Annotated in this window: 209 protein-coding genes, 3 rRNA genes, 1 pseudogene and 1 other annotated feature (1 of these 214 cut by a window edge); of the genes and pseudogenes, 134 read left to right on the forward strand and 79 right to left on the reverse strand. The window is 67.2% G+C overall.

The genetic code is table 11. The annotated features are described in order from the left end of the window. The first annotated feature begins 439 nt into the window (after window positions 1-439). From OG394_RS00005 to rrf, 3 genes are all read left to right on the forward strand, one after another. Window positions 440-1954 (forward strand): 16S ribosomal RNA (locus OG394_RS00005). Between the two features lie 496 nt (window positions 1955-2450). Beyond that, window positions 2451-5580: ribosomal RNA gene (locus tag OG394_RS00010) — 23S ribosomal RNA — on the forward strand. Between the two features lie 148 nt (window positions 5581-5728). After that, a 5S ribosomal RNA gene (gene rrf, locus OG394_RS00015) occupies window positions 5729-5846 on the forward strand. The 16S, 23S and 5S rRNA genes sit together here, the layout of an rRNA operon. Before the next feature lie 155 nt (window positions 5847-6001). Here the strand turns inward: rrf and OG394_RS00020 are convergent. The 7 genes from OG394_RS00020 to OG394_RS00050 all read right to left on the reverse strand — a co-directional run bounded on the left by OG394_RS00020 (window position 6002) and on the right by OG394_RS00050 (window position 16722). Further along, the gene (locus OG394_RS00020) at window positions 6002-6643 is read right to left on the reverse strand and encodes a hypothetical protein (RefSeq protein ID WP_328992597.1); all 642 of its coding nucleotides are present in this window, start codon (window positions 6641-6643) and stop codon (window positions 6002-6004) included. 284 nt (window positions 6644-6927) lie between these two features. Then, complete coding sequence (locus OG394_RS00025; RefSeq protein ID WP_328992598.1) at window positions 6928-10056, reverse strand: chromosome segregation ATPase; 3129 nt, start codon at window positions 10054-10056, stop codon at window positions 6928-6930. Continuing rightward, window positions 10053-10718, reverse strand: a complete 666-nt coding sequence (locus OG394_RS00030; RefSeq protein ID WP_328992599.1) for a hypothetical protein — start codon at window positions 10716-10718, stop codon at window positions 10053-10055. Before OG394_RS00030 ends, OG394_RS00025 begins: the two co-directional genes overlap by 4 nt. Next, window positions 10711-11301 carry a hypothetical protein gene (locus tag OG394_RS00035; protein ID WP_328992601.1) on the reverse strand — a complete coding sequence of 197 codons (591 nt, stop codon included), beginning with the start codon at window positions 11299-11301 and terminating at the stop codon, window positions 10711-10713. Before OG394_RS00035 ends, OG394_RS00030 begins: the two co-directional genes overlap by 8 nt. After that, window positions 11298-12491 carry a hypothetical protein gene (locus OG394_RS00040; protein ID WP_328992602.1) on the reverse strand — a complete coding sequence of 398 codons (1194 nt, stop codon included), beginning with the start codon at window positions 12489-12491 and terminating at the stop codon, window positions 11298-11300. Before OG394_RS00040 ends, OG394_RS00035 begins: the two co-directional genes overlap by 4 nt. A 131-nt stretch (window positions 12492-12622) precedes the next feature. After that, window positions 12623-13915 carry an SWIM zinc finger family protein gene (locus tag OG394_RS00045; protein ID WP_328992603.1) on the reverse strand — a complete coding sequence of 431 codons (1293 nt, stop codon included), beginning with the start codon at window positions 13913-13915 and terminating at the stop codon, window positions 12623-12625. Further along, a complete protein-coding gene (locus tag OG394_RS00050; RefSeq protein ID WP_328992604.1) occupies window positions 13912-16722 on the reverse strand; it encodes a DEAD/DEAH box helicase in 2811 nt (936 codons plus the stop codon). Before OG394_RS00050 ends, OG394_RS00045 begins: the two co-directional genes overlap by 4 nt. 124 nt (window positions 16723-16846) lie before the next feature. On the opposite strand from OG394_RS00050, the gene OG394_RS00055 reads away from it, so the two are divergent. From OG394_RS00055 to OG394_RS00075, 5 genes are read left to right on the forward strand one after another with little or no spacing between them, the layout of a single operon-like run. After that, window positions 16847-18307 carry an ABC transporter substrate-binding protein gene (locus OG394_RS00055; RefSeq protein WP_328992605.1) on the forward strand — a complete coding sequence of 487 codons (1461 nt, stop codon included), beginning with the start codon at window positions 16847-16849 and terminating at the stop codon, window positions 18305-18307. Beyond that, window positions 18304-20049 (forward strand): ABC transporter permease subunit, encoded by a 1746-nt coding sequence (locus OG394_RS00060; RefSeq protein WP_328992606.1) that lies wholly within the window; start codon window positions 18304-18306, stop codon window positions 20047-20049. The genes OG394_RS00055 and OG394_RS00060 overlap by 4 nt, the downstream gene beginning before the upstream one ends. After that, window positions 20042-21037 carry an ABC transporter ATP-binding protein gene (locus OG394_RS00065; protein WP_328992607.1) on the forward strand — a complete coding sequence of 332 codons (996 nt, stop codon included), beginning with the start codon at window positions 20042-20044 and terminating at the stop codon, window positions 21035-21037. Before OG394_RS00060 ends, OG394_RS00065 begins: the two co-directional genes overlap by 8 nt. Continuing rightward, entirely contained in the window at window positions 21034-21819 is a 786-nt protein-coding gene (locus OG394_RS00070) for an ATP-binding cassette domain-containing protein (protein WP_328992609.1), read from the forward strand. Before OG394_RS00065 ends, OG394_RS00070 begins: the two co-directional genes overlap by 4 nt. Window positions 21820-21867: 48 nt before the next feature. Further along, on the forward strand, window positions 21868-22839 hold the full coding sequence (locus OG394_RS00075; protein ID WP_328992610.1) for a zinc-binding dehydrogenase: 972 nt from the start codon (window positions 21868-21870) through the stop codon (window positions 22837-22839). On the opposite strand, the gene OG394_RS00080 is transcribed toward OG394_RS00075, so the two are convergent. Beyond that, window positions 22840-24090 carry a GGDEF domain-containing protein gene (locus tag OG394_RS00080; RefSeq protein WP_328992611.1) on the reverse strand — a complete coding sequence of 417 codons (1251 nt, stop codon included), beginning with the start codon at window positions 24088-24090 and terminating at the stop codon, window positions 22840-22842. 206 nt (window positions 24091-24296) lie between these two features. Here OG394_RS00080 and OG394_RS00085 point away from each other — a divergent pair, with 206 nt between their 5' ends. Then, entirely contained in the window at window positions 24297-26870 is a 2574-nt protein-coding gene (locus OG394_RS00085; protein ID WP_328992612.1) for an MXAN_6230/SCO0854 family RING domain-containing protein, read from the forward strand. A 1525-nt stretch (window positions 26871-28395) separates the two neighbouring features. Here the strand turns inward: OG394_RS00085 and OG394_RS00090 are convergent. Further along, window positions 28396-28776, reverse strand: coding sequence for a nitroreductase family deazaflavin-dependent oxidoreductase (locus OG394_RS00090; protein ID WP_328992613.1), 381 nt, complete (start codon window positions 28774-28776; stop codon window positions 28396-28398). 104 nt (window positions 28777-28880) lie between these two features. Next, on the reverse strand, window positions 28881-29282 hold the full coding sequence (locus OG394_RS00095; protein ID WP_328992614.1) for a VOC family protein: 402 nt from the start codon (window positions 29280-29282) through the stop codon (window positions 28881-28883). A gap of 140 nt (window positions 29283-29422) precedes the next feature. Between OG394_RS00095 and OG394_RS00100 the strand changes: the two genes are divergently transcribed. From OG394_RS00100 to OG394_RS00135, 8 genes are all read left to right on the forward strand, one after another. Then, window positions 29423-30943 carry an ABC transporter substrate-binding protein gene (locus tag OG394_RS00100; protein WP_328992615.1) on the forward strand — a complete coding sequence of 507 codons (1521 nt, stop codon included), beginning with the start codon at window positions 29423-29425 and terminating at the stop codon, window positions 30941-30943. Between the two features lie 73 nt (window positions 30944-31016). Beyond that, window positions 31017-31967: an ABC transporter permease gene (locus OG394_RS00105; protein WP_328992616.1), complete on the forward strand. Its 951-nt coding sequence runs from the start codon at window positions 31017-31019 to the stop codon at window positions 31965-31967. Further along, window positions 31964-32821 carry an ABC transporter permease gene (locus tag OG394_RS00110; protein ID WP_328992617.1) on the forward strand — a complete coding sequence of 286 codons (858 nt, stop codon included), beginning with the start codon at window positions 31964-31966 and terminating at the stop codon, window positions 32819-32821. Before OG394_RS00105 ends, OG394_RS00110 begins: the two co-directional genes overlap by 4 nt. Then, on the forward strand, window positions 32818-33813 hold the full coding sequence (locus tag OG394_RS00115; protein WP_328992618.1) for an ABC transporter ATP-binding protein: 996 nt from the start codon (window positions 32818-32820) through the stop codon (window positions 33811-33813). The genes OG394_RS00110 and OG394_RS00115 overlap by 4 nt, the downstream gene beginning before the upstream one ends. Then, a complete protein-coding gene (locus OG394_RS00120) occupies window positions 33806-34639 on the forward strand; it encodes an ATP-binding cassette domain-containing protein (RefSeq protein WP_328992619.1) in 834 nt (277 codons plus the stop codon). Before OG394_RS00115 ends, OG394_RS00120 begins: the two co-directional genes overlap by 8 nt. Continuing rightward, window positions 34636-36111, forward strand: coding sequence for an aldehyde dehydrogenase family protein (locus OG394_RS00125; protein WP_328992620.1), 1476 nt, complete (start codon window positions 34636-34638; stop codon window positions 36109-36111). Before OG394_RS00120 ends, OG394_RS00125 begins: the two co-directional genes overlap by 4 nt. Then, window positions 36108-36881: an SDR family NAD(P)-dependent oxidoreductase gene (locus OG394_RS00130; RefSeq protein WP_328992621.1), complete on the forward strand. Its 774-nt coding sequence runs from the start codon at window positions 36108-36110 to the stop codon at window positions 36879-36881. The genes OG394_RS00125 and OG394_RS00130 overlap by 4 nt, the downstream gene beginning before the upstream one ends. Window positions 36882-36902: 21 nt before the next feature. Beyond that, window positions 36903-38288, forward strand: coding sequence for an amidase (locus OG394_RS00135; RefSeq protein ID WP_328992622.1), 1386 nt, complete (start codon window positions 36903-36905; stop codon window positions 38286-38288). On the opposite strand, the gene OG394_RS00140 is transcribed toward OG394_RS00135, so the two are convergent. Further along, complete coding sequence (locus tag OG394_RS00140) at window positions 38273-38824, reverse strand: L,D-transpeptidase (protein ID WP_328992624.1); 552 nt, start codon at window positions 38822-38824, stop codon at window positions 38273-38275. The genes OG394_RS00135 and OG394_RS00140 overlap by 16 nt on opposite strands. 52 nt (window positions 38825-38876) lie before the next feature. Here OG394_RS00140 and OG394_RS00145 point away from each other — a divergent pair, with 52 nt between their 5' ends. Together OG394_RS00145 and OG394_RS00150 are read left to right on the forward strand one after the other, a co-directional pair. After that, window positions 38877-39137: a hypothetical protein gene (locus tag OG394_RS00145; RefSeq protein WP_328992625.1), complete on the forward strand. Its 261-nt coding sequence runs from the start codon at window positions 38877-38879 to the stop codon at window positions 39135-39137. Between the two features lie 183 nt (window positions 39138-39320). Then, the gene (locus OG394_RS00150) at window positions 39321-40514 is read left to right on the forward strand and encodes a hypothetical protein (protein WP_328992626.1); all 1194 of its coding nucleotides are present in this window, start codon (window positions 39321-39323) and stop codon (window positions 40512-40514) included. Between the two features lie 51 nt (window positions 40515-40565). Here OG394_RS00150 and OG394_RS00155 read toward each other — a convergent pair whose 3' ends face one another. Then, window positions 40566-41537: an aldo/keto reductase gene (locus OG394_RS00155; RefSeq protein ID WP_328992627.1), complete on the reverse strand. Its 972-nt coding sequence runs from the start codon at window positions 41535-41537 to the stop codon at window positions 40566-40568. A 107-nt stretch (window positions 41538-41644) separates the two neighbouring features. Here OG394_RS00155 and OG394_RS00160 point away from each other — a divergent pair. The 5 genes from OG394_RS00160 to OG394_RS00180 all read left to right on the forward strand — a co-directional run bounded on the left by OG394_RS00160 (window position 41645) and on the right by OG394_RS00180 (window position 46404). Then, window positions 41645-42885 (forward strand): IS3 family transposase gene (locus OG394_RS00160; protein WP_328989085.1). Its coding sequence is split into 2 segments (ribosomal slippage): window positions 41645-41927 and window positions 41927-42885, totalling 1242 coding nucleotides; the frame shifts between segments, so codons are not numbered across the junction. Then, window positions 41923-42054 (forward strand) — a sequence feature (AL1L pseudoknot). (Overlaps the previous gene by 132 nt.) A gap of 79 nt (window positions 42886-42964) precedes the next feature. Then, a complete protein-coding gene (locus OG394_RS00165; RefSeq protein WP_328992628.1) occupies window positions 42965-43864 on the forward strand; it encodes a LysR family transcriptional regulator in 900 nt (299 codons plus the stop codon). Window positions 43865-43960: 96 nt separating this feature from the next. Continuing rightward, a complete protein-coding gene (locus OG394_RS00170; protein WP_328992629.1) occupies window positions 43961-45223 on the forward strand; it encodes a hypothetical protein in 1263 nt (420 codons plus the stop codon). A 39-nt stretch (window positions 45224-45262) separates the two neighbouring features. Next, complete coding sequence (locus OG394_RS00175) at window positions 45263-45793, forward strand: class IV adenylate cyclase (protein WP_328992630.1); 531 nt, start codon at window positions 45263-45265, stop codon at window positions 45791-45793. 236 nt (window positions 45794-46029) lie between these two features. After that, a complete protein-coding gene (locus tag OG394_RS00180) occupies window positions 46030-46404 on the forward strand; it encodes a hypothetical protein (protein WP_328992631.1) in 375 nt (124 codons plus the stop codon). A gap of 19 nt (window positions 46405-46423) precedes the next feature. Here OG394_RS00180 and OG394_RS00185 read toward each other — a convergent pair whose 3' ends face one another. Together OG394_RS00185 and OG394_RS00190 are read right to left on the reverse strand one after the other, a co-directional pair. Beyond that, window positions 46424-46780, reverse strand: a complete 357-nt coding sequence (locus OG394_RS00185) for a DUF429 domain-containing protein (protein ID WP_328992632.1) — start codon at window positions 46778-46780, stop codon at window positions 46424-46426. Further along, window positions 46780-47175, reverse strand: coding sequence for a DUF429 domain-containing protein (locus tag OG394_RS00190; RefSeq protein WP_328992633.1), 396 nt, complete (start codon window positions 47173-47175; stop codon window positions 46780-46782). The genes OG394_RS00185 and OG394_RS00190 overlap by 1 nt, the downstream gene beginning before the upstream one ends. A gap of 122 nt (window positions 47176-47297) precedes the next feature. Between OG394_RS00190 and OG394_RS00195 the strand changes: the two genes are divergently transcribed. The 3 genes and pseudogenes from OG394_RS00195 to OG394_RS00205 all read left to right on the forward strand — a co-directional run bounded on the left by OG394_RS00195 (window position 47298) and on the right by OG394_RS00205 (window position 48776). Next, window positions 47298-48206, forward strand: coding sequence for an RNA polymerase sigma-70 factor (locus tag OG394_RS00195; RefSeq protein ID WP_328992634.1), 909 nt, complete (start codon window positions 47298-47300; stop codon window positions 48204-48206). A 38-nt stretch (window positions 48207-48244) separates the two neighbouring features. Further along, window positions 48245-48526 (forward strand): annotated as a pseudogene (locus OG394_RS00200) (DUF3626 domain-containing protein); the annotation flags it as partial. A 73-nt stretch (window positions 48527-48599) separates the two neighbouring features. Continuing rightward, window positions 48600-48776, forward strand: a complete 177-nt coding sequence (locus tag OG394_RS00205; protein WP_328996930.1) for a hypothetical protein — start codon at window positions 48600-48602, stop codon at window positions 48774-48776. On the opposite strand, the gene OG394_RS00210 is transcribed toward OG394_RS00205, so the two are convergent. Further along, window positions 48769-49131: a PH domain-containing protein gene (locus OG394_RS00210; protein ID WP_328992635.1), complete on the reverse strand. Its 363-nt coding sequence runs from the start codon at window positions 49129-49131 to the stop codon at window positions 48769-48771. The two genes, OG394_RS00205 and OG394_RS00210, sit on opposite strands and share 8 nt — an antisense overlap. A 51-nt stretch (window positions 49132-49182) precedes the next feature. Between OG394_RS00210 and OG394_RS00215 the strand changes: the two genes are divergently transcribed. From OG394_RS00215 to OG394_RS00225, 3 genes are read left to right on the forward strand one after another with little or no spacing between them, the layout of a single operon-like run. Continuing rightward, complete coding sequence (locus OG394_RS00215) at window positions 49183-49827, forward strand: class I SAM-dependent methyltransferase (protein ID WP_328992636.1); 645 nt, start codon at window positions 49183-49185, stop codon at window positions 49825-49827. 4 nt (window positions 49828-49831) lie between these two features. Further along, window positions 49832-50644 (forward strand): methyltransferase domain-containing protein, encoded by an 813-nt coding sequence (locus OG394_RS00220; protein WP_328992637.1) that lies wholly within the window; start codon window positions 49832-49834, stop codon window positions 50642-50644. Further along, on the forward strand, window positions 50641-51033 hold the full coding sequence (locus OG394_RS00225) for a VOC family protein (protein ID WP_328992638.1): 393 nt from the start codon (window positions 50641-50643) through the stop codon (window positions 51031-51033). Before OG394_RS00220 ends, OG394_RS00225 begins: the two co-directional genes overlap by 4 nt. On the opposite strand, the gene OG394_RS00230 is transcribed toward OG394_RS00225, so the two are convergent. From OG394_RS00230 to OG394_RS00240, 3 genes are all read right to left on the reverse strand, one after another. Beyond that, window positions 51023-51559 carry a dihydrofolate reductase family protein gene (locus OG394_RS00230; RefSeq protein ID WP_328992639.1) on the reverse strand — a complete coding sequence of 179 codons (537 nt, stop codon included), beginning with the start codon at window positions 51557-51559 and terminating at the stop codon, window positions 51023-51025. The two genes, OG394_RS00225 and OG394_RS00230, sit on opposite strands and share 11 nt — an antisense overlap. A 27-nt stretch (window positions 51560-51586) precedes the next feature. Continuing rightward, a complete protein-coding gene (locus OG394_RS00235; RefSeq protein ID WP_328992640.1) occupies window positions 51587-52174 on the reverse strand; it encodes an NADPH-dependent FMN reductase in 588 nt (195 codons plus the stop codon). Between the two features lie 488 nt (window positions 52175-52662). After that, window positions 52663-53817 (reverse strand): IS30 family transposase, encoded by a 1155-nt coding sequence (locus OG394_RS00240; RefSeq protein ID WP_442914290.1) that lies wholly within the window; start codon window positions 53815-53817, stop codon window positions 52663-52665. A gap of 1001 nt (window positions 53818-54818) precedes the next feature. Between OG394_RS00240 and OG394_RS00245 the strand changes: the two genes are divergently transcribed. From OG394_RS00245 to OG394_RS00290, 10 genes are all read left to right on the forward strand, one after another. Then, entirely contained in the window at window positions 54819-55436 is a 618-nt protein-coding gene (locus OG394_RS00245) for a dihydrofolate reductase family protein (protein WP_328992641.1), read from the forward strand. Between the two features lie 54 nt (window positions 55437-55490). Next, the gene (locus OG394_RS00250; RefSeq protein ID WP_328992642.1) at window positions 55491-58604 is read left to right on the forward strand and encodes a BTAD domain-containing putative transcriptional regulator; all 3114 of its coding nucleotides are present in this window, start codon (window positions 55491-55493) and stop codon (window positions 58602-58604) included. Next, window positions 58601-59392, forward strand: a complete 792-nt coding sequence (gene surE / locus OG394_RS00255) for a 5'/3'-nucleotidase SurE (protein WP_328992643.1) — start codon at window positions 58601-58603, stop codon at window positions 59390-59392. Before OG394_RS00250 ends, surE begins: the two co-directional genes overlap by 4 nt. A gap of 134 nt (window positions 59393-59526) precedes the next feature. Continuing rightward, window positions 59527-62277 carry an FtsK/SpoIIIE domain-containing protein gene (locus OG394_RS00260; RefSeq protein WP_328992644.1) on the forward strand — a complete coding sequence of 917 codons (2751 nt, stop codon included), beginning with the start codon at window positions 59527-59529 and terminating at the stop codon, window positions 62275-62277. Then, window positions 62274-62951, forward strand: coding sequence for a hypothetical protein (locus OG394_RS00265; protein ID WP_328992645.1), 678 nt, complete (start codon window positions 62274-62276; stop codon window positions 62949-62951). Before OG394_RS00260 ends, OG394_RS00265 begins: the two co-directional genes overlap by 4 nt. Window positions 62952-62953: 2 nt before the next feature. Next, on the forward strand, window positions 62954-63217 hold the full coding sequence (locus OG394_RS00270; protein WP_328992646.1) for a hypothetical protein: 264 nt from the start codon (window positions 62954-62956) through the stop codon (window positions 63215-63217). A 77-nt stretch (window positions 63218-63294) separates the two neighbouring features. Further along, window positions 63295-63600, forward strand: a complete 306-nt coding sequence (locus OG394_RS00275; RefSeq protein ID WP_328992647.1) for a hypothetical protein — start codon at window positions 63295-63297, stop codon at window positions 63598-63600. A gap of 520 nt (window positions 63601-64120) precedes the next feature. Continuing rightward, on the forward strand, window positions 64121-64852 hold the full coding sequence (locus OG394_RS00280; protein WP_328992648.1) for a pentapeptide repeat-containing protein: 732 nt from the start codon (window positions 64121-64123) through the stop codon (window positions 64850-64852). A gap of 391 nt (window positions 64853-65243) precedes the next feature. Beyond that, entirely contained in the window at window positions 65244-65852 is a 609-nt protein-coding gene (locus OG394_RS00285; protein WP_328992649.1) for a ClpP family protease, read from the forward strand. Continuing rightward, a complete protein-coding gene (locus OG394_RS00290; RefSeq protein WP_328992650.1) occupies window positions 65849-66478 on the forward strand; it encodes a ClpP family protease in 630 nt (209 codons plus the stop codon). The genes OG394_RS00285 and OG394_RS00290 overlap by 4 nt, the downstream gene beginning before the upstream one ends. A gap of 145 nt (window positions 66479-66623) precedes the next feature. Here the strand turns inward: OG394_RS00290 and OG394_RS00295 are convergent, their stop codons facing one another. Continuing rightward, on the reverse strand, window positions 66624-67061 hold the full coding sequence (locus tag OG394_RS00295; protein WP_328992652.1) for a MarR family winged helix-turn-helix transcriptional regulator: 438 nt from the start codon (window positions 67059-67061) through the stop codon (window positions 66624-66626). Between the two features lie 84 nt (window positions 67062-67145). Between OG394_RS00295 and OG394_RS00300 the strand changes: the two genes are divergently transcribed. From OG394_RS00300 to OG394_RS00340, 9 genes are all read left to right on the forward strand, one after another. Continuing rightward, window positions 67146-68651: an LLM class flavin-dependent oxidoreductase gene (locus OG394_RS00300; protein ID WP_328992654.1), complete on the forward strand. Its 1506-nt coding sequence runs from the start codon at window positions 67146-67148 to the stop codon at window positions 68649-68651. Window positions 68652-68763: 112 nt separating this feature from the next. Continuing rightward, a complete protein-coding gene (locus OG394_RS00305) occupies window positions 68764-69927 on the forward strand; it encodes a GntR family transcriptional regulator (protein ID WP_328992655.1) in 1164 nt (387 codons plus the stop codon). Between the two features lie 13 nt (window positions 69928-69940). Next, window positions 69941-71239 carry an ABC transporter substrate-binding protein gene (locus OG394_RS00310; protein WP_328992657.1) on the forward strand — a complete coding sequence of 433 codons (1299 nt, stop codon included), beginning with the start codon at window positions 69941-69943 and terminating at the stop codon, window positions 71237-71239. Beyond that, a complete protein-coding gene (locus OG394_RS00315; protein WP_328992659.1) occupies window positions 71236-72150 on the forward strand; it encodes a carbohydrate ABC transporter permease in 915 nt (304 codons plus the stop codon). Before OG394_RS00310 ends, OG394_RS00315 begins: the two co-directional genes overlap by 4 nt. Next, entirely contained in the window at window positions 72143-72958 is an 816-nt protein-coding gene (locus OG394_RS00320; protein ID WP_328992660.1) for a carbohydrate ABC transporter permease, read from the forward strand. Before OG394_RS00315 ends, OG394_RS00320 begins: the two co-directional genes overlap by 8 nt. Window positions 72959-72975: 17 nt before the next feature. Continuing rightward, window positions 72976-73992, forward strand: a complete 1017-nt coding sequence (locus tag OG394_RS00325) for a Gfo/Idh/MocA family protein (RefSeq protein ID WP_328992661.1) — start codon at window positions 72976-72978, stop codon at window positions 73990-73992. A 3-nt stretch (window positions 73993-73995) separates the two neighbouring features. After that, window positions 73996-75012, forward strand: a complete 1017-nt coding sequence (locus OG394_RS00330) for an NAD-dependent epimerase/dehydratase family protein (protein WP_328992662.1) — start codon at window positions 73996-73998, stop codon at window positions 75010-75012. A 1-nt stretch (window position 75013) separates the two neighbouring features. Further along, on the forward strand, window positions 75014-76063 hold the full coding sequence (locus tag OG394_RS00335) for a dihydrodipicolinate synthase family protein (protein WP_328992663.1): 1050 nt from the start codon (window positions 75014-75016) through the stop codon (window positions 76061-76063). Then, window positions 76051-80577 (forward strand): heparinase II/III domain-containing protein, encoded by a 4527-nt coding sequence (locus OG394_RS00340; RefSeq protein WP_328992664.1) that lies wholly within the window; start codon window positions 76051-76053, stop codon window positions 80575-80577. Before OG394_RS00335 ends, OG394_RS00340 begins: the two co-directional genes overlap by 13 nt. Before the next feature lie 29 nt (window positions 80578-80606). On the opposite strand, the gene OG394_RS00345 is transcribed toward OG394_RS00340, so the two are convergent. Together OG394_RS00345 and OG394_RS00350 are read right to left on the reverse strand one after the other, a co-directional pair. Then, window positions 80607-81197: a T6SS immunity protein Tdi1 domain-containing protein gene (locus OG394_RS00345; RefSeq protein WP_328992665.1), complete on the reverse strand. Its 591-nt coding sequence runs from the start codon at window positions 81195-81197 to the stop codon at window positions 80607-80609. Between the two features lie 194 nt (window positions 81198-81391). Next, a complete protein-coding gene (locus OG394_RS00350) occupies window positions 81392-83527 on the reverse strand; it encodes a hypothetical protein (RefSeq protein WP_328992666.1) in 2136 nt (711 codons plus the stop codon). A 265-nt stretch (window positions 83528-83792) separates the two neighbouring features. On the opposite strand from OG394_RS00350, the gene OG394_RS00355 reads away from it, so the two are divergent. The 4 genes from OG394_RS00355 (at window position 83793) to OG394_RS00370 (ending at window position 88831) form a co-directional block, all read left to right on the forward strand. Next, window positions 83793-84722: an ABC transporter ATP-binding protein gene (locus OG394_RS00355; protein WP_328992668.1), complete on the forward strand. Its 930-nt coding sequence runs from the start codon at window positions 83793-83795 to the stop codon at window positions 84720-84722. Beyond that, window positions 84719-85477 carry a hypothetical protein gene (locus tag OG394_RS00360; RefSeq protein WP_328992669.1) on the forward strand — a complete coding sequence of 253 codons (759 nt, stop codon included), beginning with the start codon at window positions 84719-84721 and terminating at the stop codon, window positions 85475-85477. Before OG394_RS00355 ends, OG394_RS00360 begins: the two co-directional genes overlap by 4 nt. Before the next feature lie 97 nt (window positions 85478-85574). After that, complete coding sequence (locus tag OG394_RS00365; protein WP_328992670.1) at window positions 85575-86273, forward strand: response regulator transcription factor; 699 nt, start codon at window positions 85575-85577, stop codon at window positions 86271-86273. Further along, window positions 86270-88831 (forward strand): DUF4153 domain-containing protein, encoded by a 2562-nt coding sequence (locus OG394_RS00370; protein WP_328992671.1) that lies wholly within the window; start codon window positions 86270-86272, stop codon window positions 88829-88831. The genes OG394_RS00365 and OG394_RS00370 overlap by 4 nt, the downstream gene beginning before the upstream one ends. Here OG394_RS00370 and OG394_RS00375 read toward each other — a convergent pair. Further along, on the reverse strand, window positions 88828-89823 hold the full coding sequence (locus OG394_RS00375; RefSeq protein WP_328992672.1) for a threonine ammonia-lyase: 996 nt from the start codon (window positions 89821-89823) through the stop codon (window positions 88828-88830). The genes OG394_RS00370 and OG394_RS00375 overlap by 4 nt on opposite strands. Window positions 89824-90388: 565 nt before the next feature. Here OG394_RS00375 and OG394_RS00380 point away from each other — a divergent pair. Then, complete coding sequence (locus OG394_RS00380) at window positions 90389-90850, forward strand: hypothetical protein (RefSeq protein ID WP_328992673.1); 462 nt, start codon at window positions 90389-90391, stop codon at window positions 90848-90850. A gap of 139 nt (window positions 90851-90989) precedes the next feature. On the opposite strand, the gene OG394_RS00385 is transcribed toward OG394_RS00380, so the two are convergent. Together OG394_RS00385 and OG394_RS00390 are read right to left on the reverse strand one after the other, a co-directional pair. Next, complete coding sequence (locus OG394_RS00385) at window positions 90990-94430, reverse strand: UvrD-helicase domain-containing protein (RefSeq protein WP_328992674.1); 3441 nt, start codon at window positions 94428-94430, stop codon at window positions 90990-90992. Further along, a complete protein-coding gene (locus tag OG394_RS00390; protein WP_328992675.1) occupies window positions 94423-97491 on the reverse strand; it encodes a PD-(D/E)XK nuclease family protein in 3069 nt (1022 codons plus the stop codon). The genes OG394_RS00385 and OG394_RS00390 overlap by 8 nt, the downstream gene beginning before the upstream one ends. 245 nt (window positions 97492-97736) lie before the next feature. Here OG394_RS00390 and OG394_RS00395 point away from each other — a divergent pair, with 245 nt between their 5' ends. Together OG394_RS00395 and OG394_RS00400 are read left to right on the forward strand one after the other, a co-directional pair. Continuing rightward, window positions 97737-97958 carry a hypothetical protein gene (locus tag OG394_RS00395; protein WP_328996788.1) on the forward strand — a complete coding sequence of 74 codons (222 nt, stop codon included), beginning with the start codon at window positions 97737-97739 and terminating at the stop codon, window positions 97956-97958. Continuing rightward, a complete protein-coding gene (locus OG394_RS00400) occupies window positions 97958-98284 on the forward strand; it encodes a hypothetical protein (RefSeq protein WP_328992676.1) in 327 nt (108 codons plus the stop codon). Before OG394_RS00395 ends, OG394_RS00400 begins: the two co-directional genes overlap by 1 nt. A 46-nt stretch (window positions 98285-98330) precedes the next feature. On the opposite strand, the gene OG394_RS00405 is transcribed toward OG394_RS00400, so the two are convergent. Next, window positions 98331-98642 (reverse strand): hypothetical protein, encoded by a 312-nt coding sequence (locus tag OG394_RS00405; protein WP_328992677.1) that lies wholly within the window; start codon window positions 98640-98642, stop codon window positions 98331-98333. A gap of 165 nt (window positions 98643-98807) precedes the next feature. Between OG394_RS00405 and OG394_RS00410 the strand changes: the two genes are divergently transcribed. Beyond that, window positions 98808-99794: an NAD-dependent epimerase/dehydratase family protein gene (locus OG394_RS00410; protein WP_328992678.1), complete on the forward strand. Its 987-nt coding sequence runs from the start codon at window positions 98808-98810 to the stop codon at window positions 99792-99794. A gap of 3 nt (window positions 99795-99797) precedes the next feature. On the opposite strand, the gene OG394_RS00415 is transcribed toward OG394_RS00410, so the two are convergent. Next, window positions 99798-100463, reverse strand: a complete 666-nt coding sequence (locus tag OG394_RS00415) for a DUF6308 family protein (RefSeq protein ID WP_328992679.1) — start codon at window positions 100461-100463, stop codon at window positions 99798-99800. Between the two features lie 103 nt (window positions 100464-100566). On the opposite strand from OG394_RS00415, the gene OG394_RS00420 reads away from it, so the two are divergent. Then, a complete protein-coding gene (locus tag OG394_RS00420; RefSeq protein ID WP_328992680.1) occupies window positions 100567-101058 on the forward strand; it encodes a metallophosphoesterase family protein in 492 nt (163 codons plus the stop codon). Window positions 101059-101061: 3 nt separating this feature from the next. Here the strand turns inward: OG394_RS00420 and OG394_RS00425 are convergent, their stop codons facing one another. Then, window positions 101062-101697 (reverse strand): hypothetical protein, encoded by a 636-nt coding sequence (locus OG394_RS00425; RefSeq protein WP_328992681.1) that lies wholly within the window; start codon window positions 101695-101697, stop codon window positions 101062-101064. Between the two features lie 17 nt (window positions 101698-101714). On the opposite strand from OG394_RS00425, the gene OG394_RS00430 reads away from it, so the two are divergent. Further along, window positions 101715-101864, forward strand: a complete 150-nt coding sequence (locus tag OG394_RS00430) for a hypothetical protein (protein WP_328992682.1) — start codon at window positions 101715-101717, stop codon at window positions 101862-101864. 1433 nt (window positions 101865-103297) lie between these two features. On the opposite strand, the gene OG394_RS00435 is transcribed toward OG394_RS00430, so the two are convergent. Beyond that, a complete protein-coding gene (locus tag OG394_RS00435) occupies window positions 103298-105760 on the reverse strand; it encodes a hypothetical protein (RefSeq protein WP_328992683.1) in 2463 nt (820 codons plus the stop codon). Window positions 105761-105844: 84 nt separating this feature from the next. Further along, window positions 105845-106408, reverse strand: a complete 564-nt coding sequence (locus OG394_RS00440) for a GNAT family N-acetyltransferase (protein WP_328992684.1) — start codon at window positions 106406-106408, stop codon at window positions 105845-105847. A 70-nt stretch (window positions 106409-106478) separates the two neighbouring features. Between OG394_RS00440 and OG394_RS00445 the strand changes: the two genes are divergently transcribed. Together OG394_RS00445 and OG394_RS00450 are read left to right on the forward strand one after the other, a co-directional pair. Then, window positions 106479-107702 carry an exonuclease domain-containing protein gene (locus tag OG394_RS00445; RefSeq protein ID WP_328992685.1) on the forward strand — a complete coding sequence of 408 codons (1224 nt, stop codon included), beginning with the start codon at window positions 106479-106481 and terminating at the stop codon, window positions 107700-107702. A 44-nt stretch (window positions 107703-107746) separates the two neighbouring features. Next, entirely contained in the window at window positions 107747-108268 is a 522-nt protein-coding gene (locus tag OG394_RS00450; protein ID WP_328992686.1) for an orotate phosphoribosyltransferase, read from the forward strand. Between the two features lie 9 nt (window positions 108269-108277). On the opposite strand, the gene OG394_RS00455 is transcribed toward OG394_RS00450, so the two are convergent. The 5 genes from OG394_RS00455 to OG394_RS00475 form a co-directional block, all read right to left on the reverse strand. Further along, the gene (locus OG394_RS00455) at window positions 108278-108580 is read right to left on the reverse strand and encodes a hypothetical protein (protein WP_328992688.1); all 303 of its coding nucleotides are present in this window, start codon (window positions 108578-108580) and stop codon (window positions 108278-108280) included. 41 nt (window positions 108581-108621) lie between these two features. Further along, window positions 108622-109113 (reverse strand): FBP domain-containing protein, encoded by a 492-nt coding sequence (locus tag OG394_RS00460; protein WP_328992689.1) that lies wholly within the window; start codon window positions 109111-109113, stop codon window positions 108622-108624. Window positions 109114-109181: 68 nt separating this feature from the next. Next, window positions 109182-109646, reverse strand: a complete 465-nt coding sequence (locus OG394_RS00465) for a hypothetical protein (protein WP_328992690.1) — start codon at window positions 109644-109646, stop codon at window positions 109182-109184. Between the two features lie 223 nt (window positions 109647-109869). Further along, a complete protein-coding gene (locus OG394_RS00470; protein WP_328992691.1) occupies window positions 109870-110505 on the reverse strand; it encodes a hypothetical protein in 636 nt (211 codons plus the stop codon). A 116-nt stretch (window positions 110506-110621) separates the two neighbouring features. Next, the gene (locus tag OG394_RS00475) at window positions 110622-111689 is read right to left on the reverse strand and encodes an alpha/beta hydrolase family protein (RefSeq protein ID WP_328992692.1); all 1068 of its coding nucleotides are present in this window, start codon (window positions 111687-111689) and stop codon (window positions 110622-110624) included. Window positions 111690-111853: 164 nt separating this feature from the next. Between OG394_RS00475 and OG394_RS00480 the strand changes: the two genes are divergently transcribed. The 7 genes from OG394_RS00480 to OG394_RS00510 all read left to right on the forward strand — a co-directional run bounded on the left by OG394_RS00480 (window position 111854) and on the right by OG394_RS00510 (window position 121393). Continuing rightward, window positions 111854-115393: a hypothetical protein gene (locus OG394_RS00480; protein WP_328992693.1), complete on the forward strand. Its 3540-nt coding sequence runs from the start codon at window positions 111854-111856 to the stop codon at window positions 115391-115393. Window positions 115394-115428: 35 nt separating this feature from the next. Beyond that, a complete protein-coding gene (locus OG394_RS00485) occupies window positions 115429-115812 on the forward strand; it encodes an MmcQ/YjbR family DNA-binding protein (protein ID WP_328992695.1) in 384 nt (127 codons plus the stop codon). Between the two features lie 69 nt (window positions 115813-115881). Beyond that, a complete protein-coding gene (locus OG394_RS00490; protein WP_328992696.1) occupies window positions 115882-117435 on the forward strand; it encodes a fused MFS/spermidine synthase in 1554 nt (517 codons plus the stop codon). Between the two features lie 10 nt (window positions 117436-117445). Then, the gene (gene pgm, locus OG394_RS00495) at window positions 117446-119071 is read left to right on the forward strand and encodes a phosphoglucomutase (alpha-D-glucose-1,6-bisphosphate-dependent) (protein WP_328992697.1); all 1626 of its coding nucleotides are present in this window, start codon (window positions 117446-117448) and stop codon (window positions 119069-119071) included. 74 nt (window positions 119072-119145) lie between these two features. Then, window positions 119146-119370 carry a hypothetical protein gene (locus OG394_RS00500; RefSeq protein WP_328992698.1) on the forward strand — a complete coding sequence of 75 codons (225 nt, stop codon included), beginning with the start codon at window positions 119146-119148 and terminating at the stop codon, window positions 119368-119370. Window positions 119371-119388: 18 nt separating this feature from the next. Continuing rightward, the gene (locus OG394_RS00505) at window positions 119389-121191 is read left to right on the forward strand and encodes a S8 family serine peptidase (protein ID WP_328992699.1); all 1803 of its coding nucleotides are present in this window, start codon (window positions 119389-119391) and stop codon (window positions 121189-121191) included. A gap of 10 nt (window positions 121192-121201) precedes the next feature. Then, the gene (locus OG394_RS00510; RefSeq protein ID WP_328992700.1) at window positions 121202-121393 is read left to right on the forward strand and encodes a hypothetical protein; all 192 of its coding nucleotides are present in this window, start codon (window positions 121202-121204) and stop codon (window positions 121391-121393) included. Here OG394_RS00510 and OG394_RS00515 read toward each other — a convergent pair whose 3' ends face one another. Continuing rightward, window positions 121394-121774 (reverse strand): DUF3037 domain-containing protein, encoded by a 381-nt coding sequence (locus OG394_RS00515; RefSeq protein WP_328992701.1) that lies wholly within the window; start codon window positions 121772-121774, stop codon window positions 121394-121396. Continuing rightward, window positions 121771-122508 (reverse strand): HipA family kinase, encoded by a 738-nt coding sequence (locus OG394_RS00520; protein ID WP_328992704.1) that lies wholly within the window; start codon window positions 122506-122508, stop codon window positions 121771-121773. Before OG394_RS00520 ends, OG394_RS00515 begins: the two co-directional genes overlap by 4 nt. Before the next feature lie 62 nt (window positions 122509-122570). Between OG394_RS00520 and OG394_RS00525 the strand changes: the two genes are divergently transcribed. Continuing rightward, complete coding sequence (locus tag OG394_RS00525; protein WP_328992705.1) at window positions 122571-123656, forward strand: carboxylate-amine ligase; 1086 nt, start codon at window positions 122571-122573, stop codon at window positions 123654-123656. Between the two features lie 167 nt (window positions 123657-123823). On the opposite strand, the gene OG394_RS00530 is transcribed toward OG394_RS00525, so the two are convergent. From OG394_RS00530 to OG394_RS00540, 3 genes are all read right to left on the reverse strand, one after another. Continuing rightward, the gene (locus tag OG394_RS00530; protein ID WP_328992706.1) at window positions 123824-125602 is read right to left on the reverse strand and encodes a glycerophosphodiester phosphodiesterase family protein; all 1779 of its coding nucleotides are present in this window, start codon (window positions 125600-125602) and stop codon (window positions 123824-123826) included. A gap of 69 nt (window positions 125603-125671) precedes the next feature. Continuing rightward, entirely contained in the window at window positions 125672-126397 is a 726-nt protein-coding gene (locus tag OG394_RS00535) for a hypothetical protein (protein ID WP_328992707.1), read from the reverse strand. Window positions 126398-126588: 191 nt separating this feature from the next. Further along, window positions 126589-127194: a hypothetical protein gene (locus OG394_RS00540; RefSeq protein ID WP_328992709.1), complete on the reverse strand. Its 606-nt coding sequence runs from the start codon at window positions 127192-127194 to the stop codon at window positions 126589-126591. 110 nt (window positions 127195-127304) lie between these two features. Between OG394_RS00540 and OG394_RS00545 the strand changes: the two genes are divergently transcribed. From OG394_RS00545 to OG394_RS00580, 8 genes are all read left to right on the forward strand, one after another. Next, a complete protein-coding gene (locus tag OG394_RS00545) occupies window positions 127305-127724 on the forward strand; it encodes a hypothetical protein (protein WP_328992710.1) in 420 nt (139 codons plus the stop codon). 81 nt (window positions 127725-127805) lie between these two features. Further along, the gene (locus OG394_RS00550) at window positions 127806-128945 is read left to right on the forward strand and encodes a GNAT family N-acetyltransferase (RefSeq protein ID WP_328992711.1); all 1140 of its coding nucleotides are present in this window, start codon (window positions 127806-127808) and stop codon (window positions 128943-128945) included. Beyond that, window positions 128830-129867 (forward strand): potassium channel family protein, encoded by a 1038-nt coding sequence (locus OG394_RS00555; RefSeq protein ID WP_442914264.1) that lies wholly within the window; start codon window positions 128830-128832, stop codon window positions 129865-129867. Before OG394_RS00550 ends, OG394_RS00555 begins: the two co-directional genes overlap by 116 nt. A gap of 34 nt (window positions 129868-129901) precedes the next feature. Then, the gene (locus OG394_RS00560) at window positions 129902-130378 is read left to right on the forward strand and encodes a DUF6153 family protein (RefSeq protein WP_328992713.1); all 477 of its coding nucleotides are present in this window, start codon (window positions 129902-129904) and stop codon (window positions 130376-130378) included. Window positions 130379-130464: 86 nt separating this feature from the next. Continuing rightward, window positions 130465-131064 carry a DUF305 domain-containing protein gene (locus OG394_RS00565; RefSeq protein WP_328992714.1) on the forward strand — a complete coding sequence of 200 codons (600 nt, stop codon included), beginning with the start codon at window positions 130465-130467 and terminating at the stop codon, window positions 131062-131064. A 96-nt stretch (window positions 131065-131160) separates the two neighbouring features. Beyond that, the gene (locus tag OG394_RS00570; protein ID WP_442914291.1) at window positions 131161-133224 is read left to right on the forward strand and encodes a heavy metal translocating P-type ATPase; all 2064 of its coding nucleotides are present in this window, start codon (window positions 131161-131163) and stop codon (window positions 133222-133224) included. A gap of 31 nt (window positions 133225-133255) precedes the next feature. Then, window positions 133256-133648: an ArsR/SmtB family transcription factor gene (locus tag OG394_RS00575; RefSeq protein ID WP_328992715.1), complete on the forward strand. Its 393-nt coding sequence runs from the start codon at window positions 133256-133258 to the stop codon at window positions 133646-133648. After that, a complete protein-coding gene (locus tag OG394_RS00580; protein ID WP_328992716.1) occupies window positions 133648-134673 on the forward strand; it encodes a cation diffusion facilitator family transporter in 1026 nt (341 codons plus the stop codon). The genes OG394_RS00575 and OG394_RS00580 overlap by 1 nt, the downstream gene beginning before the upstream one ends. Window positions 134674-135050: 377 nt before the next feature. Here OG394_RS00580 and OG394_RS00585 read toward each other — a convergent pair whose 3' ends face one another. Next, a complete protein-coding gene (locus OG394_RS00585; protein WP_328992717.1) occupies window positions 135051-135437 on the reverse strand; it encodes a YchJ family protein in 387 nt (128 codons plus the stop codon). Between the two features lie 121 nt (window positions 135438-135558). Here OG394_RS00585 and OG394_RS00590 point away from each other — a divergent pair, with 121 nt between their 5' ends. The 10 genes from OG394_RS00590 to OG394_RS00635 are packed head-to-tail and all read left to right on the forward strand — an operon-like array spanning window position 135559 to window position 146902. Next, a complete protein-coding gene (locus tag OG394_RS00590) occupies window positions 135559-136560 on the forward strand; it encodes a LacI family DNA-binding transcriptional regulator (RefSeq protein ID WP_328992718.1) in 1002 nt (333 codons plus the stop codon). After that, a complete protein-coding gene (locus OG394_RS00595) occupies window positions 136557-137474 on the forward strand; it encodes a carbohydrate ABC transporter permease (protein ID WP_328992719.1) in 918 nt (305 codons plus the stop codon). The genes OG394_RS00590 and OG394_RS00595 overlap by 4 nt, the downstream gene beginning before the upstream one ends. Then, window positions 137471-138304 carry a carbohydrate ABC transporter permease gene (locus tag OG394_RS00600; protein ID WP_328992720.1) on the forward strand — a complete coding sequence of 278 codons (834 nt, stop codon included), beginning with the start codon at window positions 137471-137473 and terminating at the stop codon, window positions 138302-138304. The genes OG394_RS00595 and OG394_RS00600 overlap by 4 nt, the downstream gene beginning before the upstream one ends. A 21-nt stretch (window positions 138305-138325) precedes the next feature. Next, window positions 138326-139600, forward strand: a complete 1275-nt coding sequence (locus tag OG394_RS00605; protein WP_328992721.1) for an ABC transporter substrate-binding protein — start codon at window positions 138326-138328, stop codon at window positions 139598-139600. After that, window positions 139600-140733, forward strand: a complete 1134-nt coding sequence (locus OG394_RS00610) for an ADP-ribosylglycohydrolase family protein (RefSeq protein WP_328992722.1) — start codon at window positions 139600-139602, stop codon at window positions 140731-140733. Before OG394_RS00605 ends, OG394_RS00610 begins: the two co-directional genes overlap by 1 nt. Next, window positions 140730-142025 (forward strand): ADP-ribosylglycohydrolase family protein, encoded by a 1296-nt coding sequence (locus OG394_RS00615; RefSeq protein ID WP_328992723.1) that lies wholly within the window; start codon window positions 140730-140732, stop codon window positions 142023-142025. Before OG394_RS00610 ends, OG394_RS00615 begins: the two co-directional genes overlap by 4 nt. Beyond that, window positions 142022-142930 carry a ribokinase gene (locus OG394_RS00620; protein WP_328992724.1) on the forward strand — a complete coding sequence of 303 codons (909 nt, stop codon included), beginning with the start codon at window positions 142022-142024 and terminating at the stop codon, window positions 142928-142930. The genes OG394_RS00615 and OG394_RS00620 overlap by 4 nt, the downstream gene beginning before the upstream one ends. Continuing rightward, entirely contained in the window at window positions 142927-144933 is a 2007-nt protein-coding gene (locus tag OG394_RS00625; protein ID WP_328992725.1) for an SUMF1/EgtB/PvdO family nonheme iron enzyme, read from the forward strand. The genes OG394_RS00620 and OG394_RS00625 overlap by 4 nt, the downstream gene beginning before the upstream one ends. Beyond that, window positions 144930-146117: a CaiB/BaiF CoA transferase family protein gene (locus tag OG394_RS00630; RefSeq protein ID WP_328992726.1), complete on the forward strand. Its 1188-nt coding sequence runs from the start codon at window positions 144930-144932 to the stop codon at window positions 146115-146117. Before OG394_RS00625 ends, OG394_RS00630 begins: the two co-directional genes overlap by 4 nt. Further along, on the forward strand, window positions 146111-146902 hold the full coding sequence (locus OG394_RS00635) for an HpcH/HpaI aldolase/citrate lyase family protein (RefSeq protein WP_328992727.1): 792 nt from the start codon (window positions 146111-146113) through the stop codon (window positions 146900-146902). Before OG394_RS00630 ends, OG394_RS00635 begins: the two co-directional genes overlap by 7 nt. On the opposite strand, the gene OG394_RS00640 is transcribed toward OG394_RS00635, so the two are convergent. Continuing rightward, window positions 146891-147805, reverse strand: coding sequence for a LysR family transcriptional regulator (locus OG394_RS00640; RefSeq protein ID WP_328992728.1), 915 nt, complete (start codon window positions 147803-147805; stop codon window positions 146891-146893). The two genes, OG394_RS00635 and OG394_RS00640, sit on opposite strands and share 12 nt — an antisense overlap. A gap of 100 nt (window positions 147806-147905) precedes the next feature. Between OG394_RS00640 and OG394_RS00645 the strand changes: the two genes are divergently transcribed. From OG394_RS00645 to OG394_RS00670, 6 genes are all read left to right on the forward strand, one after another. Continuing rightward, window positions 147906-148823 (forward strand): DMT family transporter, encoded by a 918-nt coding sequence (locus OG394_RS00645; protein WP_328992729.1) that lies wholly within the window; start codon window positions 147906-147908, stop codon window positions 148821-148823. Further along, window positions 148820-149719, forward strand: coding sequence for a PhzF family phenazine biosynthesis isomerase (locus OG394_RS00650; protein ID WP_328992730.1), 900 nt, complete (start codon window positions 148820-148822; stop codon window positions 149717-149719). The genes OG394_RS00645 and OG394_RS00650 overlap by 4 nt, the downstream gene beginning before the upstream one ends. Before the next feature lie 153 nt (window positions 149720-149872). After that, a complete protein-coding gene (locus tag OG394_RS00655; protein WP_328992731.1) occupies window positions 149873-151459 on the forward strand; it encodes a phytoene desaturase family protein in 1587 nt (528 codons plus the stop codon). A 47-nt stretch (window positions 151460-151506) separates the two neighbouring features. After that, on the forward strand, window positions 151507-151869 hold the full coding sequence (locus OG394_RS00660; protein WP_328992732.1) for a YciI family protein: 363 nt from the start codon (window positions 151507-151509) through the stop codon (window positions 151867-151869). Next, window positions 151866-153071 carry an RNA polymerase sigma factor gene (locus OG394_RS00665; RefSeq protein WP_328992733.1) on the forward strand — a complete coding sequence of 402 codons (1206 nt, stop codon included), beginning with the start codon at window positions 151866-151868 and terminating at the stop codon, window positions 153069-153071. Before OG394_RS00660 ends, OG394_RS00665 begins: the two co-directional genes overlap by 4 nt. A 58-nt stretch (window positions 153072-153129) precedes the next feature. Continuing rightward, on the forward strand, window positions 153130-153984 hold the full coding sequence (locus OG394_RS00670; protein WP_328992734.1) for an NmrA/HSCARG family protein: 855 nt from the start codon (window positions 153130-153132) through the stop codon (window positions 153982-153984). Here OG394_RS00670 and OG394_RS00675 read toward each other — a convergent pair. Together OG394_RS00675 and OG394_RS00680 are read right to left on the reverse strand one after the other, a co-directional pair. Next, on the reverse strand, window positions 153947-155173 hold the full coding sequence (locus tag OG394_RS00675; RefSeq protein ID WP_328992735.1) for an MFS transporter: 1227 nt from the start codon (window positions 155171-155173) through the stop codon (window positions 153947-153949). The genes OG394_RS00670 and OG394_RS00675 overlap by 38 nt on opposite strands. After that, on the reverse strand, window positions 155173-156537 hold the full coding sequence (locus OG394_RS00680; RefSeq protein ID WP_328992736.1) for an FAD-dependent oxidoreductase: 1365 nt from the start codon (window positions 156535-156537) through the stop codon (window positions 155173-155175). Before OG394_RS00680 ends, OG394_RS00675 begins: the two co-directional genes overlap by 1 nt. 158 nt (window positions 156538-156695) lie before the next feature. Between OG394_RS00680 and OG394_RS00685 the strand changes: the two genes are divergently transcribed. Both OG394_RS00685 and OG394_RS00690 read left to right on the forward strand, forming a co-directional pair. Continuing rightward, the gene (locus OG394_RS00685) at window positions 156696-158024 is read left to right on the forward strand and encodes an acyl-CoA dehydrogenase family protein (protein ID WP_328992738.1); all 1329 of its coding nucleotides are present in this window, start codon (window positions 156696-156698) and stop codon (window positions 158022-158024) included. Beyond that, a complete protein-coding gene (locus tag OG394_RS00690) occupies window positions 158024-159235 on the forward strand; it encodes an acyl-CoA dehydrogenase family protein (protein WP_328992739.1) in 1212 nt (403 codons plus the stop codon). Before OG394_RS00685 ends, OG394_RS00690 begins: the two co-directional genes overlap by 1 nt. Before the next feature lie 110 nt (window positions 159236-159345). Here the strand turns inward: OG394_RS00690 and OG394_RS00695 are convergent, their stop codons facing one another. Next, the gene (locus OG394_RS00695) at window positions 159346-160122 is read right to left on the reverse strand and encodes a winged helix-turn-helix domain-containing protein (RefSeq protein ID WP_328992740.1); all 777 of its coding nucleotides are present in this window, start codon (window positions 160120-160122) and stop codon (window positions 159346-159348) included. Here OG394_RS00695 and OG394_RS00700 point away from each other — a divergent pair. Beyond that, window positions 160039-160263, forward strand: coding sequence for an ArsR/SmtB family transcription factor (locus tag OG394_RS00700; protein ID WP_328992741.1), 225 nt, complete (start codon window positions 160039-160041; stop codon window positions 160261-160263). The genes OG394_RS00695 and OG394_RS00700 overlap by 84 nt on opposite strands. Before the next feature lie 146 nt (window positions 160264-160409). Here the strand turns inward: OG394_RS00700 and OG394_RS39980 are convergent, their stop codons facing one another. The 9 genes from OG394_RS39980 to OG394_RS00740 form a co-directional block, all read right to left on the reverse strand. After that, the gene (locus OG394_RS39980) at window positions 160410-160622 is read right to left on the reverse strand and encodes a DUF4411 family protein (protein WP_442914292.1); all 213 of its coding nucleotides are present in this window, start codon (window positions 160620-160622) and stop codon (window positions 160410-160412) included. A gap of 215 nt (window positions 160623-160837) precedes the next feature. Further along, window positions 160838-161386: a GNAT family N-acetyltransferase gene (locus OG394_RS00705; RefSeq protein WP_328992742.1), complete on the reverse strand. Its 549-nt coding sequence runs from the start codon at window positions 161384-161386 to the stop codon at window positions 160838-160840. 12 nt (window positions 161387-161398) lie between these two features. Continuing rightward, complete coding sequence (locus OG394_RS00710; protein WP_328992743.1) at window positions 161399-162427, reverse strand: tyrosine-type recombinase/integrase; 1029 nt, start codon at window positions 162425-162427, stop codon at window positions 161399-161401. Between the two features lie 230 nt (window positions 162428-162657). After that, the gene (locus tag OG394_RS00715) at window positions 162658-162906 is read right to left on the reverse strand and encodes a hypothetical protein (RefSeq protein WP_328992745.1); all 249 of its coding nucleotides are present in this window, start codon (window positions 162904-162906) and stop codon (window positions 162658-162660) included. 120 nt (window positions 162907-163026) lie between these two features. Beyond that, complete coding sequence (locus tag OG394_RS00720; RefSeq protein ID WP_328992746.1) at window positions 163027-163413, reverse strand: YybH family protein; 387 nt, start codon at window positions 163411-163413, stop codon at window positions 163027-163029. A gap of 12 nt (window positions 163414-163425) precedes the next feature. Then, window positions 163426-164139 (reverse strand): tyrosine-type recombinase/integrase, encoded by a 714-nt coding sequence (locus OG394_RS00725; protein WP_328992747.1) that lies wholly within the window; start codon window positions 164137-164139, stop codon window positions 163426-163428. 380 nt (window positions 164140-164519) lie between these two features. Continuing rightward, on the reverse strand, window positions 164520-165407 hold the full coding sequence (locus OG394_RS00730) for an aminoglycoside phosphotransferase family protein (RefSeq protein WP_328992748.1): 888 nt from the start codon (window positions 165405-165407) through the stop codon (window positions 164520-164522). 26 nt (window positions 165408-165433) lie between these two features. Continuing rightward, the gene (locus OG394_RS00735) at window positions 165434-165625 is read right to left on the reverse strand and encodes a hypothetical protein (RefSeq protein WP_328992749.1); all 192 of its coding nucleotides are present in this window, start codon (window positions 165623-165625) and stop codon (window positions 165434-165436) included. A gap of 487 nt (window positions 165626-166112) precedes the next feature. Continuing rightward, entirely contained in the window at window positions 166113-166514 is a 402-nt protein-coding gene (locus OG394_RS00740; RefSeq protein ID WP_328992750.1) for a hypothetical protein, read from the reverse strand. 377 nt (window positions 166515-166891) lie between these two features. Here OG394_RS00740 and OG394_RS39985 point away from each other — a divergent pair, with 377 nt between their 5' ends. The 5 genes from OG394_RS39985 (at window position 166892) to OG394_RS00760 (ending at window position 168939) form a co-directional block, all read left to right on the forward strand. Next, window positions 166892-167506, forward strand: coding sequence for an ArdC family protein (locus tag OG394_RS39985; protein ID WP_442914265.1), 615 nt, complete (start codon window positions 166892-166894; stop codon window positions 167504-167506). After that, complete coding sequence (locus tag OG394_RS00745) at window positions 167425-167862, forward strand: hypothetical protein (protein WP_328992751.1); 438 nt, start codon at window positions 167425-167427, stop codon at window positions 167860-167862. Before OG394_RS39985 ends, OG394_RS00745 begins: the two co-directional genes overlap by 82 nt. Before the next feature lie 21 nt (window positions 167863-167883). Continuing rightward, window positions 167884-168222, forward strand: coding sequence for a hypothetical protein (locus OG394_RS00750; protein ID WP_328992752.1), 339 nt, complete (start codon window positions 167884-167886; stop codon window positions 168220-168222). Next, window positions 168219-168425, forward strand: a complete 207-nt coding sequence (locus OG394_RS00755; RefSeq protein ID WP_328992754.1) for a helix-turn-helix transcriptional regulator — start codon at window positions 168219-168221, stop codon at window positions 168423-168425. The genes OG394_RS00750 and OG394_RS00755 overlap by 4 nt, the downstream gene beginning before the upstream one ends. A gap of 184 nt (window positions 168426-168609) precedes the next feature. After that, window positions 168610-168939, forward strand: a complete 330-nt coding sequence (locus tag OG394_RS00760) for a hypothetical protein (protein WP_328992755.1) — start codon at window positions 168610-168612, stop codon at window positions 168937-168939. Between the two features lie 36 nt (window positions 168940-168975). Here OG394_RS00760 and OG394_RS00765 read toward each other — a convergent pair whose 3' ends face one another. Continuing rightward, window positions 168976-169752, reverse strand: a complete 777-nt coding sequence (locus tag OG394_RS00765; protein ID WP_328992757.1) for a hypothetical protein — start codon at window positions 169750-169752, stop codon at window positions 168976-168978. Window positions 169753-170722: 970 nt separating this feature from the next. On the opposite strand from OG394_RS00765, the gene ftsH reads away from it, so the two are divergent. The 5 genes from ftsH to OG394_RS00790 are packed head-to-tail and all read left to right on the forward strand — an operon-like array spanning window position 170723 to window position 175703. Further along, window positions 170723-172495 (forward strand): ATP-dependent zinc metalloprotease FtsH, encoded by a 1773-nt coding sequence (gene ftsH / locus OG394_RS00770; protein ID WP_328992759.1) that lies wholly within the window; start codon window positions 170723-170725, stop codon window positions 172493-172495. Between the two features lie 28 nt (window positions 172496-172523). Beyond that, entirely contained in the window at window positions 172524-173036 is a 513-nt protein-coding gene (locus tag OG394_RS00775; RefSeq protein WP_328992760.1) for a copper chaperone PCu(A)C, read from the forward strand. Further along, a complete protein-coding gene (locus tag OG394_RS00780; protein ID WP_328992761.1) occupies window positions 173033-174514 on the forward strand; it encodes an MFS transporter in 1482 nt (493 codons plus the stop codon). The genes OG394_RS00775 and OG394_RS00780 overlap by 4 nt, the downstream gene beginning before the upstream one ends. After that, window positions 174511-174936 carry a universal stress protein gene (locus OG394_RS00785; RefSeq protein ID WP_328992762.1) on the forward strand — a complete coding sequence of 142 codons (426 nt, stop codon included), beginning with the start codon at window positions 174511-174513 and terminating at the stop codon, window positions 174934-174936. The genes OG394_RS00780 and OG394_RS00785 overlap by 4 nt, the downstream gene beginning before the upstream one ends. 8 nt (window positions 174937-174944) lie before the next feature. Then, entirely contained in the window at window positions 174945-175703 is a 759-nt protein-coding gene (locus OG394_RS00790) for a CPBP family intramembrane glutamic endopeptidase (protein WP_328992763.1), read from the forward strand. On the opposite strand, the gene OG394_RS00795 is transcribed toward OG394_RS00790, so the two are convergent. The 5 genes from OG394_RS00795 to OG394_RS00815 form a co-directional block, all read right to left on the reverse strand. Then, window positions 175672-177483, reverse strand: coding sequence for a glycoside hydrolase family 15 protein (locus tag OG394_RS00795; RefSeq protein ID WP_328992764.1), 1812 nt, complete (start codon window positions 177481-177483; stop codon window positions 175672-175674). The two genes, OG394_RS00790 and OG394_RS00795, sit on opposite strands and share 32 nt — an antisense overlap. Then, window positions 177480-178535, reverse strand: a complete 1056-nt coding sequence (locus OG394_RS00800) for a glucose 1-dehydrogenase (RefSeq protein WP_328992765.1) — start codon at window positions 178533-178535, stop codon at window positions 177480-177482. Before OG394_RS00800 ends, OG394_RS00795 begins: the two co-directional genes overlap by 4 nt. Window positions 178536-178688: 153 nt before the next feature. Next, window positions 178689-179288, reverse strand: a complete 600-nt coding sequence (locus OG394_RS00805) for a DedA family protein (protein WP_328992766.1) — start codon at window positions 179286-179288, stop codon at window positions 178689-178691. A 22-nt stretch (window positions 179289-179310) separates the two neighbouring features. Further along, window positions 179311-179985: a response regulator transcription factor gene (locus OG394_RS00810; protein ID WP_328992767.1), complete on the reverse strand. Its 675-nt coding sequence runs from the start codon at window positions 179983-179985 to the stop codon at window positions 179311-179313. 78 nt (window positions 179986-180063) lie between these two features. Further along, window positions 180064-180432, reverse strand: a complete 369-nt coding sequence (locus tag OG394_RS00815) for a hypothetical protein (RefSeq protein WP_328992768.1) — start codon at window positions 180430-180432, stop codon at window positions 180064-180066. Window positions 180433-180673: 241 nt separating this feature from the next. Here OG394_RS00815 and OG394_RS00820 point away from each other — a divergent pair, with 241 nt between their 5' ends. Next, window positions 180674-182017 carry a sensor histidine kinase gene (locus OG394_RS00820; RefSeq protein ID WP_328992769.1) on the forward strand — a complete coding sequence of 448 codons (1344 nt, stop codon included), beginning with the start codon at window positions 180674-180676 and terminating at the stop codon, window positions 182015-182017. A 30-nt stretch (window positions 182018-182047) separates the two neighbouring features. On the opposite strand, the gene OG394_RS00825 is transcribed toward OG394_RS00820, so the two are convergent. Beyond that, window positions 182048-183244 (reverse strand): hypothetical protein, encoded by a 1197-nt coding sequence (locus tag OG394_RS00825; RefSeq protein ID WP_328992771.1) that lies wholly within the window; start codon window positions 183242-183244, stop codon window positions 182048-182050. Between the two features lie 209 nt (window positions 183245-183453). Between OG394_RS00825 and OG394_RS00830 the strand changes: the two genes are divergently transcribed. After that, complete coding sequence (locus OG394_RS00830; RefSeq protein ID WP_328992772.1) at window positions 183454-183708, forward strand: hypothetical protein; 255 nt, start codon at window positions 183454-183456, stop codon at window positions 183706-183708. Window positions 183709-183761: 53 nt separating this feature from the next. On the opposite strand, the gene OG394_RS00835 is transcribed toward OG394_RS00830, so the two are convergent. From OG394_RS00835 to OG394_RS00850, 4 genes are all read right to left on the reverse strand, one after another. After that, on the reverse strand, window positions 183762-184166 hold the full coding sequence (locus OG394_RS00835; protein ID WP_328992773.1) for a hypothetical protein: 405 nt from the start codon (window positions 184164-184166) through the stop codon (window positions 183762-183764). Between the two features lie 134 nt (window positions 184167-184300). Next, window positions 184301-184522, reverse strand: a complete 222-nt coding sequence (locus OG394_RS00840; RefSeq protein WP_328992774.1) for a hypothetical protein — start codon at window positions 184520-184522, stop codon at window positions 184301-184303. 170 nt (window positions 184523-184692) lie between these two features. Beyond that, a complete protein-coding gene (locus OG394_RS00845) occupies window positions 184693-185034 on the reverse strand; it encodes a hypothetical protein (protein WP_328992775.1) in 342 nt (113 codons plus the stop codon). A gap of 165 nt (window positions 185035-185199) precedes the next feature. Beyond that, entirely contained in the window at window positions 185200-185451 is a 252-nt protein-coding gene (locus tag OG394_RS00850) for a hypothetical protein (protein WP_328992776.1), read from the reverse strand. A 252-nt stretch (window positions 185452-185703) separates the two neighbouring features. Here OG394_RS00850 and OG394_RS00855 point away from each other — a divergent pair, with 252 nt between their 5' ends. The 3 genes from OG394_RS00855 to OG394_RS00865 all read left to right on the forward strand — a co-directional run bounded on the left by OG394_RS00855 (window position 185704) and on the right by OG394_RS00865 (window position 187633). Further along, window positions 185704-186120 (forward strand): CBS domain-containing protein, encoded by a 417-nt coding sequence (locus OG394_RS00855; protein WP_328992777.1) that lies wholly within the window; start codon window positions 185704-185706, stop codon window positions 186118-186120. 438 nt (window positions 186121-186558) lie between these two features. Further along, the gene (locus OG394_RS00860) at window positions 186559-187032 is read left to right on the forward strand and encodes an Imm26 family immunity protein (protein ID WP_328992780.1); all 474 of its coding nucleotides are present in this window, start codon (window positions 186559-186561) and stop codon (window positions 187030-187032) included. 439 nt (window positions 187033-187471) lie between these two features. Further along, entirely contained in the window at window positions 187472-187633 is a 162-nt protein-coding gene (locus OG394_RS00865) for an acyl-CoA dehydrogenase family protein (RefSeq protein WP_328992781.1), read from the forward strand. A gap of 11 nt (window positions 187634-187644) precedes the next feature. On the opposite strand, the gene OG394_RS00870 is transcribed toward OG394_RS00865, so the two are convergent. Beyond that, window positions 187645-189237 (reverse strand): hypothetical protein, encoded by a 1593-nt coding sequence (locus tag OG394_RS00870; RefSeq protein WP_328992782.1) that lies wholly within the window; start codon window positions 189235-189237, stop codon window positions 187645-187647. A 201-nt stretch (window positions 189238-189438) separates the two neighbouring features. Here OG394_RS00870 and OG394_RS00875 point away from each other — a divergent pair, with 201 nt between their 5' ends. Then, a complete protein-coding gene (locus OG394_RS00875) occupies window positions 189439-190890 on the forward strand; it encodes a hypothetical protein (protein WP_328992783.1) in 1452 nt (483 codons plus the stop codon). A gap of 6 nt (window positions 190891-190896) precedes the next feature. On the opposite strand, the gene OG394_RS00880 is transcribed toward OG394_RS00875, so the two are convergent. The 3 genes from OG394_RS00880 to OG394_RS00890 all read right to left on the reverse strand — a co-directional run bounded on the left by OG394_RS00880 (window position 190897) and on the right by OG394_RS00890 (window position 193297). Further along, window positions 190897-191481, reverse strand: a complete 585-nt coding sequence (locus OG394_RS00880; protein WP_328992784.1) for a hypothetical protein — start codon at window positions 191479-191481, stop codon at window positions 190897-190899. A 65-nt stretch (window positions 191482-191546) separates the two neighbouring features. Then, window positions 191547-192053, reverse strand: coding sequence for a universal stress protein (locus tag OG394_RS00885; protein WP_328992786.1), 507 nt, complete (start codon window positions 192051-192053; stop codon window positions 191547-191549). Between the two features lie 44 nt (window positions 192054-192097). After that, window positions 192098-193297 (reverse strand): low temperature requirement protein A, encoded by a 1200-nt coding sequence (locus OG394_RS00890; protein ID WP_328992787.1) that lies wholly within the window; start codon window positions 193295-193297, stop codon window positions 192098-192100. Window positions 193298-193438: 141 nt separating this feature from the next. Here OG394_RS00890 and OG394_RS00895 point away from each other — a divergent pair, with 141 nt between their 5' ends. From OG394_RS00895 to OG394_RS00910, 4 genes are all read left to right on the forward strand, one after another. Then, window positions 193439-194179 carry an SDR family oxidoreductase gene (locus tag OG394_RS00895; protein ID WP_328992788.1) on the forward strand — a complete coding sequence of 247 codons (741 nt, stop codon included), beginning with the start codon at window positions 193439-193441 and terminating at the stop codon, window positions 194177-194179. Then, entirely contained in the window at window positions 194176-194394 is a 219-nt protein-coding gene (locus OG394_RS00900) for a hypothetical protein (protein ID WP_328992789.1), read from the forward strand. Before OG394_RS00895 ends, OG394_RS00900 begins: the two co-directional genes overlap by 4 nt. 105 nt (window positions 194395-194499) lie before the next feature. After that, on the forward strand, window positions 194500-195018 hold the full coding sequence (locus OG394_RS00905) for an EamA family transporter (RefSeq protein ID WP_328992790.1): 519 nt from the start codon (window positions 194500-194502) through the stop codon (window positions 195016-195018). Beyond that, a complete protein-coding gene (locus tag OG394_RS00910) occupies window positions 195012-195227 on the forward strand; it encodes an EamA family transporter (protein ID WP_328992791.1) in 216 nt (71 codons plus the stop codon). Before OG394_RS00905 ends, OG394_RS00910 begins: the two co-directional genes overlap by 7 nt. On the opposite strand, the gene OG394_RS00915 is transcribed toward OG394_RS00910, so the two are convergent. Further along, window positions 195224-195808: a dihydrofolate reductase family protein gene (locus OG394_RS00915; protein ID WP_328992792.1), complete on the reverse strand. Its 585-nt coding sequence runs from the start codon at window positions 195806-195808 to the stop codon at window positions 195224-195226. The two genes, OG394_RS00910 and OG394_RS00915, sit on opposite strands and share 4 nt — an antisense overlap. Before the next feature lie 296 nt (window positions 195809-196104). On the opposite strand from OG394_RS00915, the gene OG394_RS00920 reads away from it, so the two are divergent. The 3 genes from OG394_RS00920 to OG394_RS00930 all read left to right on the forward strand — a co-directional run bounded on the left by OG394_RS00920 (window position 196105) and on the right by OG394_RS00930 (window position 199057). After that, window positions 196105-196458: a cupin domain-containing protein gene (locus OG394_RS00920; protein ID WP_328992793.1), complete on the forward strand. Its 354-nt coding sequence runs from the start codon at window positions 196105-196107 to the stop codon at window positions 196456-196458. Window positions 196459-196512: 54 nt separating this feature from the next. Next, window positions 196513-198048 (forward strand): amidohydrolase family protein, encoded by a 1536-nt coding sequence (locus tag OG394_RS00925; RefSeq protein WP_328992794.1) that lies wholly within the window; start codon window positions 196513-196515, stop codon window positions 198046-198048. 73 nt (window positions 198049-198121) lie between these two features. After that, on the forward strand, window positions 198122-199057 hold the full coding sequence (locus tag OG394_RS00930; protein ID WP_328992795.1) for a phosphotransferase: 936 nt from the start codon (window positions 198122-198124) through the stop codon (window positions 199055-199057). Here OG394_RS00930 and OG394_RS00935 read toward each other — a convergent pair. Then, entirely contained in the window at window positions 199054-201516 is a 2463-nt protein-coding gene (locus OG394_RS00935; protein WP_328992796.1) for an HNH endonuclease, read from the reverse strand. The two genes, OG394_RS00930 and OG394_RS00935, sit on opposite strands and share 4 nt — an antisense overlap. 304 nt (window positions 201517-201820) lie before the next feature. Here OG394_RS00935 and OG394_RS00940 point away from each other — a divergent pair, with 304 nt between their 5' ends. From OG394_RS00940 to OG394_RS00990, 11 genes are all read left to right on the forward strand, one after another. Next, a complete protein-coding gene (locus tag OG394_RS00940; RefSeq protein ID WP_328992797.1) occupies window positions 201821-203206 on the forward strand; it encodes a serine hydrolase domain-containing protein in 1386 nt (461 codons plus the stop codon). After that, window positions 203203-204075: a serine hydrolase gene (locus tag OG394_RS00945; protein ID WP_328992798.1), complete on the forward strand. Its 873-nt coding sequence runs from the start codon at window positions 203203-203205 to the stop codon at window positions 204073-204075. Before OG394_RS00940 ends, OG394_RS00945 begins: the two co-directional genes overlap by 4 nt. A 45-nt stretch (window positions 204076-204120) precedes the next feature. After that, window positions 204121-205710 carry an ABC transporter substrate-binding protein gene (locus OG394_RS00950; RefSeq protein ID WP_328992799.1) on the forward strand — a complete coding sequence of 530 codons (1590 nt, stop codon included), beginning with the start codon at window positions 204121-204123 and terminating at the stop codon, window positions 205708-205710. After that, window positions 205707-206693: an ABC transporter permease gene (locus OG394_RS00955; RefSeq protein WP_328992800.1), complete on the forward strand. Its 987-nt coding sequence runs from the start codon at window positions 205707-205709 to the stop codon at window positions 206691-206693. Before OG394_RS00950 ends, OG394_RS00955 begins: the two co-directional genes overlap by 4 nt. Next, entirely contained in the window at window positions 206693-208603 is a 1911-nt protein-coding gene (locus OG394_RS00960; RefSeq protein WP_328992802.1) for a dipeptide/oligopeptide/nickel ABC transporter permease/ATP-binding protein, read from the forward strand. The genes OG394_RS00955 and OG394_RS00960 overlap by 1 nt, the downstream gene beginning before the upstream one ends. Continuing rightward, the gene (locus OG394_RS00965; RefSeq protein WP_328992803.1) at window positions 208600-209574 is read left to right on the forward strand and encodes an ABC transporter ATP-binding protein; all 975 of its coding nucleotides are present in this window, start codon (window positions 208600-208602) and stop codon (window positions 209572-209574) included. Before OG394_RS00960 ends, OG394_RS00965 begins: the two co-directional genes overlap by 4 nt. A 1-nt stretch (window position 209575) precedes the next feature. Beyond that, the gene (locus tag OG394_RS00970; RefSeq protein ID WP_328992804.1) at window positions 209576-212857 is read left to right on the forward strand and encodes a serine hydrolase; all 3282 of its coding nucleotides are present in this window, start codon (window positions 209576-209578) and stop codon (window positions 212855-212857) included. Further along, window positions 212857-213969: a M20 family metallopeptidase gene (locus OG394_RS00975; protein WP_328992806.1), complete on the forward strand. Its 1113-nt coding sequence runs from the start codon at window positions 212857-212859 to the stop codon at window positions 213967-213969. The genes OG394_RS00970 and OG394_RS00975 overlap by 1 nt, the downstream gene beginning before the upstream one ends. Next, window positions 213966-214868: a GNAT family N-acetyltransferase gene (locus OG394_RS00980; RefSeq protein WP_328992807.1), complete on the forward strand. Its 903-nt coding sequence runs from the start codon at window positions 213966-213968 to the stop codon at window positions 214866-214868. Before OG394_RS00975 ends, OG394_RS00980 begins: the two co-directional genes overlap by 4 nt. Next, on the forward strand, window positions 214865-215971 hold the full coding sequence (gene menC, locus OG394_RS00985) for an o-succinylbenzoate synthase (RefSeq protein ID WP_328992808.1): 1107 nt from the start codon (window positions 214865-214867) through the stop codon (window positions 215969-215971). Before OG394_RS00980 ends, menC begins: the two co-directional genes overlap by 4 nt. Window positions 215972-216109: 138 nt before the next feature. After that, window positions 216110-217762: a PucR family transcriptional regulator gene (locus tag OG394_RS00990; protein ID WP_328992809.1), complete on the forward strand. Its 1653-nt coding sequence runs from the start codon at window positions 216110-216112 to the stop codon at window positions 217760-217762. On the opposite strand, the gene OG394_RS00995 is transcribed toward OG394_RS00990, so the two are convergent. Both OG394_RS00995 and OG394_RS01000 read right to left on the reverse strand, forming a co-directional pair. Beyond that, window positions 217742-218923, reverse strand: a complete 1182-nt coding sequence (locus OG394_RS00995) for an ATP-binding cassette domain-containing protein (protein ID WP_328992810.1) — start codon at window positions 218921-218923, stop codon at window positions 217742-217744. The two genes, OG394_RS00990 and OG394_RS00995, sit on opposite strands and share 21 nt — an antisense overlap. 42 nt (window positions 218924-218965) lie before the next feature. Beyond that, a complete protein-coding gene (locus OG394_RS01000) occupies window positions 218966-219925 on the reverse strand; it encodes a hypothetical protein (RefSeq protein WP_328992811.1) in 960 nt (319 codons plus the stop codon). 104 nt (window positions 219926-220029) lie between these two features. Between OG394_RS01000 and OG394_RS01005 the strand changes: the two genes are divergently transcribed. Then, window positions 220030-220992 carry a helix-turn-helix transcriptional regulator gene (locus tag OG394_RS01005; protein ID WP_328992812.1) on the forward strand — a complete coding sequence of 321 codons (963 nt, stop codon included), beginning with the start codon at window positions 220030-220032 and terminating at the stop codon, window positions 220990-220992. On the opposite strand, the gene OG394_RS01010 is transcribed toward OG394_RS01005, so the two are convergent. Continuing rightward, window positions 220989-221720: an HNH endonuclease family protein gene (locus OG394_RS01010; protein WP_328992813.1), complete on the reverse strand. Its 732-nt coding sequence runs from the start codon at window positions 221718-221720 to the stop codon at window positions 220989-220991. The genes OG394_RS01005 and OG394_RS01010 overlap by 4 nt on opposite strands. 244 nt (window positions 221721-221964) lie before the next feature. Here OG394_RS01010 and OG394_RS01015 point away from each other — a divergent pair, with 244 nt between their 5' ends. After that, window positions 221965-222177 (forward strand): hypothetical protein, encoded by a 213-nt coding sequence (locus OG394_RS01015; RefSeq protein ID WP_328992814.1) that lies wholly within the window; start codon window positions 221965-221967, stop codon window positions 222175-222177. A 47-nt stretch (window positions 222178-222224) separates the two neighbouring features. Here OG394_RS01015 and OG394_RS01020 read toward each other — a convergent pair whose 3' ends face one another. Both OG394_RS01020 and OG394_RS01025 read right to left on the reverse strand, forming a co-directional pair. Next, window positions 222225-223403 carry an alpha/beta hydrolase family protein gene (locus OG394_RS01020; RefSeq protein WP_328992815.1) on the reverse strand — a complete coding sequence of 393 codons (1179 nt, stop codon included), beginning with the start codon at window positions 223401-223403 and terminating at the stop codon, window positions 222225-222227. A 91-nt stretch (window positions 223404-223494) separates the two neighbouring features. Then, a complete protein-coding gene (locus OG394_RS01025; RefSeq protein ID WP_328992816.1) occupies window positions 223495-224139 on the reverse strand; it encodes a PadR family transcriptional regulator in 645 nt (214 codons plus the stop codon). A 71-nt stretch (window positions 224140-224210) separates the two neighbouring features. On the opposite strand from OG394_RS01025, the gene OG394_RS01030 reads away from it, so the two are divergent. After that, window positions 224211-225062, forward strand: coding sequence for a class I SAM-dependent methyltransferase (locus OG394_RS01030; protein WP_328992817.1), 852 nt, complete (start codon window positions 224211-224213; stop codon window positions 225060-225062). 4 nt (window positions 225063-225066) lie between these two features. On the opposite strand, the gene OG394_RS01035 is transcribed toward OG394_RS01030, so the two are convergent. Together OG394_RS01035 and OG394_RS01040 are read right to left on the reverse strand one after the other, a co-directional pair. Further along, window positions 225067-226209 carry a fatty acid desaturase family protein gene (locus tag OG394_RS01035; RefSeq protein WP_328992818.1) on the reverse strand — a complete coding sequence of 381 codons (1143 nt, stop codon included), beginning with the start codon at window positions 226207-226209 and terminating at the stop codon, window positions 225067-225069. Between the two features lie 13 nt (window positions 226210-226222). Beyond that, complete coding sequence (locus OG394_RS01040; protein WP_328992819.1) at window positions 226223-227362, reverse strand: ferredoxin reductase; 1140 nt, start codon at window positions 227360-227362, stop codon at window positions 226223-226225. 51 nt (window positions 227363-227413) lie between these two features. On the opposite strand from OG394_RS01040, the gene OG394_RS01045 reads away from it, so the two are divergent. Beyond that, entirely contained in the window at window positions 227414-228643 is a 1230-nt protein-coding gene (locus OG394_RS01045; RefSeq protein WP_328992821.1) for a PucR family transcriptional regulator, read from the forward strand. Here the strand turns inward: OG394_RS01045 and OG394_RS01050 are convergent. After that, window positions 228626-230113, reverse strand: coding sequence for a flavin-containing monooxygenase (locus OG394_RS01050; RefSeq protein ID WP_328992822.1), 1488 nt, complete (start codon window positions 230111-230113; stop codon window positions 228626-228628). The genes OG394_RS01045 and OG394_RS01050 overlap by 18 nt on opposite strands. An 18-nt stretch (window positions 230114-230131) precedes the next feature. Then, window positions 230132-230686, reverse strand: the 3' portion of a protein-coding gene (locus OG394_RS01055) for a LysR family substrate-binding domain-containing protein (RefSeq protein WP_328992823.1). It continues 192 nt past the right edge of the window; only the last 555 of its 747 coding nucleotides appear in the window; its start codon lies beyond the right edge, outside the window; the stop codon is at window positions 230132-230134.

Here is a 230686-nt window from a genome sequence, read left to right on the forward strand (position 1 = left end):
TTCTTGTTGGAGCGAGTGCGGGACGCGAAAGCGGCCGGACGTTCCAAACTCCCTGAAGGTCTTAGAGCCGAATCACACGCTCTGTGTGAGGTTCGGTCGCTGAGTCACGCAAGGGGTGCTGGATCGGAAAGCCCGATTTGACCGGGTCTGGATGAAACAGTAATGTTCTGCGGGTTGCCCCGGAGCTGAACACGAGAGTGTTGGGCGCGGTGTGCGTCTGATTTTTGAGAACTCAACAGCGTGCCGAAAGTCAATGCCGAATTATCCCGTCCATGGGATTCGGTTGGACGACTTCGTCGTTTGATCGTTTCTTGTGAATGGAAATTCCTTTGTAATTATTGAAATAAGTCAGTTTGATTGTTTCTGATTCATCGGATCGCTTTAAGTTAGATTGTTTGCTCACTGGGGCTCTTTGGGGTTCTGGTTTTGCATATTGATTTCAACGGAGAGTTTGATCCTGGCTCAGGACGAACGCTGGCGGCGTGCTTAACACATGCAAGTCGAGCGGTAAGGCCCTTCGGGGTACACGAGCGGCGAACGGGTGAGTAACACGTGAGCAACCTACCCTCAACTTTGGGATAAGCCTCGGAAACGGGGTCTAATACCGAATAATAGCCCTGCTCTCATGTGTGGGGTTTGAAAGTTCTGGCGGTTGGGGATGGGCTCGCGGACTATCAGCTTGTTGGTGGGGTAATGGCCTACCAAGGCGTCGACGGTTAGCCGGCCTGAGAGGGCGACCGGCCACACTGGGACTGAGACACGGCCCAGACTCCTACGGGAGGCAGCAGTGGGGAATATTGCGCAATGGGCGAAAGCCTGACGCAGCAACGCCGCGTGAGGGATGACGGCCTTCGGGTTGTAAACCTCTTTCAGCAGGGACGAAGCGAGAGTGACGGTACCTGCAGAAGAAGGACCGGCCAACTACGTGCCAGCAGCCGCGGTAATACGTAGGGTCCGAGCGTTGTCCGGAATTATTGGGCGTAAAGGGCTCGTAGGCGGTATGTCGCGTCGGGAGTGAAAACTCGGAGCTTAACTCCGAGCCTGCTTCCGATACGGGCAGACTAGAGGTAGGCAGGGGAGAGCGGAACTCCTGGTGTAGCGGTGGAATGCGCAGATATCAGGAAGAACACCGGTGGCGAAGGCGGCTCTCTGGGCCTTACCTGACGCTGAGGAGCGAAAGCGTGGGTAGCGAACAGGATTAGATACCCTGGTAGTCCACGCCGTAAACGTTGGGCGCTAGGTGTGGGGGACATTCCACGTCCTCCGTGCCGCAGCTAACGCATTAAGCGCCCCGCCTGGGGAGTACGGCCGCAAGGCTAAAACTCAAAGGAATTGACGGGGGCCCGCACAAGCGGCGGAGCATGCGGATTAATTCGATGCAACGCGAAGAACCTTACCTGGGTTTGACATATGCCGGAAAGCCATGGAGACATGGCCCCTTTTAGTCGGTTTACAGGTGGTGCATGGCTGTCGTCAGCTCGTGTCGTGAGATGTTGGGTTAAGTCCCGCAACGAGCGCAACCCTCGTCCTATGTTGCCAGCACGTTATGGTGGGGACTCATAGGAGACTGCCGGGGTCAACTCGGAGGAAGGTGGGGATGACGTCAAGTCATCATGCCCCTTATGTCCAGGGCTTCACGCATGCTACAATGGCCGGTACAAAGGGCTGCGAAACCGCAAGGTGGAGCGAATCCCAAAAAGCCGGTCTCAGTTCGGATTGGGGTCTGCAACTCGACCCCATGAAGTCGGAGTCGCTAGTAATCGCAGATCAGCAACGCTGCGGTGAATACGTTCCCGGGCCTTGTACACACCGCCCGTCACGTCATGAAAGTCGGCAACACCCGAAGCCGGTGGCCTAACCCTTGTGGAGGGAGCCGTCGAAGGTGGGGCTGGCGATTAGGACGAAGTCGTAACAAGGTAGCCGTACCGGAAGGTGCGGCTGGATCACCTCCTTTCTAAGGAGCAAGAGACAGTGTCCACGGAAGTGGCGCTGTCCATTCGATGTTTCCTGGACGAACGTTCCAGGGCGTCGATGCTTCGGAATGTGGAACATTGACCATTAGGCACCGAGCGATACCGAGAACGCTAGTACTGCGATCATCCACTTGTGGGTGGGAGCGTGGAACGTGGACGAGGTGGAGTGAGGTGCCGAGGCGCGCTGTTGGGTCCTGAAAAATCAGGCCGGCTAGACCCGTGAGGGTCGAGGCCGAACCGGTTTTTCTGGGTCACTGAACTACACCTGGCCGTTGGGTTGGGTGTGGTGGTGTGGCTGGGGCCAGTCGTCACCAGACTGCCGAGACTAGGGTTGTCTGTCGGGTGTTTTTCCTCGACGGGATCTGTGTTCTCTGCAAGTGGTGGTAGCAACTGGTTTTCCTGTCTGTTTTTTGAGAACTGCATAGTGGACGCGAGCATCTTTGTTTTTGTTGTCTTTAGTTTTTTGTTGTGTGTTGATGACAAGCTACTAAGGGCAATCGGTGGATGTCTTGGCACCAAGAGCCGATGAAGGACGTTGGAGCCTGCGATAAGCCCCGGGGAGTTGGCAACCAAGCTGTGATCCGGGGGTGTCCGAATGGGGAAACCCAGCTGGCATTCTAAAGCCAGTTACCAGTGCCTGAACACATAGGGTGTCTGGAGGGAACGCGGGGAAGTGAAACATCTCAGTACCCGCAGGAAGAGAAAACAATAGTGATTCCGTGAGTAGTGGCGAGCGAAAGCGGAAGAGGCTAAACCATGTGCGTGTGATAGCCGGCGAGCGTTGCGTATGTGGGGTTGTGGGAGCATTCAGGATTCTATTGCCGTAGGTCCGGAGAGTCAGAAATTGTTGTTGAAGTCGAAGTTTTCTGGAAAGTCGTGCCGTAGAGGGTAATAGCCCCGTAGACGTAAGACGACAACTCTCGAGTGTTTTCCCGAGTAGCACGGGACCCCTGAAATCTTGTGTGAATCTGGCGGGACCACCCGCTAAGCCTAAATACTTCTTGGTGACCGATAGCGGAATAGTACCGTGAGGGAAAGATGAAAAGTACCCCAGGCGGGGAGTGAAATAGTACCTGAAACCGATTGCCTACAATCCGTCGGAGCGATCCTTTTGGGGGTTGTGACGGCGTGCCTTTTGAAGAATGAGCCTGCGAGTTAGTGGTATGTGGCGAGGTTAACCCGTGTGGGGTAGCCGTAGCGAAAGCGAGTCTGAATAGGGCGCTGTAGTCGCATGCTCTAGACCCGAAGCGGAGTGATCTATCCATGGGCAGGTTGAAGCGCGGGTAAGACCGCGTGGAGGACCGAACCCACCAGGGTTGAAAACCTGGGGGATGACCTGTGGATAGGGGTGAAAGGCCAATCAAACTCCGTGATAGCTGGTTCTCCCCGAAATGCATATAGGTGCAGCGTCGCGTGTTTCTTACCGGAGGTAGAGCACTGGATGGTCTAGGGGGCTTACCGGCTTACCGAAATCAGCCAAACTCCGAATGCCGGTAAGTGAGAGCGCGGCAGTGAGACTGCGGGGGATAAGCTCCGTAGTCGAGAGGGAAACAGCCCAGATCACCAGCTAAGGCCCCTAAGCGCTTGCTAAGTGGAAAAGGATGTGGAGTTGCCCAGACAACCAGGAGGTTGGCTTAGAAGCAGCCACCCTTGAAAGAGTGCGTAATAGCTCACTGGTCAAGTGATTCCGCGCCGACAATGTAGCGGGGCTCAAGCAAGCCGCCGAAGCTGTGGCATTCATGCAAGTACCCGGCTCAACCTTCGGGTTGGGTCCAGGTGTGTGGATGGGTAGGGGAGCGTCGTGTAGCGAGTGAAGCAGCAGAGTGATCTAGTTGTGGACGCTACACGAGTGAGAATGCAGGCATGAGTAGCGAATGACGGGTGAGAAACCCGTCCGCCGAATGATCAAGGGTTCCAGGGTCAAGCTAATCTGCCCTGGGTAAGTCGGGACCTAAGGCGAGGCCGACAGGCGTAGTCGATGGACAACGGGTTGATATTCCCGTACCGGCATTAACACGACCCGACCGAACCCGGTGATGCTAAGGATGTGAAGCCACAAGACCTTCGGGTTGAGTGGGGGATCTTCTGACCCGAGCTGGTATTAGGTGCACTAAGGAGTGACGCAGGAGGGTAGTCCAACCGCGGCGATGGTAGGCGCAAGCTGATCCGCGGGCAAGGTGGTAGGGCGAGACATAGGCAAATCCGTGTCTCATTGAGCCTGAGAGCCGAGGCGGACCCGTTTAGGGGAAGTGGATGATCCCATGCTGCCGAGAAAAACTTCGTAGTGAGTGTTAGAGCCGCCCGTACCCCAAACCGACACAGGTGATCAGGTAGAGAATACCAAGGCGATCGAGTGAACCATGGTTAAGGAACTCGGCAAAATGCCCCCGTAACTTCGGGAGAAGGGGGGCCTGATGCGTGACACCACTTGCTGGTGGAAGCGTTGATGGCCGCAGAGACCAGGCCCAAGCGACTGTTTACTAAAAACACAGGTCCGTGCGAAGAAGTAATTCGATGTATACGGACTGACGCCTGCCCGGTGCTGGAACGTTAAGGGGACGAGTTAGCTGGTTTCGGCCGGCGAAGCTTTGAACTTAAGCGCCAGTAAACGGCGGTGGTAACTATAACCATCCTAAGGTAGCGAAATTCCTTGTCGGGTAAGTTCCGACCTGCACGAATGGCGTAACGACTTGGGCGCTGTCTCAACCGTGGACTCGGCGAAATTGCATTACGAGTAAAGATGCTCGTTACGCGCAGCAGGACGGAAAGACCCCGGGACCTTTACTACAACTTGGTATTGGTGGTCGGTACAACTTGTGTAGGATAGGTGGGAGACTGTGAAGCATTCACGCCAGTGAGTGTGGAGTCATCGTTGAAATACCACTCTGGTTGTTCTGGCTGTCTAACCTCGGTCCGTTATCCGGATCAGGGACAGTGCCTGGTGGGTAGTTTGACTGGGGCGGTCGCCTCCTAAAAGGTAACGGAGGCGCTCAAAGGTTCCCTCAGCCTGGTTGGCAATCAGGTGTCGAGTGCAAGTGCACAAGGGAGCTTGACTGTGAGACAGACATGTCGAGCAGGGACGAAAGTCGGAACTAGTGATCCGGCGGTGGCAAGTGGAAGCGCCGTCGCTCAACGGATAAAAGGTACCCCGGGGATAACAGGCTGATCTTCCCCAAGAGTCCATATCGACGGGATGGTTTGGCACCTCGATGTCGGCTCGTCGCATCCTGGGGCTGGAGTAGGTCCCAAGGGTTGGGCTGTTCGCCCATTAAAGCGGCACGCGAGCTGGGTTTAGAACGTCGTGAGACAGTTCGGTCCCTATCCGCTGCGCGCGCAGGAGACTTGAGAAGGGCTGCCCCTAGTACGAGAGGACCGGGGTGGACGAACCTCTGGTGTGCCAGTTGTTCCGCCAGGAGCACGGCTGGTTGGCTACGTTCGGAAGTGATAACCGCTGAAAGCATCTAAGCGGGAAGCACGCTTCAAGATGAGGTCTCCCACCGGGTTAACCGGGTAAGGCCCCCAGCAGACCACTGGGTTGATAGGCCAGAAGTGGAAGCACGGCAACGTGTGCAGCTGACTGGTACTAATAGGCCGAGGGCTTGTCTCAACACGCAACAAAGAACTCGAGACAAGCACAACAAACACAAAGACCCGACACACAGTGTGTGTGTCTGCGTAACAATGCGTCCACTATGCAGCTTTCAGAACACAGCCAGACCCAGCAACACGTGGGTGGCTTGTAGTTCTACAAGAGTTACGGTGACCATAGCGTCGGGGAAACACCCAGTCTCCATTCCGAACCTGGAAGTTAAGCCCGCCAGCGCCGATGGTACTGCGACCGGGAGGTCGTGGGAGAGTAGGACGTCGCCGGACATTCACACTGTTAAGGGCCACCCGGCAACGGGTGGCCCTTAACATTTCCCCCACCAAACACCTCCGCCCGCGACCGCCGATGCGGCGTCGATCTTGCGGCCGAGGGCGTGGCGCCATAGGCCGAAGGGCAGCACCTGAGGCGGTACTGCTAAGGGCTAGGAGATCTCCGGCATGATGCCGACTAGGGCGGCCGCGGCGCAGATGTGGACCGGGGAGAGCTCGGCTGGGCTTACCGGCGCCTGGAGCAACGTCCCGCGCTCGAACGGGACCAGGTCGATGTCGACGCCGTCCGCGCCGGTGACCATGCCGCGCACATACGTGAGCCACCCGATCATCGGGATACCCCGACGGAAGATCCCAGCCTCGGCAGCCAGGTCCGTGTCGGCGATACTCGCCCACTCGGGCTCCCAGATGCTAACCACCGCGCGCAACACCTGAGCAAACCGCTCGGAGTCGGCCAGCGCGCTCTCGTCACTCCAGTGCAGGGTCAGCTGATCAGTCGCCGGCCCCTCGGCTCCAGCGGCCAGGTCGAACAGCCACGGCAGCTCGCCGCCACTCTGCAGATGCAGCCGCGTCACCCCGGTAGCGCTGGTGACACCCGCAACGAGCTCCTCGATCGGCCCGCTCGTTTCTACCGTCAGGGCGTCGACGCCGAAGCGGTCGTCCTGAGTCCACGACGAAGCCTCCGGGAAGGCGACGGCGACCGCGGTGAGGGTCGCGGCGACACGGCCCGCGACATCCGGAACGGGGGAGTCCTCGCGGCCGGTCCATTGGGCCCGTAGTAGCCAAGAAGCCATTTCACGCCCTCCGTTCCGGCTGGAGCCTGGTCGGCGACGGCCGGTCGCCACACCTTCGCCGAACCGCGTCCCGTCGTAATGACGACTGTCGCGGAGCACTAATGGTGGGCCTCACCGACACAGTGTGAACGCATCACGGGTCAAACGCCCAATTGGTCAACTGTCAACATTCTGTTAGCCAAGTGGTGAGATTATCGTCCAGCGTTCCACCGCACGACTGGACCACATCATGGGCCGGGCAGCAAGACCCAGAGCTGACGGCGGGGGAAACGAGAGGATAACGCTCAGGTGAGCACCGGCTCCTCGATCTCCAGCACGGGCGTCGGCCCGCGGTAGGACTCGAGCCATTCGCGCAGCAACTCGACGCGGTCGCGATTGTCGTCGTTGCCCTTCACGATCGGCGCCTGGTTGTACGCCATCGTGTCGGAACTCCGCCGCAGCTTGACGTACAGGCGGGACGAGGACAGCGCGTAGCGTTCCATGTCGTCCTGGAGTGCGCCGATGACGGTGATGTTCCGGTCCCGGCCGATTTGCTCGAACAGGGCGACGGCCTCGCGGCGGTGCTGGCTGCCGAGGTTGCGCCCGAGTTCGTCGAGGATGAGCAGCAACGGCCGGTCGCTACCACCCGCGAGCGCGGCGGCGCACACCAGCTTCACGGCCTTCTCGTCCATCTGCGCGGTGTTGCCCTTGACGTTGAACGCGGAGAACGGGCCGCCCTCGGAACGCCGCCACTTCGGCGTGACGGTCCATCGCCACGGCTTGTCCGGTTCGGCGGGCGGATCCGGCTCCGGGAATTCCAGCTTCGCGCCGTAGCCGCCGTACGCCTGGTCGAGCCGGTCGAACTCCGCTGAGACCAGCCGGAGCCGGGCCTTGATGCCGTCGGCCAGTGAGGCCCGGTGTGCCCGCGCGGTGTTCTCGGCCTCGTCCAGACCCTCGCGAGCCCGGGCAAGCGCGGCATGGCGTTCCGCCCGCTGACTGCTGATCTGGCCCTGCTGAATGCTGTCGAACGTCTCGTGCTGCGCGAGATGGCTGTTGAGCGCCCGCAATAGCGCCGGCACCAGACCGACTCGCACGCTCAGCGTCCCGCTAGTCCAGCCTTCGGCGCCGTTGAGGATCTCCGCCAGCTCCGACGGGATCTCCCCAGACTGCGAGCGCGAATTCGGGAAGCAGCGTCGTACGACGTCGTCTAGCTGCGCACTGGTGTAGTGGTTCCAGTCAGCAGTCGTACGCCGCTGTGCGTCGTCAGCCAGTTCCAGCAGGAACACGTGCGCAGCCTCGGCAGAGTCGCCCCAAACACCAGAACGGCCCTCGAGATCCAGGTCAGTCTGCTCCGACAACAAGTCGAGACGGCGCCTACGAAGGTCGTCGAGGATGCGTTCGTGGTCCTTGCGCGTGGCCTCGAGGTTCTTCAGCCGTTCGTCGCGTACTAGCTGTTGGCCGGCAGCGGCCTCTGCGGATTCCTTGGCGGCCTGGAGCTTCGGTGCCAGGTCTGCCCGGTCCTGCTCGTAGCGGTCGTTCGACTCGCGCAGCGCCAGGATCTGCTCCTGTACGTCGGCCGCGGACGCCAACGCTTGTGCAGCCGCCGTACGACGTGAGGCCTGCTCCACACGGGCGCGTGCCTTCTCAAGCGCGTCATACGCGGCAGCGCGGGCCTCGTCGGCCAAAGCCAGTCGACGTCGCGCGGCCTCGATCCGGGCCGTACGACCGGTAAACGGCTCCTCGAACTGCCCGACGGCTACAACGCCAGCCGGTTCGTCGATGAGGTCCTTGGCCGCACGAGACTCCAGAGCCGCGAAGAAGGCGTCGAGCTTGAACCGCTTGTCAGCACTCGCAGGCCCGCCCTTGCCGAACTTGCCCGGCCGATTCGCCAGTACGAGCAACCACCCGGCATACCCGGCATCCGCGAGAGCCTCGGCCGCAAGGGCGCTGTCCTCAAAACCAACCACCAGAGCTTCGCGATAAGGCGCGAGCCGCGGCTCCCACTCAGCGCGGTCGGAGGACTTCAGCTCCGTGATGTCGGTCAGACCGGCGCACTCAATACCTGCGGCCTGAAGGATCTGCTGTTGCGGGGCCGCGACGGTTTGACCGCTCTCGGCCTCCTTGAGCTCAGCCGTCGCCGCATCAACCGCCGCCCGGGCAGCGTGCTCCCGGCCGATCTGCTCCTCCAGTGCGGCCCGGGCCTCTTCCTGTTCGGCGGCAGCCACGGCGAGGTCGCGACCGTCGGCAGCGCGGCCGGTGTCGTTGAGCTTGCGTTGTTCCTGGCCGAGCCGCTCGAGGGATTCACGGACGGAACGCTGAGCCAGGTCCAGTTCACGGTCTCGCGCGTCGAGCTGGTCGCGCTCCTGCCGGGTGAGCTGGACGTCGCGCAGCAGGTTCTCCTCGCTGCCGAAGGCCTCCAGCTCCTGGTCGACGGCCTCGCGCTTCGCCTCCTGCTCGGCCACCCGCAGGTCGAGGTCGCCGAGTTCGTGGATGATCTCGGCATTGCGCGCGTCACCGTCGACGAGGTGCCGCGCACATCGGGCCGACCAGGCATCCCGCGCGTCGGCGAGCGCCGTACGGGCGGTGACTCGCTGCTGGATGCCGGCCTCGACGGCGGCCATCTCCTGCTCCCACCGCTGCAGATCCGCGGCGGCCTGTTTGGTGGCTTCGCGCTGGGTGTGCTCGGCGGAGCGATGGGTCTGCTCCTGCTCCAGCTCGTGGTCGAGGCCGGTCAGGGTGGCGATCGCGTTGAAGATACGGGCCGGGCCGAGTTCGTTGAGCGGCTCGGCCAGCAGGTTTGCCGTCGGGCTGGACCGGACTGACGTCGACAGGAACGACACACAACGGACTTGGCCGCCATAGAGAACAGTGGACAGCTTGTTCGCGTGGAAGTCGGTGCGGCCGTTGGAGTGCGGCAAGGCGGCCCAGAGGGCGTCAGCGCCTGCAGCCCGCTCAGCCTCGGTGGCGCCGTACGGAACGTGTAGGCCGTTCTTCCAGCGCAGGTCGATGTATGAGGCCTTGCGGTTGATACGGATCCATACGGTGATCGCTGCGGCCTCTATCTCCTCCAGGACGGTCAGGTCCGGGTCGGAGAACACACCGACGATGTAGCCGCGGTCGACGTTGGACCAGCTTCCCTCCTGGCCGGCGGCTTCTGCCGTGAACAAGAGTTCGGCAGCGCCCGGAGCGCCACTGGTCAGCCGCCACTGGTCGTCGGCGTGCAGCAGGCTCAGTGCGGCGATCCAGGAGGATTTGCCGGCACCGTTCGAGTCGACAGGCCCTTGCCCGGCAACGGTGACCAGACCCTGGCCGACCATCGGGATCGGGTGCGTGGACAGCCGGGACAGGTCGACGACCTGCACACCGAGCAGCACCTTCGAACCCAGGATGTCGAACGGGCCGTCCTCACCTGGGCTGCTGGTGGTCGAACTCATGAAACCCCCGTGAGGTCTTGTTCAGTATCAGTAGCAGACCCAGTGCGGGCCCGAATAGCAGCGGCGATCGGACTGGCCGGAGCCGCTGCAAGGATCAGCTGATCTTGCAGACGCCTACGCGCCGCAGGAGTAAGTCGTTGAAGCTGTGGCCCTGGCACGTAGCTCGGACCGCCTGAGCGATCGCCAGCGAGTTGAACCAGTCCAGCCGCTCGGAGCCGCTGCAAGGCTAGACGGCGGTCCTCGCTGCTGATCTTGGCTGTACGCAGCTCATCCACCGTTGTTGGGCGGGCCGACTTCCAGCTGTCCCCGGTGAGTATGCCTTCACTACGCGGGATTGCCACCGAGTGGACCAGCACTAGCACCAGTACGGCACGGTCCACGGCAGACAATGGCTGCCAGCCCTGAGCGGTCAGAGTCTCCGCTACATCGTCCAAGTAGCCGGAGGTCCAGTGCGTGCCGGCGACGTTCACGAGCGTTCGGCCGATCAGCTTCAGCATCTTCTGGACCTGCCGGCGCAGGGTGACGTCACGCAATCCGGCGAGTTGAACCTCAGCAACCGGCTGGGCCGCGTACTGGACGGCACTGAAGGCTGCAAGCACCTCATCCCGACTACGGTCACTCAAGTCCGTCAGTAGTGGATCGAACAATCCGTGCTCACTCATCAGCCGCCCCCAAAAGCGGATCCTCAGGCGCAGGCTCAGGTGCCTGTGGAACCAGTACGGCCGCAGGAGGCTCCGGTAGAACCCGGCAAACCTCACGCAGCCCGACGAGCTGGGCAGGCCCCCACCCGATCACCCGCGGCCCGAGTCGCACCTCGCCGGCCTTCTCGTTCCACAGCAGCCAGCCGGTTCCGTTCAGCCTCCGCAGACTTCCCACGATCAGCGTGAGGTCACTCGACTGTTCCGCCCGCCCGCGCAGTCCGGCGTACACCGCCTTGATCTGCGTCAACGTGGCCGTAGTACCCGGCCATGCCGGCTCACTGCGCTCCCGCCAACAACAAGTCACACAGATCGCCAGAACGCGCGCTGTCTCGTTCGGCTGCTCTACGGCAACCGGGGGAGTCCCCAGCTCCTCAAGTACGGCATGACCGGCACCACTGGGCATGGCCGGCACTAGCCAGACACTCGACGCATCCGGCTCGGCGGCCCGCAGCATCCCCGCGACCGGTGGCGTCGCGGGGTCGACCTGAAGTACGCCGGCCGATTGCGCCTTCGCCCACCACAGGGCGTCGTACGACGGACTCACGACGCCCTCCGCCGGAACGAGCCTTCGGTGACCCAAGGTGTGCCCGCGGCCGGGTCGATCCGCATCCCGTCGGACCAGACCAACTCGTACTCGAGTTCATCGTGCAGATGGGCGGCCGTCAGTTCGGCCAGCACCCGGCGAGCGGTGATCCAGTCGCCCGCGGCGTCGACCACCTCGGTCACGCTGACCTCGTCCCGCCCGGCCAGCACCCGCTCGGCCTCGGCACGCAAGCCCTCCCGGTCGACCGCGGCCGACGACTCCGGCGCCTCGGTGTCATCACCCGAGGAACGCGGTGGCGCCAGTCGTGCGGTACCGGTCCGACGACCCGATTCGACCGCCTCCAGCAGGGTCTCGGGCGCGAAATCGGGCGCGGCCGCGTCGAAGAGCAGCCCGTCGAGCACACTCGCGAGCACGTCGGTATCACTGCCACGGGTGAACGTCAGCCAGGTCTCGATCGGCAACAACCCGAGCGCGCGCGTCGTACCGGCTCGCTCGACCAACCGGCCGGCCGCGGTCTGGACGGCATCGGCGTACGCCGCGAGCGACATCCGCAGCGCGGTGCACACCCGGTGCAACTCCGGCCAGCGCTCGAGCACGATGCGGTGCACCTTCTCGGCCTGTTCGATCAGGGTCTCGTTACCCCAGGCGAGCTGCGCGTTCTCCCGCAACTGCGCGGCAGTGCTGGTCGCGACCAGGATGGCGAGCTCGTTGCCGAGCAGGCGGAAGACCTTGGTCAGCCGCTGGATCGAGGCCTGCCCCTGGTCGGCGGTGGCCTTCGGGTCGCTGACGCTGTGGTGCTCGAGCGTGAGCAGCTGGTGCAACTCGGCCTGGCCGCCCTGGACCGACATCCGGCGCAGGAACATCAGCATCACGTACGGCGCGAAGGCGGCCCGGTGGCGCAGCTCGTTCGGACGGTCGACCAATTTGGTGATCGCGCCGTACTGCCGCAGCACGTCGAACCGCCGGACGACCACGTCATGCTCGTACGACCGGCAGGCCGCGGTCGCCTGCTCCACGGTCAGACCGTCGCTGCCGGCCTCGGCGAACGCGTCCAGGATCGCCTGGTCGACGTCCAGCAGGTCCGGGTCGATGATCATCGCGCCGGCCTCGCGGGCGAGCACGGCGAATACCTGGCGATAGACGCGCAGGACGGCGGCTTCGGCCTCGGCGTCGAGCAGCGTCTGTTCCATGGTCTCCCTCGTTGACAGGGGAACGACTTTATCCACCCCAGTACCGACCAGGCCGCCCGCCCCGCCCCAGTTGGCGGCCCGTGGGATCTGCCTCGCCGTCGGCGACCTCTGGCGCACGCACGGCTGAGGTGTTAGCGGGGTAGGAGGGTGGTGGGGTCGTCGGAGGGTGGGGCGGTGAGGGTCCAGTCGTTGAACTCTTCGGTGAAGTGGTACCAGAGGGCGTCGGGGCCGAGGCGTAGTTGGTGGCGGCCGGAGGTTAGGCGGTTGGCTTCGACGTCGACCGGCTCCGGCAACAACGTGCGCGCCTCGGCGAGGAGCTCGGGCGGGGCGTCGTACGACGTGGTGGTGGCGGTTAGGCCGGGGGCGCCTGCGTGTTGCCAGGCGATGGCCCAGGTGGTGAGGGTGCGGGCGCTGATGCCGGCGCGGTGTGCGAGGTCGGCCAGTTCGGGTGTGCCGAGGAGGGCCGCGGCTCGGCGGGCGAGGTCTTCGTCGCGGGTGAGCGCTATGCCGCCGTCGCCGTCGCCCGAGGCCAGCTCCCAGGCGCGTCGTACGGCGTCGGTGGCGAGGGCGGTCAGCTCGGCGGTGGTGATGCCGGAAGGTGGTTCGAGGATTTGCAGGGCCGACGGGATGCCCGGGTGGGACGGAGGTCGCGGTGGTGCCGGGATCTCCGAGGAAGCGAGACGCGCGTAGGCCTGTTTCGCGATGACCCCGCGCGGCTTTTGGATGATCGCTCGAGCCGCAGGGCGCCGGCGGCGGGAACGCAGGGCGGCGAGGAATTCGGATCGCTCGCGCCCTCGTAAGAGCAGCAGGGCGAACGGGTCCTCGTCGAGGGCGTCCGCGATGAGGTAGCAGACGGCTGCCGAGTGCTTGCACGGTACGGCGAAGTCCGGGCAGTTGCACGACGTCCGCACCTCGCCCGACTCCGGCAACAGGTCGAGCCCTGCGGCCTGGACGTCGTCGACGAGATCCGGCGGTAGTTCGCCATCGAGCAACGCGGCGACCCTGCCGACCTGTGCGGCGACGACGTCGAGCACGGCAGACCACTCGGCATCGGTGAAGACCGGGATCTTCACCGACACGTCGTACGGCGTTGGGCGGCTGCCCTGAACGCGGGCGGTCACCGCGCCGGGCTGGACTTGGTGTTCGAGGACGCTGCCGCGACGAGCATACGAACGGCCGCGGCCGAGGCGGTTCGGATCGAGCTGCGCCTGGTGCTGCAGCGCCTCCACCCACGCCTTACCCCACCAGGTCAGACCGAACGGCCGCCTGGCGCCCGCCCCTTTGGCCGCTGGCAAGCCCGCACCGCCATCACCCGACTTAGCCCACTGCTGCCAAGGCGGCCGCGACTCCCGTTTCGGCGTCTCATCCGGAGACGACCGGCGGAACCCAAGGGAGCCCGAGTCATCAGGCGGCGTGGTGGTCATGTCTTGCCCACCTTGGATGGGTTGTGCACGCTCTGCGCCCCGAGCTTCACCGGTTCGTTGCTCAAGGCAACCAAGTCGGCGAGATCGGAGTCGGAGAGCTCGCTCAACCAGCCTTCGCCCGACCCGACCACCGCGTCGGCCAGCTCGCGTTTGGCCGCGATGACGGCCGAGATCCGATCCTCGAGCGTGTCCTCAGTGACGAGGCGATGCACCTGGACCGGTTTGTCCTGGCCGATCCGATAGGCCCGATCGGTAGCCTGGTCCTCGACGGCCGGATTCCACCAGCGGTCGTAATGCACCACATGTGTCGCCTTGGTCAGCGTCAGCCCGACACCGCCCGCCTTCAACGACAACAGGAAAACCGGCGCCGCGCCCGCCTGGAACTCCTCGACCATCTGCTCCCGCCGCCGCACCCCGACCCCGCCATGCAGGAACAGAGTCGGCACACCCCGCGAGGCCAGATGCTGCTCGATCAGCCGGCACATTTCGACGTACTGGCTGAAGATCAGCACCGACTCGCCCTCGGACAGGATCACGTCGAGCAGCTCGTCCAACGCGGCGAGTTTGCCCGAACGACGTGGCAGCGGCCCGGGCTCGTGCAGGAATTGCGCCGGGTGGTTGCACACCTGTTTGAGCTGGGTCAGCAGGCTCAGCACCAGACCACGCCGTTCGATGCCTTCGCTCTGTTCGATCTTGGCGAGCGTCTCGGCCGCGACGGCCTGGTAAAGCGTGGCCTGTTCGGCGGTGAGCGGCACGATCACGTCGCGCTCGGTCTTCCGCGGCAGCTCCGGCGCGATACCCGGGTCCGACTTCTTGCGGCGGAGCAGGAACGGCCGGGTGACGCGGCCGAGCCAGGCGGTCGCGTCCTCGTCGCGATAGCGCTCGACCGGTACGGCGACGTCGTGGCGGAAGCGATCCAGCGTGCCGAGCAGACCGGGCGCGGTCCAGTCGAGGATGGACCAGAGCTCGGACAGCCGGTTCTCCACCGGCGTCCCGGTCAGGGCGAGCCGGGTGCGCGCGGGCAGCGTGCGCAACGTTCGCGCCGTACGGGAGAGCGGGTTCTTCGCGTGCTGGGCCTCGTCGGCTACGGCCAGGTTCCACTCGATGGTGCCGAGGGCCGCGTGATCCTGACGCACCACGCCGTACGTCGTGAGGACCACCTCGTCCGGAGCGAGATCCTCGAGCGTCCGCGCGGTGCCGTGGTATCGCCGGGTGGGCGTGTCCGGCGCGAACCGGGCGAACTCGCGCTCCCAGTTGCCCAGCAGCGTCGACGGGCACACCACCAGCGTCGGGCCGTTGCCGAGGTGCAGGTGCAACGCGATCACCTGGATCGTCTTGCCGAGACCCATATCGTCCGCGAGGCAACCGCCGAACCCGAGATCCGCCAGCTGCGCCATCCACTCGACACCACGACGTTGGTAATCGCGCAACGTCGCCTGCAGCGCGGGCGGCTGGACAAAGGTCGGCCGTTCGCTTGAAAGCCGGTCGGCCAGTGTGGCCAAGGCGCCGTCGACCTCGAACGGCACACGCTCGCCGTCGACCTCGAGCTCACCCGTCAACGCCGCGCCGAGCGCCTCGGCCCCGGTGAGCCGGCGGGTCGGTCCGCGGCGCAGCTTCGCCACCAGCTCCGGGTCGATCCGCACCCAGCGCCCGCGCATCCGGACCATCGGCCGCTTCGCCTCGGCCAGCGCGCTGACCTCGTCCTCGGTCAACTCCTCGCCGTCCAGCGTCGGCCGCCACTTGAAGCTGAGCAACTCGGTCATGCTGAAGTCCGGCCCGGTCACCGCGCCCGGTGTCGGGGTGGCGCCGGCCTTGACCGCGAGCTTGCCGCTGAACAACTCGGCCGGCCAGCGCACCTCTATACCAACGCCATCCAGCGCGGCCGTGTCCTCGAACAGCCCGTCCAGCGCGTCATCGTGGATCGGCACAGCAACAGGCGCCGCATCGCGCAGGGCGTGGTCCAACGGCGGCCAAACCCGGGCGCCGCGTCGCAACGCCAGCAGCAGATCGGTCTCGGCCTGCTGGCCAAGTGCGGAGAGAACAGCCGCCGGAGCCGACCAGACGTCCGCGACATCCACTAGCAGGCTGGGATCGACCCCACTCCGCAGCTGCAGTACGGCCTTGAATTCCTCAGCCTCAGCAGGAGGTGGCTCGATGCGGAGGACGAGACGGGCGCCGGCTTGTTCCGAGCGGGCGCTATCGGCGAGCCAGTCAGCCGGGCCTGACAAGGCGGTCGGCGTGGTGCTGGCGAAGGCGGTCGTCCCGCCCGTGACGGTCTCGGCGGCCGCGGGCGTGCGCACCAACGTGTCGGCGATCGCGTCCCAGAAGGCGCGCACGAGGATCTCCGGATCGTGCAGCCGCAACGGCCGGCTGTCCGGGATCGGCAAGGCATACGCAGTCGCCGGCATGCCGTCAACCAAGCCCTTTAGCCAGCCCTGGTCGGCCGGATCGAGCGGCGCCACCCGCCAAGTCGCGAACCCCTCGGCGCTTTGATCCGGTACGACGCGGCCGCGGGCGATGAGCCCGAGCCCGGCGAGCGCCGCCGCGGACCAGGCGCGCACGCTGGCGGAGGCGTCCGCGGCGGGCGAACCCGTGAGCAACGCGAGCGCCTCGCTCATCGGCAGCAGTCGCGCCGGGACCGTCGTACGCCTGATCTGTGCTCCTCGTGGCAGCACCAATTCCACCGCGCTCTCGGCACTCCGGCTCGCGGGAGTGGCGTCGTACAAGGCCAACTGGCCCTGGTGCGGTGGATCGGCTGGGAGGAAGACGGCTTCGGACATCGTGTGGCAGACCTTACGGCGCCGCACCGACAATACGGTGGTCGACTCAGCTAGTTGAAAATGACAATCATCTGCTAATGTCAGGATGAACCCTTCCCCTGAACCCCCTGGATGATCCGTGCGCCGCCGCCTGCCCTTTGCCATTGCCTCTGTGTTAGCGCTATCCCTCTCCCTGACCGGCTGTTTTTCCGGTGAAGGAACGACGACCGGTGCGGCTGGTGAGGGCCGGATCAAGCTCGCGATGCTGCAGCCGCCGCGGTCCGGTCTCTCGCCTTTCAGCGATGACGCGTTCAAGCTCTCGCGCTGGTCCACCGCCGAGACCCTGGTCAATCTCGACGCGAACGGCGACGCCCAGCCCGGGCTCGCGACCGCGTGGAAGCGCACTTCGGGCCAGAGCTGGGAGTTCGCCATCCGCGGGGGAGTGACGTTCCACGACGGCACCGAACTCACTGCGAAGGCGGTCGTCAACACCCTCACGCGCGCCACTAAGGCCTCGCCCAAACCACGCATCCTGGACGGCGTCGAACTGACCGTGAAGGCCCAGGGCGACAAGGTGCTCGTCACTACTGCTGACCCGGATCCGCTGGTTCCGCAGCGCTTGTCGTCGCCGCAGCTGGCCATACTCGCCGAGAGCGCGTACGGCGCTAACGCCAAGGTCAATCCCGTCGGCACCGGCAGTGGGCCCTACAAGCTCGTGAAGGTGAACGGGACGACTACGGCCGCCCTCGACCGCTACGACGGCTACTGGGGGAAGAAGGCGGCAGCGGCCGGTATCGACGTCTCCTTCGTCCCGGACGGCACAGCGCGCGCCGCAGCCATCCGTAGCGGCAGTGCCCACATCGCCGAGGCAGTACCGGTCTCGCAGGCAGCTCTGCTCGACGCGAATACGATCACCGAAGTCCCGATGCCGCGCACCAACACCCTTTACCTGAACGCGAAATCCGGTCCGTTCAAGAACGCCGGTCTGCGGGCGGCGGCCCGCACTGCGATCAACGCCGAGGAGATCGTCAAGGGCGTGTACGAGGGCCGGGCCGACGTCGCCAAGGGACTCCTCGGACCCGCGCTGCCCTGGGCCGCCGAGAACCGCAAGGAGCTGACAGGTCGTACGCCGGCCGCGAATCCGGCGGGCACGACGATCACCCTCGCCACCTTCTCCGACCGGGCCGAACTGCCCGAGGTCGCGTCGGTCTTGCAGCAGCAGCTCCAGAAGGCCGGGTTCAAGGTGAACCAGGTCGTCCGGGAGTACGCGCATATCGAGGAGGACGCGCTCGCCGGCAAGTTCGACGCGTTCATCCTGTCCCGGGCGACCGTGCTCGACTCGGGCGACCCGGTGGCGTACCTGCAGTCTGACTTCAGCTGTGCGGGCACTTTCAACATCGCCCAGCTCTGCGACCCGAACGTCGACCGAGCCATCCGTACGGCGAGTGCCACCGAGCCGGGCGATCCGCGCCGCGCCGCGATCATGGCCGCCGAGGCCGCCGTACTGCGGACCGACGCTGCGATCCCGATGCTGCACGAGCGGGTCATCCAGTGTGACGCGACCTCCGTGATCGACTCGGCCAAGGACCCGCGCGAGCGGATCCTGATCACGGCCGACACCAAGCTCAAGTGAGGGCCGGCGCGCTGCTGTCCCGCGTCGGCGCGCTGGTGGTGGTCCTCGGCGTGATCGGCTTGCTGCCCTGGTTGTCGGGGCGTGATCCGGCGCTGTCGATCCTGCGCGCCCGCTCGGCCGAGCAGGAACCGACCGCGGAAGCGCTGGACGCCATCCGCCGGGAGCTCGGCCTGGGCGCGGGCCCGGTGTCGGCGCTCGGCGACTGGCTCGGCGGGGTGGTTCGGGGCGACTTGGGCCGTTCGTGGGTCAACGGCTCCGAGGTGTTGCCGTCTGTGCTCTCGGGTCTCAGCGTTTCGCTGACTTTGATGGGTGCGGCGCTGGTGGTCGCGCTCCTGCTCACGGTCGCACTCTGTACGCCGACGCTTGTGCGGGGTGCGAGGGGCACGCTGCGCGGCAACGCGAGCACGGGCGGCCCGGCGGCGGCGCTCGCGGCATTGCCGGAATTTCTCCTGGCGACGTTGTTTTTACTGGCGCTATCCGTGTGGCTCGGCTGGTTCCCGCCGTACGGCTGGCAGGGTCCGCAACACCTGGTCCTTCCTGCGCTGGCGTTGGGGATTCCGGCAGGCGGCATCCTTGGGCGGCTAGTGGATGACGCGTTGCCGGCCGTCTTCGAGGAGCGCTGGGTCGGCCTATGGCGATCCTCAGGCTGTACGCCGGGCGTGATCGCGCGAGCCGCGTTGCGCCGGGCAATGCCGCCAGTGCTGCCGCAGTTCGGCATGGTCGCGGTTGGCCTCACTGGCGGCGCTGTCGCGGTGGAGACGGTGTTCGCAGTTCCCGGCATCGGCCGTACGGCGTTGGGCTCTGCCGAGTCGCAGGACTTGCCGCTACTCCAGGGATCAGTGCTCGTTCTGGTACTTCTCGGCCTCACGGCAGGCGTACTCGTCGGCGGCGCGCGTCGTCGCATGCTCGGGCCCGGCCTCCGTGACGCCGCACTGTCGCTACCAGCGCGCACAACCGGCACAGTCGGAATAGCGAATCGCGTAGTGCCAGTGGTCAGCGCTGTCGTCCTTGCCGTCGTAATCGGTTGGGGCCTGCTACTCGAACCACTGCAGCTCGACACCGTCGCCCGCCTCGCGTCGCCGAGCTGGGGCCATCCGCTCGGCACCGACTCGCTCGGCCGCGACGTACTCGCGCGTGTGGGGCATGGCGCTGTGCCGACGTTGGGAGCGGCCGTGCTGGTTTGCGTTTGCTCGTACGTCGTTGCGATGGTCATCGGTTTCGCGCCGAGCCTTGCTGCCGGAGTCGCCGAGACCGCGAACGCCGTACCGCCAGTGATCGCGGGCATTCTCGTCGCGGCGGCGATCGGGCCCGGGACCGTGGGCGCGTCAATCGCGGTCGCCGCCGTCTCCTGGCCGCCGCTTGCCTCGCATGCTGCCGCCTTGGTTCAAGAGGCTCGCGCCGCGATGCACCTCAGCGCCCAGCGGGCCATTGGTTCGTCGCCGTTCTGGATCCTGACTCGGCACGTGCTCCCGGCGATCGCGGGCCCGGTCGCGCGGCATGCGGTGTTGCGGCTGCCCGGTATTGCTCTGGCGCTCGCGGCCTTGGGGTTCCTCGGGCTTGGCGCCCAACCGCCTGCTCCGGAGTGGGGGTTGATGCTGGCCGAGTCGCTTCCGTACGTCGAGCGCGCGCCATGGGCCGCGTTGGCGCCGGCGGCGCTGCTGCTACTCCTTGCGGCACTCGCTGTCTCTCTATCCACTCTGCCCGTCCGGCGCGTCTCGATTGGGGTGTCACGCGATGTCTGAGGTTTTGCTTCAGGTGCGCGATCTCCGCATCAGCGTGTCCGGCCTTGACGTCGTACGCGGGCTGTCGCTGGAGGTGGCTGCGGGGGAGATGCTTGCGGTCGTAGGCGAATCGGGCGCTGGGAAGTCGGTGACCGCGCGGGCCGTGCTCGGGCTGTTGCCCGCCGGGATGCGCGTCACCGGCAGCGTGCGCCTCGACGGTACGGAACTGGTTGGTGCTCCGCAGAGCGCTTATCGGGGGTTGCGTGGTCGCCGGATGGCGTTCATCCCGCAGGACGCGTTGTCCGTATTGAGTCCGGTCCACACCATCGGTGATCAACTCGCGCTCGCCATTCGCTCGGTCCAAAGTTTGAGCCGCAAGACTGCTCGGGAGGTCGCGGTGGCGGCGCTCGACCGCGTCGGCATCCCGGACGCTGCTCGGCGTGCCCGGGCGTACCCGCACGAGTTTTCTGGCGGAATGCGTCAGCGCGCGGTCATCGCGATGGCGACCGTCAACGACCCGGCGCTGGTCATCGCGGACGAGCCGACCACCGCGCTCGACCCGACGGTCCAGGCCCGGATCCTTGGCCTGCTGGACGAATTGCGCGCGCAATCCGGTACGGCGGTCATGCTCGTAACGCACGACCTCGCCGTTGCGGCCGCGCACGCCGATCGGATCCTGGTGATGTACGCCGGACGACATGTCCAGTCCGGACCGGTCGGCCAGGTGCTGGCAGACCCGCGTGCGCCGTACACCGCGGGCCTCATCGCCTCCCTGCCACCCTCTCGCTCGACCGATAGGCGGCTGCCGGCGATCGGGGGCACGCCCGCGACTCCCGGTTCGTTGCCGCCAGGATGTGCCTTCGCGCCGCGCTGCCCGGCCGCGACCGACGACTGCGTGGTCGAAACCCCCGCACCTCGTGAGATCGCGCCGGGCCATCTCGTCTCGTGCCATCGGATCGACGAGCTGCCACGACGTACGACGGACTTGTTCGAGGGGATCGCCGGATGATCGCGCCACTGCTCGACGTACGGGACCTCACTGTCAGGTATCCGTCACGCGGCCGACGGACATCATCCGTCCTCGCGGTGGACGGAGTTTCGTTCAGCGTACAGGCGGGCGAAACCCTTGCGCTGGTTGGCGAATCGGGCTCGGGCAAATCCAGCACCGCCGCGGCCATCCTGATGTTGCGCCGGCCCGAAGGCGGGTCGGTTCGGTTCGAGGGCCGCGAACTCACCGACCTCGACGAGCGGGACCTGCGCGCCGTACGGCCAGGGCTGCAACCCGTCTTCCAGGATCCGTACGGTTCGCTCAGCCCACGGCGGACGGCGTACGACTCGGTGGCGGAACCGCTTCGCGTGCAAGGCCGGTGGGATCCGGTGACCGGGCCGGCCCGAGTGACCGAACTCCTCGATCTCGTCCAGCTCGATCGTGGCGTTGCCGAGCGGATGCCGCACGAGTTGTCCGGTGGGCAGTGCCAACGGGTCGGCATCGCGCGCGCCCTCGCCAGTGAGCCGCGGCTGCTGGTGCTCGACGAACCGGTGTCCGCGCTCGACCCGTCCGTGCGGGCAGGCGTGATCAACCTGCTGACCGACTTGCAGGACGAGCTCGGGCTGGCGCAGTTGCTGATTTGCCACGATCTGGCGTTGGTACGGCACGTCGCGCACCGGGTCGCCGTACTGCAGCACGGCCGGATCGTCGAGCAGGGATCGGCTCGCCAGGTGTGCGATGAGCCGAGTCATTCGCATACGCGCGAGCTGCTCGCATCCGTGGTTGACATCAACCTTTGTTGAGGTTGTTGGCTTGGCGCATCAACTCACGATCAGAGGGATGTGAACGATATGCGCGCGGCTGTGGTGACGAAGTTCGGTGGACCCGAGGTGATCGAGACCCAGGATCGGCCCGAGCCGGTGGCGGGACCGGGTGAGCTGGTCATCGAGGTGGTGGCGGCGGACGTGATCTTCGTGGAGACGCAGATCCGGGCTGGTCTGCATGGCGAATTCTTCAACGTCGAGCCGCCGTACGTGCCGGGTAGTTCGGTCGGCGGCACTGTGCTCTCGGTCGGCGAGGGCGTCGACGAAGGGTGGATCGGTAAGCCGGTGATCGGGCGGCACGAAGGGTTCGGGGCGCACGCCGAGCGCGCCGTGCTGCCGGCGGCGGGTGTGACCGAGGTGCCGGAAGGGCTTTGGATGACCGAGGCGGTGGCGGGGTTCGGGGACGGGTGGACGGCGATGGTCGCGTTCGGCAATTCGGGTATCAAGCCCAGCGACTCGGTGTTGATCACGGCCGCGGCGGGCGGCATGGGCGTACTGCTGATTCAGCTGGCCAAGGCGGCCGGTGCGACCGTGATCGCGGCCGCTCGTGGTCGGACCAAGCTCGACCTGGTCAAGGAGCAGGGTGCGGATTTCGCGATCGACTACTCCGAGCCGGGCTGGCAGAAGAAGGTGCTGGACGCCACTGGCGGCAAGGGCGTCGAGGTCGCGTTCGAGGGCGCCGGTGGGGAGATCGGCGCGCAGGCGTTCGAGGCGGTCGCGACCGGCGGCTGGATCTCGGCGCATGGCGCACCGAGTGGTGGTTTCGCCGAGATCGACCCGGCCGAGGCGGCGCGCCGGGGGATCACGGTGAACGGTATCGCCGAGCTGCACGCCACGATCGGTAAGACCGACGAACTGGCAGCGCATGTTCTGAACGCCATCGCGGCCGGCCGGTTGAAGCCGGTGATCGATCGGACCTTCGGGCTGGACGAGGTACGTGCGGCGCATGAGGCGATCGAGGCGCGTTCCTTGCTGGGCAAGGCTTTGATCGTGCCTTGATCAGCTCGCCGGCGCCGCGGTGATGATCATGTTGCGGCCGGAGCGTTTGGCGGTCAGCAACGCGTTGTCGGCGGCGACGATCAGTTGATCGGTCGTCGTCGCCACCTCGGGATACACCGCGATCCCGATCGACGCGGGCACGCCGTTGATCACCTCACCGCCGTCGGCGACCGGCACCACCAGCGCGGCGAGCGCCAGCCGGACGCGCTCGGCGATCTCCATCAGCTCGACGCCATCCGTATTCGGCAGCAGCACGGCCAGCTCGTCACCACCGATCCGGGCCACCAGATCGCCCTCGCGAACCTCCGAGCGCAGGCAGTCCGCGACGGCTCGCAACGTCCGGTCGCCGACGGGATGCCCGAACTCGTCGTTGATCCGTTTGAAGTGATCCAGGTCGAGCAGCAACAGCCCGACGGTATTGCGCAGCAGATCGGCCCGGGCCAACTCGGCCGGTAACGCCACGGCCCAATGCGCCGGGGTGGCGAGGCCCGTCTTCACGTCGACCCCGGCCGCCTGTCTGAACTGTGGCAGCAGCAGATCCCGATGCAGCGCGAGCACCGTGACCATCACCACCGGCACGACCCACGGGTACGACGATTGGACCGCCGCGACCGCCACCCCGAGGCCGAGCCCGGCCAGTACGACGACTTGGTTCGACATGTCGCCCGCGGCGGCCCGGTACGTCGTACCGCTGGAGAGCACGATCGCGTGCACGATCAGGGCGAAGTTGACCGCCCACCACAACGCGACGGCGCCGAGCACGACGAGCAGCGAGCTCCACCCGGTCGGCAGGCGTGGCACCTCGGTCAGTCCGCCCAGGCGCAGCACCGCGAACGCGGCGGCACTCGCGAGCACGAACGTCGCGGCGGAGAAGACCTTGCGGAAGATGACCCCATGGCTGAAGCCGCGGATCGACACATAGGTATAAGCCAGGACCGCGAGCGCGATGGCCAGGGACAGCGGTAGGAGTAGTAGGCCGGCGAAGACCCAGAGACTCTTCAGATCGGTATAAGCCGTGCTCTCTTTGCGATGCCGGACGCGCTCGATTCCGCTGGCGAACTCCAGGTGCAGCACACTCGCGATCGCGAGCATCGCGAACGCCGGCCAGTCGATCTGCCAGTGCGGATGCGGGCGCAACCAGGTGACGTACGTCGTCAGGGCCGCGACGCCGAGCGCGAGCAGGTCCACGGCGAGCACGTAGAACAGCGCGCGCCGCGGCAATGACCAGATCGCCCAGTCGCCGATCGCCATCCGCCCGCCCCTCACTTGAACAAGTGACTGCATGCTAACGGGCAGTGGGGACACAATTCGGAAACTGTCGGTGGGGCCGGATAGCGTTCGTAGTGCCAGGGGCGGCTCTTGGGTGCGCTTCCTTCTCCTTCCAAGGCAAGTAGCGTGCCCGCTCTCCGCCCCTGGCACTCGTTTTCCGTTCGTGGTGCGTCCGTGAGGAGGTGGGGATGCAGGTCGACTTGGCGGTGCTGTTGTTGCGCCGGAACTGGGTGGTCGCGGTGGATTTGCTCACGCCCTCGGTCCGACGCCCACGGATTTCCTGGCGCCGTCGACGGTTCCGGGACGCGCAGGACGGGATGCTCGCGCTGGAGGCCGAGTTGATCCAGCGCGGCCTGCTGCCGTCGGCGCGATTCCATCAGTACGGCGCGGGTCTGCCGCCGGAAACCCTTGCCCAGTTGGGGAAACAGCTGCTCGCGATGATCGACGCCGAGCTCGGAGGGGCGGCGGATCATGTGCCGTTGTTCCGTGGTTTCCCCGACACGATTCCGGACGACACCGAGCAGCTGTACGTCGATCGCGTGTTCGCCCGGCTGATGCAAGAGCCCGAGCAGCCATGCGTGCTGTGCGGCGAGGAGCGCACGGTCTTCCCGGTGTCGCCGTGCGCCCATCTCGTCTGTGCGAACTGCTGGGATGGTGCCGACTACAGCGCCTGCCCGCTCTGCCATCGCCGGATCGATCCCGACGATCCGTTTTTGCAGCTTCCTGCAACCGAACCGACGCGCCCGAGCCGTACGGCGAAACCGGTCGAGCGGTTGCGTCTGCTCACGCTCAGCACCTCGTCACACGAGCTCGCGGCGTCGTCGGCGACGGCGCTGGCCCAGCGGCAGACCCCGTTGTCCGCGCGCGATCGTGCGGACCTCGTGGTGCTGATCGATGCGCTGCCTGACGCGGATTGGGTGCCGGCCTCGATCCCGGTGCGGGAGACGCGCGCGATCGTGCTCGCCCGGCTCATGTCCGAGCAGTTGCTGGACGATCATCTCGAGACCGCGACCGATGTCCTTCGATTGTTGTACGTGTTGATGGGCGCGGATCCGGGTCTGCAGGTCCCGCCCGCGCGACGCCGTTCGCTTCCACGCGCCACTCGCCGGATGCTGTTGGCCGCGCTGGACCGGATGCCGCCGCTGCTCGTCACCGAGGACGTGCTGCGTCATCGCGAGGCGTGGAAACGGATGGCCGAAGCGCTGCACCCGTTCGAGTTCGGCGGCCGGTATCCGGTGGCCGCGCTGGCGTTCGCGGTGTTGCGGCAGACTCGGCTCGATGCTGGTACGGCGTTGGGGCGTGCCGTGCTGAGCGAGGCCGTGCGGTTCGGGGAGTTCCGGGTGGAGGGCGGGCGGGTCCGGCTCAGCACCTTCGCGACCCGGGTCGAGGCCGCCTTCGCCGCGAGCCGTCCGGTCCAGGCGCTCGCCGTGCTGCGCGAGCGTCCGGGGGAGTTGGCCCGCCGGGTCGTTCACCTGGCGCGCACGCTGCCGCCGGATAGTCGTGGCGCCTTGGTCGAGGCGTTGACGGTCGCCGTCTCGGACGCGTCACCCGCGGTCCTCCTCGCCGTACTCGGCCAGCTTCGTACTGCGCCGGAGGGCATCCGCCTGTTCTTCCCGCGCGGTGGTTCGGCCCGGGCCTGGGCCGAGCCGGATTACCGCGAGCCGCTGCCGGGGGAGTTGGCTCTTGCGCTCGCCGACGTACTGACCACCGAGTTGCTCCGCCGCGCCTCGGCTCTACCGCGGCTGGACCGGGTGTTCCTCGACGAGGCCCTGGCGGATTTGGCCGCGCCCGGGTCGGAGCGCGGCGCCTCTTCGAGCCTGGTGCGGATGACGCGTGGCAGTGCGCAAACCGTGCCGAAGGATGACCTGCTGCGGTTGTTCCTGCACTGGGTCGAGCCCGGGGGGACGCGCGTCGATCTCGATCTGTCGGTCGCGGTGTTCGACGAGCAGTGGGACTTCCTCGGTCTTTGCGATTACACGAATCTCCGGTTCGAGGACGAGGCCGCCGTGCATTCGGGCGATCTGACCTCGGCGCCGGTGCCGCTCGGTGCGTCGGAGTTCGTCGATTTGGATCTCGAGCTGCTTCGTTCGATCGGCGCGCGGCATGTGATGCCCGTTGTCTTCAGCTACAACAGCGTTCCGTTCGACAAGCTGGTGACGGGATTCGCCGGCGTGATGCGACGGCCGAACGGGCTGTTCGACCCGGGCGCCGTCGAGCAGCGGTTCGAGCTGAGCGGGCCGGCGAAGATCCTGCTGCCGTTCGCCGTCGACCTCTGGTCCCGCCGCCTCAGGTGGTACGACCTGAACCTCAGCGCCGCCGGCTTCACCCACCAGATCGCGGGCTACGCCGGCCAACTCGCCCGCCTCGGCGACGCAATGGAAGAGGTCTACGCAAGTGGTCACCGCGTCAGCTTGTGGGAGCTCTGCTGCTGGCACGCTGCTGCGCGGACGAATGACGTCGTCGTGCGGTGTACCGACGAGTCCGTCGTTCGCTACACCCGCGCTGTTGGTGAGGACCTGGCCGCTTTCGCGCAACGCATCATCACGCGCCGCGAACCCGACCGCCACCTAACTCCCGGCACCGACGCCGCCAAAACCGCAGGTTTGGTGGCGGTAGTAGTCGGCGACGTCGAACCCCCTCCATCCGCCAGCGTCTACGCCCTCTACCCCCGCTCCCTAGACGCCAACCACGTCACCCTCATCGACCCCGCCCACCTACTAGCGCAGCTCACCCCAGACGCCCGCGCCCGCGTAACCAGCTAGCCGCCCCCTAGGCGACATCGGCCACCTGCGACCGTCCGCCCGCATCCCATCTCTTGCGTTGATTCGTCTGCATCCGCTCGCCCCTCCCCGCGGCGGATCAGACGTACGGCAACGTAGGCGGGCGGATTCGGACGAATCAACGCTAATCGCCTGCCAGGTATGGAGTTCGGGCCGGGTCTTTTGGTGGGCACCCGTCCCCATGAAGTCTTGCGAATTGTCAGGTGGACCCGGCCCGCGTCAAGGGCTCCATCGGCTACCGCCGACGCTAACGCGCCCTTGACGCGGCCCGGGTCCAACCAAAGGCAGCGGGCTATCAGGGGGACGGGTGAGGTCTGCCCGTTTGCTCCGCGCCTTCCCATTCACAGATGGCGAGTGGTGCCATTCCCGATACCCGGGTGGTGCCGTTCCCGGCTGGCGTGTGCAGTCCGCGGATGGCGGGGTGGTGCCGTTCCCGGCTGGTGGACGTGCAGTCCTCGGATGGCCGGGTACTGCCGCTCTCGACTGGCGAGTTGTCGCGGAATGCTCTCGCCTGGCCAGGCGCTAGCTTGCCACCGTCCGGTCGGGTTACCACCTCGGATTCCGGGGTGGTAACCCACCTCGCGGATGGCCGGCCACTCCCAGCACCCAACACTCCCGCGCCGACGCGACCGGTTATCGCCCCATTCCGAGGGTCGACCTGCGGAACGGGGGGTGGACTCGCCAAATTTGCCAGGTCGACTCCCCATTCCGCAGGTCGACCCTCGGAATTGGAGGCGCACATCCGCACTTGGACGGGCGCTTCTCCCAACTCGGAGCAGCGCCTCCCGATTCGGCGCCGCGTCGCCCGTTGTCGCGGAGCGCGTACCGATTTGGGCGTGGCGTCGCGCGTTGTCGCGGAGCGCGTACCGATTTGGGCGTGGCGTCGCGCGTTGTCGCGGAGCGCGTACCGATTTGGGCGTGGCGTCGCGCGTTGTCGCGGAGCGCGTCCCGATTTGGGCGTGGCGTCGCGCGTTGTCGCGGAGCGCGTCCCGATTTGGGCGTGGCGTCGCGCGTTGTCGCGGAGCACCTACCGATTTGGGCGTGGCGTCGCGCGTTGTCGCGGAGCACCTACCGATTTGGGCGCGGCGTCGCCCGTTGTCGCGGAGCGTCTCCCGATTTGAAGGGTTAACCGCCGGGGTGATGGGTTCACCCCCGCGATCGGAGGGGTTAACCCGGGATCTTGGGGTTAACGTCGGAGATTCTGGGTTCCGGGCCGGTTATGTGGCACCGGAACCCAGGAGATCAGGGGATAACGCACGATTTGCGACGCCAAACCTCCCGCGAAGGCTGGCGCGGTCATCTTCCTGAGCGGACTGGACGTTTCTCGGCCGAAAACGTCCAGTCCGCTCGGGAAGAAGCGCCTGCGGCATTCGAGGCGGGTCGAGTTGTCAGAATGCGGCCGGGCGTCGTCTTTGTGAGTCGGTTGGACGGTTCCGTGGCCGAAAAACGTCAGGTCCGCTCGCAAAGATGGCTCGCTACAGGGCCGGTTAGCGGGTGGTGAGGCGGATTACGGGGTATTGGCGGGCGGACTTGCTTTGGTACTTCGCGATGCGGGGTTGCGCGCGGCGATGCGTGCCCAAGCCTGCTCGCGGTCGGGGCCGTGAAGGCGGTGTGGTGTGACGGGCACGACGGCGCGGCCGGGGAGCTCGATCGACACCCGCTCCGGGTGTGCCAGCAGGTTGGCGTGCCAGTCCGGGTGTTGGCTGCTGCCGCCTGATGCGACGAGTAGCCAGGAGTTCTCGCCGTCGGGGAGCCACGCGACCGGCGTCTCCCGTGGCTGCGCGCTTTGGCGGCCCACCGTGTGCAGGACCAGGACGTCCATGCCCATGAACTCGCCGCGGCCGGCTCGGACTTTGCGGTTCATCCGGGCGTTCATCTTCTGCTGCATCCACCGTGAGAACGCCCCGGGTGTACCGGGTTTGCATGCCTGCTTGTTCTGCGTCACACCTCTCCTCCAGCCAATCGAATGCCAGTCGAATGCCGTCGAATGCCCTAGGCCCCCTGCTGGATCCGCACCATGTTTCCCGAGGGGTCGCGGAAGGCGGAGTCGATCGGTCCCCATGGCCGTTTGATGGGCTCCTGCAGTACCTCGGCGCCGGATGCCGCCACCCGCTCGAAGGTCGTGTCGAGATCGTCGGTGCTGAAGACGATCATCGGCAGGGCGCCCTTGCTGAGCAGCTCTTGCAAGGCGTCGCCGTCCTCCTGGGAACGTCCGGTGTGCGGTTGCGAGAGCACGTATTCGAGGCCGGGCTGAGTCGGTCCGCCGAGGGTGATCCAGCGGTTCACGCCGGACCCGACGTCCTTGAGTACTTTCAGACCGAGCGCGTCGCGGTAGAAGCCGAGCGACTCGTCCAGATCGTTGACGGTGATGCAGCACTGCAGCGCGATGGTCATGGCGGTAACGCTATGGAGCGGCGGCTCGGCTCGCTTCTCGATTCCTGATCAGTCTGGTGAGCTGTGTGAGGTCGGGCGAAAACTGTCCGTGGGGGGCCGTAGAGTCTGACGAGCGACGGCACACCAGCTTGGAGGATCAAGTGAGCAGGTTTTTCACCAAGGCGGCTGCGGCCGCCATCGTGATGGCGAGCGCGCTGGTGGCCGCCGCCTGTTCGGCGGGTTCAGGTACGTCGCCGAGCGCGTCGCCTGGGGCCGGCGGCCGAGCGCTGGCCGTTGGTCTGGTCGCGGAGCCCGCGAGTCTGGACTTCACCACCACGGATGGCGCGGCCATACCGCAGGCGCTGCTCGGCAACGTCTACAACGGCCTGGTCAAACAGGACGACAGCGGCAAGATCGTGCCGGACCTGGCCAAGTCGTGGACCGTCTCGCCCGATCGTAAGACGTACACGTTCACCCTGGTGGACAACGCGAAGTTCACGAACGGCGCGCCCTTCACCGCGGCCGACGCCGTCTTCAGCATCAACCGGGTCAAGTCGTCGTGGACCACCTCGCTGAAGGCCGCGATGGACGTCGTGCAGGAGGCGACCGAGGTCTCGCCGACCCAGCTCAAGGTGGTGCTCGGTGCCCCGAGCAACGACTGGCTGTTCCGGATGACGACCCGGATCGGCGCGATGTTCAGCCAGACCGGCGTGGACAAACTCGCGACGGACCCGGTCGGCACCGGGCCGTACCGGTTGGGCACGTGGCAGCGCGGTGACTCGATCACCCTGCGCCGCAACGACGACTACTGGGGCACCAAGCCGTTCTTCGACCAGGTCACCCTGAAGTATTTCAAGGATCCGACCGCGCTGAACAACGCGCTCCTGACCGGCACGATCAACATCATCAGTACGGTCCAGGCGCCGGAGTCGCTCGGCCAGTTCACCAGCAACGCGAAATTCCAGGTGATCGAGGGTACGACGAACGGCGAGGTGGTGTTGTCGTTCAACAACTCCAAACCCGCCTTCAAGGACAAACGGTTCCGCCAGGCCATTCGGCACGCGATCGACCACAAAGCCCTGCTGGAGACCTGTTTCGCCGGCCGCGGCAAGCTCATCGGCAGTATGGTGCCGCCGACCGATCCCTGGTTCGAGGATCTCAGCGCCGCGACCCCGTTCGACCGCGCCAAGGCGAAGTCGTTGCTGCAGGCAAGTGGTTCGGCCGGTGCCTCGCTGCGATTGCGGCTGCCGACCCTGCCGTATGCGACGTCCTGCGGCCAGGTGGTGAAGAGCCAGCTCGAGCAGATCGGCCTGAAGGTCAAGATCGACCAGTTGGAGTTCCCGGCGGCCTGGCTGACGACCGTCTTCAAGAACGCCGACTACGACCTGTCGATTATCTCGCACGTGGAGCCGCGTGACCTCGGAGCCGTCTTCGGCAACCCGGCCTACTACACCCGTTATGGCACGCCGCAGTTGAAGGCGTTGCTCGCGGAGGCCGATGCAGGTGACGAGCAGACGCAGCTGGCAAAGATGAAGGAGGCCGCGCGTCTGCTGTCCGACGAGGCCGCCGCGGACTGGCTGTTCCTGCTGCCGAGCCTGATCGTGGCCGACAAGAACATCACCGGCATCCCGGCGAACGCGATCACCGAGCAGTTCGACCTGTCCCGCCTGGCGCGCTCATGACCAAGGCCCCCGCCCGGGCGCTGCGGTCGGCCAAGAAGGACAAGAAGGACAAGAAGGACAAGAAGGACCAGTCATGCTGCTGAGGTTGATCGGCCGTTTCGCGGTGCTGGCCGCGAGTCTGGTCGTCAGTTCGGTGCTGGTGTTCGCGTTCATGGCGGTGCTGCCCGGCGACCCCGCCCGGGTGGCACTCGGCGTGAACGCGTCACCCGAGGCGATCGCACAACTCAGGCAGCAGTTCGGGCTCGACCGGCCGCTCACCACGCAGTACGTCGACTGGGCGAGCGGGCTGGTGCGCGGCGACTTCGGTACGTCGTACGTGAGTAAGGTGGCGATCGGCCCGCAGGTGGCAGACCGCCTGCAAGTGACGGCGTGGCTGGTGGTCACGGCGATGGTGATCGCGCTCGTGCTCGCGGTCCCGGCCGGCACGGTGATGGCTGCCCGGCATCGCAAGTTGTCCGGGTTGTTCCTCTCGGCGCTTTCGCAGGTCGGTGTCGCGGTGCCGGCGTTCCTCGCGGGCATTCTGCTGATCGTCGTGTTCGCGGTTCGGCTCGGCTGGTTGCCCGCCAACGGGTGGACGCCGCCCGTCGTCGACCCGGTGATGTTCGCCAAACAGTTGGCCTTGCCGGCGTTGTCCCTTGGCCTCGTGCAAGGCGCGGTCCTGACGAGGTATGTGCGTAGTGCCGTGCTCGACGTACTGCGCGAGGACTATCTACGGACGGCGCGGGCCAAGGGGTTGAGGCCGTTCAAGGCGCTCTGGCGGCATGGGCTGCGTAATGCGGCCGTGCCCGTTGTGACCGTGTTGGGTCTGCAACTCACGACTCTGCTGATCGGGGCCGTCGTGGTTGAGCGGGTCTTCGTCATCCCGGGCCTTGGTTCGTTGTTGCTCGACGGGGTGTCCAATCGGGATCTGCTGCTGGTGCAAGGCGTGGTGATGTTGCTCGTGATGGCGGTCCTCGTTGTGAACTTCCTGGTCGACCTGCTCTACCTGGCGATCGACCCGCGCCTTCGCGGAGGCGCGCGATGACGGAGTGGCTTGGGCTGAGGGGAAGCGCGACGACTCGCCGCCGGCTGAACCCAGGACTGGTTGTCGGAGCCGTGGTGGTCGGCCTCATCGTCGTACTGGCCGTGTTGTCGTTCGCCTGGACGCCGTACGACCCGACCCTAGTGGATCCGGCCGTGCGTTTGGCGAAACCGTCGGCCGCGCACTGGTTCGGCACGGACAAGTTCGGCCGGGATGTGCTCAGTCAGATCATGGTCGGCGCCCGCACCACCTTGTACGTCGGGATCGTGTCCGTCGGAGTCGCCGCGTTCATCGGCGTACCACTCGGCATCCTCGCCGCGATGAGCCGGCCGTGGCGCAGCGAGTTGATCATGCGTTCCAACGACCTCTTGCTGGCCTTTCCGGCACTGCTGCTGGCCATCATGTTCGGCGCGGTCTTCGGCGCGAGTACGTGGACGGCGATGGTCGCGATCGGCATCGCCACCGTGCCCAGTTTCGCCCGCGTGATCCGCAGCGGCGCCCTGCAAGTGATGCGCACGGAGTACGTACTCGCGGCAAGGGCCGCCGGCCGCAAACCGTTCGCCATCGCAATCCGGCACGTCCTGCCGAACGTGACCAGCCTGATCACCGTGCAGGCCTCGGTCGCGTTCGCCATTGCCGTACTGGCCGAGGCCGCGCTGTCCTTCCTCGGTTATGGCACGCCGCCGCCGACACCTTCATGGGGCCGCATGCTGCAGGAGAGCCAGGAGCTGCTGTTCGGCGCACCAAGGCTCGCGGTCTTCCCAGGAGTCGCGATCGCCTTGGCCGTGCTCGGGTTCAACCTGCTCGGCGACGGGTTGCGTGACCGGTTCGACCCGAAGCTGGAGGACCGCCGATGACCGACGTACCGACGATGACCGACGTACCGACGGTGAGTGACGTGCTGACGGTGAGCGGGTTGACGGTCTCGGTGCGGGACAAGGCGCTCGTGCAGGACGTCGCGCTGACGGTCGGCCGTGGCGAGCGCGTCGGCCTGATCGGCGAGTCCGGCTCGGGTAAATCCCTCACCGCGTTGAGCATGCTCGGTCTGCTGCCCGAGGACGTCGTCGCGACCGGATCCGTCCGCCTCGACGGCATCGGGCATGACCTGATCGCCGCGGGGGAGCGCCGCCTGTCGAAGGTGCGCGGACGGCAGATCGCGATGGTCTTCCAGGAGCCGATGACCGCGCTCAACCCCACGATGCGGGTCGGCGATCAGGTGGCCGAGGCGATGCTGATCCACCGGACCAAACGGGGTCGCCGTGCCGCCCGGGCCGCCGCCAAAGCGCTGCTCGAGCGGGTGCAACTGGGCGGGACGATGAAGACGTACCCGCATCAGCTTTCCGGGGGCCAACGGCAACGGGTCGTGCTAGCCATCGCCCTGGCGAACGACCCGGCCCTGCTGGTCTGCGACGAACCGACCACCGCCCTCGACGTGACCGTGCAAGCGATGGTGCTCGACCTGATCGTGCAAGGCGTGACCGCTCGGGAGTCCGCCCTGCTCTTCATCACGCACGACCTGGCGGTGGTCGCGACCGTCTGCCAGCGAGTCCTCGTGATGTACGGCGGCCGCGTGGTCGAGTCGGGCCCGGTCGACGAGGTGTTCACCAAGCCACGCCATCGGTACACCCAAGGCTTGCTGGCGGCGTCCGACCTCGACTCGGCGGACCACCTGCTGACGACGATCCCGGGCAATGTCCCCGCGGCCGGGACGCTCCCGAGCGGCTGCGTCTTCCGGAACCGCTGCGCCTTCGCAACCTCTCAGTGTGAGGAGCTGCCCGAGTGGACCGGGTCGCAGGAGCGTGGGTTCGCCTGCTTCCACCCGGCCGGGAGTGAGGTTGCCGATGTCTGAGCCGTTGATCAAGCTGTCGAACGTCGTCCGCTCCTACAAGCGCCCACGGACGTCACTCTTCAAGCCGGCCCCAGTGGTGAAAGCGGTGCGCGGCGTCAGCCTGGAGATCAAGGCAGGCGAGCGGTTCGGCATCGTCGGCGAATCCGGCTGCGGCAAATCCACCCTGCTACGCCTGCTCGCCGGGCTCGACCGGCCGGACTCGGGCCAGATCGTTGTCGACGGCACCGAGATTTCCCGCCTGCCTGAGCGACGCCTCGGCTTCCTCCGCGAAGACCTGCAGATGGTCTTCCAGGATCCGATGAGCTCGCTCGATCCACGCATGCGCGTCCGCGACATCATCGCCGAACCACTCGTCGTCCAAGGCCACAAAGCCTCCGGCGAACGCGTCCGCGAGCTACTCGAAGCCGTCGGCCTGTCGCCCGATGCCGGTGGTCGTTATCCCCACCAGTTCTCTGGCGGCCAGCGGCAGCGCATCTCGATCGCCCGCGCCCTCGCGCCGCGCCCGCGCATCCTCGTCGCGGACGAGCCGGTCAGCGCGCTCGACGTTTCGGTCCGGGCCCAAGTGCTGAACCTCATCACCGAACTGGTCGATTCCCTCGACCTCACCCTGATCTTCGTCTCGCACGACCTGTCCGTCGTCCGCCACGTGTGCGACCGGGTGGCGGTGATGCACGCGGGCGAGGTGGTCGAGACCGGCACCACCGGCGAGGTCTACACCGCCCCACGCCATCAGTACACGCGACGCCTGGTCTCGGCCATCCCAACCCTGCAACGCGCCCTCGCCGGAGCAACCACAGCCGACCTGATCCAGCGGGAGAAACGATGATCTCCTTCGAGCCTCCGTATCCACCCGGCCTGCCGATCGGCGACTCCTGGGTCCACCTACCAACGACTGCGCCCGTGGTCTTCCCGTACGACGGCCAGGTGGTCGCCGCGGTGCCGCTCGCCGACGCGCCGTTGGCCGAGCGGGCGATCGACGAGGCCGTTGCCGTGCGCAACGAAGTGGCGGGACTGCCGTCCCACGTCCGCCGGGCCGCGCTGCAATCCGTCTACGAGTCGGTGCGGTCGGAGCGGGCTGCGTTCGAGGAGCTGCTGGTCCTGGAGACCGGCAAGCCTCTGATCGACTGCCGGGTGGAGGTCGATCGGACCCTGCTGACGCTGCAGACCTCGGCGGAGGAGGTGGCGCGCCTCCACGGTGAGACCGTGCCGCTGGATCTGCTGCCGAGTGGTGACGGGCTGATCGGGTTCTGGGTGCGGAAGCCGATCGGCGTGGTGGTCGGGATCGCCGGGTTCAACTACCCGCTGCTGCTCGCCACGCACAAGGTCGCGCCGGCTCTGGCCGCGGGCTGTCCGGTGATCGTGAAACCCGCTCCGCAAACGCCGCTCGCAACGTTGTGGCTGGTCCATCTTTTCCGCGAGGCGCTGGCTGATGCGGGCGGGCCGCGGGCGGCGGTTCAACTCGTCACGGGTGGGGTGGATGTCGGCTCGACGTTGACCAAGAGCCGTCGCATTGGTGCGGTCTCGTTCACGGGATCGGCCGCGGTCGGTCACCAGATCGCTCGTGATGCGGCGCCGACGAAGGTGTTGTTGGAGCTCGGGTCCAACTCGGCCCTGGTCGTCGCGGCCGACGCCGATCTCGACGCGGCGGCTTCCGCGGTGATCCGCGGCGGGTACTACGCATCAGGTCAGGCCTGCATCAGCGTCCAACGGCTGATCGTGGTGGAGGAGGTTCGTGAGGCCTTCCTGGCAAAGCTTTTGCCGCTGCTCGAGCAGGTGGCGGTGGGCGATCCGAGGGACGAGCGCACGCGTGTCTCCGCATTGATCGACGCCCGCGCGACCGAACGAGTCCGCGAGGTGGTCGCCCGCGCGGTGGCCGCTGGCGCGACCGTCGCGGATGACCCGGCCGCCGAGCTTGTTGCTGACGGCATCGTGCGGCCGACGGTGTTGCTCGATACCCCGGCGGACCAGCCCGCCTGGGACGAGGAGATCTTCGCGCCGATCGTCCAGCTCCGCTCGGCTCCCGATATCACCAAAGCCTTCGAGATGGTGAACGACTCGCGCTACGGCCTGCAGGCGAGCGTCTTCACGTCCTCCCTCGAGACGGCCTTCGCCGCGATCGACCAACTCGAGGTCGGGGGAGTGGTCGTGAACGAAGTGCCCGGATTCCGCTCCGACGTGATGCCCTACGGCGGCGTGAAGGACTCGGGCGCCGGCCGGGAAGGCCCGCGCTTCGCGATCGAGGAGCTCACCGTCACCCGCATGGCCGTCATTCGCCCAAACCCCGGGAGGTCCCGATGAGTCTGGACTATGGCCGGTTGTTCCGCCTCGACGGCAAGACCGCGCTGGTGGTCGGGGCCGGCAGCGGAATCGGCCGCGAAGCCGCGTTGGCGCTCGCAGCCCACGGCGCCACGGTCATCTGTGCCGACCGCGACCTCCCCGCTGCTGCCGACACCGCGTCGGCTGCGGATGGCCTCACGTCGTACGGGCTGGATGTGTTGGACACCGAGGCGGTCGAGCGCGCCGTACGGGACCTCCCCGACGTCGACGTGCTCGTCTTCACCGCGGCGACAAACGTGCGCAAACGGATGGTCGACTACACCGCCGGCGAGTTCGACCGGGTCGTCGCGCTGAACCTGCGCGCCTCGTTCGAGCTGATCCGGCTCTTCGGCGCCTCGATGGCCGAGCGCGGTGGCGGCAGCATCATCGGTTTCAGCTCCATCCGCGGTACGACGGTCGAGGCCGGGCAGTCGGTGTACGCCGCGACCAAGGCCGGCTTGGTCCAGCTGTTGCGTACGGCGGCCGCCGAGTTCGGCCCCAACGGCGTACGCGCAAACGCCATCGCACCAGGCGTCGTCGAAACCCCGCTCACCGCCCAGATCAAAGCCGACCCCGCCTGGTACGACGCCTACGCGCGCAAAGGCGCCCTCGGCAGATGGGCCACACCCGATGAACTCGCGGGCGCCGTCGTCTACCTCGCCTCGGACGCCTCCACCTTCGTCACGGGCAGTGTCCTAGCGGTCGACGGAGGGTGGACAGCCGTCGATGGACGGTTCGACCCACCTAATTAGAGCCTCGGTTAATGTCGAGACATGACTGAGCTCGCCGATCTGACTGCCGTCGACCTGGTGGCCGGCTACCGCGACAAGTCGATCTCACCGATCGAGGTGCTCGACTCGGTGCTCAAACGGGTCGACGCCCTGGAGCCCGCGTTGTGCGCGACGTACGCGCTCGATCCCGAAGGCGCACGTGCCGCGGCCACGCTCTCGCAACAGCGCTGGCAGGACGGCAAACCGGCCGGACCGCTCGACGGCGTACCCGTGACGGTCAAGGAGAACATCGCCACCACCGGCACGCCCGTCCCGCAGGGCACCGCGGCCACTCCGTTGCTCCCGGCAACCACTGATGCGCCCGCCGCCGCCCTCCTGCGGGCGAGTGGTGCGGTCATCTTCAGCAAGACGACCATGCCGGAGTACGGGATGCTCTCGTCCGGCGTCTCGACCTTCCACGAGCTCACGCGCAACCCGTGGGACCTCAGCCGTACGCCGGGTGGCTCGAGCGCGGGTGCCGGTGCTGCCGCCGCGGCGGGATACGGGCCGCTGCACCTCGGCACGGATATCGGCGGCTCGATCCGCCTACCGGCCGGGTGGTGTGGCGTGATCGGCCTCAAACCGACACACGGCCGCGTCCCGGTCGGCGTGCCGTACCCGGGTCGCGCGATCGGCCCGATCACCCGTACGGCGGCCGACGCCGGGTTGCTGCTCTCGGTCATTTCCGGGTACGACCGCCGCGACCACACGTCGTACCCCTCATCAGGCGAGACCTTCCCCGGCCCACTCGACCTGGCAGGCCTGCGGATCGGGCTACTACTCGATGCCGGTCTGGGCCTACCCGTCGAACCAGAGGTCGCCACGGCCGTCCGTACGGCGGCTTCGCTCCTGGAGAAGGCCGGCGCCATCGTCACCGAGATCGCGCCGATCATCGGCCGCGAGATGCTCGACGGGCTCGACCGGTTCTGGCGCATCCGCAGCGCGTCCGACCTCCAGGCCCTACCACCCGAACGCCGCGCCTTGGTCCTGCCCGAGATCCGCGCCTGGGCCGACTCGGCCGCGGGCCTGACCGGGCAGGACGTGTTCCACGGGTTCAGCCAGATGGGGGAGATGGCGCTCGCGGTCGACCGGGCCTTCGCGTCGTACGACTTCCTGGTCTCGCCGGTCGCCCCGATCACGGCCTTCCCGGCAGAACTGGCCTATCCAACCGACGACCCGCTCAAGCCGTTCGAGCACATCGCCTTCACCGTGCCGTACAACATGTCGGGCCACCCGGCCGTATCGGTCAACTGCGGCTACTCCGGCGAGGGCCTGCCTATCGGCCTACAGATCGCCGGGCCGCGTTTTGCCGACATGCGCGTCCTGGGGCTAGCTGCAGCCCTTGAGCGGCTAGTGGTTCGCCGCCCGTGGCCTCAGTACTTGCCGTAGACAGAGACGAGTGTGCCGATAGGGGTCTCGTCGAAGATCTCATGGATGTCTGGACGCCAGACGCGGACACAGCTGTGACTGGCCGGGTACGTGTGGACTAGGTAGTTGTTGCGCGAGCCGTGCAGAGCGATGCCCGGACGGTGCTTGAGGAAGTAGATCGAGTCGTACATGTACGCGTCGGGGTAGAGGCTGCTCTCGTGCTTGCCGGCCCACTTGCGCCAGACCTTGCCGGTGCCGTTGGGGGTGTCGTAGCCGGGTGCACCGGACGAAACCCACACGATCCGCTTGTAGGTCTTACCGGTGATCTGGAACAGCACCTGGCACGTCTTGTTGACGTAGATGCCGGGGGCGCGCGTAGGGATCGGGCGGGCGCTGGTGCCGAGAATCGAGTCGATGTCGTCCTGGGTGAGCGGGCCGCGGGTGATCGGCAGACCGACCGTCTCGCGCCACGCGCACAGGGCCTGGCGGGCGCGCTTGGTGATCTTGCCGTCGACGGTGCCGACGGGGTAGCCGAAGGACTCCAGCTTTCGCTCCACCTGCAACGCCTTCGACGCCGGCTTCGGCTTGTCGCCGGGACCGGGTTTATTCGTGGGCTTGCTCGTGGGCTTGGTCGTCGGGGTCGTGCTTGGCGTCGGAGTCGCGCTGGGCGTTGGGGTGACCGGTGTGGCCGTGGCCGTCGTGCTCAGGTCGCCGCTGCGGGTTGGCTCAGGGGTTGGCGTGGCGCTGGGCGTCGTACTGGTTGTCCTGCTAGGTGACGTCGGCGTGGAGCCGGCGGGCGGGGAGGCCTCGACATCGGAACATCCGGTCAGCACCAGGACCGTGGCGAACAAGAGCACAACCCCCGCGTGACCGCGTCGTCTCGACACCGATACCCCTCTCCGTAGGCGTACAGCCTCCCAGAGTCACGGTCCACAGACGCGCAACGCCGCAGCGTTTTCTTGCACTTGCTTCTCAATCGCCGAACCCTGCTCGTGACGCGATCTGGCTATGCTCGCGAGGTAAGGCTATTCGCGACCGATCGAGGCGACTCTGATGACCGAGCCCGAAGTTCTCCGGCTCCCCGCTGTCCGGCTACCCGCCGAATCCGACCTGGCACCGCTGGCGCTGGCCAGCCTCCGCATCACCGAGCTCAAACGGCTCGCGGAATGGGGCCAGGGCCGTGCTGTTATTGCCCAAGGCGAGCTCAATCCCGCCGACGTGGAGATCGGAGCCAAGGAGCTCGAGGTCAGCCAGGCCGAGCTCCTGGTCGGCTGGGCCGTGGCCCTCGATACCGAACTCCTCACCCTGCAAGGCGATAAGGCCGTCGCCGGACCGGCGCTGGCCGCGCTCGACCAGGGCTCCGACCAGGACAAGCTCGACGTCTGGGCCGATCTGGTCGACTGGGACATCGAGACGGCGTTCCCGGCGGACGAGCCGTCCGAGGCGCTGCCGCTACTGCTGATGATGCTGCACCTCGAGCCGGTCGTCTCGTTCGACGACCTCGTCGGTACGGCGATGGAGCTCGACGAATCGGGCGGCGAGGACGCCGCCGAAAGCGTTTCGTACCTGATCAGCCGTCTCCTCGACCTCGGCGCCATCGTGACCGACGGCGAGCTGTTCCAGTCGACGCCGCTCGGGCAGTTCGGCCTGAGCTGCTGGTTCGGCAGTGTCGGTATCGACGCGCCCGTCATCACCGATCTCGCGGACGCGGGCCCGGTCCAGGTGATGGAAATGGCTCAGGTCATCGAGGACGACGCCGAGCGTGAGGAGTTCGTCCACGAGTGGATCGCGGCCGTCGGCCCGGCGACCGCCGCCGACGAACTCGTCACCCTCGCCGCCACCGGGACGCCGGACGACCGTTCGAGCGCTTTCGCGATGCTGCAACGCGTAGGCGCGCCCGCCGAGGACGCCGTACGCGCCAAACTCGACGACCCGTCCGTCCGCCCGCACGCCATCAACTGGCTCGTCGAGGCAGGTCTGTCCGCTCCCGAGCTGACGCCCGCCGAATCCAGCTGGCTCTTCGCCGACATGCTCGTCGCCGTACTCGGCCCCGACGACGAATCCCAACGCGAAGCCGCCGCCGAACTCGGTTTCGAAGACCCACGCAGCCTCGACCACATCGCCGGCCTAGCCGACACCACCCACCCCGCGGCCGCCGACGTCCTCCAAGCCCTGGCCACCCACCACCCCGACCCCGCCGTCGTCAAAGCCGCCCGCAAAGCCACTATGCAATCCCGCTCGCTCTAAACGCCAACGCCCGTACGACGCGGAGTCTTGCGTCGTACGGGCGGTCGGGTATTACCAGGCGTAGTCCTCGGGGGCCGGCTTGTGGCCCGGGAAGATCTCGTCGAGGCGGGCGAGTGCCTTGTCGTCGAGGTGGAGGTCCAGGGCGCGGATGCCGGCTTCGAGCTGCTCCAGCGTGCGCGGGCCGACGATCGGGGCCGTGACGGCCGGCTGGGCCAGCAACCAGGCGAGGGCGACGTCGCCGGGCTCGTGCCCGAGCTCCGCCGCGAAGTCCTCGTAGGCCTCGATCTGCGGACGGAGGGCGTCGACCGCTTCCTTGGAACGACCCTCAAGACGCCGTACGCCCTCGTAGTCCTTGCGGATGATGCCGCCGAGCAGACCACCGTTGAGCGGGGACCACGGGATGATGCCGAGGCCGTACGACTGGGCTGCGGGAATCACCTCTAGCTCGATCTCGCGCTTGAGCAGGTTGTAGATCGACTGCTCGCTCACGAGGCCGGTGTAGTTGCGCCGGGCTGCGACTTCCTGAGCCTGGGCGATGTGCCAGCCGGCGAAGTTGCTGCTACCGGCGTACAGGATCTTGCCCTGCTGTACGGCGACCTCCATCGCCTGCCAGATCTCGTCCCAGGGAGTAGCCCGGTCGACGTGGTGGAACTGGTAGAGGTCGATGTAGTCCGTCTGAAGTCGTTTGAGGCTCGCGTCCAACGCACGGCGGATGTTGAGCGCGGAGAGCTTGGCGTCGTTCGGACGGTCCGTCATGTCGCCGTAGACCTTGGTGGCGAGCACTGTCTTCTCACGCCGCTCGCCGCCCTGCGCGAACCACCGGCCGATGATCTCCTCAGTAGCGCCCTTGCCCTTGTCACGGCCGTACACGTTCGCAGTGTCGAAGAAGTTGATGCCGTTGTCGTGCGCGGCGTCCATGATCGTGAACGAGTCCTGCTCAGGCGTGACAGGCCCGAAGTTCATGGTGCCGAGGCACAAGCGGCTTACGGTGAGGCCGGTCCGGCCGAGATGCGTGTAATCCATACAGTCCAACCTCCGTCACAGCGGCTGAGATGTCCAACAGGAGAATCATCTAGGTTTGAGCCGCCCCGGCGTGTCTGGAGACTTCATTTGTTGGAAGGATGAAGTCCATGTCACGTCCGTCGTCGTATTCGCCCGAGATCCGTGAGCGCGCTGTTCGGATGGTTGTTGAGTCCAAGGCCGACTATGGCTCGGAGTTCGAGGCGATCAAGTCGGTCGCGTTGAAGCTGGGGATCGGGGCGCCGGAGACGCTGCGCAAGTGGGTCCGTCGTGCCGAGATCGATGCTGGGCAGCGTCCTGGTGTCACCACCTCGGAGTCGGACCAGCTGAAGGCACTGAAGCGGGAGAACGCCGAGCTGCGGCGGGCGAACGAGATCCTGAAATCTGCAGCGACTTTCTTCGCGGCGGAGCTCGACCGCCCACAGAAGTGATCGTGGCGTTCATCAACGATCACAAAGACCGGTTCGGGGTCGAGCCGATCTGCCGCGTGCTCACCGAGCATGGCTGCAAGATCGCCCCATCCACCTACTACGACAACCGGAATCGTCAACCCAGTAAGAAGAAACTCCGCGATGCCGAGTTGATCGCGGTGATCGAGAAGGTCCGCGCCGAGGTCCGGTTCGTGCGGTTGTTCGGAGCCGACAAACTCTGGCTGCATCTGCGTGGCCTGGGCCACGACGTGGCTCGCTGCACGGTGGAACGATTGATGACCCAGATGGGCATCAGTGGCGTGATCCGCGGCAAGAAGCCACGGACCACCATCGCTGACGAGTCCGCTCACCGGCCGCCCGATCTGGTCGATCGCCGGTTCGTCGCCTCAGCCCCGAACCGGTTGTGGGTCGCCGACTTCACCTACGTCGCGACCAGGACCGGCACGGTCTACGTCGCGCACATCGTGGACGTATTCTCCCGCCGGATCATCGGCTGGAAAGCAGCCACCACGATGACCACACCGCTGGTCCTGGACGCCCTCGAGATGGCGATGTGGACCCGCCGAACCGAAGGCACCACCGACCTGACCGGACTGGTCCACCACAACGACGCCGGCACCCAATACACCTCGATCACCTTCACCAAAGCCCTGCTCAACGCCGGAATCGACGCCTCGGTCGGATCGGTCGGCGACGCCTACGACAACGCCCTGGCCGAGACCCACATGGGCCTCTACAAGTCCGAACTGATCCACTCCTACGGCCCCTGGCAAGGCCTCCACGACGTCGAAGCAGCCACCTTGAACTGGGTCCACTGGTTCAACACCGCCCGCCCTCACGGATCGATCCAAGACCTCACACCGACCCAAGCCGAGCACACTCACTACACTCACCGAACCCGTCTCGCCGAGGCCGGTTAACACCTAACGAAGCCTCCGGACACGCTGGGGCGGCTCAGTTCGATCACACCAGGTTCTGAATGCTGGGTATTGTGCGCCCATGGAGCTGAGGCATCTCGAACACTTCGTCGCCGTTGCCGAGCAACGGCACTTCACGCGTGCCGCGGAGGTCATGTCGATCTCCCAATCCGGCCTGTCCGCCTCGATCCGCGCCCTCGAACGCGAGCTCCACGCATCACTCTTCGTCCGCAACACCCGCAGCGTCGAACTAACCGAAGCCGGCCGGGCGCTGTTGGTTGAAGGCCGCCGTACGCTCGCCAGCGCCGCCGCCGCCCGCGAGGCGGTTGCCGCCGTCCAAGGCCTCCTCCGCGGCTCGCTCTCGGTAGGCCTCGAGCAATGCCTCGGCGTGGTGAACGTCCCCGCCATCCTCGCCCAGTTCCGCGCGGCTCACCCCGGCGTCGAGATCTCCGTACGCCAAGGCGGCTCCACGCCCATGCTCGAAGAACTAGCCTCCGGCCGCCTAGACGTCGCCTTCGTCGCAACCGGCGGCGAACCCGTCCCCGACGTAACCCTCCGCCCCCTAACCTCTGAATCCATGGTCCTCGTCTGCCCACCCGACCACCGCCTAGCCGGCACCGGCCCCATCGCCCTCGAGAAACTGGCAGGCGAATCCTTCATCGGTTTCGACCCGAGCTGGGGTGCGCGAACGATCACCGATAGGGCATTCCACGCCGCCGGAATCGAATACCCCGTATCGCTTGAAGTCAACGACGTCCACACCCTGCTGGCCCTGGTAAGCCACGGCCTAGGCGTCGCCCTGGTCCCCGAACGCATAGCCGCCAAAAAAGGCTTCACCCACACCACAGTCCCCTTAGAACCGAACCAAGCCTCAGAGTGGCAAGTCTCCGTCGCCACCTCCCGCGAACCCACCATGAGCCTCGCCGCCACCACCCTCGTAGCCATGCTCAACCCCCAACTCCCCACCACCCTCACCTGCTAATCGCGCGGCTCAGAGGGGCGTGCAGTTCAGGGACCGCGCAGGCACCTCATTCCTGTAAGGATGTAGTGGCAGACAAGCCGAGGTGCTAGGGGGACTATGCGGTACTGGTGGGTTAACCAGGGTGACAGCTATAAGGAAGAAGCGGTGGCGCAAATCCTTTGGGCCCCTATTCTCAACAAGCGGGGCGGGCGGCAGTCTCACTGGGAGACGATGCTCGAGGTTCGACCCGAAGATGTGATCTTCCACTTCGCGGACAACCACATGCGAGCGGTCAGTCTTGTAGACACCCGGGCGGTTCCAAGCGGCAGGCCGCCAGACCTATCGGCACGCTGGACCAATGACGGCCGTCTTATTCGATCGGCGTATCGCATGCTGGAGACTCCGATCCCGCTTTCCGATTTTGCCGAGGACGATCGTAAGGCCAGGCCCGGCGGGCCATTCGATAAGAATGGGAACGTGAAGCAAGGCTATCTATATTATGTCGAGCCGGATCTCGGTGGCCGATTTGAATCGATGCTGGTTGGCCGCCAATTCCGTGACTCGGCGGATGCCTCGCCGGTACGTCTGACTCGAGCGGTGAAGCTACCGGCCGAACACTCGGCGCGTCATCTATTGCGCAAGTATTTAGGCGTAAGCCTTAAGGCGCCGGGCGGAATTTCGTGCGTCATTCGCTCAGTCGGAGAGTCGGCGGTGATGGCAACGATTAGTGGCTTAGCTCTTGATGTTGATGTCGAGATTGCGGTTGTTCAGGGTGCCCTCGACCAACTGGCTCAATCTGGGCAGGTGTCAATTGGTGGACAGGCGTTTGGCGACGGTTCGCCGCTCGTCGCAGCAGTCCTGCTGACGCTGCCGGGAGCTTTGGTTGAGGGCGTGCCGCCGGCTATTAGGATCTCGGCCGTCGCTCCGAGCGGCCGTAGCGCCGGGGATTCATCCTTTGATGGTGACCTTTCTCGTATTCGTTCTGTGTACACCCGTGGTGAGCAGCGGTCGCTCCGGCGCCGAATGTTCGGCGCGCCGTCATCCGCTCGTTGTGCGATCTGCGGCGAGAAATTCCCGGTTGGGCTACTTGTCGCGGCCCATATCAAGCGCCGCGCCGCATGTACGGACCTGGAGCGTCGAGCTCTTGACCGGATCGCGATGCCAGCCTGTGTTTTCGGCTGCGATGCATTATTTGAACTAGGATACCTGGCCGTCGCAGACGACGGAATTATCGTTCGTACTCAGGCAAGCTTCGTAACCGGAATTCTCTCGGATCGATTGAATGATCTTAGCGGCAAAGTCTGCATCGCATATTCGACGGCATCGGCGCCGTTCTTTGAATGGCATCTGGAGAACGTCCTAATTCCGGCAGTTGATTGAACCCCTTGGCAGGAAGACGATCGAGAGGATCTACGGCTGATGCCGACGGAGTTTGAGGCGAAGGTATTGGACGTTGATGTCGATGCTGTCGGCAAGGCGATCTCGGGGGCCGGCGGAGAACTGGTGGGGGAGGTGGGGATGCGGCGGTATGTGTATGACGTGGTGGTGGGGGATTTGTCGCGGTGGATTCGGCTTCGGGATAGCGGTCGCGAGGTGACGTTGGCGGTCAAGGAGATCGCGCATGACGGGATCGACGGGACTACGGAGACCGAGGTTGTGGTGGGGGACTTCGAGACGACGCATGCGTTGTTGGGGCGGATGGGGTTCGAGGCGAAGTCGTACCAGGAGACGCGGCGGACGAGTTATGCGTTGGCGGGGGCCAGGCTGGAGGTTGATCGGTGGCCGCGTATTCCGGCGTACCTCGAGATTGAGGGGGACTCGCGGGAACACGTGGTTCAGGTGGCCGGGTTGCTCGGGATCGACGAGTCGCGGTTGACCGGGGAGAACACGATCAAGGTGTACGCGCGGTATGGCATCGACCTGGAGGCGATCGCTGACCTTCGCTTCTGACGCCTGGCCGCCGAAAAGCGCGTAGGCGTCCACACGCCGGGAGGCGGGGTTGCAGGAAGCTGCAACCTTGAGGGGCGGGGTCGTGCGTATGGTTAGACGTTGGTGTTGGTGATGGTCTGGGTTGGGAGTTGGGTTTGAGCGGGCAGCAGCCTTATAACGCTTATCGGCCGCCGGCGGCTGGGACTGGGCGGAAGGGCGGTAGTGGGCGGAAGATCGGGCTCATCATCATCAGCCTAGTGTTGTTGACGTTTGGTGGGTGTACGGCTGGGTTGGTGTACCTGGGGAACAAGGTCGGCAACGATGCGTATGAGCCGTCGAAGCCGTCGGTGGTGGCGACGTTGAAGATCTCCGGGACTAGTAAGAAGGTCACGTTGAAGATCAATGGTGGGCCGCCTGGGTTCTCTAGTGGCGTGTCGGTTGTGCCGCCGTACCAGACCACGACTTCGGTTGCGCCGAATGCCAATGTGAATATGAGTGCGTTGAACGGTGGCAGTGAGAAGGGCACCATTACGTGCTCGATCATCGTCAACAAGAAGGTTGTGGCCACCAAGACCGCCAAGGGGCCGGCTGAGATGGCGAGCTGCAGTTACACCTACACGCCTGCTAAGTGACGCAAAGAGTCCACGCCTGCTAAGTGACGTAGGAGTCGAAGCGGGTGGCGATGTCTGGGGTTACTGGGGTGAGGATGTAGCCGGTTTCCGCGTCGCCCATTGCGCGTACGGCGGTGGGTTGGGCGGAGGCGTAGTGGGCGATGTAGGCGCAGACGATCGCGTCGATGGAGTCCTCGATCCGGGCGAGCTCGACCTTGCGCGTGGCGGACGAGGCTGCCGTACGGATGCGGTCCCAGTCCGCGCAGCCTGAGACGTCCAATGAAGGGAGACCCTCTAGGAGGTCGAGCAGGCGGAGGAGCTCGCTACGGCAGTACGACGCGTCACGCCCGGGTTTGTCCTTGTATTGCAGGATTTTCGGCAAACCGAAGAGCGCCACTATCGCCGGATGCGGATAGACCTCGACGGCCTGGCGCTCGACCCGCGTTCGATCGAGTCCACGCGAAGCCCGAGCTCAAGCGCGAGCCGGTAGGCCCGACCCCCACCGGCGAAATGCGGCAGGGCGAGGCTGGACGAGTGGCAGCCGGCGTTGTACTTGCCGAAGTACTTCGTCACCAGGCTTTCGCACGGCCGATTGCCCGACGCGTTCCGTACGACCAGAGGCGCGTCCATCGCGACGAGGCAAGGCCCGACCGTCCACGGGCGCAACCAGTCGAGGATCTCCTCGTCGGTACGCCGTTCCGTCGCCGCCAGCAGCCGGCCCGCCGAGTCGACGACGGCCAGCCCGGTGATCCCCTTCAGCCCCCAGGCGAGGTCAACTCCGACGAAGTGCACCGGCCAATGCTATGACTCAGCTTGCGTGATGCACGTCACGAGCGGTAATTCGGTCGACGGGTGTCACAAAATGGTGGGGTCCGGCGTCTTGTGGGCGACAGGGAAGAGACAGGAGCCGAGAAATGGGAAGTACGTTGAGCGGGGACGGGCGCCCGGTCCCGGCTACCGAGGCGTTTGTTGCTCATCGCAACCTTCTGTTCACGGTCGCGTACGAGATGCTCGGTTCGGCCGCCGACGCGGAGGACGTTCTGCAGGAGACCTGGCTGAAGTGGGCGGGGGTCGATCTCGACACGGTGAGGGATCAGCGGGCGTACCTCGTCCGGATCACCACTCGCCAGGCGCTCAATCGGCTGCGTACGCTCGGACGGCGCAAGGAGTCGTACGTCGGAACGTGGCTGCCCGAGCCGCTGTTGACCTCGCCCGACGTGGCGGACGATGTCGAGTTGGCAGACAGTATTTCGATGGCGATGCTGCTGGTGTTGGAGACGCTCGCGCCGACGGAGCGGGCGGTGTTCGTGCTGCGCGAGGTGTTCGATCTTGGGTACGACGAGATCGCGGAAGCCGTCGAGAAGACCCCGGCCGCCGTACGTCAGATCGCGCACCGAGCGCGGGCGCATGTCGCCGATCGCCGGCCGCGCGGAGTCGTTTCGCCGGCCGAGACCCGGGGTGCGCTTGAGGCGTTCCAACGGGCGGTCGATACGGGTGATCTGCAGAGTCTGCTCGACATCCTCGCGCCGGACGTCGTCTCCCTGAGCGACGGCGGCGGAGTCAAGCAGGCCGTGCTGCGGCCGATCGTTGGGGCCGACAAGGTGGCTCGCCTGCTGATCGCCGGCCTGGGCAAGGTCGGTGCCAGGGCGTCGCTCGAACCGGTACAGATCAACGGCTGCCCGGCCATGATCATGCGGCTCGACGGGGAGCTGGACGGCATCCTGGCGGTGCGAGTCGCGGGCGGCTTGATCACCGGCCTCTACTACGTCCGCAACCCCGAAAAGCTCTCACATGTGGAGCGCGAGACTGCCGTGAGCCGCTAAGGGTGGCGAGCGAACGGGCTATCGAACACGTGGCGTCCATGGTGCAAAGCGGCCGGGCGGTCGACGGGGACGTCCGGGTGACGCTCAACTTTCATCCCGATCGGCACAACGCCAACGGCCGGCTGATCCTGGATGCGCTCGCGGTTGAAGGCGTCTACGTGTCGCAGTTCGTGACGGGGACGAGTAACGGCGGGCTGACGGCGTACAGAGGTGGAGATCGCTGGCGTTGGGAGAGCCGGATCTTTGGTGGGGCCTACGACAACGCAAAGCCGGAGGACCGTCCGGTCTACGGCGCGTTGAACTTCCGTCGCAAGGTAGTCGGGGCGGCCCCACGGTTCGGCTCGGCACACCTCCGGCTCACGGCCGAGGTGGCACCACGGCTTCCGGTTGAGCGTGGAGAAGCTAAAGCGCCACCCGGACTATCGCGGCCAGGAGTACGTCGACCTGGGCGTCGCGATCGCGGTCGTCGGCTGGCTGGATCCGCTCGTCATCGGCACCGCCGTACGGTCCGGCAAGTATGAAGCGCAAGACCTGAAGAAGGTCTGGCACTACCTCGCGCGGTTCAGCTGATTTTCCAGAGGATTACGTCGTGGCAGTGTTTGGCTTTGTCGTTGCCGCGGAACGCGACCTCGTACGAACGGCCGCCGGCCTGTACGGCGATTTCCGAGGTGGACGCCCATTTGCCGAACACCGACTTGTCCGAGATGAACGAGACGCTCTGCACCTTCGAATACGGGATCGACGTCAACGCCATCCGCTTCCCGGCGAACGAGTTGTCCTGGATGATCACGCGCCGGTCGGTCAGGCCGATGAACCCGGTGCCGGTGCCGATCGCGTCGTACACCGCGATCACGGTCTCACCCTGCAGCAGGCCGGAGACGACCTTGTCGAACTGGTCCTTCTTGTCATAAACGGGCTGATTCACAGAGTTCCTCTCGGGAATGGGTGAAACGCTCGCGGGCTACGATCGGTTCACATGTGGATACCACCGTTGCCGCGCGCACTTCAGTGGGATCACAACGCCTACTACCACCGATGGTTGCTCGACCAGATTCCGCGCCACGGCGGCCGGATGCTCGACGTCGGCTGCGGCCACGGCGTCCTGGCGCGCCACCTTAGCGAGCGCGCGGACCACGTCGACGCCATCGACGCATCGCCCGACATGATCGACCAGGCGAAGAACCTCAGCCCGTCCCAGGCCAACATCCGCTGGATCCTCGGCGACGTACTGCAAGCCGATCTTCACCCCGACGGGTACGACGTCGTCACGGCCGTTTCGAGCCTGCACCACCTCCCGTTGCGAGAGGGGTTGCAGCGCCTCGCTGGGCTGGTCCGGCCGAACGGCGTACTCGTGGTGATCGGTCATTCCCAGGGCGCGACGCCTGCCGACCGGGCGCTCGAGGTGGTGAACCTGGCCGGGAATGCGGCCATGGGGGCATACCTGGCGGTGCGCGGAAGGGCCGGGAAGCCGCACGACGACGGCATGCCGATCAAGGAACCGTCCGACACCCTCGCGGAGATCCAGCAGGAGGCGGCCGCCCAGATGCCCGGCGTGCGGATTCGGCGTCGGTTGTACTGGCGATATTCGTTGCTCTGGCGGCGTCCCGGCGGGACATACTGACGAGATGACCAGCACCGACGGGGAGCACTTCGGCTCGTTCAAGACCGCGGATATCGACCGGCAGGACGCGGCCCGGCTCGCGTTCGTACTCGACGCCATCGCGGCCAAACCGGCCGTCCAGACCCTCAAGGCGTGGGCCCTCGCGGCGCTGGCGCCGAAGCCCGGCGAGTTCGCGCTCGACGTCGGATCCGGTACGGGCGAGGACACCGTCGCCTTGTACGCAATCACCGGTCGCGCGGTCGGCGTCGAGCCGAGCCCGGGCCTACGCGCCGAGGCCGCTCAACGCGCTGGTCAAGGCGAGGTCGAGTACGTCGAGGGCGACGCGACGGACTTGCCGTACGACGACGCGACGTTCGACGTGATCCGGTGCGAACGCGTCTTGCAGCATGTCGGCGAGCCGGCCCGCGCCGTCGCGGAGATGGCCCGCGTACTCAAACCCGGCGGCCGGATCGCGTTGATCGACACCGACTGGCAGACGGCGATCATGCACCCGGCCGATCCCGACGTGATCGGCCGGATCAGCGCCCACCTCATGAGCCAATCTGCGAATCCGTTCGCCGGCCGCCAACTGCGCGGGCTGCTCGTCGACGCCGGTCTGACGATCGAGGGCGAGACGGCTGCCACCTGGATCGAGCCACAGGAAGGCGCGAACGAGGGGTTTCTCCAGGCGATGATCCCGACGTCGGTCGCGGCCGGAGCGATCACCGCCGAGGAGGCCGAGGCGTTCCAGACCGCGATGACCGAGGCGGCCGCGCGCGGGGCGTTCCACTTCTCACTCACCATGTACGGCGTGACCGGGACCAAGCCGTCCAGATGACCGCGGCCGTCCACCACATCGAGCTCTGGGTCCCGGATTTGGCCGAGGCCGTCGCGTCCTGGGGCTGGCTCCTCGGCGAACTCGGCTGGACCGACTTCCAGGATTGGCCAGCCGGTCATTCGTGGCGAGCCTCCGACGGCACCTACCTGGTGGTCGAGCAGAGTCCCGCGATGACCGGCGCCAACCACGACCGGACCAGGCCCGGCCTCAACCACCTCGCCTTGAATGCGGCGTCTCGCGCTCAGGTCGACGCGATCGTGGAGAAGGCCGGGGCCAACGGCTGGACCTTGATGTTCGCCGACAAGCATCCGCATGCGGGCGGTCCCGATCACTACGCGGCCTTCCTGCACAACCACGCGGGTTACGAGGCGGAGATCGTCAGTCCTTAGGTGCCAGCTTGTGGACCACGACGCCGGACTTGAACGTCGTACTGCCGAGGTGCTTGAAGTGCGTGATGTCGAGCCCGTCGAGCAGACGGCTGCCGCTGCCGGCGATGACCGGGAAGAACCAGAAATGGAACTCGTCCACCAGCTTCGCGTCCAGGAGCGCCTTCGAGAACGAGCCGGTGCCGTACTTCAGCAGGTTCAGCCCGTCCTGCGCCTTCAGCTCACGGACGGCCTCGACGGCGTCGCCGGGAAGGACGGTCGAGTTCCACTCGAGGTCTTTCAGCGTGGTCGTGGCGACGTGCTTGGGCATCGCGTTGATGCGATCGGTGAAGGGGTCGCCACTGCGGGACATCCAGGCCGGGGCAAAGCCCTCGTAGGTCTCGCGGCCGAGGACCAGGGCGTCAGCGCCGAAGAGCAGCTCGCCGGCGTAGTTGGCGTACTCGTCGTCGAAGTAATCCAGACTCCAGTTCTGCGGGTCGTCGATGGTGCCGTCGAGGGTGACGTACGTGGACTCGATGAGCTTCCTCATGATGATCTCCAGATCTCGGTTTGAACTTCAGGGTGTGTACGGATTGTTGTTGCGTGCTGCTCGTAGTGCGTAAGCCCACCAGGAGAGTTGGTCCAGGGTGGTCTTGACCGCGGCCTCGTAGTCCGCGGAGGGGCGGGGCCAGCTGCCATCGGCGGCGAACCGGTCCCAGTAGCTCGGCAAACCGACGTGGCTGCCGATTGTTACGGCGTGCAGTTCGGTGAAGACGAGCCGCAGCTGGGCGACGGCTTGCTGCCCGCCGGACTCTCTGCCGTACGACACGAACGTGACGGGTTTTGCGTGCCACTCCTGGTAGTACCAGTCGATGGCGGTCTTGAGTGGTGCCGGGAAACTCCCGTTGTACTCGGGGGTGACCACGACGAAGGCATCTGCCGCGGCGAGTCGTGGGGCTAGAGCCGCGACTGGTTTTGGCAGTGGGTCGCCGAGGTCGGTGAGTTCGGCCGGGAGGCGGGTATCGGCGAGGTCGATCAGGTCGATCTCGAGATCACGCCGGCGCTTCGCCCGATCGGTGAACCAGTCGGCCACGGTCGGTCCGAACCGCCCGGTGCGGGTGCTGCCGACGATGATCGCCAACCGCAGTTTGTCTGTCTCGGTCATCTCGGTGCCTCCTTCCCGGTTCGTTGGGACAACCATGCCGCCCCCGACTGACGGTTTCCTTACAACCCACCTACGGCCGTTCACTCAGACCCGAAAGCCCACCGATGGCGACGGCGGGTGGTCGCCATATGGGCCTGCGGTCGGGCCCGGACGCGGACGCGGCCATAACTCCGGTTTTCGCCGGGTTGAAGCGCTTCACCCGCGAGTTGCGGCTGCGTGGCGGCCCATTAACCCATCGAGTCGTGGCCTTTTGCGGTTGGCAAGGCCTTTCCCGCACCACAATCCACGCCTCGACGCCCGCCGACGGCTGCGCACGCATCTTCCCGAGCGGACTGGACGTTTTCCGGGCCGGAAAACGTCCAGTCCGCTCGGGAGGCGGCCGAATTCGGGGTCAAGCAGGCCGCCCGGGCAGTGGCTGGCCACGCCGACGGTGGGTTACCACCCCGGAATGGCGGTTTCGAGGGGTCGTTGCAACACCGGGTTGGTTTCTAGGTGGTGAGTAGATCACGTAGGCGTTCGGCTGGGGTGTCCCAGTCGAGCGTTTTGCGTGGTCGCCCGTTGAGTTCTTGGGCGACGTGTTCGAGGTCTTCGGGTCCGTGGATGCTCAGGTCGGTGCCCTTGGGGAAGTACTGGCGCAGTAGTCCGTTGGTGTTTTCGTTGGTGCCGCGCTGCCAGGGGGAGTGCGGGTCGCAGAAGTAGACGGCCATGTCGGTGGCGATGGAGAACTGTTTGTGTTTGGCCATTTCGCAGCCCTGGTCCCAGGTCAGCGAGCCGCGCAGATGGCCGGGCAGGGTTTTCATCGTCGCGATGAGACCGTCGCGGACCTGTTCGGCGTCGTGGCCGCCGGGCAGGTGGACCAGCATCGTGTAGCGGGTGGTGCGTTCGACCAGGGTGGCGATCGCGGACCGGTTGTTCTCGCCCATGATCAGGTCGCCTTCCCAGTGGCCGGGAACCGCGCGATCGTCGGCCTCGGCGGGCCGCTCGGAGATCATGATCATCTCCTCGACGAACCGGTGCTGGCGCTGGCCGGGCTGGCGTTGTGGTTTGCGGCGGGTCCGTCCGGTGCGCAGCGCGGTCTGGACTTCGCGTTTGAGGCCGCCGCGGGCCTGGAAGTAGAGCGCCTTGTAGATCGTCTCGTGGCTCACGCGCATGCTCTCGTCGTCGGGGAAGTCCTTGACGAGCCTGTTCGAAATCTGCTCCGGCGACAACTTCCGCTCCAGACCCAGCTCGACCTGCTCACGCAACGCGGGATCGGTGACCAGCTTTGAGGTCTTGGGCCGGGCCCTGGCGGCCGCAGCGTCGCGGTGGGCCTGGTGGGGCAGGTAGGTTCCTTCAACACTGTGGGCGCGGATCTCACGAGAGACTGTGGACTTGTCCTTGCCGATGCCGGCCGCGATCGCGGTCAAGGTGAGTTTGTTGACCCGCCCATCGGCGATCGCCAGCCGCTGGTCCAGGCACAGGTAACGGTCGCTGATCACCGCGTCAGCTGATGGGGTCATGGAAGTGGAGTATCGGGTTGTGGTGCCGTAGTCCACGACCCGCCCATCGGGATAGACCCGCGTGTTGCCCACCCTGCGGACCCCGTGATGCCAGTCCCGCGCAGTACCCGGATGCACGCCCACCTCCTTGGCTGCGCGCGTGATGGACCAGCCCGCCTCCAGCAACTCCTCGAGGCGGACCCTGGCCTGGGTCTTGCGTTTCACGGCCCGCACCGCGGGAACCAGCCCGGCCACGACAAGGATCCGCCGGGCAGTGTCATGCCTCAACCCGCAGGCCGAACCCGCGCCAGTGATGTTCCCCGATTCCTTGAACACCGCGATGACCTGCTCCCGCAACGCATCAGTGATCACCGTGCGCGGACGCGAACCACGGCCACGAGCCCGCAAGATCTCATAGCCACGACCACGCCCGATCCCCAACGACTCACACGCAGCCGCTACCCCGACCCCCGAATCCACCAGCCGCAACAAGGCAGCACCGTGACGCTCGTTGTCCTCCACAAACGACATAACCATCACAACTCCTCAAATCGAGGTGTTGCAACAACCACGTGAACCCGCCAATCCGAGGTGGGAACCCACGCCCGCAATGGCTAGCCCCTCGCAAGCCCAGACCCATGCGGCACGCGAAGACCTATGCGCAATCGCAGACGTCGGCGAAACGGGATGGCCTGGAACCCGGTCAGACCTCACTCGTCCCCCTGAATAGCCCGCTGTCCTTGGTCGGTTCGGGTCGGGTCAAGGGCGCGTCAGCGTCGGCGCTAGCCGATGAAGCCCTTGACGCGGCCCGGACCGGCCTGACAATTCGGAAGAACTCAGGGGGACGGGTGTAACCGAAAACCCGGCCAAAAGTCATACCTGGCAGGCGTTTAGCGTTGATTCGTCCGAATCCGCCCGCCCACGCCAGCGACCAATCGACCCGCCGTACGAAGGGGCGAGCGGATGCAGACGAATCAACGCAGGGGGCGGGCCGCTCAACGCGGGTGTGGGCCGGCCCGCGCGATCTGGGGACGCCCGACGGAACCTGGGACGCTCGACGGAACCCGGGCGCGCTGGCGGGACGGGTTTCGGCGAATGCAGGCGGGAGTTGTCGATCTGGGGAGGGGCGTTCGTGTAGTGGGTAACCGGACGAGATGGAGGCGGAGATGGCGCGGGTTTGTGTGGTTGAGAGTGTGTCGTTGGATGGTGTGATGCAGGGGCTGGGTGGGCCGGATGAGGACACTCGGGGCGGGTTCACGCGGGGTGGGTGGGGGCAGGCCTATTCGGATGACGTCGCGCTGGAAGAGGCCGGTAAGGGGATGGGGGATACGACCGCGATGCTGTTCGGGCGGTTGACGTATCTGAAGATGGCCGCGTTCTGGCCGCATCAGACTGACGGGAACCCGTTTACCGCGCTGCTCGACAAGACGCCGAAGTACGTCGTCTCGAAGACCCTGGCCGAGCCATTGGAGTGGCAGAACACATTCCGTCTCGACGGCCTCACCGAGGTGGCTCGGCTGAGGGCGGAACTGGAGGGCAATATCGTCGTGCTCGGCAGTGGTGAGCTGGTGCGCGCCCTCGCCGCGGAACGACTGGTCGACCAGTACTCGCTTTCCATCCATCCAATCGTGCTCGGCGGCGGTACCCGGCTGTTCCCGGACCAGGGTGTGTTCGACGAGTTCCGCCTGGTCAGGTCGGTGCCTACGTCAACGGGCGTCATCATCGCCACCTACGAACGCCGGTCCGAGACAGAACGTCGGTCCGAGACAGACAGTTCCGAGTAGCGAATCGGCCGCGAGACAGGAGCTGGGTGGACCTTGCGGGGTTAGGGTGCGGGCATGCGGTTTGGCGTGCTCGGGCCGGTGGCCGTGTGGACCGATGACGGTCGCCCGGTCGCTATTCCCGGGGTGAAGGTCCGGGCGTTGCTGGCCGATCTCCTCGTCCACGAAGGCAAGCCGGTCTCGGCTGACCGATTGGTCGAGGACATCTGGGGTGACGACCAGCCGGCCAATCCCATCGGGACTCTGCAGGTCAAGGCTTCCCAACTCCGCCGGGCGCTCGAAGACGCGGAGCCAGGCGGCCGCGAGTTGATCGTCTCCGGTCCCGCGGGCTACTCGATCAGGGCGGAGACCGACGCCGGCCAATTCCAGACGCTCCTGGATCAGGGTCGCCCGGCCGAGGCTGAGGCTCTTTGGCGCGGTCCGGCGTACGCCGATTTCGCCGACGAGGAGTTCGCCCGGGCCGCGATCACCCGGCTGACCGAGCAACGGCTCACCGCGCACGAGGAGCAAGCCGAAACAAGGCTCAACCAAGGCGACCATCACCGCCTCGCGGACGAATTAGCGAGCCTCGTCGCGGCCAATCCGCTGCGCGAGCGCTTGCGGGCGATTCACCTCAAGGCGTTGTACCGCGCGGGCCGCCAAGCCGAGGCGCTCGCCGGGTACGACCAGTTGCGCGAGCTCCTCGCCGACGAACTCGGGCTGGACCCGAGCCCCGCCCTGGCCGAACTCCACCAGGCCCTACTCACCCAAGACCCGGTCCTGGTTCAAGACAGGGGGCAAGACGCCCCAACCAGGCGGCGTACGAGCAATTTGCCGGCGCAGCGGTCCGAGTTGATCGGGCGGGATGACGCCGTCGCCGACATCCGGGCCCAACTCGCAAAGCACCGCCTGGTTACGTTGACCGGACCCGGGGGAGTCGGCAAGACCCGATTGGCATTAGCGATCGCGACAGCCGACGAGCAGACCTTCCCGGACGGCGTACGTTGGATCGAGCTCGCCGCCGTCGAAGCCCCCGACGCCCTAGACGCCACGGCCTCGCTGATCGAGGTGATCCTGACCGCACTCGGCGTCCGCGAGACAGCTGGTACGGCGAACGAGCGTCTCGCCGCCGCGGTCCAGTCGCGCGAACTCCTACTGGTCCTGGACAACTGCGAGCACCTCATCGACCAAGTCGCCGAGATCGCCGACTCGTTGCTCCAGGCAACATCCACGATCAAGCTACTGGCGACCAGCCGGGAACCCCTCGCCTTGCCCGACGAAGTCGTCTGGAACGTCCCACCCCTCGACCTCCCCACCGCCGACGACCTCGCCAGCCTGAACGAATCCGGCGCAGTCCAACTATTCACCGCCCGAGCAAAAGCCGCAGACCGCTCCTTCGCCCTCAACGACACCTCAGCCGCAGCCGTGTCGACAGTCTGCCGCCGCCTAGACGGCATCCCCTTCGCACTCGAACTAGCCGCTAACCGAGTACGCGCCCTCGGCGTGCAGGGCCTAGTCGACCGCCTCGACGACCGCTTCCGCCTACTAGCCACCGGCCATCGCGGCGCAGCTCCCCGCCAGCAAACCCTGCTCGCGATGATCGACTGGAGCTGGGAGTTACTCACCGACGTCGAACGCGCCACCCTCCGCCGCCTCGCACTACACGTCGACGGCTGTACGACGCACGCGGCCGAGGCCATCGGCGGCGACGCGGACGTACTCGGCCGGCTCGTGGACAGGTCGTTGGTAGTCCCAGTCCACCAGCCGAACGGCCCGCGCTTCCACCTGCTCGAGTCGATCGCGGCGTACGGCGTCGAGCGTTTGCATGAAGCAGGCGAGTACGACGAAATCCGCGCGGCCCACCATCGGTATTACCTCGAGCAGGCCGAACGCAACGCCGAAGAGCTGTACGGCGCCGGCCAGCATCGCGCGCTGACGTGGTTCGACGCCGAGGCGGGCAATCTCCGTAGCGCGCTCGACGGCGCCGTGGCCGACGGCGATGCCGACCAGGCGCTACGACTGGTCGACGCCCTCGCCTGGTACTGGTTCCTCCGCGGCCGCATAACCACCGCGCGACAGTCCATCGCGGCGGCCCTCGCAACCAACGGCGCATCCATAAAGGCGAGAGCGCGAGCCTGGGAAGCCGGATTCGCTGTAATACAAGGCGAAGACGCCACGGCCGACCTGTCCGACCTCACTGGCAAGGAGCGAGCCCGCGCCGAGTGGTTCCTGGCCTACACAAGGACGGACCTGGGCGACGTGGACGGCGCCGACGAGCTGCTCGCCAGCGCACTACGCACCTTCCAGGACACCGGCGACCGCTGGGGCGAAGCCGCCGTACTCGCATCCCGCGCCAAACTCGCGCACGTCCGCGGCGACCTGGCCGCCATCGAACGCGACGGCCAACGCAGCCTCGACCTCTTCACCGAGGTGGGCGACCTCTGGGGCCGGCTCCAAGCCACCGAATGGCTGGGCGCCCGCGCCGAACTCGTCGGTGAACACGACGCCGCGGCCAAGCTCTACACCGAGGGCCTGCAAATGGCCGAGGAGCTGGGCCTCTGGCCGGAGGTGGCCGGCCGGCTCGGATTCCTCGGCTGGAACGACCTACAGCGAGGTGACTACGAGAAGGCTGAGCAGTACGGCGAACAGGCCTTGCGCCTCGCGGCCGAACACGGTCAGCTGGCCGACCAGGTACTCGCCCGGATCGTGCTGGCCTTCGCAGCCCGCCGGCTCGGCGACCTGCCAACGGCCGCGACCCGTTTGCGCAATCTGATCGAAGGCGCGCCGGACAACGCGCTCTACCTGGGCATCGTCCAGATCGAACTCGGCTATGTCCTTGACCTGCAAGGCGATCTGGCCCAGGCGGCGGCCTGTCGCGAGATCGCCTACCAGCACGCCGTGGACGCCGAATCCCCACGCGGCCAGGCTTTTGTGCTCGAGGGCCTGGCCAATACGGCATCCCTTGCCGGACACAACGAAGTCGCCGCCGAGTTGCTCGGGGCAACCAACGTCGCGCGCCAGGACCTGGAAATCCCACGCTCGTTGCCGGAACAGGCGGATTTCGACCAGACGACCGAACGGGTGCGAGCGGCTCTTGGTGACAGCGAATTCGAAGCGCGATTTGTTGCCGGAAGCAAGCACAAACTGGTGGATGCTTGGCAGCTGACTCGAGGCATAGGGTGGAACGCATGAGCAGAGTGCTGATCACCAACGACGACGGAATCGCCGCGCCCGGGCTGCGGCATCTCGCGCTCGCGGCGGTCGAGGCCGGCCATGAGGTGGTCGTTGCCGCACCCGCCACGGAGGCCAGCGGTATGGGCACGGCCCTGACCGCGTATACCGACAGCGACCGGGTGGTGGTCGAACGGCAGCAGCTCGACGGCCTGGCCGACCTCCCGTCGTACGGCGTGGCGGCCTCACCGAGCTACATCGTGATCATGGCGATGGCCGGCGCTTTCGGGGAGGTGCCGGACGTCGTGTTCTCCGGGATCAACCGAGGCGCGAATGCCGGTCGCGCCGTGCTGCACTCGGGCACGGTCGGAGCGGCCTTCGCGGCGGCGACGTACCGGGTGCCCGCGCTGGCGGTCTCGCTCGACGTGCTTTCGCCACTCGATCCGGCCAGTGGTGGCAATCGGCTGACGGTGCTGGATAGCATGGCCGACGCATCGCACAACTGGGCCTCCGCCGCGGCGTACATCCGCGACGTACTGCCCGGTCTGCGCGACGGTTGGGTGCTCAACCTGAACGTGCCCGATCTGCCGGCGGACAAGATCCTCGGCCTGAAGAAGGCGACGCTGGCCGAATTCGGTCAGGTGCAGATGGCGATCGCCGAGACCGGGAGCGACTTCGTCCGGGTGGCGCTCGAGGAGCATGGCGGTCAGCATGCGAGCGGCAGCGATCTGGCGTGGCTGCGCGACGGCTACGCCACCTACACCGCCGTCCGTGCCGTCGGCGTCGACGAGGGATTCAACCTGCCCTGAGGACACGTCGGTCGCGCTGCCGTACCACTTGCTGGACGGTAGCCTCGAAAGGCCTCCCATCTGTGTCCGGTCTCCGACTGGGTGTGACATATTTCAGGCAAGCAGGTGTGACGCACGTGAGTGAGGGGTAAGTAGTGACGGATGAGGCAGGTGGGAAGCATGGCCCACCGCCACCGGAAGCCCTCGAGGCACGTCTTCGCGGACTTGCCGACGCTGTCGAAGAGCTGGCGGTGCACGCCCGGCGAGTCGGCCAAGTCGAGCATCAACGGGCACTGATCGCGCTGCAATCGGTGCCGGGCGCAGCCCCGGACGCACGCTCTGTCGTAGAGAACGCTGTCCGGGAAGCGATCGACAACCACGCACCCGCGGCCATGAGCCGGGCCGGGCAACTCGCGCCGGGATTGGCCTCACTCAGTACGGCGAGCGAGGCCTGGCTGTCCAGGGAGTACGTCGGCCAAGGTGTCGCCGCGCATGCGCGAGTCGGTGAGCTGTCAGTCGATTCCGTCGACGTGCCGGTCATCGCGCCCTTGCTCGGCACGACGGGTTGGCAGGTCCGTTCGGATCGGGGTCAGACCGCGCACCGGCTATTGCAGAGCACAGCCTTGCGCCTGGTCGCGAGCGCCGAGCCGTTCCGCCTGCGCATCGACGCGTTCGATCCGCGATTGACCGGTGCGATGGGTCTGCTCGGGCACCTCACCACGAAGTACCCGCAGTTGGTGCCACGTGCCGGTCATACCGAGGAGCAGCTGCAGACCACGCTGTCGGGACTCGTCGACGTGTCGTCGATGCGGGCCAGCCGGATGGCGCAGCTCGGTCATCGCAGTTTCGAGGAGCTCTTGCGCGACACGGGCCGCGTGACCGATCCGTACCGGCTGCTGGTGCTTTTCGACTACCCGGCCGGCGTCGATTCGCGAGCCCAGCGGGACTTGATCCGGTTGGCCGAGACCGCGGCCGATCGCGGTATCTGCTTCCTGGTCCATCACGACCCGGCGGCGAAGATCGAGCACGACGTCGAACCCGCCGCCTTCCTGAAGATGCTCGCGCCGGTCACGATCTCGGGGGAGCGCGTCGAGCTGTCGCATCTGCCCGGTATCGGCGCCCGCCTGGACAAGCCGTTCGAGGCGCACGTCGCGGCGGGCCTCTGCGATGTCGTCGCCGAACTCGCCGATCGCGCGGTGCTGCCGACGATCGAGTTCGCCGGCACCTTGCCCGATCGGGCCGACTGGTGGCAGCCGGTCCGCGACGAGCTGAGCTCCGTCATCGGGTACGACGACCGCACGCCGGCCGAGGTCCGCCTGCGCAGCGGCAACCCGGCCTTGCCGCATGTACTCGTCGGTGGTGCCGTCGGCCAGGGCAAGTCGAACCTGCTGCTCGTCCTGATCCACGGCCTGGCCGCGCGCTATGCGCCGGGTGATCTCGAGATGTACCTGCTCGACTTCAAGCACGGTGTCGAGTTCTCCGCGTTGGGCCCGGCCCTGGGGCGTCCGCATTGGCTTCCGCATGTCCGGGTTCTCGGTGTGCACAGCGACCGGCCGTTCGGTCTGGCCGTGCTGCGTCACCTCTCGGATGAGCTCGCGCGGCGAAGCGAGGTCTTCAAGGCGCAGGGGCTGGCCGATATCTCCGAGCTGCCGGCCGGGCCGGATCGTCCGCCGCGCATCCTCGTCGTACTGGACGAGTTCCAGGTGCTGCTCGAGGATGACGACGAGTTGGCCGACGAGGCCGCGAAACTGCTCGAGCGTCTGGTCCGATTGGGTCGCGCGTACGGCGTACACGTGGTGCTGGCGACGCAGACGATCGAAGGCGTCAAGCGGCTCGCGACCCGGCGGGACTCGATCTTCGGGCAGGTGCCGTACCGAATCGCCTTGAAAACAACGCCTACCGACTCTCAGGCGATCCTGCGCACGGGTAATACCGCTGCCGCCGAGCTGCAGTTCCGCGGTGAGGCCGTGCTCAACGCGAACTTCGGCTCACCCGACGACAACCAGCACATTCTGGTGAGCTTCGCCGACCGGGATCTGCTCGACAAACTGCGGCACGAGCTCTGGAGCAAGGCCGAGGGCGGACGGCCGCCGCGGGTGTTCAACCTGGCCGAGGCGGCGCGTCTGGCCGAGACCGTGCTGGCCACTCGTCCGCGCGGTTCGGGTGCCACCGTGCATGCGTGGGCCGGTTTGCCGATCGCGGTCACGGAAGAGCCTGTCACGGTCGAGGTTCGGCCGGAGCCGGGTGCGGGTGTGCTCGTGTTGGGCGATGGTGCGACTGACGCGCTCGGAGCATTGACCGGGTTGGCGATCTCGACGGCCGTGGCGTCGCCGGCGCCGCCCCGGTTCATCGTGATCGATGGGACCGGCGGTGACGAGTCGACCAATGAGGGCAAGGCCGCGTTGGCCCAGACGTTGCAGCGTCTTGGTTGTGCCGTTGAGGTGGTCGATCATCCCGACGCGATTGGCGAGCGCTTGTTCGCGTTGCGCGATGCGATCAAGGACGGCCAGGTTGCTGGTCCGACGTACCTGATCGGGATCGGAATGCACAGCGTGCCGCGGATGACGTTGCATGTGGAAGGCCGTTTTGAGAGTCCGGCTGACGCGTTGCAGCAGATCGTCAAGGACGGGCCGTCGCGCGAGGTCATTACGTTCGCCTGGTGGAACCGCCTGCACGTCTGCACCGAACACCTCGGCTTCAAACGGGCGAACGTGGCGGTCCACCTGTTCCTGCGGCATCCCCAGGACGGCGTGAAGTCGGTGGCCGGGCCGCTCGTGCGCTGGCCGTCGGAACCGCATCGCGCGTTGTTGTGGGACGGGCTGCATCCGGAACCGCCGGTCGTCGTACCGTTCGTGCAGTTGCGGCTGGACGAGGTCGACCGGTTCATCGAGCAGGTGGTGGGATGACCGAGACCTGGGATTCGTACGTCGCGTCCTTGCGGCAGTTGGCCACGGCGCGCGAGGCGGAGCAGCAACGGCAGGCGCGCATCGCGACCAACCGGGCCAACGCGACGTCGTCGGCGAACGCCAACGTCAAGGCGGCCGCCGACAAACGCCAGCAGCTGGAACGGCAAGTGCGCGAGCTGGAGAAGTACGCCGTACAGACGCTGGCCGAAGCGCAGGTGCCGAAAAGCGGGCCTAAGGCAACGATCAAGATGGCGCCGATCGACACCATCGAGACGGCCCGGCGCGCGATCACGTCGTTGACCCAGCAGCTCGGGCAAACGGCGGAGCAGTTGCTCAAGGCCCGTAACCGTCGTCGGGAGGCTCGTGATCTGCGGCGCAACCAGCTCCTGACCGGGGTGTTGCTGCTGGCGGGGTTGATCTTGCTGAAGGTGGTCGGTGGGTCATGGGTGGACGCGCTGGTTGGTGTGGTCGTCGCGTTGATGGCCCTGCTGGTCGTTCGCGGTCTGACCATGTCGTACTTGCGAGGGCTGGTCGTCGCGGCCGGGCTGCTCGTCGTACTGGTGGTGTTGACCGCGATCGGTGGTGGCTGGTGGCTGTCGTTGATCGTGGCGGTCGTTGTGATCGGAGCAGCCGCGCTCTGGTCGGCCAAGGTTGGAACGAGGAAGGGTAACTAGGGGTGTCGTCGGACGTCGAGCAGTTGAAGGAGCACCTCTACCAGGTGTCGTTCGAGGCGAAGCAGGCCGCGGCCGGGATGGGCGGTTTCAAGACCAAATTCGCCCAGCACAGCGCTCAGGTCCAATCGCTCATCCAAGGTACGGCGACCGGCGCCGACCAGGACATCACCCAGATCCTGGAAGCCGCCGGTAAGGCCGTCGAGTACGCCGCCGAGGCCCTTGAGGTCGCCGCCGCGGGCGCGAAGAACTACGCGGACCAGATCTAGTTAGTTCTTTTGTGGCGCAAAGCGGGTATGACGTCGAGGTCGAGTGGTTGAGGAGTAGGCATATCAAGGAGTTGCAAGTGGGGGACCAATGGCCGCAGGCGCGGGTCGACCTCAGGTTGGCGACCGGCGCAAGCGTGACGGTCGAGGCGCTGGCCTCGTTCGACGCGCCGAACGGCCAGGTCGGGGTGGCGCTCGCGGGTGAGGGCGCCTTCTCGTTCGATCCGAATGACCCGGTGTCGGTGGGCGAGTTCGCGCTGTGGCTGGTGCGGCAGATTCCCGAGGCGATCGAGCCGCTGGACCTGGTCATCAGCTCCGCGACCGGTTCCGTCGAGCTGACCATCGAGCTGACCGCCGAGGAAGTCGCCCTGACCCCCGAAGGCTAGCCCTCCGCCAGCCGACTCCGCGCGGCCCAACCGGCCGGCCGAGGTAGCTTTGCCGCGAGTGGTCACCTCTGAACCTTGCGGCGATCGACGCAGCGGTCGACCAAGCCCCGCAACCGTACGGCGCGGCGGTCGACCAAAGTCCCGCAAGGCGTTCGGCGGCAGCCGTGGCGTTGGTTGGCGGTTCGGGTCTGGGTTCGTCCGGACCGCCACGTCCACGCGGCGACTCCGAACAGGCTCAGCCGAGGCGAGAATCAGCCGCCGTGTGGACCTGGACGTCCGCCCTCGGCCACAGGTCGCTGAACCGCCGAGCCCCGCCGGCCGACCCTGCCAAACCTCATCCGACCGTCGCCGGGAGTTGGCACTCGCGGCCCACCACGGAATCACAGCGAGGCCAGAGAAGTCGGTCCTCGGCGGATCGCGGGCGGGTTAGGCTGCTTGGGTGTCGTCGTTGTCGCGGGAAGAGTTACGGGCTGATTGTGGCCAGTGCTTCGGGTTGTGTTGTGTCGCACTGACGTTTTCGGTGTCGGCCGATTTCGCGATCGACAAAGACGCCGGCGAACCGTGCCGCAACCTGACCGACGACTACCGCTGCGGCATCCACACGAAGCTCCGGCCGTCGGGATTCCAGGGCTGCACGGTTTACGACTGCTTCGGCGCCGGGCAGAAGATCTCGCAGCAGACGTACGGCGGTCGCAGCTGGCGGGATGAGCCGGGTACCGCGAAGCAGATGTTCGACCTGCTGCCAGTGATGCGCCAACTGCACGAGCTTCTCTGGTATTTGGCCGAAGCCTTAACCCTGCCTCCAGCCAAGCCCCTCCAGCAGGACCTCGCCGCCGCGCAATCCTCCATCGAAGCGCTCACCCGGTTGAAGCCGGACGAGGTACTCGATCTGGACGTGGCCGCCCATCGCCAGCGGGTGAACGAGCTGCTGCTCAAGACGAGCGAGCTGATGCGCGCGGGCGCTCGCGGGAAGAAGAAGGATCGCCGCGGCGCGGACCTCTTCGGCGCAAAGCTCAAAGGCGCCGACCTCAACAAGGCGAACCTGCGCGGCGCCTACCTCATCGCGGCCGACCTCCGCGACGCCGACCTACGCGGCGCGGACCTCATCGGCGCCGACCTCCGCGACGCGGACCTAGGCGGCGCCGACCTCACCGACGCCTTCTTCCTCACCCAATCCCAGCTAAACGCCGCCAAAGGCAACCCCACCACCAAAATCCCCGCCCCCCTCACCCGCCCCTCCCACTGGCTCTAGCCTCTCCCCGTTCATCGGGCCCTTGTGACCCGGCGTGTCGCCGTTCATCGGTCCCTTCTGACCAATGGCCCGGGCCCTCCGTTCTTTGCATTCATTCGTCGGAATCCGCCCTCTCAGCCACCGCGTTCCGGTACAGGCCGGCGGACGGGCGAGGGCGGATTCCGACGAATGAATGCAAAGGGTCTGGCCGGCGGCCTTGCCAACGCTTCCGTTCGTGGTCAGAAGCGCCCGATGAACGCCGACACGCCGCGTCAGAAGGGACCGATGAACGCCAACACGCCGGGGCGGGAGGGGGCGATGGACGGGAGGGGACTGGGTGTTGGCTTAGAGCAGAGTTGCTGGGAGCAGAAAGGGTGGGGTGGTGGGGGAGGGGGCGGGCAGGGTGGAGGGCATGAGTGATGAGAGCAAGGTGCCGGCGTTTGGTGAGCAGGCGCGGCTGCAGTTGTTGCGGCGGCGGGTTGTGGTGCTGGACGGGCAGTTGACTGATGACAATGGGACGTTGATCGCGACGCAACTACTGACGTTGGCGGCGGAGGATCCGGATACCGATGTGGCGTTGTGGATCCACTCGCTGGGTGGGTCGGTGCCGTCGATGTTGGCGATCCGGGACGTGATGCGGCTGCTGCCGTGCGACGTGGCGACGGTGGCGCTTGGAGTGGCGTGTAGTGCGGGGCAGTTCCTGCTGTCGGCGGGTACAAAGGGCAAGCGGTATGCGCTGCCGCATGCGCGCGTGCTGATGCACCAGGGCTCGTCGGGGATCGGCGGGTCGGCGGTCGAGATCGAGATCCAGGCCAACGACCTTCGGCACATCCGGGACACCGTGCTCCGGTTGATCTCGGATGACACCGGGCAGCCGTTGGAGACCGTGTACGAGGACTCGCTGCACGACCACTGGTACACGGCCGAGGAGGCCCGGGAGTTCGGGTTCGTCGACCACATCGTCACGTCGTTCGACCAGGTCATGCCAACGCACGCGGTAGAAGGAGAGGCAACCCGATGAGCAGCTACACGATCCCGAACGTGATCACCCAGAGCTCGCGCGGTGAGCGGATCATGGACGTCTACTCCCATCTCCTCTCCGAGCGGATCATCTACCTCGGCACCGGCATCGACGCCGGGGTGGCGAACGCGATGATCGCCCAGTTGCTGCACCTGGAGGCGGACAAACCGGAGCAGGACATCAACCTGTACATCAACTGCGAGGGTGGTGACATGACCGCGATGCTGGCGATCTACGACACCATGCGGTTCATCCGGTCCCCGGTGGCGACGGTCTGCGTCGGGCAGGCGATCGCCGCGGGCGCCGTGCTGCTAGCGGGTGGCGCGCCCGGGCGGCGCGCGGTGCTGCCGCATGCGCGGGTCGTGCTCCACCAGCCGGCCGGTCGCGGGCAGGGCACCATCCCGGACCTGATCCTCCAGGCCGACGAGGTGGTTCGGGTCCGCAGCCAGGTCGAGTCGATCCTGGCGGAACACACCGGCCAGACGGTCGAACGCCTTCGCCACGACACCGACCGGGACCACGTCCTCACGCCCGACGCGGCACGCGAGTACGGCATCGTCGACGAGGTCCTCCGGCACCGCGACTTGCACCCCGCCGCCCAATCGTCATACGCCGCCTCCGCCTAACCCACTACCTTCGCCCAACCCGGCGCCTCGCCCAACCCGGCGCCTCGCCCAACCCGGCGCCTCGCCCAACCCGGCGCCTCGCCCAACCCGGCCGCCTCGGCCTGGCGGGCCGGCTTGGCGCGAGCTGTCGGCTGGTCGGGTGGGGTTAGGCGGGGGTGGTGAAGGTGTTTGGGGTGGTGGCGGTGAGTTTGGTGAGGGTGCGCGTGAAGGCTTTGCGTTCCGATGCCGGCAGGTCGGCCAGGACGGACTGCAGCTGAACCGTCAGCTCGTCGTGGAAGCGGGCGACGGCTTTCACGCCCTCCGGGGTCAACGCGACGCGGACGGCACGGCGGTCGGACGGGTCGGAGCGTCGTACGACGTAGGTCCGTTGCTCGGCGCGGTCGACCAGTCCGGTGAGGCTCGAGCGCTCGAGGCCGAGTAGGCGGGAGAGGTCGGCCATGCCCTTCGGCTCGTCGGCCAGCGTGCAGAGGAGTTGCGCCTGCGCGGCAGTGAGGTCGCACGCGCGCCCGACATCGGCGTACACGGTTTGGATCAGGAAGGTCAGCCGCACCAGACCAGCGACCGGACCAAGGTCGTGCGGCATTGGGAACCTCCGGCTTGTGATTGTTCGTGCCACGAAGTACTTTGTTCGTCATACGAATATTACGTGATGCGAACGAGGTGGGCAATGAGCGCGGGCACTGGATACGGACATGACCTGGTCTTCGGCACGTTCCTGACGCCGACGGCGGCGCAACCCGATCGCGTGGTCGGGCTGGCGCAGCTGACCGAACAGGTCGGTCTGGACCTCGTCACAGTGCAGGACCACCCGTACCAGTCGGCGTTTCTCGACACCTGGACGTTGCTGTCGGTCATCGCGGCCAAGACCGAGCACGTGCGCGTCTCGCCCAACGTCGCCAACCTGCCGTTGCGCCCACCCGTCGTACTCGCCAGGAGCGTGGCAAGTCTGGACCTCCTGACCGGTGGACGGGTTGACCTCGGCCTAGGCGCGGGCGGATTCCGGGATGCGATCGCCGCCGTCGGTGGGCCGAGGCTGACGCCGGGCGAGAGTATCGAAGCGCTCGAGGAGGCCATCACCCTGATGCGCGCGGTCTGGTCGAACGAGCGTGGCGGCATCAAGCTGGACGGCAAGCACTACCAGGTCGCGGGCGCGAAGCGTGGGCCCGTGCCGGCGCACAACGTCGAGATCTGGCTTGGTGCGGCCAAGCCCCGGATGCTCCGGTTGACCGGCCGCCTCGCCGACGGGTGGTTGCCGTCGAGCGGCTGGGCCGGGCCGGACGAGTTGACCGCGATGAACGCGATCATCGACGACGCCGCGCTCAAGGCCGGGCGCAAGCCGTCGGATATTCGCCGGCTCTACAACCTGATGGGCCAGTTCGATGCCATGGGCAACGGGTTCCTGCAGGGGCCGGAGGAGTTGTGGATCGAGCAGCTGACCGACCTGAATCGCCATCAGGGCATCAGCACGTTCATCCTGGCCACGGACTCGCCCGAAGACATCCGCCGCTTCGCCGAGGTCGCGGCCGCGGTCAGGGAAGGCCGCCCGCAAAGCCCGCCAGCACAGCCAACCCCCGACGCGCTGGGAGTCATCCCGACCCCCGACGACGGCGTACGGCGGAGCTCGGTCGCGCCTTGGGATGAAAGCGAGCGCCCGACCGGCCCAGCGCCCGATCCCCAGCGGACCTACACCCCGCGCGAGCGCGCGAACGGCCAGCACCTCATCGACGTACACGATCATCTGCGCGCCGAGCTCGACCAGGTTCGCGATCTCGTCGAGCAGGTCGCCGCCGGCACGATCGATATCGGCCGGGCCCGTTCCGAGATCAACACGATGACCATGCGGCAGAACAACTGGACGCTGGGCGTCTATTGCGAGTCATACTGCCGCCTGGTCACGACGCATCACTCGCTCGAGGACGCGGCGATGTTCCCGCGCCTAAAGCAAGCGGATCCACGCCTCGCTCCCGTGGTCGATCGGCTCGAGCTGGAGCACCGCACGATCCACGACGTACTGGAAGGGGTCGACCAGGCCCTGGTGGCGCTCGTCGACGGCTCGGGCGATCTGGACGGTCTGCGCGCGGCGGTCGATCTGCTGTCCGACACGCTGCTCTCGCACCTGTCCTACGAGGAACGCGAGCTGGTCGAACCACTGGCACGCCTTAACGTCATGTGAGCGTAAACCAAATGAATTCATTCCCTAAGTGCGAGAAAAATGGACGGATTTAGCCCGGTCATTCCTAATACATGCCTTGACGGGCCTATGAATGGGCCGCAGGATCCCTTTCATGACGGCCACGAATCCGATGGAATCGGTCCCGCGGGGAATGAAGTTCCGCGTCCTGGCGGCAGACCTGCGCGGGCAGATCATCGAGGGCACCCTCCCGATCGGCGGGCGCCTGCCCACCGAGCAGGAGCTGGCCCAGTTCCACGGCGTGGGCATCAATACCGTTCGCCGGGCCATCGACCTGCTGGTCGAGGAAGGCCTGGTACGGCGGCGGCAGGGTTCGGGCACCTTCGTGACGGCGATCCCGTCGGAGGCCACCCTGCCGCGCAGGTTCGTCGGTGTGCTCGTGCCGTCGACCTCATACTTCTACCCGCGGGTGATCGAGGGCATCGAGCGGGTGCTCACCACCGCCGGTGTCCGGGTCGTCCTGTCCAGTTCGGAGTACGACCCCGAGCTGGAGGCCGAACAACTCCGGCACCTCGTCGACGACGGCGTCGACGGGCTGCTGCTGGTGCCGAACCTTCACCTGGTCGACGACCCGGCGAAGCACCTCGACCACCTGCAGAACCTCCCGGTGCCGTACATCCTGATCGAACGGCAATACCCGAATCCCGCGCCGGACGACACCACGCCGTACGTCTGCACCGACCACCTCGGCGGTAGCTACGCGGCCGTGCGGCATTTCGTCAATCTCGGCCATCAACGGACCGGGCATCTCGGCCGCATCCGCACCGGTACGGCCGACCTGGTGGCGGAGGGTTTCGCCCGCGCGATCCAGGACTTCGGCCTGCCGACCATCGCAGGGGCGGTCGAACGCCTCGAAGAGTGGTCGGGCGACGAGCTCGCGGCGTACGCACGGACCTGCAAGGACAACGGCATCACCGCGGTCTTCTGCCTCGGTGATCGGGACGCCTCCACCTTGATCGTGCACGCACGCCGCCTCGGGCTGAACGTGCCCGGAGATCTCGCGGTGATCGCGTACGACGACGAGGTCGCCGATCTCGGTGAGGTTCCGCTGACGGCCGTCTCGCCACCGAAGAGCGAGGTCGGTGCGCTCGCGGCCGAACTACTGCTGCGCCGGCTCGAGCAAGGGCCGGCCACACCCATTCATCAAGTCAAGCTTCAACCCCGCTTGGTGATCCGGGCTTCCTGCGGCGCGACAAGCGCGACCAGCGCGACAAGCGCGACCAGCGCGACGCATGGCCCGGCTCCCAGCGTCCCCTGAACGGAGAAAACTTGTGAGGAAGCTACTAACCCCGTTGCTTTTGGCGGCGGGGCTGACAGCCCTGGCCGGATGCGGCGGCTCAGCCGAAACGAGCAACGGCCCGGTCACCCTGAAGCTCGGCTATTACGCCGAAGCAGGCGGCCCGGCGGACAAGACGATGAAGGAACTCGCGGCCGAATTCGGCAAGCAGAACCCGGACATCAAGGTCGAGCTGAGCTCAGCCCCGTACGACGACTTCTTCACCCGGCTGCGGACGCAGTTGGCCGGAGGTCAGGCCCCGGATGTCTGGTTGTCGGACGGCGTGATGGTCCAGGAGTACGCCGGGCGCAAGAGCCTGCGCGATCTCAGCGACTTCGCCAAGGAGATCAAGGCGGACGACTACTACGGCATCGAGCTCAACCGTGATGCCGAGGGCAAGCTTTACGGCTTCCCGCAGGGCGCGCAGACGCCGGTGCTCTTCTACAACAGGAAGTTGTTCGCCGAAGCGAAGGTCGCCGCGCCGACCGCGGACTGGACGTACGACGACCTGGCCGCCGCCGCGAAGAAGCTGACCCGCGATACCAATGGCGACGGCAAGCCCGACGTGTACGGGATGCGCCTTTATGCCAAGAGCTTCACCGAGACCTGGTGGCCGGCCATGTTGGCCTTCGACGGTAAGGTCCTTGCTGACGGCAACAAGAAGGCCGCGATCGACAACCCGGGCAGCAAGGCCGCGTTGAACTGGGTGCTGAAGCAGATGTACGACGAGAAGATCGGGCCGGACGTCGTCACCACGGAGGCCCTCGGCGGTGCGCCGAACCTCTTCCCGAGTGGTCAGGTGGCGATGCAGTTCGGGATCTACGCGCGCATCCTTTCGGCCCAGCAGGCCAAGCTCGACTTCGAAGTGGCGCCGTTGCCCAAGGGCCCGGGCGGCGCTCGCGGCAATGTGGCGATCGTCAACTCGTGGGTGGTGAACAAGGCCGCCTCGGACGCGAAGGCCCGGGCCGCGTGGAAGTGGATGACGTACTTCGCCTCCGAAGGCCCGCAGACCAAGTGGACCCAGATCGGCGAGGCCATCCCGATCAACAAGAAGGTTGCCGCCTCCCCGGTATTCCTCAAGCCCGCTTCGGGTCCGGTCAATCGCCAGGTCTTCGTCGACTCGCTCGCGGAAGCGCAGGACCTGGGCGTGAGCCCGGTGTGGACCGAGTACACCAAGGCCGTGTCGAACCAGGTCAACAAGGCGCTCATCCGGGACAAGAGTGTCGATGACGCGCTGCGCGACGCACAGCAGGAGGCGCAGAAGATCATCGACCGATTCCAAGCCGGACAGTGACGACGCTCGCGGCCATCCGGCCGACCGTTGCTCCCCGCAACAAGAAACTCGGCGCGAAGGCGTGGGCCACCTTGTTCGCCTCGCCGTACCTGCTGCATCTGGTGGTGCTGACGGCCTGGCCGGTGCTCGCGCTGGCCTACCTCAGCTTCACCGACTACGACACGATGTCGGCGCCATCCTGGATCGGCTTGGAGAACTTCCGCCGGCTACTCGGGGATGAGGTCTTCCTCAAGTCGTTGCTCAACACCTTCTACTTCGCAGTGCTGTTCGTGCCGGCCCAGACGTTCCTGGCGCTTGGTCTCGCCGTCGCGTTGAACAGGAAGATCCGGTTCATCGCGTTCTTCCGAGGTGCGTACTTCGTGCCGGTGATCTCGTCGTGGGTGGTCATCGCCTACGTCGCGGATGCAGTCTTCAACCCGAAGTTCGGGATGGCGAACACGCTGCTCGGGTGGTTCGGGGTCGAGGGCGAGGTGTGGCTGCAGAGTCCGGTGCTGGTCATCCCGACGCTCGCCGCGGTGGCCGTGTGGAAGGGCGTCGGTTCGATGATGGTGCTCTTCCTGGCCGGCCTGCAGAGCATTCCGAAGGAGTTGTACGAGGCGGCCGAGACCGATGGCGGCAACATCTGGCAGCGATTCCGGCACGTCACCCTGCCAGGTGTTTCCGGTACGACGTTCCTGGTGCTGATCTTGTCGACCATCACCACGTTGCAGGCGTTCGAGCAGGTCTTCGTGATGACGAACGGCGGCCCGAGCGAGGCGAGCGAATTGACCGTGCTCTACATGTACCGGCAGGGCTTCGAGTACTTCCACATGGGCTACGCGGCCGCGATCGCGTGGGTGCTGTTCGCGCTGACGATGGTGCTCACGTTGTTCCAGCTGCGCATGCAGAAGAAGTGGGTGCACTATGCGTGAAAAGGTCTTGTCGTACGGATTGCTGGGCCTCGGTGCCGCGGTCATGCTGGTCCCGTTCCTGGCCTCGCTGGGCAACTCCCTGAAGAGCTTCGCGCAGTACATCGCGGTGCCGCCCTCGTGGATCCCCGATCCGATCCGCTGGGACAACTACTCCCAGGTCTGGGAGCGGGCGCCTTTCGGGATGTACGCCTGGAACAGCCTGCTGATCGCCGTACTCGCGGTGATCGGCAACCTCGTCACCAGCTCGATGGTCGGGCACGCGCTCGCCCGGATGAAGTTGCCCGGGCGCGAGGCGCTGCTCGCGGCAGCGCTGGCGACGTTGATGCTGCCAACGGTGGTGACGATCATCCCGAGCTTCATCCTCTACAAGGAACTCGGGTGGCTCGACACGGTTTTACCGCTGGTCGTGCCGTACTGGCTGGCGACGCCGTTCGGGATCTTCCTGATGCGGCAGACCTTCCTCGCGATTCCGAAGGACTTCGGGGAGGCGGCGATGATCGACGGCGCGAATCCGTGGCAGGTGTTCTGGCGGGTCCACATGCCGCTGGCCAAACCCGCGCTCGCGACCCTCGGCGTCTTCACCTTCATGGGGTCGTGGGGCGCCGTGCTGGAGCCGAAGATCTACCTCACCTCGCCGGAGAACTACACGCTGCCGATCGGCGTGATGAGCCTGCGCGGCCAGTTCGTCGGCAACGACCAACTGGTTACAGCGGCCGCGTTGATGTCGCTCGTGCCGATGCTCGTGCTCTTCGTGTTCGCCCAGCGCTACTTCGTCAGCGGCGCGATGGCAGGCGGGGTCAAAGGTTGACTACTAAGGGGTCTTACGTGATTGACAGTAGTTTCCGGCTGGGCATCGTGGGTGCGGGCGGCGTCGCCGAACTGCACGCCGAGGCCGCGGCCGGTCTGCCCGGCGTCGAGGTGGCCGCGGCGTGCGATGTGCGTACGGCGGCCGCGGAGAGTCTCGGGCAGCGGTTCGGCGCCCGGGCCTTCGCTGATCACCTCGCGATGTTCGCCGCGGGTGGGCTCGACGGGGTGATCGTGACCGCGCCGCATTCGCTGCATGCGCCGATCACCGTGGACGCCGCGGCGCATGGGTTGCACGTCCTGGTCGAGAAGCCGATGGCGACGACCGTGGCGGACTGCCGGTTGATGATCGACGCGTGTGCCCAGGCCGGCGTACGGCTTGGGGTGGGACATGTCGTGCACTTCCTGCCCTCGGTGCGGGAGGCGCGGGACGTGCTGGCCTCGGGTCGGCTCGGGCGGACGCTCATGATCACCGAGCGGCGTACGGCGCATTACGCGCCCGGTTCGCGGCCCGACTGGTTCTTCGACCCGGTCCTGGCCGGTGGCGGCATCGTGATGAACGTCGGCATCCACTCGATCGACAAGGCCCACTGGCTCGGCGCGGCTCCCGCCACCCGGGTGCTCGCGCATACCTGGCAGAAGCCCGGCCTGAACGTGGAGACCGAGGCGTCCGGGCTGTTGCAACTCGGTAACGACGTACGGGTGGCGCTCTCGTTGGTCGGGACGGGATTGCCGTTCCAGGACGAGACCGAGGTGGTTTGCGAGAGCGGCGCGTTGCGGTTGTCCCGTCGCGACGGTCTGCGGATCTACCAGGCGGCGGGGGAGAACCAGGTCCCGCCGGATGAGGGCGATCTCGACGGTGCCTTTCGCAACCAACTCGCGGACTTCGTCGAGGCGTGCTCGCAGGATCGGGAGCCGGCGGTGTCCGGCGACTACGGGCAGGCGGTGGTCGCGACCGCGCTCGCCATTTACGAATCGGCGGCGCTCGGCGAGTTGGTCGCCGTACCGCAAGTTTTGGCTCCAGTAGGGAGGGACTGACCTATGCAGGATTTGGCAGAGTTGTACGACGCGTTGTCGGCGCCGACGCCCGAGGTGATCGAAAGCCTGTCCTGGTTGGACGGCGACCTGATGCTGCTCGGCGTTGGCGGCAAGCTCGGGCCGGAGCTCGCGTTGATGGCGCGACGGGCCCTCGACAAGGCGGGCAAGAACTCGCGCGTTGTCGGCGTGGCGCGAAACCTGGACCCGGCCACGGCGTCTCGTTTGGCCGAGGGTGGGGTCGACCTGGCGAAAGCCGACTTGATGGACGACGCTGCGTTGCGAGCGCTGCCGGACGCTGGGAACGTGGTCTACCTGGCTGGGCGCAAGTTCGGCACGGGCGGCAGCGAGCATCAGACCTGGGCGTTGAACGCGCACTTGCCGGGCCGCGTGGCCGAGCGCTTCCGCGACTCGAAGATCGTTGCCTTCAGCACCGGGAACGTCTACCCGCTGGTGCCCGTGACCTCGGGTGGTGCCGACGAGACAACTCCTGCGGGGCCGGTCGGGGAGTACGCGCAGTCGTGTCTCGGCCGCGAGCGGGTATTCGAGCACTTCTCGCACGTGAATGGCACGCCGATGGCGATCGTGCGGCTGAACTACGCGGTCGAGCTGCGGTACGGCGTACTGCTGGAGCTGGCGCGAACCGTCTCCCGGCGCGAGCCGGTCGACCTGCGGATGGGCAACGTCAACGTGATCTGGCAGGGCGACGTGAACGCGTCCACCCTGCGACTGCTCGAGCTCTGCGCGACGCCGCCGCTCGTGGTGAACCTGGCCGGACCGGAGACGGCCTCGGTGCAGTGGCTGAGCGAGCGCCTCGGCGAGCTGCTCGACGTACCGGTGAGCTTTACCGGCGAACCGGCCGATACCGCGTTGTTGTCGAACGCATCGCTGTCGCACCAGCTCTTCGGCTATCCCAGTGTGCCCTTGCGGCGGCTGCTCGAGTGGACCGCGGACTGGGTGCGGGCCGGCGGCGATACCCATGGCAAGGACACCAACTTCCAAGAACGTGAAGGGAGGTTCTGACATGTTGCCTGAAGCAACTGCCAGGGCGCTGCGCAAAGGTGTGCTGATACCGGCACATCCGCTCGCGTTGGATGCCGAGGGCAACCTCGACGTACGGCGCCAGCGCGCGTTGAGCCGGTACTACCTGGACGCCGGCGCGGGCGGTCTGGCCGTCGGCGTACACACGACCCAATTCGGGATCCGCGACGCGGGCCTGCTCGAACCGGTCCTGCGGCTGGCGATCGAGACGGCCCGCGAGTATGAGCGCCCGATGGTGATGGTGGCAGGGGTTGCGGGGACCACCGCGGACGCCGTTGCCGAGGCGCGGCAGGCGTCGGAGCTTGGGTACGACCTGGCGATGGTGATCCTGCGTGGACTCGACGAGCTGACCGATGACCAGGTGGTCGAGCACATCGCGGCGATCGGCGAGGTGATGCCGGTGTTCGGGTTCTACCTGCAGCCGGCTGTCGGCGGGCGAGTGCTGGGGTTCGACTTCTGGGCGCGGTTGGCCGAGTTGCCGAGCCTCGCGGCGATCAAGATCGCGCCGTTCGACCGGTATCGCACGCTCGACGTCGTTCGCGCGGTGTGCGAGTCGAGCCGCGCCGACGAGATCGCTTTGTACACGGGGAACGACGACAACATCCTGGTCGATCTGGCGACCACCTACCGCTTCCGGGTAGGTGGCCGCGAGGTCCGCAAGCACATCGTGGGCGGGTTGCTCGGGCAGAACGCCGTCTGGACGCACCGGGCGGTGGAGATGTTCGAGCGCGCCCGGTCGGGGGAGGTGTCGGCCGAGTTGCTCACGCTTGCGGCTCAGCTGACTGATGCGAACGCCGCCGTCTTCGATGTGGCCGGCGACTTCGCCGGTTGCGTGGCCGGGATCCATGAGGTGCTCCGGCGCCAAGGCTTGTTGGAGAACCTGCGCTTGCTGGACCCGGACGAGAAGCTCTCGCCCGGACAGTCGGAAGAGCTCGACCGGGTCATCGCGGCCTATCCGCAGTTGATCGATGACGCCTTCGTGGCGAAGAACCTCGACCGCTGGCTCACCCTGGAGGAATCATGCGTCGGCTGACCTCGATCACGCTCGCCTTCGGGCTGCTGGTCGCTTCACTATCTGATGTCTCGTTCCCGTCCGAAGCGTCCGCTGTGAGTACCCCGGCTACGCGGAACCTGGTGACCAATCCCGAGCTGACCACCGACGCCACGTCGTGGACGCTATCTCGCCGGGCTACGTACGACGCGGGCTCGCTGCGCATCGCCGCCACGGACACGACCGCGTGGGAAGGCGCCACCTCGGCGCCGTTCGGCCTCGACGGTCGACGTACCGCCAAGGTGACGGTGTCGGCGCTTGCCAAGCTCGACGGCGTGACGCAAGGCGCCTCGATCGACAACCAGGCCAAGGTCTACATCGCCTTCGTCAACGCGACCGGCGCCCGCACCTGGCAGGGGATCCGCCTGCAGGGGACGCAGGACTGGCGCACGGAGAGCGCGACGTACGACGTACCGCCCGGCACGGTCTCGGCGTACCTGAGTCTGGCGCTGGATCGCGCCGTCGGCACGGTCTGGTTCGACGACCTCAGTGTGACCGCGGCCGCGCCCGTGAACGTCGCGCCGAACCCGGGCTTCGAGACGGTCTCGACCGATCCGAACTGCCCTGCGACCTACTGGTGTACGCCGTACCTGAGTCAGACGTACAAGGTCGACACCGAGGTCTTCAAGTCCGGCGCCCGGTCGATGCGGATCGACGCCGTGCCTGGCAAGAAGGTCGGCGGCTTCATCACGTCACTCGTCGATCAGTCGACTTGGCCGCTGGTGACGATCGGCGCGGACGTGAAACTCGGTGATCTGAAGGCGGCCGACTACACCGATACTCCGGGTGGTCTGCGGCTGTCGTTGAACTTCACGTACGTCAATGAGGCGGGCACGGTCGTCTACACCGGCTCGTCGGTGATGGGCGGCATCATGGTGGGCACGCGTGATTGGTCGCGCGTGAGTGCGACGTTCAGGTTGCCGCCGAAGACCAAGCGCGTGCAGGTTATTCCGGAGGTGCGGAACGCGACGGGCAAGGTCTGGGTCGACAACGTCAGCATCACGCCGGAATCGTCCTGGCTGGTGCCGGACAACCTGACCAAGGGCGCGGCCGCCGGCTCTGAGGTGGTCTACCACACGACGGTCACGAACCGCCGTTCGATTGCCGACAGCATCGATCTCACGTTGGACGAATCGTCGTTGCTCCCGGCAACTGCCAAGGTCGAGCCCGCCGTCACGGGTGTGCTCGAGCCCGGTCAATCGGCGCGGGTCAAGGTCACGGTGGCGCTGCCTGCCGGAATGGCCGTCGGTTCGCTAAGGCAAGTTCGGCTGATCGCGACGCCTTCGGGCGCGCCGGATCTTCGGCAGGTCGCGTGGTTCGATACGACGGTGGCGGTGCCGGGGGAGAGGGCCGCGGAGCCGCAGGTCTACAACACGCCCGCCGAGCTCGACGCACTGCGGAAGCGGGTTGCGGAGCAGGGTTGGGCCAGTGATGCCTTCGCGAAGGTGGTGAAGACCGAGGCTGACGGTTGGCTCGCGCGGCCGCTCGACCAGACCATGTCGCACGGCGCATGGAGTGGCGACTACAAGTGTCCGGGCACCAACACCGCGCTGCAGTTCGACTTCGCGAAGCCGACGGAACACCGTTGCCCGATCGACGGCAAGGTCTACACCGGCGAGCCGTACAACAGCGCCTGGGTGGAGATCTGGCACAACAACGCGGCCTCTGGTGCGTCTGACCTCGCGCTGACTTACCAGTTGCTACCGGATCCCGCCCGCCTGAAGTATGCCGAGAAGGCGCGGGATGTGCTGCTGTATTACGCGGACCAGTTCCTGTCGGTGCCGCGCAACGGTCTCTACGGGCGAGTGCACTACCAGTCGCTGGACGAGGCGGTGTCCGCGATCGGCCTGATCGACGCGTACGACCTGATCCGGGCGACGCTTTCGCCCGCGGAACAGGTCGCCATCGAGCAGAACCTGCTGCGCCCGCTGGCCGAACTGCTGATGGAAATCCCGACCTCGACGTCGAACTTCCAGGCCTGGCATGACGCGGCCGTCTACGGCATCGGTTCGGTACTGAACGAGCCGGCCTATCGGGAGTATGCGTTGAACAATGTGAGCGATGGCGTCGAGTTCCTGCTGGACAACGCCGCGATGAAGGACGGCTGGTGGTGGGAGGGGTCTGCCAGCTATCACGTTTATGCCCTGCAGGCGTTGACGAATCTCGTCATGGCGGCACGCAATCACCCGGACGGGCACGACTACACGCAGGATCCGCGGTTCAAGAAGATGTACACGTCGATGCTGCCGTACATGTACCCGGATCTGACCGTGCCGGCGGCCGGCGATGGTGGCAACTGGGGTCGCCGCTTCGGGCCGAACTTCACGATGTTCGCGGAATGGGCCTACGGCAACTATCACGATCCCGACTACGCGGCGTCGCTCGACTATGCGTACACCAATCTCAAGCAACCGCGAACGGACCGATGGGCTCTGCGGTACGGCGCGGAGCGCATCCCGCCGGGCGCCGGTCTCCGGGTGGCGAGCCGGAACCACGCCTCGCTCGGCGAAGCGACGATGTTCTCGGGTCAACCGGTCAATCTCGCGCCTAACCCGGGCTTCGAGGACGCGTCGTACTGGAACCTGGCGGGCGCAACGTGGGATTCGGCGCGCGTGTTCGAGGGCGAGCGCGCGGCGAAGGTCGTCGGCGACACGTCGCGCTGGCGCGGGTTGCACCAGGACCTCCCACTCGACGGCTCGCGGATCTCGGCCGTAAGGCTGTCCGCGATGGCCGCTGGGTCTCCCGGCCGTCTGTCGCTGACCTTCCTGGATGGCGACGGCAGGTTGGTTGGGACTACCGGTAAGGCCTCGGCCGGCGGCGACTGGGCGTCGTACGACCTGACGGCGGCGGTGCCGGTCCGGGCGCGTTCCGTCCGGATCAGCCTCGGGCTCGATCGTGCGGCTGGAACCGCCTGGTTCGACGACGTCGATCTGTGGGTCAACGATCTCGTGGTCGACGGTGGGTTCGAGGATGGCGGTGAGGGGTGGACGAAGTCCGGTGCCGCGAGGATCGACCCGCTCGGCTATCGCGGTAAGTCGGCCGCTCGGCTGACCACGAGCTCGACTTGGACGAAGGACGTGCCGCTCGATGGTGCCGATGTCTCGAAGCTCGAGTTGAGCGCGAAAGTACGCGCCGTGGCCCTCGGTGGTGCGCGGATGGAGTTGGAATTCGTCAACAAGGATGGCGTTGAGACGGCTGTGGGCAAGCCGTTGAGCGGCAGCTTTGACTGGACCGGGAAGTCGCTCGCGGCCGACGTACCGCGTGACACTGTGAAAGTCCGCGTTGGTTTGGTGGCCGATCGTGCTGCCGGGGTGGCGTGGTTCGACGATGTGGCGCTGAGCTTCAGCCAGGGGGTCGACGCTTTCCAGGCCGATTACCTGCGGCTGGACTACGGGGTCCCCGGCGGTACGCACGGGCATGCGGACAAGCTGCACCTCGACGTCATCGGCGCCGGCGGTCTGCAGTCGACGGACCTCGGTCAGGTGTACGGCGCGAGCAACTCGGACCTGACGAACAACTGGTACCGCGAGACCGTCTCGCACAACACGGTGGTTGTCGACGGCATCAGTCAGGACCGGAGCGCCCGCGGCGAGCTGACGTACTTCGGGACGACGCCCCGGCTGCAGGTCACGGACGCCTCGGCCAAGAGCGCGTACGCCAGCCTGCCCTCGGCCGCGGACGTCTCCCTGCGCCGCGCGCTGCTCATGACCGACTCGTACGCGCTGGACGTCTTCGACGCCACGGGCTCGAAGCCGCACACGTACGACCAGTCGTGGCACGCGGGTGGATCGCTTGCCATCGGCAACGTCTTGATGAAGCCGGCCGAATGCCCGGCGCCGCCGTGCGTACTCAACCCGAACGACAAGGACAACGGCTACCACCGGCTCACCAACGTTGCCCAAGGCACCTCCGCCGACGGCCAATGGACGGCGGCCTGGACCGACGGCCCGTCCGTCCTCCGCCTCACCGGCCTCGAACCGCGCGCCACGGACCTCCTGCACGAGACGGGCCCCGGCACGGCGTCGACCGGTACGGCGATCCCGTTCGTCCTGGCCCGTCGCTCGAACACCGAGTCCACCCGGTACACGACCCTGCTCGAGACGTACCGAACCAGCCACGGCTCGCCGGTGTCGTCCGTACGCCGGTTGAGCGACGGCCACACCCAGGTGGACCTGACCAACGGCACCCGCGACAACCTGCTGTACGACGCGACCGGCTACGCGCTGGTCCGTTCCAAGGGCGGCCTACGTTCGATCGACCTCTTGGCCCGCTCGTCGATCGCCCTGGACGGCAAGACGCTCGTCACTGGTCCGACCGACCTGGAGAAGGCGTCGATCGTCTACAACGGCCCGACCATTCACGTCGACGTACGCCGCTCAACCACCACCCCCGCCCACCTAACCCTGCACGCGCCGGACGCCACCAGGGTCTACCTCAACAACAAGCAGATCCCCTTCACCACCGTCGGCAACGGCAACATCCGGCTCACCGTCTGAGCGCTACACCCGCCGGGCGGATGTGCGGGTCACGTCCGCCCGGCGTCGGGGGTTGGGAGGAAGCCGCGGAGTTGGGGCATGCCTGCCATTTGGGTGATCACCGCGATGTGTTCGTACAGGCCGACTAGCTGGAGGTTCTCGGGGCCAGGCCGGCCGCCCAGGGCCAGAATCGGCACGAAGCCGTAGCACTGCTCGAAGCCGGGCACGCCCTCCTGACGGTTCGCGACCGCCGCGGGATAGGGGTCCCATTCGAAGGCGGAACCACGGAGCTCAGGCTGCTCGATCATGGCGGCGAGATCGACGAACGACCTGTCCGTGGGCACCAGGTCGATCACCCCGTAGCGGAACTTGATGACCATGAACGTGCCGTTCACGTGGAAGACCACGTCACCGAGCGCGGTGGTGAACAGCACGGTCGACTTCTCGGGGAACCCGACCACGCCGTCGAGCATCTGCGCGGCTCGCGCCGGGTCGACGAGGCGGAAGTACCCGTCGCCGACAAAGCCGGCGCCGTGCGTACGCCATAGGTCGACGACCTCGGCGGGCACCTGACCGGCGTACTGCTCGATCGTCGACGGCTCGATCGGCGCGACGGGAAAGAACTGGCGGAACGTCGTCAACGGTTCTCCTCAAAACCTTGCGGCCTCCGGGCCGATGGCGACGATTCTGGCAGGTGAACGGCCGACGCCGGCCGGGCGGCAGCAGGTGGGAGGCAGGAGGCGGAAGGCGGCGTCGACGTACGGCTGGATCTTCCGCGACCACTTCGCGAACGTTCGCGACCACTCGCGGACAAGAAGTTCTCAGGGTGCGCGATTTAGGGGCAGGGTTCGGGGGAGCGGCCGCTGGAGGTCAAGGCGGTCACGTCGGTCAGCGTCGGGATGTCGGTACGAGGACTCAGGGTGCCATCCGCGTGCCGGCGGCGGACGAAGGCCTTACCGCCGGAGGTCGCCGTGATCTGCAGCTCGCCGCCGACCGAGGAGGCGGCGACCTGGTCGGCCTGATCGCCGGTCAGGGTCGGCCATTGCCAACTGCCATCAGTGTGCTGAATCGCGTAATACAACTGACCGCCCGCGGCGATCACCACCATCATCTCCTCGCCGACCACGGTCACAGCCACCGACGTAATGCCATGCATCGTGACGAACAGATTCCGCGAGCTCCAGGTGCCGTTGGGGAACCGCACGCGGTGATAGATCTGCGAGCCCGCGACCTGGATCATGTGGAAGGAGGCGTGATGCTCGGTAGCGGCTACCAGATTCGAGGCATCACCGAGCCGGTTCGGTCCGTCCCAACCGCCGTCCGGGAACTGCATGGCGTGATAGACGACTCCACCCGCCGCGAAAGCCACCTGCAGGCACCCGACCACCACAGCGGTCGTGACCGACGAGACGCCCGCGAGATGGCTGAACACATTCCGGCTTCCCCAGCTGCCGTCCACCGACCGCACCCGGTGATAGATCACGTCACCGGCCATCTCCACTACGTGCAGCATGCCGCTGTACTCGGACGCCGCCACCAGTCGGCTCGGACCGCCGAGCTCGTTCGGGCCGTCCCAGCTGTCGCCGACCTGCTGGATCGCGTGGTGAGCCGAGCCGCCCGCTACCGCGACGAGTTGCAGCTGCGGATCGAGTGAGACGCCCGGCGCGTCCAGCCGGTAGAGCGCGGCCGCACCCGGGGCGAGCTCGACCGAGATCGTCGCCGGACTCGACTGGGTCTCGTACGTCCTGGTCGCCGGATCGAACCGCGAGACGGCGGTGACCGTTGCCGTGTTCACGTGCACGGTGGCCTGCGTGGTCGCGGAGTGCTTGGGGTTCGCCAGCAGCAGCCAGCGGGTGCGTGGCTTTCGATCCTTGCTGCGAAAACGGCTGACAACGATCGGGCTGCCCGACGTCCCCGTCAGGTATACGTCCGGGGTGAACGGGATCGTGCCGGGCGGGCGCGAGCCGTTCGCGTGCGTCACCCAGTCGGACACCAGCGGCTTGAGCTCCGCACCGACGGGAGCAAGCCAGGTGGTGTTCAGTGTCTTGGCGGCTTCGTACAGCGGCGACCGATTGCCCTCGTAGTCGATCAGCGCCGGGCCGTAGCTTGGCGGCGGCTCCGGCGACCAGTAGCAGAAGTACTGGATGCCCTTGCAGCCGTACGCCAGGCTGATGTTGACCTGCCACGCGAGCTCCGCGGCCGTCGGCATCCGATAGTGCCAGTGGATGACCGACAGAATGTAGATCCAGGTCGGAAGTCCAGTACCGAGGCCGGCCGCCCGAAACTCCTGCCACTCGGCGAAGTAGGCGCTGTGGTCGGAGCCGTCGGCATACAACGGATAGCGGTCGTACGACAGCACCTGCGGACGGACGACGCTGATGAACTCTTGGATATAGCCTCGCCAACCCTGCCCGACATCGGGGAGGAGGTTGATGTTCTGCAGCAAGCCCGGCGCCGCCGCACGCAGTGCCGCCGAACCGGTGCCGAGGCGTGGGAAAGCCGGTGCGCTCGGCTCGTCGTCCAGCCGGAAACCAACGAACGACGGGTGCCGGACATATTCCTCGCGTAACTGCAGAGCCCGCTCGGGCCAGTTGACGACCAGCGCCTTCAGCCCGGTCTGATCGGTGTACGACAGCGTGGTGTGGACGTACCCCACGTCGTCCGCGTCACTGGCACCGACGAAGGAAACGGTGAATCCGGCGTCCTTCATCTCCTGGAACCGCGCCAGTGTGTTGAACCTCTGCTGCATCGACGGCGGCCAGAACGCCACGATCGGGAACTCCGGTCCGGAGAGCAGCGGCAAAGGCATGCAGCCAGCCGATGCCGTCCCGAGTGTCTGTGCCGTGTTCGCGGCCTGGGCGGTCGCGGTGGTTCCCGGCAGGAACGGCAGTACGCCGGCCGCGGCGGCTAGTTTTAGCAGTCTGCGGCGGTCGATCGTTGGTCGGCCTGTCGCGATGGAATCGTCGTTCATAGCAACTCCTCATCCGGTGTGACCGCCAGGAGGACCCGGTCTCCTGGCCGCCGAAAGTCCAGCATCACCGCTGCTTCGAAGCCACCAATGCGACTGCGCTCGAACAGTTGACGTATCCAGCTGGGATCAGGCGCTAGAGATTCAATGGTGATCAAATCGGTAGATCTGCACAGAACCTTCACGAGTTGTCCGCCAATTCTGCCCAGGCGGATTCCTACGCTCACCCCATGCCAGTCAGTGAAGCCGGGCGTGGGGGAGGACCGCGATGATCGAGGTACGTGGGCTGACGAAGAGGTACGGCGAGGTGCTGGCCGTCGACGATCTGAGTTTCGACGTCGAGCAGGGCCTGGTGACGGGGTTCCTCGGCCCGAACGGCGCCGGGAAGTCGACCACGATGCGGATGATGCTCGGCCTCGACCGGCCCACGTCCGGGACGGCGCTCGTGAACGGACGGGCGTTCGCGACGTACGCCGAACCGCTGCGCGAGGTTGGCGCGCTGCTGGACGCCGGTTCCGTGCATCCCGGTCGGACCGGACGCAATCACCTTCGCGTCGCCGCGCGGTCGAACGGCATCCCGCTGCGCAGGGTCGAGGAGGTGATTGACCAGGTCGGCCTCGGTGCCGCGGCCCGCCGCCGGATCAAGGGCTACTCGCTGGGAATGCGCCAGCGCCTCGGGATCGCGGCCGCGCTGCTCGCCGATCCGCGCGTGCTGCTGTTCGACGAGCCGATCAACGGGCTGGACCTCGACGGCGTCCGGTGGATTCGCGACCTGCTGCGCCAACTCGCCGACGAGGGGCGCACCGTGCTGGTTTCGAGCCACCTGATGAGCGAGATGCAGCAGACCGCCGACCGGCTGATCGTCATTGGTCGCGGCAGGCTGATCGCCGACGCGACGACGGCGGACATCCTGCGTGGATTGGGCCGCCGCCAAGTGCGAGTCCGTAGCTCGCAGCCGGACTTGCTGTTCAGCCGACTGAAAAAGCACGGACTCGCGGTCGAACGAGTCGAACCGAACGAGCTGGAGGTCGAGGGCAGTACGGCCGAGGACGTGGGCAATCTCGCCCACGCGCTAGGCGTTCCGCTGCACCACCTCTCGGATGTCGAGCAATCCCTCGAGCAGGCGTTCATCGAACTGACCAGCGACAGCGTGGAGTTCCACGGCCACCCTGATGGAGAGGCTGAGGTGGCACAGTGACTGCACGCCTATTCGCACGTACTTGCGCTGCCGAGTGGACCCGGTTGTGGACGGTCAAGGCGACTTGGTGGTTCCTGGCGGCTGCGGCTGTGACGATGGTCGGCCTCGGGACCGTGGCGGGCTTTGAGGCAGGCGGTCAACCTTCGGCGCAAGGCGACTCGGCCTGGGTGGCGTCGCACTTCACCGCCGTACCGGCGCAGTTCGCCTTGCTCGCGCTCGTGCTCACCGCGGTGACGTCCGACTACGCCACCGGTGGGATCGTCCCGGCCTTGCAGTGGACGCCGCGTCGTACTGTCCTCTTCCTCGCCCGAACTGTCGTGGCAGTAGGGGCCGCGACGGGCGCGGGCGTGCTGCTGGCGTTTGCCTCGGCGCTGGCCGGCTATACGGCGGCCCGACCGGTTCTGACGCTGCCCTGGAACGAGGTCGACGTGCTCGCCACTGTCGCGTTCGTCTTCGCGGCCGGCACGCTGCTGGCCGCCGGGTTGGGGTTCGTACTGCGCAACACCGCCGGCTCCCTGGTCGTGGTTTTCCTGCTGATCCTCGTACTTCCGCTGATGCTGCCGCAGTTCGGCTATCGGTGGATGACCGATCTCGCCGACCTGATGCCCGGGACGAACGCGCTGTTCCTGCTGCTCGGCGAGCCGGCCGGGCGGGGGCTGACGAACACGTTCGCGGTGCTCACCATGCTCGGCTGGGCCGGCGGCGCGCTGCTGCTCGGCTGGCTCCGGCTGCTGCGCGACGACGCGAACCGATGACGCCGCCAGGGCCCAGAGCGTGCAGTCGGGGAGATCTGCACAGAACCTTCACGAGTCGTCCCCCAAATCTGGGCGGACCGGCTCCTACGCTCAGATCATGCCAGTCAGTGGAACGGCCCACAGGATCCTCGTCGTCGAGGACGAGCCGGTGATCAACCAGGCGGTCACCGACCGGTTGCGCGGTTCGGGGTACGACGTGGTGCAGGCGTGGGACGGACCGGGCGCGGTCGCGCAGTTCGCCGAGACGGCGCCGGATCTCGTCGTACTGGACGTGATGCTGCCCGGGTTCGACGGCCACGAGGTGTGCCGGCGGATCCAGGCCGAACGGCCGGTGCCGGTGCTGATGTTGACCGCGCGCGACGACGAGGCGGACATCCTGGTCGGGCTCGGCGTCGGCGCGGACGACTACCTCACCAAGCCCTTCCGGATGCGGGAGTTGGTCGCTCGGGTTGGCGCTTTGCTGCGACGCGTCGACCGTGCGGCGGAGCTGGCTGCCCGTGCTCCCGCCGATCTGGGGGATCTGCGCGTCGATGCGGCCTCTCGCCGGGTCTGGGTTGACCACACGGAGGTGCATCTCACGCCGACCGAGTTCGATCTCTTGGTCTGCTTGGCGGGTGAACCTGGCGTCGTCCTGACCCGGGAGCACTTGTACGCCGAGGTTTGGGGCTGGCCTGGCGCGTCTGGGACTCGGACGGTCGACAGCCACGTGAAGGCGCTGCGAGCCAAGATCGGCGCGGACCGGGTGCGCACGGTGCATGGCGTCGGCTACGCGCTCGAACCGGGAGCTGAAGCGTGAGTAGCCCGTTGCTGGACCAGGTGACGTCGGTCAAGGTGAAGCTTGGCCTGCTGGTCGCGATCAGTGTCACCGTGGCCTCGATCGTCGCGGCGGTCGGCGCCGTTGGCGGTGTGCCGTTCTGGCTCAGCGTCCCGGTCACGGTGGCGCTGGCCCTCGCGGTGACCCAACTGCTGGCCGTGGGCATGACCTCACCACTGCGTGAGATGACGGTTGCCGCGCGGCGGATGGCCCGCGGCGACTACTCGGGCCGCGTTACCGCGACTTCGGTCGACGAGGTGGGCGAACTGGCCCGGGCGTTCAACCGGATGGCCGAGGACCTGGCCGCCGTCGATCGCCAGCGCCGCGAGCTCGTCGCCAACGTGAGCCATGAACTGCGCACCCCGCTCACCGCGTTGTGCGCCGTACTCGAGAATCTCGTGGATGGCGTGGCCGAGCCGGATCCCGTCGCGCTGCGAACCGCGCTCGACCAGGCCGAACGGCTTGCCACGCTGGCGTCCGACCTGCTCGACCTTGCTCGGGTGGACGCGGGCGAGGCGCAACTCTCGACCGAGCAGGTACCGGTAGGCGAGTTGCTGGAGCGCGCTGTCGCCGAGGCGCGAGTGACCGGTCGTGAGGTTCGGTACGACGTACGCGTGACGCCGTCGGAATTGACGGTCCCGGCCGATCCGGCCCGGCTGCACCAGTTGGTCGGCAACCTGCTCGACAACGCGTCGCGGCACAGCCCGGCCGGCGGCGTGGTGCGAATCATCGCGCAGGCCACGGCGACCGGTTGGCGGCTCGAGGTTGCCGACGAGGGGCCGGGTATTCCCGCCGCCGATCGGGATCGCGTGTTCGAGCGGTTCGGGACGTTGGCGGACTCCGAAGGCGGCGGCGGTACCGGGCTCGGCCTGGCCATCGCCCGCTGGGTGACCGACCTCCACGGCGGAACGATCCACTTCGTCGAGCCGGAGCAGGGGACCACGGGCGCGCTCGTCCGCGTCGACCTGCCGCGGGAACCACGGCAACCCATTACGCCCATTCAGGAAGCCAGAAAGGCCCAGGAGATAGTCATGACGACGAACCCCGTCGAAAGCCCCAAACCCCCAGCACCTGCTGCGGCCGGGGTGCCCGAGTCGGGCATGGACACGCTGTTCGGCAAGTTCTGGCCCGAAGCCGGCGTGCCTGGCAACGTACGCGCCGTTCTCGGCAGTGTCGCGGTCGGCCTGCTGGCGGCGATCGTGCTGCCGTTCCGGGATGGCGGAGTCGGCACGTTCGCGGTGATCCTCGCGGCCGGAGGCGTGATCCTCGGGTTCAGTGCCAACCGGCGCTCGCGTTTCACCCTGGCCTGCGCCGCGTTGTGCGTGCTGCTTGCCGCGACCGTTCTCTTCCGGGACGCGGATTGGATCGTCGTCCTCTGCGTCCTGGCCGCTGGTGTGGTTTGCGTGGCGGGTCTGGTGAACGGGCGCAGCATGCCCGCGTTCGTGCTGGCCGGTTTCGCCTTGCCGCTCGCCGGGTTGCGCGGTCTTCCGTGGCTTGGTCGCTCCCTCCGTGCCGTCAGGGGTCTCGGGAAGAGTGCGGCGGCGATTCGTACGGTCATCTGGTCGTTGTTGGCGGTGCTCGTCTTCGGATTGCTGTTCGCCTCGGCCGACGCGCTGTTCGCGAAGTGGGCGGACGCGATCGTGCCCGACCTGGACCTCGACACGTTCGTACTCCGCTCGTTCATCACCGTGGCGGTCGGCGGCGTGGTGCTCGCGGCGACGTACCTCGCGCTGAACCCGCCGCGCGTCGAGCCGGGCGGCGGTCCCGTGCGACCGGTCGCGCACCGCTACGAGTGGCTGGCGCCGGTGCTGCTGGTGGACCTGGTCTTCCTGGTTTTCCTTGCGGCGCAGGCAACGGCCAGCTTCGGTGGGCACGACTACCTCGAACGCATCACGGGTCTCACCTATGCGGAGTACGTCCACCAGGGCTTCGGTCAGCTCACTGTCGCCACTGCGCTCACGCTGCTCGTGGTGTGGGCGGCTGCTCGCAAGGCACCCCGTACGACGGCGGCGGACCGGCTCTGGCTACGCGGATCCCTTGGCCTGCTTTGCGTGCTGACATTGGTAGTGGTCGCCTCTGCGCTCTACCGGATGCATGTCTACCAGGAGGCGTACGGCTTCACCCAGCTCCGCTTGCTGGTCGACGTCTTCGAGGGTTGGCTGGGGCTGCTGGTGCTCGGCGTGATGGCGGCGGGCCTGACGCTTCGGGCGTCCTGGCTGCCGCGCGCCGCCTTGCTCAGCGGGACCGTCCTCCTGCTCGGCGTGGCCGCGATCAACCCGGACGCGTGGATCGCCCAGCGCAACATCGACCGGTACGCCGAAACGGGTAAGGTCGATTGGTCTTACCTGCAAAGCCTTTCTGCCGACGCCGTGCCAGTACTCGCGACGCTTCCGCCCGACGTGGCCGCGTGCGCGCTGGACGGACAGAAGCCGAGCGACGACGACTGGCTCGAGTGGAACCTCGGCCGCCACCGCGCCGAATCCCGCCTACTCATCGCCCGCCCCTACAACAGCGCCCTCTGCACCCAATCCACCCGCTAGCACCCCGTACTGCGAGTCCAGCGATCGAAATCCGTCGGCGTGACGTTGCTGCCGCAGAGGATCGTCGCGACGGTCTTGCCGTCGAACCGGCCTCCGCCCTCGAGGATCGACGCGACTCCCAGGGCTGCGGCTGGTTCGACCACCAGGCCGGCGTGCACGTAGAGAAGGCGCATTGCTTCGACGATGCCGCCTTCGGTGACCAGTAGTGCGTCATCCACGACCGCCAGGAGATCGTCGAGCACCTCCGGGATGACATAGCGGCCCGCGACGCCGTCGGCGATGGTATTCGGGCGCCCAACCTCGATCGGCCGGCCCGCTCGCCATGCCAGCGTCATCGCCGGCGCGTTCTCGGGTTGGACACAGATGACCTCGGTGTGGGTTTTGCGCAGACTCTTCAGCGCAAAACCGACCCCGGACGCCATCGCGCCGGCGCCTAACGAGATCAGCACCGCGTCGAGGTCGCCGGGTAGTTCCGAGAGCTCAACGCCGATCGTCGCTGCTCCCTCACAGGTGCCGAGGTCTTTGCTGTCCTCGACCAGAAACGCGCCGGTCTCGCTGGCATAGCGTTTGGCGGTTTCGAGGGCCTGCTCGATTTCCCCGTCGACCAGCACCACGTTGGCGCCGAGTGCCTTCATTCGCTCGGCCTTCAGTGCGTTGGCGGCCGACGATGCGATCACCGTGACCCCGATGCCACGCAGCCGGCCGCTGAAGGCGAGCGCCTGACCAAGGTTCCCCGCGCTCGCGCAAACGACCTCCATCGTCCCTTCGCCGAGACGAGTGAGAACGGTCTCCGTACCCCGGCCTTTGAACGAGCGCGTCGGGTTAAGCGTCTCCACCTTCAGCACAAGCCGGCACCCCAGCACCTCGCTCAACGGCTCACACTCGTACTGCGGCGTGTCGACGAACAACGGATTGATCTGGCCACGGGCGAGCAAAATCCTCGCAAGGTCCAACCGCACACAAACCTCCGGCGTCATCTCGATCAACGTCACCCGCTTCGTCGGCTCGGGGCGCCCTGGACAAGCATCACCAGCCTACAAACCGTCTCAGGCCGCGGACGTGCCGTACGCGCTGCACTTCCTGCGCGGGCGCGCCGTACGCGCTGCACTTCCTGCGCGGGCGCGCCGTTTCGAGGCGGTCGAGGCGGCGTGTTTGCGCTGGTAGAGGGTGTTTCCCGGGTGGGTTTGCGCGGTATGTCGGGTGTCTGCCGCGAGTGGTCGCCTTGAACCCTTTCCGCGAGTGGTCGCGTCGTGACGCGACCACTCGCGGAAAGAGAGGGGGGACGTGGGGGACGGTCGTTCGACCTGTACGAGTGCGGTAGGCGTCCGGTCGAGGCCAGGGTTGGGGCACGGCAATCCACGGAAACGACAGGAGAGCCGGATTTCAGTTCCGTTGTTACGGCTGGGGTCTTGTGGTCCGAGGGTTTCGGGGTTGGCCGAATGCGGTGGACCGGTTTGATCTGCGCATGCCAGCGTGACGATTCACGCCGAGCCGAGTCTGAGTGGCGCTTTGTCTCACCGGCCAGGCGACCAAACTCGCGATCAGACGGAGGAAAGAATGATCAAGGAAAGGCTCGGCAAGTGGGGCGCGCGTTCCGTGGCGCTCGCCATCGCGGTACTCCTCATGAGCATCGGCCTGAGCGCCCCCGCATCTGCAGGCACCTGCACGACGCAGGGCTGCGGCGGTGAGGTCAGTAACAACACGGGCCTGTCGATCCGCATCGCCAACTGCTGGTCCGGGAGCTCCTCCTACTACTATGGGGACACGCTTCCCTGCGTGCAGCACCCGAACACCTGGGTTGAGTACAACGCAGATGTGGAGCTCCCAGCAGGCGACGAGTCGAAGTACCACTACTGGTACTACGACACCGATGCCGTCCGGTTCTTCAGGAACTGTGTCACCAAGTGGCACTACTGGGGCGGCTGGACCAACACAGTGGACCGGCGCGGTAAGAGCAGTCAGTGGATGAAATTCAGTAGCTTGGACCACATCTACATCGACAGCCAGGTCTGCTACTAGCAGTGCTTGGTCAGGTGGGTGATCTTCCCGTTGTACGCGCGTGAAGACAGGGCCTCCCGGTAGCTCGGGAATGCGAATCTGACCGAGCGGACCTAGAGGCCCTGTTGTCGTTGTTGTATGCGTCCGAGCCCATTCGGGGCTAGAGGGGGCGGGGGATGGCGGTGGTGGGGGTGAGGAAGAGGAGGAGTTGGGTGGCGGTGGGGTCGATGATGGCGGCGTAGGTGTTGAGTTGGGGGGCGTAGTAGGCGACGCGTTCGTCGAGGGCGGCGGTGGGGATGGCGTCGGTTTTGTAGTCGATGATGACGAGGGTGCCGTCGTCTTCGCGGTAGATGAGGTCGACGAAACCTTCGAGGATCGTGCCGTCTGGTTGGACTGCTCCTACGTACGACTCGCGCCAGTGTTCGCGAACGGCGGCTCGGCGTACGGGCTCGGAGGTGAGGGCCGAGCGGACCAGGGCTTCGACGATTTCGTCGTGGTCGGGGACGGCTTCGGCGATGCATTGGGAGGCGACGGCTTCGGGCAGGCCCGCGCCGGTGGCCAGGTCGATGACTTGGAGGACGCCGTGCACGGCCCGGCCGATCGCCGTACCGTAGCGGCCCTTTGACCATGGCGGCAGCTCGAGATCCCTTGCACCCTTGGCCGTCGCGGGATCCGAAGCAGCCGACTCGGCGGCGATGGGTGTGACGGCGGGCGCGGTGCCTTCGAGGCCGGAGGCGCTTTGGGCGGATTTGCGGCGGCTGGCGGCGCGGGCGGCGGTGATGCGGGTGGTCCACGTGTCGTGCGGCATGGGCGGGATGACCACGGGCTCGGGTGTTGGCACCGCCTCGGCCAAAGGCTCGGCGGTGAAGGAGACGGCGTTGGCCGAGGTCGCGCCGTCTGCACCGGCAAAGAGCTCGGCGTTGCTGGAGTGGGTGCGGTTGCCGGACCGGTGCAGGGAGACGACCAGGTGGTCGCGGGCCCGGGTGGCGGCGACGTAAAGCAGGCGGCGTCGTTCGTACGCGTCCATCTGTTCGTCGACGGGTTGGACCAGGTCGAAGTCCTCCGTTTGGACCGACGCCTTGAGCTTCACCGCGTAACCGCCGTCGGCAGGCCAGAGCACCTGTACGCCGCGTTGGCGGTTCGGGGCGGCGGTCATACCCGACAGGACGACGATCGGGAACTCGAGGCCTTTCGCGGCGTGAATCGTCATCACCCGTACGGCGTCCGCGTCCGTCTCGGGCAGGACGGCCTCGGCGACTCGCGAGGTCTCTTCGCCCTGGTGTGCGGCCCAGGCGAGGTACGACCGGAGGCCGCCGTGCTCGACCTCGGACCACGCGCGGGCCTGATCGATGACGAAGCGCAGGCGGCGCCAGGCATCGCGCGAACGCGGACCGGTAGTCGCGACCTCGAGCATTCGCCGATCGGCCACGATCTTGCCGAGGACCTCGCTCGGCGTCTGCCAGCGCGCGGCGTAATGCGCACCGCGAAGCCAGTCGATCGCCTCGCCGACCGGATGCGAGACCAGCTCCGGACGAATCGGCGCGGTCAGGGTGAACGAGCCGCCATCGCGTTTCCAGGTGAACAGGTCGTCATCGCCACAGCCGAACAACGGCGAGCGCAGTGCCGTCACGAGCGAGAGCTGGTCACTCGGATCGGCGAGGGCGCGGGCGCACGCGAGCAGGTCGCGCACCTCGGCGGTCTGGTAGACCAGCGAGCTCGCCTCGGCGCGATACGCGATGCCGGCCGAGTCGAGCGCCTCTTCGAGATAGGGGAGTGAAGTCCGAGCGGGCACCAGCACGGCGATGTCGCCAAGCCCGGCCGGACGCCAAGCCTGCGTCTGCTCGTCGTACACCTGCCACTCGTCGCGCAACGCCTGCCCCACCACGCCGGCGACATCGGCGGCCTCGCGCTCGCGCAACACCGAAGCCTGCGCCCGCGGCAAATCCTGATGCGGCTCAGCCCCAAGCACGACGACGGCCGGCCCACCCTGATCCGAAAAAGCCGAGGGATCCGCAACCGGCTCCTGTTGGGCAAGCGGCGACGGGAACTGGATCACCTTGGCCAGCGGCGCGGGCTCCGGATTCCCGAAGTCCCAATCGAGCTCGAGCTGATCCCCCTCAACCGACGTCCCCGGATCCGGCTCAGGTGGCGAGGCGAAGGGTGACCGATGCGGATCGAGCGGCTGGTACGACGGCTGCGCGCCGTCCGCCGGCTCGATCAGGCGCGCGAAGACGGCGTTCAGCCAGTCCAGGATCGGCGGCACAGTCCGGAAATTGGTGGTCAGGGCAACGGTCTCGCCGAGGTTGTCCTGCGCCGCCAGGTACGTCGCTATGTTGGCGCGGCGGAATCGGTAGATCGACTGCTTCGGGTCGCCGACCACGAACAACCGCCCGGGCGGCACCTCGACCTCACGCCAATCCGCGGCCGTCGCAGCGGCACCACCCGCGATCCGCACGGCCAGTTCGATCTGAATCGGGTCCGTGTCCTGGAACTCGTCCAGCAGCAACCGCTGATACCGCTCCTGCAACGCATCCCGCACGGCTGGATCGCGTCGCAGCAGGTCCCGCGCGAGCACCAGCAGATCGTGGAACTCCAACCGCCCCTCGGCCCGCCGTAGCTCGGCCGATTCCAGCACGCGCACCGCGACCCAATGGGACAGATGCCGCAGACACGCATCGAGCAGCAGGTCCACCAACGAGATGGCCAGATCCACCACCGTCGCGCAGTCGTCACGGAGTTTGGCGATATCGGGCCAGTTCTCCTTCCGCCCGAGCCGGCCGAACTTGAGCCCCCGGAACGACTGCAACAACGCGAGCTGCGACTCCTGGTCCGAAGCCGTCGAAAGCCACAACCCGGTCTCCTGCACCGCGAGCACTTTCGCCAGCAGCCGGTCATCGGCGTCACGGCACTCCGCCGCCTGGGCGCCGATCGCCGCGCACGCCGCGACCAGGCCGGACAGGTCGGGCATCGCGACCAGCTCGGGCGGTTCGACCAGCACACGATCGCCGATCAGGTCCCAGTCCTTGCCGAAGAGTTTCGCCAACGAACGCACGTGTTTGAGCTCGACACCAACCGCCATCGCGAGTAGCAGCGGCTCGGCGATCGACTCGTCGTCGAGCAGTTGCCGTTGCAGCTCGGCCCAGCGCTCCTCGAAGGCGACCGACGAACCGACCTCGTCGAGCACGTCGATCAACGGCGGCAACCCGGCCTCGATCGGATGGGCCATCAGCAGCTGTTGCGCGAACGAGTGCAATGTCCCGATCGAGGCGGAGTCCAGATCGTCCAACGCCTCAGCCGCCGCCTCCGCCAAAGCATCAGCCTCAACCGACAAAGCATCAGCCGAGCCTGCCGCCTGCAAAGCGCCATACCAAGCGTGCTCGAACTCCACCCGAAGCCGGTCCCGCAGCTCCGCGCCGGCCTTCTCGGTGAACGTCACGGCCGCGATCGAGCGCAACGGCACGCCATCTCGCAACACCAACGTGGTGACGCGATCCACCAAGGCATGGGTCTTCCCCGAACCAGCACCGGCCTCGACGAACAAGGTCGTCGCGGTGTCGGTCTCGATCCGCGAGCGGGAAGCGGCGTCCGCGAACTCAGTCATCAAGCACTCCCGGATCGATCAGTCGAACCAACCGCTGCAACGCCGGATCGAACCGCTTTCGCTCCCAGCGGCCCCGGACCTCGGCATGGCCGATGCTGTCCGGGTTGCAGTACGGGCATTGCACCCACAGGAAGTCCGGCACCTCGGGCGCCTTCGCCGGGAACCAGCCGGCCGCGATCGACGAAACGATGGTGTCGAGCGTGTCCACATATCGCGCCTCGACCTCGGGCGTGAGCGGCACCGGGATGCGCACGCCGCCGCGCCGGACGAACCAGTACGCCGATTCGACCGGCGTGTGCTCGTCGCCGAGTCGCGCGCGGGCCGCATACGCATACACCGGGAGCTGGAGTTTGGTCCCGGCGGCGACCGGGTCTGTCGCTATCGCCTCGAACCGTGAGGGCCCACCGGTCTTCACATCGGTGACGTAGATCGTGCCGTCGGCGCCGAGGTCGACCTTGTCGGCGCTGCCGCGGAAACGCACGCGGCCGGACGGTACGACGATCTCGACCGGCGGCTCGCCGTCGAACCCGAAGCGCAGCTCACTCGCCACCACGGAAGCACGCCGTACGGCACGCCAGCGATCGTCGTCGGCCAACAGGAAGAGCAGATCCGCGAAGATGCGCAACTTCTCCCGCTGCCACAGTCGGGGATGACCGGTCAGACCCTCGGCCTCGAACCGGTCGGCCAACTGTGAGCCGATGGACAGCAACAGCGCGCGCTGCTCGTGCGTCCACGGCTCGCCGTCACGCGGCAGCGCCGGCCCGACCGTCGTCACGAACGCGTCAATGCTGTCGTGGATCAGATTCCCTATTTGCATGGGGGAGATGACGAGCAGATCCTCGGGTTGCTCGATCGGCTCCACCTGCAGCAGGCGCTCGACGAAATAAGCGTGCGGGCAGCTCGCATACGACTCGAGGGAGGTCGGCGACGCGACCCGGTCCTCGGTCGCGAACGACGGCAGGCCCGCCACCCCGGCCAGGTTGCCGTCGTACCGGGTGAAGTGCTCGCTATTCCTTGCCTTGAGCAACGACCGGGCCCGGTCCACCACCTGATCCGGCAGGTCGAACCCGGCGCCGATCCCGCGGATCCGCCACTCCTGCTCGGTCGACGGCAGCGCGGCCGAGACCAGCGAACCGGCGAACGAGGCCGAGGTGATCAGCTTCCCGCCGTACGACGGTTGGTCCCAGGCGGTCGCGGCCAGCCGTCGATCGCCGCTGAGCTCTCGCAGGGTGCCGAGCAGCCACCGGGTCGGCAGGCGCCGACTCGACCGCCGCAGATCACCGCGCGGGAATGACGCGACGACTCGGGATGAGCCCGACGCGAAGGCGGCGAGCAGCTGCCGGTGCTTCTCGTCGAGGCGGTCCCGGGCGGAGGCCAGCTCGGGCGCGGCGGCATCGCGCACGCGTTGAGGCAAGAGCGCGTCCTCGTGGATCCGGCCGGGATAGAGGTCCTCCGCGAGGCCGAGCACATAAACCGTATCGACGGCCAGACCGATACTCGCGGAGATCGGCGCGACCAGGACACCTGTGCCGAACGTGCCGACGCGTGGCAGGGACTGCTGCAGCTCGAGATCGAGCACGTCGCGGAGCACGGACAGACTCGCCGGGGTGCCGAGCTCGTCCAGCGTGGACAGCCCGCGCAGCGAAGCCTCGACGGCGATCGCGGCGTACTGCTCCTCGACTGGCAACGAGGTCAGATCCAGCAACGCGTGGAACAGGTCGAGCACGCCGTTCGCGAGCTCGGACCAGCTCGTCAACCCAGCGGTCTCGAGCAGTCGTCGGCGTAACTCGACTGCGAAGACGTGCAGCCGGCGGGCCGTTTCGGCGTTGCGCGAGGCCATCTCCACGGCGGCCGGACGCGGATCCTCGGCCTCAAGCTCCTGCGTGGCGACGCGTCTCTCCGCCTCGGCGAACCGGCCCAGGCGCTCGGCCCAGTCCTCGCCGCGGATCACGCCGGCCGCGCGCGACAGCCGCTCCCATTGCGGCACGGGGATGCGGTTGCCCTCGAAGTCGCGGCTCGGCGCATTCGCCAAAGCGCGGAAGACCTCCGCGCGTGGGAGATCGTGGTCGACGAGCGCGAGCACCTCCAGCAACGTGCGGGCGACGGCTCGCTCGTGCACCGGTCGCGTACCCGGACCGTTCACCTCGATCCGGGCGGCCGCGAGTTGCTCGTGCAGCAATCGCGCATACGGCGCGGGAGCGGAATAGAGCACGGCGATGCGATGCGCCGGGGTATCGGCCAGCGTGGCGACGACATCCCGGACGACACAACGCACCTCGTCGTCGGCGTCGGACGCGTTCAGCACCTCGGTCGCGACCGGCCGGTTCCGGGTGGCGGACTCGGGAGGCGCCAGGCCGATGCGCTCCAGCGAACGGCGAACCGTCCGGTCTGCGCGACGAACATCGGTCAGCCCCACGATCACCGTCAGGTCGGCCGAACCGGTGAGCGCCTCGACGAAACCGGCCTCGGCCTGCGTCAACTCCTGCGGTAGATACAGCACGAGCGCGCCGAGCTCGGCCACCACCGCGGGCTCTCGCCGGGCGCGATCGGCGGCCGCCCGGAGCAAGGCGGTCACGTCGTACCACTCCGTATGCAAAGTGCTGGTGACCTGACGGTGCAGCCGAACCAGGTCGGGCCCGAGGCCGGACGCCTGACCGACCGCGGTCAACGCATCATCGCTGAGGTCGCGCAACTCTTGGTGGGCGGAGGCGAGGGCCTGGATGGTGGCCGGGTGGTCGGCGACGGCTGCGAAGACGCCGGGGTCCTTCGACAAGATGGCGCGCCAGGTTGCGGCGACGATCGGGCGGGTGGCCGGACGACGCGGCGCGAGCCCGGCGGCCGCGAGTTGCTCGGCGAGCCGGGGCAGGGTGGCGAGATAGAGGCCGGCCACGCTGCCGAGGTCGGCGGCGAGCTGGCGGCGGGCGATCAGACCGGCTGTATTACTGGGCAGCAGCAAGGTCACGGGTGTCATCGGGTCGTCGCGTTTGACGCCTGCGACGACGTCGCGCAGACGGCTGAGCGCGGCCGCGCCGTACGGCGTGGTCTCGACCTGGATCCCCATCACGATCCCCGCTCTCGTAGTGAACAGAGCCGAGGCTACTGGGGCCTTCCGACATTTTTTTCGCCGACACCTGGCGTCCACTTCGGTGAGTGCGAGGCTTCGTCTTACTTAGGACATATAGGGTCAGTGAAATATCAAAAGAAAAGGTTCGTTTTCGCGTCATGATCTCGCTGGACCCCCGTCACTTCTCTGAGACCATCGCCTCCAGGCGCTCACCTGGACAGATCATTGGGGAAGTGATCGGAATGGAGCCGCTACCGCAACGCCGCCGCGTACGAGTGTGGTTCGGGGACCACGTCGTCGCGGACTACCGGGCGGAGGCCGACCTGGCCTGCCGCTATGCCGAGGCCATGTCGCGCCGGTTCGCCGGCCTACGTGTCACCAGCGACCCGATCCCCGAAACCTCTTCGGAAGAGGCTTCCGCTCGTCCGTTACCGGGTGAGCGTCTGTGGGAGGTGGCCCCCTGATGACAGCCCGCAGGTTCCGGCTGTTACGGCACAAGGACATCTCCGGAGTGAGCGGTACCGGCCCGGTGGCCGAAGGCGTCGAGTTCACCGACGGGGCGGTGGCCCTGCGCTGGTACGGCGACTACCCGACCACGACCGTCTGGGACGGCATCGACTCCGTGATCGCGATTCACGGTCACTCAGGCGCCACCGACGTCCAATGGCTCGACCCTGACGACGGCACCGGGCGTGGCGATCTGCCCCGGCCCCGGCCCGATCTGCCGCCCCGGCCCTGGCCGAAACTGGGCGGCATGCCTGAACCACGACCAGGTCCCGACCTGATCTGACTCGCGGGCCGGCGCCCTCGGCGTCGGCCCGCACCTCCTTGTTAACTCAGCTCATGTCCATGCGCTGGGTGACGTCGAGGTTGTAGTACTTCGGCGGCCCGTCGCAGAGCTCCATCATCTTCGCGGCGTAGTCCGAGGTGTCCGGCCGGTTCGAGTTCTCCATCGCCGCTTCGTACGACTCGAACTCGACGATGCTCAGGTAGTACCCCGGCCGGTCCCGGTCCTCGGTCACCGTGACCCGGGCAGGCGCGGTGCCGCCGCCTTCCTTCTCCCGCGTGGCGCGGAACTCCTCGCTCAAGTCGGCGACTTCGTCGGCACGCGAGGTTTGGTACTCGATGATCTGCACGAACGCTGGCATGTCCATCCCCCCTGTATTGCTGGTATTTGCTTCCGACTGTGCGCCTCCGGCCGGATGGCGGCAAGACCCTGCTATCCGTGGTGACTGAGCGGATCCGAGGCGGTGCTTTCTGCCGATCGCAGACGGTCTTCGTTTTTGGGGGTGGCGCCTGCTTGGCTGGTGCGCATGGACATCCTGATTCTCGGCGGCACCGCCTGGCTCGGTCGTGAGCTCGCCACCCAGGCCCTCGGCCGCGGTCATTCCGTCACCTGTCTTGCCCGTGGCACCAGCGGCGCCGTGGCCGACGGCGCCACGCTCGTCACGGCCGATCGCACCCAGCCGGAGGCGTACGACGCTGTCCGGGATCGCGACTGGGATGCCGTTTTCGAGGTCTCGCGCCAGCCGGGCCAGGTGCGGGGTGCGCTCGACGCTTTGGCGGCTCGGGCCCGGCACTGGACGTACCTGTCGTCGATCAATGCGTATGCCGCGTTCGATACGCCGTACGCCGATGAGTCTTCCCCGACCCGCGAGCCTGCCACGGCGGACGAGGTCGACGGCACGTTGTACGGCGAGGGCAAGGTGGCGAGCGAGCAGGCGTCGACGGCCGCCGTCGGGGATCGCCTGGTGATCGCGCGAGCCGGTTTGATCGGCGGCCCTGGCGACCACAGCTGCCGCTCGGGCGCATGGGTGGCCCGTGCCGCGCGTGCGCCGGAGGAGCCGATGCTCGTGCCGGATACGCCGGATAACGCGACCCAGGTGCTCGACGTCCGGGATCTGGCGAGCTGGCTGCTCGACTGTGCCGAGAGCGGTACGACGGGGGTGTTCGACGCCGTCGGGCCTACCGTGCCGTTCGGCGAGTGGATCGCGTTGTGCCGGGCGGCAGGCGGTCACACCGCGCCGGTGCGGCTGGTGCCGGCGGAGTGGCTGGTGGAGCGCAAGGTCGAGCAGTACATGGGGGTGGACTCGCTGGCGATGTGGCTGGTCGAGCCGGGATACGAGGGCTGGTCAACCCGGACCGGCGCAGCCGCGCTGGCCGCCGGGCTGAAACATCGCGCGCGGGAGGAGTTGGTCGCCGATCTACTGGTGTGGGAGAAGGAGCAAGGGCTCGATCGGGCGCGCAAGGCCGGCCTCAGTCCCGACCGCGAGCGTGAATTGCTGGCCGAGCTGGGCTGACTTCTATCGAGTGGCGGTCACTTCCGGCTGGGCGGCGTACTGAGAGTCGCCGCCCAGGGTCCAGGCGAGGATGTCGAGCCAGCGCAGTCGTCCCAGCGCCAGCAGATGACGGCTCGGCGGCTCCTGCAGCGGCTTGCGCAGCTCGGCTTCCAGCTCGTCGAACGCCTGCAGGTTCTCCTCGGCGAGCAGGTCCTGCCGGATCGCCTCCCAGAAGGTTTTCAGGTCTCCGGCCGCGGCACCGTAAACCACGCTCAGCTGCCTGTCGCCGATCGGGATCAGCAGCGGGCGCTTGAGGTGCAGCAGTTTGGATCGTTTCGCCGGCCCGATGCCTGCGCCGATCCGGAATCGGTCGTACAGTCGCTCGGCCGCCGCGAGCAGGGGCGATCCGGGCGCGGCATCCTCGAGCCGGGCATCCACCGGTACGGCGGAGAACTCGGTGCGGGCGTCGACCGCGAGCAGCCGCGGCACGTCCGTGGCGCTCAGGTTCGTGTTCATCAAAACCAGCCGGCCCATATCGGCCATCGTCACGTGGTGCGGAGCCTGCACCGGCTGCCGCCCGCAGGCGACCACGCCGTCGAAGTACCTGACGGTGTCGGGGAAGTGGCCCGAGTACCACTGGAGGATCTCCAGGGCACGTCCGGTCGAGATGACCTGATCGCCGATCCGCATTACTCTCTCCACCTCTCCTCGCCACCCGTACTGTCTTCCTATCGGCACGGCGGCCGAGGTGTTACAAACAGTTGCTTGAGGCAACGATAGAGGAGGAGCCGGGATGCGTCTGGTACTGGTCTCGGACACGCACCTGCCCAAGCGCGCGAAGGACCTGCCGCCCGCGCTCTGGCACGCCATCGAGGCGGCCGACGTCGTCATCCACGCGGGCGACTGGGTCAGCCTCGACCACCTCGACGAGCTCGAGGCCCGGGCCAAGCGCGTAATTGGCTGCTACGGCAACAACGACGGGCCGGACCTCCGCGCGCGCCTGCCCGAGGTCAACCGCGTGGAGCTGGAGGGGGTGCGGTTCGGCGTCGTCCACGAGACGGGTTCGGCGGCGGGTCGCGAACTACGCTGCGAGCGGGCCTATCCCGATCTCGACGTGCTGGTTTTCGGGCACAGCCACATCCCGTGGGACACGAAGACGCCTCGCGGTCTCCGCCTGCTCAACCCGGGGTCGCCGACCGACCGCCGTCGCCAGCCCCACCACACCTACATGACCGCCGAACTGGCCCCGGGGCAACTGGTCTCGGTGACCCTGCACCGCCTTTGACCTTCACGCTGGGGGAATGGTGATCGCTATCTCGTCGCCGAGGCTGGCGCCTTTGGCGAGGGGGAGGTCGTCGCCGCTCCAGAAGCTGCCGGGGTCGTAATGGCTGGGGCGATGCTTGGATGAGAGGAGTCCCATTTCCTCGTAGGTGATGGCGACAACCTCGGCGCAGTAGGCGGTTTCGAGTTCCAGGTCGCGGTTGCCTCGGCGTAGCTGGGGAACGCGGCCGCGGAGCCAGCGCCCGGCCAGCCGCGCGGTGGAGGGAAAGGGTGTTCCGTCGAGGCGTGCGATGGTCTTGAGGACCGCGTCCTCCATCTCGCGATCGACCTCGTGGTCGAGTTGGCGAAGCCAGGCACGTTGGCCGTATCGGTTCGACCAGGTGAGTACGGCGTCGCGCAGGTCGTGCAGTTGTACGCCGCGCTGGTGCTGGCCGGTCCACATGTCCGGCAGGCTGCGACCGAGCTCCGCGTGCCACATCAGCGGTGGCAGGTCTTCGATGACCACGGCCATGCCGACATGGTTGACCGGGCTGTTCGTGGTCAGCCGAATGGCCCGGTCGCCGGGACTGTCACCACGGAACACCCAGACGTCCCCAGTCCGGGTCAGGTCCACCGCTGTGTCGAGGTCGATCCGCGTCTCCATACCGATAACTTAGGTGGATGCGATGGTGGAAAGTGGTAGGCCTGGCCGGGCTAGTCGGAGTCGCCGCGACCGGAGTCGTAGTCGCCCGCGGGGAACGCCGACGCCGCGCCTACACCCCCGAAGAAATCCGCACCCGCCTCCGCACCCGCGCCGCCGAAGCCCCCTAGCCCTTGCGGTTCCCTGGCTGTTCCCTGGTCCCTCGTGACCGCGCGACACATTGCGATCAAGGGAAATGCGATCATCGGGCCCTTGTGACCCGGCGTGTTGTGGTTCATCGGTCCCTTCTGACCGGATTCGGATGGGCTGCGTACGCCGAGGAGGGCATTCCGGTCTGGGCTTGACGTCATGCCTGGGCAGGTGGTGTTGGTTGCACCCGGCCCCCTGAGTTCTTGCGAATTGTCAGGCCGGTCCGGGCCGCGTCAAGGGTTTCATCGCCTAGCGGCGACGCTGACGCGCCCTTGACACGGCCCGAACCGGCCAAGTGCGGCTGGCTATCAGGGGGCCGGGTGAGGTCTGACCGTGTGTGGGGTCGCGCGGCGCTGCCGCGTCGCCTGGTGCCGCGCTCGCCCGGCGGGCCGGTTGCCCGGGGACCGGCGGGCCGCTGGCCGGCGCGCGGGACCGGCGGGGCCGGCGGGGCCGGGGAGGCGCCGACGGGCCAGCGGGCCGGGAGAGGCCGGCGGGACAGCGACCGGACGGGGCGGCGGGGCCAGCGGGCCCGGCCGGGCAGCGTTGGGCTGGCGGGCTGGGGGCGGCGGACCGGTTGGCCGGCGCCGAGCTGGCGTTGGGCTGGCTGGCCCGGGCCGGCACTGGGCTGGTCTGGCGGGTGGGGACGGCGGATCGGCGCTGGGCTGGGGGACGGCGGGCCGGTTGGCGGGCGCTGAGCTGACGGTCGGCTGGGCTGGCGGGTTGGCGGCGGGCCTGGGCTCACTGGTGCAGTCGAGACTTTGACGGGCAGTTTCCGGCGTGCGGGCGAAATTGTGGATATCCCTCCCGCGAGGTGCCTCGTCGTGCGCGCCACATACCGCTCCGTCGTACCGCTGCTGCGTGACCCCGCGCGTTCCCGGGTACCCGGCCGCTGGCGGTGATGGGCAGCTCCCTATTCCGAGGGTCGACTCTCGGAATGGGGGGTGGACTCGCCAAACTTGGCGGGTCGACGCCCGAATTCGGAGGTCGACCCGCGAAATCCTGAGGCGCGCGCCATCGATCGGCACGATTGGCGAATCGGCGGGAGGGTTGACCACCAAGGTGGCGGGTTCACCGCCGAGATCGGAGGGGTTAACCCGGCATCTCGGGGTTATCGCCTGGAATCCTGGGTTCCGGGCCGGATATATGGCACGCGAACCCAGGATTTCGTGCGTGAACCCCTTTAAAACAAGGCGAACGTGCATCGGGAGGGGCTGGCTGCGGTCGAGGTGGGTTACCACCTTGGAATCTGGGGTGGTAACCCACTCCCTCGATGGCTAGCACCGTCCGGGGCGTTGGTGGCGCGCATAACGAGGCACTTCGCGGGAGGGGTGTCCACAAGTTGCGCGACGGGCCGGAAATCGGGGCGGGACGGGTGCAAACCAACACAACGCGGGCCAGTGATGGGAGGGCGGGGCTAGGCCGGGATTTCGATGTAGCCGGAGGTGGGGACGGGGTGGCGGGTGTTGTTGATGGTTAGCGTGGTGGTGCCGGGTGGGGCGTGGACCAGGAGTTTGGTTGGGGGTTGGCGCCAGGTGGCGGACCACGTGAGGGCGACTTCGGTTGGGCTGGTGGCGCGGAGGCGAAGGGTGATTGGGCCGTAGATGGTCGGCATTTGGGTGAAGACGGTGTCGGTGTCGGCGGAGAGCCAGGCCTGAGGGCAGAGGCGCAGCAGGTGTAGTTCGTCGTCGACGAGGCTGTCGTCGATCACTGCGTGCCGGAGGAGCCAGGTCGCCGTCGCCTGGGCGCCGAGGGAGGCGGACATGCCGTGGCGATGTTCGAGCGGGATGTACGTCTGCGGCGACATACCGCCGGCCATCAACGAATAGAGGCCCTCCAAGAACCGACCACGGTCGCCGGAATGCCAAGAGTGGAAGACATTCCAGCTGTAAAGCGGCTCACAACTAGACATCTCGTGGATAAGAACAGGCCGATCGAGCGCGTTCTTGCGATTGCCGTCGCCATATAAAGCAACATTCGGCCCGTGCCGGAAGTAGTCGGCGAACTTCACCATCCGCGGATCCGCCCCGTCCATCAACCCGGCCCAGACCAGCACCATCGGACCGACGTCCAGCCGCATCGCCTCACCAAAGTTGCCGGCCGGGAAGTCCGCCAGATTGACCGAATAGACCGGATACGAGTTGCCGTCCGGATGCTTCCACTTCGGCTGGCGCGCGCCGTACGCGTCGAAGGCCTGGTCGAACGTCGTACGCATGGCAGAAGCAACGCCGGCGAATTCGGCAGCACGCGCGTGACCGACTCGTTTGAGCAGACGGACCGTGGTGATCAGACCTTTGTAGAGCCAGGCGATATTCCAAACCGACTGGACCTGGATCTCCTCGTCGGTCGAGACGGCCTTAGGCGGCAGCCCAGGCACACTGCTCGGGTCGGACAGCGCGCACGCCGCCTTGACGAATTCGCATGCTTTCACCAAGGCGGGCAGCCATTCGGCGATGAACGCCTGGTCGCCGGACATCAGCGCGTGCGTTGAAACGGCGGTCATGATCGCGCCGTGATCGGTGATCCAGTCGACCGATCGCAGGTTGGCCGGAGTGCTGAAGTAGCCGGGATGTTGGGCATAAGCGTCACCCGGCGGTTTCACCGTGCCCTGCCGGTCCTTGTAAAGCCGGAGGTGTTTCGCCACCACGTCGTGATACCCGAGCAGCGAGAGGAACATGTGGCTGGTCATCGATGTCGGCGTCGACCACAGTACGTCGTACCCGTAGGAGCCGGTGAGGAACGTGACCTGGTCCGCGCCGGACGGGTCTTTCGCCTTCTGCGCAACGATTTCCGAGAACTGGATGTTGCGTTTGACGAGTTCGTTGACGTGCCGTTCGGGTGTGCTGATGGTCGCGGCCGTGCTTGGCCGGGCAGACCAGTAGCGGTTGGCGTCGTACCCGAGGGCTAGTTCGCGGTCGAAGTTCGGCTCGTACTGCGGCAACATCGCGACCATGAGGTCGGTGTACGCGCCTTGGACCGGCGGGAGCGTGACCTCGAGGTTGTAGATGTACTTGCTGCTATTCGGCTGGCTGAACACGGGCACGGCGTTGCTGGTGAGTACGCCGATACGCGGGCCTTCGTGTTGCCAGATCTTGAGGCCGCGCCGGGTCCCGACAGCGAGCGGATCAGCCCGGCGCCACGAGGGGAACGGCGCCATCGCCGGATGGCCGGTCAGCGTCACGCCATCCTGGAAGGTGTACGGATATTCCTGCGTGTAGTACGCACTCGCGACCCGGATCGCGAAACCGATGGGACCTGTCGTGCCGAGCGGGTTGACCGACTCCACCGACAACCGGATCCAAGCGAACAGGGGCTCCTTGCCGGTCTCCACGTCCACCCCGCCGAGCGTGTGCGCGAACACCGATTGGCGCAGCACCACGCCGTTGCTCTGCGCCCAGTCCGTCTGCAACACGGGCGTCGGGTGGTCCGCCCAGCTCTGCGTGCCGTGGCCGTACAGCCCGTAGTCCTCGCGATAGACGTAGAAGTTGCCGGGATAGAGGTCGCGCATCGGGCCACTGGTGAACCAGCCACCCCACGGCACCATGTCGAGTTGGAGCCGGTCCCGGACGTACGTCGGATCGCTCACGGCGGACGTCGTTCGACCGAGCGGCCGGGGTGCCGCGATCACGCTGCCGTTGTACGTCACGTTGTACCGGAACAGGTGGTCCTTCCACCCGATCGGCGTCCACACGTTGCGCGGATTCGGCCACCACCCGAGCGCCTGCTCGATATCCGCCTCTGCACCACCGGCGTACGACGCGACCTCAGCCAAGCCGCCCGAGCTAGCGGCGGAGGCGGGCGTGGTCCCACCCAAGGCAGCACCGGCGACGGCACCACCTCCGGCGGCGAGGAAGTTCCGGCGGGACAACGGGGTCGGCATGGTGTTACCTCCAGGGCACTCCGGCGAAACGCTTGCCTGGAGGCTAGGACCGCCGCGACCTCCCCGCGACGCCTTCGACCTGGATCAAATGGGCAACCCGCGACCAGCCTTCCAATCGGCAGCCGTGATCGAATAGATGACCGCGCGGAACGTCTCGCCGTCCTCCTCCAGGTCGGCCTCGTGATCGAGCGTCATACCGATCCGGCGCATCACCGCGATACTGCGCAGATTCGGCACGTCCGTGACCGAGATGACCCGCGGAAACCCGTGCACCTCAAACCCGTGCGCAAGCCAGGCTCCCGCCGCCTCAGACGCATACCCATGCCCCCAGTGCTCGTGGGCAAGACGCCAGGCGATCTCGATGTCGTCCGGGTACCACCCGAGATGGTGCAGCCCGCACATCCCGAGAAACGCTCCGTCGGTACGACGCTCGATCGCGAGTAGCCCGAGGCCCTCCCGCGCATAAAGGTTCTGCGCGTACGCCGCGATCGACTCGGTCTCGGCAGGCGGCAACGCCGTACCACCGAGGTAGCGCATCACCTCGGGATCGGCGTTCAGAGCGGCGTACGGCGCGAGGTCGTCGCGGCGGAACGTGCGCAGGATCAGCCGGTCGGTGGTGAGTACGGGCGTGCCGTTCCAGTCGGTCATTACCGTGGCATTCCTCTCAGTCCGGCGCGGTGTTCCAAAAAGTGTCGGTGGCGGGTCCGATGATGTTTTTGTGTACGCGGTCATCGATACCGAGACCACCGGTCTCTCACCCGAGCAGCGGCACCGCGTGATCGAGGTCGCGGTGGTGCTGCTGGACGAGCATGGCCGGTTCGAGCGCGAGTGGGTCACGCTGCTGAATCCGCAGCGCGATCTCGGCCCGCAGCACATCCACGGTATCCGTGCGGCCGACATTCTGGCCGCGCCTGACTTCGCCGAGGTCGCGCCCACGCTGGCCGGGCTGCTCGCGGGGCGGATGGTGGTCGGGCACAACGTCGAGTTCGACCTGGATTTCCTGCGGGCGGAGTTCGCGCGCGCAGGCGTCGACGCGCCGCTGGTGACCGAGCGCTCGATGTGCACGATGGCCCTCGCGGCGTACTTGCATCCCGGCGCCAAACGCACGCTCGGGGCCTGCTGCGCGGCGGCCGGGATCCCGCTCGACGGCTGGCATTCGGCGCTCGCGGATACCCGCGCGACGGCGCGGTTGTTCGTCCACTACCTGAGCAGTTTCAGCCAGCCACCGCCGTGGCAGTGGGCTTATGAGGAGGTACGGCGGTACGCCTGGCCCGAGTTGCCGCCTAGCGATGCCGCGCCAGTGGTTCGCCCGGTCCAGGCGGGTGGTCGCCATGGCTGGATGAGCCGGCTGGTGGACCAATTGCCGCGCGCCTCCGAGCCGCCCCAAGCCGATTCGTATCTGGCCCTGCTGGACCGGGTGCTGTCCGAGCGGGAGGTGACCGAGGATGGCGCCGAGCAGTTGGTTCAAGTGGCGACGCGGCTCGGGCTGACCCGTGGCCAGGTCGCCGACCTGCACCGGTTCTACGTGACCGGCCTCGCGGACGCTTTCTGGAACGATCGCGACGCCGGCCCGGTCGAGCGGCGTGACCTGGACCGGGTGGCGATCATGCTCGGTCATACCGTCACCGAGGTGGATGAGGCGCTCGCCCAGGTCAGCGCCGGGCGGTATGTGCCACCCGCACGGCCGGGATCGAACGGATTCCCGGTCGGCAGCCGCGTGGTGTTCACCGGCGACATGATCGACTCGCGGGAGGAGTGGCACCAGCGCGCGACCGCCGCCGGTTTCCACCCCGATGACGTCGTCACCCCGGAGACCACCTTCGTGGTGGCGGCCGACGTGGACAGCCTGTCCCTGAAGGCGAAAGAGGCCCGCCGCCTCGGCGTACCGATCATCGGCGTGGAGGATTTCCGCCGCCTCAGCTCGGCGTCGCACCCGCGCTGACGTGACATCCTCGACTGCGTGGCGCCATGCGAGACTGGGGCCTCGTGACCAATGACCTCGCACATCGCATCCAGGCCGTTTCCCACCTGACCGGACGGTTCACGCTTCGCTCCGGCATCGAGACCACCGAGTACTTCGACAAGTACCGGTTCGAGGCCGATCCCGTTCTGCTCGAAGCCATCGCCGAGGCCATGGTGCCGCTGGTACCGGCCGGGACGGAGGTGCTGGCCGGACTCGAGATGGGCGGCATCCCGGTGGTGACGGCCTTGAGCCGGGCGACCGGATTGCCGGCCGCGTTCGTGCGGAAGGCCGCCAAGCCGTACGGCACCTGCCGGCTGGCCGAAGGCGCCGACATCACCGGTCGCCGCGTCACCGTGGTCGAGGACGTCGTCACCAGCGGCGGGCAGATCGTGCTCTCGGTCAACGAACTCCGCCAACTCGGCGCCACCATCGACACCGCGCTGTGCGCGATCGACCGCGACCAAGGCGGTCCTCAGGCCCTCGCCGCCATCGGCCTGGACCTTGTCGCCCTTCTCCGCGCGGACGAACTCCGCAACGCCTTGTAGATAAGGCGTTCAGTCTTCGTTTTCGTCCTCGTCGTCGGCACTCTCGACCTCGAACGTGAGCGTGCGGCCGGAGCGGATGCGCTCGACGGCGGAGAGGCAGGCGGCCTCGCTCATGTCGACGCCGATATCGGCGAGGCGCTTCTTCAGCACCAGGGCCGCGTCCTTGGCCGAGCGGGCGCTGGACTCGTTGATCGCGGCGATCGTGGTCGCCTTCAGCTTCTCTCCGAGGTCGGCGTTCACGTGGTGGATCTCATGGGTGATCTTGTACTCGGCCATCGCGTCCTCGGCTCTCGGCTCGTACTCCTGAACCAAGATTAGCCGTCACCACCGACATCCGTCGGCCCAAACGGGGGTCAGGTGTTGAGGACGCGGTTGACGAAGGTGGTAAGGCGATAGTTGAGGCGGTTGGCCCGCTCGGCCGGAGGTGCGGTTTCACCCTGCGGCAGGATGAGCTCGCGCAGCCCGCGCACGTAGAGCGAGCAGGCCAGGTCGGCGCAGATGTAGGTGCCGACGGTGTTGCCGGCTTTCCCCGCCGCGCCAGGCCGCCGGGCGACGAACAGCGCGATATCGGTCACGGGGTGGGCCGAGAAGCACAGATCGCACAAGCCGGATCCGCGCCGCGGTTTACCCGAGGCCGCCGTACTGACCGCGATGCCGAGTGGACCGGACTCCCGCGGTACGACGAGATAGCCGCGCGCCGGCGCCTTCGGATCACGCCAGCCGAGGAAGTCGAGCTCGGGCCACGGGAGTTGGGCCAGCTCGGCCGGCAAGGTCATCGCCTTCACCTGGCTGCGGGACGAGTTGACGAAACTGCGCCGGATCTCGTCGGCGCTGAGTGACTGCATTGGACCATTTCCCTCGGCGATGATTGCGGCTTCATTCCAGCCGCTGCCGAGGTGGTCCGCAACCGAATTCAGCAGCTCTCGACGTACCCGTGCGCCCAGGTCAGGTTGGCGTCGAGGTTGCGCAGATCGACGCCGAAGTCGACCGAGGCCTTCATCCGCATCAGGGTGGAGACCCAGCAGGCGGTGGCCTCCATCCGCTCTTGCTCCTTGATGCCGGTACAGGTCATCGTGAGGATCGTGCCCGGGATCTCGGCGTCGGTATCGAGCTCGAAGCTGACCACCCAGCCGAAGTACTCGACCGAGTAGAGCTCGTTCTTGACGTCGTCGAGGATCCGGCCGGTGAAGGTGGCATCACCTGGCTGGACGAAGTAGATCTGGCCGTCGGTCTGCTTGGCCGACAGCGCCCAGAAGCGGGACCGGCCCAGCGGCGTACTCAGGGCGCGGTAGACCTCGCTCGGCGCCGACCGGAAGTGCACCTTCCAGCTGACGGTTCCGAGGTCAGGCTGGAACCCAGGGGCGTCTTGCGGTTTCACAGGTCCTCCAGCATGCTCACGACGGCTCCGGGCGGGGGAGCCGACCGTAGCGTATCTGCAACCAGCCGTCGCCGTCGCGACCCTGCCGTCGCTGTAGTGGCTGTCGCGGCCGGAAACCCAACAGCGCGGAGAACAGAAGATCCTGTTCTCCGCGCTGCGACGTGGCCCGGTACCGCGAGGTGTGCCCGCTAGGACAGCGGCACCGAGTCGTATTGGGGTGGTTTCAGCAGTCCTGCGCCCGGGTGCGGCTGACGCTGGCGCGCCACCACTTGTTCTTGACCTGACGCATCTGCGCGGTGTCGAGGAAGCGGCTCGGCGCGCCGGGCTTCAGCGCGCTCTTGCCCTTGGCGTCGAGCGTCTTGACCTTGCTGATGTCGATGCAGGCCTGCAGGGTGAGCGCGGTCTTGCTGATCGACATCTTCTTCACCCAGACGATCCGGGTGCTGCCCTCGGTGTGCACCTTCTTGGCGCCGTAGAACTTGGCCAGCGCCTGGTTCTCGTTGAGCAGGTCGCCGATCGCGACCGTGGTCAGCTTGCTGGTGTCCTTGCCACCGGAGGCCGACATCTCGTCGACGACCGTGCGGTACTTGCGATAGGCCACGACCGACGGGTCCAGATCGTCCTCGCCGGTGCCCGTCTGCTCACCGTCGCCCGAAGTGCGCTGCTCCGAGCCGTTGCGCGAGGTGTCGCCATCGGCCTGCTCGTCGGTCTCACCGGAACCGGTCTGGCCGGACTTGCTGTTGGTGGAGCCCTGGTCCTTCGCGCCATCGGCTGCCCCATCGTTCGAGGAGCCGCCGCAGCCCGTGAGGGCCAGGACCGAGATCAGCGTGGCGGTGATCGCCAGCTTGCGAATGCGCATGTGGATTTCCGAACCTCCTGTCGGGCGCGTGCCCTGCCGCTCGCGCCACCCGGCACAGACCGTGTAACTGCCCGACACGGACGGTTGTCACTGTGACCTGAGTCACAGCCTCGGTCTCAGCGAAGGTTCTGCCGGAGAAACGCGACCGTGCGCTGCATCGATAACGGCCACAGCGGGCCGAACGCGTGCTCCTCACCCGGATAGACATGCAGGGTCGACCGCTTGCCGGCCCGGGTCAGCGCGGCGTGGGCTGCCCGCGACCACGCGATCGGGCAGGTGCTGTCGGAGGCGCCATGGTGGATGAGCAACGGCTCGGTCACCCGGTCGAAGTAGTTCACCGGCGACAGGTCCCGCCAGAATCCGGGCTGCGCCTCGGGCGAACCGTGGGCCTTGAAGACGGCGTTGACGATCGTCGATCTCCCGGCATCGCGCCGGATGAAGTGGTTGAAGTTCTGCGCGGCGTCCGAGCTGGTCGAGGCGAACACCACGGCCGCGTCGATCAGACCGGGCTGCGCGGCCAGCACGGAGTACGAGATGCCGCCGCCCATCGACCGGCCGAGCATGCCGATCCGGTTCGGGTCGACCTTCGCGGCCTTCGGGGCGGCCTTGATCGCGTGTACGGCGTTCACCACGTCCTCGACGTACCCGATGCGCAGGTTGATGTCGGAGCTCGGGTCGTTCGATGAGCCCGCGTGGTTGCGGTAGTCGGTGTGCAGGACGACAAAGCCGTGTCTGGCCAGGTAGTCCTGCTCACGGGCCAACCCGCGGCCGGTGGTGTAGATGGCCGGGTCGATGTAGCCGTGGTTCAGTACGACGGCTGGGTACGGGCCTGGACCGTTGGGCACGTTGAGGATGCCGGAGATGGTCAGACGCCCGCTGAGGTACGTGATCGCGTATCGCGTGTACGCCGCGTTCCGGTCGAGTACTCGGCCTAGTCGCAGGTCTCGGCCGTTGTAGGTCTTCTGGATCAACGCCTGCATCGACACCGGGTTCACCGGCTTACTGGCCGTCGGAGTGGGCGTCGGCGTGCTTGCAGTCTCAGACGGCGTCGGGCCGGCTGAGCTGGTTGACGGGCTAGAGCTGGTCGTAGGCGGCGCAGGCGTCGTGCCCGGGCTAGAGCAACCAGTGGCCGCACCAAGGCCCACGAAGGCCAGCGTGGAACAGAACCGACGTCGGGTCGTCATCCATCCATCGTGCCCGCCGCCTCCGGAAACTGAGCGAAAGCCGATCGTTACCTGGATCGGGCAGATCTGAGCCTTGTGGGCTTGCCGGTTGATCACTCTCGGTGAGAGTCTCATGACCAGGAATGCGCGGGCAGTGAGGGGCCGGCGCGAGGGGGAGGCCTGTCATGAAGGTCCAATCGATGAACTTCTTCAGCGCGATCGGGTTCGTCGGCAAGTTCGTCGAACTGGTGCTGGCGATGGCGCTCGAGCCGGTGCGGCGGTTCTTCCGCAAGCTCTGGGACAAGTGGCTGTCGAAGCTGTTCGGCCGGATCGCCGACCGGATCTCGCCCAAACGCGCACCCGCTCCGGCTGGACCGGAGACACCCCCACCAGCCCCGCCGACCCCGCCGGGCGACGTACCCGCGGCGGAGGAACTAGAGGAAGCCGAAGCGCAGCGGCGGCCATGGTCCTGGCGGGTCGCGGTCTGCTATCTGGTGATGGTCGCGGGCTGGGCGTTGCTCACCATCATGCGCCGGGTCGACTCGGCGCTGCAGCAGATGCACTTCGACCAGGGCGTCGGCGGTAGCGCGCTCGGTTTCAAGGTCTCTCTCGGCGATCTGCGCGGCACGTTGGACGCCGAGACCGTGACCGGGACCGTGACGGCGATCCGGAACAGCTGGGACGAATACGCGCGTAACGTCGCCGACCACACGACGCTGCGCGATCCTAGCGAGATCGCGGTCACCTTGTTGACGCTCGACTCGGTCTTCATCGTGTTGTACGCGCTCGCGGTCGGTGCGGCTCTGGTCGCGTTGTACCGGACGAACGCGTTGCCGGACCCGGCCGACTCGCCGTCACCGGACCGCGAAAGTGAACAGCAGAACCGCCGGTCCCGGATGATCGTGTCCGGGGGAGTGGCCCTGCTGCTGCTGATCGTCGTGGACGTCATCGAGAACATCGCGCTCTGGCGGGCGTACGCCGACGGCGGTTCGGTGCTGGCCATCGGTGGTCTCGCGATCGGCCCGCTGATGTCGGTGCTGAAACTGCTGCTGACCGTCGCGATGATCGGTCCGCCGTTGCTGGTCGTCGGCATTCTGTTGCTCAAGGCAACCGCTCTGCGGCGCGCGGTGGCCTCGGCCCGCGGCGTCCTGATCGTCGTCGCTGCGCTCGTCCTGCTGGTCAGCACCGGTATCGGCGCGGCCCAACTCGACGACGTGGTTCGCTCCTGGGATGGGCTGCGCGGTCTCTGGGCCTTCCTCGCCTGCGTAGTGCTGGCGGGCACTGTCACCGGCGCGACCCGACGCTTGACCGCCGATGACGCGCTAGATCGGCCCGCACCGGACAGTGGTGACTCGGCTCAGCCGTTCGTCCTCGGCCTCGGCCTGATCCTGGTCGCCCTCGGCGCGCTGCTGAGCTGGATCGGCTTCGGCTGGGGTCTTTGCGTGGCGGGCGGGCTGCTGCTCGCCATCTGGGTGCTCGGTCTGGCCTTCGACGGACTGCCCGAGCCGCCAGGTCCAGGCGCCCGCTTTCTCACCCAGATCAAGGTCGGCCGCGTACGCCGTACGCCCGATCCCGGCCCGGCGCCCGCCGTGCACGATCCCGCCATCGCGGCCTGGGGCGACCGGCTCGGCCGCCTCGCCGGCGCGACGGTGTGCGGCCTGATCGTCGGGTTGATCGCCCGGGCCACGGCGCTGGACTCGTACATCCGGGACGCCCCGGAGTTCTCGTTGCTGCTGGCCCCTATTTTCTCGGCGGTGGCGATCTGCCTGCTCGGTGCGTTCCTGGCCGTGTACCGGACGAAGCGGGTAAAGCCGAAGGTCTGGTCCAGCCTGTGGGGTGTCTGCACGTTCGTCGCGTTTGCCGCGGGGTTCTTCCTGCTGAACTCCTACATCGGCATCCACGTGTCGGAGAAGGCCGGCACGGTCGCGATCCTGCTCGGCGGGTTCAGCCTGATGATCGGGGTCATCGGCTTGCTCGCGACGCAGACCCGCAAGAGCAAGGTCAGCCAATATGCGCTCGCTCCCGCGCTCCGGGCGGCCCGGTTCAAGCGGTTCCCGGTGCTGGCCTTTTTCGTGGTGTGGATCCTGGTGGTGTCGGCGCTCGACCCGGGTGGGTACCACGACATCCGCCGGATGCCGGCTCAGCAGACCATGGCGACGCCTACGTTGTCCGACGCCTGGCAGGGCTTCCTGAACTCGCACAAGTCCACGACGGGTTCGGCCCAGCCGGTCGTGATGGTCGGCGCGCAAGGCGGCGGCATCCGTGCGGCCGTGTGGACTGCCCTGGTGATGGAGTGCCTCTTCGGGCCCGGGCCGGTATCAGGCGCGAATGGCGTCTGCGCCCACGAATCGCCATCTGAGAACCGGACGCCCGAAGAACAGAAGGCCGACGACCAGAAGCTGGCGGAGCAGGCGATGGGTTCCGTGCCCGTCTTCCTGGCCAGTGGCGCTTCTGGTGGCAGCGTCGGGCTGGCCGCGTGGACGGCCCGTCGCGCCGACCTGCTCCAGGACGGCGCCGCCAGCACGGCGCCACGCCAGGTGGAGGACGCGCTGCGCAAGGACTTCGTGGCGCCCGACATCGCCCGCATGCTGTCCGCCGACCTCCCGCACGCTCTCCTCGCCTGGGACTGGCCCGACCGCGCCGAGATGCTCGAGCGGAGCTGGGAGCAGGCTTGGCGCCGCGGCCCGGACGACCCGTCTCCGCCGGCCAATCGCGGTATGGCTCGCGGCTTGCGCGATCTGTGGAGCACCACCCACGGCAACGGCCTGTGGGCTTCGCCGGTGCTCGCGATGAACGGTATAAGCGTCGAGGACGACTGCCGCTTCGTCGTGAGCGCGGTGGACTTCGCCCTGCCGGCCGGTGAGGTGGCTCCCTACCAGCCGGCAGACGCGCCGCCGGGATCCAGCCTCGACCAGCCGAACGACGCCGCTTGCCGAGGTCCGGTACGACGTGAGGTTCTCCAGCAGCCGGGCGGCACGAACCGTGGCGTCAGCCGCGATGAACCCGGCGGCTACCTCGACGTACTGCCGTCCAGCAACGAACTGGTCGACTACCTCTGCCCGGACGAGGACGTCCCGCTGTCGACTGCCTCGCACCTGTCGGCCCGATTCCCACTGGTTTCGCCGAGCGGCCGGATCGACCGGCGCGCGTGTGCCAGCGGAGCCGGGCTGGTCCCCGAGCCTGCGGTGTCGTACGTCGCGGATGGCGGCTTGTTCGACAACTCGGGTGCGGGCACAGTGACGGACGCATGGCGAGCGCTGCAGCCTCTCGCCGCCGCCTCGGAACTGGGTACTGCATCTGGTTCGGAAGCTGCCGTTGGCTCGTGCCTGGTGCCGATCTTCGTGCAGATCGACAACTCGCCGCCGGCCGCGACCAGGTCGTCGCAGGCGGATCCCCGGCCGCTCGAACTGACCGCGCCGGTCAAGGCCACGCTCGGCCAGGTCAACAGCCGCGAAGCCTACGCGCGAGCCAGCGCGGCGGCCGCCTTCACCCGGCCGCTGTCCGCCGGTGGCAAGTCGATCCAGACAGCCGATGGCAGTTCCCCGGCGTCCCTGTGGTTCCGCATCACGCTCGCGGGCCAGCCCGGCCCGGAGCCGCCCCTCGGCTGGACCCTCGCCGACGCCACCGTCAACGAGATGCGCTCCCAACTCACCTCCGACACCAACCGCCAAGCCATCACCGAACTCCGCAAGCTCCTCGAAGCCGACGCCCTCAAGTGCAAGTAGATTCGTCGGAAGGATCAAGGCGGTAAGGAGACAAGGTGGGTAAAGAGGCGCCGACCGCGCTCGACCAGGTGCGGGCGCTGTGCCTGGCGCTGCCCGAAACGACCGAGCGCCTGAGCCATGGCGAACCGACCTGGTTCGTCCGGGACAAGAAGACGTTCGTCATGTTCGCCGATCAGCATCACGATGATCGCCAAGCATTCTGGTGCGCGGCTCCCGAAGGCGCACAGGAGTCACTGGTCGAGGCCGACCCGACCCACTTCTTCCGCCCGCCGTACGTCGGCCACCGCGGCTGGCTAGGCGTCTACCTCGACACCCCGACCACCGACTGGCCGCTACTGGCCGACCTGATCGAAGACGCCTACCGCCAGATCGCCCCCAAGTCCCTCATCGCCACCCTGGACACACCTCCAGCTCAGTAAGCGGGAGTTATCCACAGGCCGCTGCCCGCGGCATGAGGAATGGGCCGGGGGCTGGATAAGGTGGCGGCCGTGAGCGAGCGCGAGATTGTGGAGCAGGACGACCCGACGGCCGGAACAGGGGCTGATGACGGGCAGCGGGTTGAGAAGGTGCGGGTTGGGCGGCGGACGGCCGTGGGGTTGGCGTTCGGGTCTTCGGCGGCCGTGTTGGTGCTGGAGCTGATCTCGCTCCGCCTGGTAGCGCCGTACTTGGGGCTGACGCTCGAGACCAATACCGCGATCATCGGGGTCGCCCTGGCCGCGATCGCGACCGGTGCCGCGATGGGCGGGCGGATGGCTGACGTGGTGTCGCCGACGCGTTCGCTCGGGCCGACGATCCTCGTGTCCGGCGCGCTCATCATGCTGATCCTGCCCGTGGTTCGCTGGACCGGTGAGGCCGTGCGCGGCGGCTCGAGCAATGCGGTGTTCCTCGCCGTCGCGATAGCCATGTTCGTCCCGGCGTCGCTCCTGGCCGCGGTCACGCCGATGGTCACCAAACTCCAGCTCGCGACGTTGGCGGAGACCGGCACGGTGGTCGGCCGGTTGTCCGCCTATGCCACGGTCGGCGCCATCGCCGGCACGATCCTGACCGGTTTCGTTTTCGTCGCGCAGGTCCCGACCAGCACGATCGTCCTCTGGCTCGGCGGCCTACTGGTCGTCAGCGGCCTTGTACTGACTCTCGTACTACGTGGCGCCCGTGCCGCCGCAGGCCCGCTAGCGATCGCCATAGTCGGCACCGGTCTGACGGTGATCGCCCCGAAGCCCTGTGAGGTCGAGACGGCCTACCACTGCGCACGAGTCGTAGTAGACCCCGCACGTGCCAGTGGCCGCACGCTCTACCTGGACAAACTCCGCCACTCGTACGTCGACCTGAACGACCCGACGTACTTGGAGTTCGAGTACGCGAAGGACATCGTCGCGGCCGTCGGAGCCCGTTGGCCCGGCACTGAGCCGCTCAAGGCGCTGCACGTCGGCGGGGGAGGCCTGACGCTCCCCAGGTACTTCCAGGCAACGAGGCTGGGCACGCAGAACAAGGTCTTCGAGATCGACCCGGGCGTCGTCGAGGTCGACAAGGCCCAGCTCGGTGCGAAGACCGGGCCGGACCTCGACGTCCAGGTCCGGGATGGGCGCCTCGGCGTGCGGGATGAGCCGGCCGACAGCCGCGACCTGGTCATCGGCGACGCGTTCGGCGGGGTGGCCGTGCCGTGGCACCTGACCACGCGCGAGACCATCGCGGACATTCGCCGCGTGCTCGACAGCGACGGGCTGTACGCCGTGAACGTGATCGACTTCGGGCCGCTGGCGTTCGCCCGGGCCGAGGTGCGCACGATCGCGGCCGAATTCCCGCACACCGCCGTGGTCGCGCGCAAGACGAAGCTCGCGCGTGAGGCCGGCGGCAACCTGGTTGTGCTCGGGTCTGACCAGCCGATCGACGCCGCCGCGATCATGGCCGGCATCGGCGAACGGGCACCGCTCTACGACGTACTGACCGAGCCGGACGAGCTCAAGGCCTTCATCGGTGACGCCCCCCTGCTGACCGACGACTTCGCGCCCGTGGACCAACTCCTCACGCCGACCCCGACATAACATTGGCGCCATGCACCCACGCGCCGGATTGCCCGCCCAGCCGACCGACCTGATCGACGTCGACGCCCTGCTCACGGCGTACGACGAGATCAGTCCCGATCCGGGCGATCCGGCCCAGCAGGTCGTGTTCGGTACGTCGGGCCATCGCGGCTCGGCGTTCGACGGCGCGTTCAACGAGACGCACATCCTCGCGATCACGCAGGCCGTCTGCGAGTACCGCAAGGCCCACGGCACGGCCGGCCCGCTGGTGGTCGGCCGGGACAGCCACGGCCTTTCCGAACCGGCCTGGCGTACGGCGCTCGAGGTGCTCGTCGCGAACGGCGTCGACGTACTCGTGGACAGCGCGGACCGGCTCACCCCGACCCCGGCCGTCTCGCACGCGATCCTGCGGCTCAACCGGGACAACCCCGGTACGGCGGACGGCATCGTCATCACGCCGTCGCACAACCCACCGCGCGATGGCGGCATCAAGTACAACCCGCCGCACGGTGGGCCGGCCGGTTCCGAGGCCACCACCTGGATCGCGAACCGGTCGAACGAGCTGATCGCGGCCGGCCTGGACGGCGTACAACGTGTCCCGTTCGAGCGGGCTCGCGCGGCCGCCGGGGCGTACGACTTCCTCGGGCACTACGTCGACGACCTGCCCTCGGTCCTCAACCTTGACGCCGTCCGCGAGGCCGGTTTGCGGATCGGCGCGGACCCGCTGGGTGGCGCGAGTGTGGACTACTGGGCGGCCATCGCGGACCGGCATCGGCTCGACCTGACCGTGGTCAACCCGCGGATCGACCCGGCGTGGAGCTTCATGACGCTCGACCACGACGGCAAGATCCGGATGGACTGCTCCTCGCCGTATGCGATGGCCTCGCTGGTCGCGCAGCGTGACGCGTACGACCTGTCCACCGGGAACGACGCGGACGCCGACCGCCACGGCATCGTCACCCCGGACGCGGGCCTGATGAACCCGAACCACTATCTGGCCGTCGCGATCTCCTACCTGTTCTCCCACCGCGAATGGGGTGCGGATGTCGCCGTCGGCAAGACCCTGGTCTCGTCCTCGCTGATCGACCGGGTGGTCGCGGATCTCGGCAAGCGCCTTTGGGAGGTGCCGGTCGGGTTCAAGTGGTTCGTGCCCGGGCTGCTCGACGGCAGCGTCGGGTTCGGCGGCGAGGAGTCGGCGGGCGCGAGCTTCCTGCGGTTCGACGGGTCGGTCTGGACGACGGACAAGGACGGAATTCTGCTCGCGCTGCTGGCGAGCGAGATCACCGCCGTGACCGGCGAAACGCCATCTGTTGCCCACGGCAAGCTTGTGGAGAAGTTCGGCGCCTCGGCGTACTCACGGGTCGACGCGCCCGCCACCCGCGAGCAGAAGGCCAAGCTCGCAGCGTTGTCAGCGGATGCCGTCACGGCGACCGAATTGGCCGGCGAAACGATCACCGCACGCCTCACCACCGCCCCTGGCAACGATGCCAAGATCGGCGGCCTGAAGGTCACCACCGAATCGGCCTGGTTCGCCGCGCGGCCTTCTGGCACAGAGGATCTGTACAAGATCTACGGCGAGTCGTTCCGGGGCGAAGACCACCTCAAAGAGGTCTTCGCCGAAGCCCGTGAGGTCGTCTCGGCCGCGCTGGAAAGCTGAAAAACCGTCCGTCCCGGCCTTGACAGGCGCCTGCCACAGGCAGAGCTTGGAAAAGGGTCATTGGGTGGGGCGGTATGGCTGACATCATCATTCGTTTGCACGACGGTGCGCCGAAACCCGAACATTTACTGGGTTTCGACGTGCTGCCGTTGTTCCCGGACGCCCGCGAACAGGAACTCGACTCCTGGTTCGCCATTCGCCTGCCCGATGACCAGAACGCCGATGAGGTCGTTCGCGCGCTGACCCAGACCCCCGAAGTGGCCACCGCGTACGTCAAACCACCCGAATCCGCGCCATGAGCCAAGGAGGCGACCAGCATGGCGGCCAGGGGAGAATCCAGCGATGGTCCGATGATGAGCGAGCTGGGGAAGCGCGAGCTCATCTGCTTCACCGCACCGGACGGCGAGATCGAGTTCGACGCGACCGGTGCACGTTCAACCAAGTACGACGACCTGGGCGCGCTTGCCGATATCGCGGCGGCGCCTGACATCACCTTCCGGCCGCTGTTCGGGCCACCGGACCGGCTCCGGATGATGGCGATGGACTCGCCGAGCGGGCCGGGTATCTCGGCGCCGGACGTCGAGTCGCTGGTCGCCGAGATGGCCCGGTGCTATCACGTCGAAGCGCCGGACGACCGTCTCGACGAGTTGGCCGACGAGCTCAACGGCACGACCGCCATCGAAGCGGCGTACGTGAAGCCCGCACCGGCGCTCGCCACTGTGACGTCGTCGTCCCGGCGGCCGCGTGCCACGAAGACGGCCCACAAGAACAACCAGCGAGCTCGCGCGGAGAAGACCGAGCAGCTCAACGACATGATGCCGACCGGTTCCGACGCACCGCCGATCAGCCCCGATTTCGTCAGCCGTCAAGGCTATCTGGACGTAGCTCCCGCGGGGATCGACGCCCGTTACGCCTGGACCCAGCCCGGCGGCCGCGGTTCCGGCGTCCGCGTGATCGACTGCGAATGGGGCTGGCGCTTCACCCACGAGGACCTCGGCGTCAACCAAGGTGGCGTCGTCGTCGGCACCGCCTCGGCGGACACCAACCACGGCACCGCCGTACTCGGTGAGATCAGCGGCGACATCAACATGTACGGCGTGACCGGGATCGCGCCCGACACCACCGTGTTCGGCGCAGCCTTCTCGCTGCCGACCGCTCAGGTCATCCGGCAGGCCGCGGACCGCCTCGGCGCGGGCGACATCATCCTGCTGGAGATCCACCGCCAGGGCCCGGGTGCGTCAGGCGTCGGCCAGGACGGCTATATCGCGGTCGAGTGGTGGCCGGACGACTATCTGGCCATTCGCTACGCGTCCAACCGCGGCGTGATCGTCGTCGAGGCCGCGGGCAACGGCGCGCGCAACCTCGACAACGCCATCTACGACACCCGGCCGGCCGGATTCCCGACTTGGTGGACGAACCCGTTCCGCCGTACGGCGCTGGACTCGGGCGCCGTCATCTGCGGCGCGGGCGCACCGCCACCCGGCACGCATGGGCGCGACCACGGGCCCGACCGTTCACGCCTCGGGTTCTCCAACCATGGCGCGTGTGTCGACGCGCAGGGCTGGGGCCGCGAGGTGACGTCCACCGGGTACGGCGACCTGCAGGCCGGTCTACCCGACTTCTGGTACACCGACCAGTTCAGCGGTACGTCGAGCGCCTCGCCGATCGTGGTCGGCGCGCTTGCCTGCGTCCAAGGGGTGCTGCGCGCGAACGGGCGTATCCCGTTGTCGCCAGGCCGGGCCCGGCAGATGCTGCGTGCGAGTGGTTCGCCTCAGCAGGACGCACCGGGCCGGCCGCGAACCGAGCGGATCGGCAACCGGCCGAACTTGCGTCAGTTGATTCCGATGGCGCTGGGGCAGGGCAGCTGGTTCGGCGTGCAGTTCCGGGGTGTGTTGCAGCCGAATCAGACGCAGCGCTGGTTCACCTTCAACTGGCCGGCTCACTGGCATGTGACCTGGTCGGTGCTGCCGACGAACCCGGTCGGCGGTGGTCCGCGGGTGGAGTGGACTGTCCGAACGGAAAGGCCGACGGATTACTACGTCACCTATTGGATCGACGTGAAGAACCTGACCGCCGAGGAGACCCACTTCGAAGCCCGCTATGCGGTTCAGGGTTGGTAGGGAGAGCGCGATGAAACTCACGATCACCATCTCCGGCGACGAGGTTGCGATCTCGTCTGACTCGACTACGGCCACGTCCCAATCTGCGGCGCCCGCCGGCCCGCAGATCTTCGACGGCGGCCCGGTGCCTGAGGTCCTGCTCAGCATGGAAAGCCAGGTGGCCGCCGGTCACCTCGCGCCACCGAGCGGCTGGGGCCACTAGCTACCGCACGTACGTATTGAGGAGGTGAGCCAGGTCGGCGGCCGGATCGGTGGTCAGGCCGCCATGAATGGGACCCGGGTGGACGACGGTGCTGCGGGGCGCGGCCAGCCAGCGGAAGCGCTCGCCGATGCTGGTGCTCGCGGCCGGACCGCCGCTTTGATCGCCCGCGCAGATGGCGCGGATGTGCTCGAGCGATGCGCAGACAGCACCGACGTCCACCGCCGGGTCGAGGGCCCGGAGCCGATCGGGATCGACGTGCCAGGCTGCGCCGAGATAGTCGCAGTTCCGGCAGTAGAGCAGCACGCCCACATTGATGAACTCGCCACGGTGGACGCGCGGAGCGGCCCGCAGGATGACGTAGTCGAACGGCTCGTAGCTCATCGGGCACCTCCTGGCAGCCAGGCCGAACGATCCTGCACACGCGCGAGCAGGTGGCCGATGTACCGCTCGCGATCACCGTCCAGCAGCCACTCGTCCGGCACCAGGCCGACGACTTCGGTCAGGAGCTCCGGCGTGATGGTGGCGGCCATATTCTTGTCGACGGTCTCGACCGCGGCGGCGGCGTTGCGGAAGACGTGATCGGACGCGTTGTACGGCGTCGCGGTGAACTTCTCCGCGGAGGCCCAGGCGTGGTGGAAGTACAGGGCGGCGCCGTGGTCGATCAGCCAGAGGTTCTGGTGCCAGACCAGCAGGTTGGTGTTGCGCCAGGACCGGTCGACGTTCGCGACGAAGGCGTCGAGCCAGAGGATCCGCGCCTGCTCCTGTTCGGTCGGCGTGCCGCTCGAGCCGTCGTACCCTAGGGAACCGGGCAGAAAGTCGACGGCCAGGTTGAGGCCGCCGCTGCGCACGAGCAGATCCTGGATCTCGTGGTCGGGCTCGGACCGGCCGATCACCGGGTCGAGCTCCATCAGTTTGAGCTCGGGCACCCGCAGGCCGAGCCGGCGGAACAGCTCGCCGACGATGACCTCCGCGACCAGGGCTTTGGGCCCCTGGCCGGCGCCATGGAACTTGAGCACATACGTGCCGAGATCGTTGCCCTCGACAACGCCGGGCAACGATCCACCCTCCCGCAGCGGCAGTAGGTAACGCGTCGCGACTACTCTCGGCAAACTCACCCGCCGAGCCTAGTCGAGCCGCTTACCGTTCGGGCGGCGCCTCAGGTGGGTACGGTGCAACAGTGAGTGTTCATCCTTCCGTGGGTGTTGAGGAAGAACTACTGCTGGTCGATCCCGAATCGGGCGAGCCGGTGCCGTCGAGCGCGGCCGTGATCGCCGCCGCCCTGGAGAACCAGGTTGATGCGGCGCTGGAATTGACCAGGTCGCAGGTCGAGCTCAATACGCCGGTGTGCCACACCAGTGGCGAGTTGAGAGAGCACTTGACCAAAATGAGAGCAGTGCTCTCGCAGGCCGCTGAGGCGAACGGCGCGCGGTTACTCGCGGTCGCCGCGCCGCCGGCCGGAAGGCCCGAGTTACTCGTCACGGCGAAGACGCGCTATCGCGATATCGCCGCCAAGTACGGCCAGTTGGCCCGCGAACAAGGCGTTTGCGGTTGTCACGTACACGTCGAGGTGCCGGATCGCGACACGGCCGTCCGGGTCAGCAATCACCTCCGCCCGTGGCTGCCGACGCTGCTCGCCCTGACCGCGAACTCGGCGATCTATCTCGGGCATGACACCGGATTCGCGAGCTGGCGCTGGATCATGTGGTCACGCTGGCCGTGCTCGGGCCTGCCGCCGTACTTCGAGTCGGCCGAACACTACGACGCCCTGGTCGCCACCCTGATCGAGACCGGCGTAATCCTGGACGAACGCATGGTCTATTGGGATGTTCGCCCGTCGAGTCATCTGCCGACCATCGAGGTGCGAGTCGCCGATATCCCCGCCACGGTGGAGGAAACGGTCCTCTACGCAACGATCGTGCGCGCCCTGGTGATGACCGCGATCGAGGCCGGGCCGGAGATCGCCATCGAGCCCGAGGTGCTACGCGCCGCGTACGTCATCGCCGCCCGCGAAGGCCTCGACGGCCCCGCGCTCGACGTACACCGCGCTCGCCAAATCACCGCCACCCAGGCCATCGACCGCCTGCTCGCCCACATCCGCCCGGCCCTGGAAGACCTGGGGGAGTGGGAGTACGCCGACGAGAAGGCCCACGCCATCCTCAGAAAAGGCAACGGCGCCGCCCGCCAGCGCATGGTCTTCCACCACCACCACAACATCCAAGAAGTCCTAGCCCTAGCCACCCGCGCCACCACCGCCACCTGCTAACCCATCGCGTACTTCTTTTTGCGTTCATTCGTCGCAATCCGCCCTCTTCCTTCAGCGGACCAGCACAGGTCAGCGGACGGCTGAGGGCGGATTGCGACGAATGAACGCAAAAAGAAGGAGGCTCGCCGCCGCCGCCGTGGTGGTGGGGCGGCGGCGAGTTGCGTTGGTTAGGCGCGGAGGAAGAGTTCGAGGCCGTGGAGGTCGTCCGTGTTGACGTGGTCTACGCCGGCGGCGACAAGTTCGCGCCAAAGGGCAGTACGGGCTGCGCCTGGGACGTCCGGCGTGGCCCAGAAGCGGACGGTGTAGCCCGCGGCGTGAGCCTTTGCCACGATGTCGGCGAGCTTCGCGCGTTCGGCGGCCGGGAATTCGCCAACGCCCTGCCACGTGAAGTGTTTGGTCCAGTTGTCGCTCACCAGGGGCATCAGTGATGCCGGCATACCCGAGCCGAGATCCGTCATTCGCCCGTCGTACCCGGCGTACCGGAGCTTCTGCGCCTTGAGTACGTCCAGCGGCCGGTTCCCACTGATCACCGGCGTGACCGCACCCTCGAACGTCCGCCCACCCGCGAACACCGTCAGCATGCCGCGGTACTTCCGCAACGCCTGATCGATCGCCGCATACGTAGACGGCCCATCACTCTTGATGTCGATCAACAACTGGAAGCCGCCATGCCCACGGGCGTAAACCTTCCCATGGTTAGCCCGCACCCGCTGGGCCAAAGGCGCCAAGTAGAGGCTCTCCAACGTCCGCCCAGCGACAGCATCCTCGAGATCATGTGCGACACGAAGCTCACCATCGACCAGCCACACGTCAGCCTCGACACTGCTGAACCCGCGATCCAACGCGTCCTGCAACGGCCGACGGTGTTCGTAGTCGTTGTGCGCGTGCGCCTGCGCAAGCGGCAGCACCGCAGGAGCCTCGTACGACCGAGGCAGCGCAAACCCAGCGTCGCGCGCAACCGTCCGCAACCGGTCCGGGTAGTCGCTGATCAGACCGTCGACGCCCTTGTCGATCAGCGAGCGCATCGTCGCCGGGTCGTTGATCGTCCACGGTACGACCTTCATCCCGGCGCGGTGCGCGTCGTTCACCATCGTCGCGGTGACGTACGGCCGGTAATCCGGGTCGCCGATCTTGCCGCCCTGCGGGAACCCGTGCACCGGCGAGATCGCGTTCGCACCGAAGGACTTTGTCGCCTTCACCAGGTCGCCGCCGAAGTCGTCGATGTCGATACCACCCAGCCACGGTGACTTACCGGGCTGACCCGTCTGCAGGAAGTCGTAGTTCGTCAGCGCCACGATCGGCAGCTCCGGCGCGACCTGGCGGATCCGCATCAACGCGCCCCAGTCGAAGCTCTGGACCGTCACCTGGCGAGCCAGGTGCGCCTTGCGGATCTCGCGAGTCAGCACCTGGACGAACTGCTCGCGCGGTGCCGTCTCGGAGGGCGCGCCGGCCTCGACCTTGGTCTCGATGTTCAGCTTCACGCCGTACGCGCGGTAGGCCTTGACCAGGTCGAACACCTCGGACAGCAACGGCATCCGCGCACCCGGATCCGGCGTCTGGCCCGGGTAATTTGCCAGCGGCAACGATCCGCAATCCAGCTGGCGGACCTGGTTCAGCGAGAGCGTGTTGACGTATTTGCCGACGTACGGAAACTCGGGGTCACCCGGCACGTACGGACCGGTGTCGCGGCACTTGTTCGCGCCGACGCGACGGTCGTGGGTGACCACGGCCTGCCCGTCCTCGGTGATCTGGATGTCGAGTTCGAGCGTGCTCACGCCGACCTGCAGACCGCGCGAGAACGACGCGATCGTGCTCTCCACGGTCAGCCCGAGGCCGCCGCGATGGGCCTGCAGATCGAGCTCCCGCGGGCTATCGGCCTGAGCCGGTCCAGCTGGTACGGCGCTGAGCAACGCCGTGACGAGAACGAGTGGGGCGAACACACGCATGTCTTTGAATCCCTTCGGAACGGGTGTCGGCAGACGGTCCCACGGGCAAGTGACCAACTAGGTGACGCGTCAGGGAATCGAGGTGAACTCACGGGTGGCGACCGACTCCGCCCGGATCGTGCCCTTCTTGTACGCCGGATCGAGCTGGCCGTCGACCGATCGCGTCACGGTCAACGTGAGCTTGCAGGACGACGGCAGGGGTGACGGTGTAGGCGACGTGGTGGCCGGGGGCGGCACTTTGAACGATCCACGCGGAATGGTGACATCGGATTGACCTGGATCCAGCCGAAGACTGCCGGAGCTCACGCACGGACCCGTCCACTCGATCGAGGTCTGCTGGTCGGACGGCGTTGTGAGTCGTACGGCGAGATCGCGCGCGCGGGAATGCCGGGCACCAGCGGAGGGCGCGAGCACTCCGACCGGATCAGCGAGGCGTACGACGGAACGTGGTGCCGGGTCGTTCTCGCTGTCGCGTTGCAGGCCGAGGACCACCTCGCTGCCAGGCCCGCCGGGGTTGTCGAGGCGGCCGAGATACGTGATCACCCCGAGCGACTTGTGCCGACGGAGGTCCACCGTTTGCCCGCCGGCGGTACTGGTCAGCTTGTCCGTATCACTCAGGTCGACGTACGTCAGGGTGCCCGATCGCAACTGCACCCAGACATCCGCATGGGTGGCGCGCTCCGGCACCGTCACCACGATGTTCGTATTGAAGCCGCTGGTCCGGATGTCGGCGGCGTCCACCGACGAACAGCCCGCGATCAGCACCAGGCCGGCGGCGGCCGCGATGAACCTCAAGGCACTGCTCCTCACCCTTGAGAAACCAGAACCCTGTCAGCCAACAACGCGAAGGGGTCATAGCGGTGAGGAAGTTAATGGCGTCGGACCGGGAAGCGCCTCACGGCGCGTGGCCGCTCGTAGCGGCTATATGTGGGACCCGGGGCTACCGCGGCCCGACGCCTCAGTCAGTGTAACGAATGAACCAGCGATCACCAGAGTTGATTGGCGCGTTCGGCCCGGGCGGCGGTCTGCAGCTGGTCCGCCATCTCGACCAGTCGCGAGGCCGATCGGATCTGCTCGTGCCCCTCGTCGGCGATGTGCGCGCGACCCGTCGCGACGATGCGTGCGAAGGCCGCGGCCCGGTCCAAGGTGGTGGCGAAATCGCCCGTCGCGACGCCACGCAGGACGGCGTCGACCATGTCCCGCACCTCGGTCGGCCCGGGCGGATCGGCAACCCCGGCGACGACCGCGTGGACCTCGGCGTGCTCCCGGCCGGCGGCGTACTCCTCGGCGACCCGCTCGGCATCTCCGTGCACCCAGGAACGCAACAGGTAAAGGCGCCAAAGCGTGCCCGGCAGCGAATCCGCGTGCGAGTCGGACCACAGATCGGCCAGCTCGTCCAGGCCGTACTCATCGGCGAGTTTCACCACTCGCGCGATCACCTGCTCGTCGTCGCTGGACCGCGCGCCGCGCACGAGTAGTTCCGCTGTGCGGTGCGCCATCTCGGCCACAGTGGCCGGGTCGTGCGCGCCGGGCAGCGACTCGAAGAGCTTGGCGCCGGGCAGGATCGGCCGGCGAGGTCTCGGTACGGTCACGCGCCCATCTTCCCTGACCACACCAGCCGCCGCAGCCCCATCCACGCGAGTCGCGTCACCAAAGCACTCGTGAATCCGCGTTTCGACCTGCCGGTCAGTACAGTCAAGGTATGCCTGGAGCCCGAAGTCGATTGGTCAAGAACGCGGTCAAGTACGGCGTGCGCTACGGGCCGGTGGCGTTCGAGGCGGTGAAGCACGGCCGGGAGCCCGCGCAGCAGGCGATCCAGGCCGCCCTGGCCAAACGCACCGCGCGGAAGAAGGCGCTGGAGCACGCCGCCACGGTCCGTGAGGGCTCATTGCTGAAGGTCATTCACGAAGGCGCGGTCATCTACTTCGTCTTCAGCGGCGACGCCATCGTCACGACGTACCCCTCGGTGCCCCAAGCGACGTACCCCGAGCTGTTGCGGCATGCCGACCTGGACAACCGCGAGAGCGCCGCCGAACTGGTCGCCCGCCAGCGCAAACTCACCGATCGGCTGCCGAAGATGCCGGGTCTGCCCGGTCGTCGCCCCGGCCGCGGCAAGAAGTGACCCGCCCGTAACACGCCCGACCCGGCTGGGTCACACCTCCCAAGCAGGCTGTAAGCCGAACACTAGGGAGGGTGTTGACTCATGCTGTGGAAGATCCGGACTGAACTTGCCGACCGCCCGGGCGCGCTGGCGGAACTCGCCGCGCGCTGCGGAGCCGACGACCTCAACATTCTCAGCCTGGAGGTCTTCACCTCCGAAGGCGGCGCGATCGACGAACTGGTCGTCTCGACCGGCGTCGGCTGGACCGCCGAGCAGTTGACCGCGCTGGTGGCCGAGGCGGGCTGCGTCCGTACGACGGTGCGCCCGTGCCAGGCGGACGTCCTCTCGGACGCGCCGACGCGATACCTGCGCGCGGTGCTGCGGATCCTCGACGACCCGTGCACCGTGGACGAGGAGCTCGAGCGCCTCCAGGGTCTCGACGAGTACACCGCGGCCGAATGGGCCCGCGCTGACGTCCTGGTCGAGATCGCCGGCCTGCTCGCCGAGAAGTTCGACACCGTCGTCGAAGGACCCCGGCCCGGTAGCGGCGTACCAACTGTCCGTCCGGCCGGCATCGCCGACGCAGAGGCCGTCATCGCGATGCACGACAGGTGCTCGTTCGAGAGCCGGACGAGGCGCTACCACGTGCCGATGCCGCGGCTCACGCTTCGTACGGCGCGCCACCTCTCAGCGCCCGCGGGTGGTGTCTCGCTGGTCGCGGAGGTCAACGGTGCCGTGATCGGCATGGCCACGGCCGCGCCCTGGGAGGAGCTCGGGTCCGAAGGCGTCTCCGTGATGGAGGTCGCCGTACTCGTCGAGGACGGCTGGCAGCGGCAGGGCCTCGGCTCGCAGTTGCTGGCCGGCGTGATCCGCGAGGCGCGTTCGCTCGGCGCGGACCGGGTGGTTTGCATGGTGCAGCCGGAGAACCAGGCGATGATCCGCACGATCGAGCGGTTGCGGATGCGGACCATGGTCGTGAACACGGGCGGCAACCTGACCGTGACAGTGGCGCTGTCCGATCAAAGCCTGTCGCATTCTGTGGCGGCGAATTCTGTGCAGGGCCCACCGGTGGCCTATCGTCAGCAACGTGCCGTCACTACCCCTGTCCGACCGCCATCCGCGCGGAATGCTGGTCTATATGCCGACCAGCACGCGTTCACCGGTGCTGGAGCTGTTCCGGCGGCTGCTGATCGCAGTCGGTCTGCTGACCCTGATGGTGCTGATCGTGGTGGTCGACCGTGACGGTTACAAGGACACGTACGACGGCTCTGTCGGCCTGATCGACAGCATCTACTACGCGACCGTCACCCTCACCACCACCGGCTACGGCGACATCACCCCGGTCACTCCGACCGCGCGGCTGGTGAACGCGTTCGTGGTGACACCGCTGCGGATCTCCTTCCTGGTGGTATTGGTCGGCACGACCCTGGAAGTCCTGGCGAACGAGGGTCGGCGGATCATGCGCGACTCGCGATGGAGGAAACGCATGAAGGACCACACCGTTGTCGTCGGCTACGGCACCAAGGGCCGCGCCGCGGTGCAGACGCTGGTCAGCAACGGGGTGAAACTCAGCGATGTGGTCGTGATCGACCCGCGGGCGCAGGCCGTCGCGGATGCCGGCAACGACCAGATCGCCGCGTTCCACGGTGACGCGACCAACCGGGCCGTGCTGCGCCGTGCCGAGGTGGCGACGGCCCGCGAGGTCATCGTCACCACCGACCGCGACGACTCCGCCGTACTCGTCACCCTGGCCGTCCGCCAGCTCAACCAGACCGCGCACATCGTCGTCGCCGTGCGCGAGGAGGACAACGTGCCACTGGTCCGCCAGAGCGGCGCGAACGCGGTCGTCACCTCGTCCGAAGCCGTCGGCCGTCTGCTCGGTCTGTCCGCTGTCAGCCCGAACCTGGGCGAGGTGATGGAGGACCTGCTCACGTACGGCGAGGGGCTCGAGGTCGCCGAACGCCCAGTCCTCGGTCGTGAAGTTGGCAAGGCGCCGTCGTCCGTCCCCGACCGAGTGGTCTCCGTAGTCCGCGACGGCAAGGTCCACCGCTACTACGACTCGTCCGTCTCGGTCCTGGCCGCCGGCGACAAACTCATCGTCGTACGCCCCGCCAAAGAAACCCCCTGGGCCGAACGCCCCGGCGCCGACCCCGACGACGAATAGCCCCCGGCGTGGGGGTGCGCTTAGGGTTGGGGGGATGGAGCTTCGGGGTGGTGCGGGATCGGGCCTGGTCAAGGGCGCGGTCACGCTTTGCCTGCTTGCCGGGGTGTTCGTGATGCATGGGTTGACCGGTAATCACGATGCCGCGATGGCGATGGGCCATCCGATGACGCCCGCGATGGCGCCTGCCGTTGGGGGGATTCACGCCCACGATGTGGCGGCTGGGCGGCAGCACGCGCATGCGGGGGCGGCTGGGGTTGGGCGGCATCATGCGCATGAGGTGCCGGTGGTGGCGAAGGTGGTGGCGGGGGAGCATCGGCATTTGATGGGCGAGCTTTGCCTGGCGATGTTGACCGGGTTGGGGCTTGCGATTGTCGTGGCGCTTGCGTTGCGGAGTTTGCGGGTGTCGCGTCCGGTGCAGCTGCTCGCGCGGGTATCGCGTGGTGTCGCGCCTGAGCGGTCGCCACCACGCCCGCCACCCTCCTTGTCGAAGCTCTGCGTTCTGCGGATTTAGGCCGAGCCCGGCCCAGCCTGGCGACCGGTCCCGCACGTGTGCCGTCGCCACGCGTCCGCAGACACTTCGACTTCAAGGACTCACTCATGCGACAACGTACGTGGAAAACCGCTGCCCTGATCCTGGCTTCCAGCCTCGCCTTGACCGCCTGTAACGACGGCGATGGCGCGATGCCGGGGATGAACCACAGCACTCCGTCCGCATCCGCGGGGGCGCATAACGCGGCGGATGTGGAGTTCGCGACGGGCATGATCCCGCACCACCGCCAGGCCGTTGAGATGGCGGACCTGACGGCCGGCAAGGCGCAGGCGACCGCGGTGAAGGACCTGGCGGCCGCGATCAAGGCGGCCCAGGATCCCGAGATCAAGCAACTATCGGGCTGGCTGACGGCCTGGGGCGAGCCGGTGCCGACGCCGGGCGAACATGGCGGTCACGACATGTCCGGCTCGATGCCGGGGATGATGTCCGCCGAGGAGATGGACGCTCTCGGCAAGGCCTCCGGTCCGGCGTTCGACCGGATGTGGGTGCAGCTGATGATCAAGCACCACCGTGGCGCGGTCACGATGGCGAAGACTGAGCAGTCCGTCGGCCAGGACCCGGCGTCGATAGCCCTGGCCAAGAAGATCGAGACGGACCAGAACCGCGAAATCGCCACCATGCAGCAACTGCTCGAACAATTACCCTGATCCGGGAATACCCCTAGGGGGTATATGGTTGGTTCGGTACGACGCCGCGCGGCTGCGGCGTCGGACCGAATCATCCGGACGGTGAGAGGCAAGATGATGGCGAACTCCACCCAGCACGACCACGCAACCCACGACGCCCACGCGAAACACGCCGCACACGCGGGGCATGACAAGCACGCCGGCCATGACCCGGAGATGTTCCGGCGGAAGTTCTGGCTGAGCCTGCTGCTCACGCTGCCGATCGTGGCGACGAGCCACATGGTGATGGAGTGGTTCGGCTACTCGCTGGACTTCCCCGGCATGAGTTGGGTCGGTCCGGTGCTCGGCACGTTCGTGTTCCTGTACGGCGGCTGGCCGTTCCTGGTCGGCGGTGTCCGCGAGGCCCGCGACCGCGCGCCCGGGATGATGCTGCTGATCTCGATGGCGATCACCGTCGCGTACGTCGCTTCGCTGGCGACGAGCCTCGGCCTATTCGACCTGGACTTCTGGTGGGAGCTGGCGGCCCTGGTCACGATCATGCTGCTGGGCCACTGGCAGGAGATGAAGGCCATCGGTCAGGCGCAGGGCGCGCTCGCCGCCTTGGCCGCACTGCTGCCCGACGACGCCGAGCGGGTCAGCGAAGACGGCGTCGAGACCGTCGCGATCGCCGACCTGCAAGTGGGCGACGTGGTGCTGGTGCGTTCCGGCGCACGAGTCCCAGCCGACGGCGAGATCGTCGATGGCGCCGCCGAGTTGGACGAGTCGATGATCACCGGCGAATCCCGGCCAGTTTCGAAGGCGGCCGGTGATCGGGTGGTCGCGGGCACGGTGGCGACCGATTCGGCGATCCGAGTACGCATCGCCGCAGTCGGCGAGGACACCGCCCTGGCCGGCATCCAGCGCTTGGTCGCCGAGGCGCAGCAGTCGAGCGGACGCGCCCAGGTTCTGGCCGACCGATTCGCCGCCATGCTGTTCTACATTGCGACGGCTGCCGCGCTCGTCACGTTTGTCGCCTGGTGGGCGTTCGGCGACCTGAACGAGTCCGTCGTACGGACCGTCACCGTCCTGGTCATCGCGTGCCCGCACGCGCTAGGCCTGGCCATTCCGCTGGTGATCGCGTTGTCCACGGCCGTCGCAGCCAAGGCCGGCATCCTGGTGAAGGACCGGCTGGCGCTGGAGCGGATGCGGACCGTGAACGCGGTGCTGTTCGACAAGACCGGCACCCTGACCAAGGGCGAGCACGTCGTGACCGGAGTGGCCGGTGACGGAGTCGACGAGCAAGAGGTGCTGCGGATCGCCGGCGCGGTCGAGGCCGACAGCGAACATCCGTTGGCCCGGGCGATCGTGACCGCCGCCGACGAGCGTGGTGGTCGCGCGAAGGCAGACGAGTTCAAGTCGCTCACCGGCCGGGGCGTCCAGGCAGTCGTTGCCGGCAGCACCTATGCGGTCGGCGGGCCCGCGCTGCTGCGTGAGCTGGACGCGACCGTGCCCGCCGTACTGCGCGACCGGGCCGAAGAATGGTCCGCCCGCGGAGCCGCCGTCCTGTACGTCCTGCGCGTTGAAGACAGTACGTCGGTGGCGACTGGCGTGATCGCGCTCGAGGACGAGGTGCGGCCAGAGGCGCGCGAGGCCGTCGCGCAACTGCGCGCTGCCGGTATCGAGAAGATCGTCATGATCACGGGTGATGCCGAGCCGGTCGCACGCGCGGTCGCGGCCGACCTGGGATTCCGCGAAGGCGTGGACGAGGTGTTCGCCGAGGTGCTGCCGGCCGACAAGGACAAGGCGGTCAGCGAATTGCAGGCCCGCGGGCTGACGGTGGCGATGGTGGGCGACGGCGTGAACGATGCCCCGGCGTTGGCTCGCGCGGATGTCGGGATCGCGATCGGCGCGGGTGCGGACGTGGCGATCGAGTCGGCGGGTGTCGTACTGGCCTCGTCGGATCCGCGGGGCGTCACTGGCGTCATCCGGTTGTCGCAGGCGTCGTACCGCAAGATGATCCAGAACCTGGCGTGGGCCGCCGGGTACAACGTGATCGCCATCCCGCTCGCCGCCGGTGTGCTGGCCTGGGCCGGCCTGACGCTCGGCCCGGCCGTGGGCGCCGTGCTGATGTCCGTCTCGACCATCGTCGTCGCCCTGAACGCACAACTGCTGCGCCGGGTTGATCTGACCCCGGGGCGCTGACGGCGACGGCGGGGTCGTCTAGTATCTGCGTATGCATGCAGATAGCGGAGCTTGTAAGCGTCGGCTGGCCGACGACCAGGTGGATCTGGCCGTCGAGGTGTTCCGGATGCTGGCCGACGCGACCCGGATCCAGCTGCTGTGGGCCTTGAGCGGGGAGGAGCTGCCGGTCAACGAGCTCGCCACCCGGATCGGCAAACCGGCGCCTTCCGTATCGCAGCACCTGGCCAAGCTGAGGATGGCGCGACTGGTGCGGACTCGCCGCGAGGGCACCCAGGTCTTCTACCGCTTGGAGAACGACCACGTCGGCCGGCTCGTCGTCGACGCGATCTACAACGCCGAGCACGCCGGACCGGGGATGCCCGCCCACCACCTCGATGGCGAGAACCTGGCCGAGCTCCACGCCGCTGCCGAGGGGACTGCCTGATGGCACACCAGCGCACGCCGAGCCACGGTCACGGTCACGGCCACGGGCATGAGGTTGGGGGAGTTTGGCGGCGGTTGGGTGCGATGTTCCGGCCGCATTCCCACGACGCGGCCGATTCGATCGATGACGCGATCGAGTCCAGCGCCGCCGGGATTCGGGCCGTGAAGGTCAGCCTGGTCGCGCTCGCCATCACCGCCACTCTGCAACTGGTGATCGTCGCGATCTCCGGATCGGTCGCGCTGTTGGCCGACACCGTGCACAACTTCTCCGATGCGCTGACCGCGTTGCCGTTGTGGATCGCCTTCGTCATCGGGCGTCGCGCTGCCACCCGTCGCTACACCTACGGGTACGGACGCGCCGAAGACCTGGCCGGGCTCTTCGTCGTCGCGATGATCGCGATCTCCGCGCTCATCGCCGGCTGGGAGTCGATCCGGCGTCTCATCAACCCGGTCACCGTGCACAACCTCGGCTGGGTGGCGGCCGCGGGAGTCATCGGCTTCATCGGCAACGAGGCGGTCGCGATGTACCGCATCCGCGTCGGCCGCCGGATCGGCTCAGCCGCCTTGGTCGCCGACGGACTGCACGCCCGTACCGACGGCATGACCTCGCTGGCCGTCGTACTCGGTGCGGGCGGTGTCGCCCTCGGCTTTCCGTTGGCGGACCCGTTGATCGGTCTGCTCATTACGATCGCCATCCTCGCCGTACTGCGCACCGCCGGCCGCGACGTCTTCCGGCGCTTGATGGACGCCGTCGACCCAGCCGACGTCGACAGCGCCGAAACGGCTCTAACCGCGCTGCCAGGCGTCCAGGCCGTACGACGAGTCCGCATGCGCTGGATCGGCCACGAACTCCACGCCGACGTCGACCTGGTCATCGACGCAGGAGACAGCGCCCAAGCCCACCGCCTCGCCCACGAAGCCGAACACGAACTAACCCACGCCGTCCCCCGCCTCCGCACCGCCGTAGTCCACGCCTACCCCAGCGACGACCCGGCGTTGGGGCCAGCGGCGGCGCGGTCCGGTTGAACCCGAAGCCATCGCGTCCGTAGGTCGTGGGGTGGCCGTCGGACACGCTGGCCGCCCGCGGCGGACCGCCACGCAGGCCCAAGCCCCGGGCTCGGCCGGTTTGAAACGCTTGCCCGCCAGTTATGCCTGCATGGCGATCCGGCCAACCGGCGACGTCATCGGGCTTCGCGCGAGGCGGCCCTCAAAGCAGGTCGAATTTGCCGCGGTGAAGCCAGCCGCCAACCTCCCGTTGAGCCACCCGCCCATCTTCGAGTCCGCGGGCCTGTTCCGCAATCGGGTTCCGGCCGCCGCACAACCGCGTTGTACTGCCTCGCGGCGGTCGGACGCGACGGGCGGTGAGATGGCGGAGGGGCATGACCGGACCCGTGAAGGGCGGCTCAGGTGAGGTCGCCGTCGAGGTAGAGCCAGCGGGTGGTGCGGCGGAGGAAGCGGGAGCGTTCGTGGAGTTGGCCGGGGGTGCCGTGGTTGCGGAAGGTGGCGATGAACTCGACTTCGCCGGTTTCGTCGTCGGGGCCGCCGGCTGAGGTGTCGAGGATGGACAGGCCGGTCCAGGTCAGGCCGGGATCGGGGGAGAGGTCGTCGGGCCGGGTGCGCGGATGCCAGGTGCGGAAGACGTAGTCGAGGTTGCCGACGGCGTACGCCGAATACCGGGACCGCATCAACTCCTCGGCGGTAGCAGCCTGCGCCGCGCCGTCGTGCAGGCGCCCGCAGCAAGCGTCGTACGTCGTGGGGAGGCCGCAGGGGCAGGCGCGTTGCAGGTTCATTCGTCACATTCTCTGGCATTGACGGTCACAGCCTGGCGCCCTAAGGTCTGTAAACGATTACAAGAACGATTACAGCCGTCCCGCAAAACCCCGCAAACCCCGGCAAGACCAAGGAGGCCCGGTGAGTCGTCCGACCATCTCAGCGGTGGCGCAGGCTGCTGGTGTTTCGGTGGCGTCGGTGTCGCGGGTGCTGAACGGGCAGCCGGCGACCCCCGAGATGACCGAGAAGGTACGGCGGGCCGCGGAGGCGCTCAGCTATGTGCCGGATTCGCGGGCGCGGTCGCTGAAGGTCGGGCGGACGTTCCAACTGACCCTGGCCGTCGCCGATGTCGGTAACCCCGTCTACGTCACGATGATGCGGGCCGTCGAGAGTGTGGTCGCGGCCGCCGGATACCGGCTGGTCGTCACCACCACCGGCCCCGACGTGGTCGATGAGGTCGCGCTGGTGAGGGGGATGGCGCGCGGGTACGCCGACGGCCTGGTGATCAGCCCGCTGCGCGTGGACGACGACCTGATCAAGTCGATCCGGGAGTGCGACGTACCAGTGGTCGTCGCCGGTAGCGTGCCGGCCAAGGCGGGCGTCGACACCGTCCGGGCGAATTCGCCGAAGGGCATGCTGCTCGCCGTCGACCATCTCAAACAAGCCGGGCGGAAGCGGATCGCCTTCGTCAACGGCCCCGCCGACACCGTGCCAGGGGAGGCGCGGGCGCGCGGATTCGCCGAGGCGATGAAGAAGTTCCGCCTCACCCCGGCCGGCACCATCGACGCCGCCGACTTCACCTTTGCCGCCGGACGCGCAGCCGGGCAAGAGGCCGGTCCGAAACTGCTCAAGGACACGAAGCCCGACGCGATCATCTGCGCCAACGACCTACTAGCCGTCGGCCTGATGCACGTGCTGGCGGAGCGAGGGCTGGCCGTGCCCAAGGACATCGCCGTGATCGGGATGGACGACAGCGAGCTGGCCGAACAGTGCTACCCCACGCTCACCAGCGTGAACCTCGGTTCGGCCGAGCGAGGCCGCCGGGCCGCGGAGTTGCTGCTGGCAAGGATCGACGACGCCACTCGCGCGCCACGCCGCATCGTCGTACAGCCGACGCTGAGCGTACGGAAGTCCACCCCATGAGCACCATGACGGCAACCCGGCCGAAGCAGAAAAGCCCGGGCAGGCCGAAGCAGAATCGCGAGGCGATCTACCTCTTCCTCCCCGCGCTGCTGCCGGTCCTCCTGCTGAGCGTCTACCCGCTGATCCGCGGCATCCTGCTCGGCTTCACCGATGCCCGCGCCGGGCTGAACGTGACCACCGAGTTCATCGGCTTCGACAACTTCACCAGGCTGCTGCAGAACGACCTGTTCTGGGCGTCGTTCCGGATCGGCCTGATCTGGACCATCGCGGTCACGGTGCTCCAATTCGTCGCCGCCCTCGGCCTCGCACTCCTCCTCAACGCAGACCTCCGCTTCCGAGGCGTAGCCCGCACGCTCGCGCTCATCCCGTGGGCGATGCCGCCGGTCGTGGTCGCGATCATGTGGCGCCTGCTGCTGCATCCGACGAACGGCCCGGTCAACGGCGTACTCCAAGGCCTCAATATCACCGATCACCCGATCAACTGGCTCGGCGACTTCAACACCGCTTTACCGGCCGTGATCGTGGTCGGGATCTGGGTCGGCATGCCGATGACCACGGTGACGTTGCTCGCGGGCCTGCAGTCGATCGACCGCTCGCTTTACGAGGCGGCCGCGGTCGACGGCGCGAGCACGTGGCACCAGTTCGTGCACATCACGCTGCCGCAACTCAAGACCGTCATCGTCGCGATCACCAGTCTCGACATGATCTGGAACTTCAACTCGTTCGGCCTGGTCTACGTGCTCACCGCGGGCGGTCCCGGCGGGAAGACGATGCTGCCGATGCTGTTCGCCTACAACGAGGCCTTCCGCTACGGGAACTTCGGCATGGCGGCCGCCATGGGCGACGTCATGGTCGTCATCATCATCGTGTTCCTCGGCTTCTACCTGCGTAACCGGCTGAGGAGTGAAGCATGAGAACCAAGCCGGCGATCAGGAGTTTCCAGTACGTCGCGGTCGGCCTTTACCTTATTTTCCTGGGCTTTCCGCTGCTCTGGCTGATCTCGACCTCGCTCAAATCGCCACGCGAGTTCGCGAGCATCACGCCGTCGCTGCTGCCGAAGAGCCCGCAGATCTCCAACTACACCGAGGCCCTCCAGGAACAAGGCCTGATCAGGTCGATGGCGAACAGCCTGCAGATCTCGATCGCGACGACCATTCTCGTCATCGTGGTCTCGCTCCCGGTGGCGTACGCGCTGGCGCGGTTCCGCAGCCGGCTCCGGCCGATCACCAATGGCTGGATCCTGGTCAGCCAGGTGTTCCCGGTGATCCTGATCGTCATCCCGTTGTTCATGATCCTGCGGCCGTTGCACCTCACCAACACGATTCCCGGTGTGGTCATCGTCTATATGGTCTGGTCGATGCCGTTCGCCCTTTGGATGCTGCAGGGGTACGTCGCCGCGGTGCCGCGTGAGCTCGAAGAGGCGGCCGCGGTCGACGGCGCCGGCCGGGCCCGGACCATCGTGTCGATCGTGATGCCGTTGCTGCGGCCCGGGTTGATCGCGACGGCCATGTTCACCTTCATCTCGGCGTGGAACGAGTTCTTCTTCGCCCTGGTGCTACTGCAAGACCCCCAACTCAAGACGTTGCCGCTGGTGCTCGCCCGATTCGTCGGGGCCGAGGGCCAGGTCCAGATCGGGCCGCTCGCGGCCGCGTCCGTGCTCGCCACCGTGCCGAGTCTCGTGTTCTTCGCCTTCCTGCAACGCCGACTGACCTCTGGTCTGCTCAGCGGCGCAGTGAAGGGTTAACAATCCCCTGAGGAGTATCGAATGAGGAAACCACTGATCGCCCTGATGGCGGCGAGCTCCCTGCTTCTACTGGCCGCGTGTGGCGGATCCGGTGACGGCGGTGAACCGGCGCCGGGCGAGAAGATCACGCTGAAGTTCCAGAGCCTGGCCTTCCAGAAGACGACCGTTGCCGCGAGCAAGAAGATCGTCGCCGACTGGAACGCGTCTCACCCGGACGTCCAGGTCGAGTATGTGCAGGGCAGCTGGGATTCCGTGCACGACCAGCTGGTGACGCAGTTCCAGGGCGGCACCGCGCCGGACATCATCCACGACGAGTCCGCCGACATCACCGGCTTCGCGCAGCAGGGGTACCTGGCGGACCTCTCGCCGTACCTCTCCCAGGCCACCAAGGACGCCGTACCGCAAGGGGTTTGGGACACGGTCTCGACCGACGGCAAGGTCTTCGCCGCGCCGACCCTGCTCCAGTCGTACGTCGTCTTCGGCAACTCGGCCTTGCTCAAGCAGGCGGGCATCGCCACCACGGGCGACAGCCTGAGCTGGGACGACCTGCAGGCCAACGCGAAGAAGCTCACCGCCAACGGCAAGTATGGGCTCGGTTGGGGCCTGAAGAGTCCGACGGCCACCGTGCTGAACCTCGGGATGAACTTCGACGCGGCCTTCTTCGAGGGCACTGGCCGGGATGCGAAGGCCAAGATCGGCGATCCCGAGCTCGAGGTGCCGAAGCGCATCCACGCCATGGCGTACACCGACAAGTCGATCGAACCGACCTCGCTGACGCAGAGTGGTTCGGACGCGCTGCCCGGATTCTTCGCCGGCAAGTACGCGATGGTTGTCGCGGGCAACTTCACCGCCCAGCAGATGGTCGAGCAGGCGCCGAAGGGATTCGCATGGGAGGTGCTGCCGCCGCTCAAGGGGACGAGCGAGAAGCAGGCCGCCAACCCGCAGACGCTGTCCGTTCCGGCCGAGGGCAAGCACATCAAGCAGTCCGCCGAGTTCATCGACTTCTTCATGAAGGCGGAGAACCTCGCGGCGGTCGGTCAGGGCGACTGGCTGATCCCGACCACGCAGGCCGCGCGCGACGTCATCCAGCAGGCCACCGGCGGCAAGCAGGGTTGGTCGCAGATGCTGGCGAGTGGCGAACAGTTGACCAAGGCCCCCTTCCAGAGCGTCGACAACTACCCGAAGTGGAAGGACCAGGTCGCGACGCCCGCGTTGCAGGAGTTCCTGGCGAACAAGATCGATCTGGCCACCCTGGGCAAGAAGCTCAACGATGGCTGGGAGCAGGCCAACAGCTGATGCGACTCGAGGACAAATCGGTAGGTGCCCTCGTCGGCTCCGCGGTCGGTGACGCGATCGGTGGTGCCGTCGAGGGCTGGACGCCCGAGCAGATCCGCGAACGCCACGGCGGCTGGGTGACCGGCATCGTCGGGCCCTGGTACGAAGACTGGCGCAACGCACGCCCGATCGCGCCGTACCACAAGGGCGACGGGCACATCACCGACGACACGTTGATGACGCACGCGCTGGTCGAGGTGTACGACGAACGGCGTTCGCACCTGGACGCCTACGCGATCGCCGAGTCGTTCGTACCGAAGCTGCTCAACGAGCGGAGGTGGATTCCTGAGCTGGAGGCCGATGCCTTGTTGCTCCAGCGGGTTTTCCTCGCGGAGAAGTGGCTGGTGGCGCGGTTGCACTACGGTCACGTCGATCCGCGCGAGGCCGGGGTCGGCAACATCGTGAACTGCGGTGCCGCGATGTACGTCGCACCGGTGGGCCTGGCCAACGCGGGCGATCCCGCGGGGGCGTACGCCGAGGCGATCGACCTCGCGGGTGCGCACCAGTCGAGCTATGGGCGGGAGGCCGCCGGGGTGTTCGCGGCGGCGGTCGCGGCGGCGATGCTGCCGGACGCGACGGCCCGTTCCGCGGTCGAGGCCGCACTGGCCCTCGCGAAGGACGGCACGCGTACAGCCATCGAGGCGGTAGTTGACGCGGCAGATGGTTTGACGGATTGGCAGCAGGCGATCCCGGTTTTGCGGGCCGCAGTGGAGCCGTACGACTCGGTCGGACCGCATTACCGCGACCAGTCGCTCGACGCGCGCAGGCCCAGCCGGACGAAGTCGATCGAAGAACTTCCGGTCGCTCTGGGCTTTGTGCTGGTCACAGAGGGCGATGTCCGTCAAGCTGTTCTGGGTGGGACCAATTACGGTCGGGACGCGGATTCGATCGCCAGCATGGCGGGCGCGGTGACCGGGGCGCTCGGCGGTCTGGCGGGTGTGCCCGCGGACTGGGCCGCCAAGATCGCCGAGGCGAGCCGTACCGACCTGGAACAGCCCGGCCGGGTGATGGCCTCCGTCGCGCGCGATTTGCACGCGGCGGACGAGCGGCAGCGGCAGGCCCGTTCGGCAGCGATGGCGGCGCTGACGTCATGAGATTGACCTGGGTCCAGCCGGAGGACCTTCTACCGCATCAACTGGTCCAGTCGCGGTCCGAAGGCGTTGAGGTGGACGACGTGGCTGCCCGCTGGGTGGCGGCCGGTGGTTCCGTCGAAGCGCCGGTGTCGGGCGCGTCCGCGGAGCCCGCTGATGACGGATTGCGCGCGCTTGCGTTGGAACTGCTCGATGAGCTCGATGTACGCACGCCCACGCCGGCGGAGTTCGTCGTACCGGCTGAGGTCTTGTTGCCTGGGGCAATTAAGAGTGACCGGGTGGTGCAGGCGTGGGCTGGTCGGGCCGCGGGGTGTTTGCTCGGCAAGCCGGTGGAGAAGATCCCGCGGGAGGGGATCCGGGAGATCCTGGCGAGTTCGGGGCAGTGGCCGCTTAGGCGGTACATCACGGCCAAGGGGGTGCCGGAGGAGGTGCAGGCGCGCTGGCCATGGAATCGGCGCAGCCGGCCGACCAGCCTGCGCGAGAACATCAACGGCATGCCCGAGGACGACGATCTCAACTTCGCGATCCTCGCGCTGGGGATGGTCGAGCGGTTCGGAGCTGAGTTGACCACCGAGGCGGTCGCGCAAACCTGGCTCGACAATCTGCCGGCCGGGCGGGTCTTCACCGCCGAGCGGGTGGCGTATCGCAACTTGCTCGCGGGCGTCGAGCCGAGCCGGGCGGCCCTCGTGCGGAATCCGTTCCGGGAGTGGATCGGCGCGCAGATCCGGACGGACGTTTATGGCTGGGTGAACCCGGGTGATCTCAGCGCGGCGGCTCGGCTGGCCGTCGCGGATGCCCGGTTGAGCCACACCGGCGCGGGGGTCGAGGGAGCGGTGTGGGTGGCCGCGATGTCGGCCGCGGCGCTGGTGCTGGACGACGCCGAGTCGGTGATCGACGCGAGCCTGTCGGTGCTGCCCGCCGACGGCGCGATCGCTACCGCCGTCCGCTTCGGTGCGAGCCTGGCGGACCAGGAGTTGGACAAGGCGCTGGACGAGTTGCATGCGTCATACGGGGGTTTGCACTGGGTTCATTCGGTGAACAACACTGCTTTGACGGCATATGCGCTGACCGCGGCCAAGGGGGACTTCGGCACCGGTATCGGCATCGCCGTGATGGGGGGCTGGGATACGGACTCCGCCGGTGCGACGGTGGGGGCTGTCCTCGGTGCCCTGTACGGCGTACCGGATGAGTGGGCGGGCCTGTTGCGGAACCGGATCGCGACGAGCCTCCCCGGTCCGGAGCTGTTGCGGATCGACGACCTGGCACGGCGGACAGTGGAGGTGGCAAGCCGGTGACTTCGGCGGGTACGGGGCTGAACGGTGGCGGGGTGGTGGTGGTCGGCAGCGCGAACGTCGACCTGGTGCTACCGGTCGAGCGGATTCCGAAGCCGGGGGAGACGGTGCTGGCGACCGGGCTCAGCCGCGGGCCGGGTGGCAAGGGCGCGAACCAGGCCGTCGCGGCGGCGCGCGCTGGTGCTTCGACGGCCTTCGTCGTCTCCCTTGGGGATGACGAGCCGGGCGCGATGCTGAGAGCAGTGCTCTCGGATGCGAGCGTTGATCTCTCTTTGGCCTCCACGACCACCACACCGACCGGTACGGCGATCATCACGGTGGACGCCGACGGCGAGAACGCGATCACCGTCGCACCCTCCGCGAACGCCGAGCTGGTCCTCACCGACGAGTCGCGGGCCGCGATCCGATCGGCCGCGGTGGTGCTCGCCCAACTCGAGATCCCGTTCGACACCGTGCTGGCGGCCGCTCGCGAGAGCCGCTACTTCGTGCTCAACGCCGCGCCCGCCGCCGAGCTGGACGACGAGCTGCTCGCCGAGGTCGACCTGCTCGTGGTGAACCAGATCGAGGCTTTTACGGTCGCCGGCACAGGGACCGACGCCGGCGAAGTGCTGCTCAAGCGGGTCCCAGCCGTCGTCATCACGCTCGGCGCGGGAGGTGCGCTCGTACTCACCCGTGACGGTGAGCCGTTGAGGGTGCACGGTTTGCAGGTTGAGGTCGTTGACACGACAGCTGCCGGCGACACGTTCTGCGGCGTGCTGGCGGCGACGCTCGCGACAGGCTCCGACTTGCCCGAGGCGGTTCGCCGGGCGACAGTGGCTGCCTCCCTCAGTGTCCAGACGGCCGGTGCGATTCCGTCCGTGCCGACGGCCGACGACATCGCCACACGTTATGCCGAGGTGTACCCGTGACCCCGTTCGATCCACTCGTACCCCGACCTATCGACCAGCCCACCACCGTCGACCTGAGCGCCGACGCCGATCTCTCCCGGCTCGACGAAGGCAAGATCCTGGCCGCGCCGGACGACCCGGCCGACTGGGCCCGCTGGCGGGCACGGCTGCTTGCCTGGCGCAACGACGCCCAGGTCCGCACGGCGTACGACGGCAGCCACTACGACGTACCCGGCCGTGAGTGGACACAGACCTGCTACTGCGTCGGCCTGGTCTGGCTGTGGGACAACCTGCTGTACGACGCGAAAACTGGTCGTTTCACTCCGGAGCGGCTGATCGAGCGCGGTATCGAGGACTTCGGCGGGTACGACGCGATCGTCCTCTGGCACGCGTATCCCGTGATCGGGATCGACGACCGCAACCAGTTCGACTTCTACCGCGATGTGCCCGGGCTCGACGCACTGGTCGCCACGTTGCACAAGCTCGGCGTGAAGGTCTTCCTCGACTACAACCCGTGGGACGTCGGCACCCGGCGAGCCGCCCGGCCCGACGCGGACGAGTTCGCCGCGCTGCTCGGAGATCTCGGCGCGGACGGCGTCTTCCTGGACACGCTGAAGGAGGGCTCGCCGACGTTCACCCGGGCGTTGGAGAAGGAGAACCCGGCCGTCGTCTTCGAAGGCGAGTCACGGTTGCCGTTGACCAGGATCGGCGATCACGCGTTGTCCTGGGCGCAGTGGTTCGCGGATTCGCGAGCGCCCGGTGTGCTGCGCGCGCACGTCTTCGAGCGCCGGCACATGCTGCACCACACCCGCCGCTGGAATCGCGATCACAGTGACGAGTTGCAGTCCGCCTGGGTGAACGGGTGCGGGATTCTCGTCTGGGAGTCCGTCTTCTCCGCGTGGGTCGGGTGGAACGCCCGCGACCGCTCGACCCTGCGCCGGATGACCGCCGCGCAGCGCGCCTTCTCGCCCGTGCTGATCGGTGGCGAGTGGACCCCGCTCACGCCCGAGGTGACCGACGCAGCCCGCGCGCATGGCGTCTTCGCCTCGCGGTTCGAGCTCGCCGACGTGACGTTCTGGACGTTGATCAACCGCAGCGACGACGATTTCGACGGCCTGGCCTTGTGCTCGGAGGACATGGTCGGCGACTGGTACGACGTGACCGAGGGCGTGCCGTTGACGGCCGACTCCGACGGCGTGCGCGTGCTGGTGCCCGGCCGGGGTGTGACCGGCATCGTCCGCGTCGGCGCGACCGCTGGTGGTTCCTGCCGCGCGACCGCACGCCGCCTGGGGTCGTTGCCTCGGGCCCACATCAATGACGCCACCTTCCCGGCAGCGCCAGCAATCAGGCGGCCGGTCCCAGTGGTTACGGGCGAGGTCGAGCTCGGTGATTTGATCGTCATACCCGCGCAGGAGTTGACGTTGCCGGTGCGCTTCCGCCGTCGCGAGACGGGCCTGTACGGCGAGGCGCCGTACGTCGAGGAGTGGAAGCCGTTGCCACCAAGGCTGCACGACGTTGTTACGATCGAGCGACAGGTCTCGTTGCGCCCGGTGTCGGTGGCGACGTCGGAGGTGACGAACGGGCAGTTCGCCGAATTCGTTGCCGAGGCCAACTACCAGCCCCTGATCGCTCATCGCTTCCTCGCGCACTGGCAGGGTGGATCGCCCGTGCCCGGCAGCGAGGATGAGCCCGTCACGTACGTCGACCTCGCCGACGCGCGGGCCTACGCGGCCTGGCGGGGCGGGCGTCTCCCGACCGAGGACGAGTGGCAGGTCGCGGCCGCCGACTCGACCTTCGGACGCGGTAAGCCGCTGGTGTGGAACCTGACCGAGAGCGAACACGATGACGGCCGGAGCCGGTTCGTCATTCTCAAGGGTGGTTCCGATTATGTTGCCGAGGGCTCCGATTGGTACGCCGACGGCGGGCCGCAGGACCCGGAGGTGAGCTTCAAGTTGGTGCTCACCGGCGCCGGGCTGGACCGGTCCGAGCGGATCGGCTTCCGCTGTGCGGTGGACGCGGCATGACCCGAGCCGCGCCGTTGGAAGGCGTCAAGGTGCTCGAGGCGGCGACGCTCTTCGCGGGGCCGTTGGCGGCGACGTTCCTCGGCGACTTCGGGGCGGACGTCACCAAGATCGAGCACCCGCGCAAGCCGGACGCCGCTCGAGGGCATGGCGCCAGCAAGGACGGCATCGGCCTGTGGTTCAAGACGCTCGGGCGCAACAAGCGCCTTGCCACGCTGGACTTGTCGCGAGGGCGTGAGGTCTTCCTCGACTTGGTCCGCGCGAACGACGTACTCATCGAGAACTTCCGCCCCGGCACCCTCGAACGCTGGGGACTCGGCCCCGACGTACTGCTGGAGGCCAATCCGCGACTGGTGATCGCCCGGGTGACCGCGTTCGGCCAGGTCGGGCCCTGGTCGTCGCGTCCTGGGTTCGGGTCGCTGGCCGAGGCGATGAGCGGGTTCGCCGCGGTGACGGGGGAGCCGGACGGTCCGCCGACGTTGCCGCCGTTCGGGCTCGCCGACGGCATCACCGCGCTCGCGACGGCGTACGCCGTGATGGTGGCGCTGCGCGAACGGGACGTCTCGGGCGCCGGTCAGGTGGTGGATCTCGCGATAATCGAGCCGATCCTGATGATGCTCGGCGGCGGCATCACGGCGTTCCAGCAGTTGGGGTACGTCCAGCCGCGGCTCGGGAATCGCTCGTCGAACAACGCACCGCGCAACGTGTATCGAACGCTGGACGGCGAGTGGGTCGCGGTGTCGACCAGTTCGCAGAGCATCGCCGAACGGGTCTTGCGGTTGGTCGGCCGGGAGGACCTGGTCGCGCAGCCGTGGTTCGGGTCCGGGCGCGAGCGGGCCGAACATGCCGATGAGTTGGACGAGGCTGTTGGTTCGTGGATCGCGGGCCACCCGTTGGACCAGGTGCTGTCGGCATTCGAGAAGGCCGAGGCTGCGGTCGGGCCGGTGTACGACGTACGGGGGATTGTGACCGACCCGCAGTACGCCGCACTCAGGACGATCGCCACAGTGGATGACGATGAGCTCGGGCCGTTGCAGATGCAGAACGTGTTGTTCCGGATGTCGGAGTCGCCCGGCGCGATCAAGTGGGCCGGGCGTGCACATGGTGCCGACACGGCCGAGGTGCTTGCCGAGGTTGGAGTTTCGCCCGAGCGGTTGGCGGAGTTGCGGGCGGAGGGCGTGTGCTGACTGCGCTTTACGTGCCGGGCAATCGGCCCGAGCGCTTCGCCAAGGCGGCCGGGTCTGGGGCCGACCTGGTGATCGTTGACCTCGAGGACGCCGTACCGGTCGACGCCAAATCCGCCGCACGTGCTGCCGCGGTCGAGTGGCTTGCCGGGTCTGTGGCCGAGGTGCGGGTCAATACGTTGGATTCCCCTTGGGGGCTTGACGATCTCGACGCGCTGGCCGCTGTTGGCGAGGTACGGATCCGGCTGCCGAAGGTGGAAAGCGTCGACGACGTACGACGCGTGCTCGACTTGCTGCCCTTGGCAAAGATCACCGCCTTGCTGGAATCGCCGTTGGGCGTGGAACGCGCCTTCGATATCGCCTGTTCGGGTGTCGTCGGTGTCGGGCTCGGCGAATCCGACCTGTCGGGATTGCTCGGGGTGGATGGTCCGGAAGGGCTCGCCTGGTCGCGCGGCCGCCTCATCTCGGCATCGCGCGCTGCGGGGCTAGGGGCGCCGATGATGTCGGTCTATCCGCGGGTCAACGATCCCGACGGCCTGTACGCGTCGTGCCTCACCGGCCGCGCCCTGGGCTTCACCGGCCGGGCCGCGATCCACCCGGCCCAGCTCCCGATCATCGTCGAGGCCTTCACCCCAACGTCGGCCGAACTAGCCCAAGCCACGGAACTGCTCGACGCAGTAGCTCAAGCCGGCACCACCGAGGGCGGCGTACTCGTCCTCCCCGACGGCCGAATGGTCGACCCCGCGATGGTCACTCGCGCCCGCGAACTCCTCGCGCTAGCTCCTTAGGCTTTCCTTGGCGGCGTCTTTGAGGGCGTCGAGGAGGATGCGGACGGCCGGCTGCGTCAGCGTGCTTTCCCGTACGGCGGCGTAGATCGTCCGCACCGGCTCCGGGCGGCGGACCGCGCGGATGGCGACATCCGGATGGCGGGTGTTGAGGCCGAGCCGGGGGATGAGGGCGATCCCAAGTCCGGCGGCGACGAGGCCCTGCGCGGTGGCATGATCCTCGCTCTTCGCGGCGAAGTCGGGGCTGAAGCCTGCGGCCGCGCACGCGTTCAGGATCGGATCCAGGCAGGGGCCCGGTGGCTCGCTGCCGATCCACGGTTCGTCGGCGAGGTCGGCCAGGTCCAGCGCCTTTTTCCCGGCGAGCGGGTGCCCGGTGGGCAGCACGGCCAGGTAGCTGTCGTCGACCAGGTGCACCACGCGGATACCCGGCGGGCTCTCGCTACTGCCGGCCATGCTGCTGCCGACCAGGATGGTCAGGTCCGAGTCGTCTTGCTGCATGCTGCGCAAGGGATCTTCGAGATCGGTCAGCGTGAGATCGACGGCCAGCCCGTCGTACTCGCGACGAAGCCGTGCCAGGGCGGGTGCGAGCAGCGTCGGGCCGACCGAGGTGAAGTAGCGGATCGCCAGCCTGCCCGTGCGGCCGGCGCGTAAGTCGGCCAAGGCGCGCTCTGCCTCGGTGACGTGCTGGCTGAGGATGCCGGCGTGCTCGGTCAGTAGTCGGCCGGCCGCGGTCGGTCGTACACCTCGCCCGACCCGTTCGAGCAACGGGACGCCGGCTTCCCGCTCCAGCGCGGCCATCTGCTGGCTGATGGCCGACGGGGTGTAGCCCAGGTGCGCGGCCGCGGCGGTCACGGATCCGCTGGTCACCACTGCCCGCAAGATCTGCAGCCTTCGAACGTCAAGCATGTAGGACAGCTTAATCCACCTTCAGAATCATTCGCTTGTCCTTCCAAGTTGAATCGGGCACCGTTTCATCCGGACGGGTCGATCGAGGAGGAACCAAGACGTGAGTGGTCTGTGGGCGTTGGGCCGGGTCGTGGTCCTGGCCTTGTTGTGGGGGTCGACCTACCTGTGGATCGAGCTTGCTCTGGACGCCTTTTCGCCGGTCCAAGTGACCTTCATTCGCTGCGTGCTCGGGGCTGCCACGCTGCTGGTCCTGTGCTTCGGTAGCGGTCGGCGGCTGCCCAGGGATCGGGCGACCTGGGGTCGCGTCGTCGTGGCGGCCTTCTTCTGCAACGCACTGCCGTACGCCTTGTTCAGCATCGGCCAGCAGATCATCGACTCCGGGGTCGCCGGCATGCTGAACGCGACGACTCCGCTGTGGTCGATGTTGATCGGCCTGCTGATCGGGACCGAACGCGGCATCCGCCCGATCCGGGTGGCCGGGCTCGTGCTCGGATTCAGCGGGACCGTGGTGATCTTCGCGCCGTGGCAGCAGGCGGGCGGCGTCGGTTGGGGTGCGCTGGCGATCATCGGGGCGGCCGTGAGTTATGCCGTCTCCTTCGCGTACATGGGCCGTAACCTGGTGGGTCGCGGCATCCCGACGATCTCGCTCTCCGCGGCGCAACTCTGCGCGGCCGTGGTGTTCAGTGGGCTCGCCCTGCCGGCCGGCGGTTTGGCGTCGGTGGACCTTGACCGGACGGCCCTGATCGCCGTTGTCGTACTGGGAATCGTCGCCACCGGGATCACCTTCCACCTCACCTACCGGATCATCGCGGACGAAGGCGCGACGAACGCAGCGACGGTTGGCTATTTGCTGCCGGTGGTCTCGGTGGCGTTGGGGAGCATCGTGCTCGGCGAGGACATCGGCATCCGGGTGGCCGCGGGGATGTTCATCGTGCTGCTCGGTGTCGGCCTGACGCGTCGGCGCCCGCCGGCAGTGGTTGCGGGCCCGGCACTCGTCGCGACTGGTAGTGACCGATGAGGGTTCTCTACCAGGTCGACTCCTTTACGAGTACGCCGTTCACGGGGAACCCCGCGGGCGTGGTGCTGGCGGCGGAGGGGATGACCGACGCGGAGATGCTCGCCGTCGCGGCCGAGCTCAACAACTCCGAAACGGCGTTCGTACTCCCTGCCGACGGCCTTGATCACGATGTGCGGATCCGCTTCTTCACCCCGACGACAGAGGTGCCGACGTGTGGTCACGCCACCATCGCGGCCCACTTCGCCCGAGCTATCGAGTACGGCCTTCCCGCGGGTTCGCTGGTTCAGAAGACGGGGAGCGGTCTGCTGCAGCAGGTCGAGATCCACCGCGACGGGGATCGCATCAGCATCGGCTTGCACCAGGGCGTTGCGTCCTTCGGCCCCGAGCTGAACACCTCGCAGGTCGACCGCCTCCTGCACGCGCTCGGCGCCGGACGCCACGACCTGGCCGACGGCGGTCCCGTCCAGATCGTCTCGACAGGCCATTCCAAGGTGTTGCTCGAGCTGCGCAGCCGCGCCGTGGTCGACGGGCTGCGGCCCGACCTGGTCGCATTGACGGCGCTCAGCCAGGAGATCGGCAGCAACGGATACTTCGTCTTCACCCGATCCACCGGCGACGCCGAGCTGCTCACCTGGTCGCGCATGTTCGCCCCCGCGATCGGAATCCCCGAAGACCCCGTGACCGGCAACGGCCACGGCCCCCTCGGCGCCTACCTCGTCCGCCACGGCCTCGTCCCAGCGTCCGGCGGAACCCTCACCTTCACCGGCCGCCAAGGCTCCGCCATAGGCCGGCCAGGCGACGTCCAAGTCACCATCGAAGTCCGCCCGGACAACGAGCTCCTCGCCTCAATCACCGGCAACGCGACCACCGCCTTCCGCGCCACCCTCCACATCTGAAACCTGCCTTCCCCGCATCCGAACTACGGACCCGGCGGTCGGCATCCCGACCGGCCGGAAACGGTCACAAGGGCCCGATGAGTGCCGACACGCCTGGTCACGAGGGCCCGATGAGCGGAAGTCGGGGGTGGGGGTGCGCGTTATGGTCGGGAGATGGTGGAGACGGTGGATGCGGTGGTGGTCGGGTCTGGGCCTAATGGGCTGGTTGCGGCGATCGCGTTGGCGGATGCCGGGTGGGACGTGCTCGTGGTGGAGGCGTCCGATCAGCTTGGTGGTGCGGTTCGGTCCAGTTCGGCGGATGGGTGGACGACCGATCACTGCAGTTCGTGTTATCCGCTGGGCGTCGCCTCGCCGGTGATTCGGGCATTGGAGTTGGAGCGGTTCGGCTTGAAGTGGGCGCACGCACCCCGGCCGTTGGCGCACTTGCTGGATGCGGAATCCCCGGCCGCTTTCATCGATCCGGATCCCGAGCGTACGGCGGCTGGGCTGGCGGCAGAGCATCCGGCCGACGGCGAGGCGTGGTTGAGGTTGTACGAGGGCTACATCAAGATCCGCGAGCCCTTGTTGCGCGCGTTGCTCACCGGTTGGCCGCCAGTTGGTGCCGCGGGACGGCTGGTGCGGCAGCTCGGTTCACTCGCCGAGCTTGGGCGGTTCGCGCGGTTCATGGCGCTGCCGGTGCATCGGATGGGCCAGGAGTTGTTCGCCGGTCAACGTGGGCGGGCGCTGCTGACGGGTAATGCCATGCACGCCGACGCACCACCTTCCGCGACGGTTAGCGGCACCATGGGCTGGCTGCTCGCGATGTTGGCCCAGGATATCGGATTCCCTGTGGTGCAAGGCGGTTCGGGCCGTCTCGCCGACGCGATGATCGCCCGGGCGCGCGAGTCCGGCGTCGACTTCGCGACGGGTGAACCGGTGGTCGGTCTGACCGTGAACGGCGGCCGGATCACCGGCGTTCGGACGGCCGCGGGGCGGACGATCTCGGTCAAACGAGCCGTCATCGCCGACACCTCCGCGCCCGTGCTGTACGACGAGTTGTTGCCGTCAGCAATCATCCCGGCCGGGCTTCGGCGCGACCTGGCGAAGTTCGAGTGGGACTTCCCGACGGTCAAGGTCAACTACCGTCTCTCGGCCGCCGCCCCCTGGACCGCGAAAGACGCGCACACCGCGGGCGTCGTACATCTTGGTGGTAATGCGGACGATCTCGTGCACACTGCCGCCGACCTCGATACCGGTAGGTTGCCGGGGGCCCCTTTCCTGTTGGTGGGACAGACGAGTACGGCGGACCCGAGTCGTTCCCCGGCCGGCACCGAGGCGTTGTGGGCGTATTCGCATCTGCCGCGCGGGGTTGCCGATGACGCCTCGGCGGACAAGATCGCGGGCCGGATGGACCGTCAGCTCGAGCGGCACGCCCCGGGCTTCAGCGAGCTCGTTCTCGATCGGCAAGTCCAGCGGCCCGGGGAGTTCGAGGCGGGCAACGCGGCGATGGGCCTCGGCGCGCTTGGCGGCGGGACGACCCAGTTGCACCAGCAGTTGGTATTCCGCCCGACGCTCGGACTTGGCGGGCCTCGGACGTTCGTCGACGGGCTCTACCTCGGCAGCGGCGCGATCCACCCCGGCCCCGGCGTACACGGTGCGTGCGGCTGGCTGGCGGCCCGCGCGGCCCTCCGGGACGCGGCCCCGCTCGGTCTCCTCACGCGCCGCCCGACCTCCGCCCTACTCCGCCGCCTCCAAGCTTGACCTGAGGTCGGATAGGTTCGGTGGGTATCCAGGATGAAGGAGTCGACTTGAAGTTTCTGCTGACGATCTACGGCAACGAAGAGATCTGGGGCTCGTACTCGAAGGAGGAGTTCGAGGCGTTGATCGCGGCCGACGCGGAGTTCCAGCGCGAGATCCGCGAATCGGGTGAGTTCGTCTCGGTCGAGGGCCTCACGGATCCGGCCAACGCGCGGACCGTGAAGATCCGCGAGGGCGTGCCGGTGGTGACCGACGGACCGTACCTGGAGTCCAAGGAGTACCTGGCCAGCTTCTTCGTGCTCGACTGCGAGAACCTCGATCGCGCGGTGGAGATCGCCGCGAAGTACCCGACGGCCAAGACCACCGGTGTCGAGGTCTGGCCGTTGATGGAAGCCGGCGGGACCGACGTGTGACCGAGGACCTGCTGCGGGAGTTGGCGCCGCAGGTCCTCGCGGTGCTCGTCCGCCGCAACGGGCAGTTCGACGCCTGCGAGGACGCCGTCCAGGAGGCCCTGCTCGCCGCGGCGACGCAATGGCCGGAGGCAGGCGTTCCGGACAACCCGCGCGGTTGGCTCATCACTGTCGCGTCGCGGCGGCTGACCGACCAATGGCGTAGCGAGAGCGCTCGCCGGCAGCGCGAGGACAAGGCCTATGTGCTCGACGAAGCGGCGGATCAGCCCGAGATTCCGCAGTCCGACGACACGCTGACCCTTTTGTTCATGTGCTGCCATCCGGCCATCACGCCGCCGTCGCAGGTCGCGCTCACCCTGCGGGCCATCGGCGGTCTGACCACCGGCGAGATCGCTCGCGCGTTCTTGATGCCCGAGGCAACGATGGGATCACGGATCAGCCGCGCGAAGAAGAGCATCAAGGCGGCCGGCAGCCAATTCGCGCTACCGCCCGAGGCCGAGCGTGACGAGCGGCTCAAGGTCGTGCTGCATGTCTTGTACCTGATCTTCAACGAGGGCTACACCGCGAGTTCGGGCGAGGACCTGCAGCGGGTCGACCTCACCACCGAGGCGATCCGCCTGACCCGGGAGGTGCATCGCCTGCTGCCGGCCGACGGCGAGGTGGCAGGGCTGCTCGCGTTGATGCTGTTGACCGACGCGCGCCGCGCGGCCCGGATCCGGCCCGACGGCGGGTTGATCCCGATCGACGAGCAGGACCGGTCGTTGTGGAACCGGGAGCTGATCGAGGAAGGCTCGGCGCTGATCCTGCGGACGCTGGCGCACGGCGCGCTCGGGCAGTACCAGTTGCAGGCGGCGATCGCGGCCGTGCACGCGGAGGCCCCGACCGCCGAGGCGACGGACTGGCCGCAGATCCTCGGCCTCTACCGCCTGCTGGACCGGATCGCGCCCAGCCCGGTGGTGACCTTGAACCGCGCCATCGCGCTCGCCCAGGTCCAAGGTCCGCAGGCCGGGCTGGACCTCCTTGCCACGCTCGACGGCGACAAGTTGATGGCCGACAACCACCGCCTGTACGCCGTACGGGCCCATCTGCTCGAACGCGCCGGCGACCCCGCGGCGGCTCGCGCGGGCTATCTCGAGGCCGCCCGCCGTACGACGAGCCTGCCCGAGCAGCGTTATCTCAACGCCCGCGCTGCCGCCCTCACCTGAGGTAGCCACAAAACCCGCAGAAGGTCGTAGCCTGGAAGCGGTCGGGGAGGGCCGTGGGGTGGATGACGACAAGCTGGTAGCGGTAACAGGGGCGACGGGACGACAGGGCGGCGCCGTGCTGCGCCATCTATTGGCGGATGGCTGGCAGGTCCGCGCTCTGACTCGTACGCCGAACTCGATACGGGCGCAGGCACTGAAGGACCTCGGCGCCGAAGTCGTGGCCTGCGATATGGCCGACCGCGACTCCTTGGTGAAAGCGTTCGCCGGCGCTCGCGGTGTTTACAGCGTGCAGAATCCGATGATCGCGGGATTCGACGGGGAAGTGGCCCAGGGCAAGAATGTCGCGGACGCCGCCAAGGCCGCTGGCGTACTGCACGTCGTTTATGGCGGCGCCGGGCCCGGTCTGCCCGGGACCGGAGTCGATTCCTGGGAGTCGAAGCTGATCGTTGCCGACTATGTGCGCGAGTTGGGCATCCCGCTGACCGTGCTGCGGCCGATGGCGTTCATGGAACTGATGACCGACAAGGACCTCTACCCACCAGTCGCCATGTGGCGCCTCATGCCCAAGTTCGCCGGCGCCGACACTCCGATCCCGTGGCTGGCCGTCGACGACCTTGGCGTGATCGCGGCACGGGTATTCGCCGACCCGGAGACTTTCGTTGGTACGGACCTGCCGCTGGCAGGAGAGATCCGCTCGGTCGAGTACTGCCGTCAAACGTGGCAACGCGTGATGGGCCGCGCACCACGAAGCTTCCCGATGCCGGTCTGGCTTTTCGAACGCTTCACCGGCAAAGACCTCACGACCATGTGGCGTTGGCTCGCACGCAACGAGGTTTCGGTTGACCCTCAGGAGACGAGCGCGCTGCTCGGTTCCGTCACGACAGTCGAGCGGTTCGTCGCCGCTCGCCGATAGCCGGGGCGGGGATGCGACGGCCGAGCGTGAGCAGGGCGGCCGCGGTGAGGCAGGCGGCCGCGACGGAGAGGATGACGGGGTGATAGCCGGCGCTTCCGGCGAGAATCGCGGCGCCTAGGGGTGCGGAGGCGCGCGAGATGATGACCGGGGTGGCGAGCGTTCCGGCGATGGTCGCGTACCCGGTCGCGCCGTACCGGTCGAGCAGGATCGCCGGAGTGGCGATCGACGAGATGCCGAAGCCCAAGCCGAACAACACCAAGCACGCGATGGCGCCGGCCAGGTTGCGGCCTACGAGCGGCAGCATCGAGATGGAAACGCCTTGCAGGACAAGGACTCCAGCCATGATGGTGGCCATAGGCAACCAACGTAGCGAGATCGTGGTGGCGATCCGGCCGGTCACCGACAGCAGGCCGAGTACGCCCGCGAGGCTCGCCGCCGTCGCGGTGGAGTGCCCGAGATTGACCAGGTAGAGCACCAGATGCACCGCGATCACGGCCTGCGCTCCGCTATGCAGAACGAAGGCCGCGGCCAGGAGCCAGAACCCGGGATCCCGCAACGCCCGCGCGGGCGAGCCGCTCCGCTGGGGGACCCCGTGTCTGGGCCCCGTACGACGTAAGGCCGTCGCGTGCAGCGGAATCGTCAGAAACCCAAGGGTCGCGGCCAGGATGAGCAGGGTTCGACGCCAGTCGTACGCGTCCACCAAGTACCCCGTCAGCGGGATGAAGATCGAGCTCGCGAATCCCGCCACCAAGGTGATGCCGAGCAGCGCGCGCGTCCGGGCCGCGGGCGCGGTGACGGCGACGACCACGGCGAACGCGGGCTCGTACAGCACCATCGCGGCAGAGATTCCGATCGCCACGAAGACGACGTACAGCTGGGGCACCGTCTGGACCTGCGACCAGCCGAGCACGGCCATGGCGCCGAGCAGGGAGCCGGCCGTCATCAGGCCATGCCCGCCGCGGGCGTCCAGCCAGCGGCCGACCGGCACGGACATCAGCCCGGTCACCAGTACGGCGGTGGTGAACGCGCCGGCGGCCGTGGTGGTGGAGATGCCGAGGTCGCGGCTCATCGGACCGAGCAGCACGCTGAAGGCGTAATACAGCACGCCATAACCGACGGTCTGCGTGACGGCCAGCGCGGCGATCAGACCGCCGCTCCCACGGCGAGCGGCGGCCGTCGCGGATCCCATCAGTTGCAGCAGCCCGATTGCGCGGTCGCGGGCTCGTCGATCACGGTCAGCAGGCCTCCGGCGATACCGGTCGCGAGGCCGCGCGGCTCAGAGGCGTTATTCGACGAGCAGACGCCGGTCTCGGGCAGGTCCAGCTGTACGTCGCGCGCCGCCTCCCAATCGCCGGCCACCGCCGCGACCACCGAACGCGCCTGCTCGTATCCGGTCGCCAGCAGGAACGTCGGGGCGCGGCCGTACGACTTGGCGCCGATCGCGTAGTACCCGGCCTCGGGGTGGGTCAACTCCTCGACGCCGTGCGGCGGGACAGTGCCACACGAGTGCTGGTTCGGGTCGATCAGCGGCGCCAGCGCCCGGGTCGAACCGAGGATCGGGTCGAGGTCGAGCCGCAGTTCGCCGACCATCTCGGTGTCGGGCCGGAAGCCGGTCGAGTTCACCACGGTGTCCGCGATGACGCGCTGGTCGCCCGCTGCCAACTCGACGCGGCCGTCCTCGGTCAAGGCGATGGCCTCTGTGCGGAAGCTGCTCACCAGCTCGACCCGGCCGGACTGCACGAGCTTCTGCAGGCGACTGCCCAGAGCGCCGCGGGCGGGCAACTCGTCGGCCGCGCCGCCACCGTACGTGCGGGCCTGGCTGGTGCCGCGAACCACCCACACCACCTCGGTACCGGGGACCTGCTCGGCCAATTCGCCCAGGTCGAGCAGCGTGGTCGCCGCGGAATGGCCCGCGCCCACGACCGCCGTACGACGTCCTGCGAAGCGCTCCCGGTCGCGGCCGAGCACGTCGGGGAGGGCGTGGCTGAGGTGTTCGGCGGCGGCTTCTTCACCGCGGGCGGGGATGCCCGAGCCGCCGAGAACGTTCGGGCGGCGCCAGGTGCCGGCGGCGTCGATGATGGCGGTGGCCTGCAGCTCGGTGCCGTCGGCCAGGCGCAGCAGGAAGGGCGCGTCTTCGCGGCCGGCGGTGCGGATGCGGTCGAACCCGACCTTGGTCACGGCGACCACGGGTGCGTCGTACCGGATCCGGTTGGTGAGCTCCGGCGTCTTCGCCAGCGGCTCGAGGTAATAGTCGATCAGGTCGCCGCCGTTCGGCAGGGCGGCCAGGTCCGGCTCGACCCAGCCGGCCTGGTCCAGCAGCCGGCGCGCGGCCGAGTCGATGTCGTAGCGCCAGGGGCTGAACAGCTTCACGTGCCGCCACTCGTCGATCGCGGCCGCGACGCCCGGACCAGCCTCCAGCACCACGAAGTCCAGCCCGCGCTCGGCCAGGTGCGCCGCTGCTGCCAGACCCACCGGGCCGGCCCCGATGACCGCCACCTGAGTCGTGTTGTGCTCGCTCACGTCCATCTCCCGCTTCACTATGTTGAAGTTCATCTAATCAGCTGTGCCTAGCCTGCCTCGTGATTAGACAAGAGTCAAGATAGATATCCATCTAAATAGCGCCAAGTACTCTCTGTGTCCTGGGTCACGTGAAGCGGAGTGTAACTTCGGTTTACAGTAGGCCCGAGGACGGACCTAGCAGGGAGCGTGAGATGGCGGTGCCGCAGGCAAGGCAGAAGAACCGGCGGGACGCGATCGGGATGGGCGTGGCACTGCTCAACCGGCTGTCGAAGTCGCGAACGATCGAGCGACTCGGCCTGCGCAAGCAGACCGAGCGAGTGGTTTTCGAGGCGACCAAGACCGGTTTCCGGACGGCCGGCGCCCTGACGCGGAACTTCAAAGCCGTCTCCAGGGCCACGAAACCGGCCCGCCTGCCGTCCGCGAAAGGCAGCGGCAAGTTCGACCTGACGCCGACCGAGGACCAGGAGATGGTCGTCGGAGTGGTCCGCGAGTTCGCCGCGGAGGCCCTGCGCCCGGCGGCGGCCGCGGCCGACACCGCCTGCGCGACCGCTCCGTTGGTGCTCGCGCAGAGTTCGGAGCTCGGCCTGAGTTTGATCGAGGTGCCCGAGGAGCTCGGCGGCATCGTCACCGAACGCTCCGCCCTCACCGGCGTCCTCGTCGCCGAGGCGATGGCGTACGGCGATATGGGTCAGGCCGTCGCGTGTCTGGCACCGGCAGCGGTCAGTACGGCGATCTCGCTCTGGGGCGATGAGGTCCAGCAAGCGACGTACCTGCCGGCGTTCACGGGTGATTCCGTCCCGGCCGCCGCGCTCGCGGTCGTCGAGCCGCGAGCGCTGTTCGATCCCTTCGAGCTGCGTACGCGAGCCCAGCGCGTCGACGATGGGTACGTCTTGAGCGGCGTGAAATCGCTCGTGCCCCGTGGTGCCGAGGCCGAGGTGTTCGTGATCGCCGCCGAACGCGAAGGCCACGGCCCCGCGTTGTTCCTGGTCGAATCGAACCACCCGGGCCTGACCGTCGAGGCCGAGCCGTCGATGGGCCTGCGGGCGGCAAGCTTGAGCCGGATCATCCTCGACGCCGTACCGGCTCAGTTGCTGGGCGAGGGCTCGGCTGAGGACTACGCCGAATGCATCCGGCTGTCGCGACTCGGCTGGTGCGCGCTATCCCTCGGTACGGCGAAGGCGGTGCTCGACTACGTCACGCCGTACGTCAATGAGCGCATCGCGTTCGGTGAACCGATCAGCCATCGCCAGTCGGTCGCCTTCATGGTGGCCAATATCGCGATCGAGCTGGAAGGGATGCGACTCGTCACCTACCGGGCCGGATCGCGTGCGGAACAAGGGCTGACGTTCGCCCGCGAGACCGCGCTGGCCCGTCGGTTGTGCACCGAACAGGGCATGCGGATCGGCACCGACGGCGTGCAACTGCTCGGCGGTCATGGCTTCGTGAAGGAACACCCGGTCGAGCGGTGGTACCGCGATCTGCGGGCCGTCGGCGTGATGGAAGGCGCGGTGCTGGTCTGATGATCAACCTGGAGACTCCTCGCAAGTTCCGCGCCTTCATCAATCAGGCGCACCAGGTCGCGGCCGAGATGCTGCGCCCGAATTCCCGCGAGTACGACCTGGCCGAACACGCTTATCCCAAAGAGCTCGACATGCTCGCGGCCATGGTCGACGGCCTCGGCGCGTCCGGCACCGGCACAGGCGCGGGAGCGAGCGGCGTACGACGTACCGAAGCCGATGTCGACGGGGGAGTGAAGAACGGGTCCAACCTGTCGTCCGCGTTGTCGATCATGGAGATGTGCTGGGGTGACGTCGGCCTGCTGCTGTCGATGCCACGGCAAGGCCTGGGCAATTCGGCCATCGCGTCCGTGGCGAGTGACGAACAGCTGAAGCGATTCGAGGGCGTCTGGGCGGGGATGGCCATCACCGAACCGGGTTGTGGTTCGGACTCGGCCAGCATCCAGACGACCGCGCGGCTCGACGGCGACCACTACGTCATCAACGGCGAGAAGATCTTCGTCACCGCGGGCGGTCGGTGTGACGCCGTTGTCGTCTGGGCGACGCTGGACAAGTCGCTCGGCAGGGCCGCGATCAAGTCGTTCGTGGTCTTCAAGGACACTCCAGGTCTGACCGTCGAGCGGCTCGAGCACAAGCTCGGCATCCGCTCTTCGGATACCGCGACCATCCGGCTGGAGGACTGCCGGGTGCCCGCGGAGAACCTGCTCGGTACGCCGGAAGTCGATGCGGACAAGGGTTTCTCCGGCGTCATGCAGACCTTCGACAACACGCGCCCACTCGTCGCCGCGATGGCCGTCGGCTGCGCCCGGGCCGCGCTCGAACTGACGCACGACCTACTCGCCGAGGCCGGCGTCGAACCCGACTACGACCGCCCGGTCCACCGCCAACCCGCGGCCGCCGCGTCGTACCTGCAAATGGAAGCGGACTGGGAGGCGGCGTACCTCCTCACCCTCCAAGCCGCCTGGATGGCCGACAACGGCCGCCCCAACTCCCTCCAAGCCTCAATGGCCAAAGCCAAAGCCGGCCGCATCGGCAACGACATCACCCTCCGCTGCGTCGAACTGGCCGGCAGCCTCGGCTACAGCGAACACCACCTCCTCGAAAAGTGGTCCCGCGACTCCAAAATCCTCGACATCTTCGAAGGCACCCAACAAATCCAACAACTGATCATCGCCCGCCGATTGCTTGGGAAGACGTCAGCTGAGCTCAAATAGCCTTACCTATAAGGGTTTTGTGAACCCTTTGGCTGCATCACTCGGCACGGCTCCGAGGTTGCTCCGCCATCCTCATGCCGCGGTGGAATCGTCCGGGTCCGCGAGCAAGGCTAGGCCGGGTTGGCGGTGGCGGGGGAGCCGGAGAGGAGGCGGCGGCCGAGTGGGGTGGTCTGGTGGAGGACGGTGGAGCGGACTCGGCTGCTGCTGATCAGGCCGGCTTCGCGGAGGATGGCGGCGTGATAGCTGGCTGCGCTCGGGGTGATTCCGCACCGGCGGGCCAGCTCTGTGGTGGTGCAGGGCACGAGTGCGGCGTCCAGAGCGGCCGCGCGGGTCGGGCCGAGGACGGCGGCCAGCGCGCGTGGCGGTTCGGCACCGGCGAGGCGGGGCAGGGTAGGGGTCTGTTGGACCGGTAGGACCAGGACGGGCGGACCGCCCGGGACGAGCAGCTTAGTGGGCGCGCGCCAGCAGAAGACCGACAGTTGGAGCTTGATGCCGCTCCCGCCGAGGAGCAGATCCGGGCCGGTCAGGTCGGGCAGATGCAGAACCGGTGGCGACCATACGACGCGTGCATGCAACCCACCGAGTACGGGGTCGACCCCCTGCCAGGCCAGGGACTCGCCGAGCTGGGCGTTCTCGGTGGTCACCTGAGCGCTGATCGATCGCCAGTACGGCGCGATGGCCACGTCGTAGTTCGCACGCAGCGCGTCAAGCTCGGGAGGTGACCATCTGGTCGGCGCCGCCTCGAAGTCACCGGAGCCGGCGATTCCGGCCAGTCCATCGTCCGGCGTGGAGAGCTCCTCGCGATGATCGAGTCGAGCCCCAAGGGTGAGGCGTGTGTCTGCGACCTCACCGCTCCCCTCGACCTCAGCCAGCCGACGATCAGCCATCACCTGAAGATCCTGGTCAAAGCCGGCATCCTCGCGCGAGAAAAGCGCGGCCTCTGGGCCTGGTACTCGGTAGTCCCGGAACAGCTCGAAACCCTGCGCCGCCTCCTGCCCGGCCCAGCTTTCCTACAGCCGATCAGCTGACCTGTTCCTTCACTGCTGCGACAACGTACGTCGCATCCCGGTGCACGCCTCGCAGAGCGTCCAGCGAGAACGCTGGAACTCCAGTCCGAGGTAGTCAGCCTCGGTGTGAGAGGTGGCACCAACGACGTGTTTCTCGCCAGTGCGCCTTATTGCGGGCGAGCTCCGATAGTGATCGTCCAGCCTTGCCCGTTGACGAACTGAGGCAGGCTCATGCAGGGGATGCCCAAGGCATCGCACACATCCGGCATACGTGGCTTGTCGAGGCTACGTGCTGTCTCCTGGGTCACGACCGTGCCATTGCGGGCATAGGCCAAGGCGACGACGAATGGATCGGCACCGTTTCGTGGCCCGCCACCCATGCCCAGCAAGCGAGGATGCTTCGCAAGGACCTCGCGGGTGGCGAGTTGGATGTCTCGGCTGAGCGGTACGAAGAAGCCCGGGCAGGTGCGAGGTTGGTGTGTTTCATTGCCGAATCTCCGTCCAAGGTCAGGCGGCAGGACTCAGCTTCGACGGTGGTTCCCGCTTGATTGCTCGACCTCTATCGGGGCCTAGGCGAGCAACGCATAGGTCGCCGTCACGCTTGCCACTGCGCGCGGGTGATCCGGTAGAGCACATGCCTCTGCAGCGGGTGACCAGAAGGCAGCCGTGGGTCGTCGAAGTCGTCGGCCTCATCGTGCGTCATACCGATCCGCTCCATCACTCGCTGAGATGGCCTGTTCGTCGTCGTGGTGAACGACATCACGTCGTCCAGTCCAGCCGGACCGAACGCATACGCCAGCGAGGCCCGCGCCGCCTCAGTCGCATAACCGTTGCCCCAGGCCTCCTTTGCAAGTCGCCATCCGATCTCGACGCCGGGCCGGAAAGGTGCATCGAGGCTCGGCACCGACAAGCCGGTGAAACCTATGAAGCGTCCGGTCTCCCGTATTTCGACCGCCCAGAATCCGAAGCCGCGCTGGTCGATCGAGGACCTGAGCCGGTCGATCGTTCGGTCGCTGTCCACCCGGCTAAGCAATGCCGGGAAGTGCTCCATCACAGCCGGGTCGGCGTTCATGGCCGCGAACGGTTCGTAGTCATCGGCCTTCCACTGCCTTATCAGCAGCCGCTGGGTAGTCAGCTCGGTCATCTCACTCCTGATCTAGTCGGTGCTTCCTGGCTGTGGCTGCCTTCTCAATACTGTCGACAACGCCACCGGGTCGTATTCGGCTAGGGCGCCTTGTTGTTCTCGGTCGGCGAAGGGCCCGAACACGGCGCGGTGGTGAGCGACAACATCTTCAAGCCGTGGCTTGCTGTAGACGGCGAGTGTGTTCAATGACGCGTGGCCGAGCAGGTCCTGCACCTCGTGCATCGGCACTCCACCGTTCAGTGCACGGATCGCGAATGTGTGCCGCAGATCGTGCAAAGTCCAGTTGGCCCCTAACAGCCGGTTCACCCGGGCCATCACCGCCCGCAACGCGTCGTAGGTTAGCGGCCGGTGCGGCTCGCGCAACGTCAACCAGACCGGCTGGCCGTCTCCGAGTGTCCCCCGGTCAAGCTGGTAGAGCCGCAACCACACGAAAGCGTCCGGCGATGCCGGCAGCCATTGCCGGGCTCCGCCCTTGCGTACTACTCCGATCAACTGGTCGCCGTAGTTGATCATGTCGCCAGTAAGCCCGAGTAACTCCGAGGCCCGGGCGCCGCTGCTGACGTAGAACGCGGCCAGCGCCTGGTCTCGATGCGACTTCAGCTTGCGGAACAACTCGTTGAAGCTCGTGTCCGGGATCGCCCGCGGCAGCGGCTGAGAATCCTTCTGCCGCAACGCCCGCCGCCTGGTCGGCGCAAAGCCGTCCATCGGGTTGTGATGCCCATGCGGACGGCCAGCAACCGGAACCGGATTCACCAGCGGCCCGTCGCCGCGCTCACGGTAGAACTCGTAGAACTCATGCACCGCCGACAACGTGTGGTTGATCGTCGCAGGCGCATAAAGGGCCGTCTGAACCTTCTTGCCTGTCACCCGATTCACCGGCAGTCGAGGCCCGGGCAGATTCTTCGCACCGGTGAACTTGTCCGCCTGGCGCGCCCACAACACGAAGTCGCGGACCACCCGTTCTGACACCTGATCCCATCGGCACTCTGTCGCCCAGCAGAACCGCAGAAACCGCAGCAGCGACATCGCGTACCCCCTCACAGTGTGCCGCGAGCAGTAACTGCAGCAGCCACTCCCTGCCGGGCCCGAACTCGACGTCTTCTGCGTCAACCACTACGAAACCCGGTTGTTGAATCATCGCCCGAACGCAACCATCGGCACGCACCTCCGGATCGGACCTCCTGCTGCTCCCAGCCATGCATGCAACGGTGCTCCCCGCACGCACCTGCCAACCGTTCCGACACGCGCTCTAACCACGCTGACTGCTTCGGTTAATACACCCATGTGGACGCGAGTGTTTCGAGGTTCTTGCGCCGTTTCGACCAGGGCAGTTTGCGGATGTCGCTCCCGTTCGCTGCGAGTACGTCGAACGCCATGTAGGTCGCCGTCCGTTGCGCGGTCTCTCGGCTTTGCAGGGCACCGAAGTCGGGCATGCCGTCGACATAGACGACCAGCTCCCCGTTTATCTTGAGTCGATCGCTGGGCGCTGCCGTTTTGCTGGTTGTGAGCGTCGTGGACATGTCCAGGACGGCGCGGTTGATCTGGCCGCCGCAGCACCGTGGATTCGATCTGAACTCGGAGCTGACACTGTGGCCATGGCAACTAAGTCGCCCGGCCTGGCCGGGCCGGTCCAGCTCGAGTTAGGCGCTGAGGTGTTCGTGGATCATCTGCCAGCGGCCGTTCTCTTTGATCATCGCGTTCGTGCCTCGACCCTGGCCTTCGCGCCTCTGGCCGTTGGTGTAGCCCACCCAATGGAAGCGGTATCGCACGACGGCACAATCAGCTGAGGCGCAAACCCAGTGGAGGTCGCTGATGGTGTAGACCTCGTCCTGAATCTCGTCAAATGTTCGCTGGACAGCATCCGTGATGGCGTCGATGCCTTCAAAGGACCCGTCGGTGAACCAGTAAGTCGCGTCGTCGGCGACGAGCTCTCTCCAACGGTTCACGTCGTGTGCGTTGGTTCGTTTGTCGTACTCCGCCATGAAGGCGTCGAGCTCGGCAAGCAGCGCATCGGTTCGATTTTCCATACCGCCAGCCTGTCAGAAGGTTCTGACCTTTCCTTGCCGGCATCGCACGTCGATCAGGCCATCAGCGGTGCGGACGTCCTCGTGGCGCAGCCCCAGCGCCTCACCGATCCGCAATCCGGTGTCGCTCAGCAACCCCAACAACACCCGGTCACGCAGGCGCACACAGGCCCCGATCAAAGAGGCCGCCTGCTCGTCGGTCAGGATCGACGGCCGGCGGGACGGCTCACGCAGTCGTAGATCGCTGCGCCGCGGCCGCGACTGCTTCACATGTGCCAGGAATGGGCGAAAGGACGAGCCCGTCGACGCGACCGGGCGGCTCGCGTCGCGGCTCGTCAACGCCATCTCCGCCCCGTGGCGCCGGTGGAACTCGTAAAACGACGTCAATGCCGCGAGCTTGCGGTTGATCGTGGACTCGCTGCACGCCGAAACAGTTGCCGGCAGCACCGAGATCTCGCCGCGACGCGCGGCCGGCGGGAGCCTTAGCCACGGCTTGAACGCGGCCAACTCGTCATAACGCAACCGATCCCAGGTCAGGCCTCGCCGACCCAAATAGTCGAAATAGTCCTTCAAGTCGTGTGCATAGGCCTTCACCGTGTTCGGCGACCGCCGCTGATCACTTAGGTGCGACAAGAACTGCTCGACCGGCAGTACGGGGAGCCAGTCATCACCCAGCACCGTCCACGACTCTTCGTCGGCATCGAGACCGGCCACCCGCTGTACCCGCATGGCTCTCCCGCCGCGTCGTAGACATCGCGAACCTAGAGCGTCCACAACGGGAAACAGGGACCTTCATCGGCAAGTCGTCGACGTGTTGGACGCCCCTCTGAGGACCTCAGATAACCCCGTCGAGCACCAGTCCCTGAGGGAGCATCCTGGTCGCGGCCGCGACCAGGATCGGGAACCGGGGGGTGAGGTTGGTGCCCCGGCGCGACCGCAGCCGTGCCTCGTCACCGAGGCGGGCCAGTCCGATCCGGCTAGTTGACTGAACTCTTCAGAGCGCCAGTTGGTGCTGCAGCAGGCGTCGGGAGAGGGTGGTGGAGTTCGAGTCGGGTCTTCGCTGGGGGGTTCTGTTCCCTGAGGTGGAGCATCAGTCGACGATCCGGTGACTACGCCGTGAGGCGATCCGCTTCGGCCAGCAGCAGATCGCCGAAGGGCTGAAAGCCAATACTGCAGGCGTAGACGCCGCTGACGACTCGGTGGATGGTTCCCCATTCCCAGATGGCGGTGGCATCCACGCCCGTGCGAGAAGCCAGCCGCTCAGTCCGCACCCGGAGGTCGTCGCCGAGGTCGGGGTTGCAACGCACGATGGTGCCGAGATCGCACGCCGGTTCGGCCCGCAGCCCGAGGGGATCGATGAGCTTGTAGCTGCCGTCACTCGCTTGCAGGGCGTTCATCTCGTGGATGTCACCGTGGACGAGAACCGCGGTCCGATTGTCGTGGGCAAGGTGACGACGCTTCATACAATCGAGCGCGTCCGCCACCGTGGCCGGCGAACACGGTTGCCCTGCCTGCTCCCACAGTTTTGGCAGCCGATCGGCGTACTGCTCAGCCAACTTCGCGCCGGTTGGAAGGTCGATGTCGGGACCGGTCGGACGCCACAGGCGAACCGCCACGTCGCACAGCAGGTCGTGGCGGCTTGCAGGGTCGGCCACGACGTTGTACATCGGAACCCCAAGGCGCTCCAGCAGCAGGGCTTGCCGACTCAGGTCCTCGCCCAACAGCTTGGCGCATCCCCCGCCATTCGCCAGGCGCAACGCCATGGCCTCCGGCCCGACGTCCCGACCCGGCACCCCGATCTTGAGGACCGCCGGAGTCCCGTCAACCAGCGTCACCTCGACAACCAGGGCGACGTGACCGCCCGTGAGACTGGGACCGATCGTCAGAGACCAGTCCTGGGCTAGCGAGTCGACCACGCCTGGTAGCTCGTCCAGCCAGGATTCGTTCCCGTCGGTTATGACCGTCTTGCGGACCTGGTCGGGAATGTCGAGGCTCACACCGGCAGCCTAAAGGGAGGGACACGTCAGTCGTGATCGGCACCCGCCACGGGTTCGCTGATTCGGCCTTGATTTCGATGATTGCCGCCTCGCAGGTCCACTACTCGACGTCGCGCCGCGCAGCCACTGCCCCCAGCGACCAGATTGACTTGTTCAGGCAGGCGTTGCAGCTGGTGGAGGTTCTCGCGGTCGATCACCGCCACCGGCTCGTCGTCCACGCCGGCGAGTGGACACAGGGGGAAGTGTGCCGGCGGCTTCTCGCCCGTCGCGTCACATCTCAGGCAGCGCCAGTCCGCCATGGCCGTGGTGCTCCGCGGTCAGGTGGTCGTGCCGTGCGGCCGTCGGTTCGCCGGCGCCAGGGAGATATTCAGCTTGCCCACGACCGTGCTCCTATCTTTGGTTGCCCTCAGCACCCGGTTCCCTCAGTGACCTGAAACCACACCTCGTGCGCTAGTGCGTGCGCGCAGCGGCACGTCGTCCGGCCGCTGAGGGCCGCTCGGCGGTTGTCCGACCGTTACCCATTCGCCGCCGTGCTGGATGAAACGTTCTCGCTGACACCGTTCCCGCCGCTGGCTTCGCCGACGACCGGCTGCTCGACTGGGTTGCCGCGGCTGGCCGGTGCCGCCTGTCCAGCCGGATGCCTTGTGAGCGGCCCGTCCAGCGCGGCGTCGGTGTCCGCCGCGCTGGCCAGTGTCTCCGGTTGAATTAGAGGATTCTGCCGATAAGGCCGTACTCCAACTTGCCCCAGTCGCTGACGTGCTGGAGTTCGATGCCGACGCCACGACCGTCGTATCTCATGGGAACTGAACGGCAGGTCTCGTTGTCGTTGCCGCCGTAGTCACGGAAGTGAAGGTTGACCTCGCCGGTCTGGTCCCGCACCCAGATCTCGGCATATGACGAGCTGACGGAGTTCCACGCACGGATGCACACCGTGTTGATCGAGTCCTTGTACCAGGCCGACGCCTTCCAGACCTGGTCGGAGTTCCTGAGAACAAGCTCACCCCACGGATCAGCAGCTGCGGGCGTGGCTGTCGCGACCACGGTTCCCACCGTGACCGCGACGGCCACCGCGGCGCGTGTCAATGCCGTGCCGATCATCGTGCCCATTTGGTATTTCCCCTTTGTTGGTTTGGCCGGCGCGGTGCCGGCCGACATAGAGTGCGACCCGCTGGAGGGGTCGGCAATAACCTTCAGCCGTGGCCAAATAACTCAGCTCCCCCGCGAGCGACGGGTCCCAGACCTCCCTCGCAATCATCTGCAGCGGTTCCTGGCGGCCAGGCCCCATCCATACCTTGCGCCCGCCAGGCCGCGGGGCGCCTGGCAAGGCGCGTCGCCGCGACACCCGGCCAACTCCGCCCGTACGGCGGCTCCATGCCACTCCATCCGCCGGTAGCACTCCCGAAGGAACGCGTCAGCCGGGGCTCGGTAGTAGGGGCCAGGCCTGTGCTGGACCAGTCGGCCGACATGACGCCAGAGGCCGGCTCATGGTGAGCGACCGCACTGGCCGGAAGGTCAAAGCCGAACAAGTGCATCAGCGCATGATCGACGAAGTCCGCAAGCTGCGCAGCGGACAGACCTGGAAGGCGTGGATGGACGCGGCCACCCTGCTCCCCAACTACAGCTTCCGCAACCTCGTGCTCATCACCATGCAGCGACCCGACGCCACTCGAGTGGCCGGCTACCGCACCTGGCAAAGGCTGGGACGTCAGGTCAACAAGGACGAGTCCGCAATCCAGATCCTCGCCCCGATGCACCGCAAGACGACCAAAGATGAGACGGATGATGCCTCGACGAGAAGGACAAAGCCAAGCGCCTCATCGGCTTCAAAGTCGCGTCGGTATACGACATCAGCCAGACGTCCGGCGATCCGTTGCCCGCGCCACCTAGCCCAGGCCGGATCGTCGGACAGGTACCGGATGGTCTGTGGGACGCGTTGGCGGCCGAAGTCGCCCGAGCGGGCTTCATCCTGGCACGAGACACGATCTCAGAACCTGGAGTCAGGGGCTTCACCAATTACGTGGATCGCCGTGTGGTCGTGGCCGCCGAGCTCGACGACGCCACCGCAGTCGCAACTCTCGCGCACGAAGTCGCTCACATGACGATGCACATGCCCGACCCCGACGACGGGTCCGGCATCGAGAAATGCCGAGGCGTCCGAGAAGTCGAGGCCGAATCCGTCGCGCACATGCTGCTCTCCCACCACGGCGTACACAGCGACGAATCATCCTTCGCCTACGTCGCCGGCTGGGCGGCCTCTCTGTCAGGCACCGAGCCGGAGGTAGAGGTCCAAAAGGTTGGGAAGTACGTCGTCGGTGTCGCCCGCCGCTTGATCGACTCAACCAGTGCCTACCTGGAGGCCCGCGCACCCCAGCCGCCGCGGCCAACTCGCGACAAGCTCCTCGCCCCTTCAACGTCGCCCGATGACGTTCCCCACATCGCGCTCGAGCCCCGATGAGCTGCGAAGGAGAGGCCGACGATGGGAGGCAATGAGCGGCTCGCCGCACTGAAGCGTGCCCGAGAACGCCAGCGCCGGATTGAGGCAGCAACCGCCCGCGCGATCCGCGCCCAAACCACGGTCCAGCGGGCAGTCAAAACCCGCGAAGCATCAGCCCGCAAACACGACGAGAAAGTCAACGCCGCCGAGCAGGCAGTCGCCTCGGCAGCTGCCGACCTCGCCCGCACCTGCGGATCATCTGATGCAGCAGCAGAGATCCTAGGCTGGAGCACCCGCGAACTCCGCCGCATCACCAGGACCGCTGTGACACCGAACGCAATCCGAGGCGCTGACAGCCGCGCCAACGGGAGCACACCATGACCGAGACCAACAAACATCGGCCCGGCAACGAACCGCTCTGGGGCGTCGAGGATGTCTCGACCTATCTCGGCGTACCAATCCGAACCCTCTACCAATGGCGAACCAAGAAATACGGCCCACCAGGCGAACGCGTCGGCCGCCACCTACGCTACAGAGCCTCCGACGTAGTCGCCTGGTTCGAAGGCCTAGCTACCGAGCGATGAGCTTGCTGGCGAGCGGTGAGGCTGGCTGTTGGTGTGGCCCTGTTCGTTGTGGGCGGCCTGCAGGTTGCTGCAGAACCCGGGGATGCGGCGATCAACCTGCGGTCCGCGAAGGCCGACGCGTTCGACGGTCCGTCCTACGACATCGCATTTCTGTTCGCTTTGCACGCCGCCGCGAAGTTTGACCATGCGCAGTTTTCACGACAGCACGGCATTGCTGGAGCAGCTCAACACCGCTCCTCGACATGGCCAGATCGGTCGGGCGCAGGGGATTCTGATGCGTCACTGCAGGCTGGGCACCGAGATCGTCTTGGTGTTCCTGAAGCGCGGTCGGCAGACCGCCAACGTCAAGCTGAGTGACCTCGCCAAGATCCTTGTCGAGGCTCACGAGCGAGACATGCTGTCGGACACTCTGGCCGCATGGAACGGGGGTGGCGAATCGGTAGCCCTCTCGCGTCGCACAGGCCATAAGTCCATGACGCGAAGTCTCCCACCGCCGCGCAAAGGGCTGGCATGACGGCAGACAACCGCCGACGCCGTACGCAATGCCTCCTCAGCGCACGATGAAGTTCAGCAAGTCCGTACGCTCGGCTCCCGTTTCGGTCTTGACGTAGACGCTGATCTGATAGCTGCCTCGCTGCACATCCGTGATCCCGAGCCACCCGTGCCAGGTGCATTGAGCGGACCGTGTTGGAGCCACCGCCAGTTGCTTGGTCTTGGTATTGACTACTCGTGCCACCACTGTGCAGGTATTGCTATCGAGTTCCCCGAAGTTCGTGATGGTGGTGTACCAGTAGCGAAGGTTCAGGCGTCCGACCTCGGGAACTTGGTACTCGCCCGGTCCGATCTTGTGAGCGTTCCTGTCGTCGATCTCAATCTCGATCCGCTCGATTCGCTCCGCCTCTGGCGTCGGCGAGGGCGTCGGCGTCAGAGGCGGCGTCGGAGTCGGAGTCGGGGTGAGGGTCGGCGTCGGTGTCGGAGTCGGAGTCGGGGTGAGGGTCGGCGTCGGTGTCGGAGTGGGCGTGAGGGTCGGCGTTGGGGTCGGGCTCGGCGTTGGTGTCGGACAGGGGGACGTGGTGCAGGGAGGCGGCGGTTCGGACTGACCGAATATGACCACTACCAGGCCTGCCGCAAGGGAGAGCACGACCCCACCGCCCAGTACTTGAGCCGTCAGCTTGCCCCGCGGCTTACGAAGCAGGAACCACACGAGGCCCCCAGCCACTGCGAAGCAGGCGACGATCGTGGCTCGTCTGGCCGGCCCATCCACCGCATCCAGTGCCGCCAGGAGAAGCCCGGCCGCTACCGCGACACCACCGAGAGCCCCGCCCAAGAGGGGCGGCTCGACGTCGTCATCTAGAACTCATCTTCCGGTTCCCCTCCAGTTGCTTGCGCACCGGCGCCGGATTGCTCCGCGGGTCGCGCTGCGGAATTACCCAATCTGGGAGTCGAGTAACTCACGATTTCGCGGCCAGACGCCAGACCTCATCGCAGCGCCGGTTTCAGGCTCGGCGAAGAACCCGGCCACACCTGGGGGGAAGGGGCAGCCGGGTCCTCATCCGCAGTGTGCGCCTGTACGGCTCAGTTGGGGAGCAGACGGTCACAAACCGTTAGCCACGAATGGGGGCGCTGACTTCCCGGCCGCATAGGCGCTGTCCGATCGCCCGGTCAGGCCAAAGCCCCGGCAGCTCTGAGGGACTGACGGGACTTTGGTGCCGTTACCCCTGCGCCTGGACTTGGGGCAATCGCTATACCAGTCAGATCGCACAGCAAGCGATGGACGTTACCTAGGGGGCAGGCCGCTGCGCGCGGGGGCAGGCCGCTGCGCGCAGCGGTCCACGCGAAGGGCCCGGTCCACGCCCGGGGGATTGGGTCAGCCGGGCCCTTCGGCCCCCTCTATTTGCGCCGGTCTCGGTCCGGCGCGCTCCTCCCGGTACCCGGCATGCCGAGCCGTACGCCGGTGGCACCACAGCATCGGAGCGGACACCGAACCCATACCGGCTCGCCTGCAGCCGGGCTGAGAATGCGTGCACAGCCCAGCCTTCGGGCTCATCGGTGAGAGAAGTGTGAGAGCCGCGTGAGCTCGGACCAGATTGCCGCGGGCTTTCATGAATCTCTCATCAGCTCCTCGGCACGGTGGGGGTTGGGCCACTTAGAAGTGGCCGTCCGGCTGGGCGGCGACGGTGGCACCCGACCCAACCGCAGGTCCCACCGAGGAGCAGATCATGCAAGGACCTTCAACGCCGCAGCCCGGACCACCGCCAGCTGAACCGCAGACCCCGAGGCGGTGGAGGGGGTGGCAGTTGCTGGCTGCGCTGGCAGTTTTCGGCATCCTCTTCTTCGGCCCTGGTGTCCTCACCGCGGCACGCACGCAGCAGCTGTCCTACAGCGCCTTCCTCGCGGATGTCCAAGCCCACAAGGTCAGCGCCGTGGTGGTCGGAACCAATGGCCAGATCACCGGATCGCTTGCCGGTGGCAAGGATTTCGCCACCCAGGCGCCGGTCTGGGCGCTGACCACCGACGACTTGGCGACCAAGTTGCAGAACGCCGGTGTGCAGGTGTCGGCGGCCCAGCAGTCGGACACGCTGCGGCAGTTGATCGAGTCCCTGCTGCCGACGCTGCTGCTGATCGGGGCTTTCGTCTGGCTCGGCCGCCGGACTGGGCAGAGCCTCGGCTCAGGTGGGGGACTCGGCGGTCTGATCCGGGGCAAGCCGTCGCGGGTCACCGATGCCGAGCGGCCCCGGACGCGGTTCGGCGACGTCGCCGGGTACGACGGGGTGAAGGAGGAGGTGCGCGAGGTCGTCGACTACCTGCAGCACCCGGAGCGGTACCGGCGGGTCGGGGCAAGAGGGCCGCGGGGCGTGCTGTTGGTGGGACCACCCGGTACGGGGAAGACGCTGCTGGCCCGAGCGGTGGCAGGGGAGGCCGAGGTTCCGTTCTACGCGGTGACGGGCAGCAGCTTCGTCGAGATGTTCGTTGGCCTCGGTGCCGCCCGGGTCCGCGACCTCTTCGCCGATGCCCGTCGCAACGGCCCGGCCATCATCTTCATCGACGAGATCGACGCCATCGGTGGGCGCCGCGGCCTGAACGGTGTCGGCGGGCACGACGAACGGGAGCAGACCCTCAACCAGTTGCTCGCGGAGATGGACGGCTTCACCGAGGGCAGCTCCGTCGTCGTACTCGCGAACACGAACAGGCCTGAGGTCCTCGATCCGGCGCTGCTGCGCCCGGGCCGGTTCGACCGGCAGGTTCAGGTGCCGTTGCCCGTGCTGGCTGAGCGGACCGCGATCCTCACCGTCCACACCCGTGGGAAGGCGCTCACCGAGAGCGTCGATCTCCGGGACGTGGCGCGCGGCACTCCGGGTTTCAGCGGTGCGGACCTGGCGAACCTGGTGAACGAGGCGGCGCTGCGGGCTGCCCGGGCAGGGCGGAACGAGCTGAGGCCTGCCGACTTCGAGGACGCCCGGGAACGGCTGATCCTCGGCCGGCGGGACGGGACCGCGCTCCTTCCGGAGGAACGACTGCGGGTGGCTGTGCACGAGTCGGGTCACGCCTTGGTCGCGGCGCTGTCGCCGACCGCGGACCCGGTCGCGAAGATCACCATCCTACCGACCGGCTTGGCTCTCGGCGCGACACATCAGCTGCCGAACGACGAGCGACGGCTGTACTCGGATCGCTATCTGCGGGAGTCGCTGGCAGTTCGCCTGGCCGGTCGGGCAGCAGAGCTGATCGTGTTCGGGGAGCTGTCGACCGGAGCGGCGGATGATCTCGCGGGCGCGACCCGGCTCGCCGTACGGATGGTTCGCGATTACGGCTTCTCCGGTGACCTCGGGCCGGTCGCCTATCCGACCGCGCCTGCCGAGGACGGCGAGCGACCGTACGCCGAGGCGACCCAGCGACTCGTCGATCTGGAGGTGTCACGGCTGCTTCGAGCCGCCGAGGAGCACGCCGATCTTCTTCTCCGGCGCCATCGTGAATCGCTCGACCAGCTCAGTGGACGACTGCTGCAGGACGAGACGGTCGACGGGGCAGTGGTCTACGACATCGTCCGTCATCCACCAACCAGGGTCGCCTGAGCGACCACAAGGCATGAAGGAGCCCTCGATGACCATGATCAGGACAGGCCGGAAAGCGATCCGGTATCTGCCGACTCTGCTGGCGGTGGGACTGCTGGCCGGCTGCAGCGCTCAACCACCGGTGTTGGACTTGCCGGCGGGTGGCGTCGACGCGGATTCCGGCTCGGTCGTCATCGACGACATCTGGCTTGACGGTCCTCATGGTGTCGCGGCCGGGGCCGACGCGCCGTTGCGGCTGGCCTTGGAGAACATGTCCGCCTCTGACGACGCACTCGTCGGAGTCACGACGCCGATAGCCAAGAGCGTGCAGCTCGAGCAGGGCGGTCGGCCCACCGGCAAGATCGTGCTCCCGGCCGGACGGCTCGTCGATTTCGAGTGGCAAACCGGGGTCGAGCTCGAAGGGCTTCGTACGTCGATCCAGCCGGGGCAGCCGTTCACGGTCACCTTGCGCTTCGCCCACGCAGCGCCGGTCGCTGTTCAGGTCACCGCCGGACCGCTGGCCGCACCAGACCCCGCGCCATCGAAGAAGGAGCGAGCATGATCAACCAAACGACGGCGGCCGGCCCGGTCCGGAGTCTGGTGCCGGCCAGGATGGACCGGCTGCCGTGGACCAGGTTCCACTGGCTGGTGGTCATCGGTCTCGGTGTCTCATGGATCCTGGACGGTCTGGAGATCCAGATCGTGTCGCAGGCGGGCTACCAGACCACGCTGGGGTTGTCGGCAGCGCAGGTCGGCGCCGTCGGCTCGGTGTACCTGGCCGGTCAGGTTCTCGGCGCGTTGGTCTTCGGGCGGATCACCGACCGGCTCGGGCGCAGGAAGCTCTTCCTGGTAACGCTGGCGCTCTACCTGGTCGCGAGCGGGTTCGGCGGTCTGTCGTTCAGCCTCTGGTTCCTGCTGGTCTTCCGGTTCCTGGCCGGGATGGGAATCGGTGGCGAGTACACCGCTATCAACTCGGCGATCGACGAGATGATCCCCTCGCGCTACCGCGGCCGGGTCGACATCGCGGTGAACGGGACGTACTGGGGTGGTGCCGCGCTGGGCGCGGCGGCCAACCTCTACCTGCTGTCCGACCACCTACCCACCAACCTGGGCTGGCGGATCGGCTTCTTCCTCGGGCCCGTCATCGGCCTGGTCATCATCTTCGTCCGGCGGAATCTCCCCGAGAGCCCGCGCTGGCTGATGACCCATGGCCGGCAGGAGGAGGCCGAGCGAACGGTCGCGGCGATCGAGCGGCAGGCGGTGGACCGCGGCATCCAACTGGCGCCGGTACCTGAGCGTCTGGCGTTGGAGATCACGCCGGTCGGCCGAGTTTCCTATCTCCAGCTGGCGAGGACTTTCTTCGTCGACTATCCGTCGCGGTCGTTCCTCGGCTTCTCGATGATGGTCACCCAGGCGTTCCTGTACAACGCGATCTTCTTCACCTACGCCCTGGTGCTGGAGCACTTCTACCACGTGCCGAGGGCGCACACGAGCTACTACTTCTTCCCCTTTGCCGTCGGCAACCTCCTTGGCCCGTTGCTGATCGGACGGCTGTTCGACACGATCGGACGCCGCCGGATGATCTTGTTCACCTATGGCGTCTCCGGCTTGTTGCTGCTCTTCTCGGCGTACCTGTTCCAGGCCGGGCTGCTCAACGCGACCACTCAGACCGCGTTGTGGTGCCTGATCTTCTTCCTCGCCTCAGCCGGCGCCTCGTCGGCGTACTTGACCGTCAGTGAGACCTTCCCGCTGGAGTTGAGGGGGCAGGCGATCTCCTTCTTCTTCGCCATCTCGCAAGGCGCGGGCGGCGTCGTGGCGCCCTTCCTGTTCGGACATCTGATCGGCACCGGTGACAGTGCGGACCGGAACCCGCTGACCCTGGGCTACGTGATCGGCGCCGTGATCATGATCGCGGGCGGCCTGATCGCCTGGTACTTCGGCGTCGATGCCGAACGCAGATCGCTGGAGGCCATCGCCAAACCCTTGTCCGCAAGCGCATCAGCCGCCGGCACCACGACTCCACGGGAGGTCACACCATGAGCGGATCGATCGTCGTAGCCGTCGACGCGGTCACAGGCTCGCAAGAAGCGTTGCGATGGGCAGCTGCAGAAGCGAGGCTGCGCCACGTAGAACTGCATGCGGTGATGGCGTGGCAAGCCCCTAGGCCGCCCGCTGCTCCCGCCGCGCGACCACCGCTTACGCCGAGCCTCAGTCCGCTGGACCCGCAGGCCGATGCCGAGGACAGGCTTGCCGAGATCGTGGGCAATGCGTTGGGGATCCCCAACGACGCCACGCGCACAGCGGTGCACGGGTCTGCCTTGCAAGTTCTGCTCACCGCTGCCGAGCAGGCTGATCTGCTGGTCCTTGGACCGCCACGGCTGAGCGACCTGACCCGGGCAAGGGTCAGCCTGCTCATCCGGGTCCCGTGTCCGGTGGTGGTTCTGCCACCAAAGGCCGCATAGTGCCCGCCGTGTCGCAGGTGGGGCGTCGCGTACTGGTGGGGGAGCTGTGGCTGGTGCTTGCGCTGTCCCTCGGCGCCTCCGCGGTCTCGGCCGTGATCGCCTTCGCCGGTGCGCTGACCTCGCATCAACGTCTCAGTAGTCAGACGGCGGTGATCGTTGGTTCGCACGCGCCTGGCCGTCCTTGGCTTGATCTCGCCTGGCAGGTCTTCGCGGTCGTGACAGCCCTCGTACCGGTCGCGCTCGTCGCACATTTCCTGGCGCGGGGCGGCGAGTCATTGCGGACACTGGGGTTCGACCGGCGGGACATCCGCCGCGATCTGATCCGGGGGACAGTCATTGCCGGCTGTGTCGGCGCTGCCGGCCTGGCCTTCTATCTCGCGGCACACGCCTCCGGCGGCAACCTGACCGTCGATCCCGCAGAGTTGCCCGGCACCTGGTGGCGCGTTCCGGTCCTGGTCGCGGTTGCCGTACAGAACGCCGTGGTCGAGGAGGTCATCGTCCTCGGCTACCTGGTCCACCGGCTGGAGCAGTTGGGCTGGTCCAAACGACGCAGTACGACGGTCAGCGCACTCCTCCGCGGCTTGTACCACCTCTACCAGGGCCTCGGTGGTTTCGCCGGCAACCTCGTGATGGGGATGCTCTTCTGCCACATCTACCGGCGGTTCGGCCGGGTGATGCCGATGGTGGTAGCGCACGCGGTGATCGACGTCGTCGCTCTCGTCGGTGCGACGTACCTCATCGGGCGAGTCGGCTGGTTGCCTGGCTGATCGGCTGGTCGCTGCGATGTGGGCGTCGGCGTTGGAGCTGCAGAGCACTGACGACGAGCGCGAAATGGCTGAAGGCCTGGGGCGTGTTCCCGAGCTGGCGCCTGCTAACCGGGTCCCACTCCTCGCTGAGCAGGCCGAGATCGTTGCGCAGGGCAAGTAGGCGTTCGAAGAGGGCGATCGCCTCCTGTTCCCGCCCGGCGTAGTGCAGCGCGTCGACCAGCCAGAAGGAGCAAGCCAGGAACACCCCCTCGCCAGCGGGAAGGCCGTCGTCCGAGGTCTCGGTGCGGTACCGCAGCACCAGGCCGTCCTGGGTCAGCTCTCGTTGGACAGCCTGAACCGTCCGCAGTACCCGCTTGTCGGTGCCAGGCAGGAAACCGACGCGGGGGAGGAGCAGGAGACTGGCGTCCAGCCCGGTGCTGCCGTACGACTGGACGAAGGTGCCACGGTCAGCGTCGTATCCGTTGGTGAGGACGTCGGCGTGGATCGCGTCGCGTAGGGATTCCCACCGACCCGCAGGCCCGGGCAGGCCGCTGTCGACTACCCCGCGGACCATGCGATCGGCCGCGACCCAGGCCATCACCTTGGAGTGGGTGAAGTGGCGACGCGGTCCACGCATTTCCCACAGGCCGTTGTCGGGCTCCTGCCAATGGCCTTCCAGATAGTCCATCAGCGCGACCTGGAGGTCCCACGAGTCGTCAGCCCCGGTGAGGTCCGCCCGGCGGGCGAGGTGAAGCCCGTCCAGGACCTCACCCCACACGTCGAGCTGCAGCTGGCCGGCCGCTGCGTTGCCGGTACGAACCGGCATCGATCGCTCGTAGCCGGACAACCACGGCAGGCTCGTCTCAGGCAGCCGACGGGTGCCGTCGAGGCCGTACATGATCTGCAGCTTGCTCGGGTCGCCGGCCACTGCCCGCAGCAGCCATTCCCGCCAGGCCGTTGCCTCGTCGACATAGCCTGCTGCGAGAAGGGCCTGCAAGGCGAACGTCGCGTCGCGCAGCCAGCAGTAGCGGTAGTCCCAATTGCGCGCGCCGCCCGGCTGTTCCGGGAGCGACGTCGTGACCGCGGCGACGATGCCGCCGGTAGGTGCATAGGTGAGCGCCTTGAGCACGACGAGTGAGCGTTGGACGGGATCGCGCCAGCGGCCGCTGACCGACGAGCGTGCCGACCAGCGCTGCCAGAAGTCGACGGTCGCGGTCAGAGCCTGAGCAGGATCGACCGGGTCGGGTCTGTCGACGTGGCTCGCGGCCCAGGTCAGTACGAACGGCACAGTGTCACCGGCGCGGACGGTGAACTCCGACACGGTGCGACGGTCTCTGCCTTCGAGCGGCGCCGGCGTCCGAAGCCAGGCGGCATCTGGTCCGGCCACTGCCTCGATCGCACCACCCAGATTGCGAACCCAGGGGACGATCTGCCCGTAGTCGAAGCGCAGCCGGAGCTCCCCGTACATCGGAACGGCGCCGCTGATCCCCTGCACGATCCGAACGATGTCCGGCGCTTCACCACGTGGAGGCATGAAGTCGATGACGCGGACCGTACCCTCGGGGGTCTCCCAGTCCGTTTCCAGGACTAGGGTCTCGCCGCGGTACCGCCTCCGGGTGCAGGACCCACCGGCCGCAGGTGCGAGCAACCATCGACCGGCCTCGGCGGTATCGAGCAACGCCGCGAAGCAGGCCGGGGAGTCGAAGCGAGGTACGCACCACCAGTCGATCGAGCCTTCCCGGCTGACCAGTGCCGCGGTGTGCAGATCTCCCAGCAGTGCATAGTCCTCGATCCTGGTCATTGTCCGGCCGCCTCGAAGTCGAGGACGACCTTCACGTCATCCGCCTGCCGGCTGAACGCTTCGCGATAGCGGTGCAACGGGACCGTGCGGGTGATCAGCCGGCCCAGCCACGCGTGGTCGGCGGTCGTCAGCGCCCGGGTGGCCTGCTGGTAGTGCCGCCGATTGGCGTTGACGCTTCCGAAGACGACTCTGTTGCCCAGTACCGCTTCACGGTTCAGTGCGCCGACATCGAGCGGCAGTTGCGTACCGACGCCTGAGACGCCGGTCAGGCAGACGATCGCATCGGGTGCGCTGTTCCGCAGTACGTCGACCACGACCTCTGGCACGCCCGTACATTCGAACAGCACGTCGGCTCGGATCCCGGAGTCGGGCAGTGAGTCGTGGTGATAGGTCGCACCCAATGACCGGACGAGGTCCGGCTTGGGCCCAGTCGTGACGCGGTCGAAGACGTGGACGCGCAGGCCACGTTGAACACCCAGCAGCGCTGCGAGCAGGCCCACTGGTCCGGCACCCGTGATGGCGATGACCTGCGGGTGCCAGAATGCTCGCTGTCCGATCCGTTCCACCTGCTCCCAGGCCTTCGCCACGATGGTGGTGGGTTCGAGCAGAACGCCCAGCCGTCCGAGCGAGGGGTGCAGCCGTACGACGGCTTCCGGCTCGGCCCGCCAGCGCGCGCGAGCGAACCCGTGCAGGCCGCGGATCCCGTGCTCGGTGTAGTGGCCGTTGCGGCACATGTCCCACTCACCGGCGGCGCAGGCCGGGCAGGGCTCGGGATCGGGACGACGCACGATGCCGACCACCAGGTCACCTACCGACAGCGTGCTGGCCGGCGGAGCTTCCAGGACGCGTCCCAGATTCTCGTGGCCCAGTACGAGGAACTCCTCGCCCGGCGGCGCCTCGCCGTACTCGCCGTTGATGATCTCGGAATCCGTGCCGCACAAGCCGACCGCCAGCGCCTCGACCAGCAGCCCGCCCTCCCCACGACGCGGTTCCGGCACGTCCCTGAGGCTCAACGAACCGGTCACACCGGGCCTGACGGTCAGGGCCTGCATCGTGCGCACGGTCGATGGCGAGGGGTTGAGTTTTGCTGGCGAATGAATGGTGGGGACGCACACCGAGGGTCTCCTTCGGCCGGACTGCTTGGATGTTTCACGACCACCCTGCGGCGCGACCGATGAGAACGAGATGAGAGGTCCGGCGACGACTCAGCCGTGAACTCTCCGTCGGCGCAGCCACCACGCGCAGCCGAGAACCACGAGCACGAGGGCGCCCAGCAGACCAGCCGCGCCGAGGTCTCGCTGAACCCGGCCGAAGGCCTCGCCAGAAAGGAATCCGGCGGTCGCCATCGCGACAGCCCAGAGGATGCCTCCGGCAACGTTGAACACCACGAAACGCCGGTACGGCAGACCTCCGGCGCCCGCGATGGAGGGCACCAGAGCCCTGAGCCCCGCCACCCAGCGCCCAAGCAGTACGGCGCGGCCGCCGAATCGCTGGACGAACGCCTGCGCCCGGGCGATCCGCGGCTTCGCCGAGTCGGACGCGCGAGCGAATATCGCCGGCCCCAATCTCGTACCGAGTAGATAACCCACGCTGTCACCCGTGATCGCGCCAAGTGCCGCGGCGACCATCACGGCGATCAGCGGCACTCGTCCCTCATGAGCGAAGGCGCCACCGGCCAGTACGGCGATCTCTCCTGGCACCACCAACCCGAACCAGGTCGAGGCCTCGAGCGCGGGAAGCGAGAAGACGGCCAGGAGCAGCAGCCACGGCGGCACCTTGGCCAGCTCCCGGACGAGGCCCGTCATTGCCTTCGGCCAAGCCGGTTGCTCATCGGTCTGGGTCCAGCCGGTAGCCCGCGCCGCGGACGGTGCGGATGGTGTCCCGCCCGAAGGGACGGTCGACCTTGTCACGGAGATACCGGATGTAGACGTCGACCACGTTCGATCCGCCGTCGTAGGCGAAGTCCCAGACGTGGTCGATCAGGTAGGTGCGGCTGAGCGCCTCGCCGGGGCGGCGCATCAGTTCGTGCAGCAGGGCGAACTCTTTGGGCGAGAGCGTCACCTGGATGTCGCCGCGTCGGACCACCCGTGACACCGGGTCCAGCAGTAGGTCGTCGACCTGCAGGACGACGGGGCGTTCCATTGGGTCCCGCCGGGTGAGTGAACGCACCCGGGCGAACAGCTCCGCGAGGGCGAACGGCTTTGTGAGGTAGTCGTCCGCGCCGGCGTCCAGGCCCCGGACCCGGTCGGCCACGGCATCCCGCGCGGTGAGCATCAGGACCGGCGCCCAGCGACCTTCTGCCCGCATCCGGCGGCACACCTCGAAGCCGTCCGGCGCCGGGATCATCGCGTCCAGAATCACGGTGTCGTAGTCGTTCTCGGTCGCGTTCCACAGCGCATCCGTACCGTTGGCGGCGGCGTCCACGGCGTACCCTTCGCGCTGGAGGCCGCGGACCAGCAGCGCTGCCATCCCGGGATCGTCCTCCACCACGAGCAACCGCATACCAGCCAGCGTAGAACCCGGCGCGGCTTCCGTCGCCGCGGCGTTGGAGCTTGGGAACGTTCGTTTCATGGCAGTGGCTCACCGGTCTCGTCGATCGGTCGCGGTTGTCTGGAGCAGAGCGGTCAGCCGGGCGAGGTCGGCGCGGAGCCGCTCGACCTCGTCGCGCAGGTCCTCGACGGCAGCGGCTGCCCGCCGGCTCGACTCGAGATCGAACAACGCCACCTCGGCGGCGACCTCATCGGTACGGCGGGTCGTCATCAAGACGATGGACAGCTCCACCACCGCCAGACCGGACAGCACCACACTGAGGATGGCGACCGCCACAACCCGCCGGTCCGGGCGGGCCGCCATCAGAGAGGCCCCACAGAGCAGGCCGGTCACGGCGAGGAAGACCCAGCTGCCGGCCAGATCGGCTGCCCTTCCACGCCGACCCAGCTTCGATCCCACTGCGGGGTGCAGCTCCCAGCCACGCCTGGGTCGGAGGTTGATCAACCCCAGACGATGCTGCGCCTGACCAGGGCCAGGCGTTCGGCTGTTATCGGATGCCACGTCAACCAGCCTCGGGCAGCCTCGATGAGAGGACGATGAGAGCGCGGGGCACGTTTGGTTCGCCCCCCGCGATACGGACGGGGCGGCGCGCACCGCACAATCGCCGTACCTGGCCGGCCGCTGACGGAGGAGGTCAATGATGCGGTTGCTGCCGCGCTCCATCCGTGCGCGGGTGACGATGGTCTTCGCCGTGGGTGCGGCGGTCGTACTCAGTCTTTGCCTGGCGCTGCTGTACGTCACGCTGGACGATCAATTGACCTCCGCCCTCGACAGCGACATGGCCACGCGCAGTGGCGACCTCTCCGCTGCCTTGGGCGCGGGGGATGCCGGAGTGGTGGCCCGTGACCCGCTGGCCCAGTTGTATGCAGCCGACGGATCTCTGGTGGCCGGTTCACCGTCGCTCGGTCAGCGTCGGCTGCTCACTGAGGAAGGGGTCCGCGGCGTTCAGGGCGGGCGCCCGACGACGGTTTCCGTCTCGCTTGACGGCGGCGCCGTACCGTCGGTGGTTCGGCTGCTGCCCCGGCGGCTGGACTCGGGCCAGGTTCTGGCGGTCGGTGTGTCCGCCGAACCACTGGAGGCCGCTCGCGAACGGCTGTTACTCGTTCTCCTGCTCGCCGCGCCGCTGCTCATCGGTCTGCTCGCGACGGCTGGTTGGCTCGTGGTCCGCGCCGCACTCCGGCCGGTCGACGTTCTGACTCGCGAGGCGGCGGCGATCTCGTCGGTCGAGGCGGATCGACGGCTGCCTACGGTTCCCGGGGATGACGAGGTCGCTCGGCTGGCGCGCACTCTCGACGACATGCTCGGCCGGCTGCGGGTCGCCTTCGCCCGGGAACGGGCCTTCGTGGACGACGCCAGCCACGAGCTGCGCAGCCCGATCGCCGTACTCCGGGGTGAGATCGAGCTCGCCCTGTCGGCGCTGGACGAACCGGCCGAGGTCGAGCGCTCCCTGATCGCGGCGCTCGGTGAGTCCGAGCGGCTTTCCCTGCTTGCGGAGGACCTGCTGCTGCTTGCGCGGGAGCGGGCCGGCTCGCTGATCGTTCGCCGCGAGCCGATTGACCTGCTGGACCTCGCCCGTGTGGAGTCGCGGCGCCTAGAGCCTGTGCTCGGACTGCGGATCGAGGTCCGCGGTGAACCCGTGACCGTCCAAGGCGATGCCGACCGGATGCGACAGGTCCTGGCGAACCTGCTGCAGAACAGCGCCGCGGCCGGATCACGAACGGTCCGGGTGGACGTCGTGCGAAGCGCGCAAACAGCCACCCTGCACGTCGCCGACGACGGTCCAGGCTTCCCACCGGGAGTCGTCGAGGCGGCGTTCGAGCGCTTCGTCCGCGGCGATACCGCCCGAACACCTGGTACGTCGGGCGCGGGGCTGGGGTTGGCGATCGTACGTGCGATCGTCGCTGCCCACGGAGGAACCGTTCAAGCCCGCAACGGCGACCCACTCGGCGGTGCGGTAGTCACCGCCCACCTACCACTCAGCTAACAAGGATCCCGCGCCTGCCTCGACGGCTCCTCAGCTGGCCGGTTGGCCCGGTGAGCCTGGCGATCTTCTAGCGTCGGCTTGCCGGTCGATGATCGTTGCCAGCCCGCCGCTCAGGACGACCACGGCCGCCGCGGCGGGGAGACCACGAGGACCGAGGGAGCTGGCGAGGCCGGCGAGTGCGGCACCCGCCGACGCCGCCGCGACCTTGAGGGAGGCCATGGTGATGAAGACCTGGGCGCGCGCGCCGGGCGGCGCGTATTCCGAGCGGGCGGCGAAGGTGGCCACGACGAACACAGCGTTGGCCAGGCCGATGGCGACGAACGCGAGTAGTGCGACCCGGTACGTCGGTGCTACCGCGGCGAGTCCGGTCGCGGCGCCGATCAGCAGGACCGAGTAGGTGGTCAGCCGATCCGGTTCGCCCTCGAGTGGGACCGCGGTCAGAACCAGGGCGCCGACAAGGCTGCCGGCACCGGTCATCGCGATGAGGACCGCGCCGGAACTCGACCGCCCGGTCAGCTCGGCGGCCATCACGACCGCGATCACCGACATCCCGCCGGCACTGACCGATGTCAGCACGGTCGCGTAGTTGACCCGGCGCAGCCGTCCATCGCGGAGCATCAGCGACAGGACGGTCCGGACCGTCGCCACCTCGGCCGGCCGGTCGCGGGTGGGGGCTTGGGGCAGGGTGAGGGTCGGGCCCGCGGCGACGATGGCCGCTGCGGCGAGTACGAGTATCGCGACGAACGGAGAGGTAAGGGTCGAAACCGCCGCGACCCCGGCCGGACCGGCGGTTCCGGCGACGCCGTAGCTGACCGAGTCCCAGGCCTCGCCACGGCGCCGAGACCGTTGGTCGGCGCTGGTGAGGTCGGCAACCCGGCTGCTCAACCCTCCAGTCAGCAGCGGACCGCACAAGCCCGCGACAACAACAGCCATCACCACAATGAGAAGAGGGGCACGTCCCAGCAGAAAGCCCGCGGCTGCGAGGGCCGCACCGAAGAGCAGGAACGCCGAGCAGAGAAACCACCGACCGTCCCGCGCCTGGTCCAGTCGCCTGCCGAGTATTGGCCCCAGTAGATGAGGGGCCGTCAGCCCCGCTGCCAACAGGCCGCCAACGAGTTCGGCATGGCCGCTCAGCCGGTCGACGGCCAGCAGGACAAGCCCTACCGCGGCGCCGCCGCCCGCCGTCCGCGCCAGGGTCGCCCCCACGACGTACCGCATTAATGCCATGCGCCTAAGCCTGGATGAAAGGCCCGCTACCGGCCAGCGATACCCGAGCCGCGGCTCCGGTCGACGTGAGGCACGCGGCGCGTATCCGTCGGACCAACTGGTCCCGATGGCCTGGTTGGTGGTGCCGGCAGTGAGGGCCCTTGCAGTTTGCCGTCGGCCAGGAGCAGGGTGGAAGGATCCGAACCCGCCTGCGGCGAAGGGAGCCGGACATGAGCACCACGCATACCGAGGTCACGGACCACGAACACCTGCCGGACGACGGGTGCGAGACGGTCGAGCACGAGGACCACGTTGACCATGTGCACGGGCAAGAGCGCCACCCTGAGGCGAAGGTCCACACCGGCCACGACATGACCCACGACACCGGCGACGGGTGCGAGACCGTCCAGCACGGTGATCACGAGGACCACCTGCACGACGGCCACAGGCATTTCCAGCACGGCGATCACGTCCACGAACACTGAGTCGCCCTAGCCGACGGTCTAGTCCGTACACGAAGGGGTGCGGCGGTCGGGCGCTAGGCGGCACGAAGGGTCGCCTTTGCTGACGGCTGGCCGGCACCGGGCGCAGACGCCGGTGAGTTCGAGGGTGTTTCGACGTCGGTGAAGCCCGATTTCACGGCGATATGTTCGGCCCAGCGCTGCACGATCTCGGCGTCGACCGTTCGGCTTAGCAAGCAGTAGCGGCAGACGAGGTAGTGGTCATGCCCACTAGCACGCGGCTGCCGATAGAGCCTTCCACCACCCACGGCACGTACGACGTCAACGCGCAAGGATCGACGTGCGCAGCTCGGCGCGCTCGTCGGTGACCAGCCAGGCGTCCAGCCGGTCCGGTGGTTCGGCGCCGGGCCACCGTCGAACGCGATCCGGAGCCGTCCGTACCGCAGCAGCAGGCCCGCCGGCGCGAACCGCGGCGAGTTCATCGCCACCGACGATGCCGGCGTTGAGCGATCGCGCCCACGCCGAGGAGAGTCATTCGCAGGGCCGCTGCCATCAAACCACTGGGGTTATGACTCGATCGCCCGGTCCATGGGCGACCGGGCCGGCGTCGTCGCGATCACGTCGGCGGTGCCTCGGGCGTCCGTCGGTGGAGCTCTGCGATGAGCTGCTGCTCCCGCGTGACGAGCTCGGCCATCTGCTGGGCGGCGGTGACGATGGCCTCGTCGTCCTTGGCCGCCGAGTGCGCGGTCGTCTGGGTCCGCAGGTGCCGGACCTCGTCTTCCACCCGCGCCAGCTCCACCAGCAACTCGCGGACCGTCATCTCCTGCAGCTGTGCCATGCCGCCCCAAAGGCCGTTCTGTGGTCCTGGCTTCTGAGGACCGAGGCGCCGGCCCGGCGACGATAGGAGTATGAGGAGTCAATCACCGGGCCGACGACACAGGCCAGGTACCCGAGACGGGCGCAAATACGCGGCCGGCAGGTGATTGCGGCCAAAGGCAGGCACAGCGGTCAGCGTCGAGGATGTGCGGGATTCGAGGGATCGCCGTGAGGCGGCGGGTTGATCGTCGGGCCGGGGTCGGGCCCGACCTTGGACCCGGTCTCGGGGGCGCCCGGGACCTCGGGTTTGATCGCGTTCGGGTCGCCGCTGGTCCGCTGCGCACCTTCGCGCAGTTGCGCGCTTCGCCGCGCGAGCACCTCGAGGACCATCGGCCGGTGGGCGTGATCGCTTTCGTACTCCATCAGTTGCTTGAGCTGAGCGCCGTTGAGTGACCTGATCCGTGTGGCCACGGCCTCCGGCGGCAGCTGGTCGAAATCGGGCAGCGGCAATCCGCGGTTGTTGTCCTTCGTCATGGCCAACTCCGTATCTTGATCGGATAGTCAGCGAGTGCCCGGCAGACTGTGATGGAAACCTGGGCGACGGCGGTTCAGCCGGACCAGGCCAGGAGGGCGGCGATGGCGTACGGGGTCGCGGAGGTGCCGGATCGACGTCCGAGATTCAGGGACTACAGGGAGCGGTCATTCCTTGGTGTCGTCGGATTGCCGAGTCTCGGCGCCGGTGGGGCCGGCGTAGCCCTCGTCGTCTCCGGCGACTCGACCGACGAAGGTCTCGTTGACACCGGCGCCTGTGGTCGATCGGGCGTCGCCGCCCTCGCTTTGCGGCTCGCCGCCCGTGTCGCGGCTGAGCGCGCCGCCGGTGTCTGCTGGCGCGTCGGCCTCGCTGACCTGACGCGCGCGCCACCAGTCCTTCAGACGGGTGAGGACGGACATGACAGTTCCTCCTTCGGAGGAGCGCTGGGCAACCTGGGGCGGATCGCTTTGCTGTATCGGACGCCGGATTTCAGGCCGACTTGGTGACGAAGTTGGTTCAGTCACCCTGCGCTGTACCCGGTCGCCTGTCGTTCATTCGGTTCAGCTGGTCATTCACCACGGAAACGGCCTCCTCGAGGCGTTTCGGTGTGGCCGGAAGGGGGACCTGCGCGGATATCTGGTCAGGACGAAGCAGTCGTGGGAGTGGTGGCGATGACGAAAGCACGAGATTTGATGACTGCGGGTGCGGAATGTATCGGCGAGAACGAGACGCTTGTGGAAGCGGCGCGCAAGATGCGAGATCTCGACGTCGGGGCGCTCCCGATCTGCGGGGAAGACGATCGGCTGAAGGGCGTACTGACCGATCGTGACATCGTCGTCCGGTGTATAGCCGACGGTGGTGATCCAGGGAGTGCGCATGCCGGCCAATTCGGACAGGGAAAGCCGGTCACGATAGGCGCGGACGACAGCATCGAGGAAGCCCTCGCGACGATGACCGAGCACCAGGTCAGGAGGCTCCCGGTGATCGACGGGCACCGTCTGGTCGGAATGCTCGCGCAGGCCGATATCGCCCGCGCGATGCCTGAGCAGTCCACCGGTGACACGGTCGAGGGCATCTCCCAACCCTGAGCGAATGAAGTCCTGCTGCGTCCTGGAGTCAACCTGATCGCGGACCCGTCCTAGCCGACCGATCGTCGATCAGGCCGTTCGCCGACCGGCGAGCTTGGACACGCCTACGTCCGGTGACAGCGGATTGCCCGAGCCTAATGACAGTGGCTGCGTTCACGCCGGCGGCGACTTCGCGGCGCGGTACGCACATTCGTCGAATGAGCGAACCCGGGTGGTGTCGTAGTCGGTCTGTCTGTTCCGCGGGGCGATTCGCTGGTATGTTCGACCGATTTCGTTGAGAAATCCAGGAGAACTGGAAAGTATATGGATGTCGCCGACCGGTATTTGAGCGGTAATCCTGCTCTCCGATCGCACCTTCGTGGTATGGAGCAGGCCAGGTTCGTCCCCTTGTTGTCGAGGCTTACCATGTGGCGTCGTCGGGCAGCGAATGGAGTGGTGATGGGCGAGTCGATAACGGAAGGTGACCTGGTCGCAATTCCGCTGAATGGTGGTGATGCATACGCGGTTGGAGTGGTGGCGAGGCGCGCAAGTAGCGGCCTGCTCCTGGCGTACTTCTCCGGGAAGAAGTTCTCTGGGGTCCCGACGGTGACGGCGGCGAATTTCGATCCGGAGGAGTCGGTCTGGATCACGCGAGTGGGCGATCTTGGTCTCATTGAAGGTACATGGAAACCTATCGGCAGTCTTCCCAGATGGGATAGGCGTCAATGGCCTGTGCCGATCTTCGGGCGTTTCGAGGAGCTCAGTGGGCGTTATTTTAGATCCAAGTACGACGATGAACTAGCCTACAAAGGCCAGGCATTGTCGACTGAAGAAGTGGTTCGTCAGTTGCCGGAGGACGGCCTGGCTGGTGCGGAGTTCGCGGAGCTCAGACTTCAACGGCTTCTCGCTGCGGAACCAATCCAAGCGGTCTGAGCCGGCGAACCACCTTTCTGTGGTGGGAACTCGCAATCTTGCTGTGCTCGAAGTCATGGTGGACGGGCGCGTCGTCAATGGTTCGGCCCGCACGGTGAGGTCCGCGGAGTTCTACCAGACGTACGCGCTTCGCGGCTGCGGCTCTAGACCTGGCCTAGTCGAGGCCGGGTCAGGTGTGCTCCACCGCCGGCGCTCACCTCTTTGCTCAGCTCAATGGGCGGCAGGTGATGGCAAGTGATGGGAGACGTCAGCATGCCTGACACGGCATATGGCGAGGTCAGCGGCAATGGTGAGGAGTGTTGCGACCTGATGGAAAGTCTCGGCCGGTAAAGCGGTGATTAGGGGGTTCGAGTCCCCTGTCGGCACCATGACGATGCCTGCCCCTGCTCCGTCGCTGCTCCGTGGGACGTTGGCAAGGGGTGCTCAGGAGCGAGAACTGATGAGAACAAAACCGCAGGTCAGAGGGCAGATCGGCGGCAATCGCCGACCTGCCCTCGCACGTACCTGGAAGATCCTCGACATCTTCGAAGGCACCCAACAAATCCAGCAGTTGATCATCGCCCGCCGCTTGCTGGGAAAGACGTCCGCGGAGCTGAAGTAGGCATCGGATGGCTAGGCGCCGCACTCCCTGGCGTCCTGCGGAGGATGCTGACTGCTACACAGGTAGGGGTTCCCAGCTTCCGGCGGGACCGTGATGTCCTTGATGAGTCCCGGTCGGACCCAGCGGTACGTGCTCGTCTCGCCGATCCTGTAGGCGTCCGACTGGGACTCGAACACCGGATGCTCAACAGGTCGACCGGCGCCGCCGTTGCCATCGTTGATCGCGTACCGGACGGACTTGAGTGTGAGGCGCATCGTCCGAGCGCCCGCATCGATCGCGACCGCATAGGTCAGGTCGGCGAGGCAGTCCTCGTTGAAGGGACGAACGCAGGAAACGCGCCATCGGCGGCTGGTTGCCACTTGGTTCGCTCGGACGTGAACCTCCCATCCGTGGACAGACCAGGTACCCACGAATGCCGCTCGCCCAGGACTCGGCTTACGAGCCGGCTCCCGGTATCCCGCGTCGACGACGAACTCGCAGGCAACACAGTCCGCGACCTCGGTACTGGGTGGCGCGGCCGCGATGGCGACCACGTCAGGGGCGATCAGCACGCGCCGGCCGTTGGCTTCGAGCACGAGCTCGTTCTGGTCGGCGAACGTGGGCTGAGGGAGCAGGAGCAGGCGTGCCGCTCTCCCGAGCGGGCGCACCTGCCATCTCGGTTCCTTCGAGACCTGGGACCACCGGCCGTCATGAAACTTCCACTCCGTCGGTTGCGTCGTCATCTTTGGAGTGCCGACACAGCGCCCGGCGTATGCAGTGGCATGGAGCTCACCGTCAGACTCCCACCAGAGGTCGCGCGTGCCGACCATCGAGGTGACGCCGGGCTTGTCACTTCGGTCAGAGATATCGGCGAGTCTGGTGTTCACCATCGCAGAGCCGTTCGACGAGTGGATGTCGACCGCGCCGAGCTCCGCGCATTCGTACCCGCTGGCCTTGACCGACGAGCCGACCGCGACGCGCAACTCGTTGCCGATCGCGACCGCGCCGGCGTCGGAAACGAAGCGGGCGGAGTCCCTCGGACTCGTCGTCGTCCCGGACAACCGGTGCCTTCCCTGCCGATCGTAGAAGTAGAAGGCATTCCGCTCATGGCGGTCGATGCCCATCAACAGGGCCTTTCCTGCCGTTCCGGCGACGAACATGGCATGCGTCAAGGAAACCCCGTCGACGGCTACGGACTTCGACAGCGACACAGGTGCCTGAGTCGTGGCGAGGTCGGCGCGAAGAATGCCGCTCAACGCGCCGATCCCCGTGGTGCTGTCGCTCACCGAGGCCAGTACTTCGCTGCCGCCGACCGCCGTAAGACTCGTGCAACCGCGACACTTCAGCCGTCGGACCTCGCCTGTCGCAGCTTCCACCGCGACCAGTTCGCGTTTCTCGGGATCGGCACTTTCGATCTCGGCGACATTGTCGACCAACGTTGCCACGTACCGGCCGTCTGTGGTCCAGACCGCGCCACGGTACTGCGGAACGAACGGTGCGGGCACCCGCGCGACGATCTCCGTTTCGCGCATGACTACGAGATCAGTCTTGGTGAAGTACGAATAGAACAGCCGCGGCCACACCTTCGGCTCGGCCGTCTCGTGCGGATCACTCTGCCTTGTCATGGCAAAAACGCCCACGCCGGTAAGCAGTGCCAGAGCCGACACCATCGCGAGTTTCATCCGCCAGGACGTTCCCTGAATATGCAATTGCCTCAACCCCCACCCGTGTATCGAGGAGACACACGGACTGTTACACCGAGCCACATCGTTGACGGGACACTAGACTCCGCATTTCACAGGTGGGTGAAGCATGGGGTGGGGACTATGGCGGTTGATCGAGCCGATGAGCGTCCGAAAGTTCGTGAAGCTCTTCGAGTTCTGGCCAGAAACGAAGGGGTGTGGAGACCCGACCTGCTGAAGCTGCTCGACCGAGATCTCAGCGAGCTGCGGAGATACTGGGACATCGAGAGCGACAGCAGTCTCGCGTCTGCCCGCGACATCGTCGCCGCAAGAATGCGTGAACTGATTTCGGGCCTGACCTTCCGGTCGAGCGACGACCAACTTCCGCCCGCAACCGAAGAGGCTCGCTATCGGTACTGCGTCGCACTGAGCTTCAACCTGCTGGAATCACCCGACCTTCGGACGATGGGACTCAACCAGCGCCGGGCGTGGCTCGCTCAAGCCCAGCGTGGAGAACTGCGAACGGAGTCGTCGGAGGCCCGACGCGACCTCGCAGACGCCATTGACCAGCTGGCGGAGACGATGATCGCCGCGCGCGAAGGTTCCTCGACAGCCGTGCAGCTCAGCTCAGACATTTGGCTCACCGCGGAGCGGGAAGGTGAATGGTCGCAGACGTCGGATTCGGAGCCGCCCGCGAAGAAGAGGCGGCGGTGGCCGGTCGTGGTGATTGGCGTTGTGCTCGCAATGCTGGGCACTGTGCTTGTCGCGGCTCAGCAAGGACTGCCGCCGTTCGACGTCGATCAGCAGGGGGAAGCTGCCGGCGTCCAGCCCGAGAATCACTCACTCGGCATCACCAACTACGGCTTCGGTAGCGTGAACGGGGGCCTCGCGCTGGTATATCCGGCGAACCAGGTCGGTCGGATGAAGGAGTCGGCGGCACGTCTCACCCAGGCGAAACTGCTGGAATTCGAAGACGTGGACACGTTCGCCCAACAGGAAGTCGAAGCGGGCGCCTACGTGCTGAACGGCATGATGCTGGAGATGGGCCTCGAGGGACTCGACGAGCGCGAGGTGACGGTCTACGACATCCGCACCGTCCTCACCCACCAAGCAGTACCGCTCGACGCCGCCTTCGTGCTACGTCAAGTCGGCGGCGGTGAGACGCCGACGATCGTCAACTTCAACATGGACGACCTGGCCCCCGCTCCGCGTGAGCGTAATTCGGCGGGGGAGCCGGGTGAGCCGTTCTTCAGCGTCCAGCGCCTCTCCCTGCCGAAAGGCGGCAAGGAGACGCTTTCGCTTTGGTTCGCGGCGAAGTCTCACGCATCAGAGTTCTATGTCGACATCTCCTACGAGGTGGCCGGCACCAAGTACAAGAAACGCCTGGACCTCAACGGCAAACCGTTCCGGATCGCGCCCCTGGCTTGTGCCATGGGAGCGACAGATCCCGAACTCGCGGACGCGTACGATCCGGTATTGGCGACCAAGCGGTACAAGTCTGTGCTACGTCTGAACAACGATGGCAGGACGAAACCGAGCCTTGAAACGAAAGACCCGGACGCCTTCGCGAAAGAGGGTTGCCACCTGTGGCAGTGACCTGGGTTAGCCGCCGGTGAGGAAGCGGCTGGGGTCGCCGGCGGCGCTGGCGGTTGAGGCGAGCCAGGCGTTCAGGCCTTCGGGGTCACGTCGTTCTAGTTCGTCCAGGCAGCGTTGGCGCGCTTCCACGATGCGCAGCCGGGCGGCCGGGGTAGTTGCCCCGCGCAACGTTTCGTAGCTGTCCTGCCATTGTTGGCAGAGCTCGGCTGTGCTGATCGGAAGGGATTCGGCGTCTGCTTCTGGAGTGTGCTGGAGTCTGCTGCAGTACCAGCGCGCTGCCGGCGGCGAGCTGATGGCGGCGATCAGCATGAGGCCGATGGTGCCACCCGCGCCCAGCACTGCGCCGATGCCGGCGATGCCCAGGGAGGCAGTCGTCACGACCGGTATCAGAATGGACCATCGGCGCTTGTGCGCGGAGCGTTCGTCCGGCGTCTCTGACCAGTAGAAGAGCGCGGCCATGATTCCAGCGAAGACGCCGGCGACCATCAGCGTGACCATCACATCTACGGGCACGATGACGAACGCCAGCACGATGCCCAACGCACCGAGCACGCCGCAGATCGCATGCCAGACCAACCCGTATATCGCCATGAGCCGGTACCCCCAGATCCAGTGAACGCCCGTTGGACCTGTCTGTCCAGCGGCCGATCAGTGGCTCAGAACATTGGGCCGATGCCTTGGGGTGGCGAGGCTCGGTGTTTGGAGTGGTGGCGCTTCAGTTCGCGCTTGGCGTGACGCGGGTCGGGCAGGATCACGACCGGGCAGGACGTGTGCCGGATGACGTGCTGGCTGGTTGAGCCGACCAGGACGTCGTGGACTACGCCGTGACCGTGGCTGCCCAGGACCAGGAGTTCGGCATCGAGGGCGGCGGTGCACAGCTGCTCACTTGGACGACCTTCCAGGACCAGCTTCTCCACCACCGGAACGGAGCGGTCGCCGAGCATGTCGTCCAGCTCTCCCTGTTGGACTTCCGAGGCCCGACGCTTCGCCTCTTGCGGACTACTGGTCGCCGTACCGGACTCCAGACCGTCCCAGGACCAGACCGTCACGGCACGCAGTCGGCAACCTCGGCGGACGGCTTCGTCGATCGCCCACTCAAGTGCTTGCCGACTCGCAGGCGAACCATCCACTCCACAGACAATGACGTGTTCCCGCTCATCCACGGCGCACCTCCTCAAAGCGGTCCCCGTTATCCCCAGCGTGCGCCTCAGTAACCCAGTCGTCCAGTGGCCTGCCGGGTGATGGTGGCGGCGATTAGCAGGGCGCAGGCGGTTGCGATCGCGGCGACCACGCCGGAGACGCCGATCCACCCGACGGCGAGTGGCGAGAGCAGGATGAGGGCGACGCAGCTCAGGACCATCGCGAGTGGAATGACGGGCTTCGCGACGAGGGGCGCGTGCACGGCCCAGAGCAGGGCGAGGAACACACTGGCCGGGATGGCGACGGCATAGCCAACTGTGATTGGCGATGCCTTGAGGGCGTGTCCGGTCTGCTCGACCGCGACTTCGAGACCGGCGCCGAGGGCTGTCAGGGCCGCGAAGATGCCGTAGTGGCCGTAGCCCCAGAGATAGGAGCGGTGGCGGCGATCGCTGAGAGCTTCGCCTGCCGGTTGGAGGAAGTAGAGCCACCAGAGCGCGAACAGCAAGATGAGGGAGGCGATTGCGATGGTGATGAAGGAGCCGCTGATCTCGGCGTTCTGTAGCGCTCCTTCGACGCCTGTGGTCGCGGCGAACACACTTTCGCCGAGCAGGATGATGGTGAAGAGGCCGTAGCGCTCGGCGATGTGGTGCGGATGCCAGTTGGTCGGGCTGGCCCGTTCCGCCCATCGCGGTACGGCGAGTTCGAGCCCGGCCAGAACCACGAACAGCGGCAGCAGGGTCGATGACGGCATCACGCCCAGCGCCAGGAGGATCCAGGCCACCTGGAGGATGGCGATTCCCGCGGCATAGCGCAGCGCCGTACGCCGGTTTGCCTTGTCCTCGACGCCTGCCCGCAGCCATTGGGCGACCAGGCCGATCCGCATGATCAGGTAGCCGAGCGCGACGGGGCGGTAGTCGGAGTCGTTGGCTGCAGCCGATACCCCGGCGCCGAGTACGAGAACGCCGGCCATCTGCAGCATGGTCAGCAGCCGGTAGATGACGTCGTCAGTGTCGTATGACGACGCGAACCAGGTGAAGTTCATCCACGCCCACCAGATCGCGAAGAACACCTGCAGGAACGGCACGATCCCCTCGAGGGCATGGCCGTCGGCGATCTGGTGCGCGAGTTGGGCCGTGACGGCAGCGACCGCGACCACGAAGGTCAGGTCGAAGAGCAGTTCGAGCGGGCTCGTGACGCGGTGCGGTTCATCGATCGGTCGCGCGCTCATCCGCACGCGGAGCCGGATTCTGCTGGTTGCTTCGGCCAAGGTTCCACTCCTGTCTGTCCTAGAGATGGACAGGGCAGCGTCCCGGTCTGTGACGGCCGACTTGTCACAAGTCGCCGGGCTGTCCGGTCTTAGCTGTTGACCGGACGGCAGCGAGTGCCCCGGCGGACAGAAAGGTGTGCCATGAAGGTCGTCGTCATCGGCGGTACTGGTCTGATCGGTTCGAAGATCGTGTCGAGGCTCGGCGAGCACGGCCACGTTGCAGTGGCGGCCGCGCCGAACACCGGCGTCAACACCATCACCGGCGAAGGACTCGCCGAGGCGCTGGACGGCGCGGACGTGGTGATCGACGTGTCGAACTCGCCGTCGTGGGAAGACGCTGCCGTACTGGAGTTCTTCGAGACGTCCACCCGCAACCTGCTCGCGGCCGAGGCGGCAGCGGGCGTGGGGCACCACGTCGCGCTCTCGGTGGTGGGCACTGAGCTGCTGCTCGAGAGCGGGTACTTCCGGGCCAAGCTCGCGCAGGAGAAGCTGATCGAGAGCTCGTCGATCCCGTACTCGATTGTTCGCGCCACCCAGTTCTTCGAGTTCGTCCCGAGCATCGCGGATGCGGCCACGCACGACACCACCGTGCGACTCGCCCACGTGTTCTTCCAGCCCATCGCCGGCGACGACGTGGCGCAGGCAGTCGGCCGGACCGCCGTCGGCACGCCGGTCAACGGGCGGATCGAGGTCGCCGGCCCGGAGCGGTACCGCATGGACGAGTTCTTCCGGCGCGCGCTCGCGGCCCGCAACGATCCTCGCGAGGTCGTCACGGATCCCAAGGCCGTGTACTACGGCGTCTCGCCTTCGGAGACCGCGCTGGTACCTGGCGATGGCGCGAGCCTCGGTGAGACCCACTACGGCGACTGGGAGGGAAAGTGACCAGTCCGACGGACGAGAACGCCTTCCTGCACAACCTGGAGGCGGAAGTCGAGGCCGAGCTGGCCATGGCTGAGTCGAGTCACCCGGAGGAGTCCGGTGGGCCCGCTACCTGGCTGTACGACCCGACGGACGTCGAGCGAGACGAGGTCGGCCTTCGCAGCATTCTGGGCGCTGCGAAGGCCCTGGAGGGCGACGACCATAGCGAGACCACCTGACTAGCCCCACAATCTCCCTCGCGCCCGACGGGATCGGCGGGCGACAGTAGGGGCCTATGAACCTCACAGCGCTGTCGCTCGTACTGGTCGCCGACGGTCGCCCTGGTGCCGGCCGTGGTCATCGCCCTGCTCACCGAGACGTCGCGCCCTCGATGGACCTGGCTGCTCGCGTCCTTGGTCACCGGCGTACTGCACATCGCTTACGGCATGGTGCTGCAACGGGGGTACGACGTCGGAGAGCTGTCCGTGGTCTACCCGGTGGCCCGCGGCGTCGGACCACTGTTGTCGATCATGCTGGCCGTCGTCCTCTTGGGCGAACGTCCCGGCCCGATCGGGCTGCTGGGGGCGGCGCTGATCATCGCCGGCGTTCTGATCATCGGCACGGGTCGAGTTGCGGCAACACGTGGCGCGGTCAAGGCCGGGATCGTGTACGGCGTTGCCACTGGTGCCGTCATCGCCGCCTACACCCTGTGGGACGCGTACTCCGTCACCACGCTCGACGTACCGCCGGTGATCTACTTCGGCACCGCAGCCGTCATGCAGAGCGTGATCTCACACCTTCGGCTCTTAGGAACCGCGGCAAGCTCCAGCTCCTCTGGCGGCAAAATCGCCGCGAGGTGCTGATCATCGGTCTGGTGTCACCACTGGCCTACCTGCTGGTGCTGTTCGCGATGCGCATGGCGCCGGTAAGCCTCGTCGCTCCCACCCGAGAGGTCAGCATCGTGCTCAGCGGGCTCGCCGCCTGGCTGATCCTCGGCGAGGCCAACGGCCCCCGACGCCTCGCAGGCAGCATCGTCGTACTGGCCGGAATCGTCGCCATCGCGTTGGCCTAGCTCGTTGTGCCGAACTGGAGGATTGGGTTGTTCGAGCCGTCGAAGGTGCGGACACCGAGGAGCTGGAAGCCGGCCATCGGTTTGGTTTCGAAGATCGGGGTGCCGGCGCCGACCGTTCCCGCGCCGACGATCAGGTGTAGCTCGTCCACGAGCCCGGCGGCGAGCAGGCTGTTCCAGAGGACGTGGCTTGCGAAGATCGCGATGTCCCGGCCGGGGCCGCTCTTCAGGTCACGGATGAACTCGTCGGCATCGGATCGACGTACGACGCGCGTGGTGTCACCCCAGACACCGGTTTGCGGGTCGGCCAGGCTGTCGGAGACGACCACCTTCTCCAGCGTGTTGAAGTGCTGGGACACCTCGCGCTCAGCGGGTCCGGCGTCGGGGGAGTCGGCGATCGGCGGCCAGTAGCTTTGGAAGCCTTCGTACGACGCGCGGCCCATCACCAACGTGTCCGCTTCCCGCATCCGTTCGGCGTTGTATGCGTCGAACATGTGGTCGAACGGTAAAGCCATCACATTGTTTTCGGCGCCCGTGAAGTATCCGTCGAGCGACATCATGTTCGTGACGACGAGCTTGCGCATGGACGTGATCCTCTCGTGCTGACACCTCACCGGCCGGTCGGAGAGGTTGCTTCGGCCCAGCCTGGCGCTCCCACCCCTGGTCGCGCAATCGATGAAGTCCCAGCAAAATCGTTGGCGTTTGGCCGCCCGTTCGCGACTGTAAGTGACCAAATCGGTGCCGTCTGGCACGTCGCCGAGCCGTAACTCCGGCTCGTCGATCGGCCCGTTGACTCTCCGCTGCCACCGGCGTTCCATGCAAATGAATCAACGAGCAGATCTGGACTGGGGCAACCAGGTCTCTAGGGAGGGCAGACAGCATGTCTGAGAAGCACAGCATCGAGAGCCCGAATGAGCGACGCCCATTCAAGGATCACGGCCACATGGACGTGGTCACGGTCGGCGACTTCACCCTTGGCCGCGGCGTCTTCGAGCCAGGCTGGCGCTGGTCGAACGACGTCAAGCCCATCGCCGGCACCGACTCCTGCCAGGTCCACCACACCGCCTTCTGTCTGTCCGGGCACATGACGGTACGGCTCGACAACGGCGAGGAGATGACCGTCGGCCCGGGCGACGTCATGGATATCGATCCCGGACACGACGCCTGGACCGTGGGGGATGAGGACTGCGTGCTGCTGGACACCGGGATCGCGGCCTATGCCAAGCCCGCGTAAGGGGCAGCCGGGGTGCCAGATCAGCTCGCCGTTGGTGCGGTGGGCTGATTTGGCGTGGCCGGGGTTGTCGGGTCGTCCGAAGAATTAGCGGGCGGGCGCTGCGAGGCTGCCGGGATGCAGACCCATTTACGTGGTGGCCGGGTGATCGACCCGGCGACTGGCCTGGACGTCGTCGCCGATGTGCTGGTCAGGGACAAGGTCGTGGCGGCCATCGGGCCGGACCTGGTGGCGCCGACCGGCACGACCGTGATCGACGTAACCGGCCTGATCGTCGGGCCGGGATTCGTCGACCTTCACAGTCACGTCCACTCGATCGCGGGTCAGCGCCTGCAGGCCATGGACGGTGTGACCACCGCCTTGGATCTGGAGGCGGGGTTGATGCCGATCACTCGCGCGTACGCCGAGGCCGCGCGCGAGGGGCGGCCGCTGAACTACGGCTTCTCCGCCTCCTGGGGTGCGGCCCGTGCGCAGGCGCATATCGGGATCGAGCCGGACGCGCGGCTGGAGAGTGGGTTCGCGCTGCTGGGCGATCCGCGCTGGCAGCGTTCGTCGTCGCCGGCCGAGCTGACCCACTGGCTGTCGCTGCTCGAGCGCGAACTGGCGGACGGCGCATTGGGGATCGGCGTGCTGATGGGCTACGCGCCGCGCACCGATCCGGGCGAGTTCCTCGCGGTGGCCCGGCTCGCTGCCGCGGCGGGCGCGCCGACGTACACGCATGTGCGTGAGCTCGTCGAGGCGGATCCGTCGACGCCGATCGACGGCTCGGAGGAGTTGGTGATCGCGTCCGCCGAGACCGGTGCCGCGATGCATCACTGCCACGTGAACAGTACGTCGCGCCGGCACGTCGACCGGGTGCTGGGACTGCTCAAGCGTGCGCAGGCCGAGGGGTCGCGGGTGACGGTGGAGGCTTACCCGTACGGCGCCGGCAGCACTGGCATCGGGGCGTTCTTCCTCGCGCCCGAGCGGCTGCGCGCGTGGGGGATTCGCGCGTCGAGCATCGTGCTGGTCGAGACGGGCGAGCGCATCGCGGATGACGCCAGATTGCGTGAGGTACGGGCGACGGACCCGGGCGCGGAGTGCATCGTGGAGTTCCTTGACGAGGGCGATCCGGCGGACCTGGACCTGATTCGTCAGACGCTCGCGTATCCCGATTCGATCGTGGCGAGTGACGCGATGCCGACCCTTTGGCCGGGTGGGGTCACGGATACGCGGGAGTGGCCGCTGCCGCCTGGCGGGAGGACGCATCCGCGTACGGCGGGGACGTTCGCGAAGTCGTTGCGGTTGATGGTGCGCGAGTCTGCCGTCTGGAGTTGGGTCGAGGCGTTCCGCCGATGCTCGTACTTGCCGGCGCGAGTGCTCGACGACATCGCGCCCGGCGCACGCGCCAAGGGACATCTCGGTGTCGGCGCGGACGCGGACCTGGTCGTACTGGATCCGGAGCGCATCACTGACGCTGCGACGTACCTCGAGTCGATCCGCCCGTCCATCGGCGTACGCCATCTGTTCGTCGGCGGGACCGCGGTCGTCCGCGATGGCGAGCTCCAGACCGACGCCTATCCCGGCCGCCCCCTCCGAGGTGAGCCCTCCTAGCGACGCCTTGTCGGCGGCGGCGCGGCCCTGGTTTGTCGTTAAACTCCACGGGATGTTTCCAAAGGGACTATCGATGCTCTGGGAATCGGTCGAGCCGGGGAGTGCCCTGCAGGAAAGGTTTGGGCTCGACAGCTTCGATGAAGCCGTCAGTTGGCTCACCAAAGTTCTCGCCGAGGCCTGGGCGATCGACGTCCTTGCCTGCGACCGGATCATCATCAGCGATCAGAACGCGATCGCCTGGGTGCGCACCGACCAAGGCGCATTGGTGGCGAAGTGGTCTCGGGCTCAGGAGAAGTTCGCCAGATTCACCGTAATCGCGGATTTGCTCCAAGCGCTGCGAACGCAAGGGGTACCGGTTGCGCCGCCCCTGCCCTCGGTTGACGGGCAGCTTCGAGTGGTCACTTATTCCGGGTCGTCGCCACTGTCGATGACGGTGCAACCTGAGGTCGATGGCGATCTGCTCGACACCACTGACGAGATTGCCGTCCATCAGGCCGGCGCTTCTCTCGCCACCTTGCACGGCGCCTTGGCCGTACACCGGGACGGCCGGCTGATCGAGGCCAACCAGCCGTTGGACCTACGCCAGCGGATAGAGACGTGGTTGGACCATGGGGACGCCGGGGTAGCGCCGGCTGCGTCAGCAAGACTGCGCGATCAGGTGGCCTCGCTGCCGCAAATCGATAGCGAGCCACAGCTGATCCACAACGACTACCGGGCCTCCAACATCCTCACGGCCGGCTCAGCGGTAGTCGCCGTCATCGACTTCGACGAGGTCACATGGGACTACTGCGTCAGAGACCTCGCGAACACATTCGTCCTACTAAGCACCCGCTTCACCCGCTGGCAGCCGACACCCGCGAGCGTTCGCAACACCTTCCTCGAGGGTTACCAATCAGTGCGACCACTCACCCTTCTCGAACACCAATGGCTCCAAGCACTCGTACTCTGGCGCGGCATCACCGCCATCCCCGCCGGCGACGACCCCGCCGGCTGGGCCAACGCTCTCTAGCCCCCTCCGCCATACGCCGCATCACTAGCACGCGATAGCCAGCTGTCCGCGGCTGCGTCGTCGACCGCCCGGGTCCCCGTGTGGTCCACCACGAATCGGGCACCCTCGGGACTGGTCCACTGATACGTACCCTCGGTCAGCACCACGCAGCTCCACCCGCCATGAGTCTTCAACCGATGGTGATACCGGCATTCGGGCGCCAGCTTGTCCGTACTGGTCTGCCCCGGCGGCCCGTCCTTCCGGTACGGCACGACGTGGTCGAGGTCCATCGAATGGGTTGCCCGTCTGTTGCACCACGGGAAGACGCAGTACAGGTCGCGCAGCAACACGCGTTCCCGGATGCGCGCCGGGATCTCATGGCGATCGACGCTGACCCGTTCCCGCTGATCGATGACGGGTCTGAGCACGACCTTGTCATGGCCCAAGACTTCCTTTAGCAGCGATGCCAACACCGGCCCAACACCTTCGACTCGCATCACCCCAACGCCCTTGTCGCTCCCGCCGGCCCTGTAGCTCCCATCGCCCCCGTTGCTTCCGTCTCTTCCGTTGCCCCCATAGCTTCCGTTGCTCCCGGCTTGCGGCCCACGGCGGACGAGTGCGGCCAGGTCCTCGGCGCTTATGTGCACCTTGACCTCGACTCGAGCCGCCCCAATGCCCGCTCGCGCCACCTCATCGGCGCGGGCGCTGTCCTTGATCTCTGCCAACCGGCCACTCAACGAGCCCCGCCGGAAGTCATCGCCTTCCCAAACCGCATCGGACCCCGCGCCCACAGCTACAGTCATCCGCCCCGCCACCGGCACGTCCGCCACCGGCACGTCCGCCACCGGCACGTCCGCCACCGGCACGTCCGCCACCGGCACACCGGCCACCGGCACGTCCGCCAACGGGACACCGGCCACCGGCACGTCCGCCAACGGAACACCAGCCACCGGCATGTCCGACCACGGGACACCTGCCACTGGTACGTCCGACCACGGGACACCTGCCACTGGTACGTCCGACAACGGAGCATCCGCCGAGGGCGCGTCCGGCCGCACTTCGCCGGGCACAAGGGCGTGCGGCGGCGAGTACTCGTCTAGCAACGAGTTCTCATCTGGCCACGGGTGCTCATCTAGCAATGAGTACTCGTCGGGTGGAAGTGCTTCCTCGAGTGGTGGAGGTTCATCAAGCCCGCACCGATCCCTATCCGGCACATAGGACTGGTCCCAGCCGTCGGCAGCCAGCCGCCAACCCCCGTCCGCACGCCATCCCTCCTCCCGGACGACCTTCTCCTGGCCCGTCCTGTGCCGGGCGGCCTTCTCCGGGGCCGCCGGCGCTGGTTGGCAGGGCCAGCGGCTCGACTTGCCATTGTCGGCATGACCGGCCATCTCGTCCGCATGACCGACCATCTTGTCCGCATGACCGGCCGCCTTGGCCGGGGCCACTGTCTCCGGGGCCACCTTGTCGGCATGACCGGCCGGCCCGCCGGTCTGATCGCCGGACTGGGATCCGGCTAACCAGAACCCGGCTGAGCCGGTGTCGGTCGCGTGGCTGGCTGGGGTGGGTGCCGGATCGGCGGTGGGGTTCGTGGCACACGCGGCGCTGGCTGTTGGATGCCCGGTCGTGGTCGTGGTTGTGGTTGTGGTTGTGGTTGTGGAGGGGTTGTCAGCTGGGTGGGGTGGGTTGGTGGCGAGGTGGCGGGCGGCGTGGAGGAGTTTGATGGCGTCGGCGGGGTCGGCCAGCCAGCCGATCGCTTTGGCGCGGCGCCGATCCATCGAGTCGGTGTCGCCGAGCACTTTCAACGCGTCGGCCAGTGCCTGGATGGTCGCGTCGACTCGGATCACATCGCCGGTCGCGGCCCGCACGAACAAGGTGTTGGTACCCAGGGAGTCGGATCGGCCCACCCAGACACCGCGTGATCGGGCCATTTCTTCGGCCTGGGCCTGGGCACGTTGAGGGTCGGCGCGCCACATCGCCGCGTCCACGATGCTTTTCAGCCGGTCCGGGCCGACCCGGTTGATGATCTTTTCCACCGCGGCATCCACCATCGCGACGGCTTCCAGCGACAAGGCCGCGGTGGCGCGGGCGATCCGGCAGGCCCGCCACGCCCGTGCCTCACCGGCCAGCACCCGGGCCCACACCCGCGGCAGCCGGTGCCGCAACCCCAGCGCGTCACTCAGCAGGCCCGCCGCCGCCACCGACGACATCTCCAGCACCACGCCCAGGTCCGCGGCCACGAACTCACCCACCTCCGGACAGCCCTCACCGCCATACACCGTCAACCGCTCCCTGCCCGGCAACCCCTCAACCGGGTCACCGCCACCAGCTGCCGTCGACGGCCGCGCCTCGGTATGACCGTCAGCGAAAGCGACAGCCCCCTCGAGAATGCGCACCTCCATCCGATCGCGGCCCAAGCGGAACTCGCCCAGCGCGGACAGCTGCTCCGCGGGGCTGAGTTCACTCAGGTCGATGTCGAACATGTGCTCGATTCTAGCGCATAGCTGCGAGGACCCAAACTCGGATCCCGTTATCCACAAGGGAAATCCGGCCCGCGTTATCAGTGCGGAAAACACGTACATTCTCTGCGCCGACCCAGTCAGCAGCCCTTCCAAGAGCGAGCTGACGGGGTAGCACCAGTGGTCGTTGTGAGCCGCTGGCGCCTAGGGGGCTCTTGTCGGTCCGTTCGGGGCAACTATTCGGAGGCGGAATCTTCGTTCGCTTGGACAGAGTTCCAGGCGTCGCTCCTCCCTACTGTCGCCTCAACGCCAATCGTGAGGAGTAGACGTGTCGAAGCTTGCGAACGTTGAAGACTGGTTGCGGGTACGACTGCCCGAATTGATCGCCGAGCACCGCGTGCCTGGTGCCGCTGTCGCCGTACTGGCCGGTGACGAGGTGATCGACACAGCCGCCGGCGTGCTGAGTAAGGCCACTGGCGTCGAAGCCACCGCGGACTCGGTCTTTCAGGTCGGCTCTATCACCAAGGTGTGGACGACCACGCTCGCGATGCAGTTGGTCGACGAGGAGAAGCTCGACCTCGACGCACCCGTTCGCAGCTATTTGCCGGACTTCAAGATCGGTGACGAGGACGCGGCGCAGCAGGTGACCGTTCGTCAGTTGATGTGCCACGTGTCCGGGTTCGAGGGGGACATCTTCACCGATACCGGCCAGGGCGATGACTGCGTCGAGAAGTACCTCGGCGTCATCACCGAGGTGCCGCAGCTGTTCCCGCCGGGGGAGATGTTCTCGTACAACAACGCGGGCTACTGCGTTCTCGGTCGGATCATCGAGGTCCTTCGCGACAAGCCGTTCGACACTTGTGTGCGCGAGCACCTGTTCGCGCCGCTGGAGCTCACGCATGCGGCCAACGGCGCGGGCGAGGCGATCATGTTCCGCGCGGCGGTCGGGCACATCCAGCCGACGCCGGATAGCGATCCCGAGCCCGCACCCGTGTGGTCGCTGGTGCGGTCGAACGCGCCGGCCGGCTCGATGCTGTCCATGCGGCCGCGCGACCTGCTGGCGTTCGCCCGCATGCATCTGTCGGGCGGCGTCGGACCGGATGGCAATCAGGTGCTGAGCCCGGCCAGCGTGGCAGCCATGCAGGAGCGGCAGGTCGAGCTGCCCGATCTCGCGATCATGGGCAACGCCTGGGGCCTCGGCTGGGAGATCTTCGACTACCCCGGTGGTCTGGTCATCGGGCATGACGGTGGCACGATCGGCCAGTCCGCCTTCCTCCGCATCGTGCCTGGTCGTCAGGTCGCCGTCGCGATCCTGACCAACGGCGGCAACCCGCTGGCGCTCTACACCGAGATCATGGGCCGGGTCCTGAGCGAGTTGGCGGACGTCGAACTGCCCGCACTGCCAACGCCTGACCTCACCCAGCCGTCCATCGACGCCAAGCGGTACGTCGGTACGTACACGTCGTCCGTGGCGGACACCGTCATCACCCAGAACGAAGACGGCACCGTCTGGCTGGAGCGGACGCCGAAGGGGATCTTCGCCAAGCTCGGCCCGGCCATGGAGAAGAGCCAACTCGTTCCTTGGCGCGGGGACACCTTCGTCCCGGTCGATGATCCGCGCGGTCTGCACATGCCGCACGCGTTCGTCGGCGACGACGGTGCCGGCCACGCCGCTTACCTGCACACCGGACGGGCCGACCGGAGAATGCCGTGACCGCCGAGATCAAGGCCGTCTTCGCCGCGGCGGGGGCCACTGGCTTCCTGCACGCGCGGGAGGTCGGGTCGGATGGGCCAGAGATCAGCGTCGGCGGTGACGAACCCGTGGTGCTCGCCTCGGTGTTCAAGATTCCGGTGGCGGTCGCGTACGCACGGGAGGTCGCCGCCGGGCGGTTGGATCCGACCGAGCGGACCACCGTGACCGCCCGCTATCGGGTCGGCGGGATCGGCACCGCGGGATGTCGCGACGACGTACAGATGAGCTGGCGCGACCTCGCCCTGAACATGCTGACGATGAGCGATAACGCTGCCACCGACGTCATCTTCCACCGGGTCGGCCAGGAGGCGGTCGATCAGGTGCTCACGGACCTGGGGCTCAAGCAGACGCAGGTGCTCGGTTGTTGCGAAGACCTGCTCTCCTCACTGGTGGCGGACCTGAACCTCAACCATGTCGATGACGCTCTCGATGCGATCGATCCTGAGCTGATCTGGGGCCTGGACGTCCTGAATCCGGCACGTACGACGGCCTCGACGCCTCGCGAGATCACCACGTTGCTCGACGCGATCTGGACCGACCGGGCCGCGACCGCCGAGGCTTGCGCGTCCGTCCGCGACATCATGGCGCACCAGATCTGGCCGCACCGGTTGAGTTCCGGGTTCGAGTCCGGCGTAAAGATCGCGGCGAAGACCGGGACTTTGCCGGCGGTGCGCAACGAGGCAGGCGTGGTCACGTATCCCGACGGTCGTCAGTACGCCGTTGCCGTCTTCACCCGGGCCTTTTCACTCGACGAACGCCAACCCGCGGTCGACGCCTCGATCGGCCGGGCCGCCCGGCTAGCGGTCGAGCAGTTGCGATCCGGGGCCTGACCACCTCGGCAATTCCCGCAAACCCCTTCGCTGGAGGCACGCCCCATGAAACGAATCCTCATTCCTACACTCGCGGCAACCGCCCTGGTGCTGAGCGCCTGTGCCGGCGGGGGCACGGCCGGGACCTCCGCTGCGGGTGGGGGCAAGCTGGCCGACGGCAAGACGTTCACGATGTCGCTCACGACCGATCCCGGCAATCTCGATCCGATGATGACCGTGCTGTCGGTGACCCGGGCGGTCGACCGGTTCCTGTACGGCCGCCTGCTCGAGGTCCAGGAGGACGGGTCCGTGATTGCCGGCCTGGCCGGGAAGTGGAGCGGCGACACGACCAACGCGACGTTCACCTTGCGCGAGGGCGTTACCTGCGCGGACGGCACTCCGCTGACCGCCGGCGATGTCGCGGCCAACGTGAACTTCATCGGCGACCCGGCGAACAAGTCACCGCTGACCGGATTGTGGGTACAGCCCGGGACGAAGGCCGTGGCCGACGAGGCCACCCGCACGATCACCGTCAAGAGTGGCGCTCCGAGCGCGTTCCTGCTGCTCAATGTCGGTACGCTGCCGATCGCTTGCGGGCCGGGTCTGAAGGATCGCAAGCTGCTGGCCAAGGGCGATGCGGGCACCGGCATGTTCACGATGACCGAGATCGTGCCGAACGACCACTACACGTTGACCCGGCGCAAGGACTTCAAATGGGGACCGGGTGACTGGGATCCCAACCAGCAGGGCTTGCCGGACAAGGTCGTCTTCAAGATCATCCCCAACGAGACGACCTCGGTGAACCTCCTGTTGTCCGGCGGTCTGAACGCCACCAGCGTGCTCGGCCCGGACCAGGAGCGACTCTCGGCGCAGAAGTTGTTCCACTCCGACCTGGCCGTTCCGCTCGGCCAGCTGTACTTCAACCAGGCGCCCGGTCGGCCTGCCAAGGATCAGGCGGTGCGGCGTGCGCTCACGCAGGCGCTCGACCTGGGCAAGGTCGGCAAGGTGCTGACGAATGGCAAGGGCACCCCGGCCACGGGCCTGGTCACGATCGCGCCCAACCCTTGCCGAGGCGACCACGTGACGGGCAATCTTCCGACGTTCGACGCGGCCGCGGCGAAGACGGCATTCGACAGCGCCGGGTGGATCGCGGGAGCGGACGGAATCCGGGCGAAGGACGGCAAGAAGCTTGCGCTCACGCTGATCTACGGAACGCAGGGCGGGCCAACGGCGACAGCGGCCGCCGAGCTGATCCAGCAGCAGTGGAAGGCCTTGGGCGTGGAGGCGACGCTGAAGGCGGTCGACAGCACCGGTCTGAACGAGGTGCTCTTCAGTACCGGCGCGTGGGACGCCTCGATTGCCCCGGTCAGTATTTCGCTGCCCAGCCAGTTCGTGCCGTTCGCCTCCGGCGCGGTGCCGCCGAAGGGTGTGAACTTCGCCCATATCGACAACAAGGGCTACATCGACGGGGTGGGCAGGGCCGGCCGCAAACCGGGCGTGGAAGGTTGTGCCGACTGGACCGCGGCCGAGGTTTCCCTGTTCAAGTCGGTCGACGTGGTGCCGTTCGTCAACGCGACCTTGCCCTACTTCGGGAAGGGCGCCGAGTTCAAGGCCGATGACGGCGTGGACCCCGCATCGATCCGGATGTTCGAATGACCACCAGTACGGCGATTCCCTCGGCAACGCGGTGGGAAAGCCCCTGGCTCTCGTTCGCGGTGCGTCGGCTCAGTCGGTTCGTGGCGTCGCTCGCGGTGCTGGTCACGGCCGCGTTCCTGATGATCCACCTGGTGCCCGGCGACCCGGTGCGCGCGGCGCTTGGGATGAACGCCCCGGTTGAGGTCGTGAATGCCCGGCGCGAGGCGCTCGGTCTGAACGACTCGCTCCCGGTGCAGTACTGGCACTACATCCAGGGCCTGTTCAGTGGTGAGCTCGGTACGTCGATGGGGAGCAACGAAGCCGTCTCGAAGGTGATCTCCGACCGGCTGCCCGCCACGTTGCAACTCGCCGTGCTGGCGTTCGTCGTGGTGGTCGTCATCGCGGTGCCGGTTGGCGTGCTGATGGCAGTGCTGACAAGAGGCGGACGGCGTCGTGGTGGCGAGCTCGCGTTTGCCACCACGAGCGTGATCATCGCCGCCGTGCCCGAGTTCCTGGTCGCCGTTGCGCTGGTCTACGTATTCGCGGTGAGCCTTGGCTGGTTCCCCGTGGCGGGCGCGTCCGGGCCGGGCTCGTTCACCCTGCCGGTGCTGGCGCTCGCCATCGGGCCTGCGGCAGTGCTAGCCCGGATTGTCCGTGTCGAGATGCTCGGCGTACTGAGCCACGACTTCATCCGGACGGCCCGGGCCAAGCGACTCCGGCCAAGGCTCGTCTACACCCGGCACGCGTTGCCCAACGCGCTTACGGCCACCCTCACGCTCGGCGGCTTGCTGCTCTCCGCGTTGGTTGCTGGCACAGTCCTGGTCGAGAACGTGTTCGCCTGGCCAGGCCTCGGTACGAAGATCGTGGCGTCCATCCTCGAGAAGGACTACCCGCTCGTCCAGGGGATCGTGCTGGTCTACGGGGTCGGCGTGCTGTTGGTGAACCTCGTGGTGGATGTGCTGCTCGCCGTGCTCGATCCGCGCTCGACGATTCGGGAGGCGTGATGACCCCTCGCCTGAGTCGGAAAGGCACGGCCGGGTTGGCGATGGCGCGTACGCCGCTCGGAGCATGCGCGCTCGTATTGCTGCTGCTGATGGTCGCGCTGGCGATCTTCGCACCACTGCTCTGGGGCGATCGGGCCGCGGCGATCGACACCGATGCGATCCAGCAGGGGCCGTCGGGCGAGCACCTGCTCGGCACCGATGCATTGGGCCGGGACATCTTCTATCGCGTGCTGGTCGCCAGCCGGCTCTCGCTTGGGCTTGCACTGATCGCGACGTTGATCGGGGTAGTCGTGGGCACCCTGCTCGGTACGGCGCCTTCGGTCCTGCCCAGGCGTTCCGGTCGGTTGGTCACCGCCGCGGTCAACATCGCCGTGGCCTTTCCTGGCCTGCTGCTCGCGTTGTTCTTCGCGGTGATCTTCGGGGTCGGTACGACGGGCGCGATGCTGGCCATCGGCCTCGCTACCGCGCCGGGTTTCGCCCGGCTGACGCAGACGCTCTCGGCATCGGTCGCGGGTCTCGACTACGTGGCGGCCGCCCGGATCGCGGGCGTAAGCAGGTTCCGGATTCTGGTCCGGCACGTGCTGCCCAACATCGGCGAACCACTCGTCGTCAACGCGACGATCGGCGCCGGCGGATCGTTGCTGGCCTTTGCCGGACTCTCGTTCCTCGGCATTGGCGTGCAGGCGCCGTCGTACGACTGGGGTCGGCTGCTCGGCGAGGGGCTCAACCGCATCTACACCAACCCGGCCGCCGCGCTTGGTCCAGGTGTCGCGGTCGTGGCGGCCGGTCTCGCCTTCAACCTGTTCGGTGAAACCCTCGCAGCGGTGGTCGGGCAGCGCACGCCTACGCCCAGGGCCGGCGCGCTCCCGGCGGCCCCACAGCCCGTCGCCGATCGTGAGACCGACGAGGTGGTGCTCGGGGTCGACGACCTTCGCGTGAGCTTCCCGTCGGCCGCGGGCTGGACAACTCCGGTTCGCGGGGTGACCTTCAGCGTTCACGCCGGCGAGGCAGTCGGGGTCGTCGGTGAATCGGGATCGGGCAAAAGCCTTACCGCGTTGGCCGTTTCGCGACTCATCGAGACTCCAGGGGTAGTAAGCGCGGGCAGGCTCGACTTCGCGGGCGTTCCGTTGCTCACGACGCCAGAGCGCGAGTTGCGCAGCTTGCTAGGGACGTCGTTGGCAATGGTCTTCCAGGATCCGGCGACCTCGTTCAACCCGACTCGGCGGATGGGTCGGCAGCTCGCCGAGGTGGCGGAGCAGCACCAAGGCCTGAGCCGGGGGAAGGCGTTCGCGCTCGCCGTACGGAAGTTGCAGGCAGTGAGAGTGCCTGCGGCGAGTAGGCGCGCACACCAATACCCGCATGAGTTCTCCGGCGGTATGCGGCAGCGGGCGATGATCGGCATGGGCCTGATGGGTACGCCGAAACTGGTCATCGCGGACGAGCCCACGACCGCACTCGACGTCACCGTGCAGCGGCAGGTATTGCGTCTGCTCGCGCAAGTCCGGCGCGATACGCAGGCCGCGATCATGCTGATCAGTCACGACATCACGATCGTCTCGCAGACGTGTGACCGGGTGCTGGTGATGTACGCCGGGCGCATCGTCGAGGACGTGCCCGTGCATCGGTTGCATACCGGCGCGCGGCATCCGTACACGCGGGCGCTGCTCGACGTCGTACCCGATCTCGAGACCGATCGGAACCAGCCGCTCGGCGTCATCCCGGGACGTCCGCCCGAGCCCGGGCACATCCCCGACGGCTGCGCCTTTGCTGCCCGTTGTGCGTTTGCCAGTGAGCAATGCCGGAGCGAGGACCCGGAGTTGCTCCAGGTCGGATCTCACCGGGTCGCCTGCTGGCATCCCCTCGCGGAAGACGTCGGCGAGCGTGCCATCGCAGTGGGAGGAGCCCGATGAGTGAATTGCGCTTTGACGGAGTGAGCGTCCGGTATGGCGGTCTGACGGCCGTCGACGGGGTGAGCCTCACTGTGCCGTCTGGGGCAGTGGTCGGGCTCGTTGGCGAGTCGGGTTCGGGCAAGTCGACGTTGGCCCGCGCGGCCGTCGGACTGGCTCCGGTCAGTGCGGGCGGCGTGCTGCTCGATGGGACCGACGTGAGCCGGTTGCCGCGCGGCCGCCGTCCGATCCAGATGGTCTTCCAGGATCCCTACGCATCCCTCGATCCGCGGATGACGATTGGCGAATCGATCGCTGAGGCGATTCCGCGAGGAGCTTTCCGTGGAGAGGCGAGGAAGGCCGAGGTCGCCCGGCTGCTCGAGCTGGTCAACCTCGATCCGGATCGATCCGCCGTACTTCCCGGCCAGCTATCTGGGGGCCAAAGGCAACGAATCGCCCTGGCGCGAGCGCTCGCCGGTCAGCCCGATGTAGTCATCGCCGACGAGATCACCTCGGCTCTGGACGTATCCGTGCAGGGCGCCGTACTGAACCTGGTCCGCGATGTCCAGACGCGGCTCGGGCTCACCATGCTCTTCATCTCCCACAACCTGGCCGTGGTGCGTTACATCAGCGACTACATCGCGGTGATGTATCTCGGCCGGATCGTAGAGTTCGGCACGGTCGACCGGTTGCTCGCCGATCCGCAACATCCCTACACCCGTGAGCTTCTCGACGCGGCTCCTTCGCGTCGCGGCTCGTTGCTCGCCGCCGAGCCGGCCGCCGTCGCCGACATCGAACCAGCTGACCCGCACCATCCGCCTTCGGGCTGCCGCTTCCACCCGCGCTGTCCGATCGGGCCGATGGTCCACCCGGACCGGGAGGTGTGCGTGACCGTCGACCCGGCGACCGCCGCGGCCGAACGGGAACACCACGCCGCCTGTCACTTCGCGATGGGCGTACCGGTTGGCGTGACTCAAACCAATTCCGAGGAGTGACATGACTATCGACGACCTCTACGACCTGGCGCTGCCCGAGCAGCCCGCCGCAGGCCCCGACGGCAACATCGTCTACGTGCTGCGTACAACGGATCGCGAGGCGGACCGGGACCGGCATGCCCTCTGGATGCTGAGCCGGAACGGCGGCGACCCGGTCCAGCTGACCCGCGGCAGCGATGACCACGCGCCGGCCTGGTCGCCCGACGGACGCCGGATCGCGTTCCTGCGTGCGGCGGACGGGCCTGCGCAGGTGTGGATCCTGCCTGCCGGTGGCGGAGAGCCCGAGCAGGTCACGAGCTTGCCGCTGGGCGCGGGGACACCGGTCTGGAGTCCCGACGGCACAAGGCTCGCGTTCGGCGCGGCCGTCTCACCCGTCGAGGTCAAGCCGGAAGACGCCGCGCCGATCGTGACGGATCGCCTGGACTTCAAGTCCGACGGCAGCGGGCTGATCCGCGAGATCCGGAAGCACCTGCACGTGCTCGATCTCGACAGCCGCGAAGTACGGCAGATCACGCGCGGGGATTGGCACGCTGGCGATCCGGCCTGGTCGCCCGACGGCAGCCGGCTCGCGTTCTCTGCCGCACGTGACGCCGACGCCGATCTGACCTTCCGCACCAGCGCGTACGTCGTCGATGCGCAGCAGCGCAACGCCGAGCCCGAGTTGATCGGCGGTTCCGACTGGCTGATCGGTCCGATCTGCTGGACGCCGGACGGCAACGAGCTACTGGCCGTCGGACGTACCGATACTGAGGTCGGGCATAGCCGGCTGTTGCGGATTCCCCTCGACGGCGGCGAGGTCGTCGACCTGGCAGCGGCTCTCGACCGGAACGTGATGCCTGGCGGGCCCGGCTATCCAGGAGCCCTGCCCAGCTTCACGAATGACGGTCGCTCGGTGGTCTTCTGCGTCCGCGATCGCGGTTACACGCATCTCTACGAGGTCGGGCTCGACGGCTCCGCGCCGAAGTGTCTGGTCGGCGACGCGAACAACGTCTCTGGCGCGTCCGTCGCGGGTGACACCGTCGCGATCGTGCTCGGCACTCCGACGTCGTACGGCGAGGTGGCGACGGTCGACCGTACGTCTGGTGCGGTGACGACGTGGACCTCGCATGGGACGACGACCGAGCGGCGGTTCTCGCACGAGGAGCGCGAGTTCTCCATTTCCGACGGCACCGTCGTCCACGGTTGGCTGCTGCGCGACCCGGATCGCACTGGGCCGAGGCCGTTGCTCGTCGACATCCACGGTGGACCGCACAACGCGTGGAACGGTGCGGCAGATCCGGTGCACCTCTACCACCAAGTGCTCGTCGAGCGTGGCTGGGCGGTCTTGCTGCTCAACCCGAGAGGCAGCGACGGCTACGGTGAAGCGTTCTTCACGGCCGGCGTGGGTGGCTGGGGTCAGTCCGACGCGAAGGACTTCCTCGAGTCGGTCGACCAGTTGGTGGCCGAGCAGGTGGCGGACCCGGCTCGGCTGGCCGTGTCCGGTTATAGCTATGGCGGGTTCATGACGTGCTACCTGACCAGCCACGATCCGCGGTTCGCGGCGGCCGTCGCCGGGGGGGTGGTCAGCGACCTGACCAGCATGGCCGGCACCTCCGACGCGGGGCACTACCTCAGCACCAGGGAGCTCGCCGGCACCGGCTTCACCGAGCAGTCGCCGTTCACGCGGGTTCAGGAGGTGCGCACGCCGACGCTGATCGTGCAGGGTGCGGACGACGTGCGTTGCCCGGTTGGTCAAGCAGAGCAGTGGTTCGCCGCGTTGCGCGAGCAGAACGTTCCGACCCGATTGGTGCTTTACCCGGGCGGATCGCACCTGTTCGTCCTGAGCGGCAAACCGTCTCATCGCGCCGACTGGAACCAGCGGATCGTCGACTGGGTCGAGCAGTACGCCGGCGTGCCCGGTCGCCCGCGACGCGTCCCGATCAACCAGGCGCATTGGCAGCGGCGGCTCGCCGAACTCGCGACCGCCCACCGAGTGCCCGGAGCGACGCTGGGAATCCTGCGGCTCGGGGATGAGCCGGTGGTCGCGCACAGCGGCGTACTCAATGTCGCGACCGGGGTCGAGGTGACCGACGATTCGGTGTTCCAGATCGGCTCGATCACGAAGGTGTGGACCGCGACCGTCGTGATGCAGTTGGTCGACGAGGGCAAGCTCGACCTGGATGCGCCGATCGTGGAGGTGCTGCCCGAGCTGCGGCTGTCCGACCCCGAGGTGACGAAGCGGGTCACCATGCGGCACCTGCTCACGCACACCAGCGGTATCGACGGCGACGTGTTCACCGACACCGGCCGCGGGGACGACTGTCTCGAGCTGTACGCCGACCAGATCGATCAAGCCGAGCAGAACCATCCGCTCGGTGCGACGTTCTCCTATTGCAACTCCGGCTTCAACCTGGCCGGTCGCGTGATCGAGAAGCTCACCGGTCAGACCTGGGACCAGGCGATGCGCGAGCGACTGTTCACACCGCTCGGGCTGACGCACACGGTCACGCTGCCCGAGGAGGCGCTGATGTTCCGCGCCGCGGTCGGGCATCTCACCGAGGGCGAGGAGGACCCGAAGCCCGCGCCGGTGTGGGGCCTGCCGAGGTCGCTCGGACCTGCCGGGCTGGTCACCGCCTCGGCCGCGGACGTGCTGGCGTTCGCCCGGCTGCACCTGACGGGCGGACTGGCCACCGACGGCACCAGAGTGCTGAGCGAGCGCACTGCCAACGAGATGACGACCAAGCAGGCCGACGTACCGGATCCCTACACCCTGGGCGATTCCTGGGGCCTCGGCTGGATCCGGCTCGAGTGGGACGGCCATCGGCTCTACGGCCACGACGGCAACACGATCGGCCAGTCGGCCTTCCTGCGGGTCCTCCCGGGGCACGACCTCGCGGTCACGCTGTTGACCAACGGCGGCAATGCCCGCGACCTGTACGACGCCCTCTACCGCGAGATCTTCGCCGAGCTGGCCGGAGTCGCGATGCCGCACCCGCTCAAGCCCGTGGCCGAGCCTCCGGTCGTCGATGCGAGCGTCCACTTCGGCACGTACGAACGGGCCGGCTCACGGATGGAGGTCTTCGAGTCCGACGGCACGCCGCGGCTCCGGCGGACGGCGACCGGACCGCTCGCGGAGCTGGTGCCGGAGGCGTCGCAGGAGCTCGACCTGGTCCCGATCGACTCGGACCTTTTCGTCGTCCGTGAACCTGGCGGGCAGCTGTGGACGCCCGTGGTCTTCTACTCCCTTCCCACCGGCGAGCGGTACGTCCACCATGGCGTTCGCGCAACACCGAAGGTTTCGTGATGATCAACGACATTGAGGCTCTCGTGAAATGCGAGTCGCCCTCGTCCGATCTGGCCGCGGTTGCTCGTAGCGCGGACGTCGTCGCTTCCATCGGGACTCGTCTGCTGGGCGTGCCGCCGGAGTACGTCGTGCTGGAAGGGCGTACCCACCTGCGCTGGCGGTTCGGCGATGTCCCGCGGGTGCTGGTGCTTGGTCATCACGACACGGTCTGGCCGATCGGCTCCTTGCAGACCCATCCGTTCGAGGTGCGGGACGGAGTGCTGCGAGGGCCGGGCTGTTTCGACATGAAGGCCGGCCTGGTGATGGCCTTCCACGCCATCGCTGAGCTCGACGACCTCGACGGCGTCACGTTGCTGGTCACGGGCGACGAGGAGCTCGGCTCTCCGACCTCGCGCCAGTTGATCGAGGACGAGGCCCGTGGCTGCTTGGCCGCGTTGGTGCTGGAGGCCTCAGCGGATGGCGGTGCACTCAAGATCGAGCGGAAGGGCGTCTCGCTATACGACGTACAGGTGCACGGCCGTGCGGCCCATGCCGGACTCGAACCGGAACGTGGCATCAGCGCGACGATCGAGGTCGCGCATCAGGTTCTCGCGGTAGCACAGTTGGGAGATCCGTTGCACGGGACAACGGTCACGCCGACGCGCCTTGAAGCCGGTACGACGTCCAACACCGTGGCCGCGCGAGCGCGTTTCGCGGTCGACGTACGGGTGCGGGATGTTGCCGAGCAAGCGCGGGTGGATCGGGCGATGCACGCGTTGCAGCCGGTTCTGCCCGGGGCGCGGATCGAGGTCAAGGGTGGAGCTAATCGGCCGCCGTTACAGGCGAGTGCGTCGGCGGACTTGTTCGCGCGGGCGGCTGGTCTTGCCGAGGAGCTGGGCATTGAGCCGCTGACGTCTGCCGCGGTTGGCGGCGCATCCGATGGCAACTTCACCGCGGGAGTTGGTACGCCCACGTTGGACGGACTCGGTGCTGTTGGCGGGGGTGCGCATGCGGACAACGAGCACGTGATCGTGGCCGAGTTGCCAGGGCGTACGGCGTTGTTGCGCGCGTTGATCGCCGACTTGTTGCGCCCGTCGGTTGTGCCCAGCCTCTTGCAGCGGAGTCGATCGTGACGGGGACGATGGCCACGGACCTGGCCGGCGACGCGATTCGTGCGGATGCCGTGTCCGCCGCAGTCGCCGCCGCGGATGCTGCGGCCATCGCGGCCGGGGTGTTCATCCGCAGCCTCAACGGGATGTCCGAGCTGGACGCCGTGTGCGAACTTTACGAACGGATCTGGGGGTTCGATGGCGGGCACAGCCCCGTCAGCTCGGACCTCCTGCGCGCGATGTCCAGGGCAGGCGGGTATGTCGCGGGAGCGTTCGAGGGCGACGAGCTCGTCGGCGCCTGCGTCGGCTTCTTCGGGCCGCCGGCCGAGTTCGGCCTGCACAGCCACATCGCCGGGGTCTCGCCGACGACCCGGGGACGCAGCGTCGGCTTCGCGATGAAGGTGCACCAGCGGGCCTGGGCGATGGCGCGAGGGATCACCCAGATCTCCTGGACCTATGACCCATTGGTCGGCCGCAACGCCTACTTCAACATCGTGAAGCTGGGTGCCCGGCCCGCCGAGTACCTCACCAACTTCTACGGGCCGATGAACGACGCCCTCAACGGCGCCGACGACACTGACCGGCTGCTCGTGACTTGGCAGCTGGAAGACCCGAGGGTCGCGGCCGCGTGTATCGGTATCCCGTCAGCTGTCGACCTCGCGGCCGAGCGCGCCGGGGGAGCTCAGACTCTGCTCGACGTATCGGCATCGGACGAACCGATCCGGTACGACGTCACGTCGTCGACTGTGCTCGTCGCCGTACCGCGAGACATCGAGGGCCTGCGTGCCAAAGACCCTGCGCGCGCTGCCCGATGGCGCGTTGCCGTCCGCGAATGCCTGGGCGGACTGCTCGAACAGGGCGCCCACGTCCGGGGGTTCGACCGGTCGGACTACTACATCGTCGATAGAGGAGAACCGTCATGAAACTCACCGGCGTCGAGCTGCGGACGATCCAGCTGCCACTGGTATCGCCGTTCCGGACCTCGTTCGGCACGCAGACCGCTCGGGAGGCGCTGCTGCTGCGCGTGGTGACACCCGACGCGGAAGGGTGGGGCGAGTGCGTTGCGATGAGCGATCCGCTCTACTCCTCGGAGTACGTCGCGGCGTGTGCCGATGTGCTGCGTCGATTCTTCATTCCGGCCGTCGCACAGGTCGAGCGGCTCGACGCGAACGCGGTCGGCCCGGCTCTTGCGCCGTTCAAGGGACACCGGATGGCGAAGGCGGCGCTGGAGATGGCCGTACTTGATGCCGAGCTGCGCACCCGCGGAGTCTCATTCGCCAGTGCGCTTGGCGCGGCCGTCGATCGCGTGCCGTGCGGGGTCTCCGTGGGGATCATGGACTCGATCCCGGAGTTGCTGGACGCGGTCGAGGGTTACCTGGACGCGGGTTATCTGCGGATCAAGCTGAAGGTCGAGCCGGGCTGGGATGTCGAGCCGGTGCGTGCGGTGCGCGAGCGCTTTGGCGACGAGGTCTTGCTGCAGGTCGACGCGAACACGGCTTACCGGCGTTCGGACGCGCGGCACCTGGCGCGGCTGGATCCGTACAACCTGCTGTTGATCGAGCAGCCGCTGGACGAGGAAGACCTGCTCGGGCACGCCCAGTTGGCCAAGGTGCTCACGACGCCGGTGTGCCTGGACGAATCGATCGTCTCGGCCCGTTCGGCGGCCGACGCGATCGCGCTCGGCGCCTGCTCGATCGTCAATATCAAGCCCGGCCGGGTTGGCGGTTATCTCGAGGCACGCCGGATCCACGATCTGTGCGTGGCGCACGACATTCCGGTCTGGTGCGGGGGAATGCTCGAGACCGGTCTTGGTCGCGCCGCCAACGTTGCCCTCGCTGCGCTGCCGGGGTTCACCCTGCCGGGTGACACGTCGGCGTCCGACCGCTACTACGCGATGGACATCACCGAACCCTTCCGCCTCTCCGACGGCCACCTGACAGTCCCAACCGATCCCGGCCTCGGCCTTACCCCCATCCCCGACGCCTTGGACGCCGTAACCACCAACACCGAATGGATCCCTCTCTAACGCCTCCCAACCCCGCCCGCGAGTGGACTCGTTAGGACGTGAACACTCGCGGGCTTGGGACAACAGGACGAATCAGGGCTACGATTTTGTTGTGCGGGACGAATGTGAAGGGGAACCGGCGCTGTTAGCGTCTGGTTCGTGCTTGTTCCGGTGACTACGCGACCGCGGGCCAGCCTTGGTCGCATACTCGAGGACCTCGGCACCACCCTGCTGGAAGTGGTGTGCGGTGAGCCCGGCCTGGTCGATCACGTCGCGGCCGTGGTGATCCACGATCCACACGACGAGCCGGTACCGCAGGGGCGCGCGCTGGTCCTCGGCGTGGGCCTGCGCGAACCGGCCGCGATCGCCGGACTGCTGGACGAGCTCGGCCGGCACGACGCGGCCGGGCTCGTCGTACGCGCTCCGGTCGAGGTCACCGACGAGCTTGCCGCCGCGGTAAAACGATCCGGCGTGACGCTATTGGCGCTCACGCGGGGTGCGTCCTGGGCGCAGCTGGCCGCGTTGCTGCGGTCGTTGATCGCCGAGGGTGACGTGGGGGAGATCGGCCCGGAGACACTCGGAGGGATGCCGTCGGGCGACCTCTTCGCGCTCGCCAACGCGATCTCGACCCTCCTCGATGCCCCGATCACCATCGAGGACCGGAGCTCCCGGGTGCTGGCCTTCTCCGGACGGCAGGACGAAGCCGATCCCTCGCGCGTCGAGACGATCCTCGGTCGCCAGGTGCCCGAGCGGTTCACCCGGATCCTCGAAGAGCGCGGGGTCTTCCACGACCTCTACCGCAGCGACCAGCCGATCGACGTGGCACCGATGCCGGGTCCTGCCGAAGGGCACCTGCCGCGGGTGGCGCTGGCGATCCGGGCCGGCGACGAGGTGCTCGGGTCGATCTGGGCAGCCGTACACGAACCGCTCTCGCCCGAACGCAGGCAGGCGTTGTGTGACGCCGCAAAGCTGGTAGCGCTGCACATGCTCCGCCAACGCGCTGGTGCGGACGTCGAACGCCGACTGCGAGCCGACCTAGTCGCCACCGCGTTGGAGGCAGGTCCGGGAGCGCCGGAAGCCCTTGCCCGGTTAGGCCTCGCCGACCAGAGCTGCGTGGTGCTCGCGCTGTCGCCACTCGTATCTCCCGAGGACGAGGGGCAGACCGCGACCCATGCCCGGTTGGTGGGGGAGCGGCAGCGGATCGCGGACGCGTTCTCGATGCACCTCAACGCCGTACATCCGCGCTCGGCAGCCACCCTGATCGGCGACGTCGTCTACGCCATCATTGGCGTACGGCGCGACCAGACCGACGGCGAGGAGCGCGCGGTTCGCGTGGCCACCGACTTCCTCGACCGGATCGGGTCCAGCCGGCGCCTGCTCGTCGGCGTCGGCTCCGTCGCCACGGACAACGCCGCGCTCGGGCGATCCCGAACCGGCGCCGACCGGGCGCTGCGCGTGTTGCGGTTGGGCCGTTCGGCAACCTCGGTGGCCCGCATCAGCGACGTATATGTCGATGCGCTGCTGCTGGAACTCGCCGACCTGGCCAACGCCCGCGGCGACGAACCGACCGGCCCGGTCGCCCGGCTGATGGCGTACGACGCGAAGCGCCGAAGCTGTCTCGTCGAAACGCTCGAGGCCTGGCTGGACGCGTTCGGCGACGTGATCGCAGCCTCGTCGGCCGTCTACGTCCACCCCAACACCTTCCGCTACCGCCTGCGCCGCCTCGCCGAAGTCGCCAACCTCGACCTGGCCGACCCCAACGCCCGCTTCGCCGCCATGCTCGAGCTCCGGCTACTGACCCGCACTCCTTAAGGCGTGGCTGGTGGGGCTGTCGGCATCCAGGTAAGTCGTGGGGTGGCCGGTGTAGAGGATGGTGCCGCCGTGGCGGCCGGGGCCGGGTCCTAGGTCGATGAGCCAGTCGGCCCGGCGGATGACGTCGAGGTTGTGCTCGATGACGATGACCGTGTGGCCTTGGTCTACAAGGGTGTCGAGTACGTGCAGGAGGGTGTCGATGTCGTTGAGGTGCAGGCCGGTGGTGGGTTCGTCGAGCACGTACGTCGTGGGCTGGTCTGCCTGGCGAAGCTCCTTGGCGATCTTGACGCGTTGACACTCGCCGCCGGACAACGTGCTCAGGGATTGCCCGAGCCGCAGGTAGCCCAAGCCAACGGCCGAGAGCTGTTGCAAGGCACGCGAAATACCTTGGTCAGGTAGTTGGGCGATGGCCTGGTCGATGGTGAGGTCATCGACGTCGGCGATCGACAGGCCGTTCACGGTGTGGGCGAGCACCTCGGGGGTGAAGCGGCGGCCGTGGCAGGTCTCGCAGCTGACCTCCTGTCCGTCCATGAACGCGAGGTCCGTGTAGATGACGCCGAGGCCCTTGCAATCAGGGCAGGCGCCGTCGGAGTTGGCACTGAACAAGCTTGCGCTGACGCCATTATGCCGGGCGAACAGCTTGCGGATCGCGGGCGCGATGCCGGTGTACGTGACCGGGGTGGAGCGCCGGTTCGTGCTGACCGGCTTCTGGTCGATGACAGTCGCGCCGTGCTGCTCCACGAGCTCAAAAGCGAGGCTGGATTTCCCGGAGCCGGCCACACCTGTGAGCACGGTCATCACGCCGGTGGGGAACCGCGCGGTGACGTCCCGCAGGTTGTTGCGGCTACCGACGACGGTCAAACCGCCAGACCCGACACGCGCCGCAGCCTTAAGCGGTCGCCGGTCGGTCAGACCCCGGCCGGTCGGAGTGTCGGCGTCGCGAAGCTCGGCGAACCTGCCTTGGAACACCAGGCGTCCACCGGCCGCACCCGCGCCAGGTCCGATCTCGATCACCTGGTCCGCCTCCGCCATCACGGCCGGGTCGTGTTCGACGACGAGCACGTTGTTGCCACTGTCGCGAAGTCGCTTCAGCAGCTGGATGACGGACTCTACGTCGGTCGGATGCAGGCCGACGGTCGGTTCGTCGACGACGTACGTCATCGCGGTGAGGCTGGATCCGAGGTGCTTGACCGTCTTGATTCGTTAGGATTCGCCGCCGGAAAGCGTGGTGGTCGCGCGCGACAACGTGAGATAGCCGAGCCCGATCACGACCATCGCCTCGAGCCGGGCGGTCAAGGCCGCGACGACTGGTGCGACCTTCGCGGACTTGATCGTACGGACGAGGTCGAGCAGTTCGGTGATCTCCAGCCGGGCCATCTCGCCGATGGTGTGGCCGAGCACCGTCGCCGTACGCGCGGCCTTCCGAAGGCGATCGCCCCCGCACTCCGGACACGTCTCGGCTCGGGTAAAGGCCCGAATCGTCTGCTGCTTACGCTCCGACAGATCGTCCGACGTATGCAGGTAGATCCGCTCGAACCGCTCGACCACTCCTTCGTAGCTCTTGTGCCGCAGGCCGAGTTTCGCCGCCGCCTGGCCGCCGTACAGCAGGGCCTCGCGTTCGGCCGGCGTCCACTCGCGCAACGGGGTATCGGCGTCGAAGCTACCGATATCCGCGTACTGGGAGTACCAGTAGCCGCCGTTGCCGAAGCCGGGCAGCCGGATCGCGCCACCGGCGAGCGACTTGTCGAGGTCCAGAAAGCGATCGACCGCGCTGGCGACGACCTCGCCAAGGCCCGAGCAGGTCCGGCACATGCCGGCGGGCGCGTTGAACGAGAAGTGGTTCGACTCACCGACGTACGGCCCGCTGAGTCGGGAGAACAGCAGCCGCAAGTACGTCCAGGTGTCCGTGATCGTGCCGACGGTCGAGCGGGCGTTGCCGCCGATCCGGCGCTGGTCGATGACGACGACCGGCGTCAGTCCGTGGATGTGCTCGACGTCCGGCCGAGTCCACTTCGGCAGCCGGTTCCGCGCGAACGGTGGAAAGGTCTCGTTGAGCTGGTAACCGGCCTCTGCGGCGATCGTGTCGAACACCAGCGACGACTTGCCCGACCCGGATACGCCGACAAAAACGACCAACTCGCCATGCGGAACATCAAGGTCCACGTCAGCCAGATTGTTCGTGCGAACTCGGCGGAGAGTAATCATGAGTACGACACTACGAGCAGATGTGGCCACATCATGACCGCAATTCGGCGCAGAATGGCTCCATGGCCGACGTCACCGAACGCATGCTGGCCCTGCTCTCGACCCTGCAGACGGGTCGCCCGTTCAGCGGGGAAGAGCTGACCCGGCGGCTGAGCATCAGCCCGCGGACGCTGCGCCGCGACGTCGACCGGCTGCGCGGTTACGGCTATCCCGTCGAGACCCAGCCGGGGCCGGGCGGCTTCTACCGGCTCGCCGCCGGGCGGACCATGCCGCCGCTGGTACTGGACGACGACGAAGCGGTCGCCACCTTGCTGGCACTCGCCTCGCTCGCCGCCGGCGGCCCGTCCGCGGAGGGCGGGATCGACGACGCCGCGACCCGGGCGTACGGCAAGTTGGACCAGTTCCTACCCGCACGGTTGCGCCCGCGAGTGACGGCCATCCGCGCCAGCCTGGAGACGAGTCCGCAGCAGGCGCCGAGCGTGGCCGCCGACCAGCTCAGCTCCATCGCCGAGGCCATTGCGCACCAGGAGACGCTGACGTTCTCCTACACGAATGCCAGCGGTGCAAGGACTAGTCGGCGGGTTGACCCGTACAGGCAGGTCCACCATCTCCTGCGCTGGTACGTGCTGGGGTGGGACCACAACCGCGAGGACTGGCGCGTGTTCCGCCTAGACCGACTAGCCGACGTACGACGCACAGGCCGTCGGTACGACCAGCGGCCGCTACCCGCCGGGTCAGCGGCGGAGTATCTACGGCAAGGACTCAACGTCGGTAAGCAACGCGTCAGCCTCACGATCAACGCACCGGTCGCAGACGTCCTCGATGCCCTGAAGTACCAGGACGTCGAGGTCCAGCAAGCGAGCGAAGAGCAGACCAACGTCGTTCTAGCGCTGGACTCCTGGCAGTGGTTGGTCCTCCACCTCGCCTTCCTGGACGCGGACTTCGAGATCACCAACGGCGCCGTGTTCGCCGACGCCTGCCGCGCTTTTGGCGAGCGTCTTCTGGCGGCGACCGGCGCTAGCTAGGGGCAGGTGCGGAGCAGCGTCTTCACACTCTGCTGGTCGTCCCGGGTGATGGGCAGGCCGTATTTGCTTGCCACGCGCAAGTACCGCAGGACGTAGGTGCAGCGGAACGCCTTGTTGATCGGCATCCATTCGCCCGGCCCATGATCGGACTTGCTCGCGTTGGTCGAACCGTCGACGGCCAGCAGATTGTCCGTCTGGTCATTGGCGAAGTCCTGACGGCGTTGCGCAGTCCACTTCGACGCGCCGAGATCCCACGCCCGGGACAGCGGATAGAGGTGGTCGATCTGCACCTTGCTGGCTTCGGCCTTGCGGAACTCGATGGTCCGGCCGGTGTACGGATCTTCCAGCTGGCCGCTGAGCACCACGCACCGCTTCGCGCCCGACTTGTACGTCACCTGAGTGAGCTGCCGCGCGAGCACGTTGTTGCGGGTGTCGCAGCCGTCATGACCACCAGTACCGGTGTGGTTGTCGGACCAGGACGGACCGAACGAGCAACCCTTGCCTTTGCCACAACGTCGTTCGTACCCGGCAACGTCCGGCCGATTCGGCGCGACCTTCACCTTCGCGAGTTCCAGCGTGATCGACTTGGACGAGGCCGACGGATCGGGCGGCGCGGACGCTTCACGAGCGACATCGCAACCCGTAGTCAGCAGAGTCAAAGCCAGGGCGAGAACAACGGCGGAGCGGTACTTCGTGAGCAAGGCGGCCTTCCGGTTCAGAGCGGGCAAGGTGCCAGTCTGAGCCACGTGGCCGCCCGATCGCCGGACGACGCGCACGGTACGACGTACTGGGCGCGGCTAGTGTCCCGGGTTGGCCGGCCGGATCCGGATCTGCGGGGTCGGTCCGGAGACCGCGTGGTAGACGGCTGCAAGCTGTCCGCCGTCCTCCAGGACCTCGACGGTTCCGACCAGCGACCCCGCGACGCGCAACGGGTGGGCCAGGCAAGCGGCGTACGCCGTCCTGGGCGGCCTTGTGCTGGCGATCGTGGTCGGGCTAGTGGTTGCCGGCTGGGTGGACGCGAGTTGCGGCGCCGGACCGGTCGACTGCGCGGACAATCCCGACGCGAACTGGCAGGGTCCGTTCCTCGGCAAGCTCGCGGCCGCGGTGGCATTTCCTGTCGGCCTCGTCCTCACCCTGCTCTGGCAATCCTTGCGTTCCCACCGCCGCCCGCAACACAAGCGCTAAAGCTCCTCGAGCCGCCTGCCGTGGTCGGTCAGGGTGCGGCGAGGGGGTTAGGCGATGGCCGTCTGGAGTAAGGGCACGAGGGGGACTAGGCGGTTGGGGAAGGCGTCGACCAGGCCGTCGACGTGGTTGCCGCTGTTGATGCGGTGGTAGGTGTGCAGCCATGAGCGGCCGGTACGGCGTACTAGCTCGGCGTAGTGGTCGGAGTCTTGCGTGATGGGCAAAAGGCTGTCGAGGGTGCCGTGGATGGTGACTAGTGGGCGCCCGATTCGGCCGGTCAGCGCGATACGGCGTACGGACTGCTGGGCGACGAGTCGATCCGCGTAGTTGTAGTCGGCTTCTAGGCCGTCGTACGTCGGGTCCAACTCGGCCGCGTAGATCCGCATGGTCAGCTTCCAGTAGACCGTGTAGTGGTAGTTCCAGAGGAAGTCCGACTGCGGATCGAAGCCTGCGTTGACGATCAGCTCGGGCGTTTGTTGCTCATAGCCCCGAATTGCCGGAGGCAAGAAAGTCAGCAGGTTCGGCCCTTTCGCACTCCACAGCGTCCCTTCGAGGTCGACGCCTCGGGTGTAGAGCTCCGGGTGATTCTCCAACTGCCAGCGAACCAGGTAGCCGCCATTCGAGATGCCCGCGGCAACGACCTCGCGAGCCGGGCGACCGTAGTGCTGGGCAACTACCGCCCGGGCAGCTCGCGTCAGCTGGGTGGTCCGCTGGTTCCACTCCACCATCGCGTCGCCCGGCCGTACGCCGTCGGTGTAGAAGCTCGCGCCGGTGTTGCCCTTGTCAGTCGCCGCATACGCGAATCCCTTGGCCAGCACGTAATCCGAGATCGACTTGTCGTTCGCGTACTGCGCCCGCACGCCCGGCGATCCGGCGACCACCAGTCCGCCGTTCCACCTCGCTGGAAGACGTACGACGAATTGGGAGTCGTGGTTCCAGCCGTGGTTCTTGTTCGTCTGCGAGGTGTCCGGGAAGTAGCCGTCGATCTGCACGCCCGGCACGCCCGATTGCTGGGGGAGTGCGGCGTGCGTCAGCCCCGCATAGTCCGCCGGGTTGGTATGACTGGACGCGACCGTCCCGGCAGTGGTCAGATCCGCGAGGCAGGCGACCACTTGATGCTCGGCGCCGGGCACGCGTAGTTGCTCTGGGCAACCGTGTGCGCTAGCGGGTATTACTGACGCGCACGTGACGAGTGCAACGGCGACGGACAACGCGAGACGACGACGCATGAGGCCCTCCGGGTTCGGCTCCGCAGAACACTAGGAGCCGAACCGCCCGAGGACTATGGGATCGCGTCACACAACAACCGACCGCGCTATGTCACGCCTTGCCAGCGTCGTCCGGCTGCGACCATCTCGCCCGCGCCAGCACAGCCTGCGTCAGTTCGGGCGGGGGCCGGTGGCTGGCGATGTCATCGGGCCAGCCCTCTACCTCGGCCGTAGCCCACTCGGCCCACTGCGCCACCAGCGCGTAGAAGTCGGTCAGGAACGCGCCCATGAGGAGGGTGGTGGTGCGGCGCTCCTCGTAGCGGCCCTTGCCCTCGGCGAAGCGTTCGCCCGCAGCGATGTTGTCAGCGTTCATCTCGACTGCCCAGGCCCTGGCCCTCGCGATCGTTTCGAGCGCGTCGGCCCGGCTGCCGTGATCGGCGAACATGAGCTTGACCAGCCCCTCGAACTGGAGCACCGGTCCGTCGCCGGGCTCGGCAAGCCAGCCGGCCAGGGCCTGTCGGCCGGCGGCGGTAATCGAATAGACGGTCCGCCGGCGCCGCCCGACCGTCTCCTCGCGTGCGCTGGCATAGCCGTGCGCCACGAGCTTCTTGGGCTCTTCGAACAGCTTGCTCTCGGCGCGTGGCCACACTCGTCCGACGCTGAGCCCCATCGCCTTGGCCAGTTCGTAGGTCGAGTATGGACGGACCGCGAGCAGTCCCAGCACACCGAAGGTGGTCGTGGTGAGCACTCTTGACATGACCCTCCCTTTGGGAGTAAACCTAGCACATACTCTCTTTGGGAGTATATGAAGGCAGGGAGATGAGTCCGATGAGCAAGGCCGCGACCTTTGACGTCGACCCGAGCAACAGCCGCCAACTCCGCGACTGGGACGGCGAGCACGGCAACTACTGGGCCGAGTACGCCGACTTCTACGACCGCAGCCCGGCCGGCTACCACCCTGCCCTGCTGGCCGCCGCCGACGCGGGCCCTGCAGACCGGATCCTTGACGTCGGCTGCGGCTCCGGCCGGCTAGCGATCGACCTGGTCCGCGGCGCACCGGGCGCCCGCGCCCTCGGGGTCGACCTCTCCACCGCGCAACTCAACGTGGCCCGCCGCCGCGCGGCCGGGCTGGCGGTGGAGTTCATCCAGGCCGACGCTCAGGTGCACGATTTCGGGGCGGCGGCGTACGACCTGATGGTCAGCCGGACCGGGACGATGTTCTTCGGCGATGCGGAGGCAGCGTTCGCCAACCTGGCCACAGCCACGAAGCCGGGCGGTCGGCTCGCGATCTTGGTGTGGCGCGGCCTCGCGGAGAACGAGTGGCTCCGCGAGATCTTCGAGGCGTTGCGACTCGGCCGCGATCTGCCGATGCCGCCGCCCGGCGCGCCCGGGCCGTTCGCCCAGAGCGACCCGGCCATGGTCGAGCCACTGCTGGCCGCCGCGGGCTGGTCCGACGTTGCCTTCGAGGCCCTCGACCATTCGCTCTGGCTGGGCCCCGACGCCGATCAGGGCACCAGGTGGCAGCTGGGCCAGTCCGCCTGGCTCCTGGCCGGCACCGACGACGCGCAGCGCGCGACCGCCGCCGCGAACCTTCGGGCATTGTTCGCAGCTCACCAGACGCCCGACGGCGTCCGACTGAGCTCGGCTGCCTGGCTGGTGACCGCCCGTCGAGCAGACTGATCCTTCAGGCGGGGAGAGCGCGCGCTCCGGGCGCCAGGCGGCCGGTCAGCTTCTTGGCGAAGTCGTTCGGCAGGGAGAGGCGGATGACCTTGTACCAGGCGGACGCGACCTGCTTCGGCAGCGGCCCGGTCGTGTACTTGAGGTTGTACTCCTCGAAGAGCGCCTTCACCTGCGGCGCGATCTCCTGGTAGCGATTGCTCGGCAGGTCGGGGAAGAGGTGGTGCTCGATCTGGTACGACAGGTTGCCGGTCATCACGTGCATGGCCTTGCCGCCGCTGATGTTCGCGGAGCCGAGCATCTGCCGGAGGTACCACTCGCCGCGCGTCTCGCCCTCGATGGAGCGTCGCTCGAACGTCTCGACGCCCTCCGGGAAATGGCCGCACATGATGACCGAATGCGTCCACAGGTTGCGGACCAGGTTGGCCGTCGCGTTGGCGGCGATGGTGTGCAGGAACGACGGGCCGGACAGCAACGGGTGTACGACGTAATCCTTGGTGACCTGGCCGCGAATCTTCTTCAGCACCTGCTTGACGCGCGCCTTGAACTCCGGGTCCGTACGACGCTTCTTCGTGGCGAGGTTCTTGCCCAGCTCGAGGTCATATGCCGCGACGCCGTACTCGAAGACACAAGCGTTGAGGAAGTTCCACAACGGCTGAGCGAGATAGAGCGGGTACCAGCGCTGGTCCTCGTCGACGCGCATGATGCCGTAACCGAGGTCGTTGTCCTTGCCGACGACGTTGGTGTACGTGTGGTGCAGCTCGTTGTGCGAGTGCTTCCACTGCTCCGACGGCGAGGCGTGGTCCCACTCCCAGGTGGTCGAGTGGATCTTGGGATCGCGCATCCAGTCCCACTGACCGTGCATGACGTTGTGGCCGATCTCCATGTTCTCGAGGATCTTGGCCACGGACAGACCGGCAGTGCCGACGAGCCACGCCGGCGGGAACAGCGACAGCAGCAGGACGGCCCGGCTCGACAGCTCCAGCTTCCGCTGCACGCTGATCACCTTGCGGATGTACGCCGCGTCGGACGCGCCGCGTTTGGCGATGATGTCGGCGCGGATCGCGTCCAGGCGGCGGCCGATCTCCTCGATATCTTCGGTCGAGAGGTGCGCGATCGGGTTGTCGGCCTTCTTCTGCATGACAGTCATATGGATCTCGCTCTCAGAGGTCGATATCGCAGGCGCCGGCAGCGGCCGAGACGCAGGTTTGAATGAGTACGCCGTCACCGGGGGCGGCAGTGGTGAGGTCGCCGGAGCGCAGGTCGCGCACTGAGCCTTCGCGCAGGGGGAGTACGCACGAGAAGCAGATGCCCATTCGGCAGCCCGACGGCATCAGCACGCCCGCCTCTTCGCCGGCATCGAGGATCGAGGTGGCGCCGTCGAGCTCGAGCGCGACGTCCGTGCCGGTGAATCGGACGGTGCCGCCTTCGCCGGGCTCGGCCAGCGCGGTCCGGAACCGTTCGGTGTGCAGCCGGTCGGGGAGGTCGAGCGCGGCCCACTGTTCCTCGATGGCGTCGAGCAGACCGGCCGGGCCACAGGCCCAGGTCTGCCGCTCTGCCAGATCGGGCACGAGTGCCGCGAGCGCCGTCATGTCGAGGCGGCCGTGAATGTCGGTGTGCTGCTCGACCAGCCGGAGCCGGCCCTCCTCCGCGAGCGCGCGCAGCTCGGTACCGAAGATCACGTCGTCGGCAGAGGCCTCGGAGTGCACGAGTACAACGTCGTCGAGCCGATCGAGGCCGGCCCGCAGCATGCCCATCACCGGGGTGATACCGCTGCCGCCGGTGACGAACAGCGCCTTCGTCGGCGCCGGATCGGGTAGGACGAAGTCGCCGAGCGCCTGGTCGAGGTGCACCAGCTGGCCCGGTCGCAGCTCCTGCGAGAGGTGGGCGCTGACCACGCCATCCGGTACGGCCTTCGCGGTGATCGACAGCAGGCCGTCGGCCGCGTTGGGCGCGGAGGTCAGGGAGTACGAGCGCCACAGCCGTACGCCGTCGACGTCGAGGCCGATCCGCACGTACTGCCCGGGCCGGTGACCGCGCCAGGCGCCACCAGGACGGAGTACGACGGTCACCGCGTCGGCGGTCTCGGGGCGCACGTCGACGACGCGAGCGCGTAGGTCGGCGCCGGGGCGCAACGGGCGGAACATGTCGAGGTAGTCGGCGGGATCGAGCGGATGGGTCGCAGCCGCCGCGATCTGCCAGACCCGGTCGCGGAGGCGGCGACGGGGGGTACCCGCTGGGCCGGGTTCGCGCACGAAGGTGGTCATGTACTCCAGCATCCTCGACGGGAGGTGTAGTTTCATGACCGTAGACGGTGAACTTATCTCCCGAATTTGTGTGGAGGGAACAAAAACGTGTCCGACAGCGATCCGGTGCGTCACGCCAGCCGTACCGCCCGTGGAGCCGCGGAGCTCGACCTGGGCGAGGTGGCGATCGAGTTGTTGCGATCCCGGCTCCCCAATGTGGCCGAGAGCACCGTGCGCGCGGTCATCGTCGAGGTGCCGGGTTATACGAACGCCTTGGCCGGGTCGATGGGGGCGAATATCCAGCGTGCCGTCCAGCTCGCGCTCGCGGGTTTCCTGAATTTGGCGAGTAGTCCGCGGAGTGGTGGGGATCCGGGCACGCCGCTGGCGCCTGCGCTTGAGGGCGCGTATCTGCTTGGCCGGGGTGAGGCTCGGAGTGGGCGGTCGATGGACGCGTTGTTGGCCGCCTATCGGGTTGGGGCTCGGGTGTCTTGGCGGGAGTTGTCGAGTACGGCGGTCGAGGCGGGTCTTCCGGCAGGGACGCTGGCGAAGTTCGCCGAGTTGGTGTTCGCGTATATCGATGAGCTTTCGGCGGCGAGTGTGGCGGGGCATACCGATGAGCTCGCGACGACCGGTCGGGTGCGGCAGCGGTATTTGCAGCGGCTTGGGCGGAGTTTGCTGGTCGGGGATCCCGCGGATCAACTGGCGGATCGGGCTGAGCGGGCTGATTGGGAGCCGCCGCGGACTCTCACGGCCGTGTTGTTGCCGAATGCGCAGGTGCGGGGTGTGCTTGCGGTGCTGGATCCGCGGACGTTGCGGCCCGAGGACGAGTTGCCGGAGTTGGAGGAGGAGTCTGAGGTCGCGGTGCTGCTGGTTCCCGATGCGGATGGTCCTGGGCGGGTTGCGTTGCTCCGGAGTTTGCGGGGGCGGCAGGCGTGGGTTGGTCCGTCCCAGCCTTGGACGATGGCGCGTACGTCGTACCTGCGGGTGTTGCGTGCACGGCGGCTCCGGCTGCCGGTGGAATCCGACGCTCCCGTTGATACCGATCGGCACCTGGCCGCGTTGGTGGTGGCGGCCGACCCGGCGGCGCTCGAGGATCTCCGGCGACGGGTGCTGGCGCCGTTCGCCACGCTCCGCCCGGCGACGGCGGACCGCCTTACCGAGACCCTGCGCGAGTGGTTGCTGCACCTGGGCCGCCGAGACGACGTAGCCGCCGCCATGCACGTCCACCCCCAAACGGTCCGCTACCGCATGGGCCAAATCCGCGAACTCTTCGGCAACCGCCTAGAAGACCCCCAAACCATCCTCGCCCTAACCATCGCCCTAACCACCAACCCCTGAGGCTGCGCCGGACGTTCTGCAGGAGAAGTGGAGGTGTTTGTTGGTGATGGGGCCGGTGCGGAGGAGTTTGAGGTCGTCTTGGTAGTTCATTGACATTAGCCATGGGGCGGCTGGGCCTTGTTTGGGGAGGTCGGCGAGGGAGCGTTGGACGTAGCCTGCACCGAAGTCGAGCAGGGGGCGTGTTTCCAGGTCGGGATCCGCGTCGGCCCAAGCGGTGTTGTAGCCGTTGTCGTCCATGTGGCGGAGCAGGCGGCAGAAGTACTCGCAGAGGAGCCCGATCTTCAGCGTCCACGAGGAATTCGTGTAGCCGATCGCGATTGCGAAATTCGGCACACCGCTGAGCATCATCCCGCGGAAGACCACGGTGTCCGGCGGCGAAACAGGGCGGCCATTCACGCTGAGCTCGATACCGCCGAATAGCTGCAGGTTCAGGCCGGTGGCCGTCACGATGATGTCGGCCTCGAGCTCACGCCCGCTCTCAAGCAGGATCCCGGTCTCCGTGAACGTCCTGATCCGATCCGTGACCACGGACGCCTTGCCATCCCGGATGGCGTCAAAGAGGTCACCATCCGGTACGACGCACAGCCGCTGGTCCCACGGGTCGTACGGCGGATTGAAGTGCTCGTCGACCGGATACCCATCAGGCAGCCGCTTCTTATTGACCAGCCGGATGACCCTCCGCGCGACGCGAGGAAATCGCCGGCAGAAGCGCCAAGTCGCCCGCTGCATGGCGATGTTCTTGCGACGCGTCACCGCATACGCCCGCGTCGGACCCACGACCCGCCGCAGCAGATTGGCGAGCGCGTCCTCCTTAGCCACCGCCATCACGTAACTCGGCGTACGCTGCAACATCGTGATGTGCCCAACGTCGTCCGCCATCGCGGGAATTAACGTCACCGCAGTAGCACCACTACCAATCACCACCACCCGTTTGCCCTTGTAGTCAAGGCCTTCGGGCCAATGCTGCGGATGCACGATCGTCCCCGCGAACCGCTCGCGCCCCTCAAACGCCGGCGTATAACCCTCGTCGTACCGGTAATACCCGCTGGCGCAAAAGATCCACCCCGCGGTCAGCTGGAACCGCTCCCCGGTATCGCCACGCTCAACCTCAACCAGCCAGCGCGCCTCGTCCGACGACCAGTCCGCGCTGACGACCTTGTGCTGATAGCGGATGCTCGCGTCCAGCCCGTACTTGGTCGCCGTACGACGCACATAATCCAAAATCCGCGGCGCCGAAGCGATCGACTCGTCATCACGCCAAGGCTCGAACTCGTACCCGAAGGTGTGCAGATCAGAGTCCGACCGAATGCCCGGATACCGGAACAAATCCCACGTCCCACCCGACGCGGCCCGGGCCTCGAGGATGGCGAACGTCTTGGCCGGATGCTCGGTACGCAGATACCGACCGGCGCCGATTCCGGAGATACCGGCGCCGACCACCAGCACATCGAGGTGCTCGACAGCGCTCATGCATCCTCCAGGACGGGGTTAGGACCGGCGCTTGGGCTTGCCGCGCTTGCCGCCTTGGGGAGCGCGAGGTCGTTCTGGCTTCTTGCCTTTGGGGTTGGACTTCTTCGCGGCCGGCTTGGCCTTGGGCTTGGGAGTAGCGGTCGCGGGACCCCGGGTCGTGTTGAGGGTCCGGCCGCGGACGATGCCGATCAGCACTTCCACCAACTCGCCGGACTCGTCCTCCGGCCACGACAACGCGACCTGCGACTCGGGCGCGTCCGCGATCGGCCGATACGTGAGGTCCTTGCGGTGATGTAGCCGGGCGAGTGACTGCGGTACGACGAGGAGGCCGATCCCCGCCGCGACCAATTCGACGGCGTCGGCCGTATTCGCGGGACGTGCGGGCCATTGGCGCCCGGGCGGCTGCTCCCAGTCGAAAGCGTCGTCCAACGGATGCAGCAGCACCTCGTCGGTCAGGTCCTCGGTGGTCACCTCTTCCGCCGCGGTCACGAGGTGATCCTTCGGAACCACGACCACGGTCGTCTCGGTATAGAGAGGTATCGCGTGCAGGCCCGTCCGGTCGATCGGCAATCG

It is taken from the genome of Kribbella sp. NBC_01245, assembly GCF_036226525.1.
Lineage (GTDB): Bacteria > Actinomycetota > Actinomycetes > Propionibacteriales > Kribbellaceae > Kribbella.

Bases quoted from the DNA above. Each gene is read 5' to 3' on its own strand.
- OG394_RS00265 (WP_328992645.1), top strand. From the start codon at position 62,274: ATGACCGAGACCTGGGATTCGTACGTCGCGTCCTTGCGGCAGTTGGCC.
- OG394_RS00220 (WP_328992637.1), top strand. From the start codon at position 49,832: ATGACCAGCACCGACGGGGAGCACTTCGGCTCGTTCAAGACCGCGGAT.
- OG394_RS00640 (WP_328992728.1), bottom strand. From the start codon at position 147,805: ATGCTTGACGTTCGAAGGCTGCAGATCTTGCGGGCAGTGGTGACCAGC.
- OG394_RS00555 (WP_442914264.1), top strand. From the start codon at position 128,830: ATGCTGGTCTATATGCCGACCAGCACGCGTTCACCGGTGCTGGAGCTG.
- OG394_RS01050 (WP_328992822.1), bottom strand. From the start codon at position 230,113: ATGAGCGCTGTCGAGCACCTCGATGTGCTGGTGGTCGGCGCCGGTATC.
- OG394_RS00600 (WP_328992720.1), top strand. From the start codon at position 137,471: ATGAGAACCAAGCCGGCGATCAGGAGTTTCCAGTACGTCGCGGTCGGC.
- OG394_RS00065 (WP_328992607.1), top strand. From the start codon at position 20,042: ATGTCTGAGGTTTTGCTTCAGGTGCGCGATCTCCGCATCAGCGTGTCC.
- OG394_RS00070 (WP_328992609.1), top strand. From the start codon at position 21,034: ATGATCGCGCCACTGCTCGACGTACGGGACCTCACTGTCAGGTATCCG.
- OG394_RS00845 (WP_328992775.1), bottom strand. From the start codon at position 185,034: ATGACGAAGGACAACAACCGCGGATTGCCGCTGCCCGATTTCGACCAG.
- OG394_RS00040 (WP_328992602.1), bottom strand. From the start codon at position 12,491: ATGGAACAGACGCTGCTCGACGCCGAGGCCGAAGCCGCCGTCCTGCGC.
- OG394_RS00230 (WP_328992639.1), bottom strand. From the start codon at position 51,559: ATGAGGAAGCTCATCGAGTCCACGTACGTCACCCTCGACGGCACCATC.
- OG394_RS00400 (WP_328992676.1), top strand. From the start codon at position 97,958: ATGACAGCCCGCAGGTTCCGGCTGTTACGGCACAAGGACATCTCCGGA.
- OG394_RS00805 (WP_328992766.1), bottom strand. From the start codon at position 179,288: ATGACGGGCCTCGTCCGGGAGCTGGCCAAGGTGCCGCCGTGGCTGCTG.
- OG394_RS00560 (WP_328992713.1), top strand. From the start codon at position 129,902: ATGGAGCTTCGGGGTGGTGCGGGATCGGGCCTGGTCAAGGGCGCGGTC.
- OG394_RS00390 (WP_328992675.1), bottom strand. From the start codon at position 97,491: ATGGGGATCCAGGTCGAGACCACGCCGTACGGCGCGGCCGCGCTCAGC.
- OG394_RS00120 (WP_328992619.1), top strand. From the start codon at position 33,806: ATGTCTGAGCCGTTGATCAAGCTGTCGAACGTCGTCCGCTCCTACAAG.
- OG394_RS00320 (WP_328992660.1), top strand. From the start codon at position 72,143: ATGCGTGAAAAGGTCTTGTCGTACGGATTGCTGGGCCTCGGTGCCGCG.
- OG394_RS00510 (WP_328992700.1), top strand. From the start codon at position 121,202: ATGAAACTCACGATCACCATCTCCGGCGACGAGGTTGCGATCTCGTCT.
- OG394_RS01020 (WP_328992815.1), bottom strand. From the start codon at position 223,403: ATGCGTCGTCGTCTCGCGTTGTCCGTCGCCGTTGCACTCGTCACGTGC.
- OG394_RS00830 (WP_328992772.1), top strand. From the start codon at position 183,454: ATGAGCACCACGCATACCGAGGTCACGGACCACGAACACCTGCCGGAC.
- OG394_RS00290 (WP_328992650.1), top strand. From the start codon at position 65,849: ATGAGCAGCTACACGATCCCGAACGTGATCACCCAGAGCTCGCGCGGT.
- OG394_RS00820 (WP_328992769.1), top strand. From the start codon at position 180,674: ATGCGGTTGCTGCCGCGCTCCATCCGTGCGCGGGTGACGATGGTCTTC.
- OG394_RS00995 (WP_328992810.1), bottom strand. From the start codon at position 218,923: ATGACGTACGTCGTCGACGAACCGACCGTCGGCCTGCATCCGACCGAC.
- OG394_RS00570 (WP_442914291.1), top strand. From the start codon at position 131,161: ATGGCGAACTCCACCCAGCACGACCACGCAACCCACGACGCCCACGCG.
- OG394_RS00880 (WP_328992784.1), bottom strand. From the start codon at position 191,481: ATGGCGATATACGGGTTGGTCTGGCATGCGATCTGCGGCGTGCTCGGT.
- OG394_RS00565 (WP_328992714.1), top strand. From the start codon at position 130,465: ATGCGACAACGTACGTGGAAAACCGCTGCCCTGATCCTGGCTTCCAGC.
- OG394_RS01025 (WP_328992816.1), bottom strand. From the start codon at position 224,139: ATGTCAAGAGTGCTCACCACGACCACCTTCGGTGTGCTGGGACTGCTC.
- OG394_RS00395 (WP_328996788.1), top strand. From the start codon at position 97,737: ATGGAGCCGCTACCGCAACGCCGCCGCGTACGAGTGTGGTTCGGGGAC.
- OG394_RS00135 (WP_328992622.1), top strand. From the start codon at position 36,903: ATGACTGAGCTCGCCGATCTGACTGCCGTCGACCTGGTGGCCGGCTAC.
- OG394_RS00030 (WP_328992599.1), bottom strand. From the start codon at position 10,718: ATGAGTGAGCACGGATTGTTCGATCCACTACTGACGGACTTGAGTGAC.
- OG394_RS00675 (WP_328992735.1), bottom strand. From the start codon at position 155,173: ATGGGATCCGCGACGGCCGCCGCTCGCCGTGGGAGCGGCGGTCTGATC.
- OG394_RS00545 (WP_328992710.1), top strand. From the start codon at position 127,305: ATGCCTGGAGCCCGAAGTCGATTGGTCAAGAACGCGGTCAAGTACGGC.
- OG394_RS00700 (WP_328992741.1), top strand. From the start codon at position 160,039: ATGATCGAGTCGAGCCCCAAGGGTGAGGCGTGTGTCTGCGACCTCACC.
- OG394_RS01040 (WP_328992819.1), bottom strand. From the start codon at position 227,362: ATGAAACTACACCTCCCGTCGAGGATGCTGGAGTACATGACCACCTTC.
- OG394_RS00950 (WP_328992799.1), top strand. From the start codon at position 204,121: ATGAAACGAATCCTCATTCCTACACTCGCGGCAACCGCCCTGGTGCTG.
- OG394_RS00835 (WP_328992773.1), bottom strand. From the start codon at position 184,166: ATGAACTCGCCGCGGTTCGCGCCGGCGGGCCTGCTGCTGCGGTACGGA.
- OG394_RS00085 (WP_328992612.1), top strand. From the start codon at position 24,297: ATGCAGGTCGACTTGGCGGTGCTGTTGTTGCGCCGGAACTGGGTGGTC.
- OG394_RS00680 (WP_328992736.1), bottom strand. From the start codon at position 156,537: ATGAACTTCAACATAGTGAAGCGGGAGATGGACGTGAGCGAGCACAAC.
- OG394_RS00705 (WP_328992742.1), bottom strand. From the start codon at position 161,386: ATGACCGAGCTGACTACCCAGCGGCTGCTGATAAGGCAGTGGAAGGCC.
- OG394_RS00225 (WP_328992638.1), top strand. From the start codon at position 50,641: ATGACCGCGGCCGTCCACCACATCGAGCTCTGGGTCCCGGATTTGGCC.
- OG394_RS00125 (WP_328992620.1), top strand. From the start codon at position 34,636: ATGATCTCCTTCGAGCCTCCGTATCCACCCGGCCTGCCGATCGGCGAC.
- OG394_RS00080 (WP_328992611.1), bottom strand. From the start codon at position 24,090: ATGGCGATCGGCGACTGGGCGATCTGGTCATTGCCGCGGCGCGCGCTG.
- OG394_RS00920 (WP_328992793.1), top strand. From the start codon at position 196,105: ATGTCTGAGAAGCACAGCATCGAGAGCCCGAATGAGCGACGCCCATTC.
- OG394_RS00585 (WP_328992717.1), bottom strand. From the start codon at position 135,437: ATGAACCTGCAACGCGCCTGCCCCTGCGGCCTCCCCACGACGTACGAC.
- OG394_RS00090 (WP_328992613.1), bottom strand. From the start codon at position 28,776: ATGCAGCAGAAGATGAACGCCCGGATGAACCGCAAAGTCCGAGCCGGC.
- OG394_RS00045 (WP_328992603.1), bottom strand. From the start codon at position 13,915: ATGACCACCACGCCGCCTGATGACTCGGGCTCCCTTGGGTTCCGCCGG.
- OG394_RS00930 (WP_328992795.1), top strand. From the start codon at position 198,122: ATGCTCTGGGAATCGGTCGAGCCGGGGAGTGCCCTGCAGGAAAGGTTT.
- OG394_RS01030 (WP_328992817.1), top strand. From the start codon at position 224,211: ATGAGCAAGGCCGCGACCTTTGACGTCGACCCGAGCAACAGCCGCCAA.
- OG394_RS00695 (WP_328992740.1), bottom strand. From the start codon at position 160,122: ATGGCTGATCGTCGGCTGGCTGAGGTCGAGGGGAGCGGTGAGGTCGCA.
- OG394_RS00935 (WP_328992796.1), bottom strand. From the start codon at position 201,516: ATGTTCGACATCGACCTGAGTGAACTCAGCCCCGCGGAGCAGCTGTCC.
- OG394_RS00785 (WP_328992762.1), top strand. From the start codon at position 174,511: ATGAGCGGATCGATCGTCGTAGCCGTCGACGCGGTCACAGGCTCGCAA.
- OG394_RS00630 (WP_328992726.1), top strand. From the start codon at position 144,930: ATGACCCGAGCCGCGCCGTTGGAAGGCGTCAAGGTGCTCGAGGCGGCG.
- OG394_RS00610 (WP_328992722.1), top strand. From the start codon at position 139,600: ATGCGACTCGAGGACAAATCGGTAGGTGCCCTCGTCGGCTCCGCGGTC.
- OG394_RS00460 (WP_328992689.1), bottom strand. From the start codon at position 109,113: ATGCAGTCACTCAGCGCCGACGAGATCCGGCGCAGTTTCGTCAACTCG.
- OG394_RS00110 (WP_328992617.1), top strand. From the start codon at position 31,964: ATGACGGAGTGGCTTGGGCTGAGGGGAAGCGCGACGACTCGCCGCCGG.
- OG394_RS00915 (WP_328992792.1), bottom strand. From the start codon at position 195,808: ATGCGCAAGCTCGTCGTCACGAACATGATGTCGCTCGACGGATACTTC.
- OG394_RS00795 (WP_328992764.1), bottom strand. From the start codon at position 177,483: ATGACCAGGATCGAGGACTATGCACTGCTGGGAGATCTGCACACCGCG.
- OG394_RS00605 (WP_328992721.1), top strand. From the start codon at position 138,326: ATGAGGAAACCACTGATCGCCCTGATGGCGGCGAGCTCCCTGCTTCTA.
- OG394_RS00365 (WP_328992670.1), top strand. From the start codon at position 85,575: ATGCCAGTCAGTGGAACGGCCCACAGGATCCTCGTCGTCGAGGACGAG.
- OG394_RS00685 (WP_328992738.1), top strand. From the start codon at position 156,696: ATGGCGGTGCCGCAGGCAAGGCAGAAGAACCGGCGGGACGCGATCGGG.
- OG394_RS00960 (WP_328992802.1), top strand. From the start codon at position 206,693: ATGACCCCTCGCCTGAGTCGGAAAGGCACGGCCGGGTTGGCGATGGCG.
- OG394_RS00350 (WP_328992666.1), bottom strand. From the start codon at position 83,527: ATGAACGACGATTCCATCGCGACAGGCCGACCAACGATCGACCGCCGC.
- OG394_RS00500 (WP_328992698.1), top strand. From the start codon at position 119,146: ATGGCTGACATCATCATTCGTTTGCACGACGGTGCGCCGAAACCCGAA.
- OG394_RS00775 (WP_328992760.1), top strand. From the start codon at position 172,524: ATGACCATGATCAGGACAGGCCGGAAAGCGATCCGGTATCTGCCGACT.
- OG394_RS00115 (WP_328992618.1), top strand. From the start codon at position 32,818: ATGACCGACGTACCGACGATGACCGACGTACCGACGGTGAGTGACGTG.
- OG394_RS00515 (WP_328992701.1), bottom strand. From the start codon at position 121,774: ATGAGCTACGAGCCGTTCGACTACGTCATCCTGCGGGCCGCTCCGCGC.
- OG394_RS00235 (WP_328992640.1), bottom strand. From the start codon at position 52,174: ATGACCGAGACAGACAAACTGCGGTTGGCGATCATCGTCGGCAGCACC.
- OG394_RS01035 (WP_328992818.1), bottom strand. From the start codon at position 226,209: ATGACTGTCATGCAGAAGAAGGCCGACAACCCGATCGCGCACCTCTCG.
- OG394_RS00760 (WP_328992755.1), top strand. From the start codon at position 168,610: ATGCGCAGTTTTCACGACAGCACGGCATTGCTGGAGCAGCTCAACACC.
- OG394_RS00470 (WP_328992691.1), bottom strand. From the start codon at position 110,505: ATGCGCATTCGCAAGCTGGCGATCACCGCCACGCTGATCTCGGTCCTG.
- OG394_RS00715 (WP_328992745.1), bottom strand. From the start codon at position 162,906: ATGTCCACGACGCTCACAACCAGCAAAACGGCAGCGCCCAGCGATCGA.
- OG394_RS00800 (WP_328992765.1), bottom strand. From the start codon at position 178,535: ATGCAGGCCCTGACCGTCAGGCCCGGTGTGACCGGTTCGTTGAGCCTC.
- OG394_RS00335 (WP_328992663.1), top strand. From the start codon at position 75,014: ATGTTGCCTGAAGCAACTGCCAGGGCGCTGCGCAAAGGTGTGCTGATA.
- OG394_RS00870 (WP_328992782.1), bottom strand. From the start codon at position 189,237: ATGACAAGGCAGAGTGATCCGCACGAGACGGCCGAGCCGAAGGTGTGG.
- OG394_RS00195 (WP_328992634.1), top strand. From the start codon at position 47,298: ATGGGAAGTACGTTGAGCGGGGACGGGCGCCCGGTCCCGGCTACCGAG.
- OG394_RS00860 (WP_328992780.1), top strand. From the start codon at position 186,559: ATGGGCGAGTCGATAACGGAAGGTGACCTGGTCGCAATTCCGCTGAAT.
- OG394_RS01005 (WP_328992812.1), top strand. From the start codon at position 220,030: ATGGCCGACGTCACCGAACGCATGCTGGCCCTGCTCTCGACCCTGCAG.
- OG394_RS00865 (WP_328992781.1), top strand. From the start codon at position 187,472: ATGAGAACAAAACCGCAGGTCAGAGGGCAGATCGGCGGCAATCGCCGA.
- OG394_RS00615 (WP_328992723.1), top strand. From the start codon at position 140,730: ATGAGATTGACCTGGGTCCAGCCGGAGGACCTTCTACCGCATCAACTG.
- OG394_RS00580 (WP_328992716.1), top strand. From the start codon at position 133,648: ATGGCACACCAGCGCACGCCGAGCCACGGTCACGGTCACGGCCACGGG.
- OG394_RS00170 (WP_328992629.1), top strand. From the start codon at position 43,961: ATGCGGTACTGGTGGGTTAACCAGGGTGACAGCTATAAGGAAGAAGCG.
- OG394_RS00355 (WP_328992668.1), top strand. From the start codon at position 83,793: ATGATCGAGGTACGTGGGCTGACGAAGAGGTACGGCGAGGTGCTGGCC.
- OG394_RS00755 (WP_328992754.1), top strand. From the start codon at position 168,219: ATGACCGAGACCAACAAACATCGGCCCGGCAACGAACCGCTCTGGGGC.
- OG394_RS00475 (WP_328992692.1), bottom strand. From the start codon at position 111,689: ATGACGACCCGACGTCGGTTCTGTTCCACGCTGGCCTTCGTGGGCCTT.
- OG394_RS00025 (WP_328992598.1), bottom strand. From the start codon at position 10,056: ATGAGTTCGACCACCAGCAGCCCAGGTGAGGACGGCCCGTTCGACATC.
- OG394_RS00175 (WP_328992630.1), top strand. From the start codon at position 45,263: ATGCCGACGGAGTTTGAGGCGAAGGTATTGGACGTTGATGTCGATGCT.
- OG394_RS00720 (WP_328992746.1), bottom strand. From the start codon at position 163,413: ATGGAAAATCGAACCGATGCGCTGCTTGCCGAGCTCGACGCCTTCATG.
- OG394_RS00725 (WP_328992747.1), bottom strand. From the start codon at position 164,139: ATGCGGGTACAGCGGGTGGCCGGTCTCGATGCCGACGAAGAGTCGTGG.
- OG394_RS00480 (WP_328992693.1), top strand. From the start codon at position 111,854: ATGAAGGTCCAATCGATGAACTTCTTCAGCGCGATCGGGTTCGTCGGC.
- OG394_RS00075 (WP_328992610.1), top strand. From the start codon at position 21,868: ATGCGCGCGGCTGTGGTGACGAAGTTCGGTGGACCCGAGGTGATCGAG.
- OG394_RS00875 (WP_328992783.1), top strand. From the start codon at position 189,439: ATGGCGGTTGATCGAGCCGATGAGCGTCCGAAAGTTCGTGAAGCTCTT.
- OG394_RS00550 (WP_328992711.1), top strand. From the start codon at position 127,806: ATGCTGTGGAAGATCCGGACTGAACTTGCCGACCGCCCGGGCGCGCTG.
- OG394_RS00435 (WP_328992683.1), bottom strand. From the start codon at position 105,760: ATGCCGACCCCGTTGTCCCGCCGGAACTTCCTCGCCGCCGGAGGTGGT.
- OG394_RS00020 (WP_328992597.1), bottom strand. From the start codon at position 6,643: ATGGCTTCTTGGCTACTACGGGCCCAATGGACCGGCCGCGAGGACTCC.
- OG394_RS00840 (WP_328992774.1), bottom strand. From the start codon at position 184,522: ATGGCACAGCTGCAGGAGATGACGGTCCGCGAGTTGCTGGTGGAGCTG.
- OG394_RS00425 (WP_328992681.1), bottom strand. From the start codon at position 101,697: ATGGAGACGCGGATCGACCTCGACACAGCGGTGGACCTGACCCGGACT.
- OG394_RS00530 (WP_328992706.1), bottom strand. From the start codon at position 125,602: ATGCGTGTGTTCGCCCCACTCGTTCTCGTCACGGCGTTGCTCAGCGCC.
- OG394_RS00690 (WP_328992739.1), top strand. From the start codon at position 158,024: ATGATCAACCTGGAGACTCCTCGCAAGTTCCGCGCCTTCATCAATCAG.
- surE (WP_328992643.1), top strand. From the start codon at position 58,601: ATGAGCAGAGTGCTGATCACCAACGACGACGGAATCGCCGCGCCCGGG.
- OG394_RS00420 (WP_328992680.1), top strand. From the start codon at position 100,567: ATGCGTCTGGTACTGGTCTCGGACACGCACCTGCCCAAGCGCGCGAAG.
- OG394_RS00655 (WP_328992731.1), top strand. From the start codon at position 149,873: ATGGTGGAGACGGTGGATGCGGTGGTGGTCGGGTCTGGGCCTAATGGG.
- OG394_RS00650 (WP_328992730.1), top strand. From the start codon at position 148,820: ATGAGGGTTCTCTACCAGGTCGACTCCTTTACGAGTACGCCGTTCACG.
- OG394_RS00330 (WP_328992662.1), top strand. From the start codon at position 73,996: ATGCAGGATTTGGCAGAGTTGTACGACGCGTTGTCGGCGCCGACGCCC.
- OG394_RS00855 (WP_328992777.1), top strand. From the start codon at position 185,704: ATGACGAAAGCACGAGATTTGATGACTGCGGGTGCGGAATGTATCGGC.
- OG394_RS00095 (WP_328992614.1), bottom strand. From the start codon at position 29,282: ATGACCATCGCGCTGCAGTGCTGCATCACCGTCAACGATCTGGACGAG.
- OG394_RS00850 (WP_328992776.1), bottom strand. From the start codon at position 185,451: ATGTCCGTCCTCACCCGTCTGAAGGACTGGTGGCGCGCGCGTCAGGTC.
- OG394_RS00155 (WP_328992627.1), bottom strand. From the start codon at position 41,537: ATGGATTACACGCATCTCGGCCGGACCGGCCTCACCGTAAGCCGCTTG.
- OG394_RS00385 (WP_328992674.1), bottom strand. From the start codon at position 94,430: ATGACTGAGTTCGCGGACGCCGCTTCCCGCTCGCGGATCGAGACCGAC.
- OG394_RS00295 (WP_328992652.1), bottom strand. From the start codon at position 67,061: ATGCCGCACGACCTTGGTCCGGTCGCTGGTCTGGTGCGGCTGACCTTC.
- pgm (WP_328992697.1), top strand. From the start codon at position 117,446: ATGCACCCACGCGCCGGATTGCCCGCCCAGCCGACCGACCTGATCGAC.
- OG394_RS00285 (WP_328992649.1), top strand. From the start codon at position 65,244: ATGAGTGATGAGAGCAAGGTGCCGGCGTTTGGTGAGCAGGCGCGGCTG.
- OG394_RS00245 (WP_328992641.1), top strand. From the start codon at position 54,819: ATGGCGCGGGTTTGTGTGGTTGAGAGTGTGTCGTTGGATGGTGTGATG.
- OG394_RS00955 (WP_328992800.1), top strand. From the start codon at position 205,707: ATGACCACCAGTACGGCGATTCCCTCGGCAACGCGGTGGGAAAGCCCC.
- OG394_RS00105 (WP_328992616.1), top strand. From the start codon at position 31,017: ATGCTGCTGAGGTTGATCGGCCGTTTCGCGGTGCTGGCCGCGAGTCTG.
- OG394_RS00215 (WP_328992636.1), top strand. From the start codon at position 49,183: ATGTGGATACCACCGTTGCCGCGCGCACTTCAGTGGGATCACAACGCC.
- OG394_RS00440 (WP_328992684.1), bottom strand. From the start codon at position 106,408: ATGACCGACTGGAACGGCACGCCCGTACTCACCACCGACCGGCTGATC.
- OG394_RS00780 (WP_328992761.1), top strand. From the start codon at position 173,033: ATGATCAACCAAACGACGGCGGCCGGCCCGGTCCGGAGTCTGGTGCCG.
- OG394_RS00810 (WP_328992767.1), bottom strand. From the start codon at position 179,985: ATGCGGTTGCTCGTGGTGGAGGACGATCCCGGGATGGCAGCGCTGCTG.
- OG394_RS00750 (WP_328992752.1), top strand. From the start codon at position 167,884: ATGGGAGGCAATGAGCGGCTCGCCGCACTGAAGCGTGCCCGAGAACGC.
- OG394_RS00165 (WP_328992628.1), top strand. From the start codon at position 42,965: ATGGAGCTGAGGCATCTCGAACACTTCGTCGCCGTTGCCGAGCAACGG.
- OG394_RS39985 (WP_442914265.1), top strand. From the start codon at position 166,892: ATGGTGAGCGACCGCACTGGCCGGAAGGTCAAAGCCGAACAAGTGCAT.
- OG394_RS00970 (WP_328992804.1), top strand. From the start codon at position 209,576: ATGACTATCGACGACCTCTACGACCTGGCGCTGCCCGAGCAGCCCGCC.
- OG394_RS00965 (WP_328992803.1), top strand. From the start codon at position 208,600: ATGAGTGAATTGCGCTTTGACGGAGTGAGCGTCCGGTATGGCGGTCTG.
- OG394_RS00430 (WP_328992682.1), top strand. From the start codon at position 101,715: ATGCGATGGTGGAAAGTGGTAGGCCTGGCCGGGCTAGTCGGAGTCGCC.
- OG394_RS00505 (WP_328992699.1), top strand. From the start codon at position 119,389: ATGGCGGCCAGGGGAGAATCCAGCGATGGTCCGATGATGAGCGAGCTG.
- OG394_RS00415 (WP_328992679.1), bottom strand. From the start codon at position 100,463: ATGCGGATCGGCGATCAGGTCATCTCGACCGGACGTGCCCTGGAGATC.
- OG394_RS00380 (WP_328992673.1), top strand. From the start codon at position 90,389: ATGATCAAGGAAAGGCTCGGCAAGTGGGGCGCGCGTTCCGTGGCGCTC.
- OG394_RS39980 (WP_442914292.1), bottom strand. From the start codon at position 160,622: ATGGGTGGCGGGCCACGAAACGGTGCCGATCCATTCGTCGTCGCCTTG.
- OG394_RS00250 (WP_328992642.1), top strand. From the start codon at position 55,491: ATGCGGTTTGGCGTGCTCGGGCCGGTGGCCGTGTGGACCGATGACGGT.
- OG394_RS00150 (WP_328992626.1), top strand. From the start codon at position 39,321: ATGACCGAGCCCGAAGTTCTCCGGCTCCCCGCTGTCCGGCTACCCGCC.
- OG394_RS00895 (WP_328992788.1), top strand. From the start codon at position 193,439: ATGAAGGTCGTCGTCATCGGCGGTACTGGTCTGATCGGTTCGAAGATC.
- OG394_RS00130 (WP_328992621.1), top strand. From the start codon at position 36,108: ATGAGTCTGGACTATGGCCGGTTGTTCCGCCTCGACGGCAAGACCGCG.
- menC (WP_328992808.1), top strand. From the start codon at position 214,865: ATGAAACTCACCGGCGTCGAGCTGCGGACGATCCAGCTGCCACTGGTA.
- OG394_RS00405 (WP_328992677.1), bottom strand. From the start codon at position 98,642: ATGCCAGCGTTCGTGCAGATCATCGAGTACCAAACCTCGCGTGCCGAC.
- OG394_RS00975 (WP_328992806.1), top strand. From the start codon at position 212,857: ATGATCAACGACATTGAGGCTCTCGTGAAATGCGAGTCGCCCTCGTCC.
- OG394_RS00305 (WP_328992655.1), top strand. From the start codon at position 68,764: ATGACGGCCACGAATCCGATGGAATCGGTCCCGCGGGGAATGAAGTTC.
- OG394_RS00825 (WP_328992771.1), bottom strand. From the start codon at position 183,244: ATGGCATTAATGCGGTACGTCGTGGGGGCGACCCTGGCGCGGACGGCG.
- OG394_RS00575 (WP_328992715.1), top strand. From the start codon at position 133,256: ATGCATGCAGATAGCGGAGCTTGTAAGCGTCGGCTGGCCGACGACCAG.
- OG394_RS00340 (WP_328992664.1), top strand. From the start codon at position 76,051: ATGCGTCGGCTGACCTCGATCACGCTCGCCTTCGGGCTGCTGGTCGCT.
- OG394_RS00595 (WP_328992719.1), top strand. From the start codon at position 136,557: ATGAGCACCATGACGGCAACCCGGCCGAAGCAGAAAAGCCCGGGCAGG.
- OG394_RS00740 (WP_328992750.1), bottom strand. From the start codon at position 166,514: ATGGGCACGATGATCGGCACGGCATTGACACGCGCCGCGGTGGCCGTC.
- OG394_RS00300 (WP_328992654.1), top strand. From the start codon at position 67,146: ATGAGCGCGGGCACTGGATACGGACATGACCTGGTCTTCGGCACGTTC.
- OG394_RS00410 (WP_328992678.1), top strand. From the start codon at position 98,808: ATGGACATCCTGATTCTCGGCGGCACCGCCTGGCTCGGTCGTGAGCTC.